212 protein-coding genes, 3 tRNA genes, 5 pseudogenes and 1 riboswitch (2 of these 221 cut by a window edge) are annotated in these 228,969 nt (G+C 53.5%); of the genes and pseudogenes, 77 read left to right on the forward strand and 143 right to left on the reverse strand.

All coding sequences use genetic code 11. The annotated features are described in order from the left end of the window. The 11 genes from ACTJI9_RS05830 to rpoZ form a co-directional block, all read right to left on the reverse strand. Positions 1-178, reverse strand: partial view of a PTS galactitol transporter subunit IIC gene (locus ACTJI9_RS05830; RefSeq protein WP_440806587.1) — the 5' portion only. Its footprint begins 1,226 nt before the window's first position; 178 of the gene's 1,404 nt are visible here — the first part of the coding sequence; the start codon lies at positions 176-178; its stop codon lies off the left edge, out of view. A 183-nt stretch (positions 179-361) separates the two neighbouring features. Beyond that, positions 362-865 carry a PaaI family thioesterase gene (locus tag ACTJI9_RS05835; protein ID WP_336440975.1) on the reverse strand — a complete coding sequence of 168 codons (504 nt, stop codon included), beginning with the start codon at positions 863-865 and terminating at the stop codon, positions 362-364. A gap of 4 nt (positions 866-869) precedes the next feature. Beyond that, positions 870-1,652, reverse strand: a complete 783-nt coding sequence (recO, locus tag ACTJI9_RS05840; protein WP_115051850.1) for a DNA repair protein RecO — start codon at positions 1,650-1,652, stop codon at positions 870-872. Between the two features lie 18 nt (positions 1,653-1,670). Then, on the reverse strand, positions 1,671-2,609 hold the full coding sequence (gene era, locus ACTJI9_RS05845; RefSeq protein WP_115051851.1) for a GTPase Era: 939 nt from the start codon (positions 2,607-2,609) through the stop codon (positions 1,671-1,673). Continuing rightward, positions 2,602-3,318, reverse strand: a complete 717-nt coding sequence (rnc, locus tag ACTJI9_RS05850; protein WP_337353783.1) for a ribonuclease III — start codon at positions 3,316-3,318, stop codon at positions 2,602-2,604. The genes era and rnc overlap by 8 nt, the downstream gene beginning before the upstream one ends. A gap of 7 nt (positions 3,319-3,325) precedes the next feature. Next, positions 3,326-4,108, reverse strand: a complete 783-nt coding sequence (lepB, locus tag ACTJI9_RS05855) for a signal peptidase I (protein ID WP_115051853.1) — start codon at positions 4,106-4,108, stop codon at positions 3,326-3,328. A gap of 78 nt (positions 4,109-4,186) precedes the next feature. Then, positions 4,187-4,591 carry a holo-ACP synthase gene (acpS, locus tag ACTJI9_RS05860; RefSeq protein WP_115051854.1) on the reverse strand — a complete coding sequence of 135 codons (405 nt, stop codon included), beginning with the start codon at positions 4,589-4,591 and terminating at the stop codon, positions 4,187-4,189. Then, a complete protein-coding gene (locus ACTJI9_RS05865; RefSeq protein ID WP_440806593.1) occupies positions 4,588-5,145 on the reverse strand; it encodes a DUF2062 domain-containing protein in 558 nt (185 codons plus the stop codon). The genes acpS and ACTJI9_RS05865 overlap by 4 nt, the downstream gene beginning before the upstream one ends. Positions 5,146-5,206: 61 nt before the next feature. After that, positions 5,207-5,785, reverse strand: coding sequence for an orotate phosphoribosyltransferase (gene pyrE, locus ACTJI9_RS05870; protein ID WP_440806594.1), 579 nt, complete (start codon positions 5,783-5,785; stop codon positions 5,207-5,209). Between the two features lie 37 nt (positions 5,786-5,822). Continuing rightward, complete coding sequence (locus tag ACTJI9_RS05875; RefSeq protein ID WP_307283817.1) at positions 5,823-8,027, reverse strand: RelA/SpoT family protein; 2,205 nt, start codon at positions 8,025-8,027, stop codon at positions 5,823-5,825. A 158-nt stretch (positions 8,028-8,185) separates the two neighbouring features. Further along, positions 8,186-8,584, reverse strand: coding sequence for a DNA-directed RNA polymerase subunit omega (gene rpoZ, locus ACTJI9_RS05880; protein WP_115051858.1), 399 nt, complete (start codon positions 8,582-8,584; stop codon positions 8,186-8,188). A 291-nt stretch (positions 8,585-8,875) separates the two neighbouring features. Here rpoZ and ACTJI9_RS05885 point away from each other — a divergent pair, with 291 nt between their 5' ends. Both ACTJI9_RS05885 and ACTJI9_RS05890 read left to right on the forward strand, forming a co-directional pair. Then, positions 8,876-9,451: a LabA-like NYN domain-containing protein gene (locus tag ACTJI9_RS05885; protein WP_115051859.1), complete on the forward strand. Its 576-nt coding sequence runs from the start codon at positions 8,876-8,878 to the stop codon at positions 9,449-9,451. Between the two features lie 66 nt (positions 9,452-9,517). Next, positions 9,518-10,171, forward strand: a complete 654-nt coding sequence (locus ACTJI9_RS05890) for a uracil-DNA glycosylase (protein ID WP_336441013.1) — start codon at positions 9,518-9,520, stop codon at positions 10,169-10,171. 12 nt (positions 10,172-10,183) lie between these two features. On the opposite strand, the gene smpB is transcribed toward ACTJI9_RS05890, so the two are convergent. Both smpB and dapA read right to left on the reverse strand, forming a co-directional pair. Beyond that, positions 10,184-10,672: an SsrA-binding protein SmpB gene (smpB, locus tag ACTJI9_RS05895; RefSeq protein WP_115051860.1), complete on the reverse strand. Its 489-nt coding sequence runs from the start codon at positions 10,670-10,672 to the stop codon at positions 10,184-10,186. Between the two features lie 24 nt (positions 10,673-10,696). Then, on the reverse strand, positions 10,697-11,578 hold the full coding sequence (dapA, locus tag ACTJI9_RS05900; RefSeq protein ID WP_336440973.1) for a 4-hydroxy-tetrahydrodipicolinate synthase: 882 nt from the start codon (positions 11,576-11,578) through the stop codon (positions 10,697-10,699). Positions 11,579-12,131: 553 nt separating this feature from the next. Between dapA and ACTJI9_RS05905 the strand changes: the two genes are divergently transcribed. Together ACTJI9_RS05905 and ACTJI9_RS05910 are read left to right on the forward strand one after the other, a co-directional pair. Further along, complete coding sequence (locus ACTJI9_RS05905) at positions 12,132-14,225, forward strand: lytic transglycosylase domain-containing protein (RefSeq protein ID WP_336440972.1); 2,094 nt, start codon at positions 12,132-12,134, stop codon at positions 14,223-14,225. 181 nt (positions 14,226-14,406) lie between these two features. Beyond that, positions 14,407-15,297: an alpha/beta fold hydrolase gene (locus tag ACTJI9_RS05910; RefSeq protein ID WP_440806599.1), complete on the forward strand. Its 891-nt coding sequence runs from the start codon at positions 14,407-14,409 to the stop codon at positions 15,295-15,297. 147 nt (positions 15,298-15,444) lie between these two features. On the opposite strand, the gene ACTJI9_RS05915 is transcribed toward ACTJI9_RS05910, so the two are convergent. The 3 genes from ACTJI9_RS05915 to ACTJI9_RS05925 form a co-directional block, all read right to left on the reverse strand. Continuing rightward, positions 15,445-16,053 carry a hypothetical protein gene (locus ACTJI9_RS05915; protein WP_115051864.1) on the reverse strand — a complete coding sequence of 203 codons (609 nt, stop codon included), beginning with the start codon at positions 16,051-16,053 and terminating at the stop codon, positions 15,445-15,447. Positions 16,054-16,212: 159 nt separating this feature from the next. Continuing rightward, positions 16,213-16,875, reverse strand: a complete 663-nt coding sequence (locus ACTJI9_RS05920) for a BON domain-containing protein (protein ID WP_115051865.1) — start codon at positions 16,873-16,875, stop codon at positions 16,213-16,215. A 156-nt stretch (positions 16,876-17,031) separates the two neighbouring features. Next, on the reverse strand, positions 17,032-18,105 hold the full coding sequence (locus ACTJI9_RS05925) for a porin (RefSeq protein WP_440806602.1): 1,074 nt from the start codon (positions 18,103-18,105) through the stop codon (positions 17,032-17,034). A gap of 464 nt (positions 18,106-18,569) precedes the next feature. Here ACTJI9_RS05925 and ACTJI9_RS05930 point away from each other — a divergent pair, with 464 nt between their 5' ends. From ACTJI9_RS05930 to ACTJI9_RS05940, 3 genes are all read left to right on the forward strand, one after another. Next, complete coding sequence (locus tag ACTJI9_RS05930; RefSeq protein ID WP_115052194.1) at positions 18,570-18,899, forward strand: DMT family transporter; 330 nt, start codon at positions 18,570-18,572, stop codon at positions 18,897-18,899. 59 nt (positions 18,900-18,958) lie between these two features. Beyond that, positions 18,959-19,975, forward strand: coding sequence for a porin (locus ACTJI9_RS05935; protein WP_440806603.1), 1,017 nt, complete (start codon positions 18,959-18,961; stop codon positions 19,973-19,975). A gap of 386 nt (positions 19,976-20,361) precedes the next feature. Beyond that, positions 20,362-21,306: a tyrosine-type recombinase/integrase gene (locus ACTJI9_RS05940; RefSeq protein WP_115051867.1), complete on the forward strand. Its 945-nt coding sequence runs from the start codon at positions 20,362-20,364 to the stop codon at positions 21,304-21,306. Between the two features lie 204 nt (positions 21,307-21,510). Here ACTJI9_RS05940 and ACTJI9_RS05945 read toward each other — a convergent pair whose 3' ends face one another. The 3 genes from ACTJI9_RS05945 to ACTJI9_RS05955 form a co-directional block, all read right to left on the reverse strand. Beyond that, positions 21,511-22,260, reverse strand: coding sequence for a L,D-transpeptidase (locus tag ACTJI9_RS05945; RefSeq protein WP_115051868.1), 750 nt, complete (start codon positions 22,258-22,260; stop codon positions 21,511-21,513). A gap of 165 nt (positions 22,261-22,425) precedes the next feature. Beyond that, positions 22,426-22,596 (reverse strand): hypothetical protein, encoded by a 171-nt coding sequence (locus ACTJI9_RS05950; protein ID WP_440806608.1) that lies wholly within the window; start codon positions 22,594-22,596, stop codon positions 22,426-22,428. Between the two features lie 201 nt (positions 22,597-22,797). Continuing rightward, a complete protein-coding gene (locus ACTJI9_RS05955) occupies positions 22,798-23,499 on the reverse strand; it encodes a glycosyltransferase (protein ID WP_115051869.1) in 702 nt (233 codons plus the stop codon). A gap of 183 nt (positions 23,500-23,682) precedes the next feature. Here ACTJI9_RS05955 and ACTJI9_RS05960 point away from each other — a divergent pair, with 183 nt between their 5' ends. Next, entirely contained in the window at positions 23,683-24,240 is a 558-nt protein-coding gene (locus tag ACTJI9_RS05960) for an AAA family ATPase (protein WP_440806610.1), read from the forward strand. Here the strand turns inward: ACTJI9_RS05960 and ampC are convergent. After that, positions 24,207-25,370 carry a class C beta-lactamase gene (ampC, locus tag ACTJI9_RS05965; RefSeq protein WP_440806613.1) on the reverse strand — a complete coding sequence of 388 codons (1,164 nt, stop codon included), beginning with the start codon at positions 25,368-25,370 and terminating at the stop codon, positions 24,207-24,209. The genes ACTJI9_RS05960 and ampC overlap by 34 nt on opposite strands. A gap of 110 nt (positions 25,371-25,480) precedes the next feature. On the opposite strand from ampC, the gene ACTJI9_RS05970 reads away from it, so the two are divergent. Further along, the gene (locus tag ACTJI9_RS05970; RefSeq protein WP_440806616.1) at positions 25,481-26,350 is read left to right on the forward strand and encodes a LysR family transcriptional regulator; all 870 of its coding nucleotides are present in this window, start codon (positions 25,481-25,483) and stop codon (positions 26,348-26,350) included. Between the two features lie 115 nt (positions 26,351-26,465). On the opposite strand, the gene ACTJI9_RS05975 is transcribed toward ACTJI9_RS05970, so the two are convergent. Both ACTJI9_RS05975 and ACTJI9_RS05980 read right to left on the reverse strand, forming a co-directional pair. Next, complete coding sequence (locus ACTJI9_RS05975) at positions 26,466-26,990, reverse strand: GNAT family N-acetyltransferase (RefSeq protein WP_440806619.1); 525 nt, start codon at positions 26,988-26,990, stop codon at positions 26,466-26,468. A gap of 11 nt (positions 26,991-27,001) precedes the next feature. Further along, entirely contained in the window at positions 27,002-27,562 is a 561-nt protein-coding gene (locus ACTJI9_RS05980; protein WP_115051873.1) for a helix-turn-helix domain-containing protein, read from the reverse strand. Positions 27,563-27,742: 180 nt separating this feature from the next. Here ACTJI9_RS05980 and ACTJI9_RS05985 point away from each other — a divergent pair, with 180 nt between their 5' ends. Next, positions 27,743-29,149: a DUF5939 domain-containing protein gene (locus ACTJI9_RS05985; protein WP_115051874.1), complete on the forward strand. Its 1,407-nt coding sequence runs from the start codon at positions 27,743-27,745 to the stop codon at positions 29,147-29,149. A gap of 43 nt (positions 29,150-29,192) precedes the next feature. On the opposite strand, the gene ACTJI9_RS05990 is transcribed toward ACTJI9_RS05985, so the two are convergent. Then, a tRNA-Ser gene (locus ACTJI9_RS05990) sits at positions 29,193-29,284 on the reverse strand. Positions 29,285-29,301: 17 nt separating this feature from the next. Between ACTJI9_RS05990 and ACTJI9_RS05995 the strand changes: the two genes are divergently transcribed. Together ACTJI9_RS05995 and ACTJI9_RS06000 are read left to right on the forward strand one after the other, a co-directional pair. Beyond that, the gene (locus tag ACTJI9_RS05995; RefSeq protein WP_440806622.1) at positions 29,302-29,826 is read left to right on the forward strand and encodes a hypothetical protein; all 525 of its coding nucleotides are present in this window, start codon (positions 29,302-29,304) and stop codon (positions 29,824-29,826) included. Between the two features lie 170 nt (positions 29,827-29,996). After that, positions 29,997-30,161: a hypothetical protein gene (locus ACTJI9_RS06000; RefSeq protein WP_162802421.1), complete on the forward strand. Its 165-nt coding sequence runs from the start codon at positions 29,997-29,999 to the stop codon at positions 30,159-30,161. 137 nt (positions 30,162-30,298) lie between these two features. On the opposite strand, the gene ACTJI9_RS06005 is transcribed toward ACTJI9_RS06000, so the two are convergent. Then, positions 30,299-30,886, reverse strand: coding sequence for a TetR/AcrR family transcriptional regulator (locus ACTJI9_RS06005; RefSeq protein WP_115051894.1), 588 nt, complete (start codon positions 30,884-30,886; stop codon positions 30,299-30,301). Positions 30,887-31,066: 180 nt separating this feature from the next. On the opposite strand from ACTJI9_RS06005, the gene ACTJI9_RS06010 reads away from it, so the two are divergent. The 3 genes from ACTJI9_RS06010 (at position 31,067) to ACTJI9_RS06020 (ending at position 36,463) form a co-directional block, all read left to right on the forward strand. Continuing rightward, positions 31,067-32,287: an efflux RND transporter periplasmic adaptor subunit gene (locus tag ACTJI9_RS06010; RefSeq protein WP_307283750.1), complete on the forward strand. Its 1,221-nt coding sequence runs from the start codon at positions 31,067-31,069 to the stop codon at positions 32,285-32,287. Between the two features lie 122 nt (positions 32,288-32,409). Continuing rightward, positions 32,410-35,628, forward strand: a complete 3,219-nt coding sequence (locus ACTJI9_RS06015) for an efflux RND transporter permease subunit (RefSeq protein ID WP_115051896.1) — start codon at positions 32,410-32,412, stop codon at positions 35,626-35,628. A gap of 571 nt (positions 35,629-36,199) precedes the next feature. Next, the gene (locus ACTJI9_RS06020; RefSeq protein WP_115051897.1) at positions 36,200-36,463 is read left to right on the forward strand and encodes a hypothetical protein; all 264 of its coding nucleotides are present in this window, start codon (positions 36,200-36,202) and stop codon (positions 36,461-36,463) included. Positions 36,464-36,517: 54 nt separating this feature from the next. On the opposite strand, the gene ACTJI9_RS06025 is transcribed toward ACTJI9_RS06020, so the two are convergent. Next, on the reverse strand, positions 36,518-37,036 hold the full coding sequence (locus ACTJI9_RS06025) for a DUF1236 domain-containing protein (protein ID WP_115051898.1): 519 nt from the start codon (positions 37,034-37,036) through the stop codon (positions 36,518-36,520). A 211-nt stretch (positions 37,037-37,247) separates the two neighbouring features. Here ACTJI9_RS06025 and ACTJI9_RS06030 point away from each other — a divergent pair, with 211 nt between their 5' ends. Both ACTJI9_RS06030 and ACTJI9_RS06035 read left to right on the forward strand, forming a co-directional pair. Further along, on the forward strand, positions 37,248-38,348 hold the full coding sequence (locus tag ACTJI9_RS06030) for a pyridoxal phosphate-dependent aminotransferase (protein ID WP_440806626.1): 1,101 nt from the start codon (positions 37,248-37,250) through the stop codon (positions 38,346-38,348). 14 nt (positions 38,349-38,362) lie between these two features. Continuing rightward, a complete protein-coding gene (locus tag ACTJI9_RS06035; RefSeq protein ID WP_115051900.1) occupies positions 38,363-38,728 on the forward strand; it encodes a DUF423 domain-containing protein in 366 nt (121 codons plus the stop codon). A 50-nt stretch (positions 38,729-38,778) separates the two neighbouring features. Here ACTJI9_RS06035 and ACTJI9_RS06040 read toward each other — a convergent pair whose 3' ends face one another. Both ACTJI9_RS06040 and ACTJI9_RS06045 read right to left on the reverse strand, forming a co-directional pair. Further along, the gene (locus ACTJI9_RS06040) at positions 38,779-39,375 is read right to left on the reverse strand and encodes a hypothetical protein (protein WP_440806629.1); all 597 of its coding nucleotides are present in this window, start codon (positions 39,373-39,375) and stop codon (positions 38,779-38,781) included. Continuing rightward, positions 39,372-39,854, reverse strand: coding sequence for a hypothetical protein (locus ACTJI9_RS06045; RefSeq protein WP_440806632.1), 483 nt, complete (start codon positions 39,852-39,854; stop codon positions 39,372-39,374). The genes ACTJI9_RS06040 and ACTJI9_RS06045 overlap by 4 nt, the downstream gene beginning before the upstream one ends. Before the next feature lie 135 nt (positions 39,855-39,989). Between ACTJI9_RS06045 and ACTJI9_RS06050 the strand changes: the two genes are divergently transcribed. The 5 genes from ACTJI9_RS06050 to ACTJI9_RS06070 all read left to right on the forward strand — a co-directional run bounded on the left by ACTJI9_RS06050 (position 39,990) and on the right by ACTJI9_RS06070 (position 46,666). Further along, entirely contained in the window at positions 39,990-40,646 is a 657-nt protein-coding gene (locus ACTJI9_RS06050; RefSeq protein WP_336440958.1) for a TetR/AcrR family transcriptional regulator, read from the forward strand. Further along, on the forward strand, positions 40,612-41,775 hold the full coding sequence (locus ACTJI9_RS06055) for an isovaleryl-CoA dehydrogenase (RefSeq protein WP_440806635.1): 1,164 nt from the start codon (positions 40,612-40,614) through the stop codon (positions 41,773-41,775). Before ACTJI9_RS06050 ends, ACTJI9_RS06055 begins: the two co-directional genes overlap by 35 nt. Before the next feature lie 59 nt (positions 41,776-41,834). After that, positions 41,835-42,842, forward strand: coding sequence for a hypothetical protein (locus tag ACTJI9_RS06060; RefSeq protein ID WP_440806637.1), 1,008 nt, complete (start codon positions 41,835-41,837; stop codon positions 42,840-42,842). Between the two features lie 17 nt (positions 42,843-42,859). Then, positions 42,860-44,467 (forward strand): carboxyl transferase domain-containing protein, encoded by a 1,608-nt coding sequence (locus tag ACTJI9_RS06065; protein ID WP_440806640.1) that lies wholly within the window; start codon positions 42,860-42,862, stop codon positions 44,465-44,467. 210 nt (positions 44,468-44,677) lie between these two features. Beyond that, positions 44,678-46,666, forward strand: coding sequence for an acetyl-CoA carboxylase biotin carboxylase subunit (locus ACTJI9_RS06070; protein ID WP_440806943.1), 1,989 nt, complete (start codon positions 44,678-44,680; stop codon positions 46,664-46,666). 31 nt (positions 46,667-46,697) lie between these two features. Here ACTJI9_RS06070 and ACTJI9_RS06075 read toward each other — a convergent pair whose 3' ends face one another. Then, a complete protein-coding gene (locus tag ACTJI9_RS06075) occupies positions 46,698-46,880 on the reverse strand; it encodes a hypothetical protein (protein ID WP_115051907.1) in 183 nt (60 codons plus the stop codon). Positions 46,881-47,128: 248 nt separating this feature from the next. Beyond that, the gene (locus ACTJI9_RS06080) at positions 47,129-47,395 is read right to left on the reverse strand and encodes a tetratricopeptide repeat protein (protein ID WP_115051908.1); all 267 of its coding nucleotides are present in this window, start codon (positions 47,393-47,395) and stop codon (positions 47,129-47,131) included. Between the two features lie 479 nt (positions 47,396-47,874). Between ACTJI9_RS06080 and ACTJI9_RS06085 the strand changes: the two genes are divergently transcribed. Beyond that, complete coding sequence (locus ACTJI9_RS06085) at positions 47,875-48,222, forward strand: DUF2147 domain-containing protein (protein WP_115051910.1); 348 nt, start codon at positions 47,875-47,877, stop codon at positions 48,220-48,222. A gap of 92 nt (positions 48,223-48,314) precedes the next feature. Here ACTJI9_RS06085 and ACTJI9_RS06090 read toward each other — a convergent pair whose 3' ends face one another. After that, entirely contained in the window at positions 48,315-49,436 is a 1,122-nt protein-coding gene (locus tag ACTJI9_RS06090) for an ABC transporter substrate-binding protein (protein WP_440806643.1), read from the reverse strand. Between the two features lie 914 nt (positions 49,437-50,350). Then, entirely contained in the window at positions 50,351-51,052 is a 702-nt protein-coding gene (locus ACTJI9_RS06095; RefSeq protein ID WP_440806645.1) for a glutathione S-transferase N-terminal domain-containing protein, read from the reverse strand. A gap of 180 nt (positions 51,053-51,232) precedes the next feature. Between ACTJI9_RS06095 and ACTJI9_RS06100 the strand changes: the two genes are divergently transcribed. Both ACTJI9_RS06100 and ACTJI9_RS06105 read left to right on the forward strand, forming a co-directional pair. After that, a complete protein-coding gene (locus ACTJI9_RS06100) occupies positions 51,233-51,397 on the forward strand; it encodes a hypothetical protein (protein WP_162802424.1) in 165 nt (54 codons plus the stop codon). 44 nt (positions 51,398-51,441) lie between these two features. Further along, positions 51,442-52,950, forward strand: a complete 1,509-nt coding sequence (locus tag ACTJI9_RS06105) for an AMP nucleosidase (RefSeq protein WP_336440951.1) — start codon at positions 51,442-51,444, stop codon at positions 52,948-52,950. Positions 52,951-52,953: 3 nt separating this feature from the next. Here ACTJI9_RS06105 and ACTJI9_RS06110 read toward each other — a convergent pair whose 3' ends face one another. Next, entirely contained in the window at positions 52,954-53,715 is a 762-nt protein-coding gene (locus ACTJI9_RS06110) for a VOC family protein (protein WP_440806648.1), read from the reverse strand. 68 nt (positions 53,716-53,783) lie between these two features. Here ACTJI9_RS06110 and ACTJI9_RS06115 point away from each other — a divergent pair, with 68 nt between their 5' ends. After that, the gene (locus ACTJI9_RS06115) at positions 53,784-54,230 is read left to right on the forward strand and encodes a MarR family winged helix-turn-helix transcriptional regulator (RefSeq protein ID WP_307283700.1); all 447 of its coding nucleotides are present in this window, start codon (positions 53,784-53,786) and stop codon (positions 54,228-54,230) included. 14 nt (positions 54,231-54,244) lie between these two features. On the opposite strand, the gene ACTJI9_RS06120 is transcribed toward ACTJI9_RS06115, so the two are convergent. Then, on the reverse strand, positions 54,245-54,595 hold the full coding sequence (locus ACTJI9_RS06120) for a VOC family protein (protein ID WP_115051916.1): 351 nt from the start codon (positions 54,593-54,595) through the stop codon (positions 54,245-54,247). A gap of 469 nt (positions 54,596-55,064) precedes the next feature. Between ACTJI9_RS06120 and ACTJI9_RS06125 the strand changes: the two genes are divergently transcribed. Next, positions 55,065-56,072: an endonuclease/exonuclease/phosphatase family protein gene (locus ACTJI9_RS06125; RefSeq protein ID WP_440806652.1), complete on the forward strand. Its 1,008-nt coding sequence runs from the start codon at positions 55,065-55,067 to the stop codon at positions 56,070-56,072. 36 nt (positions 56,073-56,108) lie between these two features. Here ACTJI9_RS06125 and ACTJI9_RS06130 read toward each other — a convergent pair whose 3' ends face one another. Continuing rightward, the gene (locus tag ACTJI9_RS06130; RefSeq protein WP_115051919.1) at positions 56,109-57,776 is read right to left on the reverse strand and encodes an electron transfer flavoprotein-ubiquinone oxidoreductase; all 1,668 of its coding nucleotides are present in this window, start codon (positions 57,774-57,776) and stop codon (positions 56,109-56,111) included. A 291-nt stretch (positions 57,777-58,067) separates the two neighbouring features. Here ACTJI9_RS06130 and ACTJI9_RS06135 point away from each other — a divergent pair, with 291 nt between their 5' ends. The 3 genes from ACTJI9_RS06135 (at position 58,068) to ACTJI9_RS06145 (ending at position 60,910) form a co-directional block, all read left to right on the forward strand. After that, positions 58,068-58,670: a hypothetical protein gene (locus ACTJI9_RS06135; protein WP_440806654.1), complete on the forward strand. Its 603-nt coding sequence runs from the start codon at positions 58,068-58,070 to the stop codon at positions 58,668-58,670. Positions 58,671-58,686: 16 nt separating this feature from the next. Continuing rightward, positions 58,687-59,571 (forward strand): uracil-DNA glycosylase, encoded by an 885-nt coding sequence (locus ACTJI9_RS06140; RefSeq protein WP_337353762.1) that lies wholly within the window; start codon positions 58,687-58,689, stop codon positions 59,569-59,571. A 91-nt stretch (positions 59,572-59,662) separates the two neighbouring features. Continuing rightward, entirely contained in the window at positions 59,663-60,910 is a 1,248-nt protein-coding gene (locus tag ACTJI9_RS06145; RefSeq protein WP_115051922.1) for an MFS transporter, read from the forward strand. Positions 60,911-60,913: 3 nt separating this feature from the next. Here ACTJI9_RS06145 and ACTJI9_RS06150 read toward each other — a convergent pair whose 3' ends face one another. Continuing rightward, positions 60,914-61,837 carry a DMT family transporter gene (locus tag ACTJI9_RS06150; protein ID WP_440806945.1) on the reverse strand — a complete coding sequence of 308 codons (924 nt, stop codon included), beginning with the start codon at positions 61,835-61,837 and terminating at the stop codon, positions 60,914-60,916. A 366-nt stretch (positions 61,838-62,203) separates the two neighbouring features. Here ACTJI9_RS06150 and pepN point away from each other — a divergent pair, with 366 nt between their 5' ends. Together pepN and ACTJI9_RS06160 are read left to right on the forward strand one after the other, a co-directional pair. Further along, positions 62,204-64,849 (forward strand): aminopeptidase N, encoded by a 2,646-nt coding sequence (gene pepN / locus ACTJI9_RS06155; RefSeq protein WP_440806656.1) that lies wholly within the window; start codon positions 62,204-62,206, stop codon positions 64,847-64,849. Positions 64,850-65,099: 250 nt separating this feature from the next. Then, positions 65,100-67,433 carry an ATP-binding protein gene (locus ACTJI9_RS06160; RefSeq protein ID WP_115051925.1) on the forward strand — a complete coding sequence of 778 codons (2,334 nt, stop codon included), beginning with the start codon at positions 65,100-65,102 and terminating at the stop codon, positions 67,431-67,433. A gap of 10 nt (positions 67,434-67,443) precedes the next feature. On the opposite strand, the gene ACTJI9_RS06165 is transcribed toward ACTJI9_RS06160, so the two are convergent. From ACTJI9_RS06165 to ACTJI9_RS06325, 33 genes and pseudogenes are all read right to left on the reverse strand, one after another. Beyond that, complete coding sequence (locus ACTJI9_RS06165; protein ID WP_440806660.1) at positions 67,444-70,419, reverse strand: bifunctional [glutamine synthetase] adenylyltransferase/[glutamine synthetase]-adenylyl-L-tyrosine phosphorylase; 2,976 nt, start codon at positions 70,417-70,419, stop codon at positions 67,444-67,446. Next, on the reverse strand, positions 70,416-71,813 hold the full coding sequence (locus ACTJI9_RS06170; RefSeq protein WP_336440945.1) for a sensor histidine kinase: 1,398 nt from the start codon (positions 71,811-71,813) through the stop codon (positions 70,416-70,418). Before ACTJI9_RS06170 ends, ACTJI9_RS06165 begins: the two co-directional genes overlap by 4 nt. Then, on the reverse strand, positions 71,810-72,514 hold the full coding sequence (locus ACTJI9_RS06175) for a response regulator transcription factor (protein ID WP_115051928.1): 705 nt from the start codon (positions 72,512-72,514) through the stop codon (positions 71,810-71,812). The genes ACTJI9_RS06170 and ACTJI9_RS06175 overlap by 4 nt, the downstream gene beginning before the upstream one ends. Positions 72,515-72,642: 128 nt before the next feature. Next, positions 72,643-74,178, reverse strand: coding sequence for a Do family serine endopeptidase (locus ACTJI9_RS06180; RefSeq protein WP_440806664.1), 1,536 nt, complete (start codon positions 74,176-74,178; stop codon positions 72,643-72,645). A 261-nt stretch (positions 74,179-74,439) separates the two neighbouring features. Further along, positions 74,440-75,006, reverse strand: a complete 567-nt coding sequence (locus tag ACTJI9_RS06185) for an invasion associated locus B family protein (RefSeq protein ID WP_440806666.1) — start codon at positions 75,004-75,006, stop codon at positions 74,440-74,442. An 8-nt stretch (positions 75,007-75,014) separates the two neighbouring features. Next, positions 75,015-75,668, reverse strand: a pseudogene (locus ACTJI9_RS06190) (YadA-like family protein); the annotation flags it as partial. A gap of 236 nt (positions 75,669-75,904) precedes the next feature. Then, positions 75,905-77,026, reverse strand: coding sequence for a hypothetical protein (locus ACTJI9_RS06195; protein WP_440806669.1), 1,122 nt, complete (start codon positions 77,024-77,026; stop codon positions 75,905-75,907). Positions 77,027-77,344: 318 nt separating this feature from the next. After that, entirely contained in the window at positions 77,345-77,827 is a 483-nt protein-coding gene (locus ACTJI9_RS06200; RefSeq protein WP_307283661.1) for a cytochrome c-type biogenesis protein, read from the reverse strand. After that, positions 77,824-79,842 (reverse strand): heme lyase CcmF/NrfE family subunit, encoded by a 2,019-nt coding sequence (locus ACTJI9_RS06205; protein ID WP_440806671.1) that lies wholly within the window; start codon positions 79,840-79,842, stop codon positions 77,824-77,826. Before ACTJI9_RS06205 ends, ACTJI9_RS06200 begins: the two co-directional genes overlap by 4 nt. After that, positions 79,839-80,285, reverse strand: a complete 447-nt coding sequence (gene ccmE, locus ACTJI9_RS06210; protein ID WP_307283657.1) for a cytochrome c maturation protein CcmE — start codon at positions 80,283-80,285, stop codon at positions 79,839-79,841. Before ccmE ends, ACTJI9_RS06205 begins: the two co-directional genes overlap by 4 nt. Next, positions 80,285-81,445 carry a c-type cytochrome biogenesis protein CcmI gene (ccmI, locus tag ACTJI9_RS06215; protein ID WP_336440938.1) on the reverse strand — a complete coding sequence of 387 codons (1,161 nt, stop codon included), beginning with the start codon at positions 81,443-81,445 and terminating at the stop codon, positions 80,285-80,287. The genes ccmE and ccmI overlap by 1 nt, the downstream gene beginning before the upstream one ends. A gap of 92 nt (positions 81,446-81,537) precedes the next feature. Further along, positions 81,538-81,963: a hypothetical protein gene (locus ACTJI9_RS06220; RefSeq protein WP_115051938.1), complete on the reverse strand. Its 426-nt coding sequence runs from the start codon at positions 81,961-81,963 to the stop codon at positions 81,538-81,540. A 69-nt stretch (positions 81,964-82,032) separates the two neighbouring features. After that, positions 82,033-83,334, reverse strand: a complete 1,302-nt coding sequence (locus tag ACTJI9_RS06225) for an ATP-binding protein (RefSeq protein WP_115052198.1) — start codon at positions 83,332-83,334, stop codon at positions 82,033-82,035. A gap of 113 nt (positions 83,335-83,447) precedes the next feature. Beyond that, positions 83,448-84,119: a response regulator transcription factor gene (locus ACTJI9_RS06230; RefSeq protein ID WP_115051939.1), complete on the reverse strand. Its 672-nt coding sequence runs from the start codon at positions 84,117-84,119 to the stop codon at positions 83,448-83,450. 27 nt (positions 84,120-84,146) lie between these two features. Further along, positions 84,147-84,398, reverse strand: a complete 252-nt coding sequence (locus ACTJI9_RS06235; RefSeq protein WP_115051940.1) for a hypothetical protein — start codon at positions 84,396-84,398, stop codon at positions 84,147-84,149. Between the two features lie 92 nt (positions 84,399-84,490). Beyond that, positions 84,491-84,709 carry a hypothetical protein gene (locus ACTJI9_RS06240; RefSeq protein ID WP_115051941.1) on the reverse strand — a complete coding sequence of 73 codons (219 nt, stop codon included), beginning with the start codon at positions 84,707-84,709 and terminating at the stop codon, positions 84,491-84,493. Between the two features lie 12 nt (positions 84,710-84,721). Next, positions 84,722-88,588: a baseplate multidomain protein megatron gene (locus ACTJI9_RS06245; protein WP_440806675.1), complete on the reverse strand. Its 3,867-nt coding sequence runs from the start codon at positions 88,586-88,588 to the stop codon at positions 84,722-84,724. A 30-nt stretch (positions 88,589-88,618) separates the two neighbouring features. Further along, entirely contained in the window at positions 88,619-89,044 is a 426-nt protein-coding gene (locus tag ACTJI9_RS06250; protein ID WP_336440937.1) for an NlpC/P60 family protein, read from the reverse strand. Next, positions 89,041-89,901, reverse strand: coding sequence for a DUF2163 domain-containing protein (locus ACTJI9_RS06255; RefSeq protein WP_440806677.1), 861 nt, complete (start codon positions 89,899-89,901; stop codon positions 89,041-89,043). Before ACTJI9_RS06255 ends, ACTJI9_RS06250 begins: the two co-directional genes overlap by 4 nt. Then, positions 89,898-90,527: a DUF2460 domain-containing protein gene (locus tag ACTJI9_RS06260; protein WP_336440935.1), complete on the reverse strand. Its 630-nt coding sequence runs from the start codon at positions 90,525-90,527 to the stop codon at positions 89,898-89,900. Before ACTJI9_RS06260 ends, ACTJI9_RS06255 begins: the two co-directional genes overlap by 4 nt. 9 nt (positions 90,528-90,536) lie before the next feature. Beyond that, positions 90,537-91,121, reverse strand: a complete 585-nt coding sequence (locus ACTJI9_RS06265; RefSeq protein WP_354346700.1) for a phage tail tape measure protein — start codon at positions 91,119-91,121, stop codon at positions 90,537-90,539. Continuing rightward, positions 91,114-91,329, reverse strand: coding sequence for a rcc01693 family protein (locus ACTJI9_RS06270; RefSeq protein ID WP_354346702.1), 216 nt, complete (start codon positions 91,327-91,329; stop codon positions 91,114-91,116). The genes ACTJI9_RS06265 and ACTJI9_RS06270 overlap by 8 nt, the downstream gene beginning before the upstream one ends. Before the next feature lie 2 nt (positions 91,330-91,331). Continuing rightward, positions 91,332-91,670 (reverse strand): gene transfer agent family protein, encoded by a 339-nt coding sequence (locus ACTJI9_RS06275; RefSeq protein WP_435530246.1) that lies wholly within the window; start codon positions 91,668-91,670, stop codon positions 91,332-91,334. After that, positions 91,670-92,083 carry a phage major tail protein, TP901-1 family gene (locus ACTJI9_RS06280; protein WP_440806681.1) on the reverse strand — a complete coding sequence of 138 codons (414 nt, stop codon included), beginning with the start codon at positions 92,081-92,083 and terminating at the stop codon, positions 91,670-91,672. Before ACTJI9_RS06280 ends, ACTJI9_RS06275 begins: the two co-directional genes overlap by 1 nt. Before the next feature lie 31 nt (positions 92,084-92,114). Then, positions 92,115-92,525, reverse strand: a complete 411-nt coding sequence (locus ACTJI9_RS06285) for a DUF3168 domain-containing protein (RefSeq protein WP_440806682.1) — start codon at positions 92,523-92,525, stop codon at positions 92,115-92,117. Next, positions 92,522-92,662, reverse strand: coding sequence for a hypothetical protein (locus ACTJI9_RS06290; protein ID WP_440806684.1), 141 nt, complete (start codon positions 92,660-92,662; stop codon positions 92,522-92,524). Before ACTJI9_RS06290 ends, ACTJI9_RS06285 begins: the two co-directional genes overlap by 4 nt. Beyond that, a complete protein-coding gene (locus ACTJI9_RS06295) occupies positions 92,659-92,994 on the reverse strand; it encodes a phage head closure protein (RefSeq protein ID WP_440806686.1) in 336 nt (111 codons plus the stop codon). Before ACTJI9_RS06295 ends, ACTJI9_RS06290 begins: the two co-directional genes overlap by 4 nt. Continuing rightward, positions 92,994-93,554: a head-tail connector protein gene (locus ACTJI9_RS06300; RefSeq protein WP_440806688.1), complete on the reverse strand. Its 561-nt coding sequence runs from the start codon at positions 93,552-93,554 to the stop codon at positions 92,994-92,996. The genes ACTJI9_RS06295 and ACTJI9_RS06300 overlap by 1 nt, the downstream gene beginning before the upstream one ends. Before the next feature lie 79 nt (positions 93,555-93,633). Further along, the gene (locus tag ACTJI9_RS06305) at positions 93,634-94,176 is read right to left on the reverse strand and encodes a hypothetical protein (protein ID WP_440806690.1); all 543 of its coding nucleotides are present in this window, start codon (positions 94,174-94,176) and stop codon (positions 93,634-93,636) included. Positions 94,177-94,285: 109 nt separating this feature from the next. Further along, positions 94,286-95,314: pseudogene (locus ACTJI9_RS06310) on the reverse strand (phage major capsid protein); the annotation flags it as partial. Continuing rightward, positions 95,311-95,634, reverse strand: a pseudogene (locus ACTJI9_RS06315) (terminase large subunit domain-containing protein); the annotation flags it as partial. The pseudogenes ACTJI9_RS06310 and ACTJI9_RS06315, both read right to left, overlap by 4 nt. Further along, the gene (locus tag ACTJI9_RS06320) at positions 95,561-96,097 is read right to left on the reverse strand and encodes a hypothetical protein (RefSeq protein ID WP_354346718.1); all 537 of its coding nucleotides are present in this window, start codon (positions 96,095-96,097) and stop codon (positions 95,561-95,563) included. The gene ACTJI9_RS06320 and the pseudogene ACTJI9_RS06315, both read right to left, overlap by 74 nt. Positions 96,098-96,222: 125 nt before the next feature. After that, complete coding sequence (locus tag ACTJI9_RS06325) at positions 96,223-96,852, reverse strand: LysE family translocator (protein WP_440806693.1); 630 nt, start codon at positions 96,850-96,852, stop codon at positions 96,223-96,225. Positions 96,853-97,116: 264 nt separating this feature from the next. On the opposite strand from ACTJI9_RS06325, the gene ACTJI9_RS06330 reads away from it, so the two are divergent. From ACTJI9_RS06330 to ACTJI9_RS06345, 4 genes are all read left to right on the forward strand, one after another. After that, positions 97,117-99,264 (forward strand): transglycosylase domain-containing protein, encoded by a 2,148-nt coding sequence (locus ACTJI9_RS06330; RefSeq protein WP_115051947.1) that lies wholly within the window; start codon positions 97,117-97,119, stop codon positions 99,262-99,264. A 35-nt stretch (positions 99,265-99,299) separates the two neighbouring features. Further along, a complete protein-coding gene (locus ACTJI9_RS06335) occupies positions 99,300-99,884 on the forward strand; it encodes a DUF1214 domain-containing protein (protein WP_115051948.1) in 585 nt (194 codons plus the stop codon). Continuing rightward, the gene (locus ACTJI9_RS06340) at positions 99,877-100,422 is read left to right on the forward strand and encodes a DUF1254 domain-containing protein (protein ID WP_337353750.1); all 546 of its coding nucleotides are present in this window, start codon (positions 99,877-99,879) and stop codon (positions 100,420-100,422) included. The genes ACTJI9_RS06335 and ACTJI9_RS06340 overlap by 8 nt, the downstream gene beginning before the upstream one ends. A gap of 104 nt (positions 100,423-100,526) precedes the next feature. Further along, the gene (locus ACTJI9_RS06345) at positions 100,527-101,570 is read left to right on the forward strand and encodes an ElyC/SanA/YdcF family protein (protein WP_440806697.1); all 1,044 of its coding nucleotides are present in this window, start codon (positions 100,527-100,529) and stop codon (positions 101,568-101,570) included. Between the two features lie 91 nt (positions 101,571-101,661). Here ACTJI9_RS06345 and ACTJI9_RS06350 read toward each other — a convergent pair whose 3' ends face one another. Continuing rightward, positions 101,662-101,946: a YciI family protein gene (locus tag ACTJI9_RS06350; protein WP_115051951.1), complete on the reverse strand. Its 285-nt coding sequence runs from the start codon at positions 101,944-101,946 to the stop codon at positions 101,662-101,664. 63 nt (positions 101,947-102,009) lie between these two features. Then, on the reverse strand, positions 102,010-102,201 hold the full coding sequence (locus ACTJI9_RS06355; RefSeq protein WP_162802427.1) for a hypothetical protein: 192 nt from the start codon (positions 102,199-102,201) through the stop codon (positions 102,010-102,012). Between the two features lie 190 nt (positions 102,202-102,391). Between ACTJI9_RS06355 and ACTJI9_RS06360 the strand changes: the two genes are divergently transcribed. After that, on the forward strand, positions 102,392-103,330 hold the full coding sequence (locus ACTJI9_RS06360; RefSeq protein WP_440806700.1) for a DUF2336 domain-containing protein: 939 nt from the start codon (positions 102,392-102,394) through the stop codon (positions 103,328-103,330). A 54-nt stretch (positions 103,331-103,384) separates the two neighbouring features. On the opposite strand, the gene ACTJI9_RS06365 is transcribed toward ACTJI9_RS06360, so the two are convergent. The 3 genes from ACTJI9_RS06365 to ACTJI9_RS06375 all read right to left on the reverse strand — a co-directional run bounded on the left by ACTJI9_RS06365 (position 103,385) and on the right by ACTJI9_RS06375 (position 106,610). Beyond that, positions 103,385-103,732, reverse strand: coding sequence for a DUF1491 family protein (locus ACTJI9_RS06365; RefSeq protein WP_307283620.1), 348 nt, complete (start codon positions 103,730-103,732; stop codon positions 103,385-103,387). A gap of 141 nt (positions 103,733-103,873) precedes the next feature. Continuing rightward, entirely contained in the window at positions 103,874-104,749 is an 876-nt protein-coding gene (locus ACTJI9_RS06370) for a peptidoglycan-binding domain-containing protein (protein WP_307283617.1), read from the reverse strand. Further along, positions 104,724-106,610, reverse strand: coding sequence for a sensor histidine kinase (locus ACTJI9_RS06375; protein WP_440806704.1), 1,887 nt, complete (start codon positions 106,608-106,610; stop codon positions 104,724-104,726). Before ACTJI9_RS06375 ends, ACTJI9_RS06370 begins: the two co-directional genes overlap by 26 nt. A gap of 381 nt (positions 106,611-106,991) precedes the next feature. On the opposite strand from ACTJI9_RS06375, the gene ACTJI9_RS06380 reads away from it, so the two are divergent. Further along, complete coding sequence (locus tag ACTJI9_RS06380) at positions 106,992-107,453, forward strand: DUF5330 domain-containing protein (protein ID WP_440806707.1); 462 nt, start codon at positions 106,992-106,994, stop codon at positions 107,451-107,453. A gap of 64 nt (positions 107,454-107,517) precedes the next feature. Continuing rightward, complete coding sequence (locus ACTJI9_RS06385; protein ID WP_440806709.1) at positions 107,518-107,958, forward strand: SufE family protein; 441 nt, start codon at positions 107,518-107,520, stop codon at positions 107,956-107,958. A 30-nt stretch (positions 107,959-107,988) separates the two neighbouring features. Here ACTJI9_RS06385 and ACTJI9_RS06390 read toward each other — a convergent pair whose 3' ends face one another. Both ACTJI9_RS06390 and ACTJI9_RS06395 read right to left on the reverse strand, forming a co-directional pair. Beyond that, positions 107,989-108,789, reverse strand: a complete 801-nt coding sequence (locus tag ACTJI9_RS06390; protein WP_440806711.1) for a DUF6456 domain-containing protein — start codon at positions 108,787-108,789, stop codon at positions 107,989-107,991. Next, positions 108,786-109,238, reverse strand: a complete 453-nt coding sequence (locus ACTJI9_RS06395; protein WP_115051959.1) for a helix-turn-helix domain-containing protein — start codon at positions 109,236-109,238, stop codon at positions 108,786-108,788. The genes ACTJI9_RS06390 and ACTJI9_RS06395 overlap by 4 nt, the downstream gene beginning before the upstream one ends. 197 nt (positions 109,239-109,435) lie before the next feature. Between ACTJI9_RS06395 and ACTJI9_RS06400 the strand changes: the two genes are divergently transcribed. Beyond that, positions 109,436-109,735: a cytoplasmic protein gene (locus ACTJI9_RS06400; RefSeq protein ID WP_307283601.1), complete on the forward strand. Its 300-nt coding sequence runs from the start codon at positions 109,436-109,438 to the stop codon at positions 109,733-109,735. A gap of 166 nt (positions 109,736-109,901) precedes the next feature. On the opposite strand, the gene ACTJI9_RS06405 is transcribed toward ACTJI9_RS06400, so the two are convergent. Continuing rightward, positions 109,902-110,339 carry a MucR family transcriptional regulator gene (locus tag ACTJI9_RS06405; protein ID WP_115051961.1) on the reverse strand — a complete coding sequence of 146 codons (438 nt, stop codon included), beginning with the start codon at positions 110,337-110,339 and terminating at the stop codon, positions 109,902-109,904. Between the two features lie 393 nt (positions 110,340-110,732). Here ACTJI9_RS06405 and msrB point away from each other — a divergent pair, with 393 nt between their 5' ends. After that, on the forward strand, positions 110,733-111,137 hold the full coding sequence (gene msrB, locus ACTJI9_RS06410) for a peptide-methionine (R)-S-oxide reductase MsrB (protein ID WP_115051962.1): 405 nt from the start codon (positions 110,733-110,735) through the stop codon (positions 111,135-111,137). A 156-nt stretch (positions 111,138-111,293) separates the two neighbouring features. Further along, positions 111,294-113,399: a S9 family peptidase gene (locus ACTJI9_RS06415; RefSeq protein ID WP_440806715.1), complete on the forward strand. Its 2,106-nt coding sequence runs from the start codon at positions 111,294-111,296 to the stop codon at positions 113,397-113,399. Positions 113,400-113,455: 56 nt separating this feature from the next. On the opposite strand, the gene ACTJI9_RS06420 is transcribed toward ACTJI9_RS06415, so the two are convergent. From ACTJI9_RS06420 to ACTJI9_RS06430, 3 genes are read right to left on the reverse strand one after another with little or no spacing between them, the layout of a single operon-like run. Beyond that, entirely contained in the window at positions 113,456-113,872 is a 417-nt protein-coding gene (locus ACTJI9_RS06420; RefSeq protein ID WP_440806717.1) for a GFA family protein, read from the reverse strand. 44 nt (positions 113,873-113,916) lie between these two features. Beyond that, a complete protein-coding gene (locus ACTJI9_RS06425; RefSeq protein ID WP_440806719.1) occupies positions 113,917-114,381 on the reverse strand; it encodes an SRPBCC family protein in 465 nt (154 codons plus the stop codon). Continuing rightward, positions 114,378-114,707, reverse strand: coding sequence for a metalloregulator ArsR/SmtB family transcription factor (locus tag ACTJI9_RS06430; protein WP_115051966.1), 330 nt, complete (start codon positions 114,705-114,707; stop codon positions 114,378-114,380). Before ACTJI9_RS06430 ends, ACTJI9_RS06425 begins: the two co-directional genes overlap by 4 nt. A gap of 150 nt (positions 114,708-114,857) precedes the next feature. Here ACTJI9_RS06430 and ACTJI9_RS06435 point away from each other — a divergent pair, with 150 nt between their 5' ends. Next, positions 114,858-115,196, forward strand: coding sequence for a metallophosphoesterase (locus ACTJI9_RS06435; RefSeq protein WP_337353738.1), 339 nt, complete (start codon positions 114,858-114,860; stop codon positions 115,194-115,196). A 29-nt stretch (positions 115,197-115,225) separates the two neighbouring features. On the opposite strand, the gene ACTJI9_RS06440 is transcribed toward ACTJI9_RS06435, so the two are convergent. From ACTJI9_RS06440 to ACTJI9_RS06460, 5 genes are all read right to left on the reverse strand, one after another. Further along, on the reverse strand, positions 115,226-115,642 hold the full coding sequence (locus tag ACTJI9_RS06440; protein ID WP_337353737.1) for a hypothetical protein: 417 nt from the start codon (positions 115,640-115,642) through the stop codon (positions 115,226-115,228). 115 nt (positions 115,643-115,757) lie between these two features. Beyond that, the gene (locus ACTJI9_RS06445) at positions 115,758-116,681 is read right to left on the reverse strand and encodes a c-type cytochrome (protein ID WP_440806722.1); all 924 of its coding nucleotides are present in this window, start codon (positions 116,679-116,681) and stop codon (positions 115,758-115,760) included. Between the two features lie 10 nt (positions 116,682-116,691). After that, positions 116,692-117,141, reverse strand: coding sequence for a c-type cytochrome (locus ACTJI9_RS06450; protein ID WP_336440908.1), 450 nt, complete (start codon positions 117,139-117,141; stop codon positions 116,692-116,694). Between the two features lie 136 nt (positions 117,142-117,277). Beyond that, positions 117,278-118,261 (reverse strand): D-alanine--D-alanine ligase family protein, encoded by a 984-nt coding sequence (locus tag ACTJI9_RS06455; protein ID WP_307283569.1) that lies wholly within the window; start codon positions 118,259-118,261, stop codon positions 117,278-117,280. A 188-nt stretch (positions 118,262-118,449) separates the two neighbouring features. Further along, positions 118,450-118,836: a hypothetical protein gene (locus tag ACTJI9_RS06460; RefSeq protein WP_115051972.1), complete on the reverse strand. Its 387-nt coding sequence runs from the start codon at positions 118,834-118,836 to the stop codon at positions 118,450-118,452. A gap of 209 nt (positions 118,837-119,045) precedes the next feature. Between ACTJI9_RS06460 and ACTJI9_RS06465 the strand changes: the two genes are divergently transcribed. Continuing rightward, the gene (locus ACTJI9_RS06465) at positions 119,046-120,122 is read left to right on the forward strand and encodes a CaiB/BaiF CoA transferase family protein (RefSeq protein WP_440806725.1); all 1,077 of its coding nucleotides are present in this window, start codon (positions 119,046-119,048) and stop codon (positions 120,120-120,122) included. A gap of 109 nt (positions 120,123-120,231) precedes the next feature. Here ACTJI9_RS06465 and ACTJI9_RS06470 read toward each other — a convergent pair whose 3' ends face one another. Both ACTJI9_RS06470 and ACTJI9_RS06475 read right to left on the reverse strand, forming a co-directional pair. Next, entirely contained in the window at positions 120,232-120,831 is a 600-nt protein-coding gene (locus ACTJI9_RS06470; protein WP_115051974.1) for a superoxide dismutase, read from the reverse strand. A 154-nt stretch (positions 120,832-120,985) separates the two neighbouring features. Beyond that, entirely contained in the window at positions 120,986-121,864 is an 879-nt protein-coding gene (locus tag ACTJI9_RS06475) for a branched-chain amino acid aminotransferase (RefSeq protein WP_162802429.1), read from the reverse strand. Positions 121,865-122,218: 354 nt separating this feature from the next. Here ACTJI9_RS06475 and ACTJI9_RS06480 point away from each other — a divergent pair, with 354 nt between their 5' ends. Beyond that, on the forward strand, positions 122,219-122,929 hold the full coding sequence (locus ACTJI9_RS06480) for a L,D-transpeptidase (protein WP_115052201.1): 711 nt from the start codon (positions 122,219-122,221) through the stop codon (positions 122,927-122,929). A gap of 218 nt (positions 122,930-123,147) precedes the next feature. Here the strand turns inward: ACTJI9_RS06480 and ACTJI9_RS06485 are convergent, their stop codons facing one another. Continuing rightward, complete coding sequence (locus ACTJI9_RS06485) at positions 123,148-124,680, reverse strand: helicase HerA-like C-terminal domain-containing protein (RefSeq protein WP_440806728.1); 1,533 nt, start codon at positions 124,678-124,680, stop codon at positions 123,148-123,150. 288 nt (positions 124,681-124,968) lie between these two features. Here ACTJI9_RS06485 and ACTJI9_RS06490 point away from each other — a divergent pair, with 288 nt between their 5' ends. After that, positions 124,969-125,334 (forward strand): DUF2267 domain-containing protein, encoded by a 366-nt coding sequence (locus ACTJI9_RS06490; protein WP_440806731.1) that lies wholly within the window; start codon positions 124,969-124,971, stop codon positions 125,332-125,334. Between the two features lie 56 nt (positions 125,335-125,390). On the opposite strand, the gene ACTJI9_RS06495 is transcribed toward ACTJI9_RS06490, so the two are convergent. Next, the gene (locus ACTJI9_RS06495) at positions 125,391-126,155 is read right to left on the reverse strand and encodes an SDR family oxidoreductase (RefSeq protein WP_115051977.1); all 765 of its coding nucleotides are present in this window, start codon (positions 126,153-126,155) and stop codon (positions 125,391-125,393) included. A 188-nt stretch (positions 126,156-126,343) separates the two neighbouring features. Between ACTJI9_RS06495 and ACTJI9_RS06500 the strand changes: the two genes are divergently transcribed. Genes ACTJI9_RS06500 through corA form a run of 3 tightly spaced genes read left to right on the forward strand, consistent with a single transcriptional unit; the run spans position 126,344 to position 130,908 of the window. Further along, complete coding sequence (locus ACTJI9_RS06500; RefSeq protein ID WP_440806733.1) at positions 126,344-127,777, forward strand: methylmalonyl-CoA mutase subunit beta; 1,434 nt, start codon at positions 126,344-126,346, stop codon at positions 127,775-127,777. Positions 127,778-127,781: 4 nt separating this feature from the next. Continuing rightward, a complete protein-coding gene (scpA, locus tag ACTJI9_RS06505; RefSeq protein WP_440806735.1) occupies positions 127,782-129,914 on the forward strand; it encodes a methylmalonyl-CoA mutase in 2,133 nt (710 codons plus the stop codon). Position 129,915: 1 nt separating this feature from the next. Then, positions 129,916-130,908: a magnesium/cobalt transporter CorA gene (gene corA, locus ACTJI9_RS06510; RefSeq protein WP_115051980.1), complete on the forward strand. Its 993-nt coding sequence runs from the start codon at positions 129,916-129,918 to the stop codon at positions 130,906-130,908. 264 nt (positions 130,909-131,172) lie between these two features. Here corA and ACTJI9_RS06515 read toward each other — a convergent pair whose 3' ends face one another. Together ACTJI9_RS06515 and ACTJI9_RS06520 are read right to left on the reverse strand one after the other, a co-directional pair. Further along, on the reverse strand, positions 131,173-131,646 hold the full coding sequence (locus ACTJI9_RS06515) for a GreA/GreB family elongation factor (RefSeq protein WP_115052202.1): 474 nt from the start codon (positions 131,644-131,646) through the stop codon (positions 131,173-131,175). A 91-nt stretch (positions 131,647-131,737) separates the two neighbouring features. Beyond that, a complete protein-coding gene (locus ACTJI9_RS06520; RefSeq protein WP_115051981.1) occupies positions 131,738-132,760 on the reverse strand; it encodes an asparaginase in 1,023 nt (340 codons plus the stop codon). Positions 132,761-132,852: 92 nt separating this feature from the next. Between ACTJI9_RS06520 and ACTJI9_RS06525 the strand changes: the two genes are divergently transcribed. Continuing rightward, entirely contained in the window at positions 132,853-133,590 is a 738-nt protein-coding gene (locus ACTJI9_RS06525; protein ID WP_307286451.1) for a DUF3750 domain-containing protein, read from the forward strand. 133 nt (positions 133,591-133,723) lie between these two features. Then, positions 133,724-134,395, forward strand: a complete 672-nt coding sequence (locus tag ACTJI9_RS06530) for a class I SAM-dependent methyltransferase (protein ID WP_440806739.1) — start codon at positions 133,724-133,726, stop codon at positions 134,393-134,395. Between the two features lie 9 nt (positions 134,396-134,404). Here the strand turns inward: ACTJI9_RS06530 and ACTJI9_RS06535 are convergent, their stop codons facing one another. Beyond that, entirely contained in the window at positions 134,405-135,571 is a 1,167-nt protein-coding gene (locus tag ACTJI9_RS06535) for an acetyl-CoA acetyltransferase (protein ID WP_440806741.1), read from the reverse strand. 153 nt (positions 135,572-135,724) lie between these two features. Between ACTJI9_RS06535 and betI the strand changes: the two genes are divergently transcribed. From betI to betB, 4 genes are all read left to right on the forward strand, one after another. Further along, positions 135,725-136,327, forward strand: a complete 603-nt coding sequence (gene betI, locus ACTJI9_RS06540; RefSeq protein ID WP_307283527.1) for a transcriptional regulator BetI — start codon at positions 135,725-135,727, stop codon at positions 136,325-136,327. Then, a complete protein-coding gene (betC, locus tag ACTJI9_RS06545) occupies positions 136,324-137,844 on the forward strand; it encodes a choline-sulfatase (RefSeq protein ID WP_440806743.1) in 1,521 nt (506 codons plus the stop codon). Before betI ends, betC begins: the two co-directional genes overlap by 4 nt. A gap of 7 nt (positions 137,845-137,851) precedes the next feature. Next, positions 137,852-139,501, forward strand: coding sequence for a choline dehydrogenase (gene betA, locus ACTJI9_RS06550; RefSeq protein WP_440806745.1), 1,650 nt, complete (start codon positions 137,852-137,854; stop codon positions 139,499-139,501). A gap of 164 nt (positions 139,502-139,665) precedes the next feature. Then, on the forward strand, positions 139,666-141,129 hold the full coding sequence (betB, locus tag ACTJI9_RS06555) for a betaine-aldehyde dehydrogenase (RefSeq protein WP_115051988.1): 1,464 nt from the start codon (positions 139,666-139,668) through the stop codon (positions 141,127-141,129). A gap of 76 nt (positions 141,130-141,205) precedes the next feature. Here the strand turns inward: betB and ACTJI9_RS06560 are convergent, their stop codons facing one another. Beyond that, positions 141,206-143,452: an AGE family epimerase/isomerase gene (locus ACTJI9_RS06560; protein ID WP_307283516.1), complete on the reverse strand. Its 2,247-nt coding sequence runs from the start codon at positions 143,450-143,452 to the stop codon at positions 141,206-141,208. 188 nt (positions 143,453-143,640) lie between these two features. Between ACTJI9_RS06560 and ACTJI9_RS06565 the strand changes: the two genes are divergently transcribed. Further along, a tRNA-Pro gene (locus ACTJI9_RS06565) sits at positions 143,641-143,717 on the forward strand. 298 nt (positions 143,718-144,015) lie between these two features. On the opposite strand, the gene ACTJI9_RS06570 is transcribed toward ACTJI9_RS06565, so the two are convergent. The 9 genes from ACTJI9_RS06570 to ACTJI9_RS06610 form a co-directional block, all read right to left on the reverse strand. Further along, entirely contained in the window at positions 144,016-144,702 is a 687-nt protein-coding gene (locus tag ACTJI9_RS06570) for a response regulator (RefSeq protein WP_115051992.1), read from the reverse strand. Beyond that, complete coding sequence (locus tag ACTJI9_RS06575; RefSeq protein WP_440806749.1) at positions 144,699-147,389, reverse strand: ATP-binding protein; 2,691 nt, start codon at positions 147,387-147,389, stop codon at positions 144,699-144,701. The genes ACTJI9_RS06570 and ACTJI9_RS06575 overlap by 4 nt, the downstream gene beginning before the upstream one ends. Before the next feature lie 13 nt (positions 147,390-147,402). Then, a complete protein-coding gene (gene kdpC, locus ACTJI9_RS06580) occupies positions 147,403-147,972 on the reverse strand; it encodes a potassium-transporting ATPase subunit KdpC (RefSeq protein ID WP_336440816.1) in 570 nt (189 codons plus the stop codon). Between the two features lie 11 nt (positions 147,973-147,983). Next, positions 147,984-150,032, reverse strand: coding sequence for a potassium-transporting ATPase subunit KdpB (gene kdpB / locus ACTJI9_RS06585; protein ID WP_336440815.1), 2,049 nt, complete (start codon positions 150,030-150,032; stop codon positions 147,984-147,986). 11 nt (positions 150,033-150,043) lie between these two features. Next, positions 150,044-151,753 (reverse strand): potassium-transporting ATPase subunit KdpA, encoded by a 1,710-nt coding sequence (gene kdpA, locus ACTJI9_RS06590; RefSeq protein ID WP_115052000.1) that lies wholly within the window; start codon positions 151,751-151,753, stop codon positions 150,044-150,046. Between the two features lie 171 nt (positions 151,754-151,924). Further along, positions 151,925-152,011, reverse strand: coding sequence for a potassium-transporting ATPase subunit F (locus tag ACTJI9_RS06595; protein WP_115052002.1), 87 nt, complete (start codon positions 152,009-152,011; stop codon positions 151,925-151,927). 217 nt (positions 152,012-152,228) lie between these two features. Continuing rightward, a complete protein-coding gene (locus ACTJI9_RS06600; protein ID WP_440806754.1) occupies positions 152,229-153,425 on the reverse strand; it encodes an extracellular solute-binding protein in 1,197 nt (398 codons plus the stop codon). 31 nt (positions 153,426-153,456) lie between these two features. Then, positions 153,457-154,473, reverse strand: coding sequence for an N-acetylglucosamine-6-phosphate deacetylase (locus tag ACTJI9_RS06605; RefSeq protein ID WP_440806757.1), 1,017 nt, complete (start codon positions 154,471-154,473; stop codon positions 153,457-153,459). Further along, entirely contained in the window at positions 154,470-155,207 is a 738-nt protein-coding gene (locus ACTJI9_RS06610) for a glucosamine-6-phosphate deaminase (RefSeq protein ID WP_336440812.1), read from the reverse strand. The genes ACTJI9_RS06605 and ACTJI9_RS06610 overlap by 4 nt, the downstream gene beginning before the upstream one ends. Positions 155,208-155,323: 116 nt before the next feature. Between ACTJI9_RS06610 and ACTJI9_RS06615 the strand changes: the two genes are divergently transcribed. Further along, entirely contained in the window at positions 155,324-156,517 is a 1,194-nt protein-coding gene (locus tag ACTJI9_RS06615) for an ROK family protein (RefSeq protein WP_440806760.1), read from the forward strand. Between the two features lie 79 nt (positions 156,518-156,596). Continuing rightward, complete coding sequence (locus ACTJI9_RS06620; RefSeq protein ID WP_115052010.1) at positions 156,597-156,959, forward strand: DUF427 domain-containing protein; 363 nt, start codon at positions 156,597-156,599, stop codon at positions 156,957-156,959. A gap of 6 nt (positions 156,960-156,965) precedes the next feature. On the opposite strand, the gene ACTJI9_RS06625 is transcribed toward ACTJI9_RS06620, so the two are convergent. From ACTJI9_RS06625 to ACTJI9_RS06665, 9 genes are all read right to left on the reverse strand, one after another. Continuing rightward, positions 156,966-157,745: an ABC transporter ATP-binding protein gene (locus ACTJI9_RS06625; RefSeq protein WP_307283492.1), complete on the reverse strand. Its 780-nt coding sequence runs from the start codon at positions 157,743-157,745 to the stop codon at positions 156,966-156,968. Beyond that, positions 157,742-158,536 carry an ABC transporter ATP-binding protein gene (locus ACTJI9_RS06630; RefSeq protein WP_440806764.1) on the reverse strand — a complete coding sequence of 265 codons (795 nt, stop codon included), beginning with the start codon at positions 158,534-158,536 and terminating at the stop codon, positions 157,742-157,744. The genes ACTJI9_RS06625 and ACTJI9_RS06630 overlap by 4 nt, the downstream gene beginning before the upstream one ends. Beyond that, on the reverse strand, positions 158,533-159,327 hold the full coding sequence (locus ACTJI9_RS06635; RefSeq protein WP_336440808.1) for an ABC transporter permease: 795 nt from the start codon (positions 159,325-159,327) through the stop codon (positions 158,533-158,535). Before ACTJI9_RS06635 ends, ACTJI9_RS06630 begins: the two co-directional genes overlap by 4 nt. Further along, the gene (locus tag ACTJI9_RS06640; RefSeq protein WP_354346765.1) at positions 159,324-160,304 is read right to left on the reverse strand and encodes an ABC transporter permease; all 981 of its coding nucleotides are present in this window, start codon (positions 160,302-160,304) and stop codon (positions 159,324-159,326) included. Before ACTJI9_RS06640 ends, ACTJI9_RS06635 begins: the two co-directional genes overlap by 4 nt. A gap of 191 nt (positions 160,305-160,495) precedes the next feature. Then, the gene (locus ACTJI9_RS06645) at positions 160,496-162,109 is read right to left on the reverse strand and encodes an ABC transporter substrate-binding protein (RefSeq protein WP_440806766.1); all 1,614 of its coding nucleotides are present in this window, start codon (positions 162,107-162,109) and stop codon (positions 160,496-160,498) included. Positions 162,110-162,121: 12 nt separating this feature from the next. Next, positions 162,122-163,240: a pyridoxamine--pyruvate transaminase gene (gene ppaT, locus ACTJI9_RS06650; RefSeq protein ID WP_440806767.1), complete on the reverse strand. Its 1,119-nt coding sequence runs from the start codon at positions 163,238-163,240 to the stop codon at positions 162,122-162,124. 168 nt (positions 163,241-163,408) lie between these two features. Next, entirely contained in the window at positions 163,409-164,287 is an 879-nt protein-coding gene (locus ACTJI9_RS06655) for a transglutaminase family protein (RefSeq protein WP_440806769.1), read from the reverse strand. 15 nt (positions 164,288-164,302) lie between these two features. After that, a complete protein-coding gene (locus tag ACTJI9_RS06660; protein WP_115052205.1) occupies positions 164,303-166,717 on the reverse strand; it encodes a circularly permuted type 2 ATP-grasp protein in 2,415 nt (804 codons plus the stop codon). A gap of 166 nt (positions 166,718-166,883) precedes the next feature. Next, on the reverse strand, positions 166,884-170,219 hold the full coding sequence (locus ACTJI9_RS06665; protein WP_440806771.1) for a DUF2126 domain-containing protein: 3,336 nt from the start codon (positions 170,217-170,219) through the stop codon (positions 166,884-166,886). Positions 170,220-170,762: 543 nt separating this feature from the next. Next, positions 170,763-170,976, forward strand: a riboswitch (cobalamin riboswitch). Between the two features lie 270 nt (positions 170,977-171,246). On the opposite strand from ACTJI9_RS06665, the gene ACTJI9_RS06670 reads away from it, so the two are divergent. Genes ACTJI9_RS06670 through ACTJI9_RS06680 form a run of 3 tightly spaced genes read left to right on the forward strand, consistent with a single transcriptional unit; the run spans position 171,247 to position 174,014 of the window. Next, entirely contained in the window at positions 171,247-172,053 is an 807-nt protein-coding gene (locus ACTJI9_RS06670) for an ABC transporter ATP-binding protein (protein ID WP_440806773.1), read from the forward strand. Next, a complete protein-coding gene (locus ACTJI9_RS06675) occupies positions 172,053-173,000 on the forward strand; it encodes an ABC transporter substrate-binding protein (RefSeq protein ID WP_440806776.1) in 948 nt (315 codons plus the stop codon). The genes ACTJI9_RS06670 and ACTJI9_RS06675 overlap by 1 nt, the downstream gene beginning before the upstream one ends. Next, entirely contained in the window at positions 173,001-174,014 is a 1,014-nt protein-coding gene (locus tag ACTJI9_RS06680) for a FecCD family ABC transporter permease (RefSeq protein ID WP_440806778.1), read from the forward strand. Positions 174,015-174,145: 131 nt separating this feature from the next. Here ACTJI9_RS06680 and cysQ read toward each other — a convergent pair whose 3' ends face one another. The 3 genes from cysQ to cysD are packed head-to-tail and all read right to left on the reverse strand — an operon-like array spanning position 174,146 to position 177,831. Continuing rightward, the gene (gene cysQ, locus ACTJI9_RS06685; RefSeq protein WP_115052028.1) at positions 174,146-174,964 is read right to left on the reverse strand and encodes a 3'(2'),5'-bisphosphate nucleotidase CysQ; all 819 of its coding nucleotides are present in this window, start codon (positions 174,962-174,964) and stop codon (positions 174,146-174,148) included. 12 nt (positions 174,965-174,976) lie between these two features. Continuing rightward, positions 174,977-176,926, reverse strand: coding sequence for a sulfate adenylyltransferase subunit CysN (gene cysN, locus ACTJI9_RS06690; protein ID WP_440806781.1), 1,950 nt, complete (start codon positions 176,924-176,926; stop codon positions 174,977-174,979). Continuing rightward, on the reverse strand, positions 176,926-177,831 hold the full coding sequence (cysD, locus tag ACTJI9_RS06695) for a sulfate adenylyltransferase subunit CysD (RefSeq protein ID WP_115052206.1): 906 nt from the start codon (positions 177,829-177,831) through the stop codon (positions 176,926-176,928). The genes cysN and cysD overlap by 1 nt, the downstream gene beginning before the upstream one ends. 348 nt (positions 177,832-178,179) lie before the next feature. Here cysD and ACTJI9_RS06700 point away from each other — a divergent pair, with 348 nt between their 5' ends. Continuing rightward, the gene (locus ACTJI9_RS06700) at positions 178,180-178,977 is read left to right on the forward strand and encodes a hypothetical protein (RefSeq protein WP_336440796.1); all 798 of its coding nucleotides are present in this window, start codon (positions 178,180-178,182) and stop codon (positions 178,975-178,977) included. Positions 178,978-179,014: 37 nt separating this feature from the next. On the opposite strand, the pseudogene ACTJI9_RS06705 reads toward ACTJI9_RS06700, so the two are convergent. Both ACTJI9_RS06705 and ACTJI9_RS06710 read right to left on the reverse strand, forming a co-directional pair. Further along, positions 179,015-179,140, reverse strand: a pseudogene (locus tag ACTJI9_RS06705) (helix-turn-helix domain-containing protein); the annotation flags it as partial. Positions 179,141-179,230: 90 nt separating this feature from the next. Beyond that, positions 179,231-179,305, reverse strand: a tRNA-Gln gene (locus ACTJI9_RS06710). 166 nt (positions 179,306-179,471) lie between these two features. On the opposite strand from ACTJI9_RS06710, the gene ACTJI9_RS06715 reads away from it, so the two are divergent. Beyond that, complete coding sequence (locus ACTJI9_RS06715) at positions 179,472-180,467, forward strand: glycoside hydrolase (RefSeq protein ID WP_440806784.1); 996 nt, start codon at positions 179,472-179,474, stop codon at positions 180,465-180,467. Positions 180,468-180,479: 12 nt separating this feature from the next. Here ACTJI9_RS06715 and ACTJI9_RS06720 read toward each other — a convergent pair whose 3' ends face one another. Then, a complete protein-coding gene (locus ACTJI9_RS06720; protein WP_336441009.1) occupies positions 180,480-182,315 on the reverse strand; it encodes a polysaccharide biosynthesis protein in 1,836 nt (611 codons plus the stop codon). Positions 182,316-182,490: 175 nt separating this feature from the next. On the opposite strand from ACTJI9_RS06720, the gene ACTJI9_RS06725 reads away from it, so the two are divergent. After that, complete coding sequence (locus ACTJI9_RS06725; protein WP_440806787.1) at positions 182,491-183,675, forward strand: DUF2793 domain-containing protein; 1,185 nt, start codon at positions 182,491-182,493, stop codon at positions 183,673-183,675. A gap of 165 nt (positions 183,676-183,840) precedes the next feature. Here the strand turns inward: ACTJI9_RS06725 and uraH are convergent, their stop codons facing one another. The 8 genes and pseudogenes from uraH to ACTJI9_RS06765 all read right to left on the reverse strand — a co-directional run bounded on the left by uraH (position 183,841) and on the right by ACTJI9_RS06765 (position 191,441). Continuing rightward, the gene (gene uraH / locus ACTJI9_RS06730; RefSeq protein WP_440806789.1) at positions 183,841-184,197 is read right to left on the reverse strand and encodes a hydroxyisourate hydrolase; all 357 of its coding nucleotides are present in this window, start codon (positions 184,195-184,197) and stop codon (positions 183,841-183,843) included. A 13-nt stretch (positions 184,198-184,210) separates the two neighbouring features. Continuing rightward, positions 184,211-184,729: a 2-oxo-4-hydroxy-4-carboxy-5-ureidoimidazoline decarboxylase gene (gene uraD / locus ACTJI9_RS06735; RefSeq protein WP_162802431.1), complete on the reverse strand. Its 519-nt coding sequence runs from the start codon at positions 184,727-184,729 to the stop codon at positions 184,211-184,213. 161 nt (positions 184,730-184,890) lie between these two features. Next, complete coding sequence (gene xdhB / locus ACTJI9_RS06740) at positions 184,891-187,209, reverse strand: xanthine dehydrogenase molybdopterin binding subunit (RefSeq protein ID WP_440806792.1); 2,319 nt, start codon at positions 187,207-187,209, stop codon at positions 184,891-184,893. After that, positions 187,206-188,621, reverse strand: a complete 1,416-nt coding sequence (gene xdhA, locus ACTJI9_RS06745) for a xanthine dehydrogenase small subunit (protein WP_440806794.1) — start codon at positions 188,619-188,621, stop codon at positions 187,206-187,208. Before xdhA ends, xdhB begins: the two co-directional genes overlap by 4 nt. A gap of 247 nt (positions 188,622-188,868) precedes the next feature. Next, the gene (locus ACTJI9_RS06750) at positions 188,869-189,168 is read right to left on the reverse strand and encodes a GIY-YIG nuclease family protein (protein WP_440806797.1); all 300 of its coding nucleotides are present in this window, start codon (positions 189,166-189,168) and stop codon (positions 188,869-188,871) included. 292 nt (positions 189,169-189,460) lie between these two features. Continuing rightward, positions 189,461-189,961: an ureidoglycolate lyase gene (locus ACTJI9_RS06755; RefSeq protein ID WP_354346792.1), complete on the reverse strand. Its 501-nt coding sequence runs from the start codon at positions 189,959-189,961 to the stop codon at positions 189,461-189,463. Further along, positions 189,945-190,847: pseudogene (gene puuE, locus ACTJI9_RS06760) on the reverse strand (allantoinase PuuE); the annotation flags it as partial. The pseudogene puuE and the gene ACTJI9_RS06755, both read right to left, overlap by 17 nt. Before the next feature lie 6 nt (positions 190,848-190,853). Further along, the gene (locus ACTJI9_RS06765; protein WP_115052049.1) at positions 190,854-191,441 is read right to left on the reverse strand and encodes a biotin transporter BioY; all 588 of its coding nucleotides are present in this window, start codon (positions 191,439-191,441) and stop codon (positions 190,854-190,856) included. A gap of 95 nt (positions 191,442-191,536) precedes the next feature. On the opposite strand from ACTJI9_RS06765, the gene ACTJI9_RS06770 reads away from it, so the two are divergent. Next, positions 191,537-192,439 carry an MBL fold metallo-hydrolase gene (locus tag ACTJI9_RS06770; protein WP_115052050.1) on the forward strand — a complete coding sequence of 301 codons (903 nt, stop codon included), beginning with the start codon at positions 191,537-191,539 and terminating at the stop codon, positions 192,437-192,439. 98 nt (positions 192,440-192,537) lie between these two features. On the opposite strand, the gene ACTJI9_RS06775 is transcribed toward ACTJI9_RS06770, so the two are convergent. The 3 genes from ACTJI9_RS06775 to ACTJI9_RS06785 all read right to left on the reverse strand — a co-directional run bounded on the left by ACTJI9_RS06775 (position 192,538) and on the right by ACTJI9_RS06785 (position 196,759). Continuing rightward, on the reverse strand, positions 192,538-193,404 hold the full coding sequence (locus ACTJI9_RS06775; protein WP_307283412.1) for a DUF1499 domain-containing protein: 867 nt from the start codon (positions 193,402-193,404) through the stop codon (positions 192,538-192,540). A 72-nt stretch (positions 193,405-193,476) separates the two neighbouring features. Continuing rightward, complete coding sequence (locus ACTJI9_RS06780; protein WP_440806800.1) at positions 193,477-195,756, reverse strand: phosphocholine-specific phospholipase C; 2,280 nt, start codon at positions 195,754-195,756, stop codon at positions 193,477-193,479. 79 nt (positions 195,757-195,835) lie between these two features. Beyond that, the gene (locus ACTJI9_RS06785) at positions 195,836-196,759 is read right to left on the reverse strand and encodes a hypothetical protein (protein WP_440806803.1); all 924 of its coding nucleotides are present in this window, start codon (positions 196,757-196,759) and stop codon (positions 195,836-195,838) included. 247 nt (positions 196,760-197,006) lie between these two features. Here ACTJI9_RS06785 and ACTJI9_RS06790 point away from each other — a divergent pair, with 247 nt between their 5' ends. The 3 genes from ACTJI9_RS06790 to ACTJI9_RS06800 all read left to right on the forward strand — a co-directional run bounded on the left by ACTJI9_RS06790 (position 197,007) and on the right by ACTJI9_RS06800 (position 199,974). After that, on the forward strand, positions 197,007-197,318 hold the full coding sequence (locus ACTJI9_RS06790; protein WP_162802433.1) for a hypothetical protein: 312 nt from the start codon (positions 197,007-197,009) through the stop codon (positions 197,316-197,318). Between the two features lie 94 nt (positions 197,319-197,412). Beyond that, positions 197,413-198,807 carry an aminotransferase gene (locus tag ACTJI9_RS06795; protein WP_307283397.1) on the forward strand — a complete coding sequence of 465 codons (1,395 nt, stop codon included), beginning with the start codon at positions 197,413-197,415 and terminating at the stop codon, positions 198,805-198,807. Positions 198,808-198,855: 48 nt separating this feature from the next. Beyond that, positions 198,856-199,974, forward strand: coding sequence for an NAD-dependent epimerase/dehydratase family protein (locus tag ACTJI9_RS06800; protein ID WP_440806806.1), 1,119 nt, complete (start codon positions 198,856-198,858; stop codon positions 199,972-199,974). Positions 199,975-200,044: 70 nt separating this feature from the next. Here the strand turns inward: ACTJI9_RS06800 and ACTJI9_RS06805 are convergent, their stop codons facing one another. From ACTJI9_RS06805 to ACTJI9_RS06840, 8 genes are all read right to left on the reverse strand, one after another. Beyond that, positions 200,045-201,403 carry an esterase-like activity of phytase family protein gene (locus ACTJI9_RS06805; protein ID WP_440806808.1) on the reverse strand — a complete coding sequence of 453 codons (1,359 nt, stop codon included), beginning with the start codon at positions 201,401-201,403 and terminating at the stop codon, positions 200,045-200,047. A 283-nt stretch (positions 201,404-201,686) separates the two neighbouring features. Further along, positions 201,687-202,436, reverse strand: coding sequence for a polysaccharide deacetylase family protein (locus ACTJI9_RS06810; RefSeq protein ID WP_440806811.1), 750 nt, complete (start codon positions 202,434-202,436; stop codon positions 201,687-201,689). A gap of 74 nt (positions 202,437-202,510) precedes the next feature. Further along, positions 202,511-205,180 carry a pyruvate, phosphate dikinase gene (gene ppdK / locus ACTJI9_RS06815; protein ID WP_440806813.1) on the reverse strand — a complete coding sequence of 890 codons (2,670 nt, stop codon included), beginning with the start codon at positions 205,178-205,180 and terminating at the stop codon, positions 202,511-202,513. A gap of 146 nt (positions 205,181-205,326) precedes the next feature. After that, entirely contained in the window at positions 205,327-208,785 is a 3,459-nt protein-coding gene (gene smc / locus ACTJI9_RS06820) for a chromosome segregation protein SMC (protein WP_440806815.1), read from the reverse strand. Positions 208,786-208,866: 81 nt separating this feature from the next. Continuing rightward, complete coding sequence (locus ACTJI9_RS06825) at positions 208,867-209,553, reverse strand: DsbA family protein (RefSeq protein WP_115052070.1); 687 nt, start codon at positions 209,551-209,553, stop codon at positions 208,867-208,869. 131 nt (positions 209,554-209,684) lie between these two features. After that, positions 209,685-210,185 (reverse strand): DUF721 domain-containing protein, encoded by a 501-nt coding sequence (locus ACTJI9_RS06830; RefSeq protein ID WP_440806817.1) that lies wholly within the window; start codon positions 210,183-210,185, stop codon positions 209,685-209,687. Positions 210,186-210,209: 24 nt separating this feature from the next. Then, entirely contained in the window at positions 210,210-211,184 is a 975-nt protein-coding gene (locus ACTJI9_RS06835; RefSeq protein ID WP_440806820.1) for an NAD-dependent epimerase/dehydratase family protein, read from the reverse strand. Between the two features lie 17 nt (positions 211,185-211,201). Continuing rightward, entirely contained in the window at positions 211,202-212,521 is a 1,320-nt protein-coding gene (locus ACTJI9_RS06840) for an O-antigen ligase family protein (RefSeq protein WP_115052076.1), read from the reverse strand. Positions 212,522-212,605: 84 nt separating this feature from the next. On the opposite strand from ACTJI9_RS06840, the gene mutY reads away from it, so the two are divergent. Both mutY and ACTJI9_RS06850 read left to right on the forward strand, forming a co-directional pair. After that, entirely contained in the window at positions 212,606-213,685 is a 1,080-nt protein-coding gene (gene mutY / locus ACTJI9_RS06845; protein ID WP_440806951.1) for an A/G-specific adenine glycosylase, read from the forward strand. Further along, entirely contained in the window at positions 213,682-214,293 is a 612-nt protein-coding gene (locus tag ACTJI9_RS06850; RefSeq protein WP_115052079.1) for an HAD family hydrolase, read from the forward strand. Before mutY ends, ACTJI9_RS06850 begins: the two co-directional genes overlap by 4 nt. Positions 214,294-214,389: 96 nt before the next feature. On the opposite strand, the gene ACTJI9_RS06855 is transcribed toward ACTJI9_RS06850, so the two are convergent. Next, complete coding sequence (locus tag ACTJI9_RS06855) at positions 214,390-215,523, reverse strand: site-specific DNA-methyltransferase (RefSeq protein ID WP_115052081.1); 1,134 nt, start codon at positions 215,521-215,523, stop codon at positions 214,390-214,392. 208 nt (positions 215,524-215,731) lie between these two features. Between ACTJI9_RS06855 and ACTJI9_RS06860 the strand changes: the two genes are divergently transcribed. Then, positions 215,732-216,418, forward strand: a complete 687-nt coding sequence (locus ACTJI9_RS06860) for an HAD family hydrolase (RefSeq protein WP_115052083.1) — start codon at positions 215,732-215,734, stop codon at positions 216,416-216,418. A gap of 33 nt (positions 216,419-216,451) precedes the next feature. Here ACTJI9_RS06860 and ACTJI9_RS06865 read toward each other — a convergent pair whose 3' ends face one another. Next, positions 216,452-217,057 carry a hypothetical protein gene (locus tag ACTJI9_RS06865; protein ID WP_307283367.1) on the reverse strand — a complete coding sequence of 202 codons (606 nt, stop codon included), beginning with the start codon at positions 217,055-217,057 and terminating at the stop codon, positions 216,452-216,454. 141 nt (positions 217,058-217,198) lie between these two features. On the opposite strand from ACTJI9_RS06865, the gene thrC reads away from it, so the two are divergent. The 4 genes from thrC (at position 217,199) to ACTJI9_RS06885 (ending at position 223,509) form a co-directional block, all read left to right on the forward strand. After that, on the forward strand, positions 217,199-218,605 hold the full coding sequence (gene thrC, locus ACTJI9_RS06870) for a threonine synthase (protein WP_307283364.1): 1,407 nt from the start codon (positions 217,199-217,201) through the stop codon (positions 218,603-218,605). Between the two features lie 100 nt (positions 218,606-218,705). Next, positions 218,706-220,001, forward strand: coding sequence for a M16 family metallopeptidase (locus tag ACTJI9_RS06875; protein WP_115052088.1), 1,296 nt, complete (start codon positions 218,706-218,708; stop codon positions 219,999-220,001). A gap of 6 nt (positions 220,002-220,007) precedes the next feature. Next, positions 220,008-220,589, forward strand: coding sequence for a GNAT family N-acetyltransferase (locus tag ACTJI9_RS06880; protein ID WP_307283360.1), 582 nt, complete (start codon positions 220,008-220,010; stop codon positions 220,587-220,589). 40 nt (positions 220,590-220,629) lie between these two features. Next, positions 220,630-223,509 (forward strand): bifunctional diguanylate cyclase/phosphodiesterase, encoded by a 2,880-nt coding sequence (locus tag ACTJI9_RS06885; RefSeq protein ID WP_115052209.1) that lies wholly within the window; start codon positions 220,630-220,632, stop codon positions 223,507-223,509. Between the two features lie 12 nt (positions 223,510-223,521). Here the strand turns inward: ACTJI9_RS06885 and ACTJI9_RS06890 are convergent, their stop codons facing one another. Next, positions 223,522-224,124, reverse strand: coding sequence for a YqgE/AlgH family protein (locus ACTJI9_RS06890; RefSeq protein ID WP_115052210.1), 603 nt, complete (start codon positions 224,122-224,124; stop codon positions 223,522-223,524). A gap of 264 nt (positions 224,125-224,388) precedes the next feature. Here ACTJI9_RS06890 and ACTJI9_RS06895 point away from each other — a divergent pair, with 264 nt between their 5' ends. Beyond that, complete coding sequence (locus ACTJI9_RS06895) at positions 224,389-225,078, forward strand: protein-disulfide reductase DsbD domain-containing protein (RefSeq protein WP_354346821.1); 690 nt, start codon at positions 224,389-224,391, stop codon at positions 225,076-225,078. 68 nt (positions 225,079-225,146) lie between these two features. Continuing rightward, on the forward strand, positions 225,147-225,632 hold the full coding sequence (locus ACTJI9_RS06900) for a peroxiredoxin (protein ID WP_115052094.1): 486 nt from the start codon (positions 225,147-225,149) through the stop codon (positions 225,630-225,632). Between the two features lie 43 nt (positions 225,633-225,675). On the opposite strand, the gene rnhA is transcribed toward ACTJI9_RS06900, so the two are convergent. The 5 genes in view from rnhA to ACTJI9_RS06925 are tightly spaced (at most 45 nt apart) and all read right to left on the reverse strand, a layout consistent with a single transcriptional unit that may run on beyond the window. After that, a complete protein-coding gene (gene rnhA, locus ACTJI9_RS06905) occupies positions 225,676-226,116 on the reverse strand; it encodes a ribonuclease HI (RefSeq protein ID WP_115052096.1) in 441 nt (146 codons plus the stop codon). Continuing rightward, complete coding sequence (locus ACTJI9_RS06910; protein WP_440806827.1) at positions 226,113-227,093, reverse strand: homoserine kinase; 981 nt, start codon at positions 227,091-227,093, stop codon at positions 226,113-226,115. Before ACTJI9_RS06910 ends, rnhA begins: the two co-directional genes overlap by 4 nt. 2 nt (positions 227,094-227,095) lie before the next feature. Then, complete coding sequence (gene ispH / locus ACTJI9_RS06915) at positions 227,096-228,097, reverse strand: 4-hydroxy-3-methylbut-2-enyl diphosphate reductase (RefSeq protein ID WP_435530247.1); 1,002 nt, start codon at positions 228,095-228,097, stop codon at positions 227,096-227,098. Positions 228,098-228,142: 45 nt separating this feature from the next. After that, positions 228,143-228,928, reverse strand: coding sequence for an SURF1 family protein (locus ACTJI9_RS06920; protein ID WP_440806830.1), 786 nt, complete (start codon positions 228,926-228,928; stop codon positions 228,143-228,145). Then, positions 228,918-228,969 carry the 3' portion of a DUF983 domain-containing protein gene (locus ACTJI9_RS06925; protein ID WP_115052104.1) on the reverse strand. 347 nt of this gene lie beyond the right edge of the window, so 52 of the gene's 399 nt are visible here — the last part of the coding sequence; its start codon lies beyond the right edge, outside the window; the stop codon is at positions 228,918-228,920. The genes ACTJI9_RS06920 and ACTJI9_RS06925 overlap by 11 nt, the downstream gene beginning before the upstream one ends.

Below are 228,969 nucleotides of genomic sequence, written 5' to 3' on the forward strand. Positions count from 1 at the left end.
TAAGCCCCAATACGAGATTGATACCAATGAAAGCCACACCGATGGTGACCGCAGCGCGAAAAGCTCTGCCAGGCTTGGCGCCCAATATCAAAGCGATAATAAATATCACAATAGGCAACAGGACTGTTGGCCCCATTGCGTCGACCGCAGCCTTGAGGCCGCTCAAGAAACTGTCCATTTATTTCCTCCCCCGCGATCCTCCTCGACCGCTCCCCAATAGAACTTTTGCATTCTATAATGCATTAATGTTCAGCACAGCTGCATTATCAAGTCAATGACTTCATCCGGGCACATGTCTGCCACGCATCATTTGCTAAGAAAAAGTTGCCAATTTTCAACAAATTTTATTGAAATCAAACGGCTAACTTGTCCGAACAAGGTTTTCGAGAGGAAAAATTGAACATGTCTCGGTGCCGTGCGCCAGCAATTTCCCGTTCTGATCTCTCAAGAATGCTTCGGATGTTGCTAAAGTACGTCCGCGGTGAATAAGCCGTCCTTCGCAGAACACCATCCCCATGTTAGCACTCAATGGGCGGACCAGATTCACCTTGAATTCTGCGGTCGTATAGGCCTCGCCCGGCTTCAGCGTAGTCATGACGCAGCAAGCCAGGGCAGAATCCATCAATGTTGCGATCCAACCACCATGGACGCCGCCCATCGGATTAAGGTGCTCGATAGAAGGCAGTCCTTTGAACACCACACGATCCTGCGCTACTTCGTGAAGCGTGAAAGATAGTGTCTTGGCAATGTACGGCGCTGGATATTCACCGCGCAACATTGCCTGCAATATCTCCAGTCCGCTGCGTATGGCCAAGTCGCCAAGCGGAAGCTTTCCCACTCCGGCCGGAAACTCGATAGCGTCCATAATATCACTCCCCATGAGGAACCGGCCTTTCTTCGGCGGACACGACATGTCCTTCGCTGTTTTTCAATGATCTGGCGATAGCATTCAGAAAGCCGTCGCGGGCTTCAGGCGGCTTTTGCGCGCGCGGCTCCCACACATGCCGCATGAAGAAAAAACTGGTCAAACGAAATGCGTCGCTGATCTCTGCCATCGACATGGCCCGAACGCTGGAGTTGACCATGAAAGGCGGCATGACCAGCAGCTTGTCCGCCCATGGCGCACCCGCATCCCGGGATACTGCCCTACCTGACTTGGGTGACACGTAAGTCAGATCGCTGGCAACACCCGTCGCGGCGCAACTTTTCAGATCAAGGCCAAAGCCGAGCTCCTCCAGCATCAGCACTTCGAAACGCAAAAGCAATTCGCCAGCGATCATGGTGTCTTCGCAATGTTCAAGAATGACAGCGAGAATTTCGAAAAGGTTCTGGTGGGGATCACGTTCCGGCAAAAGGCGCAAATGCGAGGCAGCAAGCTGCAACCCATAAAGCGCGACGGGCTGTTCAATCAGGCGTGCAGCTGAAAAGCTGACAGGCTCAACCTGCATCATGCCAAGATGTTCATCCATACGGGCCCGCCAGATGACATCAACGCGGTTTCCGGCCTGCAACAAGGGCTGCATACGGCGTGATCGCCCACCGCGCACGAGGCCGAGATGGCGGCCATGATCACGGGTCATCAGTTCAAGGATAGCGCTGGTTTCCCCGTGCCGCCTCGTTCCGAGGATAATGCCTTCGTCTCGCCATTCCATAGCCGAGACTTGGCGCTATTATTGCGGAAATTCAAGTCCCATTTCACGGTAACGCTCGGGATCATTGCCCCAATTGTCACGAACCTTGACGAAAAGGAACAGATGAACCTTCTGCTCCAGGATTTCCATCAATTCCTTGCGTGCTGCTTGACCAATTGATTTTATCGCCTGGCCTTCATGGCCAAGAACGATCTTCTTTTGGCTATCGCGCTCGACGTAAATGACCTGCTGAATGCGAACTGAACCATCCTTCTTTTCTTCCCAGCTTTCGGTCTCAACTGTTGAAGAATATGGCAGTTCATTATGGAGGCGCAGATAAAGCTTTTCGCGGGTGATTTCGGCAGCAAGCATGCGCATGGGCATATCCGAGATCTGATCTTCCGGATAATACCACGGACCTTCAGGAAGGTTTTCCGCCAGATATTTCAGCAGATCCTTACAGCCATAGCCCTTCAGCGCGGAAATCATGAAAGTCTGATCGAATTTGACCTTTTCATTGGCTTTCTTGGCGAGTTCAAGCAGCATTGGCGCTTCAATACGGTCGACCTTATTGAGAACCAAGATCACCTTGCGCTTTTTATCCCGCAGACTATCGAGGAGAATTTCGGCCTCGTCATCAATGCCCTGTTCAACATCGATAAGAACCAGAATGAGATCGGCGTCCTTTGCACCGCCCCATGCGGTCGTCACCATGGCGCGATCCAAGCGGCGCTTCGGTTTGAAAATACCGGGCGTGTCGACCAGCACCATCTGCGTCTGATCGTGAATAACAATGCCGCGAACCAGCGCCCGCGTCGTCTGCACCTTGTGCGTAACGATTGAAACCTTGCTGCCAACAAGCTGATTGACCAGCGTCGACTTGCCGGCATTTGGGGCGCCTATCAGGGCAATGAAGCCCGAGCGTGTCGGAACAGCCTGTTCGGCTTCATTCGCAGGCGTTTGATTTTGTTCAGTCATTTCTTGTTTCTTCCTGCGTCTTCTGACGAACGCCTTCGCGATAAAGCAATGCGATGGCAGCTTCTTGCTCCGCCAAGCGCTTGGAACGGCCTTTGCCCACCGCCGGTTCAAAGCCTTTTACAACCACCTGAATCGTAAATTGCGGATCGTGGTCAGGTCCGGTTCGTTCAACAACGCTGTACAAAGGTTGAGCACCATCTTGCTGATGTGCCCATTCCTGCAATTCAGTTTTAGGATCGCGCTGAGCGGAATTGCTTCCCTTCGAGCGCGCATCCCAATATCGTTCGATGAAAGGTTGCGCCGCTTCGAGGCCGCCGTCCAGATAAATTGTTGCAATCAGCGATTCGACGACGTCTGCACGCAGACTTTTGAGCCGTTTATCCGCCAGCCCTTTTACATCAGAACCTGTCTTGATGAACTCATGCAGGCCGATTTCATCGGCAACAGCGGCGCAGGTATCAGCGTTCACCAGTGAATTCAGCCGCAAAGACAATTCGCCTTCCGCAGCTGTCGGGTAAGCGCGGAACAACAGGTCCGCAATCACCAGACCGAGCACCCGGTCGCCAAGGAATTCAAGCCGTTCATAGTCCGAGCCTGCCGATGACCGCGCACTGGAGTGCGTTAGTGCGCGCTCAAGGCGTCCGAGATCACGAAATACATGTTTCGTTTTTTCTTCCAGCTTATGAACAGCGTCAGTCGAAAGGCTCATCGTCGGATCAATTGTTCTGCACGGAATTTGGTGCCGCATTGACGCTGTGCAACAAGCGGTCGAACCTCAGTTCAGACGGCCAGCGCCACAGTTCCAGCGGACTTGCCTTGCCGGCGATTGAGAAGAAGATGATGTTCGCACGTCCGATGAAGTTTTCAAGCGGAACATAGCCCACATCAAAACGGCTATCGCTGGAATTGTCGCGATTGTCACCCATCATGAAATAATGTCCCGCAGGTACAACAAATTCGCGCGTATCGTCACCAACTCCATTGGGCGTCAGGTCGAGCGTGTCGTAGGTTATGCCATTGGGCAGAACTTCGCGGTAAACGTCCACCGGACCCTGCGCCTCGGTGATATCCGGATTGTCGATCTGGCCTACCTTTTCGCGAGGTACGGCAACATCATTGATGTAGAGCACGCCGCTGCGCATCTGAATCTTGTCGCCCGGCAGACCGATAACGCGCTTGATGAAATCGAGCGAGGTATCATTTGGTTTGCGGAACACGGCAATGTCGCCGCGCTTGGGATCACCGCTCCATATGCGACCGGAAAACAGATCAGGCGCAAATGGGATCGAATATTTCGAATAACCATAGGAGAATTTCGAAACGAAGAGATAATCGCCTTCCAGCAAGGTCGGGCGCATCGAGCCGGAGGGGATGTTGAATGGCTGGAACAGCAATGTCCGGATTACCAGCGCAAGCAGAAGCGCCTGCACGATGACGCTGACCGTCTCGCCAAGACCACCGGAATTTTTCACAACAGCTTTATCGCTCACGCTTCTCATATCTCCAAAACAAAATGTGCCCCCTCTTAACCGCTGAGGGCTCGGGGGGCAATGCTGCCCATTGCCCTTTGAATGCGGCTATTCTTCGATTTTCAACGCCTCAATAATCACGAATGCTTGTGCCAGGGGGAAATCGTCAGTGATCGTCACATGAATGCGCGCAGAAAACCCAGGCGGAATAAGCTTCGCCAGACGATCCGCTGCACCATTGGTCAGTTTCATGGTCGGCGCACCGCTAGGAAGATTAACGACGCCCATGTCGCGCCAGAACACGCCCTGCGCCAGGCCGGTGCCGAGAGCCTTGGCGCAGGCTTCCTTGGCGGCAAAACGTTTTGCGTAAGATGCAGCCCTTTGTTGACGCCGCTCGGATTTCGCTTGTTCAACAGGCGTGTACACCCGATCGATGAAGCGTTTGCCATGGCGCTCAAGAGTTTTTTCTATTCGCCTGATATCGATCAAATCGCTTCCGACGCCAACAATCATGTGGTTTCAGTAATCTTTTGCAGTTGAGCAACCGGACGCCTGCTTTGAAAACTCGCAACCGCCCAACGGATGGGAAAATAGGCGAGCGCTGCCGCTGCCAATCCAAGCGGCACTGCTCCAATCAACATCGGTTCAATGAGTGGATGCCACAAAACGCCAAAATCCAGATGGCGCAACATGCCGCCAAGATGCGGCGGCAATGGGTCGCCACTCAGGTTACCGGTCATGACGAAACGACCAACTTCGAGCGTTGCAGCCCAAATGAAAGGCAAAATTAAAGGGTTGCCTAGAGTGGTCCCAATAACTGCCGCAGCAATATTTCCCCCTATCAACCAAGCGATCGCAAGGGCTATGGCAATATGAACACCGAGAATAGGAATGAACGCGGCAAATATCCCGCAGGCGAAACCTATCGCGATGGAATGCGGCGTGGCACGCAATCGCAGTACTCGCTTGCCAAAGTAGCGCAAAGACCTGCCGATCGAACGGCGCGGCCATAAAGCGAGACGAAGTCGTTCGCGAAAGCCGGGAACATTGCGCTGCCTGAAGAGCATTTTGGTTTGGTTCCTTTTATCCGACAAGAATCCTCAGGATCCACGTTGGATAGTTGTTCGATCAAATATTGCGGCTACCCGGTTTAACGGGCGGAATTGCGGCAAGTTCCGGTGGAAGCTTGTCAGCAGGATAAGCCGGAACTTCGTACTCCGCCAGCGCAATCAGCGGTACGCCGACATCGCTCTTTCCGGCAGACCTGTCGATAATGCAGGCAGCAGCCACCACGTCGGCCCCCAATTCCTGCAGGCAGGCTACGGTTTCGCGAATGGAAAGGCCTGTCGTTACGATATCCTCGACGATAACAACACGGGCACCCTTGGCAAGTTCAAAGCGGCGAAGCTTGAACGTTCCGTTCTCACGCTCAACCCAAATTGCGGGAACGCCAAGATGCCGCGACGTTTCATAGGCAGGAATAATACCTCCTATCGCGGGGCCAACGACGTAATCAATGTGACCGAGATCTGCGGTTTTAATCTTTTCAGCAAGCCCGCGACATACGCGTTCAGTCTTATCCGCATGCATGAACACACGCGCCTTTTGCAGAAAAACAGGACTGCGTAGTCCCGACGTCAAGATAAAATGACCCTCCAAAACCGCACCGGCTTCGCGAAAAACGTCCAAAACTTCATTCGTGTTCATGCTTTCCCCGCTAATTGTTGGGCTTCGATGGAATTGCTTATCCGTTGACGCGTTGGGCATCACTGACGCAATTGCTCTCTTTCAGCTTCGACAATATTCGATTGAGGTGTTTCAAATTCCAGACTTCCAGATCAACGATCATCTGGGTAAAATCCGGTGCTGTACGAACCATCGAAAGATTGTGAATATTGGTTTCATTTTCGGCGATAATCTGCGCGATTTCCGCCAATGAACCCGGCGCATTGATTGCCGAAATATTGATGCGTGCCGGAAAGCGGTCGCGGCGGCTCTCATCCACATCCCAGCGCACATCGATCCAGCGCTCTGGCTGGTCGTCATAGGCCATGAGGGCCGAGGACTGGATCGGATAGATCGTCATGCCGGAACCCGGCTGGAGAATGCCTACAATGCGGTCGCCAGGTACCGCGCCCTCAGGCGAGAAATGCACTGGCATATCATGGCTTGCGCCCCGGATCGGCAGTGCTTGCGGCCCGCCCGGTTCGGCGCCTTCCGGCATTTTGAAGATCATGCCGGAAGTATTGCGGAAGTTGACCCAGCCCTCTTCACGCTCGATTGCGCTCGGCTTTACCTTCGCATCCTGATATTCCGGATAGACCGCCTTCATCACGTCAGAAGAAGGCAATTCGCCGCGACCTACTGCCGCCAGCACATCGTCGATTTCCTTGCGAGCCAGGCGTGGTAAGCCCTTCTTCAATTCATCGCGTGAATAGACCTTCCCTGCCCGTTCGAAGGCGCGCTCCAAAATCTGCATGCCCAATCCGGAATATTGTTTGCGCACCGCAAGTCGGGTGGCGCGACGGATGGCGGCCCTGGCCTTGCCGGTTACAACAATACCTTCCCATGCGGCGGGCGGAGTTTGTGACTTGGAACGGATGATGTCGACTTCATCGCCATTGTGCAGCACGGTCATGAGCGGCATGATACGGCCATTGACCTTCGCGCCAACACAGCTATCCCCGATATTCGTGTGAACGGCATAGGCAAAATCAATTGGAGTTGCCCCCCGAGGCAGGGCAATCAAGCGGCCCTTCGGCGTAAAGCAGAATACCTGATCCTGAAACAACTCAAGTTTGGTGTGCTCAAGAAATTCTTCCGGATTATCACCTTCCGCCAGAGCTTCGATAGTTTGCCGCAGCCACGCATAGGCATTGGTTTCAGTAGAGATGACGTGCGGATTTTGCGCGCTACCACGATCCTTATAGATCGAGTGCGCTGCAACACCGTACTCGGCGATATCATTCATCTCGCGGGTGCGAATCTGCAATTCAACGCGCTGACGCGAGGGGCCAACAATGGTTGTATGTATCGAACGATAATCGTTCTGTTTTGGCGTTGAGATATAGTCTTTGAAACGTCCCGGAACCATTGACCAGGTCGTATGAATAATGCCCAACGCATTATAGCAATCGGCCACGGTATCTACGACTACGCGAAATCCGAAAATATCGGACAATTGCTCGAACGAAAGCCCCTTGCTTTCCATCTTGCGGAAAACTGACCAAGCCTTTTTCTGACGGCTTTTAACGCTCGATTTAATACCGTTTTTCTCGAACAGGCTGGAGAGATCCGACTCGATCTGCTGCAGCGTTGCGCGGTTTTTCTCCATCAGCTCGGCAAGGCGGTTGGTGACCGCATTGAAGGCTTCAGGGTTGATGTAGCGGAACGCTAATTGCTCGAGTTCCTCGCGCATATCCTGCATACCCATGCGACCGGCCAGCGGCGCATAAATATCCATTGTCTCTTCAGAAATACGCAGACGCTTGTCTTCAGGCACATGGTGGAGTGTGCGCATATTGTGCAAACGGTCAGCAAGCTTGACCAGAAGAACGCGTACATCGTCTGAGATGGCGAGCAAAAGCTTGCGCAAATTCTCCGCCTGAACCGCTTTTTTGGAAACGAGATCAAGCTTTTTAAGCTTTGTCAGCCCCTCAACGAGCTTCCCGATATCCGGTCCGAATAATGTATCAATCTCTTGGCGGGTCGCCGAAGTGTCTTCAATAGTGTCGTGAAGAAGTGCAATCGCGATGGTCGCCTCGTCCAGATGCATGTCCGTGAGGATAGCGGCGACTTCGAGCGGATGAGAAAAATAGGGATCTCCCGACGCGCGTTTCTGGTGCCCATGTTTCTGCATGGCATAGACATAGGCTTTGTTAAGCAGCGCCTCGTTGACGTCAGGCTTGTAACGCTGGACACGCTCGACAAGCTCATATTGACGCATCATGGACGGGCACCTCACACACGGGAATTCAAATACATACCGAACAGTATGCAACCTATATGGTAATTACATTACCAAGACGCAAAAATAATGCGCCGCAGAAGCTGCGACGCATCAAAAGCCGAAACTGGCTGATTATCGCGCTTTTGCGCGATATTTGATTAGTAATCGTCGCTTTTTTCCGGGGCTACGAGGCCCTCGATGCCAGCCAGCAATTCTTCTTCCGACATTGAGTCGAATGAAACATTGTCTTCGTCAGCAGATGCAGTCTCGGCAACCTGACCTTCAATGGCGGCAACCGGTGCAGATGCAGCAGCTTCCGGCTCGTCAACTTCAACATGCTTCTGCAAGGAATGAATAAGATCTTCCTTGAGGTCGCCTGGAGAAAGTGTCTCATCTGCGATTTCGCGCAGAGCAACAACCGGATTTTTATCGTTGTCGCGATCAATAGTGATCGCAGCGCCTTGCGAAATCAGGCGGGCGCGATGGCTGGCAAGCAGAACCAGTTCAAAGCGGTTCTCTACCTTGTCAACGCAATCTTCAACAGTGACACGGGCCATGGACTGCCCCTTTCATTTTTAAACGAATTAGCGGATTAATGCCGACATAACGCGGTTGCCGCTAAAAAACAAGCAAAAGCGCATCGAAGATTAATTGTGAGAATTTGATACTAAACGGAGTTTGAGCACTTCTGTCTAGTTATGTGTACAAAATTGCAAGCAGGGGTATTGGCTTTTCTGCGAACTCGACGTACTTAATATATTAGACTTTCGTATAAGATCAGATCGGGCTACTTTACAAAACAAGCTCATTTGAAATTGACGCTCAGATTTTCGAAATGGAACCTTATTATGTTTGACCCCAGAGAAAAGATCGTCTTGTTCATTGACGGTGCAAATCTCTACGCAGCCTCCAAGGTACTGGGATTTGATATTGATTACCGCAAGTTGCTCACAGCTTTTCAAAAGCGCGGATACTTACTTCGGGCTTATTATTACACCGCGTTGGTTGAAGATCAAGAATACTCTTCAATTCGCCCATTGATAGACTGGCTAGACTACAACGGCTACAAGGTTGTAACAAAGCCTGCTAAAGAATTTACTGACTCTGCTGGCCGCCGTAAGATCAAGGGTAATATGGACATCGAACTTGCTGTCGATGCTATGCAGCTTACTGATACGGTAGATCACTTTGTTATCTTCTCCGGCGACGGTGATTTCCGCTCTCTTGTTGAAGCGCTACAGCGTAAAGGCCGCAAGGTAAGCGTTGTTTCAACGCTCTCCACACAGCCGCCGATGATCTCTGATGAATTGCGCCGTCAGGCGGATCACTTCATCGACCTGACTTCCTTGCGCAATGAGATTGGCCGCGAAGCTTCTGAGCGTGCGCCACGTCAGCGCGTTGAAGAAGAGCAAGTCGAGTATTAAGCCTTATCAACACAGTCATGAAAATGCCGCATGGAAATCCGTGCGGCATTATGCTTTTTAGCGGTTATGAGTGTCGAACCCTCCCCCGATTGCCCGATTTGCCAGCGTTTACATGACTTTATCGCCGAGTGGCGCATAAAGGAGCCGAGCTGGCACAATGCGCCTGTGCCGACATTCTTACCCGTCGGCGGGATTGATTCCGTAAAGCTTCTGATTGTTGGTCTGGCGCCCGGGGTGCGCGGCGCCAACCGCACAGGACGGCCATTTACCGGCGATTATGCCGGCGATTTACTGTATGGCACATTGTCCGAATTTGGCTTCTCGCGTGGGACTTTTGCAGCGCGTCCCGATGATGGGCTCGAACTCGTCAATGCCTCCATCACCAATGCCGTTCGATGCGTGCCGCCGGAAAACAAGCCTGTTGGCGGCGAAATCAGCAATTGCCGCAGGTTTTTGACGCCAACCATAGAACAATTCGCCAACCTAAGAGCGATTGTTACACTTGGCACCATTGCGCATCAATCCACGATCCGTGCATTTGCGCAGCCCGTGGCCAAGTTCCCTTTCAGCCATGGCGGTCAAAACGACATCGGTAATATTCGTATTTTTTCGAGCTACCATTGCTCGCGCTACAATACCAATACGGGGCGGCTAACAACCGAAATGTTCAAGAGCGTCTTTGCCGATGTCAGACGCTATCTTGATGATATTCCTGAGTAATTTAGAACAAACCTAGCCACGATCACGCAGGAGCCGAGACTTTTCACGGTTCCAGTCGCGTTGTTTCTCCGTCTCCCGCTTGTCATGCAGCTTTTTGCCGCGGGCGACGGCAAGTTCCAATTTCGCTCTGCCCTGATCGTTGAAATAGAGCTTTAAGGGAACGATTGTCATCCCTTCGCGATCCACAGATTGGCCGAGCCGCGACATTTCACGCTTACTAATCAATAGCTTACGATGCCGTCGTGGTTGATGATTGAAGCGGTTCGCCTGCAGATATTCTGGAATGTAGGAGTTGATGAGCCAGAATTCCCCATTCTCAAAGCTAGCATAGCTTTCGGCGATGTTGGACTGGTTGTTGCGAAGGGATTTAACCTCCGTGCCAGCCAGAACAATGCCAGCCTCCAGCGTGTCGAGAATCTCGAAATTGAAGCGTGCTTTACGGTTTTCAGCAATTATTTTGCGAACCGTGATGGGTTTTGAGGCGGATTTTGGCTTATTCATACAATTTATATGGGATTCCGTACCTTAATTAACCAGCCCTGCATGCCGCATGGCCTGATCAAGACGAGCAGCAGTTGCAGCCTCAATCTGAACCATTGGCGAACGAAGAGCATTTTGCATCTTTCCAAGCTTTGACAGAGCATATTTGGGACCGCTTGGGTTCGGCTCAATAAAGAGAGCCTTGTGCAAAGGCATCAATTTATCCTGTATTTCCAAAGCCTTGGCGTAGTCACCGCTAAGCGTCGCCGCCTGAAATTCAGCGCAAAGGCGCGGCGCAACATTAGAAGTTACAGAGATGCAGCCGACGCCACCATGAGCATTGAAGCCCAAAGCCGTCGCATCTTCACCCGATAGCTGGATGAAATCCTTGCCGCAGGTAATACGCTGCTCAGAAACACGCTCAATCTTGCCAGTGGCATCCTTGACCCCGGCTATATTCTTGAAATCATTGGTCAACTGACCCATGGTTTCTGGCGTCATGTCGATAATAGAACGGCCCGGAATATTATAGATGATGATCGGCAGCGATACGGCTTCGGCGATCGCCTTGTAGTGAGCATAGAGGCCGCGCTGACTGGGCTTGTTGTAATATGGGGTAACAACCAGAATTGCGTCAGCACCGGCCTTTTCCGAAAACTGAGCCAATTCAATGGCTTCACGTGTATTGTTTGACCCAGCGCCCGCAATAACAGGAACTTTTCCAGCGGCTTCCTCAATGCAGACCTCGACAACACGCTTATGTTCGGCATGGGAAAGCGTGGGAGATTCACCTGTGGTTCCGACTGGAACCAGACCATTGGTGCCCTCGTCTATCTGCCAGGACACGAAGCTGCGAAAGGCTTTTTCGTCAAACGCACCATCATCGAGAAATGGCGTGACGAGTGCGGTGATTGAGCCTTTCAGCATGGGGAAACTCCAGAATAATAAACATTGTCCCCTTTCCGCTACCGGAAAGAAGGTGGCGCACCATAGTCGGACGAGCCTTATGGCACAAGTTCATTTGCGTTATGTAAATGATCAACCTCGCGCAACTATTTTGCACGCGTGGATTGATATTTTTCGGGAAAATTCGGGGTTTTTTCCAGAGTTTTTTGATATTTTTGCGCAGTTATTTTTGAAAAACAGTTCAAGCCCTGTCAAAACACGGATTTGTAGGGGCTTTTGGCCTGTTTCACACTCAAAAACGGATCAAATTAATAGAACGAACGTTCAATTAAATGATCGCTCATATGTAAACGGACGTTTTTTGTTTTAATTCCGTTCACTCTTGTGTGAATGAACGCGCGTCTTTCATCAGGCAGCACATGCCAGGCGGGCCATTCTCTACGCCTGTTCAAATGCAAGCTTTGCAGATAACCTTTCGTTAATATCCCCTTCATACGTCCGCCATTATTATCTGATTTACAGGTCTCTGGATCAGGGGCCATGGATCCAACTCTTTAAGTAACCGGTAGTCTGTATGCTGAGAACTTCTGTTTTGCGTCTCGTTCTTTTCGGCTCCGCCTGCACTCTGGCGGTAACGACGGCTTATGCTCAAAATGCTGTTCCAACCCCGACCTTGCGCCCCTTTGCGCCCAGTCAAACCCGTGCCAATCCCGCCATGCAGGCGATGACGCATCCAGATCCGGTCACAACGTCTGGAATAGCTCAACCTTCAAAGCCATCGGCTATAGCAGGGAGCCTGAAAAGCGGACTTGATGCCATCGCTTCAGGCGATGTGCAGCGCGCTGTCGGCATACGCAATGGATTGCCTGCGCAGGCTCTGGACCGCCACATTTTGACATGGGCCATCGGGCTGTCAAATGCACCGGGTCTGCCCTCTTCCGAAATTGCCAATGCTGCTGCCGAGCTCCCGGGCTGGCCGGGCATGGCAACCTTCCGCAATAATTCCGAGCGCGCACTTTATAAGGAAAATCCGGCTCCATCCGTTGTCATCAAGGCTTTCGGCAATACCGCGCCTCAAACTGTCGAAGGCGTGATTATTCTTGCACGCGCCCATGTCGCCAACGGCAATGCCCGTGCGGCTCAAGCCGTGCTTGGGCCATTCTGGCGCGACAAGAAGCTGGATGACAATCAGGAAGCGATGATCTTAAAAGAGTTCTCGCAGGTCATATCGCGCACGGATCATCTGACACGCATGCTGACCATGCTTTATGAGGGCAAGGTCAAATCGGCCGGACGTGTTGCCAAGCTTGCCAATGCTTCCTCGCTCTATCAGGGCTTTGCTGCTGTGTTGCAAAAGTCTCCCGATGCCGCAAAAAAACTGGCAGCGGTCGATGACTCGTGGAAATCTAATGCGGCCTATATTTTCGCCAAAGCGCAATATTTGCGGCGCGCCGAGAAATATAAGGAAGCGGCAGACGTGATCAACACAGCGCCGCGCGACGCAGCCTCGCTGGTTGATCCCGATGCATGGTGGACCGAGCGCCGCGTCCTCTCGCGTGAGTTGCTGGATATTGGTGATGCCAAGCGCGCCTATCGCGTAGCCGCCATGCATAGCGCTGAAACGCCAACAGCTGCTGCCGACGCTGAATTTCATGCGGGATGGTATGCGCTGCGCGCGCTGCGCGATCCTAAAACAGCACAGCGCCATTTCGCACGGATTGCCGAGATCTCCTCGCGACCAATGTCTGCTTCGCGCGCCTATTATTGGCTCGGCCGTGCAGCCGAAGAAGGAAGCGCAGGCAGCGCACGCGATTATTACGCACGCGCCTCCCGCTATGGCACGACATTCTATGGACAGCTGGCTGCCGCCAAGCTTGGACAAAATGGCCTGCAACTGCCCTACCCCAAGCCGACCGATGCCGACCGCAATCGCTTTGCAGAGCGCGAAGCCGTGCGCGCCATACAACGGCTGGAGCAAACCGGTTATGACAGCAGGGCTGCATTGCTTTACACCAGCCTTGCACAGGAAATCGACAGTCCGGGCGAGCTGGCGCTTCTCGCCGTGATGGCCGAACGCAAGAACAACCATTTTGTCGCCTTGCGTGTAGGCAAGGCCGCTGCGCAACGCGGGATTGATGTTGGTGCGCTTTCGCACCCCATCGGAGCGATCCCCGGCAATGCCAATATCTCCGGTTCGGGCACCGCATTGGCCTATGCCATTGCGCGACAGGAAAGCGAATTCAATCCAGGCGCCGTATCGAGCGCCGGGGCACGCGGGCTATTGCAGCTGTTGCCCGGAACAGCAAAGGGCGTGGCAACCCGCGCCGGGATGAGCTATTCGCAAGCCCGCCTGACCACGGATGCCGCTTATAATGCGACGCTGGGAGCAAAATTTCTTGGCGAGCAAATTGCCAAGTTTGATGGCTCGTATGTGCTTACCTTTGCCGGTTACAATGCAGGTCCCACCCGCGCCAATGAATGGAAAGCCAAATATGGCGATCCCCGTGGCAAATCGGTGGACGAGGTTGTCGATTGGATTGAGCGGATCCCCTATACCGAAACCCGTAACTACGTGCAGCGGGTAATGGAAAACTATCAGGTCTATAAGGCGCGGCTTACTGGCAAGGCGCAGATCGAAAGCGACCTGACAGCGGGTCGTCGCGGCTGAGTTTTGTTGAGCTTGAAGATTGCAAACCCCCTCTCTTGCGATTTCTAGCACTTAGCAAAAGCTAAGATCTTGAAATCGCTTTCTCTCCCGCAAGGGAGAGATAACCGGCATCAGCTTTTAGATCTTCTTACAGCTTTAGCAGGCTGCTACTCAGGGAGGGGCTTTAAATGGGGCGATTATCGTGAGCGAAACTTTCACCGAGGTCTTTTACGACGCACCTGACAAGTTGACGCTTTATGGCCGGGTCTATCAACCGGCCTCCGAAACCGAAAATCTCCCGCTCATTTGTTTACCCGGTCTGACGCGCAACAGCCGCGATTTTCACGAATTGGCGTTGATACTTGCCAATCACCCGGCGACACCGCGCAAGGTCGTGACTTTCGATTATCGCGGTCGCGGGCAATCAGCCTACGACCATGAGTGGCAAAACTACAATATCCGCGTTGAAGCCGGCGATATTCTTGCCGGACTGAAAGCGCTCAATATAGATCAAGCGATTTTTCTTGGTACATCGCGTGGAGGCTTCATCATTCACGTGCTTGCTGCTGTGGCGCCGCAAGTCTTGAAGGGTGTCATTTTCAACGATATCGGACCTGAAATTGTGTCTGATGGCCTGCGGCAGATCAGCGATTACCTATCCAAATCCAAGAATCCCGCCGATTGGCAGCATGCAACAGCGCTGCAAAAAGCAGTTCATGGCAAGGCTTTTCCCGCGCTTGGCGACGCCGACTGGGACCGTTTCGCCCGAGCCATCTATCGCGACGACAATGGAAAAATCCGTTCGGACTATGATCCCAACCTATTGAAAACACTGGAAGGAATTGACTTCAGCGTCAAACTTCCCGATCTCTGGGCGCAGTTTGAACTCATGAAAGACTTGCCATTGCTGGTAATCCGGGGGGAGAACACGACACTTCTGGCACAGGAAACCGTTGATGATATGATGCGCCGTCACCCGGCTTTGCAGTTCATCAATGTTGGCGGACAGGGCCATGCGCCATTTCTGGAAATGGGGCAACTGCCTCAATTGATTGCTGCGTTTTTGGCCGGTGTGGATCTGCGTGCTGATTGAACCAAACAGCATCATGTATTGTGCATGTTTACAGTTTCTTGTTACGAAGTGGCATTCGCGCTGTGCGTGGTTCGCCCTTCAACTAGCTCAGGAGGGCTCACCGTGAGGAAGGTTGGCTCTCGGCAGTCTGCAATCAGCGAAACTTCCTCATGGTGAGCTTGTCGAACCACGCAAGGTTTTTTTTGCCGCTTTTTCAGGCGTCTTTTTCACCAAAGCAGCCGCCTGTTTGACCCAATTTTCACGCAGTGCCCTACCCGCAAAGCCGATTTCCGTACTGACCCAATTAGCCTGTTCGACAGTCCATGCGGCGATCTGGTCATAATGGAAAATACCAAGGGCGAAAAGTTTGGCTTCGATGCTGGCACCAATTCCGTCAATCTCACTCAGTTTGTCAGGTTTGCCACGACGCGCGCTCTTAAGAAGAGTCGGGCGATGATCATCATTCTGATTGGGGTGGCGCGTTATAACCTTGGGCTCTGCCTTCCGCGGCGATTTTTGCGCTGTCTTGACCGGTCTCGGTGGAACCGGCTCTGCCGGAGGTATCATCGCGGCAGCCTCAATAGCTGATTTTTTTACATCATCATTGACCGCCACCAGAGTGGATTGAGATGCAAGCCGCGCATCGGCAGCGCGCGTGGAGCTTTCGGCGACTGAGGGTTTTCGCGGCGACAACCTCCTGAAAACATTACCTAAAACCGCGCCAACAACAAAAGCTGCGGCGATAAGGAATAATGATTGAAGGATAAAACTCATCATCGCCGACTATCTCCTGCCCTCAAGCCTGCTCAACTTATTTCACCCTCATGAGTGGACCAGCCGACATAGAATCCCACGAGAACAGCGACAAGCAGGAAGAACCAGAGCTGCGAAATCATGTACCACATTTACAAAACCCCCTCGCCCCGGATTCAGTTGTCAGCCACCTTGACCGACGGGTGGGACCAATTTGATCTCATTTAAAGCCGCATCCCCCGGAAGCGGTTTTTTCAACGCATCATTTATAGCAGCATAATCGGCAGAACTGGCCGGAGTGCCTCTGATCGTATAGGTTTTTCCCGAGATTTCCACTTCACCATTGATCAATTGTGCAGCCTGTCCCAAGGCAAATTGCACAAGTTCAAAGAACGCCGGCGGAGCGCCCCGCGCCACGGCCATCTCATCAAGAATCTCAATACCGGGCATGGCAAGTTCTGCTGCGCTGAGGATTTTTGCCCTTGTATCTCCATAGGGAACATTGCCCGAAAGCAGAATTCCATCATCCGATTTGGTGATGACAAAGGAAAAAGGCTCGGCCAGAGACAAAAGGGTCGTCTGATTATCGACAATTCGGACACCGGGAATCTCATTGGTGATCTTTATGGCGTCAGCCAGAGCTTCCTCCGATGGTGCCACACCTTTCAAGATAAGATCGCGGCCATCCACTTCGGCACTGGCCCAGTCATTTTGCGCTGAAAGTGCTGTGTTGGCAGCTTCTGTAATGCGGGCGTCAATCGGGCCTGCAAGAAACCATCCAGCCAGAACAGTCAGAAGCGCGACGGTAATAATACCTGGCCAAAACCAGTTCTTCAGGGCGCGCATTTCAAACCTTGTCCTTTATCCAGCACATTGCACCAATGTTCTGCCTGATGTGGACAGCGATATCAACATGCAGAGCCCAGAGAATCAGGACCTGCAAACAAAGAAAAACCCGACAGCTTGCGCTGCCGGGTTTCAATCAACCAATCCAGTGAAGGATTAGAAGTTACGCTGGAAACGTACGATACCTGTGAAAGCGTCGTCGCCTGAACCACGGCTTTCGTCAAACGAAGCGTAGTTTACTTCTGGAGTGATTACGAAGCCTGGTACGATTTCGTAGTTCACGTTCAAAGCAGCAGCGAATGTGCCAGCTTCTTCGTAAGCAACCTGTGCATTGACAGTTGCCTTCTCGGAAACCTTAGCAGACAGACCGCCCCAGATTGCGTAGTCGCCGTTCCACGAACCGTAGTAGTTGCCGCCTTCGGAAACTACATCCAGATCGTCTTCGTTAGACTGGTAACCACCCATTACGAAAGCGGATACTGTGTCTGTGAACTTAACGTCCAAACGAACCTTACCAGCGAATTCTTCAACAACTGAGTCGTAAGCTGCAACAGCGGAGATACCGCCCCAAGCCTGCTCAAACTTCACACCAGCAACAACGTGTGGCATGTAGTCTTCGATCAGGTGATCGTCGTCGCCCTGTTCCAAACCAACCATTGCAGAGAAGCCATTGCCACCAGCAAAGGTGTAGCTGATCTGGTTTGTACGGCCGCCAGCATAAGCAATAACGTCATCGGAGATTACGTTACCAGCTGAACCGGTCCATGTATCATACTGCGAGTCGGAAACACCAACGCGGAAACCACCGAGTTCGATGTAAGCGTGTGAAATGTAGCCGCCGTTGCTGTAATAAGCATCGATGTCTGCGTTGTCACGGCCGCCGTATGCCTTGTGATCGAAACGTGTTTCGATGAACGAACGCAATGTGCCAAGTTCAGTTTCGCTACGAGCGTCGAAACGGACAGTAGCACGTGCCTGCTTTGCCCATGTGTCCAGCTCAACGCCGTTGTATGGATCGTCGCCAGCAACTGCGTCGTAACGAACGTAACCGCTGATCTTCAAGCAGGTTTCGGTGCCTGGGATGTAGAAGAAGCCAGCGCCGTATGTGTCGCAAACGCGAACATATTCGACAGGCTCTGGTTCAGCGACAACAACTGCGTCTGCAGCGCGTGCGCCTGATACTGCAACGAGGGCTGCAGCGGAGCCGAGAAGTAGGCTCTTAATGTTCATTTCTGACCTCCAGTCAAAGTTAAAAATGGGTCTGGGCATTCCAATTTGGCTGAAGGACAACCTGTCCCCATCCCCTAAGTGCAAGAAGAAATGCTGTAACGCCCTTCCTCTCGACAGACCATACTCGCCAGCGCTCGCGTTTCAACCACGAATGTCCATCGGCGGGCCTTGTGCAGGCTCTATGACCGGGGGCTGTTGCACAAAAGCCACGAAATCGCCGTTCCATCTTCAATATCTTTACCACTCATTAATATAGGTAACCCGAATTTTAATAAATTCCGCATGTTCCTGCCGGTATTGGAACGGCATTTGAACACGGAATCAGCCATTACTGCGCCCTGCAAGGCGAGTCACTGAATCGAATCAAGCCTTTAACCGGCAAATCCGCCGGTCGCCACTTGAGGGCTGCGAATCATTCTTTGAGGCGACTGTGCGTTGCCATGCGTTCATTTGATGGTCCCCACATGACATATGTTTACCTCGTTGCTGCCATAATTTTTGAAGTCATCGCCACATCCGCGCTCAAGCAGGCTGAGGGCTTTACGCGCCTATTGCCTTCGCTTGTATGCATCTTCGGCTATGGCGCCGCATTCTATCTGCTTTCAATCCCGATCAGAACCATTCCGGTCGGCGTGGTCTATGCCATCTGGTCCGGCGCCGGCATCGTCCTTATTGCGGCTGTTGGCTGGTTCTGGTTTCGGCAAACCTTGGATCTTGCCGCGATCATTGGCCTGGCACTCATTATAGCCGGTGTTCTGGTGGTTAATCTGTTTTCGAATTCGGTTGGCCACTAAACCCAGCAAAGACGGGTTTTCACGCGTCCCCTCCAGCGAATCTTGACTGGAGGTCAGAAATGAACATTAAGAGCCTACTTCTCGGCTCCGCTGCAGCCCTCGTTGCAGTATCAGGCGCACGCGCTGCAGACGCAGTTGTTGTCGCTGAACCAGAGCCTGTCGAATATGTTCGCGTTTGCGACACATACGGCGCTGGCTTCTTCTACATCCCAGGCACCGAAACCTGCTTGAAGGTCGATGGTTATGTTCGCGTCGATGTAAAGGGTGGCGATCTCTGGGGGCGCAACACCGACAAGAATCCCGACATTGACACTTACAAGTTCCGTTCGCGCGGCGTTGTACGTTTTGATGCCCGTTCGGAAACCGAGCTTGGTACACTCAAGTCGTATATCGCAACCGAATTCACAGTAGATGAAGGCGCCGACAAAGCAGCAGCACTTCCTCACGCCTATATCGAACTTGGTGGCTTCCGCATCGGTGTAACCGATACAACATTTGGTAGCTGGACAGATGGTGGAAACGTCATCAACGACGACATGGTTGATTATGACGGCGATAAGACTAATCAGGTCAGCTACACCTTCGCTGGCGGCAACGGCTTCTCGGCTATCATCGGTCTGGAACAAGGTGACAAGGATCACCTGATCAACGATTACCTGCCACACGTTGTTGCTGGTGCAAAGTTCGAACAGGCCTGGGGTTCAGTTTCCGGCGTTATTGGCTATGATTCCGTTGTTGAAGAATTCGCTGGCAAGATTCGTTTGGACATCAAGGCGACTGATCAGCTATCCTTCTTCGTCATGGGCGGCTATCAGTCTGACGTAAAAGCCAATGATTACTACGGTGCGTGGACCGGCGATTATGCAATCTGGGGCGGTGTAACTGCCAAGGTTTCCGACAACGCAAAAGTTAATGCCCAGGTTGCCTATGATGAAGCAGACATTATCGCAGCATCTTTGAATGTTGCATATGAGCTGGTTCCTGGCTTCGTTGTTACTCCAGAGATCGACTATAAAGATGCCAAGGGCTCTGATGATGCGTTCGGCGGTGTGATCCGCTTCCAGCGCAACTTCTAATCCTTCGATTATCTTCTACCAACGCCGGGTTTTCCCGGCGTTGGCTTTTCCTCTCAAAATATAAACCAACAAGCCATTTTCAGCGCTCGCAATTTTGAATGGTGCAAGAACCCTGCTCAGAGCCATTGTGGTTTGGGGTCTGCACCAGCGACGCACAGACATTAAGCGAAGAAAGGATTCCAGACCGGCCATAGGCCGAGGAGATGAGTAATGGTTGGACAGAGACCTCAAGGGTTGAAACTTGATACGGCCGGTTATGGCTTTATCAAACGAAAGTCTATTAGCCTAAAGAGGCACGGCTACACGGATTGCGCTTTTCACGAAGACCGCTACAACTCGGCATATATTTCCCGGTTTAGTGTTTTATTGACCAGAGCGCGATTTTCATGACGATTTCAGCAGCCGCTATTGCCCCGCCTTTTTGTGACTCCGCGTTTGGATCTGCATTTTCCGTCCGCTTTGACTATGATCTCAACTATTCGGCAGCCGATAATGGTACCCGGAAGCTGGTCAGGGAACACTCGTTGAGTGATTTGACTGCGCAATATATCAGCATCCTTTGGGATGAAGGCTCGCACAAAACCAATGTGCGTTCGTTCCTCGGGGAGATGAGTGAAATATTGAGCGGCCAGCGTTTCAGCGTTTTTACGCAAGAAATGCTTGATTCTGTGATCGGAACCCTGCGCGAACGTGGCAACAGCAATGCGACCATCAATCGAAAGATGGCCGCTTTAAGCAAACTGCTCAGGAAAGCGTCAAAAATGGGCGACATCTATAATCTGCCGGAATTCCGGCGGCAAAAAGAACGGCAGGGCCGAATCCGCTTCCTCGAAACCGATGAGGAATCGCGGCTATTCTCCGCTGTAAGGTTGCGTTGCGAAGACAGCTACCGGTTGAGCATATTCCTTGTTGATACCGGGTGCCGGCTCGGCGAGGCTATCGGCCTTTCATGGAATGATTTGCAGGATGCCCGTTCGACATTCTGGCTAACCAAATCAGGGCGCAGCCGCACGGTTCCCCTTACCGCTCGCGCACAAGAAACCGTCCATATCCCGCATGGCAGACTAAAGGGCCCTTTCGCCATGCTCAATCAAGTGCGGTTTCGGGCAATCTGGAATGAGGCAAAGGCAGAAGTTGGGCTTGGCAGTGACGATCAGATTGTTCCGCATATTTTACGCCACACCTGCGCATCGCGTCTTGTGCGCGGCGGAATTGATATCCGGCGTGTCCAGATTTGGCTCGGCCATCAAACCTTGTCGATGACCATGCGCTACGCACATCTGGCAACCAATGATCTGGATTCCTGTGTGGCTGTGCTGGAACGTGGATAGGGATTCGCTATCCCGTTATCGAATTATGTTGAGGGCTGGCCCGGGGTTCAATCCGGAAAAATTGTCGAAAAGCCTCGGTTCAATCATCGGATGCAGCGATTGCCATTGATGTATGCCGGTCCAGCTGATTTCATCAATGCTTGGACCGGGCAGAACCATTTTGGTTGGCGTTCGGAAGACTTCCCGATGCTGACCCGCTTTTTATCAAACCTGAGTTTGCGGCGCCCCAAGGGGAGATTGGTGAACGACGATTCGCGCGTGATACGGCACACGGTCATATAGATCGATCACATCCTGATTGATCAGGCGCACGCAACCGGACGACGTAGCCTTGCCAATCGAGCGCCATTGCGGTGATCCGTGAAGACGATAAAGCGTGTCCTGCCCGTTCTGGAATATATAAAGTGCGCGCGCACCGAGTGGATTTTTGACGCCCGGCTCCATTCCGCCATTTTCGACGGAGTATTTTGCGAGCTCCGGCTGTCTTGCAATCATGTCTGCCGGCGGCTTCCAACGTGGCCAATGCTGCCGCCAATGAACAATCCCCTCACCTTGCCAGGCAAAACCATCGCGGCCGATACCAACACCATAGCGCATTGCTGTTCCGCCCGGTTCCACCAGATAAAGGAAGCGCCCGACCGTATCGACAACGACTGTCCCTGCGGGCTCGCCGGTGGGGTCTGTCACACGCTGACGATAATATTTCGGATCCATCTGCTGAAAAGGTATCGCAGGAATTGAATGTCCCCCATCTTGAAGTGCGGCATATCGCAGTTCAAGTTCCGATGGGGAAGCTAATCCTGTCGGCAAGGATTGCTTTACGGGACGCGGCTTGGGCGGCGCGATTTCGGCATGCTGCGTTGTCGCTGTCGTTGTGCATCCGCCAAGAGCAGCGCTCGCGGCCATGGAACCGAAAACAAAAGTGCGGCGGGATAATTGAATGGATCTGGTCATGTTCCAACACGTTCACGGGATGAGATTCGAACGCTAAATAGTTGCGTTGCGGCCGTCATGTCTAAACATATAGATGTGATCGGGACCATGCCCCAAGTCATGCTAGAGCAAGTTTTGCCCATCGAATTGTTCTGCCGGAGGGATTGGCCGGCAAGGTCGAGGGATTTAGTCAGGAACCGACGAAGGAGTGACGGCGTGGTTGTCAGCCTGTTTGGTTGGCAAAAGCTGCCGCATGGTCAAGGTTACAGCAGCATTTTGAGGACTATACGGTTTCATTCGGAAGCCGAAGTTGCTTTTCAACTTGTGGTGGAACTGCGCCAGGTCGCCGCCGTCCATTATTGCATTCCACCATAGTTGTTTGCGTGTAAAGCGTGTTTGCTTGCGCAATTCCGGACGGAAAACCGCTTCGCACTTTTCCTGGAATTGGCCTTTGTCTACGCAATTCCTGACGGAAAACCGCTTCGCACTTTTCCTGGAATTGACTTTGTCTACGCAATTCCGGACGGAAAACCGCTTCGCACTTTTCCTGGAATTGCTTTAGATCGGCTTGAATTCCGGGTCAATTTCCAATGCCTTTTTGGTCCAGATATCGCCATAGTCGACATTCTGCCAATCTTTGAACCATGGACCGCCATTGGTAAAATGCACGGCATGCGGATATCCGCTTGCTGGCTTCTCGTTCCAGCCTTCCAACCAGTTCCACTCTGTCGGGATTTCACCGATTTCGTCGTCCTGCGCCCATTGCATCCTGTGCAAATATGCGCCGCTTTCGCGATTGATCAATTCGGGTGTCAACTGGCGCGTCGAAGGATGTTCGCAATTGAACAGCATGAAGGATGACCAGTTTTTGCGTGGGTAGGTCGTCTGCACCTTGCCGTCCATCTTGACCCCGGCCTTCGGTTGGTAGTCATGCTTGACGCAGGCTACAGCCTTGCTCTCGTCGCGATACTGCAAAAGCTCTGCCACATCGGAGAAGAACAGAAAATCGCAATCGCAAAACAAAGCCCAGCCCTTATAACCGGCGAGATAGGGCGTAAAAAAGCGCGAATAGGTGAATTCCGTTGAAGCGAGCGGGTCGACATCGCGCGTATAAGCGCCCTTATCAACGAGATCCTGCAACACGATCGGGTGTACATTCACCGGGATCGATGCGTTTTTCAGGATGGTGGATTTTGCTACCTCATATGCTATGGGCTCGCGGGAATCCCAGCCTATGTAGATATCAAGTGACCTATCCATGATGCTTCCTTTGCATGTTTGGTTTTAGTGCCATGCTGCGTTTGGCGAGAAAATTGTTTATATGACCGAAATAGTCAAGTCATGGTGTAGTTCGCGCAACATGCAACTGTGAGTATGTTTTTTTCATGCCATGAGCCCAACCGGCGGCTTCCGGGCATGAATGAAACCTGTTTTGAGGAACGCATGAAAAATCTGGCTGGTCACATTCTGATTCTAACCGGGCCTCCGGGTTCCGGGAAAAGCACTGCCGCAGAGCTGCTTGTTACCGCATCCGGCATTCCGGCCGTTCATCTGCATTCAGATGACTTCTGGCACTATATAAAAAGCGGCTTGATACAGCCCTACCTGCCAAAGGCACATGCGCAAAACGAGACTGTCATCAAGGTCCTGGCGGGCGTGGCTGAGGGTTATGCCGAAGGTGGCTTCTTCGTCGTTGTAGACGGCATCATCGGCCCCTGGTTCCTGCAACCATTTCGCAAGGTCACTGCACCGCTCCACTATATTGTTTTGCGGCCTCTTCTGGATGAGGCGATCGAGCGATGCCGGCTGCGGGGCGGCAATACGCTGACCGACCCCGGGCCGATCAGCGCTTTGCATCAGCAATTTTCATCGCTGGGTGATCTCGAAAACCACGCTATCGATATGGCTGGGCTGAACCGCGCCCAGACGCTGGAAGCTATCAAAGCAGCGCTTCTCGATAGTAGATATTATTTGGAGTCCAGCTTGGTCAAAACTTCATAAGCAGCATTGATACGCTCTTCGTTCGGGTAATATTTGTTCGCCAGAATGACAATGCCGATCTTCTTTTCGGGCACGAATGCGACATAGGCACCAAAACCATTGGTTGAACCAGTTTTGTTGATCCACACATCAGAACGCGGTTCTGTGGGTGGGTTGATCTGTTCAACAGGCACCGGCTTTGAAGAAATTTCTCGCGAATTACCCAGTCGCAAAGCACTTAACGAAACAGGATAGCTATATTGTTCCCATAATAAATCCTGGGTCATTGCTCCAACCTTGAAATAGCCCTTATGCGTATCCGCAATCGCCTGCTGCAGCTTGCTCTCCAGCTTGACCATGTTCATATTTGCTTGCATGAAACGGACCATGTCTGGCGCAGTCGTCTTCACCCCATAGGCTTCCGAGGACAGAACAGCCTTGTTTACACGGGCAGGCTTGTCTTTGTTCGTATAGCCTTGCGCGTAATCTTTCATTTTGCTTTTCGGCACGTCAATATAGGTGCTGGCGAGACCGAGCCCCGGGAATAAAGTGCCTTCCATGAGAGAGGTGAAATCCTTGTTCATCGCTTTGGCACTGATTACGCCGAGCATCCCGATGCTTGGATTCGCATAGGTCCGGGTTGTGCCAAGCTTATAGGTAGGCTTCCAGTTCTTCAGATAAGTCATCATCTGATCGTCATTCTTGACATTATCCGGCACCTGCAAGGGAAAGCCCCCTGGCGTATGCGTACCCAGATGGAGCAGCGGAATCTTGCCAAATTCGGTGCCTCTAAACGCAGGAAGATAGTTGCTGGTGGGGTCGGACAGCGAAATCTGGCCATTGGCTTGCGCATAGGTTGCGAGGGTCACGACGAATGTTTTGCTGATTGATCCGATCTCGAAAATCGTCGAAGGCGTGACCGCTTTTCCTGTATCTTTTGAAGCAACGCCATATTCAAATATATAGGACTTTCCGTCAGCAATGACGCCGACAGCCATGCCTGGTATAGCATTCCTATCCATAACGGGACGGATTGCGGCGTCTACGAGAGATTTAATCCTGTTCGCATCATCGGCCGCATGGCTAAGCGTGGCCGAAACGCCCGTGATCAAGAGAGAGCCCGCCAAAGCTGTGGCAATTTTCCGTTTCATAATGCAAATTCCTTGTGCCGTGGTCGCTACCAGGCAAATCTCTATTGGCACTGTAATCTGAAAACAAACGATGATATCTGGTATCTGACATAAGAAAAACTAGGTCAGATATGGTTCGTCCCTTTCTTCCCCTGAATGGTCTTCGGGCCTTTGAAGCCTCTGCAAGGCATCTGAGCTTCACACGAGCAGCAATCGAACTTTACGTGACGCAGGCTGCTGTCAGCCAGCAGGTGAAAAGCCTTGAAACGCGGCTTGGCGTACAGCTTTTTCAACGCCTTCCGCGTGGACTAAAAATCACTGCCGAGGGAGAAGCGCTCCTGCCCGTTGTAACGGGGTCCTTTGACCAGTTGGCCAATACGCTTGAACGCATAGAGGGCGGCCATGTGCGCGAGCTGCTTTTTCTTGGCGCTGTCGGAACATTTGCCGTGGGGTGGCTGCTGCCTCGATTGCCGGATTTCCAGCGGCAATTTCCCTTTGTCGATGTGCGGATATCAACCAATAATAATCGCGTCGACACCGCCGCAGAAGGGCTGGATTTTGCCATTAGATTTGGCGACGGCTCCTGGCATGGAACAGAGGCAATTCGCCTTTTTGAGGCGCCGCTATCGCCGCTTTGCATTCCGGAGCTGGCGGAGAAATTGCAGGAGCCGGGAGATATCGTCAATCAGCCCCTGCTGCGAAGCTACCGCAAGGATGAATGGAGCCGATGGTTTGAGGCGGCTGGGGTGGCTGCCTCGCCGCAACTCAGCAAAGGGATCGTATTTGATTCCTCGCTCGCCATGATGGAGGCCGCGCTCCAAGGGATCGGCATTGCGTTGGCTCCCCCGTTAATGTTTTCGCGGCAACTTTCATCCGGCGCAATCAAGCAACCTTTCCAGACTTCGATTTCACTCGGAAGCTATTGGGTGACGCGGCTGCAATCGCGCCTCCCTACCCCGGCCATGGAAGCATTTTCAGGGTGGATTACGGCGCAGGTTTGAGGGCAGCGTCAGGCACTGAATGGACGGAACTGCGCTAGTGCGGGCTGCTTGAACCATAACCTGCTGAAACGGCCAAAAGCAGGGGCAAACCACCGCCCGCCTTGGTCGCCAAGTATTAGATGTGGCGAAACATGTAGGTGGTCGCGTGCTTCGCCTTTCCGTCCGGATTCCACGCAAAGTCCGGGATTATACCTGCAACCTTAAAACCAGTGGAGGCATAAAGGGGTTCAGCAACATCGCCGGTTCGTGTGTCCAGCGTGACAAGCGTTTTTCCAAGCTCACGAGCCCTGCTCAAGGCATGGTTCATAAGAGTTCGGCCAATACCAAGCCGGCGAGCTTGCGGGTGGACGATCATCTTGGCAATCTCACATCGATGGGGCTGATTATCAGGCATGGCGGTGAGAAGTTGCACGGTGCCGAGAAGATTTCCCGCACGTTCTGCACCAAAGAGGATTCTTCGTCCGGCGACGACTTCGGGTTGGACATTTTTGGACCAGAACAGGCTCGCATCCTCCACGGACAGCGGAGCCATGAAGCTGACCGCTGCGCCTTGCGCCACGGTCAGGGCGAGAATTTGTGAGAGGTCTTCTAACCTTTCCTCGATCGCGCGAGCATCAAGTTCGATAATCTGGACTTCCATTCCGAGGCTCCTTAAGCCATAGCGATAATATAATGGGCGGGTTGATCGCCGGTCGCGAAAGACGATCCGCCGCGCAATTGATAGCGAAGACAATCGCCCTTGCTCAGTTCATACCGAACGTCATCGACGATCAGCGTGAGCGAACCAGCCAAGACGACAAGATGATGTTCATGGCCCGGAAAAGCCGGGCTGTCATAGACAATGTGCTGATTGGGCGCGATTTCGCACTCGATCATTTCCAGCTTCAGCCGCCCGCTTGGAGGCGAGAGGGTGCGGCGGGAGAACCCGTTTTCGCGGTCCAGCCAAATACTTTGATCAGCACGGCGCAGTAGCGGAACGTAATCCGGCTCGAGCGGCGTCAAGAGTTGTGATAGTGGCAGCGCGAAGGCGGAAGCCAAGCGGCCAAGCGTCTCCGCCGTCGGACTGACCTCGCCCTTCTCGATCCTCGATAGAGTGGCCCGGCTGACACCGCTGCTCAACGCCAGATCCTGCAATGTCAGGCCGCGTTTCATCCGCAAACTGCGCAGGTGCTCAGCAAGAGCGTGATTTTGGTCGCGTATGATAATTCCCATATTTGAGATTTAATCTCATTTATGGACAAACGCAAATGCAAAAGTGTTGTCTCGTCTGGAAGGACAAAGTCGCTCGGGCGAGTAATATCCATGCCCATAGATTTCTATTGGAACATTCCCGTGTTATGATCCTGGTCCTGGCGTCGTCCGCCGTGGGTTCTGCAGACGGAGACTTGTCTAATGAGCGAAGTGGACGTACTTTTTGCGACCCTGCGACAAGCGGCTGACCCGCAGACGGTCAAATGCATCGAGAACGTTGTCAGACACGGCTCGGATCGCGATCTCAATCGCATCAATGCACTCGCCTTCGCCGATACGCACCATCTTGATCAAGAGAAAACCATTGCAGCGCTTCTCCATGCAGCCCGCATAGGCGCGTTCGAGATGACCTGGAACGTGCTTTGCCCGGGATGCGGCGGCGTCCTTGACAGCGGCGCATCCCTCAAAGGGGTCGTCCACGAGACTTACCATTGTGCGCTCTGTGCGGCCGGATACGAACCCACCCTCGACGAGATGGTCGAGGTCACGTTCACGGTCAGCCCGAGAGTACGCAGGATTGCCGCCCACGATCCTGATCGGCTGCCTCCACTCGAATATTACCGCCAGATATTCTTTAGCTCCGGGGTTGACCTACCGGAGGACCTCGAAGCGCGGTTCGCACGCATTCAGCTGGAGATGATCGAGCTTGCTCCGGGCGAAAAGGCTTTCGTCTCGCTGCAACTGCCGGCGCAATTCGTGATCATCTTCGATGCGGTCACGCACTCAGCGCAGTTCATCGACGTGAAAGGCGAGCCGACCGACGAACGTCAAACCCTGTCGATGGTCATCAGTCGGGCGCATGCGCTGAACGAAACGATAACCCTCCGTCCTGGCTTGCTACGGCTCACACTCGAGAACCATACCGATCGCCGAGTGGTACCGAATGTCTGCATCGCAGGCGATGAGCTGCACGATCTTCTGGGCCGCAGGCGACCTTTTCTGACAGCCAAGCGTCTGCTGACAAACCAGAGTTTCCGCGACATATACCGGATCGATACCCTTGATGTCGACCAGCGTCTCAAGATCACCAGCTTGACGTTTCTTTTCACCGACCTGAGGGGTTCGACGGCCCTCTACGAACGCGTTGGAGATCTGGCCGCCTTCGATCTCGTGCGGGGGCATTTCCGGGTTCTTCACGAGATCGTCGCCACGGAGACCGGGGCGGTCGTCAAAACCATAGGAGATGCCGTGATGGCGACCTTTCCAAGCCCGGACCGCGCGGTGGCGGCTGCGCTCAGGATGCGAGAGGCGATGCTTCGGTTAAACACCGAACACGGCAGCGACGATCTACTCCTGAAGATCGGCATCCATGAGGGACCATGCCTCGCAGTCAACCTGAACGACCGGCAGGACTATTTCGGCCAGACCGTCAACATCGCCTCCCGTGTCCAGGGCCTTGCCGATCCCAATGTGATCATGACGACGGAAGCGATTGTCGGGGATGCCCAGGTTTTAGAGATCCTCCGTGAGAGCGGAATCACATCGGCCTCCAGAATGGCGGAGCTTCAGGGTATCGGCAGAGAGGTCAGAATTTTTGCCCTGTCGTGAGCTTCATCCGCTCTTCGGCATCAAATCAATTTGAGCCGTTTAATGGCGGAGAGGAAGGGATTCGAACCCTCGAGACCGTTTAACGGGTCTACTCCCTTAGCAGGGGAGCGCCTTCGACCACTCGGCCACCTCTCCGAGGACGCTGACTAAAGATGAAACCCATTGTTGGCAAGGGTTTTGTTCAAATGCTCCTCAAAAATCGAAATCCTGCGCTGCAACGGGTTTTGAACAGAGCAAATTTGTCTCGTCCCTCGACATCGCCCGATCAGATGAATAGCCTGCACTTCTGGATGGGGGATGGTATGAGATTTTCAGGCAAGATCGTGATGGTGCTGCTTCTGACGGGCATCTGCGCCTGCACCACAACTGGCGCAAGCAAAGGTCAGGTCACCGCCGACGCAAAGGCACTGGTCATAACATCCTACCAGTGCCAGGCATCGCTTGGACGTGAACCCCATTATTCAGCCATTGAAAGCAGCGAAACTGTACTCAAAGCCATTGGCAAGTCGTCTGAAGAGGCTGATCAAACCGTGCGCGGCTGGCTTAAAGATGTCATCGCATCACCAAAGCAGCCTGGCGATCTTGATTCGAAAACATGCAAGGACAAGTTGCTCACTCTCGCTGAAAAGGTCCGGATTGGCTATGAATCTCTAAATCGGTTGAAAAAACAGCCGTGATTTTTCGGCCAAAAAATCGGATGTTTTTTGTAATTTTACTGCGCGGCACAGGCGATTTTCGCAACTATGCGGAGTGTAAATGAAAGTCGCAAATCTTGAATTGAGAATCAGGAACCAGCGTCCTATCTCCAACATTATAGGGGCTACAGACCTCAATTGGAGAGTGCAGAATGACGACACCTACCGTTCCGCAGGACATCTACCTCCGTCACGAAAGAGAGTGGCAAATGCTGCGTCAGGCTATCGCCGAAAAGAAGCCTTCCGTTGAAGAGAAGCAGCCGATGGAAAATTTGGCTCCTCGGCGTAAGGTCCCATTGAAAGAGCAGCATCAGTAAAATCTGAATCTCATCAAAGTTTAAAAGCCTCGCGCGGATATCCGTCAGCGGGGCTTTTTATTGGGCGGGTTTGAGGAACCGGAAATACAGGGCTTATTGCAGAGCAACAGTGCGTGGAGCAATATCGATGCAGCGGCTCAATTAGACCCCGGCCAGGACCGCATGGCAATATCGACAAGGCGATGGATTTCCTCACGCCCTATGCCACTGGCAGCCTGTACCGCAGTTCCCTGCGACACGGTGAGGATATAGCGGGCCAGATCTTCCGGATTGCTATCGGATGGCAGGTCGCCCTCGCGCTTGGCGCGCTCGAACCGCCTCGTCAACGCCTTCTGGCCAATCTGCCGCCGTTCAATGATTGTTTTTTGAACCGCCTCGGCGGCCTCGCTGCATCCCATGGCAGCATTTATTCCAAGGCAACCACTCGGATTGCAATCACAGGTCTGCGCATTGGCGAAGCCAAACAAGACATCGCGCGCTACCGAGCGGGCATCAGGTTGCTCCAGCGCTTTCCAGAAGAAGGCCATGTAATTCTGCTCATAGCGCTCAAGCGCCATACGGAAAAGTTCTTCCTTATTGCCAAAGGTCCCATAAAGGCTGGGTTTGGTTATACCCATGCCGTCAGTCAGATCGGTGATCGACGTACCTTCATAACCTTTGCGCCAGAACAGTTCCAAGGCCGTCTGCAGAGCATCGTCCGCATCAAATTCCCTCGGGCGTCCCATGGACAATACTCCCTAAAAGAATTATACCGTTCGGTATAAAATTCCATTGACAGCTACTGTACCGCAGCCTTATATCGCTGTTCTATACCGATCGGTATGGAACGTCAATGAAGAATTCGGTCAACCGGATTCCCGTTCACCATCCTCCCAATGGTGAAAAATTCAAGCAGGATGACCACGATGTCAATCAGCACACTCAAAAGAAATCTCGCCATTGGCGGCCTCGTTCTGGCGCTTGGCGTGGCCGGCGGCACCCAGATATTCGACTTTAGCAAAAGCCATGCGGAAGGCGAGCAGGCGGCCCCTGCGCAGGCGACCCCCGTTTCCGTTGCGATAGTACAGCCCAAGCTTGTCAGCCAGTGGAACGAATTTTCAGGCCGTCTCGAAGCGGTTGATCAGGTCGATGTGCGTTCGCGCGTTGCTGGTGCTGTTCAATCCATTCACTTTAAGGAAGGCTCGGTAGTCCAACAAGGCGATCTGCTCGTCAAGATTGACCCGGCTCCCTATGAGGCAGAAGTTGCACGGGCAAAAGCGCAGGTAAGCGCGGCTGAATCGAGACTGGCCTTTGCCAAGAACGAGCTGGAACGCGGCAAACGCCTGATCGATTCCCGCACTGTTTCCCAGAGTGATTACGATCAGCGCCGGAATGTCGAAGCTGGCGCGCTCGCCGACCTTGAAGCTGCGCGGGCAGTGCTCAAGACAGCAACGCTCAATCTCGAATATACGGATATCCGCGCGCCGATCAGCGGCCGTGTTGGACGCATCGAGATTACGCAAGGCAATCTGATTGCCGCCGGACCGGCTGCGCCATTGCTGACGTCTCTGGTCTCGATCAGTCCCATCTATGCAAGCTTCGAAGCCGATGAAAACGTTGTGGCCAATGCCCTTGCCGATCTTCCTGAAGGGTTGAACAACCGCGATTTCGTCGACCGCATTCCTGTTCAGATGGATGTGCAGGGCAAAGCCGATGTTCAAGGCAAGCTCCAGCTCATCAATAACAGTGTCGAAACAAACAGTGGCACGGTCAAAGTGCGCGCCGTTTTCGACAATGCCAATGGTCGCCTCATGCCCGGTCAGTTCGCCAAGGTTCGCATGGGTCAGGCAAATGAACGCCAGGAATTGCTGGTGGATGAGAAAGCTGTCGGCACAGATCAGAACAAGAAGTTCGTGATGGTGGTCAACCCGCAAAATGTCGTTGAATATCGCGAGATTTCTTTGGGCGGCAAGGCTGACGGCCTTCGGATCGTGACATCCGGCCTGCAGGCGGAAGACAAGGTGGTCGTCAATGGACTGCAGCGCATACGGCCAGGTTCTCTTGTTGCACCTGAAATGGTGGCCATGGGCGCCAATGCATCCAACCAGTTGCAGGCGCAGGCCGAGCAGGCCAACGTCAAACAATAAGATCTGCTGCGCCGTGTGCTTAAATTGAGGCACGGCATGGCAGTATTTGAAATGCGTGTAGCACCGGCCAGAAACCGAAAACGGTTTTTGGCCTTACGCGCTCATCGGCAGGCGGAATCGCTATGAACATCTCCAATTTCTTTATTGATCGCCCGGTATTTGCGGGGGTCCTGTCCTTCATCATCTTCCTTGGCGGCCTTATCGCGCTGACGACGATGCCGGTTTCCGAATATCCGGACGTGGTTCCGCCATCGATCGTGGTGCGCGCGCAATATCCGGGCGCAAATCCGAAGGTCATCGCAGAAACAGTTGCAACGCCAATGGAAGAATCCATCAATGGCGTTGAAGGCATGCTCTATATGGGCAGCCAGGCAACATCTGACGGCCAGTTGACGCTGACAGTGACCTTCGCTCTTGGCACCGATCCGGACAAGGCACAGCAATTGGTCCAAAATCGCGTTTCACAGGCAGAGCCTCGTCTGCCGGAAGAAGTGCGGGCGCTTGGCATCACCACGGTAAAAAGCTCGCCGGACCTGATGCTGGTGGTCAATCTGATTTCGCCGAACGATCGCTACGACATCACCTATCTGCGCAATTACGCATTGATCAACATCAAGGATCGCCTAGCCCGTATTGACGGTGTTGGCGATGTGCAGCTGTTCGGATCAGGCGACTATTCCATGCGCATCTGGCTCGATCCGCAAAAGACCGCGGAGCTCGGTCTTTCCGCGACTGATGTTCTGAGCGAGATCAGAGCTCAGAACGTGCAAGCGGCAGCGGGTACGATCGGTGCTTCTCCAAATGAGAACGACGTCAATCTGCAACTCTCAGTGAATGCACAGGGACGTTTGGCCACTGAAGAAGAATTTGGCCAGATCATCGTCAAAACCGCGCCGAACGGCGCGATTACGCATTTGCGGGATATTGCGCGTATTGAACTGGGTTCAGCGCAATATTCCTTGCGTTCCCTGCTTGATAACAAATCGGCAGTGGCCGTCCCTGTATTCCAGGCTCCGGGCTCCAATGCGATCCAGATCGCCGATCAGGTTCGTGCTGCGATGGAAGAGGCCAAGCTGACCATGCCGGAAGGCGTGGACTACAAGATCGTTTACGATACGACGCAGTTCGTTCGCGCCTCCATCGAGGCCGTTGTCCATACGCTGCTTGAAGCCGTTCTGCTGGTCGTTCTCGTGGTCATTCTGTTTTTGCAGACATGGCGCGCTTCGATCATCCCGCTTATTGCGGTGCCTGTATCGATTGTCGGTACGTTCGCTGTCATGCATCTGTTTGGTTTTTCCATCAACGCACTGAGCCTGTTTGGTCTGGTTCTGGCTATTGGTATCGTCGTCGATGACGCCATCGTGGTGGTGGAAAATGTCGAGCGAAACATTGAAAATGGCCTCGCGCCGCGTGCCGCAACCATACAGGCCATGCGCGAAGTTTCCGGACCGATCATCGCGATTGCACTCGTGCTGGTTGCCGTGTTCGTTCCGCTGGCTTTTATCACCGGTTTGACAGGGCAGTTTTACCGCCAATTCGCGCTGACAATTGCCATTTCAACCGTCATTTCCGCGTTCAACTCGCTTACGCTCTCTCCTGCCCTTGCCGCCTTGCTGCTCAAAGGACATGACCAGCCGAAAGATGCTTTGACGCGGTTCATGGACAAAACGCTGGGTTGGCTGTTCCGTGGCTTCAACTCCGTGTTTACGCGTGGTGCAAACGGCTACAGCAAGGGCGTACGCGGCGTGATTTCGCGCAAGACTGTTATGATGGGCATTTATATCGTGCTCATTGGTGCAACAGCGCTGATGTTCCGCACTGTACCTGGCGGTTTCGTGCCGCCACAGGACAAGCAATATCTGGTTGGCTTCACGCAGCTGCCAGATGGCGCAACGCTTGACCGGACAGAATCTGTTGTCCGCCGTATCGGCGACATGGCTCTGTCAATCCCGGGTGTGGAAAGCACGATTGCCTTTCCGGGCCTATCCATCGCCGGGTTTACAAATAGCTCCAATGCCGGCGTGGTTTTCGTCTCGCTAAAACCATTTGAGGAGCGGAAAACACCTGAGCTGAGTGCTGGCGCCATCGCCATGCAGCTCAACCAGAAGCTGGCAGGAATTCAGGAATCGTTCAGTGCGGTGTTCCCGCCTCCCCCGGTTCAGGGTCTTGGTTCTATCGGCGGCTTCAAGCTGCAGATCGAAGATCGCAATGGTCTCGGCTATGAGGCGCTGGACGGTGCAACCAAGGGATTCCTTGCCAAGGCTGCAACTGCTCCTGAATTGACCGGGCTGTTCACCAGTTTTCAGATCAACGTGCCACAGCTTTACGCCGATGTTGACCGCGCCAAGGCGCGCCAGCTCAACGTATCCCTGCCGGAGATTTTCAATACGCTGCAAATCTATCTGGGTTCGGTTTACGTCAATGACTTCAACAAGTTCGGACGCACCTACTCCGTCCGCATGCAGGCGGAGTCGAATTTCCGGGCCAAAGCAGAGGATATTGGCGATCTGAAAGTTCGCTCCGGCTCAGGAGAAATGATCCCGCTTTCGGCGCTGATTAAGGTAACGTCAACAGCCGGACCAGACCGCGCCCAGCGCTATAATGGCTTCCTTGCTGCCGATGTAAACGGCAATGCTGCGCCGGGATTCTCTTCCGGTCAGGCTCGCGCCGCCGTGGAGAAGATCGCAGCAGAAACATTGCCCGCAGGTATTGGCTTTGAATGGACAGAACTGACCTATCAGGAAATTATTGCGGGTAATTCTGCCTATCTGATCTTCCCGCTATCGATCCTCCTGGTCTTCCTGGTTCTTGCTGCCCAGTATGAAAGCCTCTCCCTGCCGCTTTCGATCATCATGATCGTGCCGCTTGGACTGCTTGCCGCTCTTAGCGGTGTCTGGCTGACGGGTGGGGACAATAATGTCTTCACACAGATCGGGTTGATCGTGCTTGTGGGGCTATCGGCCAAGAACGCCATCCTGATCGTGGAATTTGCACGCGAACTGGAATTTGCCGGATCGACACCGTTCAAGGCGGTGATCGAGGCAAGCAGATTGCGTTTGCGCCCCATCCTGATGACCTCGCTGGCATTCATCATGGGTGTCGTCCCTCTGGTCACTTCCACAGGAGCGGGCGCGGAAATGCGCAGCGCGATGGGCGTGGCCGTGTTTGCCGGGATGATCGGTGTGACGCTGTTCGGCCTTTTCCTCACGCCGGTATTCTATGTGCTGGTTCGTGCGATGACGGGTAATCGCCCGCTCAAGAGCCATCACGCCAGCACCTTCGAAGGCGACTCCAGCCATGATTCGGGCGCAATTGCGCCTGCAGCAACCCCGGCTGAGTAACAAAATATACGGTGGCGCAGATAAATTTATTTGCCTGCGCCACTTCCTCTAAGCCTTTGAAATGACGGTCTTTATTCAACCGAAGTTTTTATCGAGGCCACGAGACAGCTGCTGGAATTCGTTTTTGTGCGCTTTTAGGGGTGACAAAAGATTTCAGGATGTTACAGTCTTGTGACCATGCCGATGTTCGGCCCTAACGATCATGACTTCAGTATTTTGAGGCCATCAAATCGGGAGATGCACATGACAAGCGCTGCTAATGACAACCGCAAAATCAGTGACGGTTTTATTCCTCTGGTTACATTTCTGGTGGTTACTCAAGTAGCTGCCACCGTTCTTCTAGCTTTGCCAAATTGGTATTGAAACCTCAAACCACTGCATCGAGTTTTTCGCTTCTGCCAGTAATGGCAGGGGCGATTGTCATTTTGATGATTATTGGCCTGCTATTTGTGTAGAGCCCTTACCGCGATTGCTGTTCCAGTCTGGCACGACCTCTGATTGCTATTCGTTTCCCTAGCACAATGATATAAATCTACTGCAAGAATGACTGCCATTTGCAGTGGAGGATATTATGAGATTGTTGATTGGATCGGCACTGCTCGCCGCATTTGTGATAACCGGTTGTACCACGATGACACCTGAGGAGCGCCGTGCAATCGATAGCCAAACCTGTTCATCGTATGGATTCAAGCGCGGCGGAGATGGCTTTGCCTCCTGCCTGCTCAATCTGGAACTGGATCGTCGCGCTGCATCACGCGCTCAGTTTGACGAGATGCGTTTCAATAATCCGCCTATCATCTTCTATGGCAATAGATATCATCGTAGGTGGCGATAAAAAGCGCCGCCGGAATTAACCGGCGACGCTTCTCTCTCCCACTAAAATCGAGCCTTAACGCACCCAGACAACCCGGCGCGTTTCTCTTTCGACCAATGCCGGACGGTCATCCACATAGATATAAGAGTAACGAGGCTGATCCGGCACTTCAACGAGCGGAACGTCAGCAGGGACAACCACACCTGTTGTCAGCTCACCTTCGATGACAACCGGATCACTTGGATGTTTTTCGACATAGGTGATTACCTCGTCCGGAAATGCGCTACCAGCGCTTGGGCCGCCTGCATCAGACAAATATACGACACGGCGGTCGTTCATCGACACGATGACGGGGCGACCTTCCACATAAATATAGCCATAGCCCGGACTTTCAGGAATTTCCCTGACTACAACATCTTCCGGCACAACATAGCCTTGTGACAGTTCATCATCGATCACGACAGGATCGGACGGGTTGGCAATCACATAGTCCCGTGCACTTTGTGGAACTTCAACAACCACTGTGTCCTGCGCAAATGTGAGACCGGAAGTGGCAAACAACGCCGCTGCGGTCAGTACAAGAATCTTTTTCATTTCGTGGCCTCTCTGTTATCTTCATTGTCCCACTGGCTGCAAAACCTTGAAGAGACAGATTTGGTTCCAAATTTGCGGCACACGTCGTGCGACAGGCTGAAACATAAGCATGCCAAACAGATGTCGGCACAACGAAAAAATTAGCGGATTTCCTGGGATTTCAGGTTAAGTTTTGCTGGTTTAGCTCAGGAAAACTGCTATCGCTTTGCTTATGAACCCGAAGCTCGTTCCCCTCATAGATTCACTGCCCTCAACAGTGCCATTTGTTGGGCCGGAAGCGCTTGAGCGCAAACGCAACGGCCTGTTTCGCGCTCGTCTCGGGGCGAATGAAAATGGCTTTGGCCCTGCCCCATCCGTCATCGCTGCCATACAGAAACATGCCGCCGAGTCCTGGAAATATGCTGATCCGGAAAACTTCGACCTGAAGCAGGCATTGGCAAGTCATCTGCATGTTGCCCCCTCCAATATTGTCGTGGGCGAAGGCGTTGATACTTTGCTCGGGCTGGCTGTTCGTCAATATGTCAGCGAGGATACCCCCGTGGTAACGTCGCTGGGTGCCTATCCTACGTTCAATTTCCATGTGGCTGGATTTGGCGGGCGCTTGATAACTGTTCCCTATCGCGACGATAGAGAAGATTTGAGCGCGCTTCTCGATGCAGTAAAGCGCGAGAATGCGCCGCTCGTCTATTTTTCCAATCCCGACAATCCCATGGGGACCTGGTGGGACGCAGAAGACGTTGAACGTTTCATAGATGCACTCCCGCCAACGACAATGCTTATCCTCGACGAAGCCTATGGCGAGACTGCTCCTGCCAGTTCCAAACCCGCAATTGATATATCGCGGAGCAATGTTTTGCGGATGCGCACCTTTTCCAAGGCATATGGTCTTGCTGGCATGCGCTGTGGCTATGCTATCGGCGCGCAACAGCAAATCACTGCTTTTGACAAAATCCGCAATCATTTCGGCATGAACAAGCTGACTCAGATTGCAGCGCTTGCAGCGCTCAAAGATCAGGATTATCTGCGACAGGTCGTAGGCAAGATCATAGCAGCAAGAGACCGGATAAGCGCAATAGCCGAAGCGAACGGATTGCAGGCCATCCCGTCAGCCACCAATTTCGTTACCATTGATTGCGGAAAAGATGGGGCTTACGCACTTTCCGTATTGAACGGACTGATCGAACGGGATGTCTTCGTGCGCAAACCAATGGCACCGGGGCTTGACCGTTGCATCAGGGTCAGCGTCGGTCTTGATGCTGAACTCGATATATTCGAGCAGCAATTGCCACTGGCATTGCAGGCCGCAAGCTAGACAGGGAGAAGAGCGTGGAAATAAATCGGGGGTTTGTGGGTTTGGGCGGCCTGTTCGGCGCGGCGGGCATTGCAGCCTATGCAGCGGCGGCTCACAGCACCAGCGGCCATATGGCAACTATTGCGCCGATCCTTTTGATCCATGCACCGGCATTTCTGTCGCTCTCTTTGCTCGGAAAGCTCAGCCGCGCTTCTTATTTAGGTGGACTAATCCTGATTTTGGGGCTGCTTTTCTTCATCGGCGATCTGGTTTCCCGGGATTTGAACGGAGACAGGCTGTTTGCCTTTGCCGCCCCGCTTGGAGGCTCGCTGCTTATCCTTGGCTGGATCGTGGTGGCCGCAACAGTCTTCAAGGCGCTGGATTTCAAGTCACCGCGCTAACGCTCAAACACGCAACGCCAGCCCTATCCGCGAATACGTTACGATCTACGTCAAAAAATCGCAGCAATAATGGCTGGCCAGTTGTTGATAATCGCGATCGAGCCAACTGCTATAGCAAGCATACTGGCAAGTTTACCAGTGGTAGGGAGGCTTTCAACACGCCCGCGTAATTCTCCCCACTCCTGGGCAGATGGCAGACTATCGACTTTTGCTGAAAGCTCACCAAAGGCTATTGCCGAGGGCAGCGCATCAACTTTGGCTTTGAGATATGCCATGTCAATTCTGAAACTGGTAAAATCGCCTTTCAGACCACCAACATCATCTTTGAGCCCTGAAAAATCGTTTTTCAGACCAGTTACATCACTTTTCAGACCGGTTACATCACTTTTAAGGCTGGAAACATCGATTTTAAGGCTGGAAACATCGCTTTTCAGGCCGGAAACATCGCTTTTCAGTCCAGCCACATCGCTCTTTAAAACGATAACATCGCTCCTCAAATCTGAAACATCCCGGATGACGGTGTCGAGCTTGCGATCCGTCTTCTCAAATGATTTTTCCAGAAATGCGACACGTGTTTCCATGCCATGGAATGTGCCACCACCATCGCTGGACTTCAAGCGACCTAAACGTGCAGCAGATTGAGTCATGGCTTGGCGCTTTTCAATCTGTCATTGCACTGCTTGTAGTAGCCACCACCCTTTTCAATCCAGCTTGTTCCGCCGAGCGTATTGGCGGCTTTGTTTGCACGGTATTGCTCCAGGCATGTATGCATTCGCGCCTTTGCCGGCTTTTCACTGGCAAATTTGGCGGATATGGTGGGCGGGAAATTTATCTCGCCAGACACTGCTTCGGCTTTCTTTTCAGCTTTTGCTGGCTTTTCTTCCGCAACCTTCTTTGAATTTTTGTCCGTCGTTGCGGCGGCATCTTCATTCGAAGATTTCAAGCACTGGGCCTTGCGGAATTCGCTCCACGATACGCCCTCCGCCTCGCCAGCGCTTTGCGCCGCCTTATACTTGACGCTGCATTCTTTCATTGTGATCGCACTTGCAGACGAAGCGAGAACAAGGGAGGCAAGTGCCGTGGCCGAAATGGCTAGGACACCACGAGAAAGGCGCGCATTTATCATTAAAAATCAACTCTCTGGAAATGAGGTTTCGTTCGCAATGAGTCCAATCCTATATGCATCAATGCGCCTTCTCCAATTGGACGAAGGTCTAATATGACCCTTGAATTAATTGAACGTTCGTTTTATTAATTCACCATGGCACGCACGACCGGATCAGATGGAGAGAAAACCCGCAGCGCTATTGATGCCGCAGCCAAACGCCTGATAGCGCGCATTGGTTATGAGGCCATGTCAATGCGCCAGCTGGCGGAAGAAGTGGGCGTTCAACCTGCCGCCTTCTACCGTTATTATCCCAACAAGCAGGAATTGCTCTTTTCAGTGATGCGGGATCATATGGAGCGGCTGCTGGGCGCATGGCAGCAGGAAAACGGAAAGGCGCAAGGAGTGCGCGAGCGTTTTGCCGCCTTTATCCGCTTCCATATCCAGTACCACGTGGAGCGCCGCGACGATGTTCACATCGCCAATATGGAACTGCGCAGCCTTTCCGCCGATAATCTTGCAATAATTGTCAAGCTCCGCTCCACCTATGAAGGCAGTCTGCGTGATATTCTGGATGAAGGGATTGAGGCAGGCGCGTTTGACATTGCCGATATAGCGCTGACTACACGGGCGATCATTGCCATGACCACGGGTGTCAATGTCTGGTTTCGTGCCGATGACCGGCTGACGGCCAGCGAAGTTGCCGAAAATTATGTCGAATTGGGATTGCGCCTTGTTGGTGCCAAGAAGATCGAAACAATCGCAAAGGGAGGACGTGATGTACGAGTCGGGCCTAAAATTCGGAGTTTCTGAAGAGATCGAGGCATTGCGCGAAACGGTTTACCGGTTTGCGCAAGCCAAGGTTGCGCCTTTGGCTGAGGAAACCGACAAGAGCAACCAGTTTCCGATGCATCTTTGGCAGGAGATGGGTACGCTTGGCCTGCTTGGCATGACGGCTGATCCGGATTTTGGCGGCTCGGGTCTGGGCTATCTGGCCCATGCCATTGCCATGGAAGAAATTTCCCGCGTTTCGGCCTCGATCGGTCTGTCCTATGGCGCTCACTCCAATCTCTGCGTCAATCAAATCAATCGCTGGGGCACCGCTGAACAGAAAGAGAAATATCTGCCTAAGCTTTGTTCTGGCGAACATGTTGGCGCATTGGCCATGTCCGAACCCGGTGCTGGCTCGGATGTAGTTTCAATGAAGCTGCGTGCTGACAAGAAGAATGACCGCTATGTGCTGAACGGCAATAAAATGTGGATCACCAATGGTCCCGACGCCAATACACTCGTTGTTTATGCCAAGACTAATCCTTCTGCCGGCTCGCGCGGCATGACCGCCTTTCTGATTGAAAAAGGCTTCAAAGGATTTTCGACGGCACAAAAGCTCGACAAGCTTGGTATGCGCGGCTCCAACACCTGCGAACTGGTGTTTGAGGATTGCGAAGTGCCGTTTGAAAACGTGCTCGGCGAAGAGGGCAAGGGCGTGAAAATCCTGATGTCCGGCCTTGATTACGAGCGCGTTGTTCTGGCTGGTGGCCCAATCGGCATTATGGCTGCCTGTCTCGATGTGGTTGTTCCCTATGTGCATGAACGCAAGCAATTCGGCCAGCCAATTGGCGAATTCCAATTGATGCAGGGTAAGCTTGCCGACATGTACACGACAATGAACGCATCACGCGCCTATGTTTATGCGGTGGCTTCGGCTTGCGACCGCGGCGAAACCACACGCAAGGACGCTGCCGGGTGCATCCTCTATGCAGCCGAAAAAGCAACATGGTGTGCGCTTGAGGCTATCCAGGCTCTTGGCGGCAATGGATATATCAATGATTACCCGACCGGACGTCTGCTGCGCGATGCCAAACTCTACGAGATCGGCGCAGGCACCAGCGAAATCAGGCGCATGCTAATCGGGCGGGAAATGTTTGCCGAAAGTGCTTAATCAATTTCGGCAATCATCATTGATCAATCAAGTATTGATATGAGGACCGGCAGAAAGAGATGATCTTATCTCAGCCATATCAATTGAACCATTCCGGACACCGTCTGGAATATGCACCGTTCAGCGTTTATTTTGCTGGGCGGAAGACTATATTTTTTCGCTTTTTATTACCTATTTTCAGATCGGAATTTTTCATGAAAATCTTACTTAACCGAAGAAAGTTACTGGCATTTGTTCCAGCATTCGCCTTCCTCTCATCATCAGGCGCGACTTTTGCCAAATCGCGAAAATTCTCTAGCATGGAAGAACTCCGCCTCTATGTGATCGAGATATTGAAGAAAATGCCGGGCATGACCGATATCACTGCCGATAAAACAATGGCTGCGCTTATTACCGGCAAATATAAGGACAAGGAATTCGGCTTTGATCTTGCCAATCTTTATGGGCGGATACAGGCGCAGGGTGACCCGGATGTGTTGGAAGCCATAAGACAGCGCGTGCAGATCTTAGATTCCGGCAAATCGACGCCGAATGATATCAACGACCTTGTGATTGTTCTTCGCTCACAGGAATATGTAGAAGAAACTGCAAAGCTCGGCGTTAAGATAAAGCAGGAGCAAATCGCCGGTAAGCTTCATGCCGTCTATATGGTCGATCTTCCCGAAGCGATGTCTCCTCTTTCCGTTCAGGATTTACCCGATTATTCCTTGGAGGAATTGCGCGATATTTCGCTTGAGAATGTAACGCAAAAACTATCAGCAATTCAGAAAGACAATGTTGCAGGTGTGGTAGACCGCTTTCAGGTGGACAATAATACTTTTCTTTCCACCTCGCTTGTACTGCTCGATAGTTTTTGGGATTCTCTCGACAATAAATATCCCGAGGGCGCGATCTTTGTTGTACCGCGCATGGACGAATTATTTGTCATTGACGCAGCAATTCCGGGCGCCGCCAACATAGCCCGTGACGTTATCAGGATTACCTTCAAGGAAGGTTTCAGCCTGCTGTCTGACGAAGTCTACATACGTCGCAATAACAGAATTCAGATTTTTAGGCCGTTGAAATAGCACCCTAAAGGAAACGCATGAGCATTCTGACCTCGCAAATCTCTACCGACACCGAAACCTTCAAGGCCAATGCACAGCGGATGCAGATACTGGTCAATGATATTCGCGCCAAAGCGGAAGTGGTCAGCAAAGGCGGCACCGATGAGGCGCGCGCGCGGCATAGCTCGCGCGGCAAGCTTTTGCCGCGTGAACGACTTGCGCAGCTTCTGGACAGCGGCTCACCATTTCTGGAGATCGGTCAGTTTGCAGCGTGGGATATGTATGGCGACAACATCTCCTCGGCTGGCATGATTGCCGGGATCGGGCGTGTCTCCGGCAAGGAAGTCATGATCGTCATTAATGATGCGACGGTCAAAGGCGGCACCTATTATCCTCTCACAGTAAAGAAGCATTTGCGGGCGCAGGAAATCGCCATGCAGAATAATCTGCCATGCCTCTATCTGGTCGATAGTGGCGGCGCCAATCTGCCTAATCAGGATGAGGTGTTTCCTGACCGCGAGCATTTCGGTCGCATCTTCTACAATCAGGCCAATATGTCGGCGGCAGGCATTCCGCAGATCGCTGTGGTGATGGGCTCGTGCACGGCGGGCGGCGCCTATGTGCCGGCCATGTCGGAAGAAACGATCATGGTGAAGGGACAGGCGACGATTTTTCTGGCCGGTCCTCCCCTCGTCAAAGCAGCCACAGGGGAAGAAGTTTCAGCAGAAGACCTAGGCGGAGCGGAAGTCCATACGCGCGACTCCGGCGTGGCCGATCACTATGCGATGGATGACGCGCATGCGCTTGCCATTGCCCGCCGCATTGTCGGAAACCTGAATCGAAAGAAAGAGATAGGGCTCGACCTTCGCAAAGTGATTCCGCCGCTTTATGATCCGCATGAGCTTTACGGCATTGTGCCGACAGATCTCCGCCAGCCTTACGATGCGCGTGAACTTATCGCGCGGCTTGTCGATGGCTCGGAGTTTGACGAGTTCAAGCAAAATTACGGGACATCGCTGATTACCGGCTTTGCCCATCTTTACGGCATGCCGGTCGGGATCATCGCCAATAATGGCGTTTTGTTTTCGGAGAGCGCACTCAAGGGTACGCATTTCATCGAGCTTTGCACCCAGCGCGGCATCCCGTTGGTTTTCCTGCAAAACATTACCGGTTTCATGGTCGGGCGCTCTTATGAGGCACGCGGTATCGCCAAGGATGGCGCAAAGCTTGTGACCGCCGTTGCAACAGCCCGGGTGCCGAAAGTGACGATGATCGTTGGCGGCTCCTTTGGCGCTGGCAATTACGGCATGTGCGGACGCGCCTTCTCCCCGCGCTTCCTGTGGATGTGGCCGAACGCACGCATTTCCGTTATGGGCGGCGAACAGGCGGCAACGGTTCTGGCACTGGTCAAGCGCGAGGGAATTGAGCGCAAGGGGGCTGAATGGCCTGCCGCCGATGAAGCGGCTTTCCGTGCGCCTATCCTTGAAAAATATGAGCGCGAAGGCCACCCGCTCTATTCCTCGGCACGGCTGTGGGATGACGGCATCATCGATCCGGCAAAGAGCCGCGAAGTGCTGGCGCTATCCCTATCCGCCGCACTGAACGCACCAGTGGAAGAAACGCGCTTTGGCATGTTCCGGATGTGATGGGATGGCAACTCCAATGCTCATAATAAATCCCACATTAGCAATCCGGTCCAGCGTGGTTCGACAAGCTCACCATGAGGGAAAACTGAGGATTGCAAAGCCCCAGATACTCCAGCGTGCAGGCAAAGCGGCAACCTCCGTCATGGTGAGCTTGTCGAACCACGCACAAGGCGCATGCCGAACAAGCGAGATACAATGCCCATGACAAAGATGTTCTCAAGAATTCTCATTGCCAATCGTGGTGAAATCGCCTGCCGAGTCATTCGCACGGCGCAGCGCATGGGGATCGGCACCGTTGCCGTTTATTCCGATGCGGATGCGCACTCTTTGCATGTCGCCATGGCGGACCAGGCGGTCAATATCGGACCCGCTCCTGTCACCGACAGCTATCTGCGGGCGGACCACATTATTGAAGCGGCGCTTGCCACGGGAGCCGAGGCCATCCATCCCGGTTATGGGTTTCTTTCGGAAAATCCCGGATTTGTCGATGCAGTGGTGAAAGCAGGACTGGTTTTCATCGGCCCAAGCGCCGATTCCATTCGTGCCATGGGGTTAAAGGATGCCGCCAAGCGCCTGATGGAAAAGGCCGGGGTGCCCGTTGTTCCAGGCTATCACGGCGAAGCGCAGGAACTGGTGGTTCTGGCCTCCAAAGCGCGGGAAATCGGCTATCCAGTGCTGATCAAGGCCCGCGCTGGCGGCGGCGGCAAAGGCATGCGCAAGGTCGACAATCCCGACGATTTTGCCGAGGCGCTGGGTAGTGCGCGGCGTGAGGCAAAAAGCGCTTTCGGCGATGACCGTGTGCTGGTTGAAAAATATGTTGCCAAGCCGCGCCATATTGAAGTTCAGGTTTTCGGCGATAATCACGGCAATGCCGTGCATCTTTATGAGCGTGATTGCTCGCTACAGCGCCGCCACCAAAAGGTGATTGAAGAGGCCCCTGCTCCGGGCATTACCGCCGAAATGCGCGCGGCAATGACCAGCGCTGCGGTGAAGGCTGCTTTGGCGATCAATTATTCCGGCGCGGGCACCATCGAATTCATCGTCGATGCCAGTGAAGGTCTAAAAGCCGACCGTTTCTGGTTCATGGAAATGAACACTCGCCTTCAGGTTGAGCATCCCGTTACGGAAATGATCACCGGACTTGATCTGGTCGAATGGCAATTGCGGGTGGCTGCCGGCGAAAAACTTCCGCTCACGCAAAAGCAAATCGCACTGAATGGTCATGCCGTTGAGGCGCGGCTTTATGCGGAAGACCCTGCCCGCAGCTTTCTTCCGGCAATCGGCACGCTGCACCATCTGGCATTCCCCGACAACGTGACCAATGGTGATATTCGCATCGAGACTGGCGTGCGCGCAGGCGATACGATCTCGCCGTTTTATGACCCGATGATTGCAAAGGTTGTTGTCCACGCAGCCGACCGGACAGCAGCATTGGCAGCCATGGAAAGCGCGCTGGTGCAAACCGAGATTGCAGGCACAACCACCAACCTCGCCTTTCTCGCAGCCCTGATCCGTCATGAAGGTTTCGGCAGCGGTGATGTGGACACCGGCCTTATTGATCGCGATCTTGCCAGCCTCGTGGCGCCATCAGCCACAGCTGCCGGTGCAAAAGAACTGGCAATCATTGCGGCAAGCGGATTACTGGAACAGCCAGCCTCGGATGACCCATGGGCGACCCTGCGCGGCTACAGCCATCTCAGTTCCCCCGCCTATCCCGTAACACTCATTGAGGAAGAAAAGCCCGTGCGTTATGGCGTGGCTATACTCAACAATGAGCGCTTCATGCTTTCCGGGCCAGCAGGAAAAATTGAAGTGAAGGTTCGGCGTGATGCAAGCGGCTGGCATGTGACCGGAAAAGGCATCAATCTGCGCGCCAAGACAGCGGCTATACCCAATGGCATCGCCGTGCTTTCCAAAGGGGCGGTTTCAAGCTTTGCCGTCACGGACCCGTTCCTCCTTGCGGAAGCAGCGGGCAATGCCGCAGACCGTCTCAGTGCCCCCATGCCTGGTCTGGTAAAGTCAGTGCGCGTTTCAGCAGGCGATATGGTCAAAAAGGGTCAAATATTGCTGGTGCTCGAAGCGATGAAGATGGAACACACTATCACCGCGCCGCATGACGGCAAAATTGCCGAAATCGTAACGGAAAGCTCGCAAGTCAAAGAAAAATCATCGCTGGTGCGATTTGAGACGAATGAATAGCCGCCTCGTGGAGGCAGCGCCGGAGTCGAACCTATCCGGACTGTTTTGGCAGGTTGGCAATAGCAGTTTCTACAGCCGCAATGTTGAGCTCAAGTGTGGCAATCTTCTGCAAAGTATTGTTGTCAGGAAAAGATTTTGATTTGGCACACATCGTTATGAGTTGTGTTTGAGCGTCAATTAAACTTGATAACAACCTCTCCAAATCGTCCAGCATATGTTTTCCGTCTTCATTATCAATCGCGCACACGCGCAGGTTGTAGCACTTCACCGCATCTTCAATACGCGAAAAGCTTGAAAATTGTCAAAGCACTATGTCGGAAATATACCATTTATTTTACCAGTCGAACAAAATATTCGACCGAACCAAGCGCCCGCTAATTAATTTTGATTATTTTCCACAAAAATCGCCAATAAACGGAATTTGATTAAAGTTTTATACTTTTATTGCTTTGTGAAACGAAGTCAGTGAGTGGTCATCCATTCGCGCGCTTCACGAAGAGCAACGGCGATATCAGCCTTTGGCATTTTTGCCCCGATCTCAGCGCGCAGCTTGGCGGCACGATCACAACCTTTGATTGCAGCGATATTGAACCATTTATGGGCAGCCACAAGATCGACGGAACAGTCGCGACCGGTCGCATACATGATGCCCATTTCAAAAAGAATATCTGTCTGAGCCGCACCAGCAATGTGGCCATTTTCCAGATTTTGAAGATCAAAGCGTGCCATTTTACCAAACCCCTGTTGAACCTATTTCGTATGCGTCAAACGAAAGCCCTGTCAGACTTCTGAGAACCGCCTGTTTGTTTTTGGCGTGCTCTTTTGATGCTTCCGATAATGAAGGAGAGGCTTGAAATTGCTGTTAAAGGGCATGATTAACCGGGATCAAACAAAACAAAAACAATTGGTAAACTTCGGAATTCGTTAAATATAATGCTCCAGGCAATACGGGCGTTTGTCAAAAATTCGCCTAAAATGCGCCAGAGCGATTTCAAGCCTTTGCTAACCACATATCCGATTGGAATATTGAGTTCCGATTTTCGGGGCCCGCCGAAGCCCAAGTCAAACCTTCTTATAAAAGCCATTGCCCCGGAGAAAATTGCCGTTTGGACATACTTCCCTTCCTTCGCATTTTAAATTACCTTTACGTGCGCGTAAGCACTATTGCGAACAGGCGGAGAGCTGGTTCGCTTCACCGGGAGGATATTATGAAGCTCAAAATTTTACTGGCCTGCGCCAGCTTTGCCCTTATGACTGGATCAGCAATGGCTGACGAGCCTATCGTTGGTTCCTGGAAGCGCCCTAACGGCACAATTATCCAGTATTCATCCTGCGGCGGGGACAAATATTGCGGTACAGTGATGACCGGCGAATATAAGGGCAAGTCCATCGGCTCCATGGCAGGCAAGGATGGCTCTTATAAAGGCACCGTCAACAAGCTTGATGAGGGCAAGACTTATAATGGCAAGGCCAGCGCCAAAGGCGACACGCTTTCGCTGTCCGGATGCGTGATGGGTGGTCTCATCTGCAAAAGCGAGAGCTTGACGCGTCAGTAATCTGTGGGCCGGGATTGAAAAGGGGCAGGCAAGGTAAAGAACCTGCCTGCCCATTCTTTTAAACCCAGTTCATTGAGAGCAAGGTCCCCGCATTATTCCTTTATGGGTGCGTAAGCTCCATCATGCCAAATATTAATATCGTATTTGGCATCCTTGATATCGCCCTTTTCATCAAAAACGACAGGGCCAATGACGGTATTCACGGGCGTGCCGTCCTTGAGAATTTCCGCGACCTTTGCCGGATCATCACCGCCTGCACGCTCAATTCCTTGTGCGAAAGTTTCAATAACGGCGTAGGAAAACAGCGTAAAGCCATCAGGTACAAAACCGCCAGCCTTGATCTTTTCCACTGCTGCTTTGGCTTCAGGCCGAACTTGCGGATTGGCTGGGAAGGTGAAGATAACCCCCTCAGCTGCAGGACCGGAAACGGCCCAGAAGTCTGGAGATGCGATGGAGTCGCCCATCATCAGCTGAAATTTGAAGTTCTGGTCTGCCGCTTGCCGCAGGATGAGCCCTGCTTCCTGATGATAGCCACCGAAATAAACGAAATCGGCCTTCAAATCCTTCAGCTTGGTAATAAGCGCAGAATAATCCTTTTCACCGGCATTGATGCCGTCATAAAGAATTTCCTTCAGCCCCGCTTCATTCATCTTGCCCTTGACGGCATCTGCAAGTCCCTTGCCATAGGCGCCCTTGTCGTGAAGAACCACGACGTTTTTGCCCTTGTACTTCTCGGCAATCCAAGGTCCGACAAATTCGCCCTGCGCATCATCGCGCGTGTAGAGGCGCATGATCGTCGGCCAGCCATTCTTTGCAGCGGCGTCGGTCAATTCCGGATTTGACGAAGCGGGCGTCATCATCAATACGCCAGCTTCAGCATAGACCGAAGAAGCCGGAATGCTCGAACCCGAGCAAGCATGACCATCGACGAACTTGATACCGGCAGCGACAATGCGGTTGGCGATGGAAACGGCCTGCTTTGGATCGCAAACGTCATCCTCCATGACGAGCTTGATCTTGCGGCCCATAATGCCGCCCTTTTCATTGATCGCGTTGGCAGCGGCCTGAGCACCCTGTTTGAACTGATCGCCAATATTGGCAAGTTGGCCGGTCATCGGGCCGGCCACCGCAATCTCGATATCTTCGGCCATAGCCGATGAGGCGCCGAAAGCAGCGGTAATCAGACCCGCATAGAGAATTTTCTTGAAAGGCATGGTTCCCCCTTTTTCTAAAGAAAAGCGGTTGGAGCCTACATGCAATTAGAATGTGCGCCAGCAAAATTTACAGATCATGGTTGAAATGAACCGATGCAGGGCTGGCTGCCGTTCCGATATCGATTCGATCAGCGTCTATAAAGCAACCGCTTTACAAGCATTTGCGCATCAAACGCTTTCATCCAGCATCTGAAATGCCAATTCATTAAAGTGGCAGTCTTAGACTAAGGTATAATTGCGCGCGAAATCCAAGTGAAGTATAGATTGGCTACATTTTAAATGTTGCTGTTTTAGTATCAATTATAAAGATTATTTTATTCTGCGATCGATATCTACGAGGCCATAATTTTTACGCGCATCCTCCCAGCGCGTAATTGTTAAAAGTTTCAGGGTGGCTGTGCAGCGATATTTCAAACATCGTTAGCGCTGATGGCTTCATCCGGATGTATTTTATTCGGTTGATCGAAGCAGAACCAAGGGTCTGAGCCAGTATTGCTGGTTACGGGCAAAAATTATAGGAATGCAAAGCAGTCATGGATACCCTCCATGACTGCTTTTTATTGCCTGGCATTATTGGCCGCGGACTTATTGGCTGCCCGGCCGTATTGGCTCGGCTACTGCTGCCAGCTCAGCGCAGTCTTACAAGTTGATCTCGGACTTACCTGCCAACCAGATTATGGCTAATGCTACCAGTCTGGCACAGCTATCAGCTTTGCCGCAGACTTATCGGCCCGGCTATAGCCTTATCAGCTCGGCTACGGCCACCCGCTTGGCGTATCCCACCCGTCTGACTGCGGGCTCGTTGCATCGGCTTTACGGTCGGCGCAGAATTAATAGGCTCTCTGCCCAAAAGAGCCTATTTTGTGCCTCCTTGGCCACGGCAAGCTACTGCTACTTTTTGCTATCGTCAGCGATTAGCGGGCTGTTTGACCGAACAGAATCTTTTGAGCTTCCTTATCGTCCGCGAGATTACGGCGCTCTTCCTTACCAACGGCTACGCCACGCTCGACCGCCGGACGCGCGCGGATCGCTTCAAACCAGCGCTTCAGATTAGGGAAATCATTGAGATCCTGGCCCTGGTTGGCGTGAGAAATCGTCCAGCCATAGGAGGCGATATCAGCAATGGAGTATTCGTCTGCAAGAAAATCCCTGCCTTCAAGGCGGCGATTCATCACTCCATAAAGTCGATTGACCTCGTTCGTGTAGCGATTAATGCCATACTCGATCTTTTCGGGCGCATAATTACGGAAATGATGTGCCTGACCTGCCATGGGCCCGAGTCCGCCGACCTGCCAGAATAACCACTCTTCAACAGCGACCCGCTTACGTTCGTCCTGCGGATAGAGCTTGCCAAACTTCCGGCCAAGATATTGCAGGATCGCTCCAGATTCAAAAATGGAGATCGGCTGACCGTCAGGCCCTTCCGGATCAATAATAGCGGGCATGCGATTATTGGGAGCGATTTTCAGAAATGACGGCTCGAACTGGTCGCCCTTGCCGATATTTACCAGCTTCACGTCGTAAGGAACACCGAGCTCTTCAAGCATGACGGAAATTTTCCATCCATTGGGTGTGGGCCAGTAGTAAAGCTCGATCGGCTTGGTTTGGCTTGTCATATCCGTCTCCATGAGTGGGTCGATTGGATTTTAAACATAGGCAGCCATTGTCCTTTCACAAGGGGCTCGCACAGCGCTTGTTGAACAGTTGATGAACAACAAGATCAGCACCAGTTCAGCTAATCCGGAGCAAAGTCGTTCTCAGACATTACTGACCAAGCCGCTTTCGGGGAAACGACCATGTTAAATACAACTGCCAATTACTCGCTGCTGTTTTTAAGGGCATTGATATTTTCAGCCATTCTTGTCGGTCCTGTCATTGCTTTTGCCGCAAGCTATGAAAGCCGGTCGCCCTCAAATGGTGGGATAGGTTTGGTTTTGCTGGTCAGCCTGCAAAGAGTTTAAGCTGACCGCTTTTCAAATGTCGCACTGAATCACTATATTGGGTGATGGACAAACGAATCGGAACCAGGAAAACAGCCTCCATCAGCATGCCAGCCCATGTTGAGGCAGAGGAATTTACAGATGCCAAGGCCGCCGTTCAGGCACTCAGCGCGCTTTACGAACGCAATACCCAATTTTTGCGGGATGCTTTCGACAGTGTAGCAAGAGGTGAAGCGGGAGATGCAACGCATTTTCGTGCTTTTTATCCTGAGGTGAGCCTCTCAACATCAAGCTATGCGCAGATCGACTCGCGGCTTGCCTTTGGCCATGTGTCGGCACCTGGGCAATATTCAGCGACGATAACCCGGCCGGATCTTTTCGATAATTATCTCGAAGAACAGATCCGCCTGCTTATCCGCAACCATGGCCGTCCCGTTACCGTGCAGGAATCAACAACACCGATTCCTATTCACTTCGCATTTCTGGAAGGCACACATGTCGACTCCTCGGTCGCCGACGCTTTTCTATTGCCGTTGCGTGATCTGTTCGATGTGCCGGATTTGGCTGCGACCGACGACCGGATCGTCAACGGCGAATACGAAACCGATGATCTCGATAGTATCATGCCGCTTTCGCCATTTACCGCGCAGCGCGTAGACTATTCATTACATCGCTTGTCGCACTATACGGCCACGCGCCCGATGCATTTCCAGAACTATGTCCTGTTCACCAATTACCAGTTTTACATTGATGAGTTCTGCGCCTTGTCGCGGGGGCTTATGGCGGCTGGCGGCGGCGGATATGAACGTTTTATCGAGCCGGGCAACCTCATCACAGAAGCGGGCGATGAGGCCCCCACATCCGGCGTACCAATCGGCAGGCTACCGCAAATGCCGGCTTATCATCTGGCGCGCGAGGATGGTTCCGGCATTACCATGGTCAATATTGGCGTAGGTCCCTCCAACGCCAAGACTATAACCGACCATATTGCTGTGTTGCGGCCGCATGCCTGGCTTATGCTTGGCCATTGCGCCGGTCTGCGCAATACGCAGGCTTTGGGCGATTATGTGCTTGCCCACGCCTATGTGCGCGAAGATCACGTTCTCGACGATGATCTGCCTGTATGGGTGCCGATCCCTGCTTTGGCTGAGGTGCAGGTTGCGCTGGAACAGGCAGTAGCGGAAGTTACCGGGCTTGAAGGCTATGATCTGAAGCGGATCATGCGCACCGGCACTGTTGCCACAATCGATAACAGAAACTGGGAACTGCGTGACCAGCGCGGCCCGGTAAAGCGGCTTTCGCAATCACGCGCGATAGCGCTCGATATGGAGTCCGCCACAATCGCTGCAAACGGTTTCCGCTTCCGCGTGCCTTATGGAACGCTCCTTTGTGTTTCGGACAAGCCATTGCATGGCGAGTTGAAGCTTCCGGGCATGGCGACTGAATTTTACAAGCGGCAGGTCGCTCAGCATTTGCAGATTGGTATTCGCGCACTGGAAAAACTTGCTGAAATGCCGCCAGAGAAGCTGCACTCGCGAAAATTGCGCAGCTTCTTCGAGATGGCTTTCCAATAGGGATTATTTACGCGGTCCGGTAAGAGCAAAATATGCGCCCTGCGGATCGCGGCCCTCGATGATCCAGGCATCACCCGGAACAGCCATGGGCTCGGTTGTTACCTGGCCGCCTTTCTCCTTGATGCGCGCGACCGCTGCGTCGATATTGTCGACGATGAAGTAGAACCGCCAGAGCTTTACATCGGCAGCGTCGGTGCTGGTCATCATGCCGCCATACATCTGGCCGTCGACATTGAATATCTGATAGGTGCCTATTGGCCCCATATCCATGGCTTCACCCTTGGTCCAGCCAAACAGCGTGGAGTAGAATGTGAAAGCCTTGTCAGCATCGCCCGACACAAGTTCATGCCAGCCAATGGTGCCAGTTGTAAAAGGCGCAGGATAATTATCCGGGGCCTGCTTGGATGGCTTGAATAGCTGGAAGGGAGTGCCCAGCGGGTCGGCGACAACCGCGAATGTCCCCACGCCAGGAATCTCCATAATATCGGTGTGAACTTTGCCGCCGGTCTCCTTCACACGCTCCACATAGCCAGCCACGTCATCAACCATGATGTAACCTGACCACATGGGCGGAACGCCCTCCACCTTCGCATCCTTTGCCGACATCAGTCCCGCTACGGGAGCCTTGTCGACGGTCAGCAATGTATATTTCACAGGAGAGTTAGCAGAATCCTCCGCCCCCCACCCTACGACATGGGTATAAAAAGCTTCGGCAGCCTGCGTATCGCTCGTCAGCAATTCGTACCAGATAAAGTTTCCGCTCATGATAATTCCTCCCACCACGATCTGTATCTGAATGTTGACAAATATGTTGATATCAACATAAATAAATCATGTCAAAGACGATCTCTGTTACTTTCGAAACCACTATTCACGTTCGCGATCACTGCATGTGCCTGACCGTTCAGCGGGCCGCTCGCTCTTTGGCGCGAATGTTCGATGAAGCGCTTCGCCCCCACGAACTGACCAACGGCCAATTTTCCTTGCTGATGTCATTGAACCGGCCAGAGCCGCCAAATCTCAGTTCTGTTGCTTCTTTGCTTGCCATGGACCGCACGACACTTACTGCCGCGCTAAAGCCAATGGAAAGACGTGGTCTGATCACGACCATGGTCGACCCAAGCGACAAGCGGAGCCGCCTCCTGACTTTGACGGATAAGGGATTGCATCTGCTCGCTGCCGTGATGCCCATATGGGTGAGTACGCATGGCGAACTTGAACAGGTCTTGACGCCTGGCGAACAAGGGCGATTGCTCAACGATCTGAGGAAGTTGCTTTAGAGAAGAATGCGGGACTAGCTCTGCTCCAGCACATTTATGATCGCGCCGGATGGATCGCGAACATAGAAGCGGCGAACACCCCATGGTTCGTCAGTTATCTGGTAAACGATCTCATGACCGGCAGCTTTGACGAGATCGTAGATCTTGTCCACATTGTCGACTTCTATTGATATCCGGGGGACGATCGTGCCGGAGCCGCCTTGGCTCGCCACGCTCAATTGAGGCTTTGTTCCTTCCGGCGAGGCAAAAGTCAAAATCCAACCATGATCCATGACAACTTGCAGATCGAACAAAGCTTCGTAGAACGAGCGCAAGGCCTGCGGGTCTTCCGCAGGCAGGTTTGCAACAATACGTTTTACAGCCATGGCAATTCTCCATCATCGCAAGACCTAATGGATAGGTTTGCTGAGCGAAAGTCCAACCACAAGTTGCTTGGAAATAGTTCCAATGATGCTATATTTGGAAGCGGAGTGAGGGGCGGATTTCCGCCCACCCCTCTATATCTTACTATTTGAAATGGACCCGGATGCTGAGCCACCAGCTAGTCCGGGTCTTTTTCACAGTAAGAGTAACGCTAAACGGCATGTACCGCATAGTTTACCTCCAGTTTTAACGGCAAGGCTGATGCCCAGTCGGGAAGCCCATCTTCCCGATGGGCCGGTTCGCTCGGCCCACACTGTTTCTGCCCTCAAAACTACCCGATATTTGGCTGGAAACCCGATGGAGAACAACGAACGCACAGTTGTATAATTTGTGCCGTCAGCAGTGCTCAGGTTGTTACTATCCAACGAAAATCGCATCTTGATTGCGTCGCAATTGCCGGGTTAATGCGGAATGATGATGACGAAGAACAAGCAATCCTGGATCAAGCTCGCAGCCGTATTGATACCGGTTCTGTTTTCCATACCTCTGGTGCTTGGTTTTTTCGGTGCTGCACATCCAGCGCTCGATTCTTTTTCGCATTTTCGTATGCATCTTGCCGTGCTCATGGCTCTGTCTGCATTGCCAGCGCTGTTTCTTCGTCTTTGGCGCGAAGGAATAATGGCAATCGTATTAAGCATGACTGCCCTGGCTACGGTACTGACACCGCCGACCGCCCCCGGCGCAGAGGCTACGCCCACGCCCCTGGCGCAGTACAAGCTGCTGCAACTGAATCTGCGCTATGACAATGAGCAGCAGGCGGAGGTTTTCCGGTTGATCGGTAGCGAGTCGCCCGATGTCATTGCCTTGCAGGAGGTTTCCGACAATTGGCGCCCCCGACTTAAAGCCATAGAAGCGCGTTATCCTTATACGTTTTACTGCTCTAATCGCAGCCCAATAGGAGGCGCAGCGATCCTTTCGCGGCGTCCCTTCGCATTGGGCTCAACTCCGATCTGTATTGATAGTCTCGTTGCTGTTGCGAGGATCGACTTTGGCGGACGCAGCGCCATAATTGCATCGTTGCATCTGGATTGGCCATGGCCTTTCGCGCAGGACTGGAATGTCGAGGAAATCCGGCCCTATTTCGAAAAACTCGAAGGACCGTTGATTATTTCAGGTGATTTTAATGCTGTACCGTGGAGCCAAACGCTAAAAAACATCACACAATATAGCAAGACACGCATTGCAGAGGGCTTGCGCCCAAGCTGGCTGGTAAACGGAACCCTGGCGCGCGCGGCCAAATGGATTGGCCTGCCGCTGGACCACATACTGGTGTCAGACAGGGTTGTCTCGACACAGGTCGAAACTCTTGAACCTGTAGGCTCGGACCACCTGCCGCTTCTGCTGCGCTTTTCAATTGCCGGTGTCGATGACGGCAACGAGCCAGAGCAGCAGACAGTGATGCTTGAAAAGTCTGAGTAGCGGCTTTCAGCATCACCGTAGCTCGTCGTTGCAGTTTTACATATTGGTGTAGACAGGACCCTCGCCACCCTGCGGCGGTACCCAATTGATATTCTGGTTCGGGTCCTTGATATCGCAAGTCTTGCAGTGAACGCAGTTCTGCGCATTGATCACGAATTTCGGGCCGGTTGGTTCCTCAACCCACTCATAAACACCAGCCGGACAATAGCGTGTTGATGGTCCGGCAAAAATATCGTGCTCGGAAGTCTTTTGAAGCGCCATGTTCTTGACGATCAGATGGGCTGGTTCGTTTTCTTCATGATTTGTATTGGAGAGGAATACTGAGGAAAGACGATCAAAAGTCAGGACGCCATCTGGCTTCGGATAGGCAATCGGCTTGTAATTTGCCGCTGGCTCCAGCGATGCCGCATCATTCTTGCCATGTTTCCAGGTACCAAAAGGCGACCAGCCGCCAAAAATTGTATTGAGCCACATATCGAGACCACCGAGGGCGACGCCGCCAATGGTGCCAAGCTTTGACCACATCGGCTTGACGTTGCGGACACGCTTGAGGTCCTTGCCGATTTCGCTGGTGCGCCATGCATTTTCGTAAGTAATCAGTTCATCATTGGCCCGGCCTGTCGCCAACGCTTCTGCAACATGTTCTGCGGCAAGCATGCCTGATAGCATTGCATTATGCGAACCCTTGATACGCGGAACATTGACGAACCCGGCGGAGCAACCAAGCAGCGCACCGCCCGGGAAAGATAGCTTCGGTACAGATTGCCAGCCGCCTTCGGTAATCGCACGCGCACCATAGCCAAGACGTTTTCCACCTTCGAAAATACCACGAATGGCGGGGTGGGTTTTGAAACGCTGAAATTCTTCGAATGGCGACAGATAGGGGTTCTTGTAATTGAGATGCATGACAAACCCGACCGCGACCGTGTTGTCCTCCAAATGATAGAGGAACGATCCGCCACCTGTTTTCATGTCAAGCGGCCAGCCGAATGAATGTTGTACAAGTCCAAGTTTGTGCTTTGCAGGATCAATCTGCCAGAGTTCCTTCAAGCCGATACCGTATTTAGCTGGCTCCTTGCCCTCATCGAGCTTGAACTGGTTGATAAGCTGTTTGGCAAGAGAGCCCCGCGCGCCTTCAGCAATAAGCGTGTACTTGCCCAGCAGTTCCATGCCGCGCGTATAGGCTGGGCCGTGCGAACCGTCTTTTTCAATACCCATATCGCCCGTCGCAACGCCAATGACAGCACCGCTATCATTGTAGAGCACTTCGGTTGCGGCAAAGCCCGGGTAAATTTCGACGCCGAGCTCCTCGGCCTTTGTGCCAAGCCAACGGCACACATTGCCTAGTGAAACAATGAAATTGCCATGATTGTTCATCAGCGGCGGCATGGCGAAATTCGGTAAACGCACAGAGCCCGCTGGTCCGAGCACAAGAAAATGATCCGCGGTCACAGGCGTCTTGAAGGGATGCCCCTCCTCTTCGCGCCAACCCGGCAAGAGCTTATCGACACCGATCGGATCAACGACAGCACCGGAAAGGATGTGTGCGCCCACCTCGCCGCCCTTTTCAAGGACGACAACTGAAAGCTCGGGGTTGATTTGCTTGAGCCTGATGGCAGCAGAAAGGCCGGAAGGCCCGCCGCCGACGATCACGACATCAAACTCCATGCTCTCGCGCTCTGGAAGTTCAATTGTCTCGCTCATGCATTCCTCCTGCAGTAAATTCCCTTATGCGCCGGTGGCGCGTCGTTTTTTTGATTTGTAGCGCAACAATAACTGTTTGCCACAATGAGTCGCGCCTATCAGATGCGGCCAATTGCCCTCATTCCACGACTAGCCGGCATATTTTTATACTTACTTTAACGTAAACGTCAATATATCTGCAGAAGAGGTCGCTCGCTAGTTCCTTACAGCTGTTGCGCCCCCGCTCTTTTCCGTCATAATCCTGCAATCAAATTGCCGACCACGTTGAACGCAACCGCTTGGGAGGGCCGGATGAGGTGGATGACTCTGCGCTGGCCTTTAAGCCTGATAACCGGGTGCGTTCTGTTTTTCGCGAGCATCGCAGCCCAAGCTGAATCTGGAAGATTGTGGAGTGCAGGCCGCTATACTTTTTCCGATGAAATGGGAGGCTTTACGATTATCGGCGTAAGCGGAAAAGGCACAAGGCAAGACCCGATTATCCTGACCGAAGAGTTCCATTCGACAACGCCCACAGTCCTGATCATTCGAACCGAACAGACCAATCTTAAAGATCCTGCCGAAGATATCGGCATCCTGTTTCACATGCGTGTCGAAGTAACCAATGGCAGTGGTCACCCTTGGGTAGAATTTGGCTTCGAGTTGCAGGAGCAATTGAATGTGCCAAGCGACTATGGCGATGGGCTGTCCTTCTATCAGCCGGGCGACAAGAAGGACGCTATCGACTCATATGGCTACGCAAGTTTCAGCGATGATTTCGAGCCCTATGACCGGATGATATTCCGCGATGGAAAGATTGATCCCGGCGAGAATGCCAGCTTTGGCTTTCCGATAGCCGACTTTACGCCCAAACGTACATTTTATCTTGTGCAGGACCCACGCATTCCCTCCTCTTAAACGTCTTGAGCTTGCAATGCACACTGCAATTTGCGACTTCAAGGATGAGAAGGATTATCCATTGTCGACGTTAAGCGAAATCTTGCACTATTATGCCGAGGCGGGAGTCGATACTCCGCTGGTCGACACGCCTGTCGACAGGTTTTCGCAGGTTGATACCAAGCGGGCACAGACTCAGCAGGCTCCTGTTGCCACTCGCTCAAATGCGCCCTCACCCGCCGGCTTAAAACCGCCCATCGATGCAAGCGCCTCCGCACCATCAACGCTCAGCAAGGCATCCGTGCCCGATGATGCCAAGATTGCCATGGCCCGGCAGATGGCGGCGAACGCGACGACATTGGAGGAACTGCGCGAACAGCTGGCAGCATTTGATGGTTGTAATCTTAAATTTACAGCAAAGAATCTGGTCTTTGCCGATGGCAATCCGCAAGCGGCGATCATGTTTGTCGGTGAAGCGCCGGGCCGCGAAGAAGATCTGGAGGGCATACCCTTCATTGGCCGCTCAGGCCAGTTGCTCGACCGCATGTTGGCTGCAATCGGTCTCGACAGGCAAAGCGTATATATCGCCAATACAATTCCATGGCGTCCGCCCGGAAACAGAACGCCAACGCCTTTGGAAACTGAAATTTGCCGCCCCTTTTTCGAGCGGCAAATCGAGCTGGCAAATCCGAAATTACTTGTGGCGCTCGGTGGTCCTGCGGCAAAGGCATTGACCAATGCTCCTGAGGGCATTTTACGCCTTCGTGGAAATTGGAAAACCCATTTGACAGGATCAGGAAATCAAATTCCCGTCATGCCAACGCTCCACCCGGCCTATCTGCTGCGCAATTCAGCGCAGAAAAAGTTTGCTTGGCGGGATTTCCTCAGCGTCAAATTACGGCTACGTGCCCTTACCGATTAAAACCTGCCGCAAAACCGGAGATGCAGTGTCGTAATTTCCGGCGCGCCAAGCTGTGCTGCGCGATAAGGTTCATTGTAATCAGGATAACATCATGTTTCGCCAGCTCTTGCCCATCACGGCATTATTGACCAGCACGTTCTTGATGCTGACAGCAGGAGGGCTGGCAGGCATTCTTCTGCCGCTGCGTGCCGGCATGGAGGGTTGGTCGCCCACGACAATCGGTTGGATGGGCACGGGCTATGCGCTTGCCTTCACCGGTGGGTGTATCGTTGTGCCGCGCCTTGTGCGGCGCGTCGGCCATGTCAGGGTTTTTGCGGTACTATTGACGTTGCTGGGCATGTCTATGCTGATGCATGGGCTGATCATGGACCCATGGGCCTGGACATTATTTCGGGCACTGGCTGGTTTTTCGCTGGCCGGAAGCTACATGGTCATCGAAAGCTGGCTCAATGAGCGCGTGACAAACGCCACACGCGGCATGGTTTTTTCCATCTATATGATCGTATCCATGCTGGGGTTGCTGGTGGGTCAATATATCCTGCCCTTCGGAAATCCCGCTACCCATGTGCTTTTTATGGTCGGTGCGCTGATCTACGCAGCCGCGCTTGTCCCCACGGGCCTATCCAATGCACAGTCCCCTCGTCCACTAACGCAAGTTTCGCTTGATCTGCCCGGTCTTTACCGAAAATCTCCGGCTGCCATGGTCGGCTCCTTGCTTGCTGGCATCATTGCCGGGGCTTGGAACTTTCTTTCGGCGGTCTATGGCCGGGATATCGGCCTTTCCACATTCGGCATAGCAACCATGATCGCAAGTTCGATGATCGGTGGCGCATTGTTCCAATATCCGATTGGCCGGATATCTGACTTCGTTGACCGGCGTTATGTCATGGTTGTGGCGGGAATTGGCGGCGTGCTGATCTCAATTACGATGATCCTTGTCCAACCCAACACCCCATGGGTGATCTACACGCTGATGTTTGCATTCGGGACCGTGCTGTTTCCGATCTATTCGCTCAACGTCGCCCATGCCAATGACTTTGCCGAGCCGAGCGAATTCGTAAAGATTTCGAGCGGACTGCTGATCGTTTATGGCATTGGCAGCATGATCGGCCCGCAAATTGCCGGCCGCCTTATGGATATGAACGGTCCATCCGGCTTCTTCGTCACCATGGCAATCACCTATGCTGCCTATGGCGGCTATGCGTTCTGGCGCAGTTTGCGCCGTGCTCCGCAAGCTCCTTCCGAGCGCCCGGACTTTGCCATAGGCGCCCATGACAGACCGCAAACGCCAGAAACATTCAACCTTCATCCACTTAGTGAAGGCGTTCCTGACGAATGACACTCAACCCTGTGGCGTCGATGCCTTTTTGGCCCGGGCGCGCGCAAGCCCAAGACGATGCTCGCGGTAGATGATGAAAATACCAGCGCCGATGACGATCGTTGCGCCGATGATCATTTCCCAAGTGGGAATATCGCCGAACAGAAGATATCCAATGGCAAGGCCGAGCAGCATTGATGTATATTCGAACGGCGCAATGGCCGACATATCCGCATGGCGATAGCTCTCGGTCAAAAGGATCTGCGCAACGCCACCGGCAATTCCCGCCATGATAAGATAAGTTGCCTGCAAGCCAGTAGGCCACACCCAGCCGAATGGAAAGCTAACCAAAGCAATCAGGCTCGAAGCGATTGAAAAATAGACAACAATGGTTGGCGTTCGCTCTGTCTGTACCAGCTTTCGCACCAGCAACATGGCGATAGCCGCGAGCCCCGCCCCACCCAAAGTTGCCAAGGCACCTATGGCTTGATCCCCGCCAAACTCGCTTTCCCCGGTAAAGAACGACATGCGCGGCCAAAGAATAATGAGTACGCCAATGAGACCGACACCAACCGCCGACCAGCGATAAAGGCGCACTGTTTCTTTCAAAAAGATCGCGCTGCACACGACTGTCAGAAGCGGCGTCGCGTAGCTGATGGCAATTGCTTCCGGCAGGGGCAATTTTGTCAGACCGTAAAAGCTCAAACTCATGGCACTCACGCCGACAAAGCCACGCCAAAAATGGCTGAAAGGCTCTTTGGTTTTGAATGCCACAGCAAGTTGCCCCTGCCAGGCGATGAACGCGATGACCGGAAAGATTGCAAAGAAGGAGCGAAAGAAGACAAGCTGCCCCGCGGGAATACCATCGGAGGCTTTAAGAAGGCTCGACATGCCCACGAAGACGCATACTGATGCGATCTTCAGGCTGATTCCGAGCATGACATTCATTGTGCGAACGGTGTTCGCATTGAGCGGTTCACCTTCTTTAGGGTGAACTATCGTGGACACAGTGGAATAATCCTTGGGAGCTGGAGCATTTGTAGCGAGGGTATGGAAATTTAACTGATATATCTTTAGGACGGTTTCCAAGGCGGCGCCAGACAAAAACCAATCACGTTGCGTTTTTGCGCCATATATCGGGTGAACATCCGCATTTGTTGTGCGCGATGCAAAACACGGTTAGGGTCCGCCGCAATGAAACGGTCTGTTTCTTCATTGAAGCCCCAGTGCCGTTCCATCTTTTTATTATACGCAACTCCGGACGGAAAACCGGTTCCCACTTTTCCTGGAATTGCTTTTGAAGGACAGTTATCTATGCGTACCGATACCGGCCAGGTTTTTCATCTGGAAGACTATAAGCCAACCGATTTTCTTATTCCTGAGACACATCTCGATTTTCGTCTGCACCCGGAGCGGACAATCGTTAAGTCCACGCTGAAAATCGAGCGCAGGGAAGGCGTCGCACTTGATACGCCGCTCATTTTGGATGGCGACGAGTTAAAGCTCGAATCCATTTGCATCGATGGCGTGGCGTTGGGCGATAATACCTATGTGGTTACACCCGACAGACTGGAAATTCGCGGACTACCTGAGGCCGAAACTTTTACGTTGGAAATTACAACCGAAATCAACCCAACTGCCAATCGGCAGCTTACCGGGCTTTATCGTTCAAGCAATGTCTACTGCACGCAATGCGAAGCAGAAGGCTTCCGTCGCATTACCTATTATCTGGACCGGCCTGATCTGCTTTCAGTCTACACTGTTCGCGTCGAAGCCGAGACAAGCGCAGCTCCACTGCTGCTGTCCAACGGCAATCCGGGTGAGAAAGGCACGCTTGACGACGGCCGCCATTTCGCCATCTGGCACGATCCGCATCCAAAGCCGGCCTATCTCTTCGCTCTCGTTGCGGGTGACCTTGGCGTTATAACCGACACATTCACCACAGCGTCCGGACGACCAGTCAATCTTGGCATTTATGTTGAGCATGGCAAGGAAAGCCGTGCGCTTTATGCCATGGATGCGCTGAAGCGTTCCATGGCATGGGACGAGGAAAAATTCGGGCGTGAATATGATCTCGACGTGTTCAACATTGTTGCCGTTTCGGATTTCAATATGGGCGCAATGGAGAACAAGGGACTTAACGTCTTCAACGATAAATATGTTCTTGCCGAGCCGGACACTGCGACCGACGTCGATTATGCCGGTATTGAAGCTGTCATCGCCCATGAATATTTCCACAATTGGACAGGAAACAGAATCACTTGCCGCGACTGGTTCCAGCTTTGCCTCAAGGAAGGGCTGACCGTCTATCGCGATCATGAATTCTCTGCGGATATGCGCTCGCGCGCCGTTAAACGTATTGCCGAAGTCAAAGGCCTGAAGGCCCATCAGTTTCCCGAAGATGCAGGTCCCCTCGCCCATCCGGTGCGCCCGCGCCAGTTCCGCGAGATCAATAATTTCTACACATCCACTGTCTATGAAAAAGGCTCGGAAGTCGTACGGATGATCCGTACAATCCTTGGTGCAGAGACTTTCCGTAAAGGCATGGATCTATATTTCGAACGCCATGACGGCGATGCGGCCACCATCGAAGACTTTATCAAGGTATTTGAAGATGCTTCGGGGGAAGATTTGAGCCAGTTCGCGCTCTGGTATGATCAAGCCGGAACACCGAATCTTGCAATCACCTATGATTACGATCAGGCAACCAAGACTTTCGAGATTGAGATAGAACAATCTTTAAAGCCAACACCCGGTCAGCCCTCCAAGAAACCAATGCACATTCCAATCCAATTTGGACTGTTGGGCACCAAGGGCCGCGAGATTCGGCCACGCGCAACAAAGGGCGGATTGGTCAAGGACGATGTTATTCATCTACGCAAGCGCAAAGAGCGCTTTACCTTTTCTGGGATTACAGAGCGTCCTGTTCCCTCGCTGCTGCGCGGTTTTTCTGCACCTGTGACGATGACCAGCGAGCTGACACGTTCTGATCTTGCCTTCCTGGCTCGCAATGACCGCGATGAGGTGACGCGTTGGCAGGCTCTGACGCAACTGCTCAATTCCAAGCTCACCAGCAATTCGAAACGCGTTCGAGGCGGTAAGCCAGCGACTATTGAAAGCTCATCGATCCGGCTTCTGGGGGAACTGGCCTTTAATAATGCCTTGGACGAAGCCTTCCGTGCCCTGTGTCTCAATGTTCCTTCCGAAAGCGATATTGCGCGCGAGCTTGGCGCCAATATTGACCCGGAAGCCATTTTGGGCAGTCGCGATGCACTTATTCTTGCCGTGGCTGAAGCCCATGGGGAGAAGTTTGAACAGCTTTATAACGAGCTGGAACATCACGGCGCGTTCAATCCGGATGCGGCAGGTGCGGGTCGCCGTTCCTTGCGCAATGTCCTGCTGGATTATTTAAGTGTTGCCGATGGTAACCCGAAGCGTGCATCCAAACAGTTTAAACAAGCAAACAATATGACTGAGCGCGCTGCGGCGCTCAACGTTCTCGTCCAGCGCTTTGGCACAAGCACTGCGACCAACGACGCTTTGCAAGCCTTTGAAGCGCGATATGGAAATGATGCGCTGGTGATGGATAAGTGGTTTGTTGTGCAGGCTATGCAACCGGGTGAAAGCGCGCTCGGCAAAGTCAATGAACTGATGAAGCACCAGCTCTTTTCGCTCGACAACCCTAACCGCACACGCTCGCTGATCGGCGCATTTTCGAGCGGTAACCAGACAGGGTTCAACCGTGCAGATGGCAAAGGCTACCAGTTTTTTGCAGAGACAATCCTGACAATCGACAAGAAAAATGCCCAGCTTGCAGCCCGGCTTTTGACTGCGATGCGTTCATGGCGGTCCTTCGAACCGGAACGCCGCGAACACGCTCGGGAAGCCCTCGCCAGCATCGCCTCTGTTGCCGGTCTTTCGACGGATGTGCGCGATATTGTCGAGCGCACGCTGGCCTAAACGGTTGCGAAAAACTTATCCACCGGCCCACCACCTTATTCCCTCCGGACAATCTCCGGAGGGAATTTGAGTCTTATCAAAGGCTTATAAGCTCTTCTTTTGATTGTGATTCCGGCTGCCACAAGTGTTGATAAATATTTAACAAAGGGACTAGACACGCGGAATCAGTTTTGATTCACTACGGGTGCTTCGAATGTGCGGCGTGTCGAAGCAAATCACTGAATATAAAGGCAAATGAGGGGGCCATTCGATGGCAAATGCGGACGCGTATCGCGCGCCGACGGGGAAGAATTATGCCGGAAGCAAGTCTGGGGTGCAGTCCTCGAACAAGCTTTCAGGGCACATAAAACTTCTCGCTGACCCTGCCTATGGTAAGCTCCTTGCAGCTGAGCCCTATCTGCGCCGCGCCATTCCACCACTCATCATTATTTTTCTTGTTGTACTTGCGATCGTCCGTTCCATGTCATTGCTGGCGTGGCGTGACGATGCGGAGCGCACGGCTCGCGCGACATTGTCAATTGCCGCCAGCCATGTCGCCAGTGTCATCGATAACCGGATGAACAAGGGCGAGACGCTCAGCACGGGCGACCTGCAGAATATACTGAGCGATATGCGTACCAACGACCTTATTCCGGATGGAATGTGGTTTGCCATCGCGACGCCGGAAGCCAATATCGTTGCCGCTTCGGACGGCGGCGACCACTGGCGTAACAGGAACCTTGAAACATTCATAACAGAAGGGCAGCCGCTCTTCCTCTTTGGGGCAAGAGCGGGCGTCATGCCGGTGAAGGTTGAAGGCACGCCCTCCCTCGCCGCCTTTTCCCGCTCCGGAAACAATGCCTATTCAGTTTTGGCTGCGCATCCTGTTGAAGCGATTTTCGCCGAATGGCGCAGCACTGTTTCCATGAATGTCACCATGTTTGCAGGCACGGCAACCATCATGCTGATCGTGCTCTACGCATATTTCAGCCAATCGGCACGGGCACAGGACGCCGACGCGCTTTATCAACACGCGCAAGCGCGGGTCGACACGGCGCTTGCACGCGGACGCAGCGGCTTGTGGGACTGGGATATGGCGCGAGGGCGCGTGTACTGGTCGCGCTCCATGTATGAGATGCTGGGCTATGAGGCCTATGATTCCATTCTGTCGCTCGGAGACATTTCGGCAATCATTCACCCGGACGATGACAAGCTCTACAGCGTCGCGGCACAGGTCGCAGCGGCGGAAATTACCCAGATGGACCGGGTTTTCCGCATGCGGCATGCGGAAGGTCACTGGGTCTGGATGCGCGTTCGCGCTCAGGTTGCCGATACTGACAATCTCGGTGATCTTCATCTGGTGGGCGTAGCTGTTGATGTCAGCGAACAGCACCGCTTTGTTCAGGCAACTGCCCAAGCGGATCAACGCATTCGCGAAGCAATTGAAAGCATCTCCGAAACCTTCGTGCTGTGGGATGCCGAAAACCGGCTTGTCATGTCGAACGGCAAGTTCAATGAATATTCAGGTCTCGCCAATGAATGCCTCTTGCCTGGTATCAGCCGAGAGGAACTGGAACCCCGTATTCGCGCCGTCGCATCTGAAAAGCGTATGGCGAATGAACATGGCCGTAATGGCGCGCTTACCTATGAGCGGCAACTTGCGGATGGGCGCTGGCTGCAGGTCAATGAGCGCCGCACGCAGGATGGGGGACTGGTTTCCGTCGGCACCGATATTACTCAGCTGAAGGTCCATGAAGAGCGCTTGATCGACAGCGAACGACGTTTGATGGCCACGATCCACGATTTGAGCCTTGCGCGTAAATCGGAAGTGGAACGCACGCTGGAACTGACCGAACTCAACAGCAAATATGCCGTGGAGAAGGAACGGGCCGAGGCTGCCAACCGCGCGAAATCCGAATTTCTCGCCAATATGTCTCACGAACTTCGCACCCCGCTGAATGCCATTATCGGTTTCTCCGAAATCATGCATACGGGAACATTTGGGGCGCTGGGATCAGACCGCTATGTCGAATATGTTCAGGATATCCACACCAGCGGCAATTATCTGCTGAACGTCATCAACGATATTCTGGATATGTCGAAGATCGAAGCCGGGCACTTTACACTCGACCGTGAGGAAATCGATCTCTGCCCGCTTATCCGCGAGACGGTACGCGTTGTTTCACTGCAAGCGCAGGCAAAAAATGTGAAGGTGGAGACACGCATCGACGAATGCGTCACACTTGATGCTGACCGCCGCGCCATCAAGCAAATCCTGATCAACCTGCTCTCCAATGCGGTGAAATTCACCAGCACGGGCGGGCGCATCTCCGTGCGCGCCCGCAAGGTTTCCGGGGCACTGGTTTTAACCATTGAGGATACAGGTTGCGGTATTCCGAAATCCGCCATGAAGAAGATCGGCCAGCCGTTCGAGCAGGTGGAAAACCAATTCACCAAATCCCATGCAGGCTCTGGACTCGGCCTCGCCATTTCGCGCTCGCTGACACAGTTGCATGGCGGCGCGCTGAAAATCCGCTCACAGGAAGGCGTTGGAACAATTGTGTCCGTGCGTATACCAACGCGTAATATTGCCGAGGCAGCGTAAGACGAAGACGCTAAACCTGCCTGGATCGCTTACGCGCTTCACCCATAATGCCGTCAAAAATCTTCCGCACCGATTTTGCACTGTCTTGCAACTGGCTTTCCAAGCGCTGCAAATCCGGCAGATCGCAGGATCGGCAAAGCTGCTCCACCAGTCCTGGCGGAAAGTCTTCACGCTTCACATCACCATTCAGGCAAAGGCGAATGAGCTGGGTCACACCCGTATAGAGATTTGCCGCTTCAATCAGGTTGTCGACAGTTGCAGGCTCAGCCAAAGCCGGGCTGATCTTACCCAGCACCTCCGCAGTCGACTGCGCGATGACCGGGCCTTTTACATTGCCGGTCAGTACAGCAAATTGCGCGATAAATTCCAGATCGATAATGCCACCTCGAACCAGCTTCAAATCCCAGTCGTCACGGGGCGGCTTTTCTGCTTCGATCATGGCCCGCATCTCGGCAACATCCTTGGCGATTTTGGAGCTATCGCGGGGAAGTGCCAAAATTTCTGAAATGTCTTTTTCGATCTCGGTGAAAAAAATGGGATCACCAGCAACAGGGCGCGCTCGGCTAAGAGCCATATGTTCCCAGGTCCATGCTTCGGTCCGCTGATATTTGCGGAACGAGTCTATGTGAGTGGCAACGGGGCCCTTATTGCCAGACGGTCGCAGGCGGAAATCAACTTCGTAAAGAACGCCCTCGGCCGTTGGAGCAGATAATGCGGCAATCAAACGTTGCGTCAGTCGCATATAATATTGCGACGATGCCAGGGGCTTTGCACCATCTGATTCATCGGCATCCACATCATGATCGTAAAGCAGAATGAGATCTATATCCGAGCCTGCGGTCAATTCGCGGCTGCCAAGCTTGCCCATGCCCAGAATGGCGATGCGTCCGCCGCCGATCTCGCCATGTTTGCTTTTGAACTCGTCAATCACGGCGTGGAGCGCGCTATCAATAACCAGATCAGCCAGATCGGAAAAAGCTTTGCCCGCACGTGCGCCGTCGATGGCACCAGTGAGCAATCTTATTCCGATCAGAAAACGATGTTCCGCTGCAAAGATGCGCAGCCTGTCCAGTACATCCTCATAGACCTTTGAGGGTCCGAGAAAACTCGTCAATCGTTCCGCAAGATAGGCTCGCGTCGGAACATCGGCAAAAATCGCGGGATCAAGCATGCCGTCGAAAATATGCGGCTTACGCGTGATGATATCCGCCAGCCGCGGTGCAGCGCCCATGATCAGAACCAGCAGATCGAGCAAGCGCGGATTGGATTGAAGCAGGCTGAAGAGCTGGATGCCGGCTGGCAACCCCTTGATCATTTCGTCAAAACGCATCAGCGCTTCATCAGCACGGCTCGTTGCCCCAAATGCCTTGAGCAAGACCGGTGTCAGCTCGGTCAGCCTTTCCCGTGACTCTGCTGACTGCGTGGCACGATAGCGCCCGAAATGCCATGTGCGGATGACACGGCAAATATCGCTTGGCCGCTCAAAGCCGAAATTGGCCAAGGTTTCCAGAGTGTCTGGATCGTCGACATCACCGGTAAACACAAGATTTCCGGCCTCCCCGGCCAAATCCTGCGCCTGCTCAAACAAAGCTGCATAATGCGTTTCGACGGTTTTCAGAGTTTTTCGAAAATCTTCAGTAAATGTGTCCGTGTCTCGGTAGCCCATCATATAGGCGACGCGCCGGAAGTTTTCGTCATCTTCGGGCAATATATGCGTCTGTTCGTCGGCGATCATTTGGATGCGATGCTCGACATCGCGAAGGAAGCCATATTTCTGTGCCAGCGTATCGCGTGCTTCGGCATTGATCCAGCCCAAGCCCTGCAATGCGCCAAGCATAGCCACAGTGCTCGAGCCTCGAAGCTGAGGAAATCGCCCGCCCGCAATTAATTGTTGGGTTTGCACGAAAAACTCGATCTCACGTATACCGCCGCGACCAAGCTTCACATTGTGACCGCGCACCGCTACTTCGCCATGACCCTTATGGGCATGGATCTGCCGTTTGATAGAATGAACATCGGCAATGGCAGCGTAATCGAGATATTTGCGCCAGACATAAGGAGCAAGTTCCGCAAGGACCTGCTTGCCAGCCTCAATATCTCCGGCCACAGGGCGCGCTTTGATCATGGCGGCTCGTTCCCAATTCTGGCCCCGCCCCTCATAATAATTCAGCGCTGCACCAACAGGGATAGCCAGCGGCGTTGAACCTGGATCGGGTCGCAGCCGCAAATCGGTGCGGAAGACATAGCCGTCTGCAGTGCGATCCTGCAGGATCCGCACCAGCCGCCGCGTCAAGCGTGAGAAAGTTTCGACACATTCATAAGGGTCGGTAATTGCGGGGCTTTGCTCGTCGATGAAAACGATCAGATCAATGTCAGACGAATAATTCAGCTCGAATGCGCCAAATTTGCCCATAGCCAGAATGATCCAGCCACAATTTTTATCTGGATGTTGAACATCCGGCAGCTTTAGCTTGCCCGCATTATGCGCGTCCCGCAGAAGAAAGCGCACTGCGGCTTCGACACAAGCTTGGGCCAGTTGAGAAAGAAAAAGTGTCGTGTCTTTGGTGTCAGACTGACCAGACAGATCACCCAAAGCGATTAAAAGGTGCCCCTCAAGTTTCTTTTGACGAAGAGCCGTCATGATTGACGTTTCGGTAGCATTTTCTACTTCGGTGACCCTCGCAATTTCCCGCATGAGTTCCTGCAGGCGAACATCGAGTGGACGATCGAAAAGCGGGTCAATTATTGCTGGCAAGCGCAAAAGAGCGTTGCGCAAATAGGGCGAGAGATCGAGGACCGATGATAAAAAAGCCGCTGCTTTCTTGTTTTTCTTTAAAGCAGAGGCGGCCTTACATGTTTTTTCATCGGCACTTTCCACAAACTCCAGTAGAAATGCTGCAGCCTGCTTTTTGTCGAGTGGCGCCAGTTCACGAAGTTTTCTATCAAAGAACGGCTCTTCAGCAGTACCCGCATCTTTCAAAATCATCCATTATCCCCTCCCGTTGGAAACGCCAGCACCGCACGCAGGCCCGGCGCATTGTCGTGCAGTTCCAATGTACCACCGTGCAATTTCATAACCGCCTTGGCAAGGCTTAGTCCAAGTCCCGAGCCCGGTTGAGAGCGGCTTTCCTCCAGGCGCACAAACCGCTCTGTAGCGCGTTCAACCTGATCTGGGGGAATGCCCGGACCATTATCGCTCACGACAATCGCGATCCCCCGATCGTGCTTTTCGACCGAGAGCCTCACTTCGACCGGCTTATCTCCGGTCGCATATTTGATGGCGTTGTCCACAAGGTTTGAAATCGTCTGCCCGATAAGCTCACGATTGGCTTTGACCGGCGTTGCGTCCATCGCACCGAGAGACAAGGTAATTCCTGCCTCTTCGGCCAGCGGCTCGTAAAGCTCAAAAACGTCTTCTACGATCACTGACAGCGGCAAAGGCTCCATCGTCTCGCTGGAGTAACCGGACTCAAGACGCGATATCATCAAAATGGCATTGAATGTGCGGATCAGAAGATCGGAGTCCGCTATCATGTCCTCAATAGCAGCGCGATAGGCCTTCGTGGTTTTCGCGTTGGAAAGAGCCGATTCAGCACGGTTTCGCATTCGCGTCAGCGGCGTCTTCAGGTCATGGGCGATATTATCGGAGACATGCCGGACGCCTTCATTCAATTCCTGTATGCGCGCCAGCATTCCATTGAGATTTTCGGAAAGGCGGTCAAATTCGTCTCCCGAACCATTGACCGGAAGCCGCCCCGCAAGATCGCCGCCCATGATGCGTTGTGAAGCGACCGAAACTTCATCTATCCGGTGCAGCGCGCGCCGGCCAACAAAGAACCAGATCAGGCATGCGCCTATGCCCATCGTACCCAGCGCGGCGAAAAGCGCCCGTCTTACCACAAGGCGCACTTGCTCCGGCTCGCCGAGATCACGCCCCACCATAACGCGAATTCCGTTCGGCAATACAATGACGCGAGCTATTGCCGTGTGCGTTTGCGGGTCAGTGCCCTCATTATAGCGCTCATAGCTTATGGGCCGGGATATCCAACCATCGGTTTGCAAGACACCAACTTCGATACTTTGCACATTGCCGGCAACAATGCGTCCTGCCGGATCCGCCACGAGATAGAGAAAAGCACCCGGCTGACGGCCCCGCCGATCAATCGCACGTACGAGACTGGCTATACCGCCCCGCTGATAGGCTCGCCCAATCCCTTCGACCTCCTCATTAATTGCTGTTTCCGTTTGACTGGTAAGCAGCTTCACAGAGGAGCTGGTCATATAGAAAACCAGCCCAAGGGCGCAGATTGTAAAGAGTAGAAGGTAGAGTGCCGACAGCCTCACCGCTGTCATTTTCAGCATGGAGCGAAAGCGGCTCATCCATGGCTTCCGGCTGTAGCTTCAGTGAGGCTGGCTTTTAACATATACCCGGCTCCACGAACCGTGTGCAGCAAGGGCGTGTCGAATCCTTTTTCGATCTTGCCACGCAAGCGCGACACATGAACATCGATCACATTGGTCTGGGGATCGAAATGATAATCCCAAACATGCTCAAGCAACATCGTGCGGGTGACAACCTGACCGGAATTGCGCATGAGATATTCCAGCAGACGAAACTCGCGCGGTTGCAAAATAATAGTCTGCCCTGCCCTTTTTGCCGTATGCGATAGTCTGTCCAGTTCAAGATCACCGACGCGATAGACAGTCTCGGCTTCCTTTGGGCTGGAGCGCCGCTGCAGGACTTCAATTCGGGCAAGCAATTCCGAAAAAGCATAGGGCTTGGTGAGATAGTCATCTCCGCCCGCCCGCAAGCCCGTGACGCGATCATCAACCTGTCCCAAAGCGGAAAGGATCAGCGCTGGCGTATCGTTTCCCTGGGCGCGTAGTGCGGCCACCACGGAAAGCCCATCGCGGCGCGGCAGCATGCGGTCAACGACAAGAGCATCATACGCCCCCTGTTCGGCGAGCGCATAGCCTGTCTCTCCGTCACCTGCAATATCAGCGGAATGTCCGGCCTCGTTGAAGGCCTTTTCCAAATAGCGGGCAGCTTCGCGATCATCTTCAATAACGAGTATTTTCATGATCTTACTCTAATCGGATTGCTTCGATGAAACCAGAAAGAAAAGGGGCAACAGGTTGAAGAGACCTGTTGCCCATGCGTCAGCGCTTACGGGTGGGGTCCAGCGCCGCAGCATTTCCTTCCCACCTGTCAGCCTTGGCTGATAGGTAGGGCGACGAACCGCGATTGGTCCTTTGTCTGCACTTGCAAAAGTACAGCTTTACGGCCGCTTTTCGTGGCATCTGCGATTGCCGCATCTATATCGCCGCCGCTCTTGACCGGCTGGTTGTTGACCGAGACGATAATGTCGCCTGTGCTGATACCCTTGTCTGCAGCATCGCCCTGACGATCAACATCCGTGACAACAACACCCTGGCCGTCATCGGCGGGCATGACAGTCAGGCCATAGTCATCAAGAGCGGATGACTTTTGCTCGTCTTCCTGCTGTGGTGTTGCCGAAGCAAGCTTCTCATCACCGGGCATTTCCTTGATCGACACTTTGACGGACTTGGCCTCGCCCTTATGCCAGACGGTCAGATCAACATCCTTGCCAGGCACGACAGCCGCAATCTTTTTCGCCAGATCGCGCGGATCACTGACCTTGTCGCCATTGACAGCCGTGATCACGTCACCGGCAACGATACCGGCTTTTGCCGCAGGGCCGTTGGCTTGCGGATCAGCAACGAGCGCTCCCTTCTCTTCGGCAAGACCAAGAGATTCGGCGATTTCCTTGCTGACGGGCTGAATCTGTACACCAATCCAGCCGCGCGAGACTGTACCGTTCTTGATCAGTTGATCGACAACCTGCTTTGCAGTCTGTGCGGGGATAGCAAAGGCAATGCCCACGCTGCCACCAGAAGGTGAGAAAATAGCTGTATTGATACCCACCACTTCACCATTCAGGTTGAAAGCCGGGCCACCAGAATTCCCTTTATTAACCGCCGCATCAATCTGCAGGAAGTCATCATAAGGTCCAGCGCCAATATCGCGGCCACGAGCCGAGACGATACCCGCTGTTACAGTTCCGCCGAGACCGAACGGATTACCCACTGCAACAACCCATTCGCCAACGCGAACTTTGTTGTCATCGCCGAAATTGACATAGGTGAACTTGCGCTTGTCATCGACCTTAAGCACGGCCAGATCGGTCCTCTTGTCCTTACCTATCAGCTTCGCATCAAGCTCGGTGCCGTCATCAAGGACGACACTATAGGCAGAGCCGTCTTCAACGACGTGATTATTGGTGACGAGATAGCCATCTTCGGAAATGAAGAAACCGGATCCCTGCGCTGTTGGGCGGACTCGTTCAGGGCGATTCTGGTCACGCGGGGATTTGCGTGGCTCCATGCCGCGACGACCATCTTGGTCTTGGCCGCCAAATTCGTAAAAGAAGCGCTTGAGCGGGTGGTCATCCGGGAGTTGATCCATGCCCGGGAAACCATTGCCATTATCGGCAGTTTCCTTCACGGCGCTTTTCACCCGAACACTGACAACTGCGGGGCTGACCTTTTCGACGACGTCAGCAAAACCGGGCTGCTGGGCAGTTTCAACACGAACTGCTTCGGCCTGCGCCGGGACAATAGCGCTGAGCGGACCCGTCGCCAAAAAGCCACCGACCAATGCCGACGACAGTAGGGCCGCGGCAATACCCTTACGGTAACGGGAAGATTTGATATTGTTAGACATCGGGATGTTCTCCTTAGGCAATGCGATCGGCTAATGATCGTTCGTACCATCAGTGATACATATAAGAAGGTTACCCCACCATTTCCGCAACATGACAAATATTTAAGGTTTGCCCGGTGGAAACGCCGGTCCGTGCCCTTAGTCGGTGCTTTATATAGCGCAAAGCCTCTAGCTGTTTTGGTTCACAGCAAGAAGTAACTGCCACAAATCATGGACAGTTATATTTCGTCTAAACCACGTGAAGGGTATATTAGAGCCGCCTCAAATCGCACCCAATGCCGTCCCGAGACCATCTAAAGGCAGTTGAAGGTCTATCGCCGTCGCATCAGTTTTAAACGAAATGCGCGCTGCGCCGCCTTTGCTTATTTCCTGCCGCAGAACTGGCCCCACTGGAAGATAGGCAAGGCAATTTGTGGGGGTGCATCCCCTGACCGTCATGGAAACTTTTTCTTTGCGCGAAGGAAATGCAAGGGTAATCTCCTTGCCTTCGCCTACCGTAGCAGGCACGCGCATGATCATGGCAGGATTGCCCTTATCGTCGGCAGCCAGCGACCAACTAAATACAAAGTTGCTTTCGCCATCGAGAATAGTCTGCGTCACGTTGCAGACCTTTTTCATCGCCTTCAAATCTTCGTCGCAAATGAGGTCCCAGTTGCCAAAAGGCTGGATGGATCTGCGATATTTGCCAAGCTCCGCCCCCTCTGGCACAGAAACGTCAGAGGGTTTCAAATGATATTGAGGGACTTGGGCCTCCTGAGCACCAGCTGGAATGCTGGCACCAAGAAAAAGGCCGAAAATGGCGGCCTTTTTGATGTTTAACAATTTCACACCCTATCTCAATTAAGAGTGAAGCTTAGACCGGCACCCACACCGACCTCTCCGCCGCTGGTTACGCCGGTAATATTGGCGCGAACCTTACCCGTTTCGCTTGTATAGCCAGCACCAAAGGCAAAAGCGCCCTGATCTCGCCACATACCACCGCCCACAGCAACACTCACTTTGCCCGGCCTGCTGTCAAAGCGCAACGATGATGCAGCCAATCCAATTGCTGCCGCCTGACGCGCCTCGGAACGAACTGAGGATATTTCTGAACTTAAATGATTGAAGCCATTAGCCATTTTGGTTTCCATCTTTGCAAGATCACCTCTAACTCCGCCTTGTCCATCAGTGCCGCCAATTATTTCATCCGTATAGGTATTAGCAGTATCAATCGCCTCCTTCTTAGCATTATCCGTATAGCTCTTCGCTGCCAACTTACTTTTGGCTGCCGCGTCATCGGAATAGCTATTGGCTTTTGCTACGGATTTGTCGCCAACCTCATCAGAGTAGCTCTTAGCCGCTTGCTGGCTCTTCGTCGCTATTTCATCCGCTTGGCCCTTCAACTGCTTGACGTTCACCGCATCCAAATCGTTGGTACCAGCGGAAAGATTGCTGATGACAACAGGCATGCTCGGATCACTGACACCGGCAGCAACATTGCCAATCCGGCTGGTCTTACCGGTCAGAACACGATCCTTCGTCTCCAAAAGCTGCTTGCCATCCGTACCAAGGACGGGATTGCCTTTGTCATCAACCTTGCCAACCTGATGGCCAAGATCAACCTTCGCCGCGTCCGAACCGGAACCAATGGTGATCACACCACTGTCTTTGTCTTCCTTGATCACGCCGGACGTGCCCTTCGACAGATCGGCAAGCTTCTGGTCAACCTTGTTGAGCTGGCCCCTGTTCACCGCATCCGTATCGGCAGTACCTTCGGCAACATTGCCAATCCGGCTGGTCTTATCTTTGCCATGGGAGGCGCTATAGGCACCGGCATTATTATCATAAAGCAGCGCATCTTTTTGCAACGAACCAATCTGACCGCCCTGCGTGACGAGACTGTCACCCTGGGCTTTGACCGTACTGTAGGCGCAGCAGCACCTGCTACTGCGGGTACAGCGGCACCTGTTGCTGCGGGCGCAGTGGCACCCGTTGTTGTGGGCGTAGAAGTAGCTGCTGCGGGCGCAGTGGCATCTACTGCTGCGGGCACAACAACCGTCGTTGTGCCACCTTTTGCCCCTGCATTAGTGCCGATGGCGATGTCGCCAAGAACGGTCGTGCTCGTGGTCGCTGGCTGACTGTTTGCATCGGTGTTGATCTTGATCTGCGGAAAGCGAGTTTCCGGAATAGCCGAAAGTGCGATTGGCTTGGGAAACCGTATGGAATTGCCCATGCCAGCCACCTGTGGTGTAACAAATTCTTCAGTTGTTGGAACGCCGAGCACCACCGTTTTTGGCACACCACCACTCGGAAATATGGTACCGATTGGAAAAACCGTACCGACAGGGAAACGAAGAGGAAAAGACGTATCACTCGCTGCCATGACAACAGGTCCTTTAAAGAAAGTGCCTTTGTAAAACTCCCCCAGCGATGCAGGGAAAAAGTAATCTTTATCGAGTGGCACGTTAAGCGGCACAACTACGCCATCAGCCTTAACCACGCCGTTTGGCGAAGTAACAACTGTCCCTTTGAGTGCAGTGAACGATAAACCTGAGTGATTTATGGCTTGCGCCTCAAAACCAAAGCCATTTTCTAGCCTGACAAACCCCGCCGGCACACCGGCCACGCCCACAGCCGGAGAAGAGGCAGTTACGGATTGAGCCAGCACGGGCGAAGCCAGAGAGACAACCAGCGCAGCCGCCATCATCCCCAAACCCTTGCGGCGCTTGAAGCCCAGCACCATGCAAGCAAGACGCAGGATAGCATTGAGACGGCGACGGGCGGAACGGCTCTCAGCCGAACCGGCGAGCCAATTACCGGCAAAACGAGCAGGCATGCTGGAGGAAACAGGTGCTTTGACTTTGGTCATATCAATCTCGCTCAAAAATAATATAGCAAATACTGAGGTAAATATCGAATATGCTTACAGAAATGCGTTCACAGAAGTTTATTACTGTAATGGATCAATAAAATTTAAATGCTGGAATATTTTTTACTTGGAAAGGCTAATGTGCCAGACCGGAACTTAATCATTGCCGCGATTATCAACGGCTGATTAACGTGTAAACAAGCAAAATACAAGAGTAAAAACTAGTTTTCAGTGTGTTAAATTCTGTTTTATGGAAAAATTTTATTATACTTTAGTATAGTAAACCCATACTAAAGTATAATACCTTGTCGCAATTTGTTAATTATCGAGCGTTCCGACCAGTTTTTTGAGTTGCTGTTTTTCAACATCGGAAAGAGGTCCCGATTCTATTGAAACAGTGCGGCGGCGCCTCGCCGAAACGACAAGAGCCAAAGCACCGATGAGCAAAGCGCCTATTGGAAAACCCCAGAGCACGACCGTGCTTAATCGCAGCCGGGGCTTGAGCAAGACGAATTCGCCATAGCGGGCGACGAGAAAATCCAGCACCTGCTGGTCAGTATCGCCAGCCATAAGGCGCTCGCGCACCAGGACGCGCAGATCGCGGGCAAGATCCGCATTGGAATCGTCAATGGATTCATTCTGGCAGACCATGCAGCGCACCTGCGCAGAAATGGTGCGGGCACGTTTTTCAAGGACCGGGCTTGTCAGCATCTCGTCGGGGGAAAGCGCAAATGCGCTACTTGCGCCGAAACAAAGCAGCAGGACAAGGAAAGTTGCAATTGCGTTGCGGGTGCGGCTCATTGGGACACGCGGTTTTTTGCGGGGGCAACGCGGATTTTTGCGGATTGCATCAGAGCTGCTTTACCCTTGGCGGGTGCACCGACACGCAACCGGCGGTCAAGCAAAGACAGGCAGCCGCCCGCCATCATAAACACGGTTCCAAGCCAGATCAATGTTACCAGCGGCTTCCACCATATCCGCACGACGATGCCACCATCGGCAGCCGCATCACCCAGAGCCACGTAAAGCTGGCTGAAGGCGAAGGTGCGGATACCGGCCTCGGTTGTCTGCATATTGCGAACAGGGAAGAAACGCTTGGCCGCCATAAGCGACGTTACCGGCTGTCCCTCATCGCTCAAAACGGTAAACCGGCCTTGCTCTTCGCTGAAATTGGAACCTTTGAAGGGCTCGATTTGATCGAAACGCAGCGTATAGCCGCCCGCCCGGATGCTTTCACCCGGTTTCATGACCAGAACGCTTTCGGTTGCGAAGGTGGTGGTTGCAACAATGCCCAGCAAAGTGACGCCAAGACCGAGATGAGCAAACGCGGTGCCGAAAACCGAGCGTGGCAGGCCAATGAGGCGCTGAAATGCGACTTTCAAAGAGGCTTTTCCGATACCGGCTTTCAGCGCAAGGTCTGTGAGCGCGCCGAGCATGAGCCACACGGCAAGCCCTATGCCGAAAGCCGCCAGAACGCCGGACGCCGAAGTTTGGTAAAGCACGGCAGCGACAACCAGCAAAGCACCGAGGAAAGCAGTCATGAGGCGCTGTGCCACGCCCAGGAGATCGCCGCGCTTCCACGCCATGAGTGGCCCGAATGGTACGGCGGCCAAAAGCGGGATCATTAGCGGGCCGAAGGTGAGATTGAAAAAGGGCGCGCCGACCGAGATTTTTTCGCCCGTCAGAAACTCGAGCAGAAGTGGGTAAAGCGTGCCGATCAGAACGGTCGCTGCAGCCGTGGTCAAAAACAAATTGTTGAGAACCAACGCACCTTCACGCGAAATCGGCTGAAACAGGCCGCCGGGTGCCAGACTTTGGGCACGCCATGCAAAGAGCGCCAAGGACCCGCCGATAAAGATAACAAGTATGGCAAGGATGAAAAGGCCGCGACCGGGATCGGTGGCGAATGTATGGACGGAGGTCAGTACGCCGGATCGGACAAGGAATGTCCCGAGCAGTGACAGGGAAAAGGTGAGGATTGCCAGAAGCACAGTCCAGATTTTCAGCGCCGAGCGCTTTTCCATGACCAGCGCAGAGTGAAGCAGAGCGGTGCCTGCGAGCCAAGGCATGAAGGACGCATTTTCAACCGGGTCCCAGAACCACCAGCCGCCCCAACCCAGCTCATAATAGGCCCAGTAAGAGCCCATAGCGATGCCGCCTGTCAGGAATGTCCAGGCCACGAGCGTCCACGGACGGACCCAGCGCGCCCAGGCCGCATCTATCCGGCCATCAATCAGCGCAGCAACCGCAAAGGAAAAGCACACGGAGAATCCGACATAGCCCAGATAGAGCAGCGGCGGATGAATGGCGAGACCGATATCCTGCAGGATCGGGTTAAGATCACGTCCTTCGACCGGTGCCGGGTTAAGGCGCGCAAAGGGGTTTGACGTGGCGATAATAAAGGTAAGAAATGCAGTGCCGACCCAAGCCTGAACCCCAAGCACATTGGCTTTCAGCGATGGCGGCAGATTATTGCCAAAGAAGGCGACGAGCGCGGTGAAGAAGCTCAGGATCAAAACCCAGAGCAGCATTGAACCTTCGTGATTGCCCCACACGCCGGTAAATTTGTAAAGCAGCGGCTTTTGCGAATGTGAATTCTCAAACACATTCTGAACGGAGAAATCGGAAAGCACATTGGCGCTTGTCAAGGCCGCAAACGAAATCGCGACAAGGGCAAGTACAGTGAAGGCGGCGGGAACGGCAACTGCCATCATCTGGTCGTCATTGCGACGCGCGCCCAGTATCGGCAGCACGGATTGAACGATGGATAAAGCCAGAGCGAGTACCAGCGCGAAATGTCCAAGTTCGACAATCATGGCTTCTTGCCCTCTTCCTGCCAGACACCTTTGGCCTTCAGGCTATCGGCAACTTCCTTGGGCATATAGTTTTCATCATGTTTTGCCAGCACGCTGTCGGCGATAAATTTGCCCGTGGGTGAAAAGCCACCCTCGATAACAACGCCTTGATCTTCGCGAAAAAGATCCGGCAATATGCCTTCATAGGTGACGGGAATGCTTTTTATCTTATCAGTAACTGAAAAGCTGATCTTGGTTCCCTCGCCGCGAACCACTGTTCCTTTTTCAACCAACCCGCCAAGCCGGAATCGCGATTGCGATTGAATGTCGGAAGCCTGAATATCGGAAGGCATGCGGAAGAATGCGATTTTCTGTTGCAGAGCAAAGAGTACGAGCGCAGCCGCCAACCCCAAAACGGCCAGACCGCCACCAATGACCGTCAGTCTTTTTTGCTTGCGCGTCATCAATCGTTCTCCGGCTCGTAAGCTAAACCGAGATCATCCGCCACGGCATCAAGACGGGCCATCTTTTCAGCGCTCAACGCTTTTTTGGCACGATCCAACGCTTCAATGGCATCATTAGGCCGGTTAAGAACGACATAGGATCGCACGAGCTTCTCCCAGCCCTCAACATCGTCCGGAGCTTTTTCGAGTTTCGCGGCGAGGCTGGTAACCATGCCTTCGATCATTGTCGCACGGCTTTCGCTGTCGGCATCCATCATTGCCTGCACCTGAGCCGCATCCGGCGCAGTCTTGTCGACATCGCTAACATCTGGCGCATCACCATTGATCTCGGTGTCCAGCCTGGTCAACGCTGCTTGCGCCTGATCGCGCCATGGTACATCAAGTGGCGCCTCCACCAGCAGCTTGCGGATGAGATCACGCGCTTCGGTCAGGCGGCCTTGCTGCATCCACCCATCAATGATGTAGAATTGCGGGCGCATGTCTTTTGGATCCAGCGCCAATGCCTTGTTGAATGCTTCTTCGGCGCGGACCGTGATTTTACCGCCCGCTTCCGCGACCAGCGCCTGGCCCAGACCAAGCTGCCGCGCGGCGCTGTCGCCATTCAAGCGTATTGCATTTTGATACGCGGCAACTGCATTTGCAGGGCGGCCCATGCGCGTATAAATCGGCGCGAGGACCTCCCAGCCCTGACCGTCATCAGGGTTCAGTTTCAAATGCGCTTCTGCACGGGCAACCAGCTCGTCAGGCGTGCTTTGATCGGCAGGGCGCGCAAGCCTTTCCGCCAGTGGCTGGCCGGGCAGATCCGGATTACCCGTACTTGCATAGACAGCCCATGAAATCAGGGGAATTGCGATGACCGTTATAAGTGTCATCCACTCACGGGTGGCGCTCTTGGCTGGGCGAACCACCTGTCCGTCTATTGCGGCGGCCTTGGCGGATTTCAGAAGCCGGCGCCCGATTTCCGCACGTGCCTGTTCGCCTGCAACTGGATCGATCAAGCCACGCTTTTCGTCAGCGTCTAGTTCACGCAATTGGTCTCGATAGACCTCAACATCATATTGATTGTCCGACACTGAAGCCGTGGTGCGCCGTGTTAACGGCAAAAGCACCAGCAACGTTGCGACAACGGTCAGAAATGCGGCAGAAATCCAGAAAATCATGCGTGAGACATAGACTCTCGCTTATCCAAAATCCAAACGCAATTTATTGATAGGGCAATTCGCCGCAAATGCACTTCGTGGAGCGATCCCGATCACAGCCGCGTCCAGCTGCCGTCCTCATTGCGACACGCCGTTCCACGCGCAGATTGCGGCGTGCCATCAATACGGATGGTATGGGTATATTGGCGGCAGTTCTGCGATCCAACTTGGTAGGGCTGAGCCGCCACAACCTCGCCAGAACGATTGTTGCTGCTTTTCCACTCTACAACCTTGCCGGCCGGAGAATATTCCAAGGTCTGATACTCAGCCTGCAATGCCTGCTTGCGGTCTGCCGGTTCAAGCGATGCATTGCCGACCAGTCCATTACCGAGGGCGGCAAGAACGCTCGTTTTTGCAGCTTGTTTCGAGCCGCCGGTCCAGGAACCTAGAACCGCGCTATCGCCCTTGCCGCCGGATGTCGTTGAACAACCGGCAAGCGCAGCAATTGCGAGAAAGGGAATAGCGACATGAAATTTCATCACAAGCTCATTTTCAGATAAATCTTCAGGCCTTTATGACCTGATTGAATGGCGGCTTGCAAGCTTCATTCAGTTCGCAGCCGTTGGTAAAATCAGTCTCGCATGTAACCCGCCGAGTAGAGAACTGCGTTCAAGCGTTAGGGTTCCGCCATATTCGCGCACAGTGTCGTTCACAATCGACAGGCCCAAACCTGTGCCCGGCTTTGTTTCATCAAGCCGCTTCCCGCGTGCCAGCGCGTCCTGTATCTGCTCGGCAGCAAGACCCGGCCCGTCATCCTCGACGCTGATCTCAAATCCTTGCTCGACGCGGGCAAGTGTCAAGGTGATAATCCGGCGGCCCCACTTTCCAGCATTCTCCATCAAGTTGCCGACGATCTCCTCAAGATCTTCCTGCTCACCAGCAAAGATTGCATCGTCCATGTAATTGTTGAACTTGATGTCCATGTGGGGATTGAGCTTGGCGGTAACGCGCACCAGCCGCTCCAGTATCGGCGTTACGGGAGCGCGGAAGACAACACTATCACGCTGTGCGGCAACGCGGGCACGTTGGAGATAATGCTGCACCTGAATTTGCATAGCGGCAGATTGTTCGGCGATAAGGCGGCCTTCCGTGCCACCGATTGTCCGGCTTTCATTCACCAGAACCGATAAAGGCGTTTTCAGCGAATGGGCAAGATTGCCGACCTGCGTGCGTGAACGATCCATGATACGGCGATTATTGTCGATCAGCGCATTCATCTCGCGCGCCAGGGGCGCGATCTCGTTGGGCAAGTCTTCGTCAAGACGCGTAACCTTGCCCTCGCGGATATCGCCCAGTGAACGGCGCACACGATCAAGTGGGCGAAGCCCGAATAGAATAACGGCAGCATTGATCAAAGTTCCGCCTAGACCAAAAATGCCGAGATAGAAGTACAACGTATAGCGGAAATCTGCGATTTCTCCCTCGACTTCGCTCAGATTTCCCATCACCCTGAAACGTGCGACCCGATTATCCGCGTCAAGCACCACTTCGGTTTCAACGACCGACAATTGCTGGCCGTTCGGTCCGGCTTCCGTATATTGGCGCTGGAATGATGTATCGAAGGGAACATTGAGAGTTGAGGGTGAATCGATGTTTCGCTCTCCCAGAGAAACGGAGCGCAGCGAGCCCTTTAAATTATCCGCCGCAGGCTCGACTGACCAATACCAGCCTGAAAGCGGGCTGGAATATCGCACTTCACCGGGGTCAGGACGTCCTGCCAACGTGCCATCATTGACACTGACTGATGCGATAACACTGAAAAGATGGGCTGAAAGCAATTGCTGAAAGCTTTTCAGGCGTGCTTCGCCATAGAGCGTCGAGATGATAGTCGCGATGGCAATGAATGAGATGATGGTCCAGAGGGTCGAGAGCGAAATGACGCGGAACGACAGAGATCGCAAGCTTGGGAGATAATTTCTCAGCCGGATTGCCACGCAATACCCTCTTTAAAAGGCTTAAGACCCTAAGCCTTGCTGTCTTGCGACTTGATACGATAGCCCATACCGCGAATGGTCTCGATCAGGTCCATGCCCATCTTCTTGCGCAACCGGCCGACAAAAACCTCAATAGTGTTTGAGTCCCGGTCGAAATCCTGATCGTAAAGATGCTCGACCAGCTCGGTTCGCGATACGACTTCGTCCATATGATGCATGAGATAGGAAAGCAGGCGGAATTCATGGGAAGTGAGTTTCAGCGTGTTTCCATTGACAGTGGCTTTTGACGTTTTCGTATCCAGACGCAACGGACCGCAGGAAATTTCGGACGAAGCATGTCCCGCCGCGCGGCGGATCAAGGCGCGTAAGCGCGCAAGAACTTCCTCAATGTGAAACGGCTTGGCGACGTAGTCGTCAGCACCCGCATCAATCCCTGCCACCTTATCGCTCCAGCGATCGCGGGCTGTCAGCAAAAGTACGGGCATGATACGGGAATCCTGGCGCCATTTTTCAAGCACGGTCAGCCCATCCATCTGCGGTAGGCCGATATCCAGGATAACAGCGTCATAGGGTTCGGTATCGCCGAGAAAATGCCCTTCTTCGCCGTCAAAAGCCTTGTCGACAACATATCCAGCCTCCGTCAGCGCATCCACGAGCTGACGGTTGAGGTCGCGATCATCCTCGACGACAAGTATTCTCATGCAGTATTTCCTCGCGGACTTATGAGATCAGTTTGCTGGAACAGCAACTTCCACACGCCGCGGTCGTTCGCCGTCCTTACCGGGAACCAGAACCACCACTACGCAGACCTCTTTGCCGTTTTGGACAACAGATGTTGCACGCGCAAGGGTCCCCCCTTGCGAGTCCGCTACCTGCTGCCCCACCGACGAGCAATCCGCAGCTAAAGCAGGACCGGCGAAGACGACGCCGGCGCCCGAGATCAGACCCGCTAGGGGCAAGGAGAAGAGTAAGTGTTTCATCATGTTGTCATTAATATCGATTGCTGTCTGAACGATGAATGAACAGTTGGTGTCTCGCTGCTACAAATGCCACAGGTTCACGTCTTTTAACATCATATTTCTTTACGTGAAATGAGAGTTGTCGCGCTGATGCGTCCAAATAGCGCTACAACGCCGCTAATGGCGGTTAGGAATTGGACTATCGTCTCTGCAAGAGATGCATGATCGGCCCCTTCAAGCGAGCCATTGAAGAAGCCGGAGCACGACAAGCCAATTGTTACTATCGATGCCCAGATGGTCTTGGAAGCAAACCATGATTTTTCGTTGGTCATTAGCAAATTCCTTTAAATAATTGTCGGTTCAAAAAATACTGGAGAAAATTTACAGTGGGCCTCCTGACCAAGCCCGACTGAGGCGGAAATCATCGCTACTTTAAAGTCAAAAGCGACGGACGGATTGCCCAGATCCTTCAGCCGCTCAGAAGCACTGTAAGTCCAGTTGCTGGCAGTCACTTCAAATGACCTGACAGCCCGCTCTTCAAACAGTATTTCTATATGATAGGCCTCGCGCTCTTCCCCCAGCGGTATTTCTGGAGAAAGCCAGCTATCAGCATCAATTCGCCCGCGCCTGATCCAACCTATATCCATATCGCCGTTTGGGCGCATTCTGGTGCTGATATGGACGGGCGAAAGCGGTTGCAGTGCCCGCAATCCTCCCATTTTTGTTTTGGTGCTGTAAAACTGGTCGGAAAACTCTTCGCCTGAGCATCCAATGCGCCAGTTTAACTCCAATCCCGCCTCTTGGGGTTTCAAGCCTGCCGGAGAAACAGCATCATTGAGCAAAATGAAGGGTGCTCCCTCCTTTTTGAGCTGCATGGCCTCACGTTCGGTCCCGCATTGGCCACGCAACAGCCCGGTGAGTCGCCATACGTCGCTGCTTATTTCCTCCGCATTGAGAAATTGCAGCAATTCCCACTCTCCACCAGACGTTCCAACAAGTGCACTATTGGCACCGTTAAAAAGTTGGGAGCGTGTCACCGAACTCAGCTCTCCATCGTACAGCCTGACTGAAAGAGCCTGATTATTAAGCCAGCGCCCGCTGGCGCCTTCATTCAATGGTGCAACCAACTCGCCCATGACAGCGCTATGCGCCAACATTGCGCGCTGTTCAAAACCAGTCTGTTCCGGAGAGATAAATGCGCTTACTCCGTTCCAGGGCCGCGCAAATGCGGCAATCCGGAATTGATCGGCAGGACGCTCTATCCCCGGCCACATCGGAAGGTCTATCAACTCAAAATAAGGTCTGCCGCGAATAGCAAGGTCCGCACCTGATGCAACAGGCAATGCTGCCTCGGCGGGATACCGAACGTGTTTTGGTACTGCCCGCGCCTCCAGACGCCTCGTCGCCCCATCTTCAATCGAGGTGATTACAAAAGCACCTGCGGGCACTGTACCATGCGGGTCGGCAATTCTGATCCGGTCTCCAACTTTCAAATGCGCCTGTTTCCAGGGTAGCTCTAACGTTACTGATCGCCGGGACGCACGGCGCGACTGCATCCATTCTTCGGCAAGTGACTTGGCCTGACCGCTTTCCAGCATGGCTGCAATGCCGATGCTTTCCGTTCCTTTGCCGCTCTGGCGCTCGGCAAAGACCATCGCCGCTTGATAATCCAGCATCGGGTCGCGATAGGCCAGCTCAACGCGTTCCGGCTGCTCCATTATTTCTGTCAGCCGCCATGTCAGCGCGGCAGCATCCTCGCGCTCGACGAACTCTTCGATCAATGGTGTTTGGGAATCTGTGCGGGTATTGCTTTGAAAGACAAGCGTTTTTCCGCTTTCAAATGCATCTATCCCGTAGACTGCGAGCAATGGCTCGATTGCGGATCGAACACTCGTTGGTTCGTCCAGCACGTAGCCACTGACAAATCCATCGACGCGACACGTATCGAAATCAACGATCCCATAATCCTTGAGAATGGCAGCTACCAATTCATCGAGCGCCACGCCTGAAAGCCGACCGTTCAGCCAATGACCCGATGTCCAATTGTCGCCATCAGACCACAATTTTCGGTTTAGCGGAAACTCCGGATGAGGCCGTGTATCCCAAGCCCAAACATAGAGCCGATCCTTGTCAAGCATGCTACCGGCAAGGTCTGACCAGTGCGCAATATGTGCCCGCAAATAGCGATTCTGGGCCAGGTCATTTCGTCCTCGATCTGAAAAATAGGGAAATGCCCCCTCTGATGATTTCATATCGGGAAAAACATTGGGCTGGTTCGGGCCCTTATCGACAGCTGGGCAGCCTAGTTCCGTCAGCCAGATTTGCTTGGCAGCGGGCTGCCATACAGTAGGTGCGGTCTGCTCCACGCCACCAATCCGATTGTAATGACTGTTCCTCCACCATGAAGAAAGGTCTTTGAAACGATAGACCCATGGCTTGCCGGAGCCATCTGAAATCGGTGTTCGCACACGCATGGTCCGGTCATTCGGCGATGCATAGTACCAGTCGTAACCTTCCCCTGCAGTAATCTGCTCTTGCAACGCCGGCAGATCATAGGGTGCCACAAAGCCGTCCGGATTAGGCACCCCATAATCTTCGTCACGCCAGTCACTGAGCGGCATATAATTGTCGATGCCAATGGCGTCGATTGCCGGATGCGCCCAAAGTGGATCAAGGTTGAAATAAACATCGCCTGAACCGTCTTGCGGATAATGCCCGAAATATTCAGTCCAGTCCGCGCCATAGGTGAGCTTACATCCAGTCCCCACAACCCGGCGGATATCGGCGGCAAGACCGCAAAGCCCATTTACGAATGGGAAATGATCGTACGGCCCCCGAACCATGGTAAGCCCCCGCAGTTCCGAACCAAGGATAAACGCATCCACGCCGCCTGCACAGAGAGCCAGATGCGCGAGATGCAGCACAAAACGACGATAACCCCAATCTTCACCATTGCCTTGATAATGGACGCGTTGATGCTTGATCTGATAATTTTCTGCCGTGGCGCTCCCTAGAAATTCGGCGATCTGGTTCACCGCCGCTTCTGTCTCGTTGACACTGCCAGCATGGTAAGGCGCAGGGTGACAGGTAATGCGTCCACGCCAAGGATGTGTCGCCTGATGTGTTGAACCATAGGGATCGGGAAGCTGGTTGTCCGGCGGTATATCAAGCATGATGAACGGGTAAAGCGTGACGCTCAGACCTCGCGTTTTTGCGTCCTCGATGGCGGCGACAATGCTCTCATCGGATGGCGTTCCACCATAGATCCCCCCCCTGTCATCGCGGGAAATGAGATGTGCACCGGCGCGGTCAACGCCTCCAGCGCACCATTTCTCGCTTTCGTTGTTCTGATTCCTGTCCATGACGCCCGGGCGAATTTTGCAATTCCCAGCACGCAAATCCGCGGCAAACCAAGGCACTACGATTGCAACATGCTTAAGGGCAGGACAGAGCCCCTGCAGCTCGTCCATCGACGCCTCCCAGTCCGTATCACCTCGCAGGCAATTATGGTTCAAAGCAATCGTCTGACCTTTACCCGGCTCATTGGTTACCAGTTTTGGCGAGAGTCCGAACTCCGTTGAGCCGGGTATATGTGCTACCGCCTTGAGACTGCTGGCGACGGCTCCGATTGCTCTGATCACTTCAAACTGAAACTGCGGTATGCGATTGCCAAAATCATCGAGTGGAAAATGCTCGAAAACCACACAGGCCGTGCCCCGATATGCTGGTGCATTGCCGCTTCCCTGTTTGGCTTCAATCAATGGATCCGGCATTTGATTTTCGCCGCCGCAATGGACGCGGATTGTGCCTCGCGTCTGGTCGTATTCCTTACCGTCAGCCCATATGCGACGGATAAGGCTTATCTCTCCGGCGGCAACCGCAATGGCGAAATTGCCGAAGTAGGAATATTCAGCGACCTTCCGTCCGCCTTTACCGCCCTGTCGCTTTTTGGTTTTCTGCTCCTCGAAACGCGTTCCCCATATCAAAACGCCCGGCACCCGCGCCGCGCCATAAATGCGAGGAAGAGCAGCTCCCTCCTCGCCCATCGTCGGACGCATGGATATCATGCGTGGCCCTTCGGCATTTTGTCCGAACAGCGCACGATCGATCAAATAGCCCCCCACCGAAGCAGCGGCTGTGGCTATTGCTGCTGTGACGGTACCTGAACCGAAAATAGCCGTAGCAGTCGTGGTGAGAACGAGTGTCGCCATATCATCAAGTCCCGTGGCAAATACTTCAAATTATTGAGGAAATCCAAACACGCCAGCAATCCGCCTGCGCCATTGCGGGATCAGCGCTGAATCCATGACGCAGTGTCCTTCATAGGCATGTGTAAAACTATCCGGGCTAGTCAGTATGCCCAGATGCTTTGCGGAAACTCCGTCACGCCAGCGGAATACAAGCATGTCGCCGGGGATTGCCTCTGCCGGATCTTTCGGAATCATGTGCCTGTGCGCAGCCTCCAGCAATGCGTCACCACCGCCTGATTCAGCCCAGTCCGGAGAATAAGCTGCGATGTCCTGCGGCTCGCGGTAATAAAGTGCTCGCCATATTCCGCGGACAAGACCAAGGCAATCGCACCCGACCTGACATTTGGAACCTTGGTGACGATAGGGTGTGCCAAGCCAAAGCCGGGTTTCAGCCAGAACGTCCTGTGCGATCGTCATGGGACCAGCGGCCCGCCATCAAAATTGCCGTCTGCAAAATTGTAGACTGCATCATTGCCTGGCAGATGAGGAAAACCACAAAAGTTCAAGGCATTTGCAAATTTTGCCTTGCACTGCGCAAAGCTCTTGTCACAACCGGCATCAAGCAGAAATGTATCGCCTATTTTGATGTCTGGAATTGGAGAATCCCGCAAGCTCAGGCGGATACCCTCACTGTGAGTCTGGTATGCCAGTACGACATTCCTGCTGCCATTGGCCCAGGTCAACGTTCCATTGCGAAACCAGTTGTTGTCCGATGGCTGCAAACCGGCAACCACAACCTCGCGGTCCGAGATCAGCCTAGTTACACTCCCCTCCTGTGCGCGGCTTTTGTAACCGCACCGGCTGTCACCCAGCTGCGCATCGCATTGCCGGGTTACCCGACGACCGCTTATCTTGTCGAGATCAACGGAACTGCTTTTGAGTTCTGCAACAAACCGCCCGCCCGAGCGGGTGATTGCGCCGATACGCGACGAACGCAACAAGGCATATTGTTCAGGCGATGCCCAATTGACGAGAAACGTCTCGACCGCCGCCCCATCGAATGCACCCCGCTCAATGTCATTATCGGAAATAGCAAGCGAAGAAAGCGCTCCTTCGATTTCTGCGGTATCGACACTCAGACCCAATGCGCTTGTGGCTTCACTGGCACTCAATCCAGTTTGCGGTTCGCAGGATACGCCTTCAATACGCAATGTTTTGTCGTGATCGGTGAAGCCATATACAATCTTGTCTGTTCGCCGGATGATCCAGCAAAAACAATGCGTTGTTATCTCGCCTGAAAGATGTGATTCAAGCGTTGCCGGCAAAGAGCTCATGCCTTGACCTCAATAATGGGAATGGACGGAATATCACCGGCGCTGAATGATCTAAGGCTGATCATCAGGCGGTCTGTGTCGAACCGCGCGGGTACATCGAAACCGAATCCCGCACTCACTGCTGCGCCCTGTTTGGGTATTTTCCCGGGCTGGAAAATGATCTTCCCGCTGATCAACTCAACGACAAAGTCGATCGCCTCTTTGTGCTCTATGCCCGCTACGGCCACCCGCACGCTGTCTTTTTCCACCTTGGTGATAGGCCTTACGTGCTCGCCATAACGCTTGATGAGTTGGAACACTCCATTGTGCCCGTCTCCCAGCCCAAGCATCTGATCCGTGGCAGCGATTGGCATGCCGGATTTGCCCGATAGATGATCAAAGGGATCGCGAAACCGGAAGGCATGCAGCGAGCCCCGCCGCGCCTCAAAAAATGCCATCACCTCTTCAAGGTCCGCCAGCGAACGCAATCCGGTACCAGCGTCATAGTGGCGTCGCGACTGGGACCAGCGTGCATTGCGCTGCTCGAATCCGGACGTGAGCGGCACGATTTCATTGCGCCATTCCGGTCCACCGGTCGCACCAAAGGAGACAGCCGCCGGAAAGCGGACGTCGTGAAAATCTGCCATACTTTATCCTTAAAGCGTTCTTGCGCCCCGGCGTGCGGCGCGTGCCAGCATGCCCGTTACTTGCGCCTCGGATTTGCGGAACGAAGCAGCATCCGTTGCAGTGACGTTAAATGTGACATGGACCGGCGAGCTGCCGCCCTGTGTGGCCACGCCAAGGCGCCCATCCGGTCCTCGTGCGAGTGGCATGATCGCCTCGCTGCCCGCTTCGCCCATAAGCCCAAGGGAGCCGCCAGCATTGAAATAGGTCGGAGTGTCGACAATGCCGCCTTTCGCAAAGGCTGTTGGCCGGTCAGCTGGGATCGGTACCGGTCCCTTGAAGGTACCAGGCTTTGCCATGAAGCTTCCAATGAAATTGGAAAACAGGTCCGAAGCCATGTCCTGCAATGGTTTCAATCCGGAATTCAGCGCCATACCGGCGATGTTCATCGCCACTTGCTTCAGAACATCGTCCAGCCCTTTGCCACTTATTGCGGCGCTTTTCAGCGAACTGGTCAAGGTGCGTCCGAACAAATCGGATTTCTTCTGCAAGTCATCCAGTGCGCGGTCCATTCCGCCGGTGTCAACGTCCATTTTTACTGTTATATCTTCAGGCATTGATTTCCTGCTGTTTATCCGGAAAGGCTTGCATCATTTGCTGAAGCTCACACTGCGTCAGTGCAGCCCGTGAGGGCGTTCGATAAAATGCTGCGTTCAGTTCACGCGGCGTCATCGCCCAGAATTCAGCCGATGAGAGTCTCAACACACCAAACCCGGCTGCCATCATCGCTGCCCAGGGAAATGGCTCAGTAGAATTCCCATCCATTATCAGAGGGTTACCTCCGCCGGTTCCGATTTTGATTCACCGAAGGTTGCGCTTAAAATTTCACTGACAATGCGAGCAAATCCAGTCGCACCGCCTTCAGCGCGCATTTGCGATACTTCATCGAGAGCCACAGCGTTTCCGCCGCCGCGTAGTCCCGCTGTAATGATCTTGAGAATGTCACCGGCTGAAAGCGGGCTGGTAGAAAACCGCTTCAGCAGCACAGCCAGATCTTCGGCGCCAAATGACGCTTCAAGCTCCGCCAATGCACCCAGGGTCAAACACAATGTCCATTCACGTCCATCAAGCATGGCGCTGATTTCGCCGCGATGCCGGTTCACCATCATGCGATCTCCGTGAACTTGACTGGCCCGGCCGACTCCAGAGCAATTTCAAACGTGACCTCGCCATTATGCGCGCCGCCATATTCCAGCGCGACGATCTGAAATAAGCCCTGCAACAGGCCAAAGCCCGGAAGTACGATCTGCCAGTCAGGGATAGAGCCGTAAAAAAATGCCTGCCGGAACAGATTATCCGAATGTGCATCCTTGAAGATGCCCGAACCACTGATTGATGCCCGTTGAACAGCACTGCCGCCGAGCAGCTCCCGCCAGCGTCCGGCTGCGTCAGCATCTGTCACATCAACAGTTTCCGTGTTAAAAGCCAGGCGTTTGGAGCGCATGCCCGCGCAAGTGACATAGCCACCTTCTGCACCCGCAATCTTCAATAGAATATCCTTGCCTCTTTGGGCGACCATTGGTGTTCCTTTCAAATGGATTTTTCAAATCTCAAGCGGACAGGTCTTCTGTCACCGCCCGGTAGCGCAATACGCCCAGATACCCATCCTGAGCGTCCTCGGCGCGTGCCTGCGAATATTGCAGGTTCAAATTCGTGAGCCGGTGGCCGCTCAGCACCAGTTGTGAGCGCTCCAACAGGTGTTCGATCACATTCATGATCTCGAACACGGTTTTACGACCGCTCGCCCTGTTCCAGATATTGAGCGTAAACAGGTGCTCGCTGCCGCGTTCGGTCGCCGTGCTCCAGTCGTAAATATTGGAAGAACCCAACGTTACATAGGGAAACTCGGCTTTTAACGGCACGCGGTCATAAACCCGTCCCGCAATCAGCCTTTCCAGCGCACCGTCGATTTTCAAACACGCCAGCAATGCCTTTTGCAGTTCCAACCCGGCACTTTTCATGACTTGTCATCTCTTGGGGGTGGGGATTGTTTTTGAGCCCTGCTCGCCTTTTCAGCGGCCTCTTCAATCAGCTCCATCGCTTGCCAACGCAATGTACGGACCAGATCGGCCAAGGTGAGTTGCATGGTTACCTTCATCTGCCCTCCTCGCTCACACGTGCGACCAGATAGCGTTCCGTCTCGTCAGGGTCATACAATGTCAGTATCTGGAATATGCGCGCACCCTTGCGAAAACGCATGCTCGTGGAAATATCGGCGCGGTGCCGCAATGTAATCCTGTGGCTCAGCTCGGCAAGTTGCTGCTCGCCCAGCAATCGCACTCCCGGTCCAACTGGTTCAATTTGAGCCCAAAGGTTGGCGATTTCGCTCCAGCTTTCCTCCAGTTCGCCCGCTTCTCCAGCCAACACGGAAGATTTTTCCAGCAGCAACTCTTGGTTGAGACCGCCCGGATCAATGAACAGCGTCGCCATCAAAATGAAACCTTGCGCCAAAGTCCTACCGCCCGCTCGAACGCAGGAGGATAGGAGACAGGCTGTTGCGCAGCGCCATAAACGCCGCGAAACTCGTACCAATGGGCCACAAGCGTCAAGATCGCATGGCGCAACGCATCGGGTACATCCTTGCCTGTTTCACCGAAACCGGCAACGAAATCCACTTCCAAGGCAACGGAATTGGCCGTGCGTGAGGCAAGGTATAATCGTGCTGGGCGTGAAGCAGATTCCAGATGCAAATCCTCAGCCGCTACCTGCACCGGCGTTCCGTTAACATGATATGCACTCACCGAAACAATGGACTGGACCGGACATTTCCGCAGTTTTATCACTCCGGCGGTCGGCCATTGATCGATGTAAAGCCGGAAGGTTTGGCAGATCAGAGCAAGGCCCGTCTGTGTTTCCAACGTTTCGCGCGCTGCTTTGATAAGTCCATCAAGCAGTCCGTCTTCGCTATTATCTGTGAGGCGCAAAAATTGGTGCACCTCTGCCAGCGTCACCGGCTCAAGAGCCGGCGGCTTTATCAGTGTCATTGTCATGTTCAGGGTCTCGTTCCGAGTTGGAATTATTCGGTCTCGATCAAGGCATCGCAGCGTTGATTGAAATGAGATTAGACGGCTAGCCGGTCGGCAAGTTGGAGCAGTCTTCTATTTTGCGTTCATGATCTTTTGCCATGTTGATCATAATCTGAGTATCCAAGGATAGGCTGTATCCGCCATAGAGTGCACTCAGCAAAAACTCAGCCACTTTGCCGTAAGCAGCGGGTTCGGGACTATCAATAATCGCCTGATAATTACCTTGCGTACCATCCATCGAGAATCCCAGTCTTGCCAGACTATCGATCCCGTTCGGGTCCATTTGGTAATGACCCACCTCACCTTCCTTCGGGCCAAAAAAACCTGAAGATGCCTCACACAACATGCGCTTATCATCATCGACGAACCTGCATTGCACATAGTTCTGCGAACGTTCGGTGGAAAGAATTAGATAACGGTCAAGTTCAGTCTCGCGACCTGCACTCGAATGAATTTTTGCCAATCGCGCAATGACCGGACACCGATACCGCTCAAGGAATTCGGCCAACTTATCCGAAACCGCAATTTCCCCTGCGAAACAAATCGATGGACCTGTGCAGCCGAGTGTCAGGCTAAAAATCAGCACGATAATCCGTTGAAAACGCATCCTTCAAAACTATGTGAATCTTTAGTGCGGTCAATTCGACATTGGTAGAAGAAGTCCGGACGGCCGTAAGACCGCCCGGACTGGATGATCAGACGCCGAACTTCAGCAGCTTGATCGCATTGAAGTCCTGAACGCCACCGCCCACACGCTTGGTCGTGTAGAACAAAACGTAGGGCTTGGCGGAGTAAGGATCGCGCAGGACGCGCACGCCTGTGCGATCCACCACCAGATATCCCCTTGCAAAATCACCGAAGGCAATGGCAGCAGATTTGTCGGCCATGTCAGGCATATCTTCAGCTTCAACGAGGCCAAAGCCCAGCAGTGATGCCTGCGCGCCGGGCGTTGCGGGCGGCGTCCAGAGATAGTTGCCATCCTTGTCCTTAAGCTTGCGGATAGCCGCCTGCGTTTTGCGATTCATCACCCAATTGGCATTTTGGCGATAACCGGCTTTCAGCGCATAGATTGTGTCGAGCAGAACATCCGAAGCATCATTGGCGGGAAACGCCCCGGCGACGCCAGTCGATAGCGAGCCGAGTTTACCCCAGCCCCAGGCGGACTCTGCCACTGTGTCATAGGTCAGGAAGCCGCGTGGTTTGTTGACCCCGTCGCCATTGATAAAGGCCTTGCCTTCCTGCTCGGCAAAAGCCGTTTCCACCTCGGCAGAAATCCATTGTTCCACATCAACCACGCCGTCATCGAGCAGCGAGGATGTTGCCGCCGGCATGGCATAGAGCTCCATGGTCGGAAATTGCAGCTCAGCCAATTTGGAGCCTTCAGTCTGCGGACGTATGTCGGTCTCGCTAACCCAGCCTACGGATGGTCCCTTGATCGAAAACGGCTTCTTCAAAACTGAACCGGATACCTGTCGTACCGTGGCGATACTGCGGATGGGCGATATTTGCGCCAGTCGCGTTCCGATTTCGGTTTCAAGTTCCTGGGGCACCAAATAGCCGCCATCGGAAGCCGAACCGATCGAATGAGCCTTGGCCTCAAGTGAACGTACGCCGCTTTCATCGCCGCGCCGGACATAGCTTTCAAAAGCGCTCTTATGCTCCAGCGAGCGCAACGGGCTGACACCGCCATCCAGCGCAGGACGCACCTGCTTCAGTTCAAGCTGCTCCAGAGTAGACGACGCCTTGTCATTTCAAAGCGAGGGCGCTCGGCCCGTGAAACCGACATGATGCCGGATGGGCCGTCGATCATAACCTCGCGGACATCGGCCAATGTTTCGCCGACCAGAGCGATATGCATGGATTTCGATTTATCAAAGGGCGCAAACCCAAGGGCCATGCCATTGACCCATTCCGCCCCCATTCGTGTCTTGCCGGAGCCTCGCCCGCCAAGGATCAGCCATGTATGCCAATCAGTTCGCGGCGGCTGTTGTGTTGTCCGCCCCTGAAAAAGCCATTCCGGATGGGCCGCCAGCATCTCCCGCATGCTTAAATTTTGTTTCGACCAGCTCGCTTGCACGGATGTTGGCAAGTTCATCGATCCTCTCATCAATTCGTTTTAGAACCGCCGCGACCTCGTCGGGCGAAAGACCGCTGGCGCTCTGCGCTCTCGCCGCATCAAACCTCTCTTGAAGGTCGCTCACCTTGTCGATAGTGCGGGCCAGCAAGGCCAATGCGTCGAGCCGTGCCTTGCTTGGAATTTCGTTTTCAAAACTGGACAGTGTTTCCAGCTCCTTCCGCAAAAGCTCCATGATTTTTCTCGCAGCACGTAACTGGCTGTTACCCTGCTGTATCTCATCAAGCGAATAGCCATCGCGATAAATGCCGTTTAGAAACTGCTGTTCGTTAACGCCCAGCAATGGTGCAATCTCGTGGGGGGCAATGCAGTATTCGCGGCACAACGCAAAGGCGCTGCGCCGGCGCATGGCCATCGCATAAATAGCAGTCATAAAAAATCCCTGAAATATCGCGGCTAACCGGCGAGGAAGCCTTGGTCACAATTCCGACGATGACTAATATCTACAGCAGGACCGTTACGCAGTCAAGGACTATTTTCCTATAAAGGTAAATTTTCTTATGCTGCCTTTTTCCATGTGGCAGCCAGCAACCCCGCACCTATCATCAGCGAGCCGCCAGTACGATTGACTACGCGCTGGACGCTAGGCTTGCGAATTGTCTGCCGTGCCATTGACGCCATCAATGCATAGGCCCCGGCATTCAATTTTGCCAGCACGAGGAATGTTGTTTCGAAAATGATCATCTGGGTGAGGATCGGCCGTGTCGTATCGAGAAACTGCGGCAGGAACGCCACGAAGAAGATAATGCTTTTCGGGTTGAGCGCAGTTACGACATAGGTATGCAGGAATATACGCAGTGCCTTTTCATTTTTTGCTGGCGTCTCACCTGTCACAGCATCCGCCACGGGCGCACGCCATAGTTTGATGCCGAGATAGATCAGATAGGCCGCGCCGATCCATTTCAAGGCGGTGAAAATCGTCGCTGACGCGGCAAGCAGCGCGCCAAGGCCGAGCATGGAAGCAGTCATGGCGGTGAAATCGCCGAGCGCAACTCCCGCGACAGTCGCCATTGCAAAGCGCCTCCCATGGCCAAGCGCATAAGAAATTACCAGAAGAATGGTCGGCCCGGGGATAGCAAGAAGTATTGCTGATGCTGCGACAAATGCCAACCAATGTTCAATAGCCATGTTCCCGCTCCTGTATATCTGGCGCTCAGAAATCCATAAAGAAGCAGCCATTTGCAAATGAAAAATTCAAGCGGCATTTCGATGCTCAAAAGGCAAGTTTTTCAGGCTTCTCTTGTCGCAGGACATAAAAAAGAGCTAATCTGTCCTCTGGGGTGAAATGACAGGGCAACGCTTCAAAATAGCGAACTTCAGAAGCTGTTAAGCGTAATCGGATACACCATATTCTTTATAAGAATGTGGATATAGGGCAGGCACAGAGTTTCGATGAAAGAGACCAAGCCAGACAAGCGTAAACGTTTCAGAGTCTCGCCATTGCTAGGGCTTGATGCATGGATCGATTCAACGCTTTATGAGTTGCGCTTCCGTGCCGCCGAAACCTGGGAAGATCTGACGATATTTTTCCGCCGGTTCCATGTTTCCGGCTGGCGGCGCGCCATTATTGAAGTCTTGAGCGAAGGGTTCACCTGGGGCACGGCTGGCTCCGTGGTCATGCTAACGCTGGCGATACCTGCCTTTCACGAAACTGATAAGAATTGGCGCACGCGTGACGATTTCGCCGTCACCTTTCTTGATCGTTATGGCAATGAAATCGGCCAGCGCGGGATTCTCCACCGCAGTGCCGTTCCGATTGACGAATTGCCGGATCACGTCATAAAGGCTGTCCTTGCCACGGAAGACCGGCGCTTCTTTGACCATTTTGGCATTGATTTTCTTGGTCTTTCCCGCGCAATGACGGAAAATCTGCGCGCCAATTCGGTTGTGCAAGGCGGGTCGACAATTACCCAGCAGCTGGCAAAAAATCTGTTTCTGACCAATGAGCGCAGTCTTGATCGAAAGATCAAGGAAGCCTTTCTGGCTCTTTGGCTTGAGGCCAATTTGAGCAAGAAAGAAATTCTTCAGACCTACCTCGACCGCGCTTATATGGGCGGTGGCACATTCGGCATAGCTGCCGCATCGCAATTTTACTTCAACAAAAGCGTCAAGGACGTGAATCTTGCTGAAGCGGCGATGCTGGCCGGACTGTTCAAGGCACCGGCAAAATATGCCCCGCACGTCAATCTGCCTGCGGCCCGTGCTCGTGCGAACGTGGTGCTCAGTAATCTCGTTCAGGGTGGTCTGATGACGGAAGGACAGGTCGTCGGGGCCCGGCGCAATCCTGCGACAGTGGTTGATCGCGGACGTTTGGAAAGCCCGGATTACTTCCTCGACTGGGCCTTTGACGAAGTTCGCAAGGTCGCGCAGAATTTCAGCACCCATACATTGGTTGTGCGCACCACACTTGATACCGGCATCCAGAAGGCCGCCGAAGAATCCGCCGAGTATCATCTGCGCCAATATGGCAAGGAATATCACGTCGCGCAGGCTGCGATTGTTGTTCTGGAAAACAATGGCGCCGTAAGGGCGATCGTCGGCGGGCGCGACTATGGCCTCAGTCAGTTCAATCGCGCCACCGCCGCCTTGCGGCAGGCGGGCTCGTCCTTCAAGCCCTATGTCTATGCTGCCGCCATGGAAAAGGGCATGACTCCGAAAACGCTCGTTTCGGGAGGCGCAGTGTCTTGGGGCAATTGGTCACCGCAAAATTATTCCCGCAAATATCTGGGCAAGATTGATCTCACGACTGCTCTGGTCAAATCGATCAACACGGTGCCCGTACGTCTTGCCAAGGATTATTTGACCACAGCTCCTATCGTCGCATTGGCAAAAGCCATGGGCGTTGAATCACCGATCAGCTCGCACAAGACCATGGTGCTCGGCACCTCCGGCATGACAGTCATGGATCAAGCCACGGGCTATAACGTCTTTGCGACCGGCGGCATTGTCGGCATGCGCCATGCGTTCACGCAGATATTGAGCCAGAATGGCGACATGCTTTGGGACTGGCGCAAGGATGGCCCAAAGCCCCATCGGGTTCTGACCGAGACTGCCGCAAATAACATGAACATTATGCTCTCGCAGGTGCCGGAATGGGGTACAGCACGGCGCGCCGTGCTTCCCATGACGCGTGTCGCGGGCAAGACGGGAACGACCCAGAGCTATCGCGATGCCTGGTTCGTCGGGTTCACCGGTAATTTCACGGCGGCGGTTTGGTTTGGCAATGATAATTTCACGCCAACCAAGGAACTGACAGGCGGCATTCTTCCCGCAATGACGTGGCAGCGTTTCATGAATTATGCGCACCAGAATATCGATTTGAAAGCTATTCCCGGCATCGATCCAACCATGCCCAAGCAGGAAAACGTAGTGGCTGAAAACAGCACCACCGATGCCGATAGCGAAATTATCAAGGCTGGCGAGCGTCCGCGCGTTCTTTCGAATGCGACCGTGCAGGTGCTTCGCGAGATTGATCAGGCCCTGAAAACATCACCGAAGCTGAAATTGCCTTTGCTTCCTACAAAAGTTTCCGCGCGCTAATTGCACGCAGCAGCGCCGCCGTGTAGTCATCATTCATGCTTCGTAATGTCTTCCTCGCCCTTATTGCGCTTGTCATTGCCGTCGGCGGCGGAACACTGAGCGCATGGTATGCGGTGAATCGTTTCGATGGCTTCAACGCGCTCGCCATTGGGCAATGGACTGCCCATCCAGATGCAGGCACGCCGCTTTCCGACCCTTATGCCAAGGCGCGCGCCGCCCGCGAAGGCGCTTTTCCGCTGGGTTCAGCCGAAGGTCTGGCGTTTTACGCTTACAATGATGATACGGGCGCAGCGCTTGACCGCCAATGCACCTACAGTTTGAGCGGAAATAGCCCGAATTCACGCTTTTGGACACTTTATGCGGCAGATCGCACCTTATTACCACTCGATCCCGGCACCGGCCGCCTGCCTGCATTGCATTCACGGCAAATCCTGCGCGGTGAGAATGGCGCATTCGTCGTTTCCGTTTCGCCGAAGGCACAGCCTGAAAACTGGCTCGCCACCTCGGGCAGCGGGCGGATGACCTTGGTGATGACATTGTACGACACGCCGGTGGGCAGCAATTCCGGTCTTGTCGACATGACCTTCCCGGCAATCACAAGGATTAGTTGCGATGGGTAAGCTATTGCGCGCCCTTCTGTTCGGTCTGGTCGGCGCAGGTATTATTCACATCGCCGTTGTGTTGCTCGTCCCCTATTACTCGGATCGAAATGCCTGGTCGCGTATTTCGGCCTATGGCGAGGATTGGCAGTTTCATACGGCAACCGGCGAACCCAGGCCCGGTATGGCACGGCTCGCATTTGACCCCTTGTTTCAAGCCGCCGCCTGCCGTTTTGATATTACAGATCTGCCCGCGCATATAACTGGTATCGGCACACTGCCCTACTGGTCGATCTCGGTTTACAATCGCCAAGGCGAAAATATCTACTCGATCAACGATCGCACAGCGATCGCCGACCAGTTGGATCTCGTCATTGCAACACCTCTGCAAATGATTGAACTCAACAAATCCAAGCCCGTAGCCGCTGAAAACTCCGTGCTGATCGAAGCCGATATGGATGAGGGTTTTGTTGTTATCCGCAGTTTCGTTCCCGATGAATCATGGGGCGAACAGGTTGCGTCCTTCCTGAAAAATGCCAACTGTTCGCCGCTGCTCTAGAACCCGGTTTTGCGTCTGGAATAGGCAAATTTTCTTTGGATTGTAGCTTCGCTGTTACAGAATATGTGTACGACCAACCGGACCCGATAAAGAGAGTGGACACTATGAAGAAGATTGCTGCTGTAACCCTTGCTCTGACGCTAAGCACTTCATTTGCCTTTGCCTATGACACGCAAAACGCCGAGCGTATCAAGACTTTGGTCGATACCGGCATGCAATATTACTGGTCGGGCGGTGACGTGAAAAAGGCCGAAGCCGAGATTTTCAAGGGCATCACCCTGCATGGCCGTTACGATGTGGTTGAGCAATCCTTTGCAGAAGCTTCCAAGCTGGCGCCCGAACGGCTGGATTTCCGATTTGCAGTCGCGTCATCGCAAATCCTGCAGAAAAACCTCGACGGAGCCCGTGCGACCTATGAGGAAATCCTTGCCAAGGACCCAACCTCTTTTGATGCACAGGCATGGCTGGAGGCTCTGGGCCGTATACGCAATGACGAAACCGAAGCAAGCCTAGCGCATCAGGCGTTGGCCGGTTTTGACCGCGAGCGCGCCGAGGCATATCGCCAGCGTTTTGTTCGTGCCGAACAGATCATTGCTGAAAAGCCGAACACCGATGTGCCTGCCCTTCCAGGTAAAGTCATGATCGTCACCTTGGGTTATGCTTTGGCCAAGGATGGAACAGCTGAAAAACCCTTGCTGGACCGGCTTGATGTAGCGCTGAAAGCTGCGCAGGCTAATCCCGAAGCGCGTATCATGGTGACAGGCGGCCAACCGCAATCCGGTGTTACCGAAGGCGACGTCATGATGAAGTGGCTGGTGGAGCGCGGTGTCAGCCGCGATCGCATTCTCATTGAAGACAAGTCAAAGGACACTGTCGGCAATGTCCTGAATGTCGCCAATCTTCTTAACCGCCACAGCGCTGACAGCGTCGTCCTGGTCACAAGTTCAAGCCACATGCGCCGTGCCCGGACATTGCTGGAAGATGCGCTCAAGCAATATGATCTTGACGCCAATGTCGTACCGGTTGTGGCTCTGGATGCCCCTTCCGTGGAAGAAGCAGCGAAGGTTTCAGCCGATGAGCGCCTGGTGATTTACAGGGATCTGATGCGGGTATCCGGCCTTTGGGCCTATCCGGGCGTTCAGCAGTAATATTTGCATCCACCGCTTGTCACGAATGACATGCGTGGTTCGACGAGACGAACCACGCACTGTGCTACTGCAAGCCCCCAGAAAGAGGGATTCAAAGCAATCCCTCAAGCCCCGGCTGCACTTTTGACGGCGCGAACTCCTGCACGTCAATATTGGCGAGCTTGCGTGTGTAAAACGGGTCTTCTTCAAGCACTTTGCGCAGGACTGCTTCACTCTCAGCCTTGGCGAGAATGATGCCGCCGGTACGCGGTATTTTCCGGCCCGAGGCTAAAAACATTCCGGTAGCGTAGTGCTTTTCGAGGAAGGCGACATGATCTGCCATTGCGGCATCGAGGTCGGCTAGCGGCGCGATGTAGGTAAGGGAAACGATGAACATAGGGGACTCCTGATATGCGAGTCCTGATAGTTCCATAGCTGCATTTACAAGAACAGGTTCAAATCAACCCGGCTGGGGCAAATTGTCAAAAAACTGACGACGAAGCTTTGCCTTGTCACGTTTTTGCGGCTGGGCTGAATAATGTTCATAGCGCACGCCGGGAAAGATTGTGATCTCGGCTGTCGCCTGACGTTTCTTCTGATCCCGGTTGCTTCGCGTTCTGGCGCTTCCCGGAAATGCGATTACAAATCCCATTTGGTCCATCCGTAAGGTTCGTTGCTCTCCTGAACTCGAATGCTACGCAGATGCCTATTGGTACTTATGCCGTATGCGCGTGATTTGCGCCATTATTTAATAAGACACGTCGATGGTTAACGACTTGCTAACGCTTAGCGGCTAATTTTAGAAGCTGTTATTGCGTTGCGTGCAGTGTTGGAGTTTGTTCGTGAAGTATCCTGAGTTTCGGGCGCTTGAAGACCGCAGCGGCGGCAGCAAGGCTGACGATCTCCTGACCGCGTCCATTACTGCGTTCTGCAGCGTCGCAAGACCGGCAAAAAGCGATGCGCAGCAGCTTGAAGACCTCGCTGTTCCTCTCCTGCCCCTCACCTCTCCGCGCGTGCGCCGGCATGCGGCAGCCGTACTTTCCGAATTACCCCATGCGCCCCACCGTCTCATCATGGCTCTTGCCGAGGATGATGTGGATATTTCTGCGCCCATCCTGCTGCGCTCTCCCGTGCTGAAGACCGGCGATCTTATTGACATCATCCGGCGCAAAGGCCTTGGGCATGCCCGAGCGATAGCACGCCGCACAACATCCGATCCATTATTGCTGGATGCGCTGCACAGTTTCGATGATCCCGCGCTCGAACGCACATTGGCATTTCAAGTGTCGACCGATGTTGAAACGGCTGCGGCTCCAGAGTCCGAGCGCCTTCGCGAAACGCGGCAGGCACTGCGGGAACTGATGCTTAGCACTGATATCGGGCAATCCGACGATCAGGCGCTTGCCGACCGATTGATCGATGCAGCCCTGCTGGACCAGACCACTCAATTCCAGGAAGAATTTGCCCGCGCGCTTGATCTTGGCATGGAAAGTACAGTGCGCATCATTGGTCACGGGCTCAATGCTGAATTGACAATCGCCTTTGCCTCGCTTGGCCTTTCAGCGGAAGCGTCACACCTCATCCTTACCGGTCTTTTCGGGCTGGTGCATAAGAATCTGCATTCACTGCGGCTGTTCATCCAGTCTTATCGCCAGATTGACCAGGAAAAAGCCCGGGCTACAGTCGCACGTTGGAAGATTCAGGAAAACTCTGCGGCACTGCGCCAGAAATTGCGTGAGATGGCCAAGGATGTCGAGAATACAGCCCGAAAGGTTTCCTGACCGCTGCAATTTGCCCACGTTGGCAAGGACGATCATTGTATTCAGCTTTTTAATCTAACCATCAACCACCGAAAACAACTCAGACCTATCCCCGCGATAATCCTCAATTTCAACAATCCAAAGATCGCGGTCCCAGCGCTTCTGCTTTTCCAGATCATCATTGATGTCCATCTCGGCCGAGCCTGATTTCAGCCGTGTAAACAAGCGCTCGTCGGGCTTTGTCTCATCATAGACCATTTGCGGAGCCGGACCGAACAGGTCATATGTGCCATCGGAATTGCGAAATTTGATGAAAATCGCTCCGGCTTCCATTGCTCCCCTATTGCTTAATGCAGCAAATGCGCCGGTGTCATTGACCCTCCGCACCAGTGCTGAAACCCAAAAGTCAGATGTCAGACGCATGGGCACAAATCCTTGCTGGGACGGAAATTTGCGTCCTGATGAGCCGAAAATGGTGGATTTCGAGCACCAGAGCAGTGAACTTTTGGGTTCAGGAGCACGGGGGCACAGAAAAACGACATTTGCAGGCTATCAGGGCGTGAATTAGTTGATAAGGCCAATTTCCTGCATCTTGGCCAACAGCTTCGCGTCTGGCTCGCCCGTTACTGGCAGGCGGAAGAGTTTCTGAAATTCACTGACGGCTATCTTCGTGGATTCACCGACCTTGCCGTCGATTTCCACTTTGTCATTGCCGAATGCGCGCAAACCGGCCTGCACGCGTACGATTTCCGGTGCGGATAGGCCGCCTGTTGCGGCATCGTTCACCTCGGCATTGGCCGACGAAGCAGAAATTTTCTGTACCGTTGCTTTTTCAGGAGCAGAATCCGGCTTCTTGGCCGGAACAGCAATGCTTGCCGTCGTGTCGTCCGCATTGCCAACTGGAGCCTCGGCCTCAACACCGAGCTCAGCGCTGGCCTTGCGGTAGGCCTCGATAGCCGCGCGTGTGCCTTTGCCGGAAATACCGTCCACCGTTCCATTGTAGAAGCCGAGGGCCAGCAGTTTCTGCTGAAGCTGTGCCACTTCCGGATCGCCGCCCGGTCCCAATACCGGGTCACCATTGATGGCAGCGGCGATTGCATCCTGGCTTTTTGGAACCGGAACAGAATTGACCTTGCGGATTGGTGCATCCACAGAGGTTCGTTTTTCTCCCGACAGAGCAGGCTTTTCCTGCTTTATCGGCTTGAACACCAATTCGGGCCGCGTCGAGAAAAAGACGCCCTCGTGCACATGAGGCTGATACCACAGCGCATTGGCCGAGATGAAACCAAGCGTAACCAGAAACGCGGTTGTGCCGCCTGCGATGCCAGGATTGCTGGCGATCAAGCCACCGGCTGCAATCAAAGCCCGCAATGCAGGGCTTCGTTTAGGTGCGCGGCGCTTGGCGGTCCGGCTGCTAGGCCGACTTGCGGGCTTCCCCATGGGAACCTCCCTTTACATCGCTAATCTCTTTGAAGTCGACAATATTGGCGGCAGGCTCTTCGCTGCGCTCGTCGCTGGCGATAATACGGCCAGAGCGGGGGATACGGACGTCAACAATTGTGCCCTGCCCTGGAACGCTCTTGATCGTCAGTTCGCCGCCATGAAGACCTATCAGCCCTTTTACAGTGGCAAGACCCAAGCCAGTGCCTTCCTGAGCGCGCGTATAGTCGTTCTGTACCTGGCGGAAAGGCTGGCCCAAAGTCTTCAGATCTGCTTCGGCAATACCGATGCCCGTATCACTGACCGAGAACATCAGCGTGTCATCTTCAACCTGCGCGTCGATCGTCACAACGCCGCCAGCTTCGGTGAATTTCACCGCATTGGACACAAGATTGATCAGAACCTGATGGATGGCGCGATTATCGGCAACGACATTGCCGATACGGGGGCTGACGCGATCGCACAAGGTGACGTTCTTCTGCAAAGCCTGATGCGCCATCATATCGTGCACCATTGTCACGGTGTCTTTGAAGGCGAAGCTTTCCGCATGGATAGGATAGGCTCCCGCTTCAATCTTCGAAACATCGAGAATGGCATTGACCACTGAAAGCAGATGATTGCCGGAACGATGCACCAACTCGACATATTCGCGCTGGCGGCTATCGGGCAGCTTGCCGCAAATTTCCTGCAACAGGATGTCGGAAAAACCAATGATGGAATTAAGCGGCGTGCGCAGTTCGTGGCTCACTGTGGACAGAAAACGGCCTTTTGTAATTTCGACTGTCTCAACTTCGCGGCGCGCTGCAACAAGTGCGTTGCGATCCGCAACGGCCTGCGAGATATCCGTTGCGACGATAAGAAAGCCCTCGCCCTGGCTGTGAGGCACAGCGCTCAAATGATAAGTTGCGAACCTGACAAGGTGTGGCTGGCCACAAGTCTCTGCCGGCGCAACACAACGCAGCTTGACATCGACATGGGCTTTGGCCGCGCCGCGCTTCATGTCGCTGAGGAAACCAAGGAATTGAACACGATCGGCCACGTGCACCCGCTCGAACAGCGGCGTGCCGATCAGCAGATTGCGTGCAATACCAAACTGTTCTTGGGCCTTGGATGAAAGTGATTTCACCAGCCCGTCGCTGCCAATACTCATAACCACGCCATCAATGGCGCTTTCGAGATCGGCAACGCGATCATCGCGGCGAGCGGCAGCAACGCGCTGAACAAGTCCTTTCGTTATCCGCACAATCAATGTTGCAGAATAGGCCAGAGAAGCCAGCAACGAGAGCGGCGAAAGGCCAACTTCTGCATTCTTGAGCAATGACACAATAAGCAGAACAGCCAGTATCGCCGCCGATATCGCGCCAGCCAAACGCAGCGAACGCTCGCTTCTATAAATGAACCAGGCTTCAACAGGCACAGCGGCAGCCAGCAGCCAAAGCAGCAGATTTGGTGCTGATGAAGCAATCCCGATAGCGCAAATAGATGCGCCATAAGCGATAAGTGCTCCAAGGCCGATCTTCAGGCCATCCTTGGATATTGCCAGAGCACCGCAGAAGATCATCGGCAAAGCCAGAACGCCAATAACTATGCTTACAATACCGGCCATTTCGCCAGCCAACAGGTGATTTGTGAACACCGCCATTGCAAGCACCAAAGGCATGGCAAGAAACGCGCCCGCCATCCGCGTATCGCGCTCACGGGTTACCGGGCAGGCAACGGATGTATTGACCCAACGCCTGCACAAATCGTGGAAGCGACCGGCAATATCAAGCCGCCGGCGCGAGCTGGCATCGGCAAAGTCATGCCGCCGGTGGGCGTCAACCCCGGCAAAGTCAGAATGTGTGACGGAATGAATCGGCACCAATTTTTTCCTGCTTTCCGCAAAACCCTGGTTGTCGCCCGGATAATGCGGTCATTTCATGAATGCTCTTTCAAGCACTCTTGTCAGCGTTAACTTTTGCAGACGAGGCTTTAAGGAAAGGATAAAACTGGGGGATCGAATGAGCCGTAAACCCGGTTTCGAGCGATTGTGACTGGCATGGTAAATGAAGAGTTTCGGTCAAACACAAATTGGCGTGTCGAATCGTGCAATCAACGATTTGCGCCTCAACAGTTGTTAATGCTTGGTTTCTATAGTGGCTCAAATTGAGACGCAGGCTTCAACGCTATGTTGCTAAGCCTGTGTCACAGTCTTCGCGTAGGTCGTCTTGGGACGGTGGGTTTTGCGCCAAAGGGTTGGGCTATGTTCTTTTTGATCAGATTTGCGATCAAGTTCTGCTTCTGGATGACAGTCGTGTCATTATTCATGCCTTCGCTCTCCAATGAGAAGGGCGGACCCAGCCCGCTTGAAGCCCTGCTGGCAGCGCAGGACACAATCAGCGATCTGTCGGATTTCTGTACCCGCAAACCCCAGGCCTGTGAAACTGGCAAGGCGGCGATCGCAAATGCTGGCGTACGTGCCGGCGAAGCCGCCAAAGTGGGATATGAATATCTCGATGCCCAGCTCGGCAAAAAATCCGATGATCCGGACTCGGTGGTTGCGAGAGCGCATGGCGATGCGCCAGATACCAGCGATGCTCAAGCAATCAAAGCAAAACTGCGTGAAATGGCTTTACGTGAGATTATCAACGCCGCCACCCGCGAGCGTGAAGAAACAAGCAAAATAGACGCCAAGGCTCATACGGGCTCAGTCAGTAAGAATTGAATTGCATAAAAACGGTGACGTTCGCAGTTAGGAACACTATATGTGCCCTGAACAGGACAATACCATGGCACAGACTATTGACGACATTATTGGCGATTTCGACTTCATCGACGATTGGGAAGAGCGCTATCGCTATGTCATCGACCTTGGTCGTGATCTCAAACCCTATCCGGAAACGGCCCGCGACGCCGTGCATAAGGTCAATGGCTGTGTCAGTCAGGTCTGGCTCAAAAGCACGCTTTCAGCAGGACCAGATCCCGTTATCGAATTTGTCGGCGACAGCGATGCACACATCGTTCGCGGTCTGGTTGCTATCATGATGGCGCTTTACTCAGGCAAAAAAGCTTCGGAAATTCTCGCTATCGATCCGGAAGCCGTTTTGCGGAAGCTAGGTCTTAATGAAAATCTGACGCCGCAACGCTCTAACGGTCTGCGTTCAATGGTCGCCCGCATCCGCCGGGAAGCCGAAACAGCGCTCGGCTCCGCGGATGCAACGCAGCATTAAGCCAAATTCGTCAGAGCAAAATCATTGCCCTTAGCTTATTGAGGGCCGGTAACCTTCGGTGCCCCAGTGAATAATGCTTGAAGTGCGGCGCGTTGGCGCTGGCGGATTGTAATGTCTGTCGAGCACAGCCAGTGCTGTTTTCAGGATCAGTTTTGCTGAACGGACCGGCCATTGCCGCTCACGCTCGACTATTTCCAATCCCTTGAGAAAGCAGCACACATCGACCAAGACGCCCGCAAGTTCAGGTCCGACCGCATTGAGCGCCCGCTCCACACGTTGGCGAGCAGCCAAGGCTGCCTCTGTAATTTCGAGCACACCATTGGAGCGCGAACCACTGCCAGTCACATCCCAGTTAACACTGATCGAGGGCATCAGATTGCCAAGGGTGAAATCCCGACGCAATTGCTCTCCCGCCTTGAACGCCGCTTCGTTGATCAGTGGCCGGCCCGTGCCATCCTTGCGTTTACGCAGATTTGCCAGCGGCGACTCGGCCTCATTGGTGCGAACTTTGCTTGGGCCATGTTCGTCCGGGAGCGTTATGAACGCCTCGTTTCTATGCTGACTGGCAAAGGCATCAACATCGGTGGCGCTCCGCAGCAGCCATGCCTTACCTGCATCGGAAATTTTCAACTCCGACTTACAGGGCACCACGAGTCCCGTCATTGCTGCATGGGCGATAACATCTCTTTTAACGCTCAACACACCATATGCGGCGCTTTCAAGCGTCAATTTTTCCGGCGCTGCCGCTTCAGCGAGTTGCACTGAACCCTTGGCGAGAAATCGTAAAAGGCGCGCAATCATGGCTTGATCGATTGTGGAGTGACCGTTCATCGACGCACCCTCCCGCTTTGAGCAAAGGCCGCCCGAATAACTGTTTCAACCATATGCACGATGCGGTCAAAATCTGTATCCTCGCGCATATCCTCAATCAGATGACAGGCATGGGCCACCGTACTGCGATCTCGCCCGAAGACACGACCGACCTGCGTCATGGACATGCCGAGTGTGACATGCACCACATACATGCCAATTTGGCGAACGCGCGCAACGGCTTGTTCGCACCGCGAGTTTGATCGCAAATCGCAACCTGAAATGTTAAAGAGAGCGGACAACACGTCTAGAACATGTTCACATATCTGGAAATGTTGCTCGCCTAGGACGTCATTCCGAGTAATGACAGCCAGAATCGGCGTAGTCCCGTCGCGACGCGCGCGCAGGGCTTTGACTATTTTTTGCGCATCCGCCGCTGACCTTATCGTATGGTTGAAATTCGGAACCATTACTCTACTCCACCTCTTTAGTAGGAATATCTTCTTATACTCCCACCATCAAGAACGTGGATAAGTTTTTGCCAATTCAACCATTATCCATTTGTTTTAATTATATTATTTGTTTTTCTACTCATTATAAATAGGTCTTTTATCCTACATCACTGCCAATCCACCATAATACCGGCCACACTGAAAGGAGTGGTCCAATGTCGATATGCGAGTTGAAGAAAGAGCGTGGCGCGTTTCTGGCGGCCAAGGAAATCACCGCGGGCGAGGCCCGGCAACGTTTAGCCCTGCAAATATTTTGTAATATTGATCTCGACCAATTGCCTGGAAAAGATGAGGCGAGCCGAGTTCATATGTGCCGGCGTCTGATACGGCTCATAGAGCGCGAACGGCTCAAGGGAACAAGTGGGCATTGGAGTTATGATCTCAATCGCCACATTGGTCTGAAACAGGCATTGGACAGGTTGCAGGGTCAGGCAAAGCCAAAAATGGCCATTTAACAAAAACGGCGCCCAAGGCGCCGTTTTTCAAATCCAAATAGTCAGTTCCAATAGTGGGAGTGCAATCTAGCCTCCCGCATCCGCTTGCCATCAGACCCATTCAAAAAATGTGATCTATTGGCTTTCCGCAGGAGTTGAACTCTTGCCACCCGACCGAATATCGGTCTTAAGCGGCCTTCTTGCGCTTACGACCAAGACCCATATTCTTGGCAAGGCGCGAACGAGCTGCTGCGTAGTTTGGCGCAACCATCGGATAGGAAGGATCAAGATCCCACTTCTCACGATACTGTTCTGGCGTCAGGCTATAATGAGTCATCAGGTGACGCTTCAGTGATTTAAACTTCTTGCCGTCTTCGAGGCAGACAATATAGTCATCTGCAACGGACTTCTTTGGGTTGATTGCAGGTTTTGGTTTTTCCTGAACAGCAACAACCGCCTCTGAGCCACCGTTAACGCGACCAAGCGCTGAATGTACCTCGGCGATGAGCGTCGGCAAATCGCCGGCCGGTACAGAATTATTGCTGACATAGGCAGCAACCAATTCAGCCGTCAGCTCAAGCAAAACATCGCTGGCCGTGGAGTTTGAATTGTCGAATGTGGTCATTAAAGTCCAATTCCTTCGTCTAATTTGAAATATCGGGAGGGGAGTTAAAAAACACCAATATAAAGCTCTAGGGCGCTCTGTTTTCCGACGCCTTTGGCGATCCTCTTTTTCGGATTTTGGTGAATTTGTCAAATCAATACTTCATTTACAAAAGAAATATTTCAAACGACATCAAATTCAGAGATTAACCACCAATCGCGCCAAGAAGCCATACTAACCCCACTCAATGAATGCACGCACCTGCCGACGACGCGCATTCGAGAATTTACCTATATAACTAATACAAAAAATGGCAAAAATGAGGAATATAACGTTTCACGCAAAGCATTCTATAATAACGGATGTTGTGGAGTGCAGTGTTCATGCTTACATTTGCATTGAAAGGAACAAAAAATGAATACAAAAACGTTCAAAGTGGTAAAAACTGATGCAGAATGGCGTGAGCAGTTAACACCGGAACAGTATCAAATTACGCGAAACCATGGAACGGAGCGCGCATTCTCCAGTCCGAACTTCGATAGTAAACTCAAAGGTGTTTATAAGTGCGTTTGCTGTGATCGCCCGCTTTACAAGTCAGAAGCAAAGTATGAGTCCGGTACAGGTTGGCCAAGTTTTACAAATCCAATCGAACCTGACGCAGTGATTGCTGTGGAGGACCGGTCCTATGGCATGCTCCGCACGGAGATTAAATGCTCTGATTGCGATGCCCATCTTGGTCATGTTTTTCCGGACGGACCCGCTCCCACGGGGCTGCGTTACTGCATGAATGGCAATGCCTTGGTCTTTGACCAGGCCTAGTGCGAACCACTGGGCCGAACGCTTCCATTTAATCTGTCCAACTATCAACTAAAGCCGCATTGACGCGATACCGGCTTATATGAAATCTGCGTTGCAGCCCGGAAAATCGTGCCGGGCTGCGAAATGGACCTTATCGCCAACCTTTGAAAGTTCTCCATGACGAATTCGCCACGCTTTTCCGCTCATCCCGTTCCAAAATCCGAAAAGAAGCCTGTTTCTGATACCCGTCATGGCATTACCCGTGTGGATGATTACGCTTGGATGCGTGCGGAAAACTGGCAGGACGTCTTCCGTGATCCATCGACGCTGGAACCGGAAATCCGCAGCCATTTAGAGGCGGAAAATGCCTATCAATCGGCGCTTATGGCCGATACCAAGCCATTGCAGGCCAAGCTGTTTGAAGAAATGAAAGGCCGCATCAAGGAGGATGATTCGTCTGTGCCCTCCAAGGACGGTCCCTATGCCTATGGAACCTCGTTCAAGACCGGCGGCCAGCATCCACGCTTTTTCCGCACACCACGCGATGGCGGCGAGCAGACAATGCTGCTCGACGGTGATCTCGAAGCACAAGACAAAGCCTATTTCAGCCTTGGCTCTGCCGATCATTCGCCCGACCACACCAAGCTGATCTGGGGCGTCGACGACAAGGGCTCTGAATATTACACGCTGAAAGTGCGCGATCTCGAGACAATGCAGGATAATGCCGAAACTGTCAGCGATACGTCAGGCAGCGGCGTCTGGAACGCGCAATCGGACGGCTTCTACTATACGCGCGTTGATGCCAATCATCGCCCTTCCCGCCTGTTCTTTCACAAGCTTGGAACGTCGGAGAGCCAAGACCGCCTGATTCATGAGGAAAAGGACCCGGGTTTCTTTCTGGGTGTTGGGGGCAGTTCCCTTGATGATTTTATCTTCATTGATATTCACGATCACGAGACCTCTGAAGTTTGGCTGATTCCGGCAAATGATGCTTCCGCTGAGCCAAAGCTTGTCGCGGAACGTCAACCCGGCGTTGAGTATAGCCTGACCGAAGGCGGCGACGTTTTCTACATCCTCACAAATGCTGATGGCGCCAAGGATTTCAAAATCATGAGCGTTCCGGTGGCAACGCCGGAAAAAGCCAATTGGAAAGAAGTCGTTGCCCACAAGGCGGGACGTCTGCTGCTTGGACACTCAGCCTACAAGAATCACCTGGTTTGGCTTGAGCGCGAAAATAGTTTGCCTCGAATTGTTATTCGTGACCGCCAGACCGGTGAAGAACATGCCATTGCATTCGATGAAGAAGCCTTTTCGCTCGGCCTTTCCGGCAGCCCCGAATATGATACCGAGGTGATCCGCTTTTCCTATTCGTCGATGACGACGCCGACGCAGCTTTACGACTATAATATGCGGACACGCGAGCGTTCATTGCTTAAAACGCAGGAAGTGCCATCCGGCCACAATCCGGACGACTATGTAACCCGCCGCCTTCTCGCGCCCGCTCATGATGGCGAAACTGTTCCGGTTTCCATCGTTTATCACAAGAACACCAAGTTGGATGGCTCCGCCCCTGCGCTGCTTTACGGCTATGGTTCTTATGGCCACAGCATTCCGGCCAGCTTCAATACCAACTGCCTTTCACTGGCAGATCGCGGTTTCATCTACGCCATTGCCCATATTCGCGGCGGCAAGGATAAGGGCTATGATTGGTATGAAAACGGCAAGCGCCTCAATAAGCTGAATACGTTCAAGGACTTTATCGCTGCCTCCGAACATCTTGTTGCGGAAGGCTTCACCAGTCATGACCGGATCATAGCGCAAGGTGGTTCTGCAGGCGGCATGCTGATGGGCGCCATTGTCAACATGGCACCACAGAACTTTGGCGGCATCATCGCCGAAGTACCCTTTGTTGATGTGATCAATACAATGCTTGATGACACCCTGCCCCTCACCCCGCCAGAATGGACGGAGTGGGGCAATCCGATTACCTCGGCAACCGACTACTCCTATATGGCATCCTATTCGCCTTACGATAATGTCACGGCACAGGCTTACCCGCCGATCCTTGCCGTGGCAGGCCTGACAGATCCGCGCGTCACCTATTGGGAGCCGGCAAAATGGGTTGCCAAGCTACGCGAGCTCAAGACCGACGATAATCCGGTGCTTTTCCGTATCAATATGGATGCCGGGCATGCAGGCGCTTCCGGGCGTTTTTCAAGGCTGGAGGAAGTAGCCTATACGCAGGCCTTTGCCTTGAAATTGGTTGGTAAGGTCGAAGCTTAAGACCAAAGGCAAATCTGGATACGCCACATGTGAAGCCTTGCCGATACCGGCTGCCTTCACATGGGCGGCATCCGTTCGAATTTCGTTAGCGAAGGATCAATGGTGTCCCACGCATGGCCGCGGATGGCGTAAGTGACCACCTGCGGATTGAACCGACTTGGATCGTCAAGGCTGGTCGCGGTGAAAGCGACCATGTCCGGCGTTGCTACCGAGTTCAAATAGACAAGCGTTCCGCAGGTCGGACAGAAGGCGTGAATCTTTTCGATCCCGCTATCGCCTGCGACATTCCATGTGCTCGCTTTGCCGGTGATTTTCATAGCGGCTCTATTGACGAAAGTCAGGTAAGAGCCATGCCCGGTCCCACTTCGTTTCTGGCAATCATGGCATTGGCAGTGGTTTTCGAAGATGGGTGCGCTGCTTATTTCATAGCGAATTTCGCCGCAGGCGCATCCGCCTGTGTAAGGTTTGCTCATAACTCTCTCCCAATAAGCACTAGATCGATGACGACGCGGTTGCGTCAGTCCTTCCCGTCGACAATGCTGCCGATACTCTCGACCACTTTCTTCCAACCTTCGCTCATGCTCTTGAACGCGCTGTCGTTTTTCGGCAGGACGAAGCCGGAATGGATGAGACGCAGGCGCGTGCCGCTTTCACCCTTGGACAGCATGAATGTGACCACGGTGTCGAGCTGTGAGCCATATCCGGAATTACTGCTATGCCCGCCTTTCCAGGCATAAGAAAAGCGCTCATACGGCTTTACCTCAAGCACTTCGCAGTGGACGGTGCCATCCCAAGCGCCCGCTGGCGTGGTTTTGTAGGTGAAGTGTTTGCCTTCCACGGGCTCGAACCCGGACGGAATCATCAACCAGCGTCCCATCAAACTCGCAGTGGTCAATGTTTTCCAGATTGTTTCCGGCGAATGCGGAAAAATCTCGTCCACCACTATTTCTTGCGTATCAGGCTTTAATGCTGCTTCGTTCATGGATCGATTTCCTTCAGCAATGTTCTAAGATTGGCAAAACGCTCGCGCCAGAAGACACCATAATGGTCCATCCAGTTGACGAGTGGCTCAAGCCCTTCCGGCTGAGCGCGGTAGTAAACTTTTCGACCTTCGGGACGCTCAGCAACCAGACCGGCCTGCTTGAGTGTCTTGAGATGTTGCGAAATAGCGCCTTGCGTCACGCCGCTGCCGCGCGTGAGCTCGACAACAGTAATTTCCTGGTTCTCGATAACCTGTTCAAATACGGCCCGCCTTGTGGGATCGGCCAATGCGCGCATGACGGCGTTTATAGGATCTGCTTCTATCATACCAAAGAATTAGCGTATACTAATTCATTAGTCAATACTAATTGAATAAGATGCAGGCATAAATGAATTGGCTGTAGTCTCGCCATGAATGGCATATAGTTGAACCCTGCCCGCAGCGGGATCGACTGGTTTCGCATAGGAGGAATTAGAATGAAGCGCATGACTCAGATTTTGATGTTTGGAATGGCCGTCGCCATTCAGCCTGCACTTTTGTCCGCAGGCATCACGCCAGCACAAGCTGCCATTCGCAAGAATGTCAGCGAATATGCCGGTGAACGCTGCAACGCGCCGCCGATTGGCTCGGGTATAGTCTTTGGCCGTTATAGCGGGACCACAGATAATCCGATGATTTCCTTTGGTGATGACCAGACAACGGTATCTTTCCAACGCTGCTTTGGATCCATGGAGGAATGCCAGGGCTGGCTCTACACGATGCGCAGCAAATATACCGATGGAAATTCCGTGCTCATTGGTTGCAAGCGGCGATAATCATCCCAGCCAAATGTCGCCGCGACTTATTATTCTTCGCGTGAGGCAAGGCACGGATCGAGGACGATATGGGTTTTATCCAATATTCTCATGCCGCCGCGAATGAGAATATTATCTCCAAGTTTCATCCCGTTACCTGAATAGGTGATGCACATCACCTGCACGCCCGATTGCGGACATATCGCCAGATACCAAAGCGCTTCATCGCTATGAATATAGGTGAGAGGCCCCGAAGCCCATAGATCGATGCGATTGCCTTCAGGTGTTTCAAGCCCGGCAATTATTGCCGCCAGGCCTTCGCACGATGCATTTTGTTTGGGCATCTCCTCCGGTCCGGCCAAGCCTGGACGTTCGGAAAATACGGTACCCTGCGCCAACGCTGCAGAGCTAAGACCGCTGAGCATAAGTAAAACAAGGCAGTAATTACGCGCTGATTTGTAAAACATTGCTCTGGCTGCCGCTCCTATCACTGTAGAAGCCGCCAATGGATGACACAATTAGGCACGCTGCAAGCAACGAATTCCAAGGCCTGGCATAAGTAAATCTTATGTCGCCGGCAAATCACTGCGCGGCGGGATAGCCATTCGCATGGGCCGGAATAGCTTTCAGATAGGCGGCAATCGCATCCCGGTCAGACGGTTGCAGATGGGACATGTTCTGCACCACATCGGCCATAGATCCACCCAGCGAATCAAAATCAGGCGTGAATCCACTTTCGAGCGAATAGGCGATATCCTGCGCCGACCAGGAATCAATACCGCCCTCGCCGCCGGTAATATTAGGCACGACACCCTTGCCTTCCGCCGCCTTGGCACCCGCAAGCCACAATGTCTTATCTGGTCCGCCAATGGCGTTGCGCGGTGTATGGCATTCGCCGCAATGGCCAGGGCCTTCGACCAGATATCGGCCGCGCTTGATCGCATCAGTTGCATTGGCAATCGTCAGCACCGGCTGATCGGACAGATAAAGCCGCTTCCACAGGCCAATGCCGCGCCGCACGGTAAAAGGGAAGCTCAGCTTATGCGGGCCTGCAACATTTTCCGAGGGCGGCAAAGTCTTCATGAAGGCATAAAGATCGGCAATGTCCTGCAATTGCATGCGAGCATAGGATGTATAGGGAAAGGCAGGATAATAGTGTCTTCCGTCCGGTGAGACACCATGGGTCATCGCATTGGCAAAATCAGACAACGACCAGCCTGCAATTCCCTGATTGGCAGGCGAAATATTCGGCGTCACAAAGGTGCCAAAGGGCGTGACCAATTCCTCGCCGCCACTTAAAACCAGTCTGGCATCACCAGTCGCGCCCGGAGCGGCGTGGCAGGAAGCGCAGCCGCCTTGCCAGAATACGCTCTGTCCACGTGTTGCATCGCCCGGCGTGGTGGCTGCCAGCTTTGTCTCATCAAGTCGAGTTGGCGCAGACAGCAACCAAAAACCTGCGCCGCCAAGGATCAGGAGGCTGAGTAGGAATTTGAAAATCCGGCGCATCACCGGAAAATCAGTTCTTTTTTATGCGGAAAGCCTGATGACAAGTGCCGCAATTCTGCGTCACCTGATTGAATGCAGTCTTGAAGCTTTCAAGGTCTTTCGGATCAGCGGCAACGGCGGCAGCCACATCGGCTTTATATTTGTCGATAGCAGCAACAAAGGCCGCATTATCTTCCCAGATTTTCGGCGAAGCCGTTGTATCGCCCGTATCACTGCCTGCAGGGAAAAGGGTGGCAGGATCAAGCTTCTGCGCATCATCATTGATCTTTTTCAAAGCTGTCATGACGGTGGCGGCATCAAAGGGTTTTTCTCCCTTGGCGATGGGAGCGATGCTTCCGACTGCCTTTCCCTGATCCTTCATGAGTGCTTGCCTGTCGGCTATGGGATCGGCGCTTGCCGTGGTGGCAAAAACTGCAAGTGCCAGCAATGGCGCGGCAGACAAAGCAATCAGTCTTTTCATCGAATAGAGTCCTACTCTTGTGGCTAATAAGAACTTGGCTTCAAGGGCTTGGGATCACTCTAGTCAAAAGTTTTCGAATTGCACGGGCACAGCGCAATCACATTTTCGTTTGCTGGCGGTTTCAGTAAAAACCCATTTATGCGCTGGCCGAAGTGGCAATCTCGATTTGTCCGTGAAGAAACTCTTTGAAGCTGATACCTTGCGCCGCCAGAGCTTTAGGAAAGAGCGAGGCGTTCGTTAGGCCGGGCAGAGTATTGATCTCAAGGAAGATCGGACCGTCGGCAGCGATGATGAAGTCGCTTCTCGAATAGCCGCGCGCTCCAATGGCTGAGTGCGCTTTTAAGGCCAATGTTTGCAGCGATGTATTGGTCTTCTCGTCAAAGGTGGAAGGGCAAAGCTCATTTGTCTGAGACGATAGATATTTTGCTGCGTAATCAAATACGCCATCGGCGGGCCGGATTTCAACCGGCGGCAGCGCGATCAGTTCTCCCTCATGCTCCAGGATACCGCAGGTGGCGTTTACCCCCTCAATGAATGGCTCTATCAAGTAGGCTTCTTTCTGCATCACCTGTTCGAGCTCATGAATGTCTTCTGGGTTGTTCACAAACAAAAGGCCATAGCTCGATCCGTCTGCTACCGGCTTTGCTACGAGCTTTCCATAAGTGCCAAGATCGTTGGCAGCAGATGCGAGCGAGAGGGTTGGCGGAGTTGCAATGCCAAGCACGGCAACAGCTTCCTTACTGGCAACCTTGTCAAATGCCAGTCGACTGGCCTTGGACCCGCAACCGGTAAATCTGGCGCCGCGTGTCTCACAAAGAGCGGCGAATTCCCCATTTTCTGCCATGCCACCGTGCAAACCAAGGATAAGCACGCGATGCTCCTGAGCGGCGCGATCAATCGCGTCTTCAATGGATCCAATAACTTCGCCAATGGCTGGCAAATCGACCTCAAAGGGGCGCGAATGCCCCATAAGATGGTCCCGCTCGCAGCTTCGGATAATCCCGTCGCTGCCCCAGAACCAGAGATCCGCTTCCGGAAGCGTAGCGGCGATGGCTTGCGTACTTGCAACTGAAACGAGGCGCTCTCGATTTTCGCCGCCAAAGAGGATTATGTTGCCCATGCAGTTGAATTCCCCAGATCTTTACAACGGGCCCACCTCTTATGGATTTGATGGCTTTTTCAAGGAGCGGCCACGCCCACAACCATTCAACGGGCTGCCTGAAACTGCCTTCGGAAAGCAGGTCACACAAAAAAGCCCCTCCATCTTGTGATGAAGGGGCTTTGTTCATGTTGCCGCAGCGAGCCTGGTTACAGATCGAAGATGATCTGCGCGTTGCCTGTCCGGTAATAATGCGGACGATAGTGGCGCGGGCGATCATATCGACGGTCCCAACGGCGATAATGTGGCCGGTCCCAACTGCGGTAGTACGGCCGATCATATCGACGATAATGCGGGCGGTCCCAACGGCGATGATGGCGGCGCTCCCAGCGATCGCGGCGATCCCAACGGCGTTCGTAACGATCACGACGATGCCACCTGCGGTGATCAACCTTCTGAACCAGCGTGTCAGCACCGGTTCCAGTCGCTTCAATCGATCTTTGCACCGTTGCAGGTGCGGCGCTGGCCGATCCCGCAGTTCCCAGAGTACCAACCGATATCAAAACAGCACAAATTGCTGAAATCAGCTTTCTCATTGTTCCTCCAGTGAACACCTCTCAGAATGAGGGCATCCAGCGTGTTAAAAGTCCCTAAGGTATTAGACTTAAGTCTAATCCTCTGAACGACAGATGAACAACCAATATGGCAAGGCGAAGGCGTAAAATTTTTGCCGGATGACTCGCTGGCCACTGGGCATTAAAAATGCCAACCTGCCTCGAATAATCGCGTCCGAGGCTGGCTACTCATGGAAGATATGCCCCCACGGCAAGGTCCGCTTGCAGGCATTAAGGTACTGGAATTTATAGGGATTGGCCCTGCTCCACATTGCGCCATGCTTCTGGCAGATCTTGGCGCAGATGTTGTGAGAATTGAGCGGTTGGGAGGCAATGGCTGGCCCAACCCCGTTCAAGATCGTGGACGCCGCATTCTGCAATTGGATATACGTGCTGATTCGGGGCGCACTCGGTGTCTCGAACTAGCGGCAAAAGCGGATGTGCTTATTGAGGGTTATAGGCCCGGCGTGATGGAACGGCTTGGCCTTGGACCAGATATTTTGCGAGCTCTCAATCCCCGTCTGGTTTATGGCCGCATCACGGGCTGGGGACAGACTGGCCCGCTCGCTCAGACCGCCGGACACGACATCAATTATATCGCTCTTGCGGGGGCGCTTGCTTCGATGGGCACGAGCGGCCCTCCTCTGCCGCCACTCAATCTGGTTGGCGATTATGGCGGCGGGTCGATGCTTCTGGCCTTCGGTGTTCTTGCTGCACTGATCGAGCGGCAAAGTTCAGGCAGAGGACAGGTTATCGATGCCGCGATTATAGATGGCGTCTCGTCCCTGATGAGCCTTTTTACCGGGCTTGCAGCGACGGCAAGCCTTTCCATGGAGCGTGACAGAAATCTTCTCAACGGAGCGGCGCCCTATTACCGCAGCTATGCCTGTTCTGATGGACGCCACATTGCTGTTGGGGCGTTAGAGCCGAAATTCTTTGCCGAATTATTGGAAAAGCTGGGCATGGATACACGGTGGCTGGCATTGCAGAACGCCCATGAAAACTGGCCCGAACTTGAAGCGGAATTTACACGAATCTTCGCCATGCGAACGCAGGCAGAATGGTGCACATTGCTCGAATCCACGGATGCCTGTTTCGCACCGGTGTTGACGTTAAGCGAGGCACCGCATCACCCGCATATGCAAGCGCGCAAGACCTATGTTCAAGTGGATGGCCAGCAGCAATCTGCACCGGTCCCCAGATTCTCCCGAACACCGGGCGAAGCAAGGTCTTCGGTTACGCTGAAGCCGGAAGATGATATTTGGTAATTTCAGGCTTGCGCTGAATTGCAGTTGCGGTTCGCCAAACCAAAACAGACAGCTCAAAATAAAACGGCCCCGATAAACGGAGCCGTTTCAGACCGTTTATGAAACCGGTTTATTTGGCTTTTTCGTAAAGCTCGGCAACATAGTCCCAATTGATCAGGCTATCGACAAAGGCTTCCAGATATTTTGGACGGGCATTGCGATAATCGATGTAATAGGAATGTTCCCACACATCGACGCCTAGAATTGGCGTTGCGCCGTGAACCAGCGGGTTTTCGCCGTTTGGTGTCTTAGAAATTTCGAGCTTGCCGTCTTTGACTGAAACCCATGCCCAACCCGAGCCGAACTGTGTTGTGCCAGCTGCGATGAAATCCGTGCGAAACTTGTCATAGCCGCCAAGGTCGGATTCAAAAGCCTTTTCCAGAGCGCCGGGAAGCTTCTTGCCGCCGCCGTCTTTCTTCAGCCAGTTCCAGAAATGCAGATGGTTGTAATGCTGACCGGCATTGTTGAACAGGCCAGCGTTCTTTCCATAGGATTGCTTGACGATTTCCTCAAGGGAAAGGCCCTCAAGACCAGCTTCGGCAGCCAGTTTGTTGCCGTTATCGACATAAGCCTTGTGGTGCTTGTCATGGTGATATTCGAGCGTTTCGCGGGACATAAAGGGTGCGAGCGCGTCATAATCATACGGCAGTGCGGGCAATTCGAAAGCCATGGAAGTCTCCTCTTCGATCTATATCTGTGACGGGATAGGCTGCCCGTTCGGGTGATGACCTATCCTGACAAAACCTGCCTTGGTTACATAGGTCCGTATTTGTTCGGGAGCAATGCGAAACGGATCAATATTTCGGCTTGAACGCATTATCGGGTCAAATTTTCGGCCCGGCATGGGCGAACTCCCAATAAAGCTCTCTCGCCTTGCGGGCTATCGGACCGACTTGCAGCTCACGGTCCTCAATTTTGATAACGGGCACAACCTTCGAATGGTTCCCCGTGGAGAAAATCTCGTCCGCCTGAAGGAAATCCTGAACCGTCAACGTCGTCTGCGTGGTACGGAAACCATAGTCAGCCAGAACATCGATAATACGCGAACGGGTAATGCCTGAAAGGAACGTGCCGTTTGGTGCCGGGGTGAAAATATGCCCGTCCTTGACCATGAATATATTGGAGCTGGCCGTTTCAGCCACATTGCCCAGCATGTCGAGAACCAGCGCATTGTCAAAACCGCGCGAACGCGCTTCCAAAATGGCCCGGCCATTGTTCGGATAAAGGCAACCGGCCTTGGCATTGGTCGGCATGGTTTCAAATGTGGGGCGGCGGAAGGGCGAAACGCTCAGCGAGAAGCCGGTCGGTTCAAGCATGGGCGCTTCGTAAATGCTCAGGCAAAAGCGGGTGGACTCAGGATCGGCCGGTACGCCCATATAGCCGCCATGTTCGCCCCAATACATGGGCCGGATGTAGACCGCTGTCTCGCCATCGAATTTTTTCAGGCCATCATGGGTCAATCCGACGATTTCGTCGGCACTCATCGTCGGCTTCAGCCCCATGGCAATGGCTGAGGTGTTGACGCGGGCGCAGTGCAGATCGAGATCGGGCGCCACGCCCTCAAACCAGCGCGCGCCATCAAACACGGTAGAAGCCAGCCACATGGCATGGGTGCGCGGACCAATCAGCGGCACGTTTCCCTCATACCAATCCCCGTCGACATAGGTCCAGGTTGCGGTTTGCGCTGCTGAATTAACTGCCATGATGCTGATTCCGTTCATGCTGATTGTGTTGAAGCAACGAAAAGCCATTTAGCGCTGAGGTCAATAGCCGTAATCGACTGCCCCACCAATAAACGGACTGCATTGATATGATGCGTGGTTCGCGAACCACGCACAATATTAATGCAATCACCTTTCCTCACGAAGTGTTTATCATCAGACAAGCTTGGAAAGCAGCGAATGCACCGCGTTTCTGTTGCCCGCGCGCAACAGTTGTGAGCTTGCCTTGTTTATGCCCTATTGCTAACGGTTCATCGCCATATTCTTTGTGCGTTTAGAGCATGTTACCAATAGTGACTGCGTGCTGAACTTTCCCGCCACCAACCTGGTTTAATGATGCAAAACACACTTACACGTCGCGGCTTCCTCACGGCAATGACTGCAACTGCAGCAGCCGGCCTCGCAGGATGTGCACAGATCCGCGGTGATATGCCGGTCATCAAGGTCGATGATTATGGCAATCCGCTAAGACCCGGAACTGACGTTGATCCGGCTTTGGGCTCCTATGAGGCCATGTATTCAGCACGCGAAGATGGCGGCTTCCAGCTACCGGCCATACCGGTAAAAAAGATGGACCCGCGTTATCTGCGCCAGATCGTGCGCGATCCCACGGGCGAACAGCCGGGAACCATCGTCGTCGATACAAACACAAAATTTCTTTATCTGGTGCGCGAAAATGGCGAGGCCATCCGTTACGGCGTTGGTCTTGGTCGTGAGGGTTTTGCATGGTCAGGCCGCGCCATTGTTCAGTGGAAGCGCCATTGGCCCAAATGGACTCCACCGGATGAGATGATTGCCCGCCAACCGGAATTGGCTCAATATAGCTCTGCAAATGGTGGCATGGCGCCGGGTCTGAACAATCCACTGGGCGCGCGCGCGCTTTATATTTTCCAGAACGGCGTGGACACGCTCTACCGCCTGCATGGATCACCGGAATGGTGGACAATCGGCAAGGCGGTTTCGTCAGGCTGCGTGCGCTTCATCAACCAGGATATCATCGATCTTTATGATCGCGTCCCAAACAAGACGCCGATTCTCGTTATTTAAGTTTATGCCGCTCAAACAAAGGCCGATGGAGCAATCCATCGTCCTTTTGGGTGCTGATGACAGTACTGTTACACTAAGGTCCTGCCTCGGTGTTCAGCAGTTAAAAAACTGCACTACTGCAATCGAGCATCATCACAGGCCCAGGAGGGGTTCGCGGGAGGGGCGCAATCGCCCACTCACCATCTTTGCGCGTGTTCGGAATTCCGAAGGCGTTGAAACTAGCGTTTGCTGAGGCTTCCCAAAATCCCTCGGACCAGCGCGCGTCCGAGCGAGGAGCCGACGGAGCGGACAACGGATTTCATCGCGGCTTCCGCTACAGTTTGGCGACCACGGATCTGGCCACCGCGCGGACCGGTCTTGGTTTCACCGCCGAGAAAATCGGGAAGCTTCCAGCCGCCTGTACTATCAGCCTCTGCCTGCTGCGTTTGCGCCTCTTCTTCGGTTTTCGTCTGCACTGCCTTCTTCTGCAAAAGCTCATAGGCGGATTCGCGGTCGACCATTTCATCATAGATACCGGCAACTGGGCTGGCATTGATGAGTTTCTGACGCTCATCAATATTCAACGGACCGATGCGCCCCGATGGCGGGCGGATCAATGTCCGCTGGACCATGGAAGGCACGCCCTTTTCAGCCAGCGTGGAAACCAGGGCTTCGCCCGTGCCGAGATTGGTGATTGCTTCGAATGTGTTGAAGTCCGGATTGGCGCGGAATGTATCGGCAGCCGTCTTTACGGCATTCTGCTCGCGCGGCGTATAGGCGCGCAAAGCATGCTGCACGCGGTTACCAAGCTGTGCCAGCACCGTTTCAGGCACGTCCAGCGGGTTCTGCGAGATGAAGAAGACACCAACGCCCTTTGAGCGAATCAACCGGACAACCTGCTCAACGCGTGTGAGCAGAGCTTTGGGCGCTTCATTAAAAAGAAGGTGGGCCTCATCGAAGAAGAAGACCAGGCGCGGCTTTTCCGGATCGCCGATTTCCGGCAATTCTTCAAAAAGCTCCGAGAGCAGCCAAAGCAGGAACGTCGAGTAAAGGCGCGGATTCATCATGAGCTTGTCAGCTGCAAGAATGCTGACCTGCCCCCGCCCATCGGTTCCGGTACGCATAATATCGGTGATTTTCAGCGCGGGTTCTCCGAAGAACTTCGTGCCGCCCTGCTGTTCGAGCACCAGTAGCGAACGCTGGATCGCTCCAACCGAAGGCTTGGTCACATTGCCGTAGCGTGCCGAGATTTCCTCAGCCCGCTCCGCAATATTAACCAGCAGCGATTGCAGGTCCTTCATGTCGAGAAGCAGAAGCCCTTCTTCATCGGCGATCTTGAACGCGATATTCAAAACGCCTTCCTGCGCTTCCGTCAGATTCATCAGGCGCGAGAGAAGAAGCGGACCCATTTCAGAAATAGTCGCGCGGATCGGATGACCCTGCTCGCCGAAAATATCCCAGAAGATAACCGGCGCCGAAGCCATTGTGTAAGGATCGAGTTTTACGTCAGCTGCGCGTTTGACGAGAAAATCCTTCTCCTCGCCTTTGGCTGCGATTCCCGACAGATCGCCTTTGATGTCCGAACAGAAAACCGGCACTCCGGCTGCGGAGAAGCCTTCAGCCAAAACTTGCAGCGTGACGGTCTTACCAGTGCCGGTTGCGCCCGTGATCAGACCATGGCGATTACCGAATTTGAGCAATAACGACTCGGCCTGATTATAGCTGTCATCCGGCTTGCGGCTTGCACCAAGGAAAATACTGTCTGCGGCCATGTCGTTCTGTCCTCGTCACTGTCGTCACTTGACCCATGGTATAAACAGCCAAATCCCGTGCGACAATGGCAGAACGTCGATGTTACAGAAAAGCACAAAATGGTGAGCGTCCCCTTCAATGCCGATGCGATTACGGGAAAACAGGCGATGCAAGAGAATCTTCACCTGCAATTGCATTTTAATTGTGTAGGGTTGAAAACATGCCCCAGATGAAAACGAACACTTGTGTGATATGAATTTCACGCATATTACGTAAACGTAATTCAAGCCAGTTGGGAGATTGCACTTATGGATGAACTTATCGCTCGTATTACCGCCAATGTCGGCACCGACCCTGAAACCGCGCGCAAGGCGGTCGGCCTCATTCTGGCGTTTTTGCAGAAGGAAGCCCCTGCCGATAAGGTTGATCTGCTGATTGCTGGCGTACCCGGCAGCGAAGAGACAATTGCTGAAGCCAAGGGTAGCGGCGGGTTGCTTTCCGGCCTTATGCCCGGCGTCATGGGCCTTGGGTCGAAGCTGATGGGCATCGGTCTCGGCATGGGCGAAATCAGCGGCATTTCCAAGGAAACCATTGCGTTTGCACGTGAAAAGGCTGGAAGCGGCCCGGTCGACGAGGTCGTCAATTCAATTCCGGGTCTTAGCCAGTTCGTTTAAAACGGTCATTTTCAGACTCCGTGAAAACGCGCGCTTTAAAGCGCGCGTTTTCGTTTTTACGTGCGGTTGATCGATACGCCGCCATCAACAAGCATGGCCGAGCCTGTTGTAAAACTGGACGCATCAGAAGCGAGATAAAGCACAGAGCGAGCGATCTCCGCTGGCATTGCCCTTCGCTTAAGCGCATGCAGCCCTTCCACAAAGGAGAGTTTTTCCGGCGTATCCACCCAAGCTTCCGCCATTGTTGTTTCTGTGCCGCCGGGCAGAATCGCATTGACGCGAATACCTTGCGGTCCAAGTTCAGCAGCCAGCGATTTCATCAAGCCAATGACGCCCGCCTTGCTCGCGCCATAAGCAGCCGTTCCGGGAAATCCCACGGTGTAGCCGACAAAGGTCGACGTAAAAATCAGCGAACCAGCCCCACGTTTCTGCATCGCCGGAATTTGGTATTTCGCACCCAGAAAGGCGCCTGTGAGATTAACGTTCAGCGTGTCTTGCCAGCCTTTCAATGTAATGTCGGGGGTCGCTCCCATCTCGCCATTGATACCCGCATTATTAAATCCGATATCCACCCCGCCAAATGTGTCCTCCGCCAGCTCCACCAATGCCTTGGCATAGGGTTCGTCTGCAACGTCTCCCGCAAGAGCAACCGCTTTGCCGCCCGCAGCTTCGATTTCCGCAACAAGCTTATCAAGCTCGTTTTGACGTCTTGCCGCCACAACAATATTCGCGCCTTCGCTCGCCAGGAGCTTTGCTGTTTCATAGCCGATGCCGGAACTTGCACCTGTGATAATAGCCGTTTTTCCATTGAGGATTTTCATAATTTAAACCTTTCGCCTGTTCGTGACGGCCAAGCTTTCATGGATCACCAATGCCAGCCACCCGAAACCGGCGGCGAGGAAAATTCATTTTATTTTCAGTGCGTTGCGCTAGCGGCACTTTGCTTTGTTGCGAAGCAGCATGGTTCCACCTAAAGTCACAAACAAAGAACAGACTGCCGGGAGAAAGCATGGACGCGTCACTGCTCAAGGAAACTGAATTTGCGCAGACGACCCACGAAAAATGGGTCAAACTTGCGCAGAAAGCCTTGAAAGGCGCTGATTTCAACGAAACCCTGGTTTCCCGCACCGATGATGACATTGCTGTCGGCCCATTGTATCAGCGCGCCAGTAAGGCGCAGCTCACTCCGCGCAAAAACCCCTCCCAAGTCTGGCACATCGTACAGCGCATTGATGATCCAGATCCCGCTCGGGCAAATAAGCAACTATTGGAAGATCTGGAAAATGGCGCGACGGGAATCGCACTGGTTTTCGAAGGCGCACCCAATGCTTTCGGATATGGACTGCCAGCCACCCGTGAAGCTGTTGATCAGGTTTTGCGAGGCGTCCATCTCGACATGATTCACCTGCGGATGGACGTTCATCCAAAAAGCCGCGCCTGTGCTGACTGGTTCGTCGACTATATGCGGCCACGCGATGTCAATCCGAAGACACTGAGCTTTTCCTTGGGTATCGATCCGGCGGCAACTTTGGCGGGAACGGGGCGTTTGCGCATGAGTATCGCAGCGCTGAAAGCTTCGCTGCCGCAGGCACTTGCCGGATTTTTCTCCGATGATCTCCCCGGTATTGTGCTGGAAGCCGATGGCCGCGTTTATCACAATGCCGGAGCCACCGAAGCGCAGGAGCTTGGTGCCATGCTCTCCATTGCTGCGGGGCATTTCCGGTTGTTTGAGGAAGCCCGCCAGCCCATTCACTATGCCGCGCCGCATATCGGTTTTGCGCTGTCAGTCGATCAGGATCAGTTTATTTCTATCGCTAAAATACGCGCGCTGCGCCGTCTCTGGGCGCGCTTGCAGGAGGCCTGCGATATCACCCCATCTGCGGCGATGATCCATGCGGAAACCTCGATGCGCATGATGACGAAGCTTGATCCGGAAACCAATATTCTGCGTACCACCATAGCGTCCTTCGCCGCCGCTATCGGCGGTGCAGATACGATCGCTATTCTCCCGCACACCATTACGCACGGGCTGCCGGATGGCTCTGCGCGCCGCCTTGCCCGTAACACCCAGCTCGTTCTTGCGGACGAAAGCAACCTTGCTTTTGTTGCCGATCCTGCCTGTGGTTCCGGTGCAGTCGAAAGTCTGACCGAAGCGCTATGCGCGGCAGCATGGAAAGAATTTCAAACCCTCGAGCGTGAAGGCGGCATTCTGCAAAGCCTTGTTGAAGGCAAGCTCCAGGAGCGCATCGTCAATGCTCGCCATGCTCGGGCCGAGCGGTACAAATCCGGCGAGCGTTCGATCATCGGCACAACCGTCTTCCCGGCCGCCACCGAACGCCCTGTGAAAGTGCTGGACGCTCCGCACATGCCATTGCCAACGGACGGCGTGGTGCACTGCGAACCGCTGACATTTCCGCGCATTGACGAAACACTGCAGGCTTGAACCGATGAGAATTCCCGATTTTACCAAGATCGATTGGCAAGCACCGAAAAGCGCAGCCGCACAGCCGGATGCTGCTGTCTGGAAAACGCCGGAAGATATCAAGGTCAGGCGCTCTTATGGCGATACGGCCTTGCGTGGCCAGCCACACCTTGATTCATTTCCCGGCGCTGCGCCCTTCATACGCGGCCCCTACCCGACCATGTACGTTCAGCAACCCTGGACCATTCGGCAATATGCTGGGTTTTCGACGGCAGAAGAGTCCAATGCCTTTTATCGCCGTAATCTGAAAGGCGGACAGAAAGGGCTTTCTGTTGCCTTCGATCTCGCAACACATCGCGGGTATGATAGCGACCACCCCCGTGTCGCGGGCGATGTTGGCATGGCGGGTGTGGCCATCGATTCCATTCTCGATATGCAACAATTATTCGACGGCATTCCGCTAGGCGAGATGACTGTTTCGATGACCATGAATGGCGCAGTGCTTCCCATTCTGGCGCTTTACATCGTTGCTGCGGAAGAACAGGGCGTGCCACAGGAAAAGCTCGCCGGGACCATTCAGAACGATATTCTGAAAGAGTTCATGGTGCGCAATACCTACATCTATCCGCCCCAGCCATCCATGCGGATCATTTCCGATATTTTCTCCTACACATCGGAGAAGATGCCGAAATTCAATTCGATCTCGATTTCCGGTTATCATATGCAGGAAGCCGGAGCGACGGCAGATCTCGAGCTTGCCTACACCATTGCCGATGGCATTGAATATGCCCGCGCTGGCGTCGCTGCCGGTCAGGACATTGATACATTTGCGCCAAGGCTTTCATTTTTCTGGGCAATCGGCATGAACTTCTTCATGGAAGTGGCCAAGTTGCGGGCGGCACGACTGCTTTGGGCTGTTTTGATGAAGAAGAACTTCAATCCCAAGGATGAGCGTTCGCTATCGCTGCGGACCCATTCGCAGACATCAGGCTGGTCGCTCACGGCGCAGGACCCGCACAACAACATCATGCGCACCATGATTGAGGCGATGGCTTCAACGCAGGGGCATACGCAGTCTTTGCATACAAATTCCTTTGACGAAGCCTTGGCTTTGCCAACCGACCATTCCGCACGCATAGCGCGTAATACGCAGCTGATCCTGCAAAAGGAGTCCGGAACAACCCGGATTATCGACCCGTGGGGTGGATCGGCCTATGTTGAACGGCTGACCTATGATCTGGCGCGGCGTGCCCTTTCGCATATTGAAGAGATCGAAACGCTGGGCGGCATGGCCAAGGCCATTGAACAGGGCATTCCTAAAATGCGTATCGAAGCAGCAGCAGCCCGCACACAAGCGCGTATCGATAGTGGCCAGCAACCGGTGATCGGCGTCAATTCCTACCGCCCTACCGAAGACACGCTGGTCGATGTGCTCAAGGTCGACAATGCCGAGGTGCGCGCGCGCCAGCTTTCCAAGCTTCAGCAACTCAAAGGCACGCGTGATGTTGCAGCCGTCGATGATGCGCTTTCCGTGCTGACTTCGGCCGCCAAATCAGGAAGGGGCAATCTGCTTGATTTGGCGGTTAAAGCCGCTCGTGCAAGGGCAACAGTGGGTGAGATCTCACTGGCGCTGGAAAAAGCCTATGGCCGTCATGTTGCAACCATTCACACGATTTCCGGCGTTTATCGCAAGGAAGTTGGAAAGAGCGAAGTTGTTGACCGCGTTCAGGCAAAGTGTGCAGCCTATGAAAAGCGGACCGGCGAAAAACCACGCATTCTCGTTGCTAAAATGGGACAGGATGGGCACGACCGAGGCCAGAAGGTTATCGCCACTGCGTTTGGTGATCTTGGTTTCGATGTGATCGTTGGAGCAATGTTCCAGACGCCCGAGGAAGTTGCGGAACTGTCAGCGGAAAGCAATGTGCATATTGTTGGCGTTTCATCGCTTGCTGCCGGACATCTGACCTTGGTGCCTGAACTCAAGGAGTCATTGAAACGTCACGGCCGCGAGGACATATTGGTCATCGTCGGCGGGGTTATTCCGCCGCAGGACTATGAAGCTGTTCTGCAAGCTGGCGCTGCTGCGATTTTCCCTCCAGGGACTGTCATAGGCGAAGCCGCAGAGAAACTGATTGATACGCTGTTGGATTCACTTTGAAATGATTACAATTTATACGCTTGATGGCGACCGTCTCGTCTCTCACATTGCGCAGGCTGGCGATCCGGCACCGGACAATGCGGTCTGGATCGACCTTTTGAATCCAACCCATGAAGAAGATGTTCAGACCGAGAGCTGGACCAAGGCCTCCATCCCGACCAAGGAAGACATGATCGAGATTGAGGAATCCAGCCGGTTTTATGCCGATAATGGCTCGCAATATCTTACAGCATCGATTCTTCACTCAACTGAGAATAAACACCACAGCATTGCGCCGATCACCTTCATACTGACCGGCCCTATGCTCGTCACAGTGCGTTACAGCGAGCCAAAAGCCTTCGCGCTTTACATCAGCCGCGTCAGCAAAGCTGGCAATGGGCTGATCAATGTCAAGTGCAGCGGCGTCACCATTTTGCTCGGCATCATCGAAGCTGTAACGGATCGCATTGCCGATATTCTCGAAGGTGTTGCGGGTGATATCGACCACAACTCATTTGCAATTTTCCGCCGGTCGGAAAAAGACCGGCCAATGACAACCAAGAATTTTCGTGACAGCCTCACCCGTATTGGCGGGCAAGGAGCGTTTCTTTCCAAAATTCGTGAAAGCATAGCGGGTGTAAGCCGTTTGCTGGTCTACATGACGGCAATCACCGACCAGAACACCTACAAGAAAGAAACGCGAGCCTGGATCAAATCACTTGAACGCGATACGCAATCGCTGAGCACCTATGTAGATTTTCTTTCCAACAAGATTACCTTCCTGCTCGACACAGTGGTTGGCCTCATCTCCATCGAGCAAAATGCCATCATCAAGATTTTTTCCGTCGCAGCAGTGGCTTTCATGCCGCCTACGCTGGTGGCCTCGATCTACGGCATGAACTTTCACTTCATGCCCGAACTCGACAAGGTTTGGGGCTATCCCATGGCGCTTGGCGTTATGATCGCCTCCGCCGTTATTCCACTGCTCATTTTCAAGAAGAAGGGCTGGCTTTAGATAATAGCGGTTAGCTTGACGGTTTGATGCATGGTCGCTGTAATCAAGCTTATATGACGGGGCCAAATTTACGTTATTGCAGATGGAGGATGAGGTAGGTTTCATCTTTCCTGCAAAAATTATTGCCCGCTATAATTTAAAAGTGGACGACGAGTTGAGATTGATTGAGACGAAAGAAGGATTTCAACCTACGCCCGTTGCCACACCTTCAAAAGAAACGGAATAGATCCCTCTTTGAGAGGGTAGTTCGCGGCTCTCCCATAGTCACTCGTTTATTTGAATTTTCACAATTTCCCACTCATGACCATTCAGCACAAAGCTGTCGCCGATTGATTTGCCAAACATCAGATTGGCAATAGGGGATATATGCGAGATTTTTCCGTGACTTGCATCGGCTTCGTCCTCGCCGACTATCTTCCAAACCTGCTTCTTGTCGTCCTCGTCGGCAATCGTAACCGTCATGCCGAAGCGCACAACATCGCTATCCGGATCAGGAATTGAGAGTTCAGCCGTTTCGCGCCTGGCCGACCAATAGCGCAGATCGCGGGATGCGCGGGCAATCATATTACGGTCTGCCTCGGCGTTTCCCTTTGCCAATTCGCCATGAGCCGCCGCCAGTTCTGCATCAATCATTGCCAATCCTTCGATTGTCACCAAATTACGATGCGTACTTAATGGGCGCTCGCCAAGATCAATCGATGAATTGCTGTCATCTTCTTTTGTAAAAGCTCTACTCATGAGGTTAAAGTAGGTACTGCGAGGGCTACCGACAAGTACGATGAGATAAGCCACCAATCCGTTGGCAAATCTCATCAGTTAGGAAAACAGATCAGTTGATCATCGCATCGGTCAGTGCTGGCGTTGGGCTGACCACACCAAAAGTCACGCCATTCCAGTTGCGCATTTCACGGTCAGCGAAGCGATCGAGCTTCGATTCCAGTTCGCTTTCATTGCGATAGATGCGGGCGAGCACTGTGGCAATGATTGCCTCGGAAGCCCGCGTCGTACCATCATCGCATTTAACGGCGATACCAAGTCCCAGTTCGGGCAGCGCGCCCACAAACACGCCTTCCGCACCAGTCTTGACGAATATGCGGCCCGGAGCCATTTCCATCAGTTTTGTGCAGGCACGCCCGGTTCCAGCAACGTAAAACGGCGCGGCCATGGCAGCGTCGAGCAGCCGCTTTGCAGCCTGTGCGCGGCGGGGCTCAAATCCGGTTCCGGTCGCCATGCGCGCAAACCCATGCGCCAGATTACGCAATGGAATTGCGTAAGTCGGGATGGAACAGCCATCCGTTCCACAATGATCCAGCGTGTGGGCTGCGCCAGTCACGCTTTCCATGGCGTCGCGTACCATGTCCTGCTCGGGCGAACCCAAAGCGGAATAACCCTGTGTTTCGATACCAAGATGCTTGCAGGTGCACAAAAAGCCCGCATGCTTGCCGGAACAATTATTATGCAAAGGCGTTGGCTGTTGCCCGCTTCTGGCAAGGTCAATCAGCACGGATTGTTCAAATGGCCAGTGGGAACCACACTCAAGCGCTGTCGAATCAAGCCCGGCGCGGGACAGCATTTCGCCAGCCTTTGCGACGTGCAATTGCTCACCAGAATGAGAGGCACAAGCCATGGCGAGTTCCTCATTCCCAAAGCCATAGGCGTCCGCAGCACCACTCTCCACGAGTGGCAAGGCCTGTATCGCCTTGATTGCCGAACGTGGAAATGTGGGGCGCTCAATATCGCCGAGCGAGAACACAACCTTGCCATCCCCATCGGTGACAACAACTGCGCCGCGATGGCGGCTTTCTGACGTTTCGCCCCGAAAAACTTCCACCAGAACCGGATTGCTCATGATACCTAAATTTTCCCATCAATAGGGCTGAAATCGGCCCGAATTTATGCCGTTATAGATTGCTCCGTGTATCTTTCCAATGGAGAAACTGCTTGCTGAAGCTCTTCCGCCGTCTTGCGCTGTTTATCTTTGTGATGTTTCTAGCGCCGGCCATGATGGCAACAGGGTGGTGGATGACGCAGACCCACGCGGCGAACTGGCGTGATGCCGACTGGAGTTCAAGCGGTGTTCTGCTGGCTCAGCCTGCCGCCAACGATGCTGCAATCTATATTATGGCGGCGCGGACTGGCGGTCTCAAAGGCGCCCTCTCCCTGCATAGCTGGTTGGTACTGAAGCGGCCCGGGGCTACCAATTATGATCGTTACGATGTCGTTGGCTGGGGTAATCCCGTACGCAAGAACGCCTATGATGCGGACGGAAACTGGTATTCCAACAAGCCCACCATTATTCATGAGATTCACGGCGAGGAAGCGGCATCCCTCATCCCCCGGATTGAGGCTGCTATTACCAACTATCCTTACGCCGCGCACGGCAATTACGTTATCTGGCCCGGCCCCAACTCAAACAGCTTTGTGGCGCATGTCCTGCGAGCCGTGCCGCAAATCGGGATCGTCCTGCCTCCTAATGCAATTGGTAGGGATTTTCCTACGGAAGGCAGGCTTTTTGCTATCGATGATGACTGGCAAAATTTCCACGCAAACCTTTTCGGCTATGCAGGGATTTCAGCTGGCGCTCGCAGCGGTTTCGAGATTCAATTCATGGGCTTAGTTGCAGGTCTGGATATTTTGAATCCGGGACTTAAAGTTCCTGGATTTGGCAGAGTGGGCTTTTAAAGCAACGGGTTTTTTGCAAGGCAATTATTGTCCTCAAAATTCATGCGTCTTGAATATCAGCTTATATGTAACATATATAGTTACATGATTTAGAGTACATTCCTCTTGGCTCTGCTCCCTAAGGAGATTTTGAATGGCATCCTTTTGCGACCCCGATATTGTTTCTGGATATGCGGCAAGAACCGAACAGCTCGTGCCGGGCCTTCGCCATCTGCATAAGATGACCGGCCTGCTTTTGGCGGAAAGGGCTCCTGCCGATGCGCGAGTGCTGGTGCTTGGAGCTGGCGGAGGAATGGAGCTGAAAGCGCTTGCGGAGCTGCAACCGGAATGGCGCTTTGATGGCATTGACCCGTCAGCGGAGATGCTTCAACTGGCCGAAACGAATCTCGGTTCTCTGGCTTCCCGCGTGACATTCCAGGAGGGCTATATCGATAATGCGCCGGAAGGCCCTTTCGACGCTGCGACCTGCCTTTTGACGCTTCACTTCCTGCCGCGTGGGGAGCGGCTGCAAACATTGCGCGGCATCCAACGTCGACTGAAGCCAGGGGCACCTTTCGTCGCTGCGCACCACAGTTTCCCCACGCAAGGAGCGGAACCGGACAAATGGCTGACGCGCTATGCGGCTTTTGCATCCTTGTCTGGGGTGCTTGCCTTTCAATCTGAAAACAATATCAGGACCATGAAGGAGCGGTTGCCGTTCCTCTCGCCTGAAGAGGATGAAGCCCTGCTTCGCGAAGCAGGGTTCTCCAATATCGAGCTGTTTTATGCTGGACTGACGTTCAAGGGTTGGGTTGCCTATAAATAGCCCGTACCCCTATTTGATCCGCTCAAGCACCGAAACGTAGTTTGCCACGGCAGCGCCGCCCATATTGAATATGCCGGCAAGCTTTGCGCCCGGCACCTGAATGCCGCCTGCTTCCCCGGTCAGTTGCATCGAGGAAAGTACGTGCATTGAAACGCCACTTGCGCCAATTGGATGACCTTTGGCTTTTAGCCCGCCGGATGGATTGACTGGCAAGCGGCCGCCCATTGCAGTCTGGCCTTCGAGGGCAACCTTTGCGCCCTCTCCCGGTTTTGCCAGCCCCATCGCCTCATATTCTATCAGTTCAGCGATGGTGAAGCAGTCATGGGTTTCCACAAAAGACAGATCGTCAATCGTGACACCGGCCTGATTGAGCGCACGTTTCCAGCCCTCGGCGCAACCTTCAAACTGCAATATGTCGCGCTTGGAGATCGGCAGGAAATCCTGCACATGGGCAGCGGCACGGAAAGCAACGGCACGGCGCATCTTCAAGGCCGTCTGTGTGTCGGTCAGTACGAGCGCTGCGGCACCATCGGATACCAGTGAGCAGTCCGTGCGTTTCAACGGACCGGCGACAAACGGGTTCTTGTCACTCTCCTGACGGCAGAAATCATAGCCCAAATCCTTACGCATCTGCGCATAAGGGTTATTGACACCATTCTTGTGGTTTTTGGCAGCGATAGTGGCAAGGGCATCGGACTGGTCGCCATATTTCTGGAAATGTGCCGCTGCAATCTGACCGAACACACCGGCAAATCCCGCTGGAATATCACCTTCTTCCGGCAGGTAAGAGGCCTTCAACAGGTTCTTGCCAATCTCCGGCCCCGGCGTGGAGGTCATCTTCTCAACGCCAACAACCAGAACAACCTTTGCAGCACCAGCGCGAATGGTCTTGATACCTTGATGGACGGCCGCTGAACCTGTCGCGCAGGCATTTTCTACCCGTGTAGCTGGTTTGAAACGAAACGCATCGCTGGCTTGCAGAACGAGACTGGCGGTGAAATCCTGCGGTGAGAAACCCGCATTGAAATGGCCCAGCACGATTTCATCGACATCTTCGGGGCCGATGCCCGCATGATCCAGCGCACCCAGCGCAGCTTTGACGATCAGCGTTTCCACAGTTTCGCCTTCGAGCTTGCCAAACGGCAAGTGCGACCATCCAACGATGCAGGCTGTCATTTCATTCCTCCACAAAATGTCATGTACTTCAGCTAAACATGGACCTCCGGTCCTTCAAGGTAAATGTCGTATAAACACGTAATATCTGCATAAATTTTTTATTGATTGATCAGTCAATCAAGAATAGTCTTTCTTTCGAACGAGGACACTTTCATGCCAAAAGTCGGAATGGAACCACTGCGAAAACGCGCATTGATCGATGCTGCTATCCGCACGATCGGCGAGCGCGGTTCTTTGGATGTAACGGTGGCCCAGATTGCCCAGGAAGCTGGCGTTTCGGCTGCATTGGCGCATCATTATTTCGGCGGCAAGGAACAGTTGATCCTCGCCACCATGCGGCATTTGCTGAACGAGCTTGGCCAGGACCTTCTTGGCGCGCTACACAATGCACGAACGCCATCGGCACGCATCGCAGCTGTTATCGCTGTCAATTTTTCTGCGGCGCAATTTGCGCCGCAGACTATCGCTGCCTGGCTGACATTCTACGTTCATGCACAGCAGTCCGATGAGACGCGCCGTCTCCTACGGGTCTACGCGCGGCGCATGCATTCCAATCTTGCTTATGCCTTGCAGCAACTGACAGACAGGGAAACCGCGCTCCAGATAGCCGAGGGAACAGGCGCGATGATTGACGGACTTTATATCCGCCACGCGCTACGCAATGGCGCGCCTGAAGCAGCCAAAGCCATAGCCCTCGTGGAAGATTACGTTACCACCAAGCTTGCCGCCTCCGAACGCTCAAGAGCCGCCCTATGAAGCCCAATATTCTTGTCATCATGGTAGATCAACTGAACGGAACGCTGTTTCCTGACGGCCCAGCCGATTTCATCCATGCGCCGCACCTGAAAGCCTTGGCACAGCGTTCGGTACGCTTTGCCAATACCTACACGGCTTCCCCGCTTTGTGCGCCTGCTCGCGCCTCGCTGATGTCTGGCCAATTGCCATCGCGAACCCGGGTCTATGACAATGCGGCTGAATTTGCCTCTGACATTCCGACTTATGCGCATCATCTGCGTCGCGCCGGCTACTATACGGGTCTGTCCGGCAAGATGCATTTCGTCGGGCCGGATCAGTTGCATGGACTTGAGGAACGGCTCACCACCGATATTTATCCAGCCGATTTCGGCTGGACGCCGGACTACCGCAAGCCCGGAGAACGCATTGATTGGTGGTACCATAATCTTGGCTCCGTCACAGGTGCTGGCATTGCCGAAATTACCAATCAGATGGAATATGATGACGAGGTTGCGTTTCACGCGCGCCAGAAGCTTTACCAATTATCACGCGAGTCGGAGGATGCAGCGCGGCGTCCCTGGTGCCTGACTGTTTCCTTCACTCATCCGCACGACCCCTATGTCGCACGGCGCAAATATTGGGACCTTTACGAGAATTCGCCTGCGCTTGATCCGCAAGTCGCAGCGATCCCTTTTGACCAACAGGACCCGCACTCGCAGCGCCTGTTGCATGCCTGCGATCACACGACGTTTGATATTACCCCTGAGCAGGTGCGCCGTGCGCGGCGGGGTTATCTCGCCAACATCAGCTATATTGATGACAAGGTTGGCGAGCTTATCGAAACCCTTGAAACCACCCGGATGCTTGACGATACAATCATCGTCTTCACCTCCGACCATGGAGATATGCTGGGCGACCGCGGCCTGTGGTTCAAGATGAACTTTTTCGAGGGCTCGGCGCGTGTACCGCTGATGATTGCCGGCAAGGACATCCCGCCGCAATTGATCAGCCAGCCCGTCTCCACGCTCGATCTCAACCCGACGCTTGGCGCTCTTGCCGGTATTGATATTGCTGAAATTCTGCCATGGACCGATGGCGAGGATCTGACACCCCTGCTCAATGGCAAAAACCGCAGTGGACCTGTGCTCATGGAATATGCTGCGGAAGGTTCAAACGCGCCGCTCATATGTATTCGCACCGGCAAATATAAGTTCGTGCATTGCGAGATCGATCCGCCGCAACTCTTTGATCTTGAATCCGATCCGCATGAATTGACAAACCTTGCCGATGACCCGGCCTTCGCTGCCACAGTGGCAAAATTCATGGCTGACGTGCGGGAGCGCTGGAATCTCAAGGCCTTTGACGCTGCTGTGCGCGAAAGTCAGGCGCGGCGCTGGGTTGTCTATGAGGCGCTGCGCAATGGTTCTTATTATCCGTGGGATTATCAGCCGCTGCAAAAAGCCTCCGAGCGCTACATGCGCAATCATATGGATTTGAACGTTTTGGAAGAGAACGCCCGCTATCCGCGCGGCGAGTGAGACAGTCGTGGAAGCAGATTTCATTATAGTCGGTTCGGGTTCGGCAGGTTCCGCCATGGCATATCGCCTGTCGGAAGATGGAAAATATTCAGTGCTGGTCAACGAATTTGGCGGCACTGATATCGGCCCGTTCATCCAGATGCCTGCAGCGCTCTCATTCCCGATGAATATGAGCACCTATGATTGGGGCTTTACCTCAGAGCCTGAACCGCATCTGGGTGGGCGCACGCTCGTCACCCCTCGCGGCAAGGTCATCGGTGGATCATCCTCCATCAACGGCATGGTATATGTGCGGGGCCATGCTCATGATTTTGACCACTGGGCCGAAAGCGGCGCAACGGGTTGGTCCTATGCCGATGTGCTGCCCTACTTCAAGCGCATGGAACATTCCCATGGCGGCGAAACCGGATGGCGCGGGACAGATGGTCCGCTGCATGTCCAGCGCGGACGCCGCGACAATCCCTTATTTCATGCCTTCGTCAAAGCAGGACAAGAAGCAGGCTTCGAGGTTACTGAGGACTATAATGGTTCCAAACAGGAGGGCTTCGGCCCGATGGAGCAGACCATTCATAAGGGTCGTCGCTGGTCAGCCGCCAATGCCTATCTGCGCCCAGCCCTGAAGCGCAAAAATGTGAATCTGATCAATGGCTTTGCCCGGCGCGTGATCATTGAGAATCAACGGGCCGTTGGTGTCGAAATCACGCGGCGCGGCAAGGTTGAAACTATTCGGGCACGACGCGAAGTTATTATTGCGGCCTCATCCATCAATTCGCCAAAGCTACTCATGTTGTCGGGGATCGGTCCAGCCGCCCATCTGAAAGAACATGGTATAAATGTCATTGCAGACCGACCGGGCGTCGGCCAGAACCTGCAAGATCATATGGAAGTCTATATCCAGCAGGAAAGTCTGAAACCGATAACTTTGAACTCCAAGCTTGGGCTGTTTTCAAAGGGATTGATCGGCGCGCAATGGCTCTTCTTCAAGACAGGCGACGGCGCGACCAATCATTTTGAATCCGCAGCTTTCGTGCGGTCCAAACCCGGTATCGATTATCCGGATATCCAATATCACTTCCTTCCTGCAGCAATCCGCTACGATGGGAAGGCCGCGGCCAAAGGCCATGGGTTTCAAGCCCATGTTGGTCCCATGCGCTCCAAATCGCGAGGCAGCGTTACGCTCCGCTCCTCCGATCCATTCGAGAAGCCCAAGATTTTGTTCAACTACATGTCGCATCCCGATGATTGGACGGACTTCCGCCATGCGGTACGGCTTACGCGTGAGATTTTCGGCCAGGATGCTTTGACGCCCTATCGGGGCCGGGAAATTTCTCCCGGCGCTCATATCCAGTCGGATGATGAAATTGACGATTTCCTGCGCGAACATGCAGAAAGCGCTTTCCATCCATGCGGCACATGCAAGATGGGCGCGACAAGCGATCCAATGGCGGTTGTTGATCCGCAATGCCGTGTGATCGGCATTGAAGGTCTGCGCGTTGCGGATTCGTCAATTTTCCCGCGCGTTACCAATGGCAACCTCAACGGCCCGTCGATCATGACGGGCGAGAAGGCCTCAGATCATATTCTTGGCCGCGATCCACTACCCCGTTCCAACCAGGAGCCTTGGATCAATCCACGGTGGAAAGTGAGTGATCGATGATCTTGCAGTACCATTATGCGTGGTTCGACAAGCTCACCATGAGGAAGGTTGATACTTTGCAAGGCCCCGCCGAGTTTTGCTGGTGCCATCATCCACCTTCCTCATGGTGAGCTTGTCGAACCACGCATAACGCCTATGCTACTTTTTAATTCAAGGAGAACATCATGCGCGCGCAGCCAAAGGCATCGCATTTCATCAATGGCCGCTTTGTAGAAGACAAGGAAGGCAAGCCGCTCGACGTGATCTATCCGGCCACCGGCGAAATCATTGCCAAACTGTATGGAGCAACGCCAGCGCTCATCGAACAGGCGGTACAAGCCGCTGCCGCTGCCCAGCCCGCATGGGCTGCTTTAAAACCTGTTGAGCGTGGCCGTATCCTTCGCCGCGCCGCCGACATCCTCCGGGAACGCAATGCAGAAATTGCGCATCTTGAAACCTTGGACACCGGCAAGGCCATTCAGGAAACGCTGGTTGCTGACCCTGCATCTGCTGCTGATGCGCTGGAGTTTTACGGGGGCATCATTGCTGGTTTCAATGGCGAGATGATCGAGCTCGGCGGGTCCTACGCCTATACACGCCGCGAGGCACTGGGCGTATGCGTTGGCATTGGGGCATGGAATTACCCGATTCAGGGTGCAGGTTGGAAATCCGCCCCAGCCTTGGCTGCGGGCAATGCCATGATTTTCAAGCCATCGGAAAATACGCCGCTTTCGGCCTTGGCGCTTGCCGAGATTTACAAGGAAGCAGGCTTGCCAGATGGTCTGTTCAACGTCGTCCAGGGCTTCGGCGATGTTGGTTCACAACTGGTTGATCATCCGCTGGTGGCGAAAGTCTCCCTTACCGGCTCGGTACCGACAGGCAAACGTGTGCTCGCACAGGCTGGCTCGCATATGAAACACGCCACAATGGAACTCGGTGGCAAGTCTCCCTTGATCATCTTTAACGATGCAGATGTCGAAAACGCTGTCGGCGGCGCGCTCTTGGGCAATTTCTATTCAACAGGACAGGTTTGTTCCAACGGCACCCGCGTTTTCGTGCAAAGCGGCATCAAGGATCAATTTCTCGACCGTCTCACCACACGAACAAAAGCTATCCGCCTTGGTGATCCGCTTGATCCGGAAATTCATCTCGGCCCGCTTGTTAATGCTGCACAGCGCGACAAGGTCGTATCCTATATTGAAAAGGGCAAAGCTGAAGGGGCGACATTGCATTTCGGTGGCGGCGTGCCTCAGATGCAGGGTTTTGAGGGCGGCTGCTTCGTCGAGCCGACCATTTTCACCAATGTGACTGATAATATGATCATCGCGCGTGAAGAAATATTCGGCCCGGTTATGACGGTGCTGGACTTCACTGAGGAAGAAGAGGTCATTGCCCGTGCAAATGACTCGGAATTTGGCCTTTCCGCTGGCGTTTTCACCAAGGACCTTTCCCGTGCCCATCGCGTGATAAGCCAAATCAAAGCCGGTACCTGCTGGATCAATACCTATAATCTGGCGCCGGTGGAAATGCCCTTTGGCGGCTTCAAGCAATCAGGCGTCGGACGCGAAAATGGCCTGGCAGCACTGTATCACTATAGCCAGATCAAGTCGGTCTATGTCGAGACCGGAAATGTGGAAAGCCCTTACTGAGGATCGTTGCGAGAACTACTAACCTCGCCGTCATCCTCGGGCTTGATCGAGGATGACGGCGAAGTAAGCGTTTAACTTACTGAGGGCGCTTCCCAACATAGTCGACATATTGCGTCAGGGCGCTGACCAGATGATAGAAGATTGAAGCTGGAACCTCTTCGGCTTTGGCTCGCCCTTTCTGATCAATAAGATCAATCCACAACCCCTTCGGCGCAGGCTCAATATGCCAGCGGAAGAGCCGTCCAACACGGGCCTCCACTTCAGGTTTCAGATCGGGCCCGCCATTTCCGTCAAGCGCGATAGCGGCCTTGACGGCTTCCGTTTGCGGCCAGCTGCGGGAGTTGGTGTCAAGTGGCAGGCCATGCCGTGAGACCGCACCATAGGCAAGTTCCGTCGAACGGTTCAGGCCATTGGCAATGGCTGAGGCGTAGAGCTTGCGGGCATAACGGATTGCATCCTTTTGGCCCGAAGATGCGGCGAAGGCCGAGAGCAAATGTGCCCATTCAAAGTGATGGCCCGGCTCGGTCCACTCGCCCTGCTCGCCCGGTGCTCGGTCCCAGTCATTGCTGAAATACTCGCCAAGCGTCCATGTTTCCGCATCGAACATGTGATGACGGAAAAGATCGACGATACGCGCGGCCCGTTGCAGATAATCGCGATTGCCGGTTGCACTATACCAGGCAAGGAAAGCTTCAAGCAGGTGCATATGCGGGTTGGAACGCCGCAGCCCCTTATCGTCAGGCATTTCCAAAAATCCGGTCATGCGCGAATCTGCGAGATATTCGTCGATGAACGCGAAGGTCTCCGTCGCCAGCCTCAATGCTTGCGGATGCCCTGCCTTATGCGCATGGGCCAGCGCCAGGAGAACGAAGGATTGGTCATAAGTGTCCTCCGAGGCATCAAGAATGCTGCCATCCGGATTGAACGTCTTGACCCAGCCGCCCCGATCCGTGCGCCCTTTGGTAATGAAACTCAGCCCGTGCTCGATAAGGTCATGCGCCGGTCCATCCCAGCCCATTTCTTTGGCCACGGCAAAGGCATATATCTGCCGCGCCATCGTCCGCATGCGCTTGGTCTTGTTGATAGGAATTGCGTCAAACGACATTGCTTCATGAAAGCCGCCATGGCGCGTATCGACGCCCACCGTTGACCAAAGCGGCAATGTTTCGTCAAAAAGCCAATGTCTCACCCGGTTTCCATAAGCGCCAACTTGCGGCAACCGGTCTTGTGAAGGCGTGAATTTGGTTTCCAATCGGCCAGTTTTTTCAAGCTGTTCGACGATTTTCCTGACATTTTGACTCTCATTGACCGGAGCGACGAAGGTCGCGTCGGCGGTTGCTACGACAGCCGTATCGCGCAAGCCGACGGCCGAGAGCAAGCGGCCTTCGCTGCGCAAATAGCTGTGCTCGCAATCAATGGCCACGACATCGCCGACCAGCACATTGCCATTGCCGTCAACCGAGCCCACTTCCAGTAAAGATTGCCAGGAACCAAGATCATTCCAGCGAAACTTTGCTGGTACCAATGCGATATCTTTCGCGTGTTCCATGATTGCGTAATCGACGGATATCGACGGTACGGCGGCATAAAGATCATGCGGCAAATAAGTGCCCGATATATTGGTGCTCGCCTCATTCAAGGCTGCAACAGCCTTGTCCCAAATCTCCGCTGCATGTTGCCGGAAAGCGTCGCGCATCACGCTGGCGCGGAAAAGAAAGATACCAGCGTTCCAAAGGAAGTTTCCCGACGCAAGATATTTCGTTGCAGTCTCCTCGTTCGGTTTTTCAACAAAGCGCACGACATCGCGTGTCTGTGTTGTCTCAGGAGCCACTTCAATATAACCGAATCCGGTTTCCGGGCGATCCGGCTTGATACCGAACACAACAATGCGTCCCGCCTTGGCCGCCTCGACACCGGCTTCAACAGTGTTCCAGAAATCGCGATCGGTTGTTATTTCATGATCGGACGGCACCACAAGCACAAGCTCATCGCCATGTTCGCGCAAGGTTATTTCTGTCGCCAGCACCACTGCGGAGGCTGTGTTACGCCCCATTGGTTCAAGAATGGGGCGCCCGCCCGCCAGATCCGTTCCCGCCAGATCCTGATTAATGCGGTCCGAATGACGCTCCGATGCCAACAAATAAACGGGAACTGTCGTGTCGCTGCGTGCCGCCATGCGCTTGATTGTGCGCAGCAGCATGGAGCCCTGACCCGACAAATTGTGAAACTGCTTGGGAAAATCTTCGCGCGACAATGGCCAAAGCCTTGAACCTACACCGCCGCTCATAACAAAGCTGATGATTGTTGCTTTTTCGATTGTCATTTATGCCCCGTTATTTCAGCATTTCAGAACTTCTTGGTCAACGAATACAAGACTTATCCTAATGATCACAGAACTAAAGTCTTAACTAATCACGCCTCACGAATTTCGCGCTTCTATAATTAAAAAAGTGCTTCTGAACCATCTTGCAGCGCTTTAGTGACGGCGTTATATACCGCCCTTACTGGTCGCGGAGTGTAGCGCAGCCTGGTAGCGCACGTCGTTCGGGACGACGGGGTCGGAGGTTCGAATCCTCTCACTCCGACCAGAAAATCGAATGAAATCTTTGACGTCTTAGCCCAGATCACGCTTGGAACGAGACGTAGAGCCAGAGTAAAAGCGGGGCGATCAACGAAATTGCCAACACGCTCCAGAAAACCCGCCAGCCAGTGTTCCGCGTACCGAACTTAGCTATAAGCAGAAAAATCAGGATCACTATCAGAGTAACAGGCCAGAAGTGTCCAAGGTAGAATACAGCTATTACCCAATATGATATCGACATATTGCCTGATTACCTTAAGCTGAAAGTTGCAGCAACACGCCGTCGCGGCGTGGAATAAGCGTCTTCAGTTTGCAATGAACCTGTAGCCCACACCGGGCTCGGTCCGAATGAAATGCGGTTGATTGGGATCCTGCTCAATCTTGGCGCGCAATTGCCCTACGAACACGCGCAGATAATGCAAATCCTCAAGATGCGCCGCGCCCCAAACTGACGCCAGCAGCTGGCGGTGCGTAACAACCAGACCCGGGTGCAAAACCAGATGCACCAGCAACTGATATTCTTTGCGCGTCAGATGAACCTCTTCCCCATGGAGCGTAACCGCGCGCTTGACCATATCGACAACGAGGCCATTGCTTTCAAATATCGACGGCACGCTGGCACCCGCCGCCTTCTGCCGCAAGGCTGTGCGGACACGGGCTAAAAGTTCGCCAATTCCAAAGGGCTTTTCGACGTAATCATTTGCCCCAAGATCAAGCGCTGCAATTTTTTCCGCCTCCCGATCGCGCGCCGATAAAACAATAATCGGCACTTCGGAAAAGGCTCTGACAGTCCGAATGACTTCCTTGCCGTCCTTGTCCGGCAGACCAAGATCCAGAATGACGAGATCCGGCGCGCTGGTCGCGATCATCCGCTCTGCATCAGCCGCCGTTGCTGCCGTCATGACATCGTAGCCGGACGCCGTCAGCGCTGGATGCAGGAACCGCTGTATTTGCGGCTCGTCATCGACAATCAGAATGCGGTTCTCGTTCATCGGCTTGCTGTCTCGCCTCCCGCTTTTTCAAATGTTGGAAGACTGATGACAAACCGCGTACCACGCTTGCGAATGGCCGGGCTTTCCGCCTTGATTGTTCCGCCCATTGTCTCGACAAATCCACGGGCGATGGAAAGTCCAAGCCCCGTCCCTGCTGCCCGGCCATCACTTTTTACGCGCCGGTAGAACTTTTCGAAAATACGATCGAGATCTTTTTCAGGAATACCTTTTCCTTGATCAGTCACACTGATGACGACCCGCCCCGCATCGTTCTTGGCATAGACCGCAATCGGGCTGTCCCCGCCATATTTTGCTGCATTGTCTAGCAAGTTAAACAGAACTTGGCCGAGCAATCCGGAATCGCCGCTGACAACTGCAAGGTCCGTAGCAATGCTTGTGTCGATTGCGATCCCGGGCTTGAGCCGTTTCATTCGCTCAATCGCCGAAACAATGACGTCCGCCGCGTCAACCGGACTACTTTTGACTTTCAGCGTTCCAGCTTCAATACGTGTCATGTCGAAAAGGTTGGACACAAACCGGGTAAGACGGCCCGCTTCCTCCTCAATGGAAAGCAACAGGTCATCGCGGCTGCTTTGCTTCATTTTGCCGCCGAGTTGCCTCAGTGTTGTCACTGCGCCGGTAATGGAAGCAAGCGGCGTTTTCAAATCATGTGACAATGACGAGAACAGAGCTGTATGGAGCTTTTCACTTTCCTGTAACGCCGCTGTCTTGGCGTTTTCGCGCATCAGCAAAGCGCGGTCGATAGCGATGGCAGTCTGGTCCAGAATGGCCATCAGCTTACGATCTTCGTTTTCACTCAGTGAGCCCGAATGATCCGCCATGGAAATGCCGGTTACGCCGGCAACGCCGTGTGACGTGACGATGGGCAGAAATTGCCATGAAATCTGCGGCAGCGTTGCCGTATCGTGGCCGGCACGCTCATTCTTGTCGAAAGCCCAACGTGCGGCTGTCATATCCGTACTGTCGAGAGCCATATCGGGCGGCCACGCGGCCTGAAGGAGTAGTTCATCATCTTCCGGCAAAAGGATCACCACGCCGGTTTCCAGCGTCGCGTGAAGATGCGTCGCACCGGCCACCAGAACATCGTCAAGCCGCGCTGTGCCGGAAAGTTTCCGCGAGAACTCGTAAAGCGCCTGCGTGCTTTTCGCCTGATTGCGCGAACGGGCGACCTGATCGCGAAGCCGTCCCGCAAGATCGCCTATCATCAGCGCCACTGCGAGGAAAATGATCAATGAAAACAGCTGGTGCGGCTTGGCAATGCTCAAATTGTGGATCGGTTCAATGAAGAAATAATTGTACAGGACGAAAGACAGGCAAGCCGCAATGATGGCTGCAAAGCGTCCGCTCGACATTGCCGAGAGAATGACGGCAACCAGATAAAGCATCGACAGGTTCTGCAGATGGACAATATTGCTCGCCCCAAGTCCGAGCAGAGTGGTCGCACCTGTGGCCAGAACCGGAATGGCAATGGATTTTGCCAATTCAATTCTTGAGCGTCGTTGCGGAGGCGGCGCGACATAGGCTGTATCCTCCTCACTGCCGGTGACGATGTGTACGCCGACATCGGTAAGGCGCTTCATGACCTCATCGGGCAAGGAGCGCCGGAAGGGATTGGAGAAGGCCTTGCCTCTTGGGCGTCCCAGCACAACCTGCGTGATATTTTCGCGCCGGGACAATCGATAGATTTCTTCGACAAAATCCCGGGCGATGACACGGCGGGTTTCAGCGCCAAGCCTTTCGGCCATATCCAAAATCTTGTCGATGCGCTGGTTGGCGGCAACGTCCATGCCTGCCGTACTTGCATTGGTCAATGAAACAACCAGCCAGCGCGCATTGAGACCTGAAGCAAGACGGCTCGCCGTGCGTACAACCTTTTCCGACAGACTGTCAGGCCCGACACAGACCAGCAATCGCTCTCCCGACGCCCATGGCCCCTCCATCGCATTTTGCCGCAACAGATCAATCATCTGGTCGTCAACGCGATCCGCAGTTCGGCGCAGCGCCAATTCGCGCAGCGCAGTCAAGTTTTCGGGCTTGAAAAATCCTTCGGCAGCACGTTCCGCATTGCCCGGGAGATATATCTTTCCTTCCTTCAACCGCGCGATGAGTTCAAACGGTGAAAGATCGACCAGCAGCACATCATCTGCCCGCTTGATGACGATATCGGGCACGGTCTCCCGCACTTTCACGCCGGTGATATTTGTCACCAGATCAGACAGGCTTTCCAGATGCTGGACGTTCATCGCCGTCCAGACATCAATGCCATGCCAGATCAGCTCTTCAATATCCTGATGCCGTTTCGGATGACGGCTGCCGGGTGCGTTTGTATGGGCGATCTCGTCGAGAACAAGCACGGTTGGCTTACGCGCCAGAGCTGCATCCAGATCGAATTCTTCCAGCGGGCGACCGCGATAGTCGATCTGTTTGCGCGGAAGAACTTCAAGTCCTTCGAGCAATTCTGCGGTTTCGCTCCGTCCGTGCGTCTCGGCAAGGCCGATGACAATATCGACGCCATCTTCCTTGAGCCTACGCGCACGCTGGAGCATCGTATAGGTTTTGCCGACGCCAGGAGCCGCGCCAAGAAATACAGTAAGCTTGCCGCGCTTTTCACGCGCGGCAAGCTCCAACAATTTATCAGGATCAGGTCGGTGACCATATTCGGCCATAAATGCCTCGGGTTTATTTCTTCAGATCATCGAGTGCCAGGTTCAGCGCCAGAACGTTTACCCCAACTTCACCGAATATACCAAGCACAGCTTGCCGCGTATTGGCTTTGACCTGTTGAGAAACTGCTTCCGGGTCCAAACCACGGGCCTGAGCGACACGCGCCACTTGCAGCATTGCGTAGTCTACTGAGATATCCGGATCGATCCCCGATGCGGAACTGGTCACTGCATCGGCTGGAATGGCCGTCGTTACACCGGCTGACTTGAAGGATTCGACCGATGTTTTTACCCGCTCAACCAGTGCTGCCGATGTTGGGCCAAGGTTTGAACCGCTTGAGGCAGCAGCATTATAAGGGTCGGGGCTGGTGGCGGATGGGCGCGGCCAGAAATAGATATCGCTGGTAAAATTCTGGCCGATCAGACTGGAGCCGACAATAGTATCGCCGCGCTTTATCTGGCTTGAATTTGCCTGTGCCGCAAACAGAGTCTGGCCGATTCCCGTCATGGCAAGTGGATAAAGCAATCCCGTGACGACAGTCAAAATGAGCGTGAGTACGATTGCTGATCGAATTTGGTTTAGCATCGCAATTTCCTTTAAACGAGGTTGAGTGCGGCGACGATCATGTCAATCGCCTTGATGCCGACAAACGGCACCAGCAGCCCGCCGAGCCCGTAAACCAGAAGATTACGCCGCAAGAGAGCAGATGCGCCGACTGGCTTGTATGAGACACCTTTCAGAGCCAGCGGTATAAGCGCGATAATGATCAAGGCATTGAAGATGACAGCCGAAAGGATTGCCGATTGCGGCGAGCTCAACCCCATGATGTTGAGTGCGCCAAGCTGCGGATAGGTTACAACGAACAGCGCCGGAATGATCGCAAAGTATTTGGCTACGTCATTGGCAATTGAAAACGTTGTCAACGAACCCCGCGTCATCAGGATCTGCTTGCCGATTTCGACAATCTCAATCAGCTTGGTCGGACTTGAATCGAGATCGACCATATTACCGGCTTCACGCGCAGCCTGCGTACCAGACTGCATCGCAACCCCGACATCAGCCTGCGCAAGTGCAGGCGCATCATTGGTGCCGTCGCCGCACATGGCGATAAGCCGTCCGCCCTGTTGTTCCTTGCGGATATAGGCAAGCTTCTGTTCAGGGGTGGCTTCCGCCATGAAGTCGTCAACGCCCGCTTCAGACGCGATCGCGGCGGCAGTGACAGGATTATCGCCCGTGACCATGACCGTCCTGATGCCCATGGCACGCAGGGCGGCAAAGCGCTCCTTGATATCCGGCTTGACCACATCCTTCAGATGGATCACGCCAAGCAGTTTTCCATTATGTGTCACACCAAGAGGTGTTCCGCCTACGCGAGCGATGGAATCGACCGCCTTCTGGAAACTTTGTGGGGCAGTGTCTTTTGTCAGACCTGCAACATTCAAGATTGCATCGATCGCACCCTTGCGGATTTGCTCCTTGCCAATATCCACCCCGGAAATACGTGTCTGGGCGGCAAAAGGTATGAACGTTGCCTGCTTGCCATCCAATACTGTGTTGGAGAGCCCGTAATCGGCTTGAGCCAAAGCCACGATGGAGCGGCCCTCTGCTGTTTCATCAGAGAGCGAGGCTTGAAGCGCTGCATTTGCAAGCTCTTCTTCCGCAATACCGTCAACTGGGATGAACTCGGTTGCCATACGATTGCCGAAGGTAATCGTGCCGGTTTTGTCGAGCAAAAGAGTGTCCACATCGCCAGCGGCTTCTACCGCGCGCCCAGATGTTGCTATGACGTTGAAGCCGATAAGCCGATCCATGCCGGCAATGCCGATCGCAGAAAGCAGGCCGCCGATTGTCGTCGGAATGAGCGTTACGAAAAGCGCTGCAAGCACGGTAACAGTCATGATCGTGCCGGAATAAGCGGCAAGGCCTGAAACAGTCACAACTGCGATAAGAAACACAAGTGTCAGACCGGACAGCAGGATCGACAAGGCTATTTCATTTGGTGTCTTCTGCCTCTCCGCGCCTTCGATCAGTGCGATCATTCGATCAACGAAGGTTTCGCCTGGCTTGGTTGTAATACGCACAATGAGCCAGTCGGATAAAACCTGCGTGCCGCCTGTTACCGCTGATCGGTCACCGCCGGACTCGCGGATAACAGGTGCCGACTCGCCAGTGATGGCACTTTCGTTCACCGAAGCCACACCTTCAATGATTTCACCATCGCCGGGCACAAGATCATTGACCTCGATATAGACAAGGTCGCCGACTTTAAGGCTTGTGGCGGGCACGACATCATAATCCTTGCCATTGGCAGACTTCAGCCGTTTGGCCACAAGGTCCGATTTCGTGCGCTTCAGACTGTCCGCCTGCGCCTTGCCGCGTCCTTCGGCGATTGCTTCCGAGAAGGTTGCGAAAATAACGGTGAACCAAAGCCAGGCGGCAATCTGCCCGGAAAATAATGGTGTTCCGCTTCCGCTTATCATGTCGCGCAGCCAGAGAAGCGTCACCATTGCAGCGACGACTTCGGTGGTGAAGATGACCGGATTATGCACCAGCTTCATCGGATTGAGCTTGATGAATGATCCTTTCAGTGCCTGAACCAGAATGGCACTGTCGAACATGGATATTGATTTTGCCTTTGAAGACATTTTGCTGATCCTTAGAACGTCTGACCGGAGAGCATCAGGAAATGCTCGACGATGGGACCAAGGGCGAGAGCAGGAAAATACTGCAAGCCGCCGAGAATGATGATGATACCGATGAGCAGACCAACGAAGAGCGGACCATCGGTTGGGAATGTTCCTGCGGAAGCTGGAACCTTCTGCTTGCCGACAAGTGATCCCGCAATTGCAAGAACCGGCACGATATAGGCAAAGCGGCCTAGCAGCATGGCAATGCCAAGTGTCGTATTGTACCAGATCGAGTTAGCCGTGAGCCCGGCGAAGGCAGAGCCGTTATTGCCCGCAGCGGAAGAGTAAGCATAAAGGATTTCCGACAGACCGTGCGGACCCTTATTAAGCAGTCCGGCAAGACCTACGGGCAATATTGCAGAGATTGCAGTAAAGCCGAGGATTGCCAGCGGCAGTACAAGAACGGCCAGCATCGCAAATTTCATCTCTCTCGACTCAATCTTCTTGCCGAGAAATTCGGGGGTGCGGCCAACCATCAGCCCTGCAACGAACACTGTGAGAATTGCAAAGATCACCATGCCGTAAAGCCCGGAACCGACACCACCCGGCAATACTTCGCCAAGCTGGATAAGGAACATCGGAATAAGACCGCCAAGCGGCGTCAGCGATGCGTGCATCGCGTTCACGCCGCCATTGGAAAGGCCGGTTGTCACGGCGGCGTAAAGGGCGGTGCCTGCCTGACCAAAGCGAATTTCCTTGCCTTCCATGTTCCCTTGCAAGGAGTCCACTCCCAGTTGGGTCAGGATAGGATTGCCGCTTGTTTCCGCCCAGTAGACCGCACCAATGCCGATGATGAGCAGGATCGCCATTGCTGACAGCAGCGCCCAGGCTTGGCGGCGATGGCCGGCAATCTGCCCGAATGCGTAGACCATTGCCGATGACACGACGAGCATCGAGAACACGCCGAGATAGTTCGAAAAGGCGTTCGGGTTTTCAAACGGATGTGCGGCATTGACGTTGAAGAAACCACCGCCATTGGTGCCAAGCTGTTTGATAGCCTCCTGGCTGGCGACCGGCCCTGTTGAAATGATCTGCTTTGCGCCTTCCAGCGTTGTGGCTGTAAATGAACCATCAAGCGTTTGGGGCATGCCGAGCGCGATAAAGAGCAGTGCAACAATGACGGCCAGTGGCAGCAGCACATAAAGCGTCGCTCTGGTCATATCGACCCAGAAATTGCCAAGCGTGGTCATGTTTGAACGCACGAATGCCCGAGACAAGGCAACAGCGATCGCCATCCCAGTTGCAGCAGAAAGGAAGTTCTGCACGGTGAGTCCTGCCATCTGGCTGAAATGACTCATCGTGGTTTCACCACCATAGGACTGCCAGTTGGTGTTGGTGATGAAGCTGACCGCCGTGTTGAAGGCGAGGTCAGGTGCAACACCAGCAAATCCCTGCGGATTAAGCGGCAAGATGTCCTGTAGTCTCAATATGCCATAGAGAACCAGGAAGCCCGCAGTGCTGAAAAGCAGAACACCGAATGCATAGGAAATCCAGTTCTGCTCGCGACTTTTGTCTATTCCGGCAACAGCGTAAAATGCCCGTTCAACAGGATTGAGCACCGGCGAAAGAAGCGTTCTTTCCCCGGCAAAAACATGGCTCATATAAAGACCAAGCGGCTTGATCGCCAAAAGAACGGCGAGCAGCGTCAGGCTGATTTGCAGCCATCCGACAAGTGTCATTGGTAGTCTCCGAAATGGAAAATGGGGAATTCAGCGAAAGCCTGACAATCGTTCAGGGTGAGCCGAAAATGGTAGGGTTTGAGAACCGGAGCGGAGTGTACTTTTTTGTATGTGAGCACCGGATCGCAGAACCCTGCCATTTGCAGGCCACCCTGAACGATTTTCAAGCCGCTAGAAGCGCTCGGGCGCAACAAGGGTCACGACCAAATAAGCGCAAAGGCCGGCAGCAACGCCAAGGCCGAGAATAAGCTCAAACACGGCTTAATGCCTGTGCGTAGAGGCCCAGAAGCAGCAAGATACCGCAACCGAGCGCAACGAAGATAAAGTCCAGCATGTCAATTATCCATTTGGTTTAGCTGGACCCAACATGCGCTTATCGGCGTCAGTTATCGATTGTGAATAGAGATGCTGCACATAAGGAAAACATAAGGAAAATAACAACGGGAATGCGATGACATTCCCGTTGTCCTCAACGCTATTTGGACTTTTTCGCGCCCACAAGTTCATCCCACTTCCTGAATGCAATGACCATCTTGTCAGGCTTCAAGGGCAGTTCGATTGGATTATTGGCAATAAGGTCAGCATATTCCGTCCGCCCGAATTCCTTGATAACATCCTGGCTGCGTTGCGGAGCCATGGATAAAGGCACGTTTTTCACCGCAGGTCCGGGATAGAGATATCCCTCATCATAGGAATAAGCCTGTGCTTTTGGCGTTAGCAGAAACGCTATCAGGTCGAGCACGACTGCAACCTTATCCTCAGCTATTCCCTTGGGAACACACATGAAGAAAGCATCAGAAACCCAATGGAAGCCGTTGAGTGTGCCGATCTTTGCGGTTTCCGGGACAATGCCAAGAGCACGCGGATTTATGTCCCAGCCGGTTGTGCTGATGATGATATCGCGCGAACCCTCACCGAATTCCTTCATCGTCACGCCGGTTCCTGCCGGATAATAATCGATATATTGACCGATCTCGGCCAGATAAGCCCAGGTTTTCTCCCAGCCATCCACCGGATCGGAAGGATCCTTATCGCCGAGGAGATAGGGCAATCCCATCATGAATGTGCGGCCCGGGCCTGAATTTGTCGGACGGGCATACATGAAGCGGCCTGGATTTTCCTTGGCATAGGCAAGGAGTTCCTCGGCAGTCGTGGGAACTTTCTTCACGCGCTCCGGATCATATTCGAGCAAAGGTCCGGACGGGTAATAATTGATGACAACACCATAGCCATCGCCCTGCGCCTTCAAAAGATTCAATGCAGCAGGTTCGTAATTCTCTTCAAGGTTTGGAAATGTCGAAGAGAAATCGGGTAGAATTTTCATCCAGGTTTGATTGACGAGACCCGCGGCAAGCCCGTCACTCCCGGTCAACACAAGGTCAATATCAACGCGATTGGCGCTTTGTTGTGCCTTTAGTTTTCCGGCAAGTTCAGTGACCGGGGCTTTGGCGAAAATGATCCGCGATGCGCGCTCAGGATAAGTCTTTGCATATTCCTCAAAGGCCGGCTGACTCAAAGCCAGCGCACCGCCAACATCCATAACGGTGATGACAACCGGCGATGCAGGCAGCGCTGGTGCTGCCGCCCGTGCTCCGGTAATGCCTGTGACAACAGTGGCCGCCATGCCACCCAGCACTGTGCGGCGATTCAATCGAAAGAAGTCGTGTGTCATTCCATTCCCCTTTTTGTTTTTGGATCGATTATCAGAAAAACCGTTCTTCGTTGCCGATACGAACCCGCGTCACATTCATGGATTGAGACCATTCAAGTTCGCTTAACGCCAAGCTCACCCCATGCGCCTCCAATACCGGAGCAAGCGCTTGCAGCAGCCTGGTCGAAGCCATTTCCACGGCCTGTTCAAAGGTGGCGATGTTCCAGCGCACAAGATTGCGCACCGCATCGTCCAGGCAAAGCGAAGACCCGGCCAAGCCCAAAGAATCGCTCTGGCTGACCACACCGTCTTCCGACCGATCAACCTGCATACCGGCAAATGGATAGGTTCCAGCAGGGGCAGCAGCGGCGGCAACGGCGTCAGTAACCAACGCCGAGCGCTCAAATCCTTTGGCTCGGATCAGGCTTTTCAACACATAAGGCGGCATATGAATGCCGTCGGCAATGAAGGTTGCGAGCAAACGGTCCTCTGCCAGCTGTGCGAATAGCGGATTGTCGAGCTTGGGCAATATTTGCGGCAAGCCATTGCCCAGATGAGTGGAAAGCCCCGCACCTGCATCTGCCGCCGCCGCGATAATATGATTGTCGGCTGACGAATGACCAATGGAAACGAGCCTGTTGCTGGCACGCATCGCTTTTATAAACTCGAGCCCGCCATGAATTTCAGGCGCGACCGTCACCAGCAGAATTGGCCGCTCGATTATTTCCTGCAATGCAGTGACAAGCGCAGGATCGGCTGCCGTCATGGCATTGGCTGGATGACATCCGGAAAAACCATCGGCAGGATTGAGAAATGGACCTTCAAGGTGATAGCCGGGACACATGAGCGGTCCAAGACGGCTTTCGCGCACAGCCCTGTCCAATGCCATGAAACGGACTTCAAGCTCATCCCGGTGTGCAGTGATTATCGTAGGCAGGCAGGTCGTAACTCCCGTGGCCAACATGGCTTCAAGAGCAAGGTCCAATGTCTCAGGCGTAATGCCGGGATCGTTGAAATCAACCCCGGCAAAGCCATTTACCTGAATATCGACAAGGCCCTTTGTAATCATGAAAGTTTCGATGCCGATGCGGGATCAAGGAAGAGCACGGTATGAGGGTGCTTCTGCACAATGGACGCCGGGTGCACCGGATCAATCTTGCCTTCCACTGCATCCTTTACCGCCTGCGCCTTACGTTCGTCCGGCACGGACAGGATGATGAGTTTGCTCTTCAAAATCTGTTTGATGCTCATGGAAATGGCTTTTTCAGGCACAGCCTCAAGGGTCGGAAACCATCCCTCCCCCATTTGCTGTTTGCGGCAGGCTTCATCAAGCGTCACAACAATATAGGGCTTGTCCGTCTCAAAATCGGCAGGCGGATCATTGAAGGCAAGATGGCAATTCTCGCCGATTCCAGCAAAGCAAACATCAATGTCATGGTCGGCAATCAAGGCGCTCATGCGCTCGGCTTCTGCTGGTGCATCGACCTCGGCATTAATTGGATGAAATGCAACGACACCGCCCAGAGGATCGACGAATCGCTCCTGCAGAAACTTTCGGAAACTTGCCGGGTGGGCAATATCCATTCCAACATATTCATCGAGATGAAATGCCGTCACCTTGGACCAATCGATACCTTCAGCAGCCACCAGATTCTGCAAGACCTCGAACTGGCTGGCACCTGTGGCCACGATAATGGACGCTTTGCCTTTGGCTGCAATTGCTGCGCGGATTGCTTCTGCACCCAGTTTGGCTGCCGCTTCACCCAAAACAGCCTTGTCGGCTAATTGTCTTATATCGATCATATTTTATCCCTTGTGGACGTGTCATCGGCTTGCTCTCATAGTAAGCACAGCTTTATATGACACAGCAAGGTATTTTCGAATATTGAAGTTCAAAAATAGAAACGGGCAGAAACTCCATGTTTTTGACGATTGACGAAACCGCATATGACGACGCGCACCAACGCGATTGCGCGCGCGTCTCGGCCCTGCTGTCCGGCCCAGGCCCACATTCGCGAGCCAGCGTCGCCGACCAGTTGAAAATGACATCGACAGCCACCTCTCATGTGGTGAGCGATCTGACGGAGCGCGGCCTGGTTAAAGAGCGGCCGGGAACGAAGATGGGCCGGGGTCGTCCACCAGTAGAAATAGGGCTGAATTTTCAGCGTCTGGGTGCCTCTGTCATCCACATTTCCAGCCGCACTTTGCTCGGGTTTCTTCTGGATCTCGGCGGCACCACCCTTGAACACAGGGCCGTGGAAATCCCCGCCGATGCGGACAATGCCGTCATGGCTGATGCAATGCGCCAGCTGGTCAAGTGGCTGATTGCACAATGTCCGGCTGGGATGATTCATATGGGAACTTCCGTTGCCGTGCCCGGCGTTGTCGATGTCAAAGCCCGAACATGGCTCATAACCTCCCGCTGGCCAAAAGTGCGCAATCTCGACATTGGCAGCGCGCTTGCTTCTGCGACACCTGTTGCAACTGTTTGCAGACACCTTGATGCAGAACTTGACGCTCGAACGACGCAGGAATCGGCCTATCGCAGCGGCAATACGCTGCTGATGCACTGGGGATGGGGCATTGGTCTTTCCTGCAGTATCGCTGGTCAGCCATTCCTGCAAAATGGCGGTCCATTCGGAGAGATTGGCCATTGGCGTTTTAACGCCTTGAGCGAGCGCGAATGCGATTGCGGTAATCATGGATGCCTGGAAACAGGGGCCGCTTTATGGGCTCTTCTACCGCGCCTGCGGGAATTATGGCCTGACCTTTCGGAGGAAGAGGAGTTGCTGGCCGGGCAATTGGCAGGCCTGTCCCTGGTCGATGTTCCTGAAGTGACGGAAGCCATAAAACTCATGGCACGCTCGCTGACAAATGTATGCCGCCTCCTGTTTCCCTCACGTGTTATCGTAACGGGCCCGTTTGTAGCCAATGAGGATGTGTGGCAGGCATTCACAAGCGCATTCAAGACGGAGGGGCTTATCGGTTCGCTGGAATTGCCAACATTGATAGCTGACAAGTTCAGTCAAGACTATGTTATTCATGGTGCGTGTCTGCCGCTGTTGAATGCAGGACTGGAAACATTCATCAGGCAAAACAAGCGCGCCGCATAAGGCATGTTCATGACCGGGTGCGGAACAAAATCTCTTACCAGCTATTGTTCTTTGAAATCCTCTGCAAAGGAGTTTCCCAATGGGCCTGCCCATCACCATACATGCGTTTCCCGACCCAGTGACAGTGCGATTTCTTGATGTCGTTATAGCATCCACAGACAGGGCTCTGGAGCTGCGTGAAGCCGGGCATGAACCGGTGCTCTATATCCCCTTCGACGACATCTACTTCGTCCATCTCGAAAAAACGCAGACGCGAACGCACTGCCCCTTTAAGGGGGACGCCTCCTATTGGCGGATAACCGGTCAGGGTGAAGCTGCCAATGATGCTATGTGGGCTTATGAAGAACCCAAGGCCGAGGTGGCTCAGATTGCAGGACACGGCGCATTCGACCCCCGCAAGGTAACATTTGAAGGCGTGAAGGCCCGGCAGGTTCTGTCCTGATCGGGGTTAAATCACCAAGCGCGGCACTGCATCTATCAATACTTGTGTCGCATTGGCTTGTGGATTTGCCAGCACCTCTTCCGTATAGCCCTCTTCGGCAATACGGCCCTCTTCCATGACAATCATGCGGTTCGCGAAAGCGCGGACCACAGCCAGATCATGGGAAATAAACAGGTAAGAAACGCGGGTTTCCGCTTGAAGGTCCAATAATAGATTGAGGATTTGAGCACGCACCGACACATCAAGCGCTGATACCGGCTCATCCAGCACGATCAGTTGAGGCTTGGTGAGGATTGCGCGCGCAATGGCAACCCGTTGGCGCTGGCCGCCGGAAAGTTCCAAGGGCAGACGTTGCAGATATTGCGTGCCGAGCCCAACTCTTTCCAGCGTCTGGGCGAGAATATCGCCATATTCACTCTTGCTCGCAAAGCCATGAATGCGCAGTGGGTCTTCCAAAATGCGCTTCACATTTGCTCGCGGATTGAATGCCGCCAAAGGATCCTGAAACACCATCTGGAATCGTGGCCTCATGCGGCGCAAGGCGCCGCCGCCCATATGCGTTATATCCTGCCCCAAGAGGTGAATGCTTCCCTCGTCAGGCCGCGTTAACCGCATCACCAGCCGGGCTAATGTCGTTTTACCCGAACCCGAGCTGCCAGCAATAGCCAAGGTTTCGCCGTGCATGAGCGAGATATTGATATTCTTCAATCCGTCATGGCTGCGGTCGCCAAAACGCTTGGCGACATTCCTTAGCTCCATAAGGGGAGATGATGAGCCATCCATCATGGCAAATCCGCCATGTTCAATTCCGGAAGGCGGGTGCTGCGTGGCCGGTCCAGCGAAATATAGGTGTCAATCAATGCCTTGGTATAGGGGTGCTTCGGCTCCCTCAGCAATTGGCTCGCCGCCCCAGTCTCCACTAGTTCTCCCTGATAGAGCACAGCAATTTCGTCAGCCCGCTCCGACGCAAGGGCAATGTCATGGGTCACGAACAATAGCGTCAAACCGCCATCTTTGACCAACTCATCCAGCAGATCGACAATGTGCCGCTGGATAACCGTGTCCAATGCGCTGGTCGGCTCATCCACGATCAAAATTGAAGGATTTCCCGCAAGCGCCGCTGCCAAAGCGATACGTTGTTTCTGACCGCCCGAGAATTCATGCGGATAGCTGTTGAGACGCGATAATGCCTTTGGAATTTTTACCCGGTCCAGCAATTCGGCGGCACGCACCCGCGCGGCTATCCAGCTCATGCCGAGATGCGTCGCCACAACTTCGGCGATCTGATCTCCAACCTTCATAACCGGATCGAGGCTGCCGCTGGCATCCTGAAACAAGACACCAATTTCACTGCCAAGTTTCGGGCGGTGACCGGCAAAGTCAATTGTACCATCGATACGTGCTTGTTTTGGCAAAAGACCAGCGACAGCCATGGCCAAAGTCGACTTGCCTGACCCGCTCATGCCGATCAATGCCAGCCTCCCACCCTTTTCCAATTGCAGCGAGACATCTTTGAGCGCTGTTGTGCTGCCATAGCTCACATTCAGATTCCGCACATTCAGGTAACTATCTGTCATGGCTGCAACCTTTCCGTGCGAGAAAGCCCGCGCCCGATCAGATGAACACTCAGAACAGTGACAACCAGCGCGATACCGGGCACGATTGAGAGGTAGGGAGCCGCCCGTAAAACCGTGCGGCCTTCTGCAATCATGCTGCCCCAGGTCACCCGGTTCGGATCGCCGAATCCAAGAAACGACAAGGCTGCTTCAATGAGGATCGCAGTAGCAACGGAAATAGCTGCTAGCGATGCTGTCGGCCCGAATGCATTGGGGAGTATTTCCCTGAAGGCAATCTCGAACGGGCGCATGCCGAGTGTCCGTGCAGCCGCTACGAAATCGCGCTCACGCAATGATAGGACTTCGGCACGCGTAACCCGGGCGGCTTGCGTCCAGTTGCCAAGGCTGATGGCCAGAACAAGGGTGGGCACGCTTGGCCCGGTAACGCTGATCGTGGCAAGCGCCAATAGAAATCCCGGCACGGTTTGAAACGCTTCGGTGATCCGCATCAGCACAATATCGGTAATTCCGCCGAGAAAACCGGAAATGGTTCCAACAATGCTGCCAATGATGAGGGCGGCTGCGGCCGAAAAGAATGCCACAAGCAACGTCGTGCGCGTTCCATGCACCAGCCCTGCAAAGACATCCCGTCCAAGCCTGTCGGTGCCAAGCAGATGCGCCTCCGATTCAAAAGGACGCAGCATAGCCTGCCCGCTGATTGCCAGCGGGTCACCCGGCGCAATCACCGGCGCGAACAATGCCATCAGCACGAGTAGCAAAAGCAGGGCAGCGCCGATCCGGAACGAACTCATCGCCCGATCCTCACGCGCGGATCAAGTTTGCCATAGGCCAGATCAACGAGTAGATTGGCGATAATCACGGTAATGGCGCTACACAGCAGGACTCCGAGCAATAAGGGCGTATCGCGGCGCGCCACAGCTTCCGCTGCCAGCCGGCCAAAACCGGGAATGTTGAAAACGCTTTCAACCACTACGCTGCCACCGAGCATAGCAGCCGATTGCCAACCAAGCATCGTTATCGCCGGCAGGACCGCGTTGCGGGCAACATGACGCCAGACGATACGGCGGCGGCTCAAACCCCTCGCCTCAAGGCCTTTTACAAAGGGATCGTGCCAGATTTCCGCCATGCGATCGCGCATCAAGCGGAGGTAAAGCGCGAGATAGACCATCGCCAGCGCGCAAACGGGCAAAATGAGATGCACCGCAATGTCGCCTAGTCGTGCAAGGCCGGTTTTGCCGGAAGCAATGCTCTCAATTCCGCCAATTGGCAGCCAGCGCAGATCAACCGCAAAGACCACGATCAAAACCAGCCCCAGCCAGAATCCCGGTACGGCATAAAGTGCCAGGGAACCCGTCGACAATATCCTGTCGCGCAACGATCCAGGCCGGGCACCCGCCACCACCCCCAGCAATGACCCTAAGAAAAATGCCAGGCCTGTCGCGATGCTCATCAAGAGCAATGTGACGGGCAGCCTTTCCGCAATGACTGATGTTACCGGGCGCTCAAATGCTGTTGACCACCCAAGGTCCCCATGGGCGAGCGTTGATATATAGGCCCCAAAACGATAGAGCGGCCCTTTATCCAGGCCCCACTCCGTGCGTAGCTGCGTTATTTGCTCGGCATCCATGGCGCCGGAACGCGCTATATAGGCATCCACCGCATCGCCTGAAGCTGCCTCAAGCAGCAGAAAACTGCCCACCAGCACGATGAACAAAACCGGCAGCGCAGTGAGCAGGCGTTTCAGGAAAAATGCGGCAAGAGGCGGCAAAGGGTATCCTTCAAGAATTATCTGGTTGCTCCAAACTTATGCGTGGTTCGACAAGCTCACCATGAGGGAAGTGGTAGCATTGCAAATCGGAGCGCACTCCGACTGCGATGATGCAGCCAAACCACTTTCCTCATGGTGAACTTGTCGAACCACGCATAACAGTAATGCAACTATATAATCAAAACTCGAAGTTATTTTGCCAACCAGACATTCGACCAGTTCGATACCGCCCAGCGCGGATTATCCGATACATTCCGCACCGTGTCCCTCGCCACTGTAATGAATGAAAACTCCGCCACATTGATCAGCGGCAGGTCGTCCGCCACTTTCTTTTGAAGTTCTTTGTACAGGTCGGCTCGCTTCGCGCCATCAAGCTCGGAAGCCGCGCTTTTGATAAGCTTGTCGATTTCCGCATTGGCATAGCCATACTGATTGGAGAAAGGCACGCCGGAAGGCAAACCGCTTTCAAAAAGGATCGTCGTTGAAATTGCCGGATCAGAACGATAGACCGGCGTTGCGACCGTGATATCGAAATCATGATCAGTATAGACCGCCTTCAGGTGCGCAGGCGTATCATTGCTGACAACCACCGCATCAATGCCGATCTTACCCAGAGCCTGACGAAGGTAATCGCCGAACTGCTTGGTTTCGTTGAAGAATGGCGCTGGAAGCAGTTTCAATTTAAAGCGGTTGCCATCGCTGCCGCGCTTATAGCCAGCCTCGTCCAGCAAAGCTTCAGCCTTTGCCGGATCAAAAGCATAGGTCGCCGTTCCCGGCTCGTAAAAGGTCTGGTCATAGGCAGGAACGGGTCCTGTCGATGATTTGGCAAACCCGAGGAAAATGGTCTTCACGACAAAATCGTGATCAATGGCATGCGCAATGGCTTGGCGCACTTTCACATCCGCCAATTCCTTGCGCCGATGATTGATCTCGACAATCAACTGATAAGTCAGGCCCTCATAGCCGTTCGCATAGACCTTCAGCCCTGAAGATTTTGAGATACGGCCAAGATCAGCAAGGGGAACTGCCGAAAATGCCGCCAGTTGAATTTCTTCAGCCTCAAGCGCATTTCCGGCTGCCGCCCTGTCAGGAAGAAACTGATAGACGATCTCGTCAAGCAGCGGCTCATTCTTTTCCCAATAGGCGTCATTGCGCTTCAGCAGGAAATACTCACCCGGCTTGTATTCGCCAAACTTGAACGGGCCGGTTCCGACCAGCTTCTGATTGGCCGGGTTCTTGGCAATATCCGTGCCTTCATAGACATGCTTCGGTATAACTGACGTTACGACGGGTAGCGCGTTGCGGATAAGCTGGAAAGGCGTGGGCTCCGAGAACCTGAAGATCGCAGTATGTTCGTCCGGCGTATCAACGGCCGCCAAATTCTTGAACACGACGCGCCCGAGATTTTGCAGTTTCTTCCAGACCTCGAGGGCAGAAAAAGCAACGTCCGCCGAGGTGAAAGGCTTGCCATCATGCCAGGTCACCCCTTCCCGCAATTTGAACGTCACCGACAGCCCATCTGCAGATCCTTCCCAGGACGTAGCGAGCCGCGGAGAAAGCCCGTCCTTTCCCTCGTAGGATTGTTCAGCCAAAGGTTCGATTACCTTGCTGGCGACGAAGAAAACACCATTTGATGCGACGATGGCCGGATTGAGATTGGCAGGCTCGCTATCGCCTGCAACCACAAGCCGACCACCCTTGACAGGCGCATCCTGCGCGAAGGCCAGTTGCGGCGTCAGGATTAGAGCGCCAGCGCTGGCGCCTATCTGGAGAAAGTTACGACGATTCAACAGGATGCGGGACATTGTTGGAATCCTTCAATCAATGGATTGGGACAGAATGGAGCTTAATGCTTCGATTGTCTTGCGAGCAAAGTCGGGTTGCGCAGATGCACCCATATGTGCAATGCGCAAAACTTTTCCTGATGTGTCGCCGCGCCCGAGCGAGAGCAATATACCGTACTCATTCAAAAGCCGGTCGCGCAGTTCCACATCGGTAAAGCCCTCCGGCAGACTGAAAGCCGTCGCCGTGGGCGCGCACCATGCCTCTCGTTTCGGCCATAGCGCAATGCCCAGTTCAAGCAACCGCTTGCGGGCGATGGCAGCCGTTTCGGCGTGACGCGCCCAGACGTTTTCCGGCCCCTCTTTGGCATATCGGTCGAGCGCGGCATCCAATGCATAAATTTCGGCAATTGAGGGCGTCACGGGGAAAGTCCTGCCGGGTATCGAAGCATCTTTCCACGCGGCAAGACTGAGAAATGACCCACGCGGAGCATCGCTATTGCGCTCAATTTTTTCCCACCCCCGCTTGCTCACACTGATCAAGCTAAGACCGGGCGTACTACCCAGACATTTGGATGGTGAAGTGATGAAAATATCTGCATGAGCACTCTGCGGGTGCGCGTCCATGCCGCCAAAGGACGATACCGCATCCACAATAAGATAAGCGCCATGCTCGGCAGCTATCGCGCCGATTTCATAAAGCGGATTGAGCGTGCCGGATGGCGTATCGTGATGGCACAGTGAAACCACGGAAATATCGGGCCTTTGGCGAAACGCATCCCTCACGGCTTGCGGGTCGATAACCTCATCGAAGGGAACCGCCAGTTCAATCACTTCCTTGCCATATCTTGCCGCCCAACCTTCAAATCCCTTGCCATAAACGCCGGATACAAGATTAAGAACCACGTCATCCTTAGCAATCAGCGCAGCAGCGCCGGCCTCAATGCCAAGGATTGCTTCTCCTTGCATGATTACCGGCGCTATATCGGTTCGAAACGCAAGCCGCAGCTTCTCGACAACAGCCGCATAGAACTCTTGAAAGGTTGGATGGTAATCATAAAGAACGGGCGCACCCAGCGCCTTGAGCACTTCCGGGTAAACCGGCACGGGTCCCGTTGTCAGCATCAATGGTGGAACAGAAAGAGGCAATAGCACTTTGGAATTTCATCCCGCATTTTGAACGCTGACGGCTCAGAATATGAACCATATTCCGCAGCCTACCGAAACCCAAGAAAAACCATTCCAATAATCTTGTCACGGATGCAAATCTGTTGTGAAAACCAGAGTTATAATGTTTTCGCAAAAACATTATAACTCGCTTGGCTATTCCAGCGGGATGACATCCACCGATTGTTTGCCCTCTTGTGAGCCGCTTGTCTTCAAAACACCGACAATGGGCGAAACATCGGCATAGTCACGGCCGCAGCCGATCGTAATATGATCATTGCTGGCAGCCATATTGTTGGTCGGATCAAATTCCAGCCAGCCCGCTTCCCGTCCACACCAGGCACGTACCCATGCATGCATGGCGTCAGCGCCTTCAAGCCGTTCCTTGCCCGGCGCCGGTATGGTTCGCAGGAAGCCGCTGACATAGCCAGCCGGAATGCCCAACCCTCGCAAGCCCGCGATCATCACATGGCTGAAATCTTGGCATACACCAGCCTTGAGATCGAAGGCTTGACGGGCATTCGTGCGCACATCCGTAGCTGCGCCATCATATTTGAAATCCGCATGGATTCGGCGGTTCAAATCGCTCACCGCTTCCGTAACGGTTCGGGTACTGGTGAGGCTCAACGCAGCATAGGCAGTAATATCCGGATCAATGGCCGCATATTTGCTTGAAGCGAGAAAATGATGCGGCGCGTCGGCCGCTATCGACCACACACTGCGAATTTCTTTCCTCAGCCCTGCAATATCGGGTGAAACATCAAGCATGACCGGAGGGCGCATGACATTGACGCGCGCGGTCATGTTTACGTCAAGCGTCTCGTGCGGATTGCGATAAACGATGGACGTAACCGAATTGGAGAAGAAATCGATGAACTCCGAGCGCTCTGCCGATACGGGATCGAATGACAGACTGGATGCAATAACACGCTGAACATCCGGCAATGTCTGCGGCATGACCCGCACATGATGCCGCCCTGCAGCCGCTGACCGCGCATAATCATAGTGGAGATGAAGGCGGATATTATACAGCATCAGTTCTGGACTCGCTCACGCAAAATACGTCTCGGAAATTGCATCGGCCAAAGCACCAATATCATAGGCGACCTTGTGAAGTGTTTCCGGCGTCAATTCATGCGGTTCTGAAATGGCCAGTTGCGTGTGCAATCGCAACACATCCTTGGAGAACATTTGCATGCCCGCCGGTTTATTCCGGCCCATCTCACGCGTTGGCAGCAAGCTGAATTCCGTTTTCAGCGCGTCAAGCTGAAAGATGATCGAACGCGGATTGAGCGGGTCCAGCGCCAGAAGATCCAGAATGCTGATCCGCCCGGAATAAACACTATACTGCCGGCGATGCGTCATCACGCTATCGCCGATCTCCAACAGCATTTCCAGCGAGCCTTCCGCGGCATCATGCCGGGCAAGGCGGGCAAGCATGCTTGCCATCTGGATGCCGCGCTCAATCCTGCGGCCAATTTCGAGAAAGCGCCAGCCGGTAAACCGGTACATGTTTTCGTGGACGAGACCGGAAAATCCGGCAAGCTTGCGCAGGATAATCGTCATGGCGCGGGTGGTGTCATCGCCGGGTGACACCACATCGGAAAAGCGGTGCACGGTCTTTGACAGATCGTGCAGTGCCAGCCAGCCATCGGGCGAAAACCGGTCGCGAATGCGTCCAGCCGAAAGCATCGCGCCGTCGATTGATCGTTGCAAGCCCTTGGGAACCGCCTGATCCAAATCAACGCCAAGTGGTTTGAGATAGGCGCGCATTTCGGTCAGAAGCGGCAATTCCTGATTGGGTGCCTCGGCAAAGCGCGCATGACAGGCGCGCAGTATGCGTGCGGTTCCTTCGGCGCGCTCAATATAACGGCCCATCCATAGCAGGTTTTCAGCAGCACGCGCAGGAAGGGTTCCCGGCACATTGCGCTGGAAAACATCATCTTCGCGGGGAAGCAGCGTGTCCTTTGCAACCGGCCCCTTGCTGGTGATCCAGACATCCGCCGCCTGCCCGCCGCGCTGCATGGCAATTGCCGCCGTATCGAGCGTAAAGCCGACGCGCGCAAAACCACCCGGCATAAAGCTCCAGCCGTCCTTGTGACGCGCCGCAAAGACACGCAGCACAAAGGGTCTGGGTTCCAGCTTGCCATCGACATAGACGGGGGTCGTCGAAAGCTTGACAGCTTCCTGACCGACCAGCCCGCGCCCGTCATTCTGCAATCGGGCAAGCAGTTCGCTGCGTGCTTCAGGATCAAGATTTGATCCCAGCACAGTTGCCTGCTCGTCTTCAAATGGCAAACGTGTTGAAAGAGCCGGGCCCACCATCATCTGGTCAAACCGGTCCATGACATGCTTGCGCTCTTTTTCCTGCCCGCACCACCACGTCGCTATGCTTGGCAGTGCCAGATCCCGCTCATGCAGGGCTTTTGAAATGGCTGGTAGGAAAGCCAGCAAGGCGCGGGTTTCAAGAATGCCCGAACCAATCGCATTGACCAGCGAGACAGAGCGTCTGCGCAGGGCACCCACCATGCCCGGCGTACCGATCCACGAATCTGATTTAAGCTCGAGCGGGTCCATATAGGCACCATCCATTCGGCGCCAAAGCACATCAACCGGCTTCAGTCCTGAAACGGTACGCACCATCACCCTGCCCTTGGCAACCGTCAGGTCGTCGCCTTCAAGCAGCATGAAGCCAAGATAGCGGGCGATATAGGCGTGCTCGAAATATGTTTCATTGTTGGGGCCAGGCGTCAGGATCGCGGCACGGGCCTGCGGATCGGTGACCAGCGACTGCATCGAGTCACGGAAATCCTTGAAGAAGCCCGCCAGCCGGTGCACATTCATTGAGGCGGAAATATCGGACAGAGCGCGGGTGGTTGCCACACGATTTTCCAGCGCAAATCCTGCGCCCGACGGTGCCTGTGTCCGGTCGCCCAGCACCCACCATTGGCCATTTGGAGCGCGACCCAGTTCAAAAGCACAAAAATGCAGGAAGCGTCCGCTTGCCGGTTTTATACCGGCCACCGGGTGCAGAAATTCCGGGTTCGATGCAATCAGGTCAGGCGGCAGCACGCCATCGCGTACAAGCTTTCCTTCGCCATAAATATCGGAAACGATATCTTCAAGCAGATCGGCGCGCTGGGTCAAACCAGCGGTAATCGTATCCCAATCTTCCTGATTGATAAGCAGGGGAATATGGGCAAGCGGCCATTGGCGTTCCTGCGTGCCCGTCTCGTCATAGATGCGGTAGAATACGCCAGCATCCAGCAGATATTGATTGGCGCGCGCAAAACGTGTTGCCAATTTTTCCGGGCCGATTTCATCCAGCGCATGCAGCAGCGTTTCCCAGCCGGGCCGAACGGCACCCGCAGGATCAATCATTTCGTCGGCAATTCCCGGCAAGGGCTTGTAGCCCGCCAGCAGGCTGGGAATTACGGGTGCCTTGGTTTTATTCACTTGCGACATCATCAATCTATAGGGTGTTTCATATCCGCTGCATACTTATTGTGCGTGGTTCGACAAGCTCACCATGAGGAAGGTTGAGGATTGCATTGAGTAGTTCTACGATCTCACAGCTACCTATGAAGCCAAACCACCTTACTCATGGTGAGCTTGTCGAACCACGCACAACTCAACCACGCGGCCTTCTTAAATCCAGCGTCATCGGGAATTCCGGCGATGCCTGTTCTTTTCGCAGCTCATAGGCTCCAGCCGTGTGGCCGCGGGGCTCGAACCGCGCGAGCCTGCGCGCCTCCGCTTCATTGGAGTTAACCGGGAATGTGTCGTAGCTGCGTCCGCCCGGATGGGCGACATGATAGGTGCAGCCTGCGATAGCCCGTCCCGACCATTGATCATAAATGTCGAATACCAGCGGGGTATTGACCGGGATCATCGGATGCAGGCCGGAGCGCGGCTGCCAAGCCTTGTAGCGAACGCCTGCAACAGCAACACCATTGGTCTCAGTCATTTTCAGCGGCACTTCGCGGCCATTGCAGGCAACGCTGTAACGCGCGGCATTATAGCCTTCGACCCTCACCTGCAAACGCTCGACAGAGCTGTCAACAAAACGCACCGTGCCACCGATAGCGCCCTGTTCGCCCATCACATGCCAAGGCTCAAGCGCTTGCCGCAATTCCAGTCTGACGCCTTCATTGACGATTTCACCGCAGAAGGGAAAGCGGAACTCCAATTGCGCCTCAAACCATTCCGGCCGGAAATCAAATCCGTTCTGACGCAGGTCGGCCAGCACATCGAGAAAGTCCGCCCAGACGAAAGCCGGCAGCATGAAGCGGTCATGCAATGTCGTACCCCAACGCACGAAGCTGCCTTCGATCGGGTTGTTCCAGAAGCGGGCAATCAATGCCCGAACCAGCAATTGTTGTGCGAGACTCATGCGGGCATTGGGCGGCATTTCGAAACCGCGAAATTCGACGAGGCCAAGCCGCCCGGTTGGACCATCTGGCGAGAAAAGCTTGTCGATGCAAATTTCCGAACGATGCGTATTGCCGGTAACGTCCACCAGGAGATTGCGGAACAGCCTGTCCACCAGCCAAGGCAAAGGTGGCGTACCACGACCTGGCAGAGGCACCTGCGCCATGGCGATTTCCAGTTCGTAAAGACTGTCGTGCCGCGCCTCATCGAAGCGCGGCGCCTGGCTTGTCGGGCCGACGAACATGCCTGAAAACAGATAGGACAAGGATGGATGTCTCTGCCAATGCAAAACCAGACTTTTCAGAAGGTCCGGACGGCGCAAAAACGGGCTGTCATTGGGTGTTTCGCCGCCAACCACCACATGATTGCCGCCGCCAGTGCCCGTATGACGCCCGTCAATCATGAATTTATCAGCGCCGAGCCTTGTCTGGCGGGCTTCCTCATAAATCGTCTCGGTTGTTGCCACGCATTCGCGCCAATTCGAAGCCGGATGGATATTTACTTCAATCACGCCAGGGTCGGGAGCAACGCGTATCACGCTGATGCGCGGGTCCTGCGGTGGTCCGTAACCTTCGATATGAACCGGCAAGCCGAGTTTGGCGGCAGCAGCTTCCGCCGCCCCGACAAGTTCAAGATAGTCCTCAAGCGCCTCAACCGGCGGCATGAACACGCTCAACCGGCCATCGCGCGGTTCAACCGAAATGGCTGTACGCACCGCGCCGCCAATCTCTCCCAGTTCCTGCTCCACACGCTCTTGGGCATTGCCTTCGGCGGCGGTGAACGAAGCAACCGCTTGCGGCTCGTCTCTCACATCAATGCCGGTTAATGCCGGCGAATCCGGCAAAGGACCCCGCTCTACGGAAGGGTCAACCGGCACGATGAAGGGAAACTCGGAAGGCGGCACATGTGGCAGAGCGCCCAGCGGCAGGCGGTAACCGACAGGAGAGTCGCCCGGAACCAGAAAGAGCTTGCCGCGCCGCGTAGTCCATTTTTCACTGCGCCAGCGCGGACCTTGCGCAGCCTGGCTGTTCCAGCGCTGTACCGGCAATACAAATCCTGTTGGCTCTGTCAGTCCCCGTTCGAAAACACGCGCCATGCGGCTGCGCTCTTCCGGATCTTTCAGCATGGAGTTTGAGGGGTCAACATTCTCCGGCAAATTGCCTTCCTTGACGATCCACTCTGCGGGGTCCTCATAGGCGGCGGCAACCATATCGTCTTCAACGCCCAATTCGCCAGCCATCTCCACCAGCAGTTTGCCCGCATCTTCCGGTTTGACATCCGCCTTGCTGTTTTCCGCGGCGATAAGATCAGGATTGACCCAGATGGGCTGGCCGTCTTTTCGCCAATAGAGTGAGAACGTCCAGCGCGGCAGGCTCTCCCCCGGATACCATTTTCCCTGCCCGTAATGCAGAAATCCGCCCGGCGCGAAACGATCACGCAAGCGCCGGATCAGCTTGTCAGCTTTTTCCCGCTTGGTTGGGCCAACGGCATCGGTGTTCCATTCGCCGGATTCAAAATCGTCAATTGAAACGAATGTCGGCTCGCCGCCCATGGTCAGGCGAACATCCCGTTCCTTGAGCAGCGCATCGACTTTGTTGCCAAGCGCATCGAGCGCGTCCCACGATTCATCGGAAAATGGCTTGGTAATGCGTGGATGCTCCGAGACGCGCGTTACCCGCATGTCAAAACCGAATTCGACATTGGCCGGTTCAGCCATGCCTGAAATCGGTGCAGCGTTGCGATAATGAGGTGTTGCGGCCAGCGGGACATGACTTTCGCCAGTCAGCAACCCCGATGTCGGATCAAGGCCAATCCAACCGGCACCCGGCAAGTAGACCTCGCACCAGGCATGTAGATCAGTAAAATCCGTCGTTGTCCCGGCAGGCCCATCGAGCGCCACCAGATCGGGCTTTAACTGGATGAGGTAGCCGGAAACAAAACGCGCCGCCAGGCCGAGATGACGCAAGGTCTGGACGAGAAGCCAGCTGGTATCACGGCACGAACCTGTACGGACATTCAACGTGGTTTCCGGCTCTTGGACACCGGTTTCCATGCGGATAACATAACCAATCTCGCGCTGGATGCGTGCATTAAGGTCCACGACGAAATTGACTGTATTGGTGCTTGAGCGATCAATCGTTGCCAGAAAATCCGACAGAAGCGGCCCAATCGGCTCCGGCTTCATATATATGGAAAGATCGTCGCGTATATCTTCAGGGTAAGCGAAGGGCCAGATTTCTCCGGCAGGTTCGACGAAGAAATCAAACGGATTATAGACGGTCATATCGGCAATGAGATCGACTTCGATCTTGAGCTCCGTGACGGGCTCAGGAAAGACAAAACGGGCCAGAAAATTACCGTAAGGGTCCTGCTGCAAATTGACGAAATGGTTGGACGGACTGACCTTCAACGAGTGACTCAGCACTTTGGTTCTCGAGTGCGGAGCTGGTTGAAGGCGGATGATCTGCGGCCCGAGCATGATGGGGCGATCATATTTATAGTGAGTCAGATGATAGACTGCTGCGTGAATTGCCATGTCGCCCCAAAATTCAATAAAACATCGATGTCGCCAAAGGCTACATGCGAAGCCTAGCCTACTCCATCGGCTTGTTCACGCTTAAAAAACTTATTCTGCCATTTATTTTAGCACGTACTGAATCTGCACCTTAAACGGGCTGGCAAAATGGACGACACAACCAAATCCAAGAGAGGGGGTAATATAATTTGCATTAGGCTTGCTGCGTGGTTCGACGGGGCTCACCATGAGGGAGGTTATTATTTGCAGGAAGTTACTTCCTGCAAGGTTATCGACCAATGTGCAATCAAACCACATTCCTCATGGTGAGCCCCGTCGAACCACGCAGAAACTCAATGCCAACAAAGGGTAGCTGCTGATTATCACCCTGGAATTGAAAAAGACCCGGACGAGCTGGACACTCACTATCCGGATCTCCATTCATTAAACCAGAAAACGGGAGGTGGGCGAAAGCCTCCCTCTCACTCCTGAGGGAAACATAGCATTCTTCTATTTTTTCCAAGTGCTATCTCTTTTACCCCATTTCATTTTCACTTCGGTTCAACTACTAATCATCGTGATGGTTTCTCCGGCTAGACAATGCTGGAGATGAAAAGGGAACACGGTGAGGCGTACCCAAAAGGGACCGAAACCGTGGCTGCCCCCGCAACTGTAAGCGGTGAGCGACGCCTGATGATGCCACTGATCGCAAGATCGGGAAGGTAAGGCTTTGCCAAGACCCGTGAGCCAGGAGACCTGCCATCATAATTGAAATTCGAACCGGACGGGGTGTGCCGGGAGCGATGCGATGACCTCTGTCCGCATTAGCGGCACCCGAATGCTTTGAATAGCTTCCGGTTCATCGTCTGCGTTCTCTGTCCTCCCCTTGAAAGTTGGCAGGTATGAACGTTTCGCGCATCGTCACTTCGACCCAGCATCATATTATCTACCCTCTCAAACAATCGGCATTGACGATTGTTATAACATTACGCTATCTCCTACCCATGTCGAAGTCCTCAGAATATTTCCACGGCATGGGAGCGCGCCCGTGAGCCATATACAGCTTGATGCAACAGCCGTGAGCTATAAAACCGGAACCCATACTTTGGTTGATGCTGCGTCGGTCGGCATAAGATGTGGCGCAAGGCTCGCTATTATCGGGCCGAATGGCGCTGGAAAATCCACCTTGCTGCGCATGCTGGCCGGGCTGCTGCCACCGACGTCCGGCGGAATAAGCTTCAACGGCAAAATTATCGGTACAATGTCGCCGCTTGAGCGGGCCCGGCAATTTGCCTTTGTCGGCCAGGCCGATGCCCCCGATCAACAGCTTCTTGTCGAGGATTATGTATCTCTTGGCCGCATTCCCCATCTGGGCGTCTTCACACGCACGGTCGACCGGGAAATCGTCGAAGATTCCATGGAGCGCGCGCGGATCAGCCATTTCCGCCGTCGTGCATTGGGTTCATTGTCAGGCGGCGAACGGCAGCGCATGCAATTGGCGCGCGCCCTCGCCCAGCAACCGGCCATCCTGTTTCTTGATGAACCGACCAATCACCTCGATCCAAAGGCGCGCAGCGAACTGCTCCTGCTCGTTGCCGGACTTAATGTCACGACCATTGCCGTTCTGCATGATTTGCCGCTTGTTGCGCCCTTTGCAACCCATGTAGCAGTCATGCACAGCGCTCAGCTTGTAGCGTCAGGCACGCCCGACGAAACGCTGACCCCGCGCATCGTCAGCGATGTATTTGACCTTGATGTGCTGCGCCTCAGGCACCCATCTCGCCAGCGCGACCTTATGGTGTTTGAAGCACCCGAACCGATCCATGACGCCCATTCTCATTCACGGAGCATTTGATGAAAAAATCCCTTTTTGCCCTCGCATTTACTCTTCTGTCTGCGCCTGCCTTTGCTTTCCCTGTAACCGTCGATAGTTGCGGCAAACCTTTGACCTTCGACGCCGCTCCCAAGCGCGTTGTCGTCAATGATATTAACATGAGCGAAATGGCTTTCGCGCTTGGCCTGCAATCTTCAATGGTTGGCGTGACCGGAATCACCGGCTGGTACAAGCTCGATGATGCCTTCATCAAGCAGCAGGGTTCCATTCCGGAACTTGCACCAAAAAATCCGACACTCGAGAATATTATCGCCGTGCAGCCTGATTTCTTCTTTGCTGGATGGAATTACGGCATGCGCATCGGCGGCGAAGTTACCCCCGATACACTTGCGCCCTATGGAATCAAAACCCTCGAACTGACCGAGAGCTGCGTCCATCTCGATAAAAACCGCCCTGCCGCTTCCATGGAGCTTCTCTATGGCGACATCGAAAAGCTGGGCAAAATTTTCGACAAGGAAGCAGAAGCTGAAAAACTGATTTCCGGCTGGAAGACCCAATTGGCACAGATCAAAAAGAAGGTCGGCACCAACAGCGGTACCCGCGTGTTCCTTTATGATTCCGGTGAAGACAAACCATTCACCGCTGGAAAGTTCGCCATCCCTTCAGCGATGATCAGCGAAGCTGGCGGCGTCAACATCATGGATGACCTGGAATCCAGCTGGGCCACCACCTCTTGGGAAACTGTTGCATCGCGCAATCCGCAGTTTCTCGTACTGCTCGATTATCAGGATGATGTTGGATATAAGAAGCTTCTCGATTTCCTGAAGAGCCATCCGGCCATGAAGGAAACCGATGCAGTAAAGAATGAGCGCTTTGTCCCCCTTCGTTATGCGGAACTTACGCCGGGTCCTGCGAATATCGAAGCCATCGAAAAGATTGCCAAGGCAATGCATCCGGAAGCATTCTGAGTGCATTTTCCGGCGGGAACAAAACTGACTTTAGCGGTAAGCACGGTGCTGGTCATCGTGCTTGGGCTCCTTTCCATTGCCTATGGCTCAACATTTATCGCGCTTGGCGACGTGTTGAATGCCTTGGCGCATTTTGCAGGGCTCAGTGATTTGGCCACGACTGTGCCCATAGAAAGAATTATTGTCGACCTGCGTTTGCCCCGCGCCATCCTCGGCCTGTGCGTCGGTGCTGGCCTTGGCATCATTGGCGCAATGTTGCAGACCGTTACCCGCAACGATCTCGCTGACCCCTTCCTGTTTGGTCTTTCCTCGGGGGCTGCTGCTGGCGCGGTATCGGTTATAAGTCTTTTCGGCGATCGCTTCGGCGTATGGACCCTGCCCATTGCTGCGTTCAGCGGTGGCATGCTCGCAGCTATTATCGTTCTGCTGCTGGTGCGCCGCGTACAAGGTCAGGGTCCCGAGCGCATGATCCTTGCTGGCCTTGCCGTATCCTTCATCTTCACGGCGCTTGCCAATTATATGGTGTTTTCCGGCGATCAACGTGCCGCCCATTCGGTATTGTTCTGGACGCTTGGAGGACTGGGAATTGCGCGTTGGGATAATCTGCCGCTGGCATTGATTGGCCTCGCCTCAATCCTGATCTTCGCGCTTTATAACCACCGCAATCTTGATGCGTTTTTGGCGGGCGAAAACACCGCGGAAAGCCTCGGCGTCAGGGTCAATCGAACCCGGAATATCGTGTTTATTGTTTGTGCCTTTTCAACCGCGATCTTTGTTTCAGTATCGGGCGTTATCGGCTTTGTCGGGTTGATGATTCCCCATATTGCGCGGCGCTTTTCCGGCCAGCTCCATGCCGGACTGATTGTAACTTGCGCGCTTTTCGGAAGCATACTGCTCCTTTCAAGCGACCTCGTCGCAAGACTGCTGCTCGCGCCGCAGGAATTGCCGATTGGCGTCGTCACCAGCTCCATCGGTGCGTTCTTCGTCGTCACCTTGCTGCTGCGCAAAGGATGAGATGATAATTTACTGCAGACCAAAGCCAAATGGCATTTGTTAAGGCATATGCCTGTGCGAGAGGCACTATTCTCGTGACAAACAACCTAAAGGATTTCAGCCGGGTTCCAGGTCTTAAAGCTGAAAACTGGCTATAGTCTGCCCCGAGCGACGAATCCGGGATTGGCAAAATCAGCATCATCCGCCTGATTGCGGCGACCATAGCTCAGCAACTTGCCATCCAGCGTCAGCGTCGTTCCACCAGCGGCGCGAAGCACTGCATCCCCGGCAGCCGTATCCCATTCCATCGTCCGGCTCAGGCGTGGATAAATATCCGCCTCGCCCCGTGCCAACAGGCCGAATTTGATCGACGATCCAACAGAAACACATTCTTCAATATCAAAATCTTCCAGATGCGCATCGGTTTCCGGCGTACGATGAGAGCGGCTGGCGACGGCGATCATCTGCTGCGGTGCCTTGCGGCAGGAAATTTGCCGTGCCGAAACAATACTGCCCTCATGATCCAGCGTTATTTCCCTCGCGCCATCCGGGCCACCTGTAAACAGCCAGCCACGAACCGGAGCATAGACAACGCCCAAGACCGGAATACCATATTCGATAAGAGCAATATTGACTGTGAAGTCGCCATTGCGATTAACAAACTCGCGCGTTCCGTCCAGCGGATCGACGAGATAAAACCGGTCGCCGAGATCCCCCGGCACATGTCCGCCGGAAATTTCCTCTTCCGCAACAATGGGTATATGCGGCGTTGCCCGGCGCAATGCTTCCAGGATAATTGCTTCAGCCGCATGATCCGCAGCAGTGACTGGCGACTTATCGTCCTTAAGCGCGACGTCGCAACCTTCTTCGTAGATGCGCAGGATTTCGAGGCCGGCTGCAATCGCGGTTTTCTCGAATATGGATAGCAACGATGCGTAGTCGATCGTTGTAGGTACTGGATTTACTGTCACGTTCAGCCCTGCCTAGATCGACCACGAACTATGATCGAAATTGAAGATGATTCCGCGATCAGTGAGCAGCTTTTCCACTTCCGAGGCAAGCTCTTCGGTTGTCCGTCCCACGGTTTTCAGATGAAGCTCCGGATTCTCCGGCACTTCATAAGGCGAATCCACACCGGTGAAATTCTTGATTTCACCGCGCAGGGCCTTCGCATAAAGACCCTTTGGATCTCGCCGCGCGCATTCCTCAAACGGCGTATCAACGTAAACTTCCATGAACTCGCCATCGCCAAGCAATTCGCGGACCATGCGCCGCTCGGCGACGAATGGCGAGATGAACGAGACCAGCACGATCAAACCCGCATCAACCATCAGCTTGGCAACTTCACCAACGCGGCGGATATTCTCCACGCGATCTTCTTCGGTAAATCCGAGGTCACGGTTAAGACCGTGGCGGACATTGTCACCGTCAAGAATATAGGTGTGCTTGCCAAGTGCAGCCAGACGCTTTTCGACAAGGTTGGCGACTGTCGATTTTCCAGAGCCCGACAGGCCGGTAAACCAGACGACCGCAGGTTTTTGATCCTTCTGGTTTGCGCGCGATGCCTTGTCGACATCAAGTGCCTGCCAATGGACATTAGAGGCGCGGCGCAGGGCAAAGTCGATCATACCCGCACCGACCGTCGCATTGGTCAGCCGGTCTATCAGAATAAAGGAACCGGTCGAGCGGTTGGATTTATATCCATCGAAAGCAATCGCCTCCTGCGTCGAAATATTGACGACACCAACCTCGTTCAGATCAAGCGATTTGGCCGCTTCCTGCGCGAAACTATTGATATCGACTCGATATTTCAGATCAGTGATGGTTGCCGTTACCTGATCGGTCTCGGTACGCAAAATGTAAGAGCGTCCGGGGATCAATGGCGCTTCGGAAAACCAGACGAGATGCGCGGCAAACTGATCGGCCACTTCGGGGCGATTATCCGGCGAGACCAGCATATTGCCACGGGAAACCTCGACCTCGTCCTCCAGCACAATGGTGACGGCCTGCCCTTCTCCCGCTTGGTCAAGGTCGCCGTCCCACGTCGCAATTCGTTTGACGCGCGAAACTTTGCCGGATTTGGCCACCACAATCTCATCACCCGGCGAGACTGTGCCGGAAGCTATGGTGCCTGAAAATCCGCGAAAATCGAGGTTGGGGCGATTGACGAACTGAACAGGAAAACGGAACGGACGTGTTGCATCGGCATCATCCAGAGCCACATTTTCCAGATGTTGCAGAAGCGACGGGCCTTCATACCAGCCCAAATTTTCCGATGGGCCGATTACATTATCGCCAAAGCGAGCGGATAGCGGAATTGCCTGTATGGTTTTGAATCCGAGTTCGCTTGCAAACTCCTGATATTGTTTGACAATCGTCTCGAATACGTCCTGCGAATAATCAACCAGATCGATCTTGTTGACCGCAAGCACGATGTTGCGGATACCAAGCAGGGACGCGATGAAACTATGCCGCCTTGTTTGACGCAAAATCTCTTGCCGCGCATCGACAAGCACAATAGCCAGGTCTGCCGTGGAGGCGCCTGTTGCCATATTGCGCGTATATTGTTCATGGCCGGGCGTATCTGCAACGATGAACTTACGCTTTGGCGTCGAGAAGAAGCGATAGGCAACGTCGATTGTGATGCCCTGCTCGCGCTCGGCCTCAAGCCCATCGACAAGGAGAGCAAAGTCGATATCTTCGCCATTGGTGCCATGTTTGCGGCTGTCATTTTGCAGCGCTGCAAGCTGGTCCTCGAAGATCAGCTTGGTGTCGTATAAAAGCCGGCCGATGAGCGTTGACTTGCCGTCATCGACAGAGCCGCAGGTCAGGAACCGCAACAGCGACTTCTTTTCCTGCTCTGCCATGTAAGCGCTGATTTCCTCAGCTGCGGATTGTGCAACCGAAGTTTCGATATGGGCCAGCTTACTCATCAGAAATAGCCCTCACGCTTTTTCTTTTCCATCGAACCGGCCTCGTCCCGGTCAATCATGCGCCCTTGGCGCTCTGACGTCCGCGAGATCAGCATTTCGCTGACAATTTCGGGAAGCGTTGCCGCTTCGGATTCAACTGCGCCCGTCAGCGGGTAACAGCCAAGCGTACGAAAGCGCACCATTTTCTCCTGCAATACCTCGCCCGGCAAGAGCTGCATGCGCTCATCATCGCGCATGATCAGCATTCCGTCACGCTCGACAACGGGGCGCTTGGCGGCAAAATACAGCGGAACAATCGGGATATTCTCCTGCATGATATATTGCCAGACATCCAGTTCGGTCCAGTTGGAGATAGGAAACACACGGATCGACTCGCCTTTGGCGACGCGCGTATTGTAAATCTTCCACATTTCAGGACGCTGGTTCTTCGGGTCCCAGGAGTGCTGTGCATTGCGAAATGAGAAAATGCGCTCCTTGGCGCGGGCCTTTTCCTCGTCGCGCCGTGCACCGCCAAAGGCTGCGTCAAATCCGTATTTATCGAGAGCCTGACGCAGGGCGACGGTCTTCATGATATGGGTATGCGTGTTTGATCCATGCACGAAAGGACTGATGCCCTGCTCAATGCCTTCCTGATTGCTGTGAACGCGCAGATCAAATCCGAGACGATCAGCCTCTGAATCACGAAACGCGATCATCTCCTTGAATTTCCACGTACTATCCACATGGAGAAACGGAAAGGGCGGCTTGGCGGGATAAAAGGCCTTCATCGCCAGATGCAGCATAACGGATGAATCTTTGCCGATGGAGTACATCATCACCGGATTGGCAAATGTAGCGGCAACCTCACGAAAAATATGGATCGCTTCGGCTTCAAGACGCTGCAAATGCGTCAAATTCTTGGTCATGAAAGTCATTACCCACTCATGTCGCCAGGCATCATACCTGTAACAAATATCGCCTGATCCCAAACGCAGTTCAACACGTTTGGTCAGCGACCGCAAACATAGTGTAGCGCCCTGCCTTAGGGAAAGGATAGTTTCTCAGGCCAACCCAAATCCGCGCCAATTTGTTGCCGTGATCCGTTGATTATCAGAACATATTTCCACTCTTCCGAATGCGCGCCGTCAGCATGTTTTAAAACAACCCATCCCTAGAAAATAAATCCTTTGGGAATCGATCCACAATTGCAGAGCGCGTAATTGACGAATGCAGCGCCCCGCCCTAGATGAGCAGATGATAAAGGGGCCGTTCGCATGGATATTTGCACATTCTGGTATGGGCCGCGATTGCGCGAAGTCGATCGTGTCTGCCTCGCTTCGATGGCCATGACCGGTCAACGGGTCAAACTCTATGCTTTCGAAGAGATCGAGAACCTGCCAAAATCCATCGAGTTGCACGATGCTTCCGAGATATTGAGCAAGGACTATTTTTTCCGGCTTGATCCCGACTTTCCCGATATCCCCAAATATACGCGTGTCATAGGCCAGTTCAGCGATCTGTTTCGCGTCACCTTGATGAAAAAACAGCAAGGCCTGTGGCTCGACACCGATATCTATCTGACCAAACAATTCCACCCCTCGCCCGATCGTCCTTATCTGGCCCGCGAAAACTTCACCCGCCTTGGTGTTTCGGCCATGTATCTGCCGCCGGACAATCCGGTTATCAGGGAATTCGACGCCTATCTGGAAAGCACGCGGATCGTGCCGCCTTGGCTGGGTTTTCGCCGCCGTGTCCTGCGCCCGGCATGGTTTCGGCTAACCGGCCAAAAGGTTTCGCCAGCAATGGTGGGCATTACTGTTTTCGCCAATGACGGCATTTCCCGGCTGGCTAAGCGCTATGGGTTTTTCAAAGATGGCGCCCCAAAAGAAAACTTCTATTATTGGACGGGACGGGATGCGCTACGCATTTACGATCCGGCCTTTGGCCTGGAACCGTTGAAGCATCCCGATTTCATTGGCTTCCATATCCACAAGAAGGGCCCATCAAACGAACCACCGCTCGAAGGCAGTTTCTATCATTGGGCGGTTGAGCGCGTGCAGCACCTTCTATAAGCATGGTTCTGGAGTTCACTAGCCAATTTGCTCCCCCTCAGCTTAAAACTTGCAGGCCATGCTTTTGCACCACCGCCAGCAGTTTCAGGGCCATGCCGCTGGGCCGCTTCGCACCGCTTTCCCACTTTTGGATGGTTGATTCGCTGGTATTCAGATAGCTGGCGACCTCAAATACATAAAATATGCGTGCGATAAAATCTGACTCGAACTGGAGATCAATCAAAAGGCGCTGCTGAAATTCCCAATTATGGTTTGGCTGGGGCGGGAGGGTTCGAACCTCCGAATGACGGTATCAAAAACCGTTGCCTTACCACTTGGCGACGCCCCAACATGTCTGCATCGGATGCGAAATCCTCATGCGACAGCGCGGCTTATAACCGTTGGTTTCAGCTTGTGCAACGTGAATGATCGGCCAGTTTGTCTCATCCCACAATTGTTTCGGCATTATTTTCATGACAAGGGTGCTGTATTGCACATATGACCGGGGATCAGCATTGACCATTATCATAATTCCATTTTTATCCGTCGCCATAGCGAGCGCAATTCTGCTCTGGGCTGCCATGCGGATGCTGCCGTCAAATTTTCTGGGCGCAACAATTACTGATCGATCGAATCACACCCAACCGGCGCGCCAGCTCGGCGGTCTTGCCCTTGTTCCTGCCATACTGGTTTCGCTTTGGGTTTTTGGGGCTGAGGCAGGCCTTCAGTTGCATTTCCTTATATCGGCCAGCCTTGGAGCCACAGTTTTATGGATCGTCGGCTTCCTGGACGACAGTCATCATCTGCCTGAATCCATACGTCTGGCGGCACAATTGATTGCGTCCGTGATTGCTGTTTATGGATTGGGCGATAATTTCCGCCTGCTGCCGGATTTATTGCCATTTCTGGTGGAGCGGGCCTTGCTGGTCGCGGCTCTGGTCTATTTCATCAACATTACCAATTTTATGGATGGCATAGACCTGATGGTTGTTGCAGGACTCGGCGTCCCGCTAGCCCTGATTGCCGGTTTCTCTTTATTTGGTCTGGTGAACTTCGGAACTGGCAGTCTCGCCATGTCCATTGCGGGCGGATTGGCTGGATTTTTCTTTTTCAATCGCCCTAAAGCAACGATATTTCTGGGCGATTCGGGCAGTCTTCCAATCGGCCTGCTCAGCGGTATCGCTTTCTTCATGGTCGCTCGCGAAATGACGATTTGGGCCGGGCTGATATTGCCGCTTTTCTTCATCGCCGATGCAACATCAACCCTGTTTATGCGATTGGCCGCGGGCGAAAATATTCTCAATGCCCACTCAAAGCACGCCTATCAAATTGCCAAACGTTCGGGGTGGTCTGTCTGGCTGATCATTTTGAGCGTGGTGGCGCTCAACTTCATCTTGGCAGCCTGTGCACTATTCACCACGCAGTCAGGCTGGCGCCAAGTGCTTGCCATCATCATAGCGCTTGCTGCCGTGACCCTGCTGCTCAGACGGCTAAGGTCAAGCAAGCCGTAATCGAGGCGATCTTCAGGAAGCTGCGATCGTATACAGCAACTTCCTGATGCCCTCCGCATCTTGCTTTTCTATCAGGCTGCGCAACTCATCAATTGAGCCGGGCAGATGATCCAGCCCGTTAACGCGGCGCTGTGCCCGCAAAATTTTCGGGTGACGCGTCGCCGAAACACCTTGTGGATCGTAGAACAGTTCCTCGTGCAGCTTCTCGCCATCGCGAATACCGACGGTGACAATCTCGATATCCCCATCTGGATTATTAGCGTCTTTTACCGACAAGCCTGCAAGAAGAACCATGTTTTCGGCCAGATCGCGGATGCGTACGGCTTCGCCCATTTCAAGCATCAAGATATCGCCGCCGCTCGAGAGAGCACCGGCCTGGATGATGAGTTCCGCAGCTTCGCGCACCGACATGAAATAACGGGTCATATCATCATGAGTCAGCGTGATAGGCCCGCCGCCTGAAATCTGCTCGCGGAACAATGGTACAACCGATCCGCTCGATCCGATGACATTGCCAAAGCGGACGGATGCGAACACCTGGCCGGTATTTTCCGCCTGCGCCTGATTACCGTAATAGCGAACAATCAATTCCGCCCAGCGCTTTGTAGCCCCCATCACATTGGAGGGCCGCACCGCTTTGTCAGAAGAAATAAGCACGAAGTTACGAACACCTGCTTCGCACGAATTTCTGGCCAGAACCTCCGTGCCGATGACGTTGTTGCGTGCACCTTCGACAGTGTTTTCTTCTACAAGCGGCACATGCTTGTAGGCAGCGCAGTGATATACATTTTCTACCCTATGCTCAGCCAGAACCCTGCGGATCAGGATCGCATCGCTGATTGATCCGAGCACCGGTATAACGACGCAATCGCTGATTGCATTCAGCTCGCGCTGCAATTGGTAGATACTGTGTTCATTAACATCGAATATGACAAGTTTCGCGGGTGCAAGCTTCACAATCGTGCGGCAAAGCTCAGAACCGATGGAACCGCCGGCACCCGTGACAAGCACGACACGGCCTTCCACGGTCTTGTCGAGCAGTTCAGGATCAGCGGGAACCGGCGAGCGGCCAAGCAGATCGTCAATATCAATATCGCGCAGATTGCTGACAATATATTTTCCGGCGGTAAGATCGGAAATTGCCGGAAGAATGCGCACTTTCACATCGAGCGCCTTGAGACGGCCGACAAGTCTGCGCCGCTCGATTCCGGTAAGCGCGGAGGTCGTGACGATCATCTCCTTGATGCCGAAATTCTCAACGAGATATTCAATTTTCGCCGGTGGATAAACACGTATTCCGAGGATATCCATGCCCTGCAAGCTTTTATCATCGTCGATGAAACCGGCGACAAATACGTCCTTTTGCGAGCGCAAGGCATTGGCCAATTGCCGCCCTGCATCACCAGCACCAAAGATAACGCATTGGCGTTCCAGAAATTTTTCGCCTAAGGGGCTCCATAGAAGCCATTTGGCGGCAAAACGGCTGCCACAAATGATTGCAACACCCAGAACCCAATAAAGGAAGGGTATGGCACGCGGGACACCTGCGGCACCCGTCATCTGCGTGAGGAATGCCAGACAGACCCAGATAATGACCGAAATGGTCACCGCTTGAATCATCGTCCAGATCGCCTTGTCAGGCAAATAGCGGATGACAGCGCGGTACAGGCCGAAGCGGATGAATATGGGCAATGCGATGAGAGGAGCAGAGATCATGAGCATGATCTGTTCGCCGTTTGGCATAAAAACTACACTGAACCTCAGCAAATAGCTAAGCCAAACCGCAAATGTCAGTGCAACCATGTCGAAGATGACAAGCAGGGACTGCTTGTAACGACGCGGCATCATGGAGATGCTTTGCCGGAATGTTTCCAAATCTTTATTCCTCGGTATTCGCAATTGCCAGAGCAGTAGCATAGGTCATTATAATTGCAATCTTTGTGTTAAGTGCCTGCAACTTATCCAACAGCTCTCATTCGGCTTTAGAGTCCTGCATTTTGGTGCATGGAAAAAGGATTACCGAATGGAACAGACGACCAACCTCAAGCTTCCTTATATCGCTCCCTCGCAAGCGCAGAAGCATGTGACTCATAATGAAGCAATAAGAGCACTCGACGCGCTCGTACAGCTATCGGCGATCAACAGGAGCACTTCTTTACCGCCCGAGGAGAACCAGGAGGGCGATCGTTACATTATCAACACGCCTGCAAAAGGTCTCTGGAAACGCCGCGAGGGACAAATTGCAGCTTGGCAGGATGGCGCCTGGGCTTTTTTCTCCGCCTTGGAAGGTTGGAATGTCTGGATTGAAGATGAGAAAAGCTTCGTCGTTTTTCACCAGAAAAAATGGATCAAGAACGAAATCAGCACCAACCCGGTATCCCGTCTCGGGATTGAGGCAACAGCGGATGATACAAACAGGCTGTCAGTTAAAAGCCCTGCCGCGCTGTTCGATCATGCCGGGGCCGGACATCAATTGAAGATCAACAAGGCGGATGACAATCAGACAGCCTCCCTGCTGTTCCAGTCGAACTATCAGGGCCGCGCTGAAATGGGAACCATGTGGGGCCGTGACTTCCGCATCAAGGCCAGCGCCGATGGCTCCAAATGGTTCGATGTGATGGTGGCCGATAGCACCACGGGTCTTGCCTGTTTTCCTGCGGGCATTGTCCATGCAACAACCGGCAAAAAGCAATCCGGAATGACGCTTGTTCCCGCCTGGGCTGGTACGCCCACCATTTTTGAAGCGCCAATGGTCCCGTCCAGCGCAACAATCGCTTCGTTGTCAGCCAATCTTTTAAACCTGAACAAGGGTGGCGCAGCGGCGATTTTTGCAACAAGTATGCGCGGTATATCCATGATTCGCGTCTGGAATATCACCCGCTCCCCCGCGCAATCAGCTTGGGTGAAATGGGATACGACCGCCGATCAGTTGCAGGTTTCCAATCCGGAACACATCAAGCAATGGCTCAAGAATGACGTGATTCAGATTACCGATCCGCTCCGGAACGATATTGCCATTGATATCTCTCCGCTCATGCAGAAGGCATTGAGCGCAGTGTTCCCGCAGGATGGCGTCCTGCTCAATGCAGGTTCGACGGGGGATATCACCATCGCCTGCAATGAGTCCTCCCCCGTTTCATCAAGCAATCTGGTTTATTTCAAAGGAGACGAGAAACGCAGTTTCACCGTGACCGGGGTTTATGGATAGGCACTGGTGGTGAGCAGCAACAGCGCTGTGCGTGGTTCGCCCTTCGACAAGCTCAGGAGGGAGAACCACGCACAACGCCCAAAACATCTCAGAACAGACACTCTGCAATCAATCCACCTTCCTCATGGTGAGCTTGTCGAACCACGGCACCATAGCTTTCAACCCCTAACTCCCCCGATAAGTCGAATACGACCACGGCGTCACCAGCAGCGGCACATGATAATTGCCCTGCACATCGGAAATTGCGAAACGTATTGGAATGTCGTCAAGAAATGCAGGTTCGGGCAAAGCTACGTCTTTTCCCTTGAAATAGTCGCCCACATGAAATGTCAGCTCATACTGCCCGGCCACCATGTCCGTCGTCGATAGTAAAGGCGCGTCAGTCCTGCCATCGGCATTGGTCATTGCGGTGGCAAGCAGGTGTCGCCCGCCGGCAGCGTTTATACGATGCAGCGTCAGGCGCACGCCCTCAGCGGGTCGTCCGTCAGCCGTGTTCAGAACATGTGTCGATAGCTTGCCCATCAAGAGCCCCTTCTCATGAAATCAGATCATCAAGACGAAAACGCGCGATCTGCCCGATCTGCCGCAACGCTTCCAGAACCTCCTCGCCCGAATTGTTCTCAAGCCGCTGGCGGAAGGCTGCCATGATGGAATGCTTGTCGTGGCCGCGCACTGCAAGAATGAAGGGAAACCCGAATCTGCTCTGATAGGCATTGTTCAGGGCGTGAAACTCATCGAATTCTTCATCGGTCAACCGGTCAAGACCTGCACCCTTTTGTTCGGATGTTGAACTTGTCGTCAGCCTGCCCTGGCGCGCGGCTTTTCCGGCAAGGTCCGGATGAGCGCGGATCAATCCGAGCTGCGCCATTTGCCCTGCCTTCGCGACAACAGCCAGCATGGCGCCATGCAATTGGTCGACATTTGCAAAGGGGCGCATATCTGCGACCCCTTCCGGCACCCAAGGCGAATGTTCGAAGATGCTGCCCAGCGCCTCAATGAATTTCTGAGTGCTTGCTTCGTTCAGTTCATCAAGCGTCATTGTGATCCAATTCATCTGCTGTTGCCGATCCAACCATGCATGGTTCAACAAGCTGAGGCATGATGCTATTGCGATCAAGGTTAAAAACGAATGCTCAAATCTGCCTTGACTGAATTGTCCACACCTCGTTCAGATATAAAGTCGTTATAGGAAACGCCTATCAAGCCGGGTTTTGCTTATCGAGAGCCGGAGGGGGAGCTTTGGTTGACCGCCCTCAATACGGCTTCGGGCGTTGCCGGACTATCCAGTTGCGGCACAGATCCGGCTATGGAAGCGATGGCATCGCGGACTGCCAGCCAGATGGAAATTCCAAGCATTAAAGGCGGCTCACCAATGGCTTTTGAGCGGAACACTGTTTCCTCGCGGTTGGGCATATTATCAAGAATGCGGACATTGAAAATGGGCGGCACATCGCGTGAGCCGGGTATTTTGTAGGTTGATGGGCCAACAGTCCTCAATCGCCCCGTCTTGTCCCACCAAAGCTCTTCGCAAGTTACCCAGCCCATGCCCTGCACGAAGGCGCCTTCAATCTGGCCAAGATCAATTGCCGGATTGAGCGGTGAGCCGACATCCTGCAAAATATCGGCGCGCAGGCAGCGCGTCTCGCCGGTCAGCGTGTCAATGGCCACCTCCGCCACTGCCGCGCCATAGCTGAAATAAAAGAATGGCCTGCCCTTCATGGTCTTGCCATCCCAGTGGATTTTAGGCGTCGCATAGTGCCCCGCTTCCGAAAGCTGCACCCGTTTCGCCCAGGCCATTTTTGCCAGCTCGCCGAAGGAAACGGATCTATTATCCGCGTGAACCCGGCCTTCGCGGTAGATGATCACCTCTTCCTCAACGTCGAAATGTTCGGCAGCAACAGTGGTCAGACGGGCCTTGATCGCGGTCGCCGCCTTGAAGGCTGCCATGCCATTGAGATCAGAACCGGTAGACGCGGCGGTTGCACTGGTGTTTGGCACCTTGCCCGTGGCAGTTGAGGAAATGCGCACCATGTCGAGATCAACCTGAAACACTTCCGCCACGACTTGCGCCACTTTGACGAACAGGCCCTGCCCCATTTCCGTGCCACCATGGTTCAGGAAAATCGAACCATCCAGATAAACATGCACCAGCGCGCCCGCCTGATTGAGCGAGGTCAAATTGAATGAAATACCGAACTTCACCGGCATCATTGCCAGCCCGCGCCGGATAATTGGATTGGCGGCATTATGCGCATCGATTTCGGCCCGCCGCTGCTGCCAGTCCGCCGAGGCAAGCACTGCCTCCGTCACCTCGACAAGCCGATTATCCTCAACCTTCTGGCCGTAAGGCGTGGTATCGCCTGTCCCATCGCCATAATAATTGATCGCCCGCACCGCATTCGGATCAAGCTTTAATTCGCGCGCAATCGTGTCTATCACCGCCTCAATGGTGATGATCCCTTGCGGTCCGCCAAAACCACGAAACGCCGTATTGGAAACCGTATTGGTTTTGCAGGCATGTCCCACAAAGCGCGCATTGGGAATGTGGTAGGAATTGTCCGTATGGGTCAGCGCCCGCGTAATGACAGGCCCCGTCAGGTCCGGCAGATTGCCCGCCCGCGCAAGATATTCCGCATCAAGTCCAAGGATGCGCCCGCGCCCATCCACGCCCACCTTCCAGTTGACAACGAAATCATGGCGCTTGCCGGTTCCGGCCATATCATCACGGCGTTTGAGCCGCATCTTGCATGGCTTACCGGTCTTGGCAGAGATCAGCGCCGCAGCGCCAGCGATAATTGTCGGCTGGCTTTCCTTGCCGCCAAAGCCGCCACCCATGCGCCGCACCTGGCATTCCACGGCATTAGCGTGAATACCAAGGATACCAGCCACATGATGTTGCACTTCGGTCGGATGCTGCGTTGAGGAATGCACCAGCATTTCGCCATTTTCGCCCGGAATGGCATAGGCAATATGGGTTTCCAGATAGAAATGGTCCTGACCGCCCATTTTAAGTTTGCCGGAAAAGACATGCGGCGCACTTGCCAGCGCTGCATCGACATCACCGTCAATGACCTCCTGTACCGGCACCACATAGTTTTTGCGTCGATGCGCTTCCTCAATATCAAGCACGGCTTCCAAAGGCTCAATATCCAGCTTGACCTTTTTGGCAGCGCGATAGGCGGTTTCGAAATCACCGGCCGCAACCACCGCAATCACGCGGCCTTCATGGTCGACAATATCTTCGGCAAAAAGGGTTTCGCCGGTGTGGATCGGCCCAACCTCATTATGGCCCGGCACATCTTTCGCCGACCAGACACCCGCAACACCCGACATTACCAACGCTTCGCTTGCGTCAAAACCATTAAGCTTGCCATGCGCCACTGGAGACAGGACAAAGGCTGCATGCAGCGTTCCCGGCAGTTCGGGCATATCATCAATGTAATTGGCCTCACCTGCCACATGGCGCGCCGCGCTGTCATGGGCGATACCCTTGCCGACAATACTGCGTTGGACAATTTTAGGGTCAATGTTCATAGCGCCATGACCTCAACTGTTTCACCTGCCACATCGCGCCGGAAGCGCTCTACAAGATTTGCTGCCACCTGCAATCGATATTCCGCGCTGCCGCGCCAGTCGCTTAAGGGCTGGAAACGAGCAGAAATTGCAGCTGCGCAGCTCTCTGCCGCGCGCCTGTCAAGCGCGGTTCCGACGAGCGCCTGTTCGGCCTCTATTGCCCGGATTGGTGTTGCCGCCATGCCGCCAAAAGCGATGCGGGCACTGCGGACCTGCCCTTCTTCGCGGAAAACTGAAAAAGCTCCGCAGACTGTCGAAATATCCTGATCGTAGCGTTTGGATATTTTGTAGACTCGAAATGCTTGGCCCTCTCTTGGCTTAGGTATGGAGATTGAAGCAATCACCTCATTGGGTCGCAATTCTGTTTTGCGGTAATCGAGAAAGAAATCCTCAAGCGAAAGGAACCTGTGCCCGCTGAGCGACGCCAGTTCGATCTCCGCGCCGAGCGCAATCAAGGCCGGAGGTCCATCGCCAATGGGGCTGGCCGTGCCAATATTGCCGCCAATGGTACCCATGGACCTTATTTGCGTTGACCCGAACCGGCGAATAAGCGTGGCGAATGAGGGATAATGCTCACCAACCCGTGCCAGTACCTCTTCCCAGGTTACCGCCGCGCCAAAGCTCAAATGGTTATCCGTCTCGCGAATCTGGCGAAGTTCGCGCACGGATGCGAGCGCTATCACCTCATCCCAGTCCGTATGATAATCCGCTAGCGCAACACCAAGATCAGTGCCGCCGCCAAGCAAAATTGCTTCGGGCTTCTCGCTTCGCAGTGCCAAAAGTTCGTTCAGGGATACCGGTTGATGAAAAACCGCCCTGCCATCCGATAGCATTGATTGCGGTTCGATCTCGGCAAAGGCAGCCACATGCGGCCCGGCAATCGCCGCTCCTCCGGCAGCAACCACCTTACGCGCCGCCTCGACAATTGGCCGATAGCCGGTACACCGGCAAAGATTGCCTGCCAGCGCATCATGAATGGCCTCGTCATCGGCCTGCGGATTAGACGCCGCGAGCCCGGCTAAGGACATGACAATTCCGGGAGTACAAAAACCGCATTGCGACGAACCGTTTTCCGCCATTGCCGCCTGTATCGGATGTAGCTCGCCGGTTTTCAGCCCTTCCACCGTAACCAGCGCGCGCCCATCGATCTGGCCCATGGCCAGGATGCAGCTATTGGCCGCGTGATATTTCACCTGATCGCCGTCAACATGACCGATCAGCACCGAACAAGCTCCGCAATCGCCCTCCGCGCAGCCCTCCTTTGTGCCTGTCAGGCGCGGTATGGTGCGCAGCCAGTCAAGCACCGTTGTATCGGGCCGCACATTGGCTTCATGAATTTGACCATTTAGAAAAAAACGAACGGAATTTGACATGATATCAGCTTCATCCGCCAATGTGATCGCGTCAAGAGGGCGTGAGCAGAACCGGGTGGATGATTTAGCTGCAATAACAGAGTTGCGTGGTTCGACAAGCTCACCATGAGGAAGGTTGGGGCTGCAAGATAAACTCGGAGCGGCAGGATTTAGCTCCTTGCAATCAACCCTCTCCCTCATGGTGAGCTTGTCGAACAACGCACCACCGCAAATGCAAACCAGAGCTTGCGGGCGAACCACGCACAACTCAGGCGCTATGAGTTTTCCGGCGATTTTTGGACACCTCAGGCAAACCTTCGTAATTCAGTGCAATGAGAGCCTGCTTCTTCACCCGTGACCAGCCTTTGATTTGCCGTTCACGTGCTATTGCATCAAGAATGCGATCATAGGTTTCAGTAAAAACAAGTTCTACAGGTCGGTGGTGTTTGGTATATCCATCACAGATTCCGGCATTATGTTCCCAAACCCGGGCTTCAATTTCTTGCTTCGTTAATCCGGTATAATAAGAACCATCAGAACATCTTAGAATGTAAACCGTTGCCTCCATTCAGTCTCCCATGCTTGAAACTGAAAGTATAAACAGACGGTCACCGGTCGAGCAATTATACCAAAGTTGCATCTGCGCTGTGCGTGGTTCGACAAGCTCACCATGAGGGAGGTTGAGAGTGGCAGGGAGTCTAGCTTGGGGACGTCGCAGATAACTATTTGCAATCCAACCACCTCCCTCATGGTGAGCTTGTCGAACCACGCACAGCGCAGGAGCAATCAGTCACCTCGCTCATGGTGAGCTATGCTGAGCCTTTCGAAGAACGAGCCACGCATTATGAGGTGCGCAGGTGCTAAACCGCTTCAATCCGAAAAATACGATCCGGCCAAAAATATTCTTCGAGATTATTTCCCTCGCCGCCGCGATCCACCACCATGAAATCCGAGCTCTGCTCCAGCGATATCAGCGGATGGTGCCAGACATTGCGGTGGTAGTTCACGCCCTGGTTGCCCTGCACCAAAAATGCTACCGGATTTGCGGGTTTGCCGCCCGCATCTTCGCCCACGACGACTAAAAACGGCCTGTTCTGCAATGGATAGAATGCCTGGCTGCCGAGTGGATGCCGCTCCAGCATATGGATATCGATGGGAGGGGCAAAAGCCTGTCCGCGAAAAATATTGATCAGGACGCGCGCTTGATCACCGGCCACGTCAACCTTGGCAAGGTCATGATAACGTTCAGTCGTACCACCATTGATCAGGCGCAGCTCCGCGCCCGCCACTTCAATCACATCGCCGAATGGCCCAAATGCTGCCTTGGTCAGCGGCTGAACATCAAGGGTGATGATGTTCATGCCAGTGCCTTGCAATATCGATGCGGCGCGCCACCCAGACATCGCTGTGTTGCTGAACATAATCGAGAAAGCGCTCCAATGCGGCAGCGCGTCCCGGACGTCCAACCAGACGGCAATGCAGGCCGACGGACATCATCTTGGCCGCTCCTTCCTGTCCCTCTTTATAAAGAACATCAAACGTGTCCTTCAGATAAGAATAGAACTGGTCACCGGAGTTGAAACCTTGCGGCGTGGCAAAACGCATATCATTGGCGTCAAGCGTATAGGGAACAATGAGATGGGGGCCTTTCGGACCTTCCACCCAATAGGGCAGCTCGTCCGCATAGCTATCGGCGGAATAGACAAAGCCGCCCTCTTCCATGACGATCTTCAGCGTATTGTCCGACGGCTTGCCTTGATAAATCCCCAGCGGCCGCGAGCCCGTAATTTCGGTATGCAGGCGCACAGCTTCCAAAATGTGCTCGCGTTCGCGTTCCTCCGGAAAATCCTTGTATTCTAGCCAGCGCAGGCCGTGGCTGGCTATTTCCCAGTCAGCCTCTTTCATTGCGGCAACGGCGTCTGGATTGCGCGCCATGGCGAGCGTCACGCCATAGACCGTGACTGGCATGTTGCGGCGCGTGAACAATCGCCATAGCCGCCAGAAACCAGCGCGCGATCCATATTCGTAGATGGATTCCATATTGAGATTGCGCTGGCCCGGCCATGATTGCGCGCCAACGATCTCAGACAGAAGGTTTTCGGATGCGGGGTCCTGATCGAGGATGCAGCTTTCGCCGCCCTCCTCGTAATTCACCACAAATTGCACGGCCAGCTTGGCCCCGCCCGGCCATTTCGGGTCGGGCGTGTTACGGCCATAGCCGATCAGATTGCGCGGATAATCAACCAAGTGAGATCAACGACGCTTGAGCAATGATCCGAGGGCAGGAACCCCGAGTGCTGCCAGCGCCAGCTTCAGAACATCGCCGATGATGAATACGCCAACGCCATAAGCGAAAGCCTTCTCGAAACCGAACAAATATGCCATCCATAGGAAGCCCATGGTGAGAATAATGACTTCGGCAACGAGCATCGACAGGCCGATGGAAATCGCGTTGCGGGCAAAGCCCTTATCGGCTGCGCGTCCGACAATCCATGCAGCTGCGAGGTAAGACAAGAGATAACCGCCAGTTGGTCCAACCATATAGGCAAGACCAATGCCCTTTTCCGGTGTTCCGGTGAATACGGGCATGCCGAGAGCGCCTTCAAGCAAATAGAGCGCCATGGTTGCCACGGCGAGACGCGAGCCATAGGCGGCGGAGATCGCAAACACGGCAAATGTCTGCATCGTCACGTTGACGAAGACCATGTCCACTTTCGTCTTGGCTGAAAGCGCCATCAGGGCCGAGCCGACGAGAGCAAGCGTGACAAACCACACGGCTTTGGCCAATTGGCCTTCCGGCTGGAATGTTTCGGCGAGAGAGCGGGTTTTTGCAGTGATCATGGTCTATCCTCCATATTGGCTTTCGCCACTTCTTGAAGAGGTATATTAAGCTTCATCCCGCACTGCAATAGGCGCATAAAGGTCAGCCCACATCAATGTCCCTGAGTTTCGATATTAAATTCGCGCCGCATTATGGCGAGGCCGTGGATGTTGCCCCGCAGATTCAGCGAATCACGGTGAACAATCCGAGCCCCTTCACCTTTTACGGCACCAATTCCTATCTGATCGGCAAGGATACGCTGGCGCTGATTGACCCAGGTCCGCTTGATGATGCCCACAAGGCAACTTTGCTGCGTGCTATTGCCGGACGCCCTGTCAGCCATATTTTTGTCAGCCATACGCACCGCGATCATTCCCCGCTCGCCTCGGTTCTGAAAGACGAGCTTGGCGCTGTGCTTGTGGCGGAAGGTCCGCATCGTGCAGCCCGCCCACTGCATATTGGTGAAGTCAATCTGCTCGATGCCAGCGCGGATACGGAATTCGTCCCGGATATTATTGCGGCAAATGATACGGTCATCAATGGCGACGGCTGGGCTTTGCGCACAATCCATACGCCGGGCCATACGGCCAATCACGCGGTTTTCGCACTGGAAGACACCGGAATACTGTTCTCGGCCGACCACATCATGGCGTGGTCCACCTCCATTGTCGCACCGCCGGACGGTTCCATGTCCGATTATATGGCGTCGCTTGATGTGATGCTGGAACTGGATTCGCGTGTCTATCTGCCCGGCCATGGTGGGGCGGTCACGAAACCCAAGGCTTTCGTGCGTGGTCTGCGCGGCCATCGTAAAATGCGGGAACGTGCCATTCTGGAAAGGGTTCGCGCCGGAGACCGTACGATTGCCGCCATGGTAAAGGCAATCTACCGCGACACGGATCCGCGCCTGCATGGCGCTGCAGCCCTATCGGTACTGGCCCATCTGGAAGACATGGTTACGCGTGGTCTTGTGCAAACCGAAGGCAATCCCGCGATCGACGGTGTTTACTGGGCCTAGAGCCTTTGCGTTTTGGTCGAATCAAAACGGCGCACCAAGCCTTTGCTTTTACGCAATTCCGGACGCAAAACCGCTGCACACTTTTGCTGGAATTGCTTTTAGGAAGCGTCTGCGGGCGGGACTTCTGTCGTTTCTTCCTCGGGCTGCACACCCTGCACTTCCATATCGAGAGCCGTCATGAAAGCCGCAATCCGGTCAGCATTTTCACCAAGATCATGGGTTCCATAACGCGAAACGGAGCGCATATCGACATAGGTCGTTTCACCTTCATCGCTAAGGCGGATCACTACATCGCTGGTAAAGCCCAAAAGCCAGGTCCGTGCCACGACATCAACCAGAATCTCCTCTGTCTCACCGGGCTCGCCTTTTTGGCTGATAATTACCCAGCCATTGTTGGCGATAACCGTTTTGACCGCCGTGAGAATCCTGTCGGGCGAACCCTCATAGCGGCGTCCAGTGACTTCAGGATAGGCCTTCGCCTGCAGCCCGCGACTATCCGGATCATTGATGACGGGATTCATATTGACTGAACGGCGGCCCGTTTCCAACAAAGCGGGTGGATCGGTTAAATCGGTCGAAACATCATAAATTGCCGGTAGAACCATGACTTGATAAATCGTTGTCATGAAGGGTATCAGCACCAGCAGCGCGATCAATGTGCCCCAGAATGACCGGGTGAAGCCAATATCGCCGCGCCGCCACAGGCTGGTGAAACCCTTGAGTGCCAGCAGCAATGCCAGGCATGCCAGCCCTGCTACAATAGCTAGAAGCCAGAGAAATTCGGGTGTCTCGATTTGCTCAAAGCGGTGGCCGAGGCCCGAAACGACAAAAAGTATGAGGCTCAAAAACGCAATGCGAACGGACCATTTTGCTGAAATCGAATGGCGGCGACGCCATTGGCTTGAGTGTTGCGGTCGCATGATTCCCTGAAATTCCATCAATGACAGGAAAACAGCTAATCGCATTTGTGTATGGACACAAGCATATGAAGCCGGACTTCCACCTCCTTTGGTGGTGAAAGTCCGACCATAATCAAATCAAGCGATTACGGGAACATAAATTCGCTTCGTCTCATCATATGCTAAGCCGATTGCGGGATCGGTCTTGCTGATCTTGCCGTTCTCAGCATGACCCGCATAGCGCCGCAGATAGATTGAGGAACTCAAGGCATCGACAAAGGATATGTCATACCAACCATCCTTGGTGGAGAATGAAACAGTTTTCGTACCAGTTTCGACTGTTTTTTCTTCGCCGGTATAGGCGTTGACCACTTTCAGCTTTCCGCTTGCCGTTGGCCATTCGCCGAAAATAAACTCGATTGTCCGGCCGTCCAAAGAAGTTTTGACATCGACAAGGTGAGCAATCTGATTGTCGCTGACACTGCCCAATTCACCACGGAACTCGGCCAGATAGCCGTTAGGACCATGGACTGCATAGGAATACTGGTTGTTCGACCACCCACTTTCTTTACTAATATTCATATTCCAGACGTCGGAAATATCGATCGGTGCACCGCCAAGTTTGATTCCTTCGATAGTGTCAAACCAGCCGCCATCACTCCGGTCATAGGAAAGAATGGTGAATGATGCGCCCAGCCGGCCACGGTTCCTGAATGTGATTTTCAGTTTCGGCGGCGAGTTGTTGGTAAAGCTGCATAAAGTCTGAAAATCGTAGCCGACAGGCAAGAGATCACATTGTGTCTTATCCTGCTTTACCGAAACGGGTCTGGTTGCATCGGGATCAGCCAGCACGTCCTTTATGGATGGTATGTATGCACTTGTGCCTTGTGCGATTTCTCGTTCCTCTTTCGTATAGATTTTGGTCGGCTGAATCGCATTTATCAGTTTTTCCATGGGCTTGACTTTGGTGCGATCAAAATCAAACACGCTGGTCAGATCGCCGGTAATGGCCTTTCGCCACGAAGAGATCATATCGAAGTCTGTCGGAGCCTGGACACCTTTCGCCTTAAGCCATGCTTCCAAAAACTGAAGGACCGATGTGTGATCAAACGTCTCGGAACAGACGCGGCCACCCGAAGTCCATGGCGATACGATAATCATTGGAACGCGTGGTCCCAGGCCCATAGGCTTGCCATTGGAGCCTTCCGAATTCAGATCGCCCTGCTCGCCGGTAGTGGTTAATTTTATACCGGGAGAAACCACACCGGCACTACTATTCATCGGTGGCGCTGGAGGCAGTACATGGTCAAAAAACCCGCCATTTTCATCGTAATTTATAATCAGCGCTGTCTTGTGCCAGACTGCCTTATTCGCCAGCAGCGCGCGCAAAACTTCACTCAAATAGTATTCACCAAAGTGCGGCGGGTATTTTGGATGTTCACTGAAGGCTTCCGGCGGCACGATCCACGAAATTGCAGGCAGCTTGTCATCGATGACGTCCTGCTCGAAACGGGATGGCTTATCCGCCTCGCTCCGCAGCACTGAATTGACTGTTTGACTCTTGATGTTGATGACAGACCGCTCTTCCAACGACTTGTTTGTGCCCCGGTACTGCCTGAAGTATTCAAGCGTGTTGTCACCATAATTGCCTGCAAACGGATCACGGGTCCAGGTCAGCCCGTCCTGATAGAATTTCCAATCTACCTGAAGCTCTTCAAGCCGCTCGGGATAGGTTTTCCAACTTGGTCGCAGGGAAGAATCATCGGAAACTCTAAGCCCGCTGAAAGAACTATTAGTGGCTTTGCTATGACTTGTTCCTGTCCAGAAATATGAGCGGTTGGGATCCGTTGAGCTGTTAACGGAGCAAAAATAGGCATCGCAAACTGTGAATGCTTTTGCGAGCCGGAAATAAAGTGGAATATCCGGCTCGACATAATGCGCCATGCTGACGATTCTTTTATTGGGAATCCATTTATCGCTAAGGCCAAAGTTCCAGGCAGCAATACCATCATTGAAACCATGCGGTGGATCCTGCAAGAAAACGTCTCCCGCGTCTGTGTCAGCACTTGTGCCTTGTGGCAAGCGATAGGGCTTCACCTTGGGCGCAGACTCGGTTTTTTGAGATTGATGCCAGATTGGCTCACCATTTTTTTGTTTCATTGGCCGCGGATCGCCAAACCCGCGAACTCCGCGCAATGTCCCGAAATAATGATCAAAAGAGCGGTTTTCCTGCATCAGGATAACCACATGCTCAATATCGGCCAGCGAGCCCTTTGCACAGTCCGGAGCTGCATTAAGCAAATCTGCGACCACGGTCGAACCGGCCAAGGCCTCGCTCATATAGGCCGAGCATGCCGAATAGGCTGCTGCACTTGAACCAGCCAAACCAAGCATTTTAATAAAATCGCGTCTATCCATTATTCTATCCTGAAATCAAAAATAAAATTCTACCCGTTGCGCCTTCAAATCATCGCGCAAAGCAGTCCCACCTCGTGGATTATTCGCAAAGGTCTTCTCTCATGTAGTCGTTTTCAAGTTTAAGCACTGACACTGCCGTTAAAAGCGCAGCTTTGTCTGCAGCAGCCTTGTCCTTGACCTTTGCAAGCTCCAATGCTGTTTCACCCAATAAACCATCAAGTTCTGCTCTTTTGCTTTCCAGACTAACCAGCGATGCTTTGATCTCTTTCACCTGCTTTAGAAGGTCCGGACTGTCTTCACCGGGCTTCGCCAGCTCGTCCGACAGCTCTTTCAGCTTGCTCTTGTGAGCCTTCATCTCGGTAACATTGCCGTCATGCGCCTTTTCAAGATCAGCACGCGCTTTTTCAAGATCGCTGACTTGTTTCGCCAAGGCAGCCTTATCCGCTTCAGCCGTGTCCTTGACCTTTGCAAGCTCCAACGCTACCTCACCCAACAAGCCATCAAGTTCTGTTTTCTTGCTTTCCAGACTAACCAGCGATGCTTTGATCTCTTTCACCTGCTTTAGAAGGTCCGGGCTGTCTTCACCCGGCTTCGCCAGCTCGTCCGATAGCTCTTTCAGCTTGCTCTTGAGAGCCCTCATGTCGGTGGCATTGCCGTCACGCGCCTTTTCAAGATCAGCACGCGTTTTTTCAAGATCGCTGACTTGCTTGGCCAAGGCAGCCTTGTCACTCTCAAGATTTCCATAGTTCGCCAACTCATCTGTCAGCTTTTTCAGCTTGCTCTTGAGCGCATTTATCTCGACTGCGGTGCTCGCACGCGCTTGTTCAAGGTCGTCAGCTTGCTTTGCCAATACAGCTTTATCATTCTCGAGATTTTCGTTCTTTGCTTTCAGCTCATTGATTTCTCTACTGAAAGTTGATGCCGATGTGTCGGACTTTGACCCGGAGTCGTTGCACGCTGCAACCAGCACGAGAAGCAATAATAGACAAAAACGATATTTCAAAGCTCACTCCTGAAACAAATAAATCAAATTATGCGTCGTAATATGAATCGTCGTCTAAACGGCCTGTATAAAATTCTGATGACAGTTCCGCTACAGATTTAGGGGCAAGAAACTCGACTGATTTAAGCCGTTTACATTTTATGAGTGTATCAGATGGCACACTCCTGCCATCATCGAATCAAGTGATTTGGCAGAAACAGAGCGCGGAGACACACCGCTGACAGAAGATAACATGACGAGGCCGGATATGATGCCTGAAGCTGGCAAAGCGGTTTCGCTTGAAGTTGTAGAAGTTGAATTGGCGCTTGGCGCGCAGGATATCGTTGCCGATGGTTTTGAAGGCGCCTTGCAAAAGGCCGTGGATTTGGTTGATGGAAAGCTGATCTTCAATATCAGGGCGCCCGAAAACAGCGATTATCAGCGCGTGGCGGCAATCTCCGTTTCAGATGGATCAGCTGAGCAGACTGTCTTTGTCACGCTTGGCAATGATGGCACCACTTTCGCCGTTACAGCGGACAAATCCGATATAAATGTCGGTGGTGATTTGCCGCTGTTATAATCTCTTTCATTTCTGAATCTTCCGGAGCGACCCTTTGCCTTTCCAGCCAGTCTGGTTAGTGTTGGGAAAAACTTGCAATAACCGGAGTAACAAAATGGCGAACAGCCGCCCCCTTACCAATGTTCAGCAGCGCGATGTCAATGCGATCCTCCATCCCTATACCCCCTTGCACAAATTGCAGGAAAACGGCCCCTTGGTGATGGGGCATGGCAAGGGCGTTTATCTCTACGACACGCAAGGCAAGGAATATATTGAGGGCATGTCCGGCCTGTGGTGTGCGGGGCTGGGCTTTGGCGACGAAGAGATGATCGAGGCTGCGACGGAACAGATGCGCACCCTGCCCTATTACCACCTCTTTGGCGGCAAGGGCATGGAACCGGCGATCGAGCTTGCTGAAAAGCTCAAGGAAATAGCGCCTGTACCGATTTCAAAGGTTTTTTATACCTCGTCGGGTTCAGAAGCGAATGACACGCAGGTCAAGCTTGCCTGGTATTACAACAATGCCCTTGGCCGCCCGAAAAAGAAGAAGATCATTTCCCGCGTCAAAGCCTATCATGGCGTGACCATCATGGCTGCATCGCTGACCGGCCTGCCTTATAATCACATGGGTTGGGATTTGCCGGTCGAAGGCATTTTGCATACGGATTGCCCGCATTATTATCGCTTTGGCCAGGAAGGCGAAAGCGAGGCGGAGTTCGTTGCGCGTCTGGCCACATCGCTGCGCGATATGATCGAGCGTGAAGGTCCGGAAACCATCGCTGCTTTCATCGCCGAGCCTGTCATGGGCGCTGGCGGGGTGCTCGTGCCGCCTGCCAGCTATTTCAGCGCCATTGAGCCGATTCTGCGCGAACACGATATCATGATCATCGCAGATGAGGTTATAAACGGCTTCGGCCGCACCGGAAACTGGTGGGGCAGCCAGAGCGTTGGCATGACGCCGACAACCATTTCAGCAGCCAAGCAGTTGACCGCTGCCTATTCACCGCTTGGTGCAGTGCTGGTGCCCGAAGACATCTATCAGGCCTATGTGGATCATAGCGCTCAAATCGGTACATTTGGCCATGGCTTCACCTATGGCGGGCATCCGGTTGGCTGCGCCCTTGGCGTCAAGGCAATCGAGATTTATCAGCGCCGCAATATTGTGGATTATGTGCGCGGCCTCACCCCGCTTTTTGAAGCACGCCTTGCCAAGGTGAAAGATCACCCCTTGGTTGGGGAAGTGCGTAATTGCGGCCTGATGGGTGCGGTAGAACTTGTGGCCGATAAAGCAACAAAGCGCCCGTTCAATCCCGCCCATGCGGTCGGCCCCGCTCTGGCGCGCTTCCTGGAAGGTCATGGTGCAGTGCTTCGCGCCGTCGGCGACAGTATCGCATTCTGCCCGCCAATGATCATCACGGAGGACGAGCTGAACGAGCTGTTCAACCGCTTCGAACTCGCCTTGGCAGACACGGAAGCCTATGTTTCAACGGGCAGTTTGCGCGCCGCTTGATGCATAGCGGTTTGCAGCGGTTTTAATGCGTGGTTCGACAAGCTCACCATGAGGAAGAACGGTAGGCTGCACGATGGTTTGCCTTCGCAGACTTCGCGCTCCCTGCAATTAACTCCATTCCTCATGGTGAGCTATCTTGAGCTTGCCGAAGGGCGAACCACGCACCACCGCTTTGCCCATGTGAGAGCAGAGCGAACCAAGCTAAATTCGTGGCTTTCAAACGGCGTAAAAGTCTGCAATTCAATAGGCTATAACAGGCTTTGTCAAAGGTTGTGCATGCGCATAGTGCTTACAGGGAGTTCCGGGCGTGTAGGCCGCGCTATTTTTGGCGCCTTGTCTGAAAAACATGAGGTCGTTGGAATAGATCGATCGGCCTTTTCCACAACGCATATTATCGGGGATTTCGTCGATGAAGCGCTGCTTCGCTCAGCCTTCAAAGGCGCCGATGCCGTTATTCATACAGCAGCTTTGCATGCGCCCCATGTCGGAACGACACCGGACGAGGAATTTCAGCGTATCAATGTTGAAGGAACCCGTCTTGTCGCAAAAGCAGCGATTGCTGCTGATGTCAAACGCCTGATCTTCACCAGCACGACAGCTTTGTATGGATATGCCGTTTTTCCCGGCTCCTGCATATGGATCGACGAAAATACGCCGCCAGTGCCGAAAAGCATTTATCACCGAACAAAACTTGAGGCCGAGTGCCTTCTGGAAAACATGACCTCTAGCGAATTGGCCGTGAGGGTTCTGCGCATGTCCCGCTCCTTTCCGGAACCGGGCGATGTAATGGCTACATACAGGCTGCATCGCGGCATTGATATTCGCGACGTGGCTGATGCCCATTTGGCCGCGCTGACAAATGGCGGAGCAAACTTTCAACGCTACATTATCTCGGCGGCAACGCCTTTTACAAAGCAGGACTGTCAAGCACTGGCGATTGACGCAGCTTCCCAGATCAGATTGCGCGCGCCCGATCTTGCCGACGCATTCGAGCAGCGAGGTTGGAGCCTTCCGAACTCCATTGATCGCATATATGATTCCAGCCAGGCTGAACGCGCTCTTGGATGGCAAGCGCGCTTTGGTTTTGGCGAAGTGCTGGCACAAATGGACCGGCGCAGTCTGGAAATCTTGCCTGCGGGCGCTTTGATCAGCAGAAAAGCGGAGTAGACTTTGCAAAGCGTTGCGCTGGAGGATTGATCGCTTAAATCTCGCGACCAATCCCCAGCAGCAATATCTATTACTTCGCTTTCAGCAGGTCGCCGACTTCCAGAATGACGAATTCATTGTCATCCGCCTTGTCGACCGCGCGGCCTGCGGAGAATGGCAGATTATTGTCATTGCCGACGATGATGTGGCTATCGTCTACAATATCGACATTTTCAATGGTGACAAAAGGCATATCGTAGAAGCCTTCGCCGCCGCCTTGACGTTTCTTGTTGTCGGGATCAGCGATTTTTAGCAAATCGATATATCCGATCTTGCGCACCGCCTTATCCACATTCGCGTCGCTCATTTCGATCTTGTAGATGCGCTTGTGCTTGGATGGCTTGTCAAAGCAATCGGGCGTTGGCGCCTTCGGGTCAGCGCAAGCCTTCGCAGCAGTTCCCGCGCCATTGTCACGCTCGATTACCAGCGCCGTTGTCGCATCGATCATGTTGAAATCGCCAATGGCCTCGCCACCTGCGGAAAGGGGATAAAGCCAGCTGCGACCCGTCCAGTTTTTGGACGCAATATCGAATTCAATTACCCGTAATGCGGGCTGGTCATCAACCTTCTCAACAGCGCCGTCGTCCCCGAAAAGCGGACCTTCAAGCAGTGCATATAATTTGGTGCCGTCTTTTGATTGCGCCAAGCCTTCATAACCGCCGGAACGTTTCAGATTAAAGGCCGGATTTTTGAGCGTCGGATTGGCTGGTAACGTGATTGCAGGATTATCCGGCGAGCGAACATCCTTGTCGCCAACCTTGGTCGCGACGACATCCGTAACCTTGCCATCCATTGTTACCTTGATCAAATATGGGCCGAACTCTTCGCCCAGCCAGAAACCATCGGCAACCGGCTGGATGGATTCAATATCGAGATCGCTGCCCGTCAGGTAGCGTGTGTCGCTGGCCTCCATGACAATGGGGAAAGGCACTTTCTTGTCTGGGTCAGTCAGGAAAATCGTCTGCTTGCGCTCGACTGTTCCCTTGTCCCAATCAAACGCCAGATGGTGCAGCATCAACATTGCATCGACCGAATTCAGCTTCGTTCCAAAGCCATTATCCGACAATGACCAATATGTTCCATCGCCAATCGCCTTGATGCCGGAGAAGCCCTGCAAAGGTTGCCCATCAAAGGGTAATGACAAGCCGGTCAGCCTTACCCCATCCTTGCCCGGCACTGTTCCGAGTTCCACAGCGCGCTTGCGATCAGCGGTTGTAAACTTGCCTGCATGAGTCAGATGTTCCGGCGCGTTTTCCGGTGCCTTCACCATTGTGTTGGCAGGAAGGATCGCATGGGAAACGAGTTTGGCGGGAAACTCCTGTTCAGCCGCCAAGGCCGGCAATGCCATCATGGCGGTGGTAAGAAACAGAGCAGCGGAAATTGAGCGCATGGAGCATCACCATCAAGTTTGAAGTAAAAGTGTCCAGCAACGCTTAGGTGCTCTTTGTGTCCGTGATTTTATGGTTTCATGACATCCTGATGAAGGAGAGCACGCATCGTTTGTGAAGTTTGGAGGAGTAACCCCGATATTGTGATGAAACGGGCAAAAATTCTGATGGAGAACGGATTCAGGAACCGGATCACCGCAAAATTGATGAAACTTGCCGAAGAATCGCCGATTCTTCCCCAAAATTCTCTACTTCGAATTGCAATTTGATTGCGTTAAGTTGCAATCAAGCATTTGGAGTGCCTGGCTTCTCACTTTCAATCACATCGTTCAGCCGAACGAAACGGAAGCCTTTTTGCTTCAGTGCCAATATACCTTTTACCACCCCGGCCCCTGCCGCCCGACTCGGCTGATTGATATGGGCGATGATGACATCGCCGTCTTTTGCGGCGGAAATCCGCTGCTCCACTTGGCCCGCAAGCAAGGATGCCCCCATGTCGGCATTGAGCGAATATCCTGCAACCCGGTACCCCATTTCATGAATGAGTTTCACTGCATCTTCGCTATAGCGAGCAGTCGCGTCGCGGTACCAGACAGGTTTTCCGACAGTGGCGATCTGCATCGCATTTACACCACCTTCAATCTCAGATCGTATCGCGGGCAATGATCCGGCGGTCTTCAATCCAAACATCAAAGGCTGGTTATCGATGGCCGGAACATGGTTAAGCCCATGATTTTCCAATTCAAAAAGTTCTGGGTGCGCCTTCATGATTGCCACCGAAGCAGCATTGCGCTTCAACCATCGGCCAGTAACGAAAATCGTTGCAGCGATCTTGTTCTCCACCAAAAAGCTGAGAATTCTCTGATCAGTCTGGCCTGAACAGGCGTCAAGAGTGAGCGCGACCTGCGGCGCCGCAGCTCCGCCCTTTGCAATGTAAAGTTGTGGCTCGACAAAATGCGGATGGTTGCCCGCATTGGCAGCAGTTGCTGCGAGCGCGATGGAACATGTGACTAGAATTGTGGTGATAAAACGCATGATATATTGCCGCAAGACAAGAGAACCTGCGGCGAACAGCACTTGGAACTAAGCGGAATTATGGCAATAAGCCTTTATTTTCCTTTGGTTTTTGCTGATGCCTGCGCCGCGGCAAGCCGGGCAATCGGCACCCGGAACGGTGAACAGGAAACATAGTCCAGTCCTACCTGATCGCAAAAATGGATCGATGCCGGATCGCCGCCGTGCTCCCCGCAAATTCCAAGTTTTATGTTTGGCCGGGTTGCCCTGCCTTTTTCCGCGGCCAGCTTCACCAGTTCGCCTACGCCATCCACGTCAATCGACACAAATGGGTCCTGCTCAATGATACCCTTGAGCTGGTAGGTCATCAGGAACGAAGATGCATCATCGCGGGATATTCCGAACGTCGTCTGGGTCAAATCATTGGTTCCAAACGAGAAAAACTCGGCAGCCTCCGCAATTGAATTGGCACGGATCGCGGCTCGTGGCAGTTCGATCATCGTACCCACAAGGTAACTGATCTTGATTTCAGTCTCCTTCATCACATCCGCCGCAACCGCATCGATCCGCGCTTTCACAAAATCCAATTCAGCTCGAAGACCGACGAGCGGCACCATGATTTCCAGCTCGACCGGTGCGCCAGTCAATTTGGCAGCTTCCACCGCCGCTTCGAATATGGCGCGGGATTGCATCTCGGCAATTTCCGGGTAGGAAATTGCCAAACGGCAACCGCGATGTCCCAGCATGGGATTGAATTCATGTAAGGATTCTGTTCGCTCCCGTAATTTGTCGGAGCTGATCTTCATGGCTGCCGCGACTTCGGCGATTTCCTCGTCTGTCTTCGGCAGGAACTCGTGAAGTGGTGGATCAAGCAGGCGAATCGTTACGGGCAGGCCGTGCATAATTTCAAATAACTCAATGAAATCAGCGCGTTGCATTGGCAGCAGCTTATCCAGAGCAGCGCGTCGGCCTTTCTCGCTTTCTGCCAAAATCATTTCGCGCATGGCAATAATGCGCTCGCCTTCAAAGAACATATGCTCCGTTCGGCATAGGCCGATCCCCTCGGCGCCAAAGGAACGCGCCGTACGGGCATCATTGGGAGTTTCGGCATTGGCGCGCACTTTCATGCGGCGGGCACCATCTGCCCATTCCATGATCTTGCCAAAATCGCCCGACAATTCAGGTTGAAGCATTGGCACAGCGCCCTTCAAAACCTGACCGATTCCCCCGTCAATCGTAATGATATCGCCTTTTTTGAGGGTAACGCCCATAGCGAGCAGTGTCTCGTTTCGATAGTCAACACGAAGCGCCCCAGCGCCTGAAACGCAGGGTTTCCCCATGCCGCGCGCCACCACGGCAGCATGACTTGTCATGCCGCCGCGTGTGGTCAGAATTGCTTCTGCAGCATGCATGCCGTGAATGTCTTCAGGGCTGGTTTCAATACGGACCAGAATGGCCTTGCGGCCCTCTGACTTCAATTGTTCCGCATCTTCCGATGAGAAGACAATCTCACCAGTAGCCGCGCCAGGCGATGCGGGAAGACCCGTTCCGATAACTTCGCGCTTAGCCTTCGGGTCGATTGTCGGGTGCAGTAATTGATCAAGAGATGCAGGCTCAATGCGCAACACAGCCTCGTCGCGGGATATCAAACCCTCATCCGCCATCTCAACTGCAATCTTCAGCGCAGCCTTGGCGGTGCGCTTGCCGGATCGGGTCTGCAACATCCACAATTTACCATTTTCAATAGTAAATTCAAGGTCTTGCATGTCCGTGTAGTGTTTCTCAAGCTTGTCCGAAACAGCGCAGAATTCGGCAAATGCTGCCGGCATGATCTTTTCCAGCGAAGGTTTGTCAGAACCCGCAGCGATGCGTGCTTCCTCGGTAATATTTTGCGGGGTGCGGATACCTGCCACGACATCTTCGCCCTGTGCATTAACCAGGAATTCGCCGTAGAGCTTCTTTTCGCCCGTAGACGGATTGCGCGTGAAGGCTACGCCAGTAGCGGATTTATCGCCCATATTGCCAAATACCATGGCCTGGACGCTGACAGCCGTACCCCAGCTTTCAGGTATGTTATGCAAACGTCGGTAGGTGACGGCCCGCGCATTCATCCAGCTTGAAAAGACCGCGCCTATAGCGCCCCAAAGCTGCTGTTCAGGGTCTTGAGGAAAAGGCTCTTCCAGCTCTTCCTCGATCTTGGCCTTGTACTGCGCAACGACATTTTTCCAATCGTCGGCAGTCAGCGCAGTGTCGACATCGTGGCCCAAATTGGCCTTGGCATCCTCGAGTATCTCTTCAAAAATTGAATGATCCAGCCCCATGACAACATCAGAATACATCTGAATAAAGCGGCGATAGCTGTCATAGGCAAACCTTGGGTCGCCTGTTTCCTGGGCAATTGCTTCCACGGTTTCGTCATTGAGCCCGAGATTAAGGACCGTATCCATCATTCCAGGCATGGAGGCGCGTGAGCCGGAACGCACTGAAACCAGAAGCGGCTTCTTGCTGTCCCCAATGGTACGACCGGTTACACTGGCAATATGCTCCAGCGCCTGTCCGACTTCCTTGGCAAGCGTGTCCGGATAGCTGCGCTCATGCTCATAGAACCAGCTGCAAACTTCCGAAGTGATTGTAAATCCGGGAGGAACCGGCAAGCCTAGCGAACACATTTCGGCAAGGTTTGCGCCTTTTCCTCCGAGAAGATTGCGATCTCCCGCCGAACCTTCTGCCTTGCCATCCCCAAAAGTATAAACCCATTTTACCATTGCAGCCTCCCATGCCGCTAACGCTTCATTGAGGTCTACGCGATGAATGCGGAAATCGCCAGCGCCAAATGCTGCATTGCAGCATTCAAATCGATTAGCAGGGTAAATCCGCGTTAAGTCTTGAAATGTTTGGTCATTTACGCAGCTTAGCTTGCTTCCCGCAACTGCTCTGCAGTCTGAAGATCGACTGAAACCAGTTGGCTAACGCCTTGCTCTGCCATCGTCACCCCGAACAGCCGGTTCATGCGGGCCATGGTGATCGGATTGTGGGTGATGACCACAAAACGAGTATCGGTCGACGCCGCCATTTCATCCATCAGATTACAGAAACGCTCGACATTATGGTCGTCGAGCGGTGCATCAACCTCATCCAGCACACAGATTGGAGCTGGGTTCGTCAAAAATACCGCGAAGATCAAAGCCATAGCTGTCAGCGCCTGTTCGCCACCAGATAGAAGCGTCATCGTTTGCGGCTTCTTTCCTGGGGGCCGAGCAAGAATTTCGAGCCCAGCTTCCAGCGGATCATCAGACTCGATGAGTTGCAATTCCGCTGTTCCACCACCGAAAAGATGGGTGAAAAGCCGCTTGAACTGCACATTGACTACTTCAAATGCTGCCAAAAGACGCTCCCGTCCTTCGCGATTTAGGCTCTGGATGGCCTGGCGCAGCTTCTTTACGGCCTCGATAATATCTTCGCGCTCATTGATGATTGCTTCAAGCCGAACAGACAGTTCTTCCTGTTCTTCTTCGGCTCGCAAGTTCACGGCGCCCAATCGTTCGCGTTCGATTTTCAACCGCTCAAGATTGCGTTCGGTCACGTCGACGTCGGGCAGCGGATCGTCTGGACCAAGCCCAGTCAATTTCATCGTCTCGTGCGGTGCGCAATTGAGCGCTTCGAAAATGCGCGCCTCCGTGTCCTTACGGCGCTCCTGTGCCGCTGACAGACGCTCCTCAGCCCGCGCCCTGCCTTCCCGAGCAGTGGCGAGCGACTGGATGGCTTCTGTTGCGGCCCGGTCAAGTTCCTGCTGCCTGGCCTCCGCTACGGCCAGTTTATCGCCAGCGCTTTTACGCAGCTCTTCGGCTTCGGAGAGTTGCGTAAGCAGAGCGCGGTTACGCTCGGCGATTTCTTCGGGTGCATCGGCAAGATTGGCGGCTTCCCGCTCCGCTTCTAGACGCCGCTCCCCAAGCGACTTTATCTGACGATCTGCATTCTCCGCGCGGGTAATCCAGCTTTTACGCTCAAGCCCGATCGACTCGAGGCGGCGTATCCGGGCTTCCGCTTCACGTCTTAGCCCATCATAAATGGCGCGGGTTTCCGCAAGAGTTGCACGGTCCAGCGTAACCTCGGCGGTTAACGCAGCAAGACGGCGATTCAACTCTTCGACATCAGCGGCATTCTCAAGACGCATCTGCGTTTCGACCAACTGTTCCTGTGTCTCTTCAAGCGTTTCGCTCAGGCGGGACTTCCCTTCATCAAGTGCGGCACGCCGGCTGAACAGCTGGCCCGAAGCTCGCTCTGCCGCCGCCAAGGCCTCACGCGCATCATTCAAAGACCGTTGCGTGGAACGCCAGTGGTCGCGGGTAGTGCGTTCATTCTCAACGGCATCACGGACAGCTTTTTCCGCTTCGGCGATAGCCGATTCAGCAACGCGCAACTGCTTTGTCGATTCAACAACCTCAAGATCAAGCTCTGCCAGCCGATTTTTCTGCGCCAGTCGTTGAGCTGCCGGTGTAGGAGCGTCGGCGCTTGCCGTATATCCGTCCCAGCGCCATAGATCGCCGGAAGTGCTTACAAGCCGCTGTCCCGGTTTTAATTGCGCCTGCAGCCGCCCCCCGCCTGTTTCATCGACAAGCCCGATCTGGGCAAGTCTACGGGCCAATTGCCTTGGTGCACGAACAACTTCAGCCAACGACCTGACCCCTGCCGGTAGCGCTGGATCGTCTACTGTTGTTGCAATTTCGCCCCAGAAAACAGGTGCGGAAATATCAATCGGGGCGTCCAGATCTTCACCAAGCGCTGCCCCAAGTGCTGTTTCGTAGCCCTTTTCGACTTTGATGGCCTCCACAATCGCTGGAAACAGGTCGGAAGCCGCTGCATTGATCATCTTGGCCAAGGTATTGGCTTCAGTTTCGGCGCGTCCTAGATTGCTGCGTGCTTCTTGCAAAGGTTGCCGCAACGTCGCTTCCTTTTGGCGCGCTGTCTCTACCGCTGCTTCTGAAGCAAATGTCGCCTCCTCAGCCTGAGCAAAAATCGCTTCCGCTTCTTCGACAAGTCTTTGCTTTTCAACCGGGTCAGCCAAGGTTGAAATTTGCGTCGCAACAGAATTTAGCTCCTGCTCGACATCACCTATTTGCCGCAAAAGACGGTCACGGCGCTCGGTTATTTCGCGCAGGTTGCGTTCAATCTGCGCCCTCTCCGCTGCAGCCTCAGCGCGCTCGGCAGTAATTTTTGCGAGCGCTGCTTCACTTTCCTTAAGCTTTGCTTCAGCACGTTCAAAATCGGCCCGCGTTTGCAGTTCACGCGTTCCAGCATTGGCATTTTCGTCGGTGAGCGACTGCTCTTCCGTGATGAGGCGCTCCAGCACGTCATCATTGTCGCTTATCATCTGCTCTTCACGAGCAATGTCAGCAGTGAATTGCTGTAGTCGCTTCTCAATTTCTGTCTGGCGGGCACGAATGCGCTCACCTTCCTCTTGCAATTGTGATCTGGCGATTGTCAGGCGCTGCAGTATAGCGGCCGCCTTTGCCTCTGCTTCACGCAGATCAGGGAGATGATGAGCGCCGATAGCCTGCTCTTTGGCAGCATTCATCTGGCGCTGCGCCTGTTCACCAACGCCGGATGTTGCGACGGCCAAAGCTGATTGCGCTTCGCCTTCCTGAGTTTTAGCGACAGACCATTTCAGGTGCAGCAAAATTGCTTCAGAACGTCTTATATCGGCTGAAAGGCTCTTGAAGCGGTTTGCTTGGCGCGATTGCCGCCTCAAGCTTTCAATCTGCGTCTCAAGCTCGCCAACAACATCTTCCAGACGCTCAAGGTTCTGCTCCGCAGCCCGCAAGCGCAATTCTGCTTCGTGACGACGCGTATGCAGGCCGGAAATGCCTGCGGCTTCTTCCAATAGCGCGCGCCGCGCCTGAGGCTTGGCTTGGATCAGTTCACCGATACGACCCTGCCCCACCATGGAGGGCGAACGCGCACCAGTCGACTGATCTGCGAACAGCAGTTGCACATCCTTGGCACGGGCATCCTTGCCGTTAATGCGATAGACAGATCCGGCCTCGCGCTCGATACGGCGTGAAACCTGTAGTTCGTCTGCATTATTGAAAGCCGAGGGTGCAGTACGGTCTTGATTATCGAGGAAAAGCGTTACTTCAGCTGTATTGCGCGAAGGCCTCGTCCCCGATCCCGAAAAAATGACATCATCCATGCCGGAGGCGCGCATATTCTTATATGAGCTTTCGCCCATAACCCAGCGCAGCGCCTCGACGAGATTGGATTTGCCGCAGCCATTGGGGCCGACAACACCGGTCAGCCCGCTTTCAATGACGAATTCGGCAGGCTCAACGAAAGACTTGAAACCCAAGAGGCGGAGTTTGGTAAAGCGCATCAGAGGCCCTTTCCAAAAACGATGCCCAGAATCGAAACGGCGGACGCAATTTCGCGCCCGCCGGAAATTTGATCGCGGGTATTAGAGCAGGCCGTCAATGATCGCTGACATTTCGTCAACCGATAGGGCTCCCGAATACTTGGCACCATTGATAAAAAAGGTTGGAGTTGAATCCACACCGAATTCTTTGGCACCGCGCTCACGCACAGCATTCACATCATCCAGAAGCTTTTGGTTCGTCAAGCAAGCTTTGAATGACTCCTGTGTAAAACCGGCCAATTTGGAGATTTGAAGCAGTGGTTCCTCGGCATTTGCTGCCGCAGCCCACTGTTCCTGCTGTTTGAACAACACTTCTACCATTGGATAGTAGCGATCTTCCGGTGCGCAACGTGCCAGCATAAAGGCTGCAGCAGCGCGCGGATCAAACGGAAATTCGCGCAGAATCAACTTGGCCTTGCCGGTATCAATGTACTTTTCCTTGATAGTCGGCAGAGTGGTGGTGGAGAAATGCGCGCAATGCGGGCAAGTCATCGAAGCATATTCGATGATTGTTACGGGCGCATCGGCCTTGCCGAGAACCATGTCCTTCAAACCGCTTGCTGCAACAAGCTTGGCCTCGTCTACCTTACCTGTCGAGGCTGGTACTTTTACGTCCTTGGGTGCCGCAGCTTCCTGCGCCCATGCGCCCGTACCCGCCGTTAAAGCAATGGCTGCTGTAGAAATAGCCGCAAGGCCCAGGATTTTTCTGCGATTCAACAATTCAGTCATCAGGGTCACCAGTCTCCGGCGTTGATCATGCAATTACAAAGTATTGCAGCGTTAAAGCTCGATGGCAGTCTCTTTAAGGCAGCTTTACCATTCTGTCTTTGAATTTTTCGTGATGAGAATGCAATCCCGTCTCAACGTCTGTTCTTTTCAGCATGAATGCTTTGACCAAGTTTTTGCAGCGCTTCGCGGAGATTTTCATCCTCAATATTCTCCACCGAATGACTGATCTTGGCGCGCGTAGTAGCATCAACAGGAGGAAGCTCACGGCGCTTTACAATAGGCAGTGCCACAGGCTTTTGCTCAATTTTGATACGTCCGACTGCTGCAAAGCCGAGAAAGGCGTTGACGCGGCTGATAATCTCACCGGTTTCATGGCTGATCCGCATCGCCGTAAAACCCTGGCAAGCAATAATCAACGTTGCAGGCTGGAACGGATCATCCTCATGCGCCCTACGGGGCCAGAGCAGCTTTAGCGGGCGTGATTGTTGGCCGAGATCTGGTCCAACGACTTCTTCCCATGACTGCACGAGTTCTATGGTGATCCCGGCGCGCTTGCGAAGGACAGGATCAAGAATGCCCGCTGCAGGATCGGCAAGGGGCCGAAAACCCTTTTTGCTGCGATCATTAGTCATGAAAACAAGTCATATACGAATAATTCATCGGCCATTATAGCCGCGAAACCACTCAACGAACAATGGAAGGCCATCCTCAAGCGCCATGGTGGGCGTAAATCCAAGATCACGCGAGGCCAATTCAATGTCGGCATAGGTGCGGACCACGTCGGCAGCCGGCATTGATTCGAATTTCTTGATAGCTTCCCGGCCACAAGCCTGCTCGATGATTTCTATGAAGCGCATAAGCGCAACAGGCTTGTTATTACCCAAATTATAGATGGGCGCGGTTTCATTCGGGTGAGATAATATGCGGCGGACAGCGCCATATACACCATTGACGATATCATCAATGAACGTGAAGTCGCGCTCCATATTGCCGTGATTATAAACTTTGATCGGCTCTCCCCGCAAAATTGCGTCGGTAAAGAGCCATGGAGCCATGTCAGGTCGGCCATAGGGCCCATAGACCGTAAAGAAGCGCAGTCCGGTCGAATTTACATTGTGGACACGTTTGTAGGAGTGAGCGAGTAGTTCCGCCGAGCGCTTGGTGGCCGCGTAGACCGAAACCGGTTGGTCAACGGGATCATTTTCAGCAAACGGTACCTTTTTGTTCGCGCCGTACACCGACGACGAACTGGCATAGACAATGGGGGGGCATTTGGTCATTTTGCGGGCTTGTTCAAAGATAGTCACCTGGCCCTGAACATTCGCATCGACGTAAACTGCCGGATTTTCAACCGAATAGCGCACCCCGGCCTGTGCAGCCAGATGTACTATGATATCCGCGTCAAGATCATGGACTATCGCTGAAGCCAGCTCTTGCGGGTTGGCAATATTAGCTTGTACAAACCGATTACCCCGCTTGCCCTGTAGAACAGAAAGACGGGTCTCTTTGAGCGCAACAGGGTAATAATCATTGAGATTGTCGATCGCGAGAACGTCAAATCCCTCACTTACGAGACGGCTCGCCACGTGAAATCCGATAAACCCCGCCGCACCCGTTACAATTGCCTTCATTTAATAGATTTTCTCACTCAACTTGTTCGTTCGCCCAGGGCAATTTTATCGGTTTCCGCCAGTTCAGCTGTTTGCGAAACCGAGAGATAGACCGCTTCTCCCGCGATCCAGCAAAGCACTATCGTGAGATAAACGAACACCGCATCAGTTGCATCATGACCAAACATGATCCCGAATGTACCGGTAACCACATAACTGGTTACAAGCAGAAGTGAAATGGCAATTGCAATATCACGACCAGGTCCACGTTTTTTTCGAAAAGCGGCGATAAGTGGCGCAGCTAACAGCGCCAATACCCCTAACAGGCCGACAATTCCTCCATCGACAGCAGCGTTTAAAAAGCCATTGTGAACATGCGTAAACAACAGTTTTTTCCCTCCGGGCACATCCAGAGCGCTATTCACCTTCTCCATGCGATTTTGGGGGCCATAACCCATCAAGGGCGCTTGGAGAAAGGCTTTCATTCCCCCTTCCCATAAAAGCATACGGGCCTTTAAAGAGCTTATCTCGTTTGGCTTTTCATCGAGCAAGGAAATATCCGATTCCAGCGCGTGATAACGCTCTTTTACCTTCAGTCCGGCAATGGCAAGCACAGCGACAATAAGAATGGCCAAGACCACCTTGATCGATCTACTGACTACTGGGAGTTCCTGACCACGCAAATACCAGAACAGGATCACAAAATTGAACGGCATGACGAGCCACGCGGATCGGGTACCCGAAAGGAATGCGCACAGAAGTCCACATGCAAACCCCGCAACCGCTATTATACGCTCCGTTTTGCTCTCTGAATGCGCGTTTAAAAGCGAAATACTGCCAAACAATACGGTAAACAGTCCGAAGACAGCGGCATTACCTGCACCACCTTCCGCTCGAATGTCGAGAAAAACGGCCTGTATGATGCTGAAAACCAAAGACCCGATCATTCCGAGCCCGGCACCGGTGATCAAAAACGGGATCAAGCGCCCCGAGATGCTAACGCGAAGCCTCGGAATGACGAACCAGATTGCCAGGAAAGGTATCATCTTCAACAGGAACGTCTTGTCATCTGATGCATTGGGGTGCATGACGACTGACAACACGGTCGTCAAAACAAACAATGTCACGCATGACGCGACTATTTTGTCGGTGCGTGTGAGTTCAAATGGAAAGCGCTTCACGGCAAGTGAGATTAATGCCCAAGCGAACGCGCAAACCAATATTACTGAAGTTCCACTTGCGAGAAGTCCTGGAAAAAGCGCAAAAATAAAAGTGAAAATACGATTGTTGCGATCAATCCCCACATAATGCCCCTTTGAAGGGATCAGTAGCGCCTTGGTCAACTGCTCTGGAAACATGACGGTTCCGAATATGACTGAAACTGGCACAATCAGCCAATTTATGAATAACGTATTTCTACCCTGTAACGCAGTTTGTGATTGATGCAACCCATAACGACAAAACTGGTAAAATGGTATGATGCCCACCACAGGATTTTGCCGTGGCGGATTTCCCCAAGTGAACGATCACAAGGGAAAATAGCAGATCCTTATCGCATCTGGCTGTCAGAAATCATGCTGCAACAGACAACTGTTGAAGCGGTAAAGCCATATTTCAACGCCTTTACAAAAAAATGGCCGACGGTTGCCCGTCTCGCCGCCGCCAGTCAGGACGATGTGCTAAGGGCCTGGGCTGGCCTCGGCTATTATTCCAGAGCACGCAATCTGAAAAAATGTGCCGACATCGTTTCCAATCTTTATAATGGCCGATTTCCAAGTGAAACTCCCGATCTGAAAGCTCTGCCGGGAATAGGTGATTATACTGCTGCGGCTATCGCATCCATTGCATTCGATAGGCCTGTGGCCGTTGTCGACGGAAACGTGGAACGTGTCATCACACGGCTTTACGCCATAACCACCCCTCTCCCTTCGGCCAAACCAGCAATACGAGCAAAGATGCAGGCGCTTACCCCGAGCGAACGACCGGGCGATTTTGCGCAGGCCATGATGGATCTCGGAGCAGGTATATGCACACCAAAACGACCGGCATGCATTATTTGTCCTGTCAATGATAATTGCCAGGCACTGAAAACAGGAGAGCCGGAGTTCTTTCCGGTGAAAGCTCCTAAGAAGGATAAGCCTGTTCGCCTTGGAGCCGCGTTCGTCGCCATTTCTTCCGACAATGAAATCTATCTTCAAAGCCGAGCGGAAACAGGACTGCTGGGTGGCATGGCCCAAGTGCCAACAACGGCGTGGACGGCACGGATTGATGGAGATACCCGAATCGACGCAGCGCCTTTTCCCGCGGACTGGACACCAACAGGTAAAATTACGCATGTTTTCACGCATTTCGAACTGCGTTTAAGCATCTACAAGGCTGATGGTATCGCGGCCCGTCCAGGTGTTGGCGGCTGGTGGGTGAAAGTCGAAAATCTTCATCAAGAGGCGTTGCCGACGGTCATGAAAAAGGCCATTGCTGCTGCCATCCCAGACGCTTTTACGAAAAGAAGGAAACCGGAATGACGCCCGTCAAGCATATCGTATTCGACATTGGTATGGTTCTCATCGGCTACGAGCCGGATGTCGCATTTCGCGAGCTAATTCCGGATGCAGCTGAGCGGAAATGGTTTCTCGAAAACGTCTGTACAAGTGCGTGGAATATTGAACAAGACCGCGGCAGAAAATGGCCCGAAGCCGAGGCCCTGTTGATCGCAGAATATCCTGACCATGAACATAATATTCGAGCGTTCAGGCAAAACTGGCACATGATGATCACTCATTCCATTGATGGCAGCGTTGAAATAATGCGCAAACTTATTGCCGATGGCCATGACGTTACAATGCTTACGAATTTTGCTTCGGACACATTGCGTGAGGCGTGGGAACGCTTTCCGTTTCTCACCGAAAGCCGCGGCGTTACGATTTCAGGTGATATTGGCCTCATCAAGCCTGATAGGGCCATTTACGATCACCACGTCAAAACATTTGGTGTCGATCCAGCTGCAACATTATTCATTGACGATAGCCCGAAGAACGTTGTTGGCGCGCAAGCGGCGGGCTGGCAGTCGATACAGTTTATCGACCCTGATACGTTGAGAACTGATCTTAACAAACTCGGCATTCAGGTCTGATTTTATCTCACCTTGGAACAAAACAAAACGCCCGAGGCCAAGCCTCGGGCGTTGGTGTATCGGAACGGCGCTGGAGATCACCGCCGATCAGATTCCTCAAGCTCCGGCGGAAAGCATCCCGCTACGAACCTGCTTGCGCAGTTCATCGATAGGCTTCAGCGAGCCTTCATCCTCGTAGTGCCAGAAAGTCCAACCATTGCAGGCGTCGAATCCCTGCACTTTCGCACCCATGCGGTGGATAGACCCTGCATCGCCGCCTGTTGTGATAGTGCCGTCAGCCCGAACAATGGCAGCATGACGTCCGCGTGCATCGCTCAAGATCGCGCCAGGCCTTAACATGCCGGACTCGACAATGCTCCCGAACGCGACCCGGGGCTCGGCACGCTTGCTTGTCATCACTGTCAGTTCAGCGCCTGCCAGCGGCTCCACAGAATCGATCCGAGCTGTCGCAGCGTCGATATACTTTTGCTCACGCTCGATCCCGACGAAGTGCCGTCCGAGACGTTTTGCAACCGCGCCGGTTGTTCCAGAACCGAAGAACGGATCGAGAATGATATCACCGGGCTTCGATGACGCCATAAGTATCCTAGCAAGGAGGGCTTCAGGTTTCTGCGTCGGGTGAATTTTGTCGCCATTCTCATCTTTAAGACGCTCTCCCCCTGTGCAAATCGGGAAAAGCCAGTCCGATCGCATTTGCAGATCGTCATTGGCTGCCTTCATGGCCTCATAATTGAATGTGTAGCCTTTCGCCTTCTGATCACGCGATGCCCAAATCATGGTTTCATGGGCGTTCTGGAATCGGCGTCCACGAAAATTGGGCATCGGGTTGTTCTTGCGCCAGACTATATCGTTGAGCATCCAGAATCCGAGATCCTGCATGCTTGCGCCAACGCGGAAAATATTGTGGTAAGAGCCGATCACCCAAATCGTGCCATTAGGCTTCAAGACGCGGCGGCAGGCCAGTAACCAGGCTCTGGTGAACGCATCATAGGCCTGAAAACTCTCAAATTGATCCCAATGATCGTTGACAGCATCCACTTTGGATTGATCCGGTCGATGGAGATCACCTTCAAGCTGCAGATTGTAAGGCGGATCGGCGAAGATCACATCAATCGAATGATCGGGCAACCGGTTGAGGGCTGCAACGCAATCCCCCTTGAGAATCGTATCAAGCCAGGACGCTTGCGGTGCGGACTGGGGAAGTTCATTCACGCGACGGACAACAGACATGGGATACTCGATTACTGGAGACGCTTTACTGATCCTTATGGTTACCGCGTAGGGTAAATATCGCGTTAAGAGCAGGTAGATCATGAGTTGACCGAAGAGCTTTTCTTTGACGCATGGCCGATAAGGGTGTAGTCGATGCCCGTAATCCCCCCAATTGACCCGAGGCGTGCATTATTTGCCGCACACTATTCCGGACAGGTATTATTCAATGGAACCCCAACTCATAATCTTCGACTGCGATGGCGTGCTCGTTGATTCAGAATTCCTCGCTGCCGAAGTTGAATCTCAATTACTGACGCAATCGGGTTATCCGATTGACCCAGAGACAATCGCTGAACGTTTTGCGGGTCTGACATGGACCGATATACTGCTACAGGTCGAGAAAGAATCCGGCATTCCGATTTCAGCATCACTGATCGAAGAATCGGCCCGCCAGATGGACCATAAATTGCGCAATGAGTTGAACGTCATTGAGGGCGCAGAACAGATTATAGCCTCGCTGAAATACCCAAAGTGCATTGCTTCCAACTCGATCAGTTCTTCACTGAAAATGATGCTTGAGCAAAGTACGCTTTACGAGTTGTTTTCCCCTCACATTTTTTCCGCACGCGAAGTGGGGACACAAAAGCCAAAGCCAGCGCCGGATGTCTATCTGTTTGCCGCCAAGCAATTCAATGTGAATCCGGCAAATGCCATCGTGATAGAAGATTCCACGCATGGCGTGCACGCTGCACATACGGCTGGCATGCGCGTTATTGGCTTTACCGGTGGCTCGCACACCTATCCCGGCCACGCCGACAAGCTTACTGACGCCGGTGCCGAAACGGTTATCAGCCGTCACAGGGATTTGCCGGCCACCATCGAGGCCATGTCAATCTGGTCAGAAACTGTTTAAATGAAGAAAAAGCCGGCTACTGCCGGCTTTTTCTTACTTTTTTCTCGATTTTTTGGGCGCATCGCCTGATTCATCAAAACCGATAAAGACTTGAATATTTTGAGCCGAAGGTTTTGGGAAAGAAACGTTCGCATCGTTGAAAACAAATTGTGTTGCGGCACTACCGTCATTCGCTGGAACTGCCTGATGGTGCAGTTTCGAATAGAGAACTTCAGTACCCTGCACGACGGCGACACGGATCGGCACGTTCACAGTATTGGGCGAAAATTTCGGCCCGGGCACGATTTTACCAGCAATGGCAACATTCATCGTCATATTGCCTTCAACGGTGCTGCAGGATCGTGTCTCATTGGAGATTGAAGCTTGGTAAATCAGATTATCTGGAGTTTTTTCGGCTTTTCCGTAGTTCGTCAAAACGGATGTGCCCTCACGAATAGTAACTTGCGGGCAGAAAGCCAATAGTTCTGAAGCTTTGATACGCTCCTGGGCCTGGCCCAATGCCTGGGCTTTCGGACTATTGGGATCTTCCGTTTTTGAGCCACTCGTAGAACAGGCGCTCAGTCCCACAGCAAAGACCAAAGCACAAACTGGGGCGTAAAGTTGATAGAAAGGCTTGGAATTATGTGTTTTTGACTTCATGAACAGAACTTTCCCCAAAGAACGAAGCTTGACGAACCGACATGTTCTATACCAACGGTAAGCAAATAATGCGACGGGCTTCATCAGCTTTTTTACCAGCACGATATCGGCACTCTTAGACAAGGTACACAAGGCGAAAATATGAAATACATCAGTACCCGCGGCGAAGCCCCTAAACTTGCCTTTTCCGACGCGCTTCTGGCGGGTCTGGCACGCGATGGCGGTCTCTATCTTCCGGAGCATTTTCCACAGTTTTCCGCTGCAGAGCTTCGTTCGCTTCGTGGGAAAACCTATGCTGAGATCGCGATTCATGTCCTGACGCCCTTTATCGACGGCGATATTGATCAGTCTGATTTCGAGCGTATGGTACACGAAGCCTATGAAACATTTCGTCATGATGCGGTTTGTCCCATCGTTCAAACCGCGCATAATGAATTTGTTCTAGAGCTCTTTCACGGGCCCACCCTCGCCTTCAAAGACGTGGCGATGCAGTTGCTGGCCCGTCTGATGGATTACATACTGACACAGCGCAATGAGCGGGCCACCATAGTAGGAGCAACGTCCGGAGATACAGGCGGCGCAGCCATTGAGGCTTTTGCCAATCGCGACAGGACAGATATTTTCATCATGTTTCCGCACAACCGGGTTTCCCAGGTGCAGCAGCGACAGATGACGACATCCGGCGCCCCCAACGTGCATGCATTGGCAATCGAAGGAAATTTCGATGATTGTCAGTCGCTCGTCAAAGGCATGTTCAATGATTTGAACTTTCGCGACACCCTGTCATTATCAGGGGTCAATTCGATCAACTGGGCACGTATTATGCCCCAGATCGTCTATTATTTTACCTCGGCACTTTCCCTCGGCAGTCCTGATCGCAAAATATCCTTTACTGTCCCCACCGGGAATTTTGGTGATATTTTCGCTGGTTATGTGGCAAAACGCATGGGCCTGCCAATCGATCAGCTGGTCATCGCAACGAATGACAATGACATTCTGACCCGCACGATCGAAACGGGGAATTATGAAACGCGCGGCGTTCTTCATACGACATCGCCGTCCATGGACATTCAAGTGTCATCGAATTTCGAACGGCTGCTATTTGAAGCACACGGTCGGGACGCCGAGGCTGTCCTGCGCCTGATGAATAATCTGAAACAATCCGGCAGCTTCGTGATTGGGGAGCCCGCGCTGAGCAAGATACGCGAAGAATTTGGCGCTGGCCGGTCAACGGCAGCAGAAACAGCCGAAACAATCGGTCAAATGCTTAGGTCCACCGGTTATCTCATGGATCCGCATTCTGCCATCGGATTGAAGGTTTCCCGTGAGAAAATTCCAGCAGATCAGCAGAGCGTCGTTCTTGCGACAGCCCATCCCGCAAAATTTCCAGATGCTGTAAAAGATGCCAGCGGAGTAAATGCCGATCTTCCGGCGTGGCTCGGCGATCTGATGGGACGAAAAGAACAATATACGGTACTTCCCAACGACCTGAAAAATGTGAAAGAGTATATTAGCCAACATTCGCGTGCGTCACCTCATAAGCTTTAAACGGATTGAGCGGTGATGAACAAATACAAGGTGCTGCTGCGTATAGTGTGCTTCCAGTCCGGATGTACGGCGCAGCAGGGCGGCAAGTGAGGAGCATTGCATGGGCGTTGAAATCAGTCGCCTCTCCAACGGTTTGACGATTGCGACAGAGACAATGCCGCATGTGGAGAGTGTAGCACTTGGCATCTGGGTAAAAGCAGGGTCGAGAAGTGAGGCGAAGAACCAGCATGGCATGGCTCACCTCCTCGAACACATGGCATTTAAAGGGACCGAAAATCGCTCCGCGTGGAAAATTGCGGCCGATATTGAAGATGTTGGCGGCGAGATCAACGCAGCAACCAGTGTCGAGACGACATCATATTATGCTCGCGTTCTGCGCGATGACATGCCGCTGGCTATCGATATCCTCACCGACATCATGACAAGTTCCAAGTTTGATGCAGACGAACTTGAACGTGAAAAGAACGTCATTATGCAGGAAATCGGCGCTGCACATGACACGCCCGATGACGTTGTTTTTGACCGTTTTACCGAGGCATCCTTCAAAAATCAGACTATAGGCAGGACCATTCTCGGGACACCTGAGACCGTTCAATCTTTTTCCTCAGCCGATCTGCGCCAGTATATGGATGAGCAATACAGCGCCGAACGCATGGTCGTCGTTGCCGCAGGCGGCGTAAAGCACGACGAATTTGTGCGCGAAGTTGAAAAACGTCTCGGCTCATTCCGGGCAAAATCCACTGCGCCTGAGGCTGATCCAGCACATTATGTCGGCGGTGATTTCCGGGAAGAGCGGGAATTAATGGATGCTCAATTGGTCATTGGCTTTGAAGGTCGCGCTTATCACGTGCGTGACTTCTACGCTTCGCAATTGCTCTCCATGGTGCTTGGCGGGGGAATGTCTTCGCGGCTTTTCCAGGAGGTGCGGGAAAAACGCGGATTATGTTATTCCGTTTATGCTTTTCACTGGGGCTTTTCCGATACCGGCATTTTTGGCATTCATGCCGCAACTGGCCGAAGCAATCTTAAAAAGCTTGTTCCCGTCATTATCAACGAGCTACACGAAGCTGCACGCAATATCTCCCAGGAGGAATTGAATCGCGCCCGCGCACAGTATCGTGCGAGCCTGCTGATGTCGCATGAAAGTGCTGCCAGCAGGGCAGGACAAATCGCAAGGCAGATCATGCTTTACGGTGAACCTGTATCAACGGAAGCGCTGGTCGACCGGCTGTCCAAGATTACGGTCGAGCGGCTGACAGATCTTGCAGGCCGATTGTTTCTGGATACGACACCAACGATTGCCGCTGTTGGTCCAATTGGTTCATTAATGAAATTTGATGACGTTCGCAACGGTTTGACGTCAATATCGGCAAGCCCGCGAAAAATCGCTGTCTAAAGTGCGATGATCGCGCTGCCGTTCCTGAAAAGTGCACCCCCGCCCCTTCAGGGCGAGCGGCTGTATTTACGTCCACCTCAACTTTCGGACTATAAGGCCTGGGCAACGCTCCGCGCGCAAAGCCGTGATTTTCTGGTGCCTTGGGAGCCGCTCTGGGCTGTAGACGATTTGGAGCGAAGTGCATTTCGCCACAGGATCAGGCATTATGACGAGGAAGCGGCTGCCGGAACGGCCTATCCCTTTTTCCTGTTTCGCAACACCGACTCGCGCCTTATTGGTGGCATTACCCTTGGCAATATTCGCCGCGGTGTGGGGCAGAATGGCATGATTGGCTATTGGGTTGGCGAGCCGTTTGCCGGTCAAGGCTATATGTATGAAGCTCTTCGGCTAATTATACCCTATGCTTTTACCAAGCTAAGGTTGCACCGGCTGGAAGCGGCCTGTATTCCAAGCAATGAAAGATCTATCCGGCTTCTCGAAAAAGCCGGATTTCAGAAGGAAGGACTGTTACGCTCCTACCTCAAAATCAATGGTATGTGGCAAAACCACCTGCTCTTCTCGCTTATTGAAGACGATCGGTGGCGGTAACCAAGCAAAGGTATTATCGGTGGCTTTATTGACTGGACATATGCTGAGAAGCTTGTTGCGCATGTGTGTCCTTATCGTTTCGTTGTTGGCTCTTCATGCGACCGCTCAAGCATTTGAAACCATCAAGATCACCAAGGAAAGCACTGCGCTTGACCTGTCAAAGGCGGTTGAAGTTTACAGAAATCAGGGCGAGACCTTTCAGGTTTCCACCGCGCCCGGCACCGATGGTATTGTTCGCCGCATCGAAGTGCCTGCAAATGACAAACGAGCGACCGGTGACTGGGCTGCATTCGCCCTGGCAAATCCGACCGACGAACAGATCGATCGCCTGATCGTTGTACCGCATTTCCGGCTTGTCGGCTCTGGTTTTATCTGGCCAGATCTAGGCTCCACCCGCATTACTTCCATCACGCCCAGCGAAGGTTTTGCGCTCGACCGGCAGGCAAGTGAAGACGCCGATATCTTTCTGATTACGCTTAACCCGGGCTCTGTCATCACCTTGGTTGCCGAATTGGCGTCTCCCAATCTGCCGCAGGTTTATGTGTGGGAGCCCAACGCTTACAAGGATACGGTCAATTCTTATACGTTGTATCGCGGGATCCTGTTGGGTATTGCTGGGCTACTTGCCCTGTTTCTCACCATTCTGTTTGTGGTGAAGGGAACTTCTCTTTTTCCGGCAACGGCTGCTTTGGCATGGGCCGTGCTGGCCTATATCTGCGTCGATTTTGGTTTCTGGAACAAGCTGATCGAGATAACTCCTGGCAACGAACAAGTCTGGCGCGCTGGAACGGAAGTTGCGCTTGCTGCAACATTGGTGATTTTTCTATTCACCTACCTGAATCTCAATCGGTGGCACGACAATTTCAGCTATGGCGCGTTAACGTGGATTCTGGGGTTGGGCATTGTCTCCGGTGTTGCCATCTTCGATCCTCCGATTGCTGCTGGCATCGCCCGCTTCTCGTTCGCATTAACGATTCTGTCGGGCACCTTGTTGATCGGGTTTTTCTCGTTCAGGAGCTATGATCGGGCGATCATGCTGATACCGACATGGATGCTGTTATTGGTCTGGTTGCTTGGAAGCTGGCTGACCGTATCCGGCATTCTGTCCAATGACATCATCCAGCCGGCCTTGGCTGGAGGATTGGTGCTTATCGTCCTGTTGATCGGTTTTACCGTCATGCAGCACGCATTTTCTGGGGGTGCATTGCAACAAGGCCTCTTCTCGGACGTAGAGCGGCAGGCCTTGGCCATTATCGGCTCTGGCGATATCGTCTGGGATTGGGATGTGCCGCGTGACCGCGTAGTGACCACTCCTGACCTTACAAACTTTCTTGGGGCGTCGGCCAGTTCACTTCACGGTGCCGTCCGCAACTGGCTACCAACTTTGCATGCGGATGATCGCGATCGTTTTCGCACTACACTTGATGTCATTCTTGAAAACCGGCGGGGCCGGATATCGCAGACCTTCCGCCTGCGCGCCAATGATGGCCATTATTATTGGTATTCATTGAAAGCACGGCCCGTGATTGGCTCTGACGGAGAGATTGTGCGTTGTGTCGGTACGCTAATTGATGTGACTGAGCAGAAGAAGGCGGAAGAACGCCTGCTTCATGATGCTGTTCACGATAATCTGACGGGACTGCCCAATCGCGAACTGTTTCTTGATCGCCTGGGTTCAGTTATCACCATGGCGCAGACAGAAAGCAAACTGCGTCCAACGATTTTTATCATCGACATTGATCGTTTCAAGCAGGTCAATGACGGCCTTGGCATGTCCGCAGGTGATACTTTCCTGCTCACAATATCGCGTCGTCTGCACCGGCTGTTGCGGCCGCAGGATACGCTGAGCCGCCTGTCGGCAGATCAGTTCGGCCTTATTCTGGTATCGGAAAGCGAGCCTGCGAAAATCGCCGCCTTTGCCGAAGCGATCAAACAGGCAATTCGTGCGCCCATCGCCTTCTCGAAACGCGAAATCGTACTCACCGCATCGCTTGGGTTGATCACATGGACTAGCGGCACGTCGGCCTCGCCAGAAGACCTGGTCAAAGACGCCGAGCTTGCCATGTATCAGGCGAAAAGGTTTGGAGGGGACCGTATCGAGCCATTCCGCCCTGCTTTCCGTGCAGTCGGAAGTGACCGTCTTCAACTTGAATCTGATTTGCGCCGCGCGCTTGAGCGCCGCGAAATTCATATGGCTTATCAGCCGATCATACGCCTGGAAGACAATAGCATTGCCGGTTTTGAAGCCCTTATGCGCTGGGATCATCCCCGCCGAGGCTCTATACCGCCATCGGAGTTCATACCCATTGCCGAGAGTTCCGGCCTGATTGTCCAGCTTGGCCTGTTTGCAATGCACCGTGCTGCTGAAGATCTTGTGAACTGGCAACGCAATCTTGGTGCTAACCCGTTATTCGTATCGGTGAATATATCCAGCAGCCAACTGATCCGCCAGGATTTGATTGATGATGTGCGATCCGTATTGCTGCAAACACAGATCAGTCCAGCCAGCCTCAAGCTGGAATTGACCGAGTCTCTTATGATGGAGAACCCGGAGCGGTCCGCTTATGTGCTTTCGAGCATCAAAGCGATGGGTGTCGGCGTTTCGCTCGATGATTTCGGTACGGGATACTCCTCCCTGTCCTATCTGACATCTTTCCCGTTCGACATGATCAAGATTGACCGGTCTTTCCTGAAGGCGGAACAACCTCAAAAGGTTACGCTGCTGCGATCGATGATCAGCATGGCGCATGATTTGGGACTATCGGTGGTCACGGAAGGAATCGAGAACGAAAGCGATGCGCTACAACTGCGTCAAATGGGATGTGAGTTTGCCCAGAGTTTCATGTTCAGCCCTCCGCTGACTTTGGATGTAGCAACTAAACTTCTACGCGATCAGTTCCAGCAATCCAAGGCATCCTAGTTTCCAAGGCAACTATGCGTGGCCCGCAACAGTTGCCAGCCTGGATGGATCAACGCCCATATGACTGAGAATACGATCGTACTTGCGGTCCATATCGGTATCGAACAGCAATTCCTGTGGCGCTTGGCACGTTAGCCAGCCATTATTTGCTATCTCAGTTTCCAGCTGACCGGATGCCCAGCCAGAATATCCGAGTGTCATCAGGGCTTTGCGGGGACCACGACCGCCGGAAATAGCGCGCAGAATATCGATTGTCCCTGTCAGGCAAATCTCTTCGGCAACCGGCATTGTTGAATCTGTAAGATAGTCATCTGAATGCAGGACAAACCCACGCCTCATCTCAACAGGACCACCGCTGCGGACCAGGAAATCACGTGTTCTTTCTGGCATAACAATAGCCTGCTCTTCATCAAGCACACCCAGTTGAACCAGAATATCTGCAAACTCCATTTCCTGGGCGCGGTTGATAATCAGGCCCATCGCACCCTTTTCGGAGTGCGCACAGACATAAATCACCGACCGTGCAAAGCGGCTGTCATCCATCCCCGGCATTGCGAGAAGGAACTGCCCATTCAGAAATCCTGTATTTTTACTGGCGTCTCTGAAAATCTCCATAGCAGTAAAGGTATCAAGGAATTTGCAAATGACAACGGGCATGGATAACGAATCGTAACCATAGGCCTAATTCCTGGCTAACGGAAAGCTCACGCAGAAATGATGAATTGAAGCTCAAACCCTTCTTGCTCGCGTCTTAAAGGCCTGTAATGGTTAGGCATGAAGATCAGAATATTTATTTTTCTAGCGGCGTTAGCCACTGCTTTTCAAGCTCATGCTGGAAGTTCGGAATGGACAAAAACACCCGGAGGTAGCGTCCGCCTGGTGATAGACAACCCTCCGCCCAATGCAAATGTGGTACGAGGCGTCGTCCAGATCGACCTTGATCCAGGCTGGAAAACCTATTGGCGTGAACCGGGCGATGCGGGCGTGCCACCGGAGCTAAGTATCACTGGCAGCACAAATGTTAAAAGTGCTACGCTTGCCTTTCCAGCGCCACACCGCTTTGACGATGGAGGCACGCATTGGGCGGGTTATAAACAGCCGGTCTCGCTTCCCGTCACACTGACTTTGACGGAACCCAACCAGCCTGCACAACTGAAAGGCCATGCGTTCCTTGGTATTTGTGAGACAATCTGCATCCCCGTTATGGCAGAATTCGATATAGACATCGACAATTCGCCATCTGACGCTCTTTCGAGGACGTTGATAAGCACGGCTTTTGAACAATTACCCGCCAAAGCCACAACCAACTTCGGAGCGACCTCCGCATCCAGGAAGGGTGATGCTATTGAACTCGTCGTCAACTTACCTGCCGATGACCCGGATATCGACATTTTTGCTGCGGGAAACGGATCGGTAGCCTTTGGCATGGCCAAGCTTGAAAAACGTGACGGAAATCGCGCCGTATTTTCCGTGCCACTCACCTCCGGCAAGCAAGAGAAATCGATAATCCTGAACTATACATTGGTCCAAGGAAAGCAGGCCGCAGCTGGAACGATTGACGTTCAATAATAACTCGTAAAAACATGTCGGCAGCACTATGTCAGTTACGTCATACTATTTATCCAAGGAGCCAGTTCATGACGATCAAGGTGGGCGAACGTTTACCCGATGCAAAGTTCAAAACAAAATCTGACGAAGGTGTAAGCGAAATCAGCTCCGACGCGCTGTTCAAAGGTAAAAAAGTGGTGCTTTTTGCCGTACCCGGCGCATTCACTCCGACCTGCAGCATGAATCATCTGCCGGGCTATCTTGAGAACCGCGACGCCATTTTGGCAAAAGGCGTGGACTCAATCGTGGTCGTCGCAGTCAATGATCCTCACGTCATGGGCGCTTGGGCAAAAGCCACCAATGGTGAAGGCAAAATTCAGTATCTTTCTGACGGAAACGCAACCTTCACCAAGGACGTTGGACTGGAAATAGACCTCGGCGCGGGCAATATGGGCGTGCGATCGAAACGTTATTCCATGCTGATCGAAGATGGCGTTGTGAAACAACTCAATATTGAGGAATCGCCTGGTCAGGCGGTCACTTCGAGCGCCGCTACAATTCTCGAACAGCTCTGATAAAGTTCAGAATCGCAAGGATCGGTTATCCGATCCTTGCCATTTACTTCCGTTTGTAAGGCGCCATGCCGGCGCGGGCCAATTCGTCGGCTCGTTCGTTTTCCGGATGCCCCGCATGGCCTTTTACCCAATGCCAGACAACTTTATGGCGCTTGCGCGCTTCATCAAGGGCTTGCCAAAGTTCGGCGTTCTTCACCGGTTTTTTGGCAGCCGTTTTCCAGCCATTCCGTTTCCAGCCCTCGATCCATCCGGAAATACCATCGCGCACATAGACTGAGTCCGTATAGACATCGACTTGGCACGGTTCTTTCAGTGCATTAAGAGCCGAAATTGCGGCCATCAATTCCATGCGATTATTGGTGGTATCCGCCTCACCGCCAGAAAGTTCTTTTTCATTGCCGTTCCAGCGCAGTACAGCGCCCCAGCCCCCGGGACCGGGATTGCCTGAACAAGCGCCATCAGTGAAAGCTTGTATCTCCTTCACGCTTTTTGCCCCTCAAAGGCCAATCCGTATTCTTCAGGAGAGCTTATCTGGCGATGAAAGCGCATGCGACGCAAATATTCCCGCGGGTCTTTTTTGACTACGAAGCTTCCCTCAGGGGTATTCAGCCAATCATAGAGCCTTGTGAGCATAAAACGCAGTGCGGAACCCCGGGCCAAAACCGGCAGACTTGCCGCCTCTTCTTTGGACAAGGGACGGACAGCGTTGTAGCCGCGCAGCAATGCCGTGCCCTTGGTCAAGTTGAACGAATTGTCTTTTTCGAAACACCAGGCATTCAGACAAACAGCAACGTCGTAGGCGAGAAGGTCTGTGCAGGCGAAATAAAAGTCGATAATCCCCGATAACTTGCTGCCGAGAAAAAAGACGTTATCGGGAAACAAGTCTGCGTGAATGACGCCAGAAGGAAGATGGGAGGGCCAATTTTTTTCCAGAAACAACAAATCTTCTTCGGTTTCCTTCGCGAGACCCGCCTCGACTTGGTCTGCATCGGTTCTGGAATTATTCCATAACGGGCGCCAGCTTTCCACCGAGAGCGCATTCTTGCGGCGCATGGGGAAATCTTCACCAGCAAGATGCATTCGCGCCAGTGCCTCTCCAAGTGCCGCACAATGCTGCACTGTTGGCCTGCGCATCCACATGCCTTCCAGAAAAGTTACGATAGCGGCCGGACGGCCTGCAAGTTCGCCGATGTTTGAGCCTGACTTCTGAACCACAGGCAAGGGGCAGCTGATACCTTTACCGGCAAGATGCTCCATGAGGCCCAGAAAAAAAGGCAGATCACTACTGTCGACGCGTTTTTCGTAAAGGGTCAGAATGAACGCAGCCTTGCTCGTGTGTAAAAGATAGTTTGAGTTTTCCACGCCTTCCGCAATACCTTTGTAGGAGAGCAGCTCCCCGATATCGTAGTTCTTTAAAAATTGTGCGAGTTCGATTTCGTTAATATCGGTATAGACGGCCATAGTCAGTGGGTCCCATTGACAAAAGCCATGTCGTGACTTGTTAATTCTACATCCCGCAGATCGCGCATAACGTGGAAATTCTCTGTTTCAACTGTGGTTTCCGCCAGTTCAATCGACACCGAATACCGTTCTGAAAATGACTGGATAATTTCGTCGACGATGATCTCGGGCGCTGATGCGCCAGCAGAAAGCCCGACGGTGGCAATTTTGCCCACGCTATTCCAGTCAATATCGGTTGCCCGCTGAACCAGAAGCGACTGTTTGGCACCGGAGCGCTCAGCCACCTCGACCAACCGCTTGGAGTTGGAAGAATTCGGCGCCCCGACGATCAGGAACAAGTCACAGCCTGGGGCAGCAGCTTTTACCGCATCCTGACGATTGGTGGTGGCATAACAAATGGACTCGGCCGCCGGTGCGGTGAGTGCCGGAAAACGTTCCTGCAAAGTCGCAATTATCCCGGCTGTGTCATCCACAGATAAGGTGGTCTGCGTTACGAAGCCAAGATTTTCTGGGTCCGCGGGCATATAGTTTGCCGCATCTTCAATAGTTTCGATAAGTGTTACAGCTCCGTCCGGTAGCTGTCCCATGGTGCCGATCACCTCTGGATGACCGGAGTGGCCCACGAGGACCACATGACGCCCAAGACGCTGATGGCGCATCGCCTGTTTATGTACTTTGGAAACGAGGGGACATGTGGCGTCAAGATAAAACAGGTTCTTGTTTTCAGCGTCCGCCGGCACCGATTTCGGCACACCATGGGCTGAAAATACGACTGGCTGACCGCGATGCTCGGCAGGAATCTCATCCAGTTCTTCGACAAAAACTGCGCCTCGCGCCTGCAATCCTTCGACAACATAACGGTTGTGAACGATTTCATGGCGGACATAAACTGGGGCACCATACTTCTTCAGCGCCAGAATGACGATTTGAATAGCCCGATCCACTCCGGCGCAAAATCCGCGCGGTCCGCAAAGACGGATTGTAAGTGGAGCTTTCTCAGTCATCATCATATCTCAGCCAAATTTGTTCTTCTTGGAATTGGGCGGCATTCAACGCGAAGTCAACCCCGAACTATTGGATTGAACCGGTTCCTCTTTTGGATGAGTGCGCCGCCAGACCGATATGCCTGCGATAGCGAGCAGAGTTGCGGCAAGTCCATACCAGGTAACTGCATATTGCAAATGACTGTTCGGCAAATCGATAATCGTTACGCCACCGATCGGCAGACCGCCCGGATTGGGCGTTTTATCTGCGTCAACGAAGAACGGAACTAGCTTGTCCGTCGGCACTCCAGACTGAGCCGCCATTACCGGCAAATCTTTCCAGTAGTAAATATTGGCCTTCAAATCATTATCAGGCACAATTGACGAAGGTTTGGCGTCAAGCGGATTGCGCGCCAGACCTCTAACCGCAACCGGTCCTTCAATGCTTGAGCCACGACTGCTGGGTTCTTTTTTGTCATAGGGAACAAACCCGCGATTGACGAAGATAATTCTGCCGTCGATCATCTGAAGCGGTGCATAAACATAAAAGCCTGACATTCCTGCAAATGTTGCGAAATAATGCCGTTCTTGCCCATGCAAAAATTGACCGGTCACAGTCACCGGTCGATAGTCAATATCGTGTTTTTCCGCCCACAAGCTTTCAATCTCAGTGAGCGAAGCCGGCGGTGTATGGGTACGCTGTTCTATTTCCGCCAGTAGATTTTCTTTCCACTGCAGACGCTCAACCTGCCATGTCCCCAGCGCAATGAGAATGAAAAAGACAATGGAACCGAGAATCAGCATGACCCAGGGAAAGCGCCGCCGCTCCATAATATTTGGACTAGTGTTCATTTGACGATGGAATATCCAGCTGGCCTTCTGCAGCCTTGTGC

Source organism: Phyllobacterium sp. 22552 (genome assembly GCF_052044585.1).
In the GTDB taxonomy this organism is placed as follows: Bacteria; Pseudomonadota; Alphaproteobacteria; order Rhizobiales; family Rhizobiaceae; genus Phyllobacterium; species Phyllobacterium ifriqiyense.

Excerpts from the sequence above, each read along its gene's own strand:
- ACTJI9_RS06490 (WP_440806731.1), top strand. The coding sequence starts at position 124,969 with ATGGATGAACTTATCGCTCGTATTACCGCCAATGTCGGCACCGACCCT.
- ACTJI9_RS06350 (WP_115051951.1), bottom strand. The coding sequence starts at position 101,946 with ATGTTCATCGTTTCCCTTACCTACATCGCGCCGCTAGCCGACCTCGAT.
- uraD (WP_162802431.1), bottom strand. The coding sequence starts at position 184,729 with ATGAATTGGATCACAATGACGCTTGATGAACTGAACGAAGCAAGCACT.
- ACTJI9_RS06605 (WP_440806757.1), bottom strand. The coding sequence starts at position 154,473 with ATGATTACAAAGGGCCTTGTCGATATTCAGGTAAATGGCTTTGCCGGG.
- ACTJI9_RS06150 (WP_440806945.1), bottom strand. The coding sequence starts at position 61,837 with ATGAATGTCATGCTCGGAATCAGCCTGAAGATCGCATCAGTATGCGTC.
- lepB (WP_115051853.1), bottom strand. The coding sequence starts at position 4,108 with ATGAGAAGCGTGAGCGATAAAGCTGTTGTGAAAAATTCCGGTGGTCTT.
- thrC (WP_307283364.1), top strand. The coding sequence starts at position 217,199 with ATGAAATACATCAGTACCCGCGGCGAAGCCCCTAAACTTGCCTTTTCC.
- ACTJI9_RS06445 (WP_440806722.1), bottom strand. The coding sequence starts at position 116,681 with ATGCGCCGGATTTTCAAATTCCTACTCAGCCTCCTGATCCTTGGCGGC.
- ACTJI9_RS06065 (WP_440806640.1), top strand. The coding sequence starts at position 42,860 with ATGAGCATTCTGACCTCGCAAATCTCTACCGACACCGAAACCTTCAAG.
- ACTJI9_RS05835 (WP_336440975.1), bottom strand. The coding sequence starts at position 865 with ATGGACGCTATCGAGTTTCCGGCCGGAGTGGGAAAGCTTCCGCTTGGC.
- ACTJI9_RS06290 (WP_440806684.1), bottom strand. The coding sequence starts at position 92,662 with ATGAAGGTAACCATGCAACTCACCTTGGCCGATCTGGTCCGTACATTG.
- ACTJI9_RS05905 (WP_336440972.1), top strand. The coding sequence starts at position 12,132 with ATGCTGAGAACTTCTGTTTTGCGTCTCGTTCTTTTCGGCTCCGCCTGC.
- ACTJI9_RS05980 (WP_115051873.1), bottom strand. The coding sequence starts at position 27,562 with ATGGGAATTATCATACGCGACCAAAATCACGCTCTTGCTGAGCACCTG.
- ACTJI9_RS05960 (WP_440806610.1), top strand. The coding sequence starts at position 23,683 with ATGAAAAATCTGGCTGGTCACATTCTGATTCTAACCGGGCCTCCGGGT.
- ACTJI9_RS06095 (WP_440806645.1), bottom strand. The coding sequence starts at position 51,052 with ATGACAAGCCAAACCAAGCCGATCGAGCTTTACTACTGGCCCACACCC.
- ACTJI9_RS06165 (WP_440806660.1), bottom strand. The coding sequence starts at position 70,419 with ATGATTTTGAAAGATGCGGGTACTGCTGAAGAGCCGTTCTTTGATAGA.
- ccmE (WP_307283657.1), bottom strand. The coding sequence starts at position 80,285 with ATGACGCGCAAGCAAAAAAGACTGACGGTCATTGGTGGCGGTCTGGCC.
- ACTJI9_RS06570 (WP_115051992.1), bottom strand. The coding sequence starts at position 144,702 with ATGAACGAGAACCGCATTCTGATTGTCGATGACGAGCCGCAAATACAG.
- ACTJI9_RS06180 (WP_440806664.1), bottom strand. The coding sequence starts at position 74,178 with ATGTCTAACAATATCAAATCTTCCCGTTACCGTAAGGGTATTGCCGCG.
- ACTJI9_RS06160 (WP_115051925.1), top strand. The coding sequence starts at position 65,100 with ATGGCAAATGCGGACGCGTATCGCGCGCCGACGGGGAAGAATTATGCC.
- ACTJI9_RS06045 (WP_440806632.1), bottom strand. The coding sequence starts at position 39,854 with ATGATAAATGCGCGCCTTTCTCGTGGTGTCCTAGCCATTTCGGCCACG.
- ACTJI9_RS06500 (WP_440806733.1), top strand. The coding sequence starts at position 126,344 with ATGGACGCGTCACTGCTCAAGGAAACTGAATTTGCGCAGACGACCCAC.
- ACTJI9_RS06340 (WP_337353750.1), top strand. The coding sequence starts at position 99,877 with ATGGGTAAGCTATTGCGCGCCCTTCTGTTCGGTCTGGTCGGCGCAGGT.
- ACTJI9_RS06105 (WP_336440951.1), top strand. The coding sequence starts at position 51,442 with ATGGACAAACGAATCGGAACCAGGAAAACAGCCTCCATCAGCATGCCA.
- ACTJI9_RS06345 (WP_440806697.1), top strand. The coding sequence starts at position 100,527 with ATGAAGAAGATTGCTGCTGTAACCCTTGCTCTGACGCTAAGCACTTCA.
- ACTJI9_RS06285 (WP_440806682.1), bottom strand. The coding sequence starts at position 92,525 with ATGAAAAGTGCCGGGTTGGAACTGCAAAAGGCATTGCTGGCGTGTTTG.
- ACTJI9_RS06575 (WP_440806749.1), bottom strand. The coding sequence starts at position 147,389 with ATGGCCGAATATGGTCACCGACCTGATCCTGATAAATTGTTGGAGCTT.
- ACTJI9_RS06070 (WP_440806943.1), top strand. The coding sequence starts at position 44,678 with ATGTTCTCAAGAATTCTCATTGCCAATCGTGGTGAAATCGCCTGCCGA.
- cysN (WP_440806781.1), bottom strand. The coding sequence starts at position 176,926 with ATGAGTAAGCTGGCCCATATCGAAACTTCGGTTGCACAATCCGCAGCT.
- ACTJI9_RS06475 (WP_162802429.1), bottom strand. The coding sequence starts at position 121,864 with ATGGCAGTTAATTCAGCAGCGCAAACCGCAACCTGGACCTATGTCGAC.
- ACTJI9_RS06385 (WP_440806709.1), top strand. The coding sequence starts at position 107,518 with ATGGCACAGACTATTGACGACATTATTGGCGATTTCGACTTCATCGAC.
- ACTJI9_RS06135 (WP_440806654.1), top strand. The coding sequence starts at position 58,068 with ATGAGGTGGATGACTCTGCGCTGGCCTTTAAGCCTGATAACCGGGTGC.
- corA (WP_115051980.1), top strand. The coding sequence starts at position 129,916 with ATGATTACAATTTATACGCTTGATGGCGACCGTCTCGTCTCTCACATT.
- ACTJI9_RS05970 (WP_440806616.1), top strand. The coding sequence starts at position 25,481 with ATGGTTCGTCCCTTTCTTCCCCTGAATGGTCTTCGGGCCTTTGAAGCC.
- betI (WP_307283527.1), top strand. The coding sequence starts at position 135,725 with ATGCCAAAAGTCGGAATGGAACCACTGCGAAAACGCGCATTGATCGAT.
- ACTJI9_RS06625 (WP_307283492.1), bottom strand. The coding sequence starts at position 157,745 with ATGATGGATGGCTCATCATCTCCCCTTATGGAGCTAAGGAATGTCGCC.
- ACTJI9_RS06825 (WP_115052070.1), bottom strand. The coding sequence starts at position 209,553 with ATGACTGAATTGTTGAATCGCAGAAAAATCCTGGGCCTTGCGGCTATT.
- ACTJI9_RS06205 (WP_440806671.1), bottom strand. The coding sequence starts at position 79,842 with ATGATTGTCGAACTTGGACATTTCGCGCTGGTACTCGCTCTGGCTTTA.
- uraH (WP_440806789.1), bottom strand. The coding sequence starts at position 184,197 with ATGGGCAAGCTATCGACACATGTTCTGAACACGGCTGACGGACGACCC.
- ACTJI9_RS06430 (WP_115051966.1), bottom strand. The coding sequence starts at position 114,707 with ATGATAGAAGCAGATCCTATAAACGCCGTCATGCGCGCATTGGCCGAT.
- ACTJI9_RS06910 (WP_440806827.1), bottom strand. The coding sequence starts at position 227,093 with ATGGCCGTCTATACCGATATTAACGAAATCGAACTCGCACAATTTTTA.
- ACTJI9_RS06645 (WP_440806766.1), bottom strand. The coding sequence starts at position 162,109 with ATGTCCCGCATCCTGTTGAATCGTCGTAACTTTCTCCAGATAGGCGCC.
- ACTJI9_RS06765 (WP_115052049.1), bottom strand. The coding sequence starts at position 191,441 with ATGATCACTGCAAAAACCCGCTCTCTCGCCGAAACATTCCAGCCGGAA.
- ACTJI9_RS06840 (WP_115052076.1), bottom strand. The coding sequence starts at position 212,521 with ATGTTTCCAGAGCAGTTGACCAAGGCGCTACTGATCCCTTCAAAGGGG.
- ACTJI9_RS06885 (WP_115052209.1), top strand. The coding sequence starts at position 220,630 with ATGCTGAGAAGCTTGTTGCGCATGTGTGTCCTTATCGTTTCGTTGTTG.
- scpA (WP_440806735.1), top strand. The coding sequence starts at position 127,782 with ATGAGAATTCCCGATTTTACCAAGATCGATTGGCAAGCACCGAAAAGC.
- ACTJI9_RS06435 (WP_337353738.1), top strand. The coding sequence starts at position 114,858 with ATGAAGCGCATGACTCAGATTTTGATGTTTGGAATGGCCGTCGCCATT.
- ACTJI9_RS05875 (WP_307283817.1), bottom strand. The coding sequence starts at position 8,027 with ATGATGCGTCAATATGAGCTTGTCGAGCGTGTCCAGCGTTACAAGCCT.
- era (WP_115051851.1), bottom strand. The coding sequence starts at position 2,609 with ATGACTGAACAAAATCAAACGCCTGCGAATGAAGCCGAACAGGCTGTT.
- acpS (WP_115051854.1), bottom strand. The coding sequence starts at position 4,591 with ATGATTGTTGGCGTCGGAAGCGATTTGATCGATATCAGGCGAATAGAA.
- ACTJI9_RS06635 (WP_336440808.1), bottom strand. The coding sequence starts at position 159,327 with ATGAGTTCGTTCCGGATCGGCGCTGCCCTGCTTTTGCTACTCGTGCTG.
- ACTJI9_RS06275 (WP_435530246.1), bottom strand. The coding sequence starts at position 91,670 with ATGGTGAACCGGCATCGCGGCGAAATCAGCGCCATGCTTGATGGACGT.
- ACTJI9_RS06660 (WP_115052205.1), bottom strand. The coding sequence starts at position 166,717 with ATGTCGCAAGTGAATAAAACCAAGGCACCCGTAATTCCCAGCCTGCTG.
- ACTJI9_RS06120 (WP_115051916.1), bottom strand. The coding sequence starts at position 54,595 with ATGGCTGTAAAACGTATTGTTGCAAACCTGCCTGCGGAAGACCCGCAG.
- ACTJI9_RS06655 (WP_440806769.1), bottom strand. The coding sequence starts at position 164,287 with ATGCTGTATAATATCCGCCTTCATCTCCACTATGATTATGCGCGGTCA.
- ACTJI9_RS06600 (WP_440806754.1), bottom strand. The coding sequence starts at position 153,425 with ATGACACACGACTTCTTTCGATTGAATCGCCGCACAGTGCTGGGTGGC.
- ACTJI9_RS06860 (WP_115052083.1), top strand. The coding sequence starts at position 215,732 with ATGGAACCCCAACTCATAATCTTCGACTGCGATGGCGTGCTCGTTGAT.
- ACTJI9_RS06250 (WP_336440937.1), bottom strand. The coding sequence starts at position 89,044 with ATGACGATCGCACAGGACGTTCTGGCTGAAACCCGGCTTTGGCTTGGC.
- ACTJI9_RS05985 (WP_115051874.1), top strand. The coding sequence starts at position 27,743 with ATGAGCGAAGTGGACGTACTTTTTGCGACCCTGCGACAAGCGGCTGAC.
- ACTJI9_RS06235 (WP_115051940.1), bottom strand. The coding sequence starts at position 84,398 with ATGAAACACTTACTCTTCTCCTTGCCCCTAGCGGGTCTGATCTCGGGC.
- ACTJI9_RS06365 (WP_307283620.1), bottom strand. The coding sequence starts at position 103,732 with ATGCGTCTGACATCTGACTTTTGGGTTTCAGCACTGGTGCGGAGGGTC.
- ACTJI9_RS06140 (WP_337353762.1), top strand. The coding sequence starts at position 58,687 with ATGCACACTGCAATTTGCGACTTCAAGGATGAGAAGGATTATCCATTG.
- pyrE (WP_440806594.1), bottom strand. The coding sequence starts at position 5,785 with ATGAACACGAATGAAGTTTTGGACGTTTTTCGCGAAGCCGGTGCGGTT.
- ACTJI9_RS06920 (WP_440806830.1), bottom strand. The coding sequence starts at position 228,928 with ATGAACACTAGTCCAAATATTATGGAGCGGCGGCGCTTTCCCTGGGTC.
- ACTJI9_RS06240 (WP_115051941.1), bottom strand. The coding sequence starts at position 84,709 with ATGACCAACGAAAAATCATGGTTTGCTTCCAAGACCATCTGGGCATCG.
- ACTJI9_RS06000 (WP_162802421.1), top strand. The coding sequence starts at position 29,997 with ATGACGACACCTACCGTTCCGCAGGACATCTACCTCCGTCACGAAAGA.
- kdpB (WP_336440815.1), bottom strand. The coding sequence starts at position 150,032 with ATGTCTTCAAAGGCAAAATCAATATCCATGTTCGACAGTGCCATTCTG.
- ACTJI9_RS06255 (WP_440806677.1), bottom strand. The coding sequence starts at position 89,901 with ATGAGCTCTTTGCCGGCAACGCTTGAATCACATCTTTCAGGCGAGATA.
- ACTJI9_RS05955 (WP_115051869.1), bottom strand. The coding sequence starts at position 23,499 with ATGGATAGGTCACTTGATATCTACATAGGCTGGGATTCCCGCGAGCCC.
- ACTJI9_RS06810 (WP_440806811.1), bottom strand. The coding sequence starts at position 202,436 with ATGCGTTTTATCACCACAATTCTAGTCACATGTTCCATCGCGCTCGCA.
- ACTJI9_RS06530 (WP_440806739.1), top strand. The coding sequence starts at position 133,724 with ATGGCATCCTTTTGCGACCCCGATATTGTTTCTGGATATGCGGCAAGA.
- ACTJI9_RS06615 (WP_440806760.1), top strand. The coding sequence starts at position 155,324 with ATGTTTTTGACGATTGACGAAACCGCATATGACGACGCGCACCAACGC.
- ACTJI9_RS06330 (WP_115051947.1), top strand. The coding sequence starts at position 97,117 with ATGAAAGAGACCAAGCCAGACAAGCGTAAACGTTTCAGAGTCTCGCCA.
- ACTJI9_RS06110 (WP_440806648.1), bottom strand. The coding sequence starts at position 53,715 with ATGAGCGGAAACTTTATCTGGTACGAATTGCTGACGAGCGATACGCAG.
- ACTJI9_RS06060 (WP_440806637.1), top strand. The coding sequence starts at position 41,835 with ATGATCTTATCTCAGCCATATCAATTGAACCATTCCGGACACCGTCTG.
- ACTJI9_RS06790 (WP_162802433.1), top strand. The coding sequence starts at position 197,007 with ATGATGCCTGAAGCTGGCAAAGCGGTTTCGCTTGAAGTTGTAGAAGTT.
- ACTJI9_RS06370 (WP_307283617.1), bottom strand. The coding sequence starts at position 104,749 with ATGGGGAAGCCCGCAAGTCGGCCTAGCAGCCGGACCGCCAAGCGCCGC.
- ACTJI9_RS06700 (WP_336440796.1), top strand. The coding sequence starts at position 178,180 with ATGGATATTTGCACATTCTGGTATGGGCCGCGATTGCGCGAAGTCGAT.
- ampC (WP_440806613.1), bottom strand. The coding sequence starts at position 25,370 with ATGAAACGGAAAATTGCCACAGCTTTGGCGGGCTCTCTCTTGATCACG.
- rpoZ (WP_115051858.1), bottom strand. The coding sequence starts at position 8,584 with ATGGCCCGTGTCACTGTTGAAGATTGCGTTGACAAGGTAGAGAACCGC.
- ccmI (WP_336440938.1), bottom strand. The coding sequence starts at position 81,445 with ATGATTTTCTGGATTTCTGCCGCATTTCTGACCGTTGTCGCAACGTTG.
- ACTJI9_RS06440 (WP_337353737.1), bottom strand. The coding sequence starts at position 115,642 with ATGTTTTACAAATCAGCGCGTAATTACTGCCTTGTTTTACTTATGCTC.
- ACTJI9_RS06515 (WP_115052202.1), bottom strand. The coding sequence starts at position 131,646 with ATGAGTAGAGCTTTTACAAAAGAAGATGACAGCAATTCATCGATTGAT.
- ACTJI9_RS06465 (WP_440806725.1), top strand. The coding sequence starts at position 119,046 with ATGGAAGATATGCCCCCACGGCAAGGTCCGCTTGCAGGCATTAAGGTA.
- ACTJI9_RS06850 (WP_115052079.1), top strand. The coding sequence starts at position 213,682 with ATGACGCCCGTCAAGCATATCGTATTCGACATTGGTATGGTTCTCATC.
- ACTJI9_RS06775 (WP_307283412.1), bottom strand. The coding sequence starts at position 193,404 with ATGCGATTAGCTGTTTTCCTGTCATTGATGGAATTTCAGGGAATCATG.
- ACTJI9_RS06300 (WP_440806688.1), bottom strand. The coding sequence starts at position 93,554 with ATGACAATGACACTGATAAAGCCGCCGGCTCTTGAGCCGGTGACGCTG.
- ACTJI9_RS06495 (WP_115051977.1), bottom strand. The coding sequence starts at position 126,155 with ATGAAAATCCTCAATGGAAAAACGGCTATTATCACAGGTGCAAGTTCC.
- betB (WP_115051988.1), top strand. The coding sequence starts at position 139,666 with ATGCGCGCGCAGCCAAAGGCATCGCATTTCATCAATGGCCGCTTTGTA.
- ACTJI9_RS06665 (WP_440806771.1), bottom strand. The coding sequence starts at position 170,219 with ATGGCAATTCACGCAGCAGTCTATCATCTGACTCACTATAAATATGAT.
- ACTJI9_RS06230 (WP_115051939.1), bottom strand. The coding sequence starts at position 84,119 with ATGAGAATACTTGTCGTCGAGGATGATCGCGACCTCAACCGTCAGCTC.
- ACTJI9_RS06010 (WP_307283750.1), top strand. The coding sequence starts at position 31,067 with ATGTCAATCAGCACACTCAAAAGAAATCTCGCCATTGGCGGCCTCGTT.
- ACTJI9_RS06780 (WP_440806800.1), bottom strand. The coding sequence starts at position 195,756 with ATGGATAGACGCGATTTTATTAAAATGCTTGGTTTGGCTGGTTCAAGT.
- betC (WP_440806743.1), top strand. The coding sequence starts at position 136,324 with ATGAAGCCCAATATTCTTGTCATCATGGTAGATCAACTGAACGGAACG.
- ACTJI9_RS06795 (WP_307283397.1), top strand. The coding sequence starts at position 197,413 with ATGGCGAACAGCCGCCCCCTTACCAATGTTCAGCAGCGCGATGTCAAT.
- ACTJI9_RS06270 (WP_354346702.1), bottom strand. The coding sequence starts at position 91,329 with ATGGATGGGAATTCTACTGAGCCATTTCCCTGGGCAGCGATGATGGCA.
- ACTJI9_RS06875 (WP_115052088.1), top strand. The coding sequence starts at position 218,706 with ATGGGCGTTGAAATCAGTCGCCTCTCCAACGGTTTGACGATTGCGACA.
- ACTJI9_RS06130 (WP_115051919.1), bottom strand. The coding sequence starts at position 57,776 with ATGAGCGAGACAATTGAACTTCCAGAGCGCGAGAGCATGGAGTTTGAT.
- ACTJI9_RS06245 (WP_440806675.1), bottom strand. The coding sequence starts at position 88,588 with ATGGCGACACTCGTTCTCACCACGACTGCTACGGCTATTTTCGGTTCA.
- ACTJI9_RS06075 (WP_115051907.1), bottom strand. The coding sequence starts at position 46,880 with ATGCTGGACGATTTGGAGAGGTTGTTATCAAGTTTAATTGACGCTCAA.
- ACTJI9_RS06425 (WP_440806719.1), bottom strand. The coding sequence starts at position 114,381 with ATGAACGAAGCAGCATTAAAGCCTGATACGCAAGAAATAGTGGTGGAC.
- ACTJI9_RS06630 (WP_440806764.1), bottom strand. The coding sequence starts at position 158,536 with ATGACAGATAGTTACCTGAATGTGCGGAATCTGAATGTGAGCTATGGC.
- ACTJI9_RS06855 (WP_115052081.1), bottom strand. The coding sequence starts at position 215,523 with ATGTCTGTTGTCCGTCGCGTGAATGAACTTCCCCAGTCCGCACCGCAA.
- ACTJI9_RS06395 (WP_115051959.1), bottom strand. The coding sequence starts at position 109,238 with ATGGTTCCGAATTTCAACCATACGATAAGGTCAGCGGCGGATGCGCAA.
- ACTJI9_RS06055 (WP_440806635.1), top strand. The coding sequence starts at position 40,612 with ATGTACGAGTCGGGCCTAAAATTCGGAGTTTCTGAAGAGATCGAGGCA.
- ACTJI9_RS06325 (WP_440806693.1), bottom strand. The coding sequence starts at position 96,852 with ATGGCTATTGAACATTGGTTGGCATTTGTCGCAGCATCAGCAATACTT.
- ACTJI9_RS06420 (WP_440806717.1), bottom strand. The coding sequence starts at position 113,872 with ATGAGCAAACCTTACACAGGCGGATGCGCCTGCGGCGAAATTCGCTAT.
- ACTJI9_RS06260 (WP_336440935.1), bottom strand. The coding sequence starts at position 90,527 with ATGGCAGATTTTCACGACGTCCGCTTTCCGGCGGCTGTCTCCTTTGGT.
- ACTJI9_RS06170 (WP_336440945.1), bottom strand. The coding sequence starts at position 71,813 with ATGAGCCGCTTTCGCTCCATGCTGAAAATGACAGCGGTGAGGCTGTCG.
- ACTJI9_RS06050 (WP_336440958.1), top strand. The coding sequence starts at position 39,990 with ATGGCACGCACGACCGGATCAGATGGAGAGAAAACCCGCAGCGCTATT.
- ACTJI9_RS05920 (WP_115051865.1), bottom strand. The coding sequence starts at position 16,875 with ATGCGCGCCCTGAAGAACTGGTTTTGGCCAGGTATTATTACCGTCGCG.
- ACTJI9_RS05950 (WP_440806608.1), bottom strand. The coding sequence starts at position 22,596 with ATGGACGGCGGCGACCTGGCGCAGTTCCACCACAAGTTGAAAAGCAAC.
- ACTJI9_RS06755 (WP_354346792.1), bottom strand. The coding sequence starts at position 189,961 with ATGAACATCATCACCCTTGATGTTCAGCCGCTGACCAAGGCAGCATTT.
- kdpC (WP_336440816.1), bottom strand. The coding sequence starts at position 147,972 with ATGCTAAACCAAATTCGATCAGCAATCGTACTCACGCTCATTTTGACT.
- ACTJI9_RS06085 (WP_115051910.1), top strand. The coding sequence starts at position 47,875 with ATGAAGCTCAAAATTTTACTGGCCTGCGCCAGCTTTGCCCTTATGACT.
- ACTJI9_RS06470 (WP_115051974.1), bottom strand. The coding sequence starts at position 120,831 with ATGGCTTTCGAATTGCCCGCACTGCCGTATGATTATGACGCGCTCGCA.
- ACTJI9_RS06390 (WP_440806711.1), bottom strand. The coding sequence starts at position 108,789 with ATGAACGGTCACTCCACAATCGATCAAGCCATGATTGCGCGCCTTTTA.
- ACTJI9_RS06890 (WP_115052210.1), bottom strand. The coding sequence starts at position 224,124 with ATGGAGATTTTCAGAGACGCCAGTAAAAATACAGGATTTCTGAATGGG.
- ACTJI9_RS06025 (WP_115051898.1), bottom strand. The coding sequence starts at position 37,036 with ATGAAAAAGATTCTTGTACTGACCGCAGCGGCGTTGTTTGCCACTTCC.
- ACTJI9_RS05915 (WP_115051864.1), bottom strand. The coding sequence starts at position 16,053 with ATGATGAGTTTTATCCTTCAATCATTATTCCTTATCGCCGCAGCTTTT.
- recO (WP_115051850.1), bottom strand. The coding sequence starts at position 1,652 with ATGGAATGGCGAGACGAAGGCATTATCCTCGGAACGAGGCGGCACGGG.
- ACTJI9_RS06725 (WP_440806787.1), top strand. The coding sequence starts at position 182,491 with ATGGAACAGACGACCAACCTCAAGCTTCCTTATATCGCTCCCTCGCAA.
- ACTJI9_RS05885 (WP_115051859.1), top strand. The coding sequence starts at position 8,876 with ATGTTTGACCCCAGAGAAAAGATCGTCTTGTTCATTGACGGTGCAAAT.
- ACTJI9_RS05995 (WP_440806622.1), top strand. The coding sequence starts at position 29,302 with ATGAAACCCATTGTTGGCAAGGGTTTTGTTCAAATGCTCCTCAAAAAT.
- ACTJI9_RS06880 (WP_307283360.1), top strand. The coding sequence starts at position 220,008 with ATGATCGCGCTGCCGTTCCTGAAAAGTGCACCCCCGCCCCTTCAGGGC.
- ispH (WP_435530247.1), bottom strand. The coding sequence starts at position 228,097 with ATGACTGAGAAAGCTCCACTTACAATCCGTCTTTGCGGACCGCGCGGA.
- ACTJI9_RS06320 (WP_354346718.1), bottom strand. The coding sequence starts at position 96,097 with ATGACTGCTATTTATGCGATGGCCATGCGCCGGCGCAGCGCCTTTGCG.
- rnc (WP_337353783.1), bottom strand. The coding sequence starts at position 3,318 with ATGAGCCTTTCGACTGACGCTGTTCATAAGCTGGAAGAAAAAACGAAA.
- ACTJI9_RS06020 (WP_115051897.1), top strand. The coding sequence starts at position 36,200 with ATGAGATTGTTGATTGGATCGGCACTGCTCGCCGCATTTGTGATAACC.
- ACTJI9_RS06720 (WP_336441009.1), bottom strand. The coding sequence starts at position 182,315 with ATGATGCCGCGTCGTTACAAGCAGTCCCTGCTTGTCATCTTCGACATG.
- kdpA (WP_115052000.1), bottom strand. The coding sequence starts at position 151,753 with ATGACACTTGTCGGATGGCTGCAAATCAGCCTGACGCTGCTCGCCGTT.
- ACTJI9_RS06415 (WP_440806715.1), top strand. The coding sequence starts at position 111,294 with ATGACGAATTCGCCACGCTTTTCCGCTCATCCCGTTCCAAAATCCGAA.
- ACTJI9_RS06015 (WP_115051896.1), top strand. The coding sequence starts at position 32,410 with ATGAACATCTCCAATTTCTTTATTGATCGCCCGGTATTTGCGGGGGTC.
- cysD (WP_115052206.1), bottom strand. The coding sequence starts at position 177,831 with ATGACCAAGAATTTGACGCATTTGCAGCGTCTTGAAGCCGAAGCGATC.
- ACTJI9_RS06145 (WP_115051922.1), top strand. The coding sequence starts at position 59,663 with ATGTTTCGCCAGCTCTTGCCCATCACGGCATTATTGACCAGCACGTTC.
- dapA (WP_336440973.1), bottom strand. The coding sequence starts at position 11,578 with ATGCTGAAAGGCTCAATCACCGCACTCGTCACGCCATTTCTCGATGAT.
- ACTJI9_RS06800 (WP_440806806.1), top strand. The coding sequence starts at position 198,856 with ATGAGGAAGAACGGTAGGCTGCACGATGGTTTGCCTTCGCAGACTTCG.
- ACTJI9_RS06485 (WP_440806728.1), bottom strand. The coding sequence starts at position 124,680 with ATGGCCGCAGACAGTATTTTCCTTGGTGCAAGCCGCAAGCCGGATGAC.
- ACTJI9_RS06480 (WP_115052201.1), top strand. The coding sequence starts at position 122,219 with ATGCAAAACACACTTACACGTCGCGGCTTCCTCACGGCAATGACTGCA.
- ACTJI9_RS06610 (WP_336440812.1), bottom strand. The coding sequence starts at position 155,207 with ATGATCGATATAAGACAATTAGCCGACAAGGCTGTTTTGGGTGAAGCG.
- ACTJI9_RS05865 (WP_440806593.1), bottom strand. The coding sequence starts at position 5,145 with ATGCTCTTCAGGCAGCGCAATGTTCCCGGCTTTCGCGAACGACTTCGT.
- ACTJI9_RS06675 (WP_440806776.1), top strand. The coding sequence starts at position 172,053 with ATGAAAAAATCCCTTTTTGCCCTCGCATTTACTCTTCTGTCTGCGCCT.
- ACTJI9_RS06040 (WP_440806629.1), bottom strand. The coding sequence starts at position 39,375 with ATGACTCAATCTGCTGCACGTTTAGGTCGCTTGAAGTCCAGCGATGGT.
- ppdK (WP_440806813.1), bottom strand. The coding sequence starts at position 205,180 with ATGGTAAAATGGGTTTATACTTTTGGGGATGGCAAGGCAGAAGGTTCG.
- ACTJI9_RS06900 (WP_115052094.1), top strand. The coding sequence starts at position 225,147 with ATGACGATCAAGGTGGGCGAACGTTTACCCGATGCAAAGTTCAAAACA.
- ACTJI9_RS06460 (WP_115051972.1), bottom strand. The coding sequence starts at position 118,836 with ATGAGAAAGCTGATTTCAGCAATTTGTGCTGTTTTGATATCGGTTGGT.
- xdhA (WP_440806794.1), bottom strand. The coding sequence starts at position 188,621 with ATGTCAAATTCCGTTCGTTTTTTTCTAAATGGTCAAATTCATGAAGCC.
- ACTJI9_RS06400 (WP_307283601.1), top strand. The coding sequence starts at position 109,436 with ATGTCGATATGCGAGTTGAAGAAAGAGCGTGGCGCGTTTCTGGCGGCC.
- ACTJI9_RS06175 (WP_115051928.1), bottom strand. The coding sequence starts at position 72,514 with ATGAAAATACTCGTTATTGAAGATGATCGCGAAGCTGCCCGCTATTTG.
- ACTJI9_RS05940 (WP_115051867.1), top strand. The coding sequence starts at position 20,362 with ATGACGATTTCAGCAGCCGCTATTGCCCCGCCTTTTTGTGACTCCGCG.
- smc (WP_440806815.1), bottom strand. The coding sequence starts at position 208,785 with ATGCGCTTTACCAAACTCCGCCTCTTGGGTTTCAAGTCTTTCGTTGAG.
- ACTJI9_RS06865 (WP_307283367.1), bottom strand. The coding sequence starts at position 217,057 with ATGAAGTCAAAAACACATAATTCCAAGCCTTTCTATCAACTTTACGCC.
- ACTJI9_RS06295 (WP_440806686.1), bottom strand. The coding sequence starts at position 92,994 with ATGGCGACGCTGTTCATTGATCCGGGCGGTCTCAACCAAGAGTTGCTG.
- msrB (WP_115051962.1), top strand. The coding sequence starts at position 110,733 with ATGAATACAAAAACGTTCAAAGTGGTAAAAACTGATGCAGAATGGCGT.
- ACTJI9_RS06195 (WP_440806669.1), bottom strand. The coding sequence starts at position 77,026 with ATGACCAAAGTCAAAGCACCTGTTTCCTCCAGCATGCCTGCTCGTTTT.
- ACTJI9_RS06125 (WP_440806652.1), top strand. The coding sequence starts at position 55,065 with ATGATGATGACGAAGAACAAGCAATCCTGGATCAAGCTCGCAGCCGTA.
- ACTJI9_RS06620 (WP_115052010.1), top strand. The coding sequence starts at position 156,597 with ATGGGCCTGCCCATCACCATACATGCGTTTCCCGACCCAGTGACAGTG.
- ACTJI9_RS05890 (WP_336441013.1), top strand. The coding sequence starts at position 9,518 with ATGAGTGTCGAACCCTCCCCCGATTGCCCGATTTGCCAGCGTTTACAT.
- ACTJI9_RS06835 (WP_440806820.1), bottom strand. The coding sequence starts at position 211,184 with ATGAAGGCAATTGTAACGGGTGCGGCGGGGTTTATCGGATTTCACGTG.
- ACTJI9_RS06280 (WP_440806681.1), bottom strand. The coding sequence starts at position 92,083 with ATGGTCGCCCAAAGAGGCAAGGATATTCTATTGAAGATTGCGGGTGCA.
- ACTJI9_RS05975 (WP_440806619.1), bottom strand. The coding sequence starts at position 26,990 with ATGGAAGTCCAGATTATCGAACTTGATGCTCGCGCGATCGAGGAAAGG.
- ACTJI9_RS05945 (WP_115051868.1), bottom strand. The coding sequence starts at position 22,260 with ATGACCAGATCCATTCAATTATCCCGCCGCACTTTTGTTTTCGGTTCC.
- ACTJI9_RS06220 (WP_115051938.1), bottom strand. The coding sequence starts at position 81,963 with ATGAAATTTCATGTCGCTATTCCCTTTCTCGCAATTGCTGCGCTTGCC.
- ACTJI9_RS06380 (WP_440806707.1), top strand. The coding sequence starts at position 106,992 with ATGTTCTTTTTGATCAGATTTGCGATCAAGTTCTGCTTCTGGATGACA.
- ACTJI9_RS06080 (WP_115051908.1), bottom strand. The coding sequence starts at position 47,395 with ATGGCACGCTTTGATCTTCAAAATCTGGAAAATGGCCACATTGCTGGT.
- ACTJI9_RS06115 (WP_307283700.1), top strand. The coding sequence starts at position 53,784 with ATGTCAAAGACGATCTCTGTTACTTTCGAAACCACTATTCACGTTCGC.
- ACTJI9_RS06535 (WP_440806741.1), bottom strand. The coding sequence starts at position 135,571 with ATGACAGCCTGCATCGTTGGATGGTCGCACTTGCCGTTTGGCAAGCTC.
- ACTJI9_RS05925 (WP_440806602.1), bottom strand. The coding sequence starts at position 18,105 with ATGAACATTAAGAGCCTACTTCTCGGCTCCGCTGCAGCCCTCGTTGCA.
- smpB (WP_115051860.1), bottom strand. The coding sequence starts at position 10,672 with ATGAATAAGCCAAAATCCGCCTCAAAACCCATCACGGTTCGCAAAATA.
- ACTJI9_RS06265 (WP_354346700.1), bottom strand. The coding sequence starts at position 91,121 with ATGCCTGAAGATATAACAGTAAAAATGGACGTTGACACCGGCGGAATG.
- ACTJI9_RS05935 (WP_440806603.1), top strand. The coding sequence starts at position 18,959 with ATGAACATTAAGAGCCTACTTCTCGGCTCCGCTGCAGCCCTCGTTGCA.
- ACTJI9_RS06100 (WP_162802424.1), top strand. The coding sequence starts at position 51,233 with ATGTTAAATACAACTGCCAATTACTCGCTGCTGTTTTTAAGGGCATTG.
- ACTJI9_RS05930 (WP_115052194.1), top strand. The coding sequence starts at position 18,570 with ATGACATATGTTTACCTCGTTGCTGCCATAATTTTTGAAGTCATCGCC.
- ACTJI9_RS06355 (WP_162802427.1), bottom strand. The coding sequence starts at position 102,201 with ATGGGATTTGTAATCGCATTTCCGGGAAGCGCCAGAACGCGAAGCAAC.
- ACTJI9_RS06005 (WP_115051894.1), bottom strand. The coding sequence starts at position 30,886 with ATGGGACGCCCGAGGGAATTTGATGCGGACGATGCTCTGCAGACGGCC.
- mutY (WP_440806951.1), top strand. The coding sequence starts at position 212,606 with ATGCAACCCATAACGACAAAACTGGTAAAATGGTATGATGCCCACCAC.
- ACTJI9_RS06455 (WP_307283569.1), bottom strand. The coding sequence starts at position 118,261 with ATGGGCAACATAATCCTCTTTGGCGGCGAAAATCGAGAGCGCCTCGTT.
- ACTJI9_RS06450 (WP_336440908.1), bottom strand. The coding sequence starts at position 117,141 with ATGAAAAGACTGATTGCTTTGTCTGCCGCGCCATTGCTGGCACTTGCA.
- pepN (WP_440806656.1), top strand. The coding sequence starts at position 62,204 with ATGCGTACCGATACCGGCCAGGTTTTTCATCTGGAAGACTATAAGCCA.
- xdhB (WP_440806792.1), bottom strand. The coding sequence starts at position 187,209 with ATGAACATTGACCCTAAAATTGTCCAACGCAGTATTGTCGGCAAGGGT.
- ACTJI9_RS06805 (WP_440806808.1), bottom strand. The coding sequence starts at position 201,403 with ATGCGCTCAATTTCCGCTGCTCTGTTTCTTACCACCGCCATGATGGCA.
- ACTJI9_RS06750 (WP_440806797.1), bottom strand. The coding sequence starts at position 189,168 with ATGGAGGCAACGGTTTACATTCTAAGATGTTCTGATGGTTCTTATTAT.
- ACTJI9_RS06030 (WP_440806626.1), top strand. The coding sequence starts at position 37,248 with ATGAACCCGAAGCTCGTTCCCCTCATAGATTCACTGCCCTCAACAGTG.
- ACTJI9_RS06200 (WP_307283661.1), bottom strand. The coding sequence starts at position 77,827 with ATGAGCCGCACCCGCAACGCAATTGCAACTTTCCTTGTCCTGCTGCTT.
- ACTJI9_RS06830 (WP_440806817.1), bottom strand. The coding sequence starts at position 210,185 with ATGACTAATGATCGCAGCAAAAAGGGTTTTCGGCCCCTTGCCGATCCT.
- ACTJI9_RS06560 (WP_307283516.1), bottom strand. The coding sequence starts at position 143,452 with ATGACAATCGAAAAAGCAACAATCATCAGCTTTGTTATGAGCGGCGGT.
- ACTJI9_RS06090 (WP_440806643.1), bottom strand. The coding sequence starts at position 49,436 with ATGCCTTTCAAGAAAATTCTCTATGCGGGTCTGATTACCGCTGCTTTC.
- ACTJI9_RS06335 (WP_115051948.1), top strand. The coding sequence starts at position 99,300 with ATGCTTCGTAATGTCTTCCTCGCCCTTATTGCGCTTGTCATTGCCGTC.
- ACTJI9_RS06770 (WP_115052050.1), top strand. The coding sequence starts at position 191,537 with ATGTCCCTGAGTTTCGATATTAAATTCGCGCCGCATTATGGCGAGGCC.
- ACTJI9_RS06405 (WP_115051961.1), bottom strand. The coding sequence starts at position 110,339 with ATGACCACATTCGACAATTCAAACTCCACGGCCAGCGATGTTTTGCTT.